General features: G+C 72.6%; 190 protein-coding genes, 2 tRNA genes, 2 pseudogenes and 2 riboswitches (1 of these 196 cut by a window edge). Of the genes and pseudogenes, 91 read left to right on the forward strand and 103 right to left on the reverse strand.

The genetic code is table 11. The annotated features are described in order from the left end of the window. Positions 1 to 168 precede the first annotated feature (168 nt). Genes OG403_RS28760 through OG403_RS28780 form a run of 5 tightly spaced genes read left to right on the forward strand, consistent with a single transcriptional unit; the run spans position 169 to position 7456 of the window. Complete coding sequence (locus tag OG403_RS28760; protein ID WP_329569476.1) at positions 169 to 681, forward strand: hypothetical protein; 513 nt, start codon at positions 169 to 171, stop codon at positions 679 to 681. Next, on the forward strand, positions 681 to 2060 hold the full coding sequence (locus tag OG403_RS28765) for a hypothetical protein (RefSeq protein WP_329569478.1): 1380 nt from the start codon (positions 681 to 683) through the stop codon (positions 2058 to 2060). Before OG403_RS28760 ends, OG403_RS28765 begins: the two co-directional genes overlap by 1 nt. Then, entirely contained in the window at positions 2057 to 3391 is a 1335-nt protein-coding gene (locus OG403_RS28770; RefSeq protein WP_329569480.1) for a VWA domain-containing protein, read from the forward strand. Before OG403_RS28765 ends, OG403_RS28770 begins: the two co-directional genes overlap by 4 nt. 31 nt (positions 3392 to 3422) lie before the next feature. After that, positions 3423 to 4541 (forward strand): ATP-binding protein, encoded by a 1119-nt coding sequence (locus tag OG403_RS28775; protein WP_329569482.1) that lies wholly within the window; start codon positions 3423 to 3425, stop codon positions 4539 to 4541. Continuing rightward, positions 4538 to 7456 carry a DUF5682 family protein gene (locus tag OG403_RS28780; RefSeq protein ID WP_442911005.1) on the forward strand — a complete coding sequence of 973 codons (2919 nt, stop codon included), beginning with the start codon at positions 4538 to 4540 and terminating at the stop codon, positions 7454 to 7456. Before OG403_RS28775 ends, OG403_RS28780 begins: the two co-directional genes overlap by 4 nt. Positions 7457 to 7461: 5 nt before the next feature. Here OG403_RS28780 and OG403_RS28785 read toward each other — a convergent pair whose 3' ends face one another. Beyond that, on the reverse strand, positions 7462 to 9126 hold the full coding sequence (locus OG403_RS28785) for an FAD-binding oxidoreductase (RefSeq protein WP_329569483.1): 1665 nt from the start codon (positions 9124 to 9126) through the stop codon (positions 7462 to 7464). A gap of 135 nt (positions 9127 to 9261) precedes the next feature. Continuing rightward, positions 9262 to 9335 (reverse strand) — tRNA-Met (locus tag OG403_RS28790). Positions 9336 to 9593: 258 nt separating this feature from the next. Here OG403_RS28790 and OG403_RS28795 point away from each other — a divergent pair. Next, positions 9594 to 10322: a DJ-1/PfpI family protein gene (locus OG403_RS28795; protein ID WP_329569485.1), complete on the forward strand. Its 729-nt coding sequence runs from the start codon at positions 9594 to 9596 to the stop codon at positions 10320 to 10322. Positions 10323 to 10329: 7 nt separating this feature from the next. Here OG403_RS28795 and OG403_RS28800 read toward each other — a convergent pair whose 3' ends face one another. The 5 genes from OG403_RS28800 to OG403_RS28820 all read right to left on the reverse strand — a co-directional run bounded on the left by OG403_RS28800 (position 10330) and on the right by OG403_RS28820 (position 14465). Beyond that, positions 10330 to 11031, reverse strand: a complete 702-nt coding sequence (locus tag OG403_RS28800; protein ID WP_329569487.1) for a class I SAM-dependent methyltransferase — start codon at positions 11029 to 11031, stop codon at positions 10330 to 10332. 150 nt (positions 11032 to 11181) lie between these two features. Continuing rightward, positions 11182 to 12093, reverse strand: a complete 912-nt coding sequence (locus OG403_RS28805) for a DUF4097 family beta strand repeat-containing protein (RefSeq protein WP_329569489.1) — start codon at positions 12091 to 12093, stop codon at positions 11182 to 11184. Continuing rightward, positions 12090 to 12737 (reverse strand): response regulator transcription factor, encoded by a 648-nt coding sequence (locus OG403_RS28810; protein WP_329569490.1) that lies wholly within the window; start codon positions 12735 to 12737, stop codon positions 12090 to 12092. The genes OG403_RS28805 and OG403_RS28810 overlap by 4 nt, the downstream gene beginning before the upstream one ends. Continuing rightward, a complete protein-coding gene (locus tag OG403_RS28815) occupies positions 12725 to 14017 on the reverse strand; it encodes a sensor histidine kinase (protein ID WP_329569492.1) in 1293 nt (430 codons plus the stop codon). Before OG403_RS28815 ends, OG403_RS28810 begins: the two co-directional genes overlap by 13 nt. 109 nt (positions 14018 to 14126) lie before the next feature. Then, positions 14127 to 14465 (reverse strand): hypothetical protein, encoded by a 339-nt coding sequence (locus OG403_RS28820; RefSeq protein WP_329569494.1) that lies wholly within the window; start codon positions 14463 to 14465, stop codon positions 14127 to 14129. 226 nt (positions 14466 to 14691) lie between these two features. On the opposite strand from OG403_RS28820, the gene OG403_RS28825 reads away from it, so the two are divergent. Then, the gene (locus OG403_RS28825) at positions 14692 to 15162 is read left to right on the forward strand and encodes a hypothetical protein (protein WP_329569496.1); all 471 of its coding nucleotides are present in this window, start codon (positions 14692 to 14694) and stop codon (positions 15160 to 15162) included. Positions 15163 to 15245: 83 nt separating this feature from the next. Next, the gene (locus tag OG403_RS28830; protein ID WP_329572739.1) at positions 15246 to 15494 is read left to right on the forward strand and encodes a hypothetical protein; all 249 of its coding nucleotides are present in this window, start codon (positions 15246 to 15248) and stop codon (positions 15492 to 15494) included. Between the two features lie 41 nt (positions 15495 to 15535). On the opposite strand, the gene OG403_RS28835 is transcribed toward OG403_RS28830, so the two are convergent. The 9 genes from OG403_RS28835 to OG403_RS28875 all read right to left on the reverse strand — a co-directional run bounded on the left by OG403_RS28835 (position 15536) and on the right by OG403_RS28875 (position 28291). Further along, positions 15536 to 15778, reverse strand: a complete 243-nt coding sequence (locus OG403_RS28835) for a hypothetical protein (RefSeq protein WP_329572740.1) — start codon at positions 15776 to 15778, stop codon at positions 15536 to 15538. A gap of 350 nt (positions 15779 to 16128) precedes the next feature. Beyond that, positions 16129 to 18912: an FtsX-like permease family protein gene (locus OG403_RS28840; RefSeq protein ID WP_329569498.1), complete on the reverse strand. Its 2784-nt coding sequence runs from the start codon at positions 18910 to 18912 to the stop codon at positions 16129 to 16131. After that, positions 18909 to 19676: an ABC transporter ATP-binding protein gene (locus OG403_RS28845; protein WP_329572630.1), complete on the reverse strand. Its 768-nt coding sequence runs from the start codon at positions 19674 to 19676 to the stop codon at positions 18909 to 18911. The genes OG403_RS28840 and OG403_RS28845 overlap by 4 nt, the downstream gene beginning before the upstream one ends. Before the next feature lie 163 nt (positions 19677 to 19839). Next, complete coding sequence (locus tag OG403_RS28850) at positions 19840 to 20775, reverse strand: ROK family protein (protein ID WP_329569500.1); 936 nt, start codon at positions 20773 to 20775, stop codon at positions 19840 to 19842. Between the two features lie 3 nt (positions 20776 to 20778). Further along, a complete protein-coding gene (locus OG403_RS28855; RefSeq protein ID WP_329569501.1) occupies positions 20779 to 23811 on the reverse strand; it encodes an alpha-mannosidase in 3033 nt (1010 codons plus the stop codon). Between the two features lie 33 nt (positions 23812 to 23844). After that, complete coding sequence (locus OG403_RS28860; protein WP_329569502.1) at positions 23845 to 25125, reverse strand: glycoside hydrolase 5 family protein; 1281 nt, start codon at positions 25123 to 25125, stop codon at positions 23845 to 23847. Positions 25126 to 25159: 34 nt separating this feature from the next. After that, the gene (locus tag OG403_RS28865; RefSeq protein WP_329569504.1) at positions 25160 to 26080 is read right to left on the reverse strand and encodes a carbohydrate ABC transporter permease; all 921 of its coding nucleotides are present in this window, start codon (positions 26078 to 26080) and stop codon (positions 25160 to 25162) included. Next, positions 26080 to 26952 carry a carbohydrate ABC transporter permease gene (locus OG403_RS28870; protein WP_329569506.1) on the reverse strand — a complete coding sequence of 291 codons (873 nt, stop codon included), beginning with the start codon at positions 26950 to 26952 and terminating at the stop codon, positions 26080 to 26082. The genes OG403_RS28865 and OG403_RS28870 overlap by 1 nt, the downstream gene beginning before the upstream one ends. Before the next feature lie 28 nt (positions 26953 to 26980). Then, entirely contained in the window at positions 26981 to 28291 is a 1311-nt protein-coding gene (locus OG403_RS28875) for an ABC transporter substrate-binding protein (protein WP_329569508.1), read from the reverse strand. A 176-nt stretch (positions 28292 to 28467) separates the two neighbouring features. Between OG403_RS28875 and OG403_RS28880 the strand changes: the two genes are divergently transcribed. The 7 genes from OG403_RS28880 (at position 28468) to OG403_RS28910 (ending at position 38749) form a co-directional block, all read left to right on the forward strand. Then, positions 28468 to 29487, forward strand: a complete 1020-nt coding sequence (locus tag OG403_RS28880) for a LacI family DNA-binding transcriptional regulator (RefSeq protein WP_329569510.1) — start codon at positions 28468 to 28470, stop codon at positions 29485 to 29487. Positions 29488 to 29688: 201 nt separating this feature from the next. Then, positions 29689 to 30600: a glycosyl hydrolase family 18 protein gene (locus tag OG403_RS28885; protein WP_329569512.1), complete on the forward strand. Its 912-nt coding sequence runs from the start codon at positions 29689 to 29691 to the stop codon at positions 30598 to 30600. 92 nt (positions 30601 to 30692) lie between these two features. Next, positions 30693 to 34931 (forward strand): NEW3 domain-containing protein, encoded by a 4239-nt coding sequence (locus OG403_RS28890; RefSeq protein WP_329569513.1) that lies wholly within the window; start codon positions 30693 to 30695, stop codon positions 34929 to 34931. Next, positions 34928 to 35638 carry a DUF7158 domain-containing protein gene (locus tag OG403_RS28895; protein ID WP_329569515.1) on the forward strand — a complete coding sequence of 237 codons (711 nt, stop codon included), beginning with the start codon at positions 34928 to 34930 and terminating at the stop codon, positions 35636 to 35638. Before OG403_RS28890 ends, OG403_RS28895 begins: the two co-directional genes overlap by 4 nt. Positions 35639 to 35793: 155 nt before the next feature. Further along, complete coding sequence (locus OG403_RS28900) at positions 35794 to 36438, forward strand: hypothetical protein (protein WP_329569517.1); 645 nt, start codon at positions 35794 to 35796, stop codon at positions 36436 to 36438. 101 nt (positions 36439 to 36539) lie between these two features. Beyond that, complete coding sequence (locus OG403_RS28905; RefSeq protein ID WP_329569518.1) at positions 36540 to 37199, forward strand: lysophospholipid acyltransferase family protein; 660 nt, start codon at positions 36540 to 36542, stop codon at positions 37197 to 37199. Positions 37200 to 37414: 215 nt separating this feature from the next. Further along, positions 37415 to 38749 carry a hypothetical protein gene (locus OG403_RS28910; RefSeq protein WP_329569520.1) on the forward strand — a complete coding sequence of 445 codons (1335 nt, stop codon included), beginning with the start codon at positions 37415 to 37417 and terminating at the stop codon, positions 38747 to 38749. A gap of 6 nt (positions 38750 to 38755) precedes the next feature. Here the strand turns inward: OG403_RS28910 and OG403_RS28915 are convergent, their stop codons facing one another. Then, positions 38756 to 40309 (reverse strand): FAD-dependent monooxygenase, encoded by a 1554-nt coding sequence (locus OG403_RS28915; RefSeq protein WP_329569521.1) that lies wholly within the window; start codon positions 40307 to 40309, stop codon positions 38756 to 38758. Between the two features lie 124 nt (positions 40310 to 40433). Between OG403_RS28915 and OG403_RS28920 the strand changes: the two genes are divergently transcribed. The 4 genes from OG403_RS28920 to OG403_RS28935 all read left to right on the forward strand — a co-directional run bounded on the left by OG403_RS28920 (position 40434) and on the right by OG403_RS28935 (position 44165). Next, the gene (locus OG403_RS28920) at positions 40434 to 41012 is read left to right on the forward strand and encodes a CGNR zinc finger domain-containing protein (protein ID WP_329569523.1); all 579 of its coding nucleotides are present in this window, start codon (positions 40434 to 40436) and stop codon (positions 41010 to 41012) included. A 395-nt stretch (positions 41013 to 41407) separates the two neighbouring features. Further along, positions 41408 to 42187 carry a hypothetical protein gene (locus OG403_RS28925; RefSeq protein ID WP_329569525.1) on the forward strand — a complete coding sequence of 260 codons (780 nt, stop codon included), beginning with the start codon at positions 41408 to 41410 and terminating at the stop codon, positions 42185 to 42187. After that, on the forward strand, positions 42184 to 42921 hold the full coding sequence (cseB, locus tag OG403_RS28930; RefSeq protein ID WP_329569527.1) for a two-component system response regulator CseB: 738 nt from the start codon (positions 42184 to 42186) through the stop codon (positions 42919 to 42921). Before OG403_RS28925 ends, cseB begins: the two co-directional genes overlap by 4 nt. After that, positions 42918 to 44165 (forward strand): HAMP domain-containing sensor histidine kinase, encoded by a 1248-nt coding sequence (locus OG403_RS28935; protein WP_329569529.1) that lies wholly within the window; start codon positions 42918 to 42920, stop codon positions 44163 to 44165. Before cseB ends, OG403_RS28935 begins: the two co-directional genes overlap by 4 nt. 28 nt (positions 44166 to 44193) lie before the next feature. Here the strand turns inward: OG403_RS28935 and OG403_RS28940 are convergent, their stop codons facing one another. After that, positions 44194 to 45210, reverse strand: a complete 1017-nt coding sequence (locus OG403_RS28940; RefSeq protein WP_329569531.1) for a L,D-transpeptidase — start codon at positions 45208 to 45210, stop codon at positions 44194 to 44196. 335 nt (positions 45211 to 45545) lie between these two features. Between OG403_RS28940 and OG403_RS28945 the strand changes: the two genes are divergently transcribed. From OG403_RS28945 to OG403_RS28965, 5 genes are all read left to right on the forward strand, one after another. After that, complete coding sequence (locus tag OG403_RS28945; RefSeq protein WP_329569533.1) at positions 45546 to 46667, forward strand: lipid II:glycine glycyltransferase FemX; 1122 nt, start codon at positions 45546 to 45548, stop codon at positions 46665 to 46667. Between the two features lie 47 nt (positions 46668 to 46714). Then, a complete protein-coding gene (locus OG403_RS28950) occupies positions 46715 to 47749 on the forward strand; it encodes an alanine racemase (protein WP_329569535.1) in 1035 nt (344 codons plus the stop codon). A 367-nt stretch (positions 47750 to 48116) separates the two neighbouring features. Then, complete coding sequence (locus tag OG403_RS28955) at positions 48117 to 49352, forward strand: arylsulfotransferase family protein (protein WP_329569537.1); 1236 nt, start codon at positions 48117 to 48119, stop codon at positions 49350 to 49352. A gap of 61 nt (positions 49353 to 49413) precedes the next feature. Then, entirely contained in the window at positions 49414 to 50601 is a 1188-nt protein-coding gene (locus OG403_RS28960; RefSeq protein ID WP_329569538.1) for a CaiB/BaiF CoA transferase family protein, read from the forward strand. A 227-nt stretch (positions 50602 to 50828) separates the two neighbouring features. Beyond that, positions 50829 to 51782 (forward strand): serine protein kinase RIO, encoded by a 954-nt coding sequence (locus tag OG403_RS28965; protein WP_329569540.1) that lies wholly within the window; start codon positions 50829 to 50831, stop codon positions 51780 to 51782. A gap of 89 nt (positions 51783 to 51871) precedes the next feature. Here OG403_RS28965 and OG403_RS28970 read toward each other — a convergent pair whose 3' ends face one another. The 5 genes from OG403_RS28970 to OG403_RS28990 all read right to left on the reverse strand — a co-directional run bounded on the left by OG403_RS28970 (position 51872) and on the right by OG403_RS28990 (position 60171). After that, complete coding sequence (locus tag OG403_RS28970; protein WP_329569542.1) at positions 51872 to 53959, reverse strand: alpha-galactosidase; 2088 nt, start codon at positions 53957 to 53959, stop codon at positions 51872 to 51874. 253 nt (positions 53960 to 54212) lie between these two features. Continuing rightward, complete coding sequence (locus tag OG403_RS28975) at positions 54213 to 56438, reverse strand: MGH1-like glycoside hydrolase domain-containing protein (RefSeq protein WP_329569544.1); 2226 nt, start codon at positions 56436 to 56438, stop codon at positions 54213 to 54215. A gap of 11 nt (positions 56439 to 56449) precedes the next feature. Next, positions 56450 to 58498, reverse strand: a complete 2049-nt coding sequence (locus OG403_RS28980; RefSeq protein ID WP_329569546.1) for a beta-galactosidase — start codon at positions 58496 to 58498, stop codon at positions 56450 to 56452. A 219-nt stretch (positions 58499 to 58717) separates the two neighbouring features. Continuing rightward, the gene (locus OG403_RS28985) at positions 58718 to 59494 is read right to left on the reverse strand and encodes a VC0807 family protein (RefSeq protein ID WP_329569549.1); all 777 of its coding nucleotides are present in this window, start codon (positions 59492 to 59494) and stop codon (positions 58718 to 58720) included. A 77-nt stretch (positions 59495 to 59571) separates the two neighbouring features. Further along, positions 59572 to 60171 (reverse strand): TetR/AcrR family transcriptional regulator, encoded by a 600-nt coding sequence (locus tag OG403_RS28990; protein ID WP_329569551.1) that lies wholly within the window; start codon positions 60169 to 60171, stop codon positions 59572 to 59574. A gap of 604 nt (positions 60172 to 60775) precedes the next feature. Between OG403_RS28990 and OG403_RS28995 the strand changes: the two genes are divergently transcribed. Then, complete coding sequence (locus OG403_RS28995; RefSeq protein WP_329569552.1) at positions 60776 to 61996, forward strand: serine hydrolase domain-containing protein; 1221 nt, start codon at positions 60776 to 60778, stop codon at positions 61994 to 61996. Between the two features lie 18 nt (positions 61997 to 62014). On the opposite strand, the gene OG403_RS29000 is transcribed toward OG403_RS28995, so the two are convergent. After that, complete coding sequence (locus OG403_RS29000; protein ID WP_329569554.1) at positions 62015 to 62713, reverse strand: hypothetical protein; 699 nt, start codon at positions 62711 to 62713, stop codon at positions 62015 to 62017. Positions 62714 to 62876: 163 nt separating this feature from the next. Further along, the gene (locus tag OG403_RS29005) at positions 62877 to 64139 is read right to left on the reverse strand and encodes an amidohydrolase (protein ID WP_329569556.1); all 1263 of its coding nucleotides are present in this window, start codon (positions 64137 to 64139) and stop codon (positions 62877 to 62879) included. A 144-nt stretch (positions 64140 to 64283) separates the two neighbouring features. Between OG403_RS29005 and OG403_RS29010 the strand changes: the two genes are divergently transcribed. Continuing rightward, entirely contained in the window at positions 64284 to 64457 is a 174-nt protein-coding gene (locus OG403_RS29010) for a thiazolylpeptide-type bacteriocin (protein WP_266292034.1), read from the forward strand. Positions 64458 to 64527: 70 nt separating this feature from the next. Here OG403_RS29010 and OG403_RS29015 read toward each other — a convergent pair whose 3' ends face one another. From OG403_RS29015 to OG403_RS36790, 10 genes are read right to left on the reverse strand one after another with little or no spacing between them, the layout of a single operon-like run. Further along, positions 64528 to 66444, reverse strand: a complete 1917-nt coding sequence (locus tag OG403_RS29015; protein WP_329569560.1) for a TOMM precursor leader peptide-binding protein — start codon at positions 66442 to 66444, stop codon at positions 64528 to 64530. Then, entirely contained in the window at positions 66441 to 67190 is a 750-nt protein-coding gene (locus tag OG403_RS29020) for an ABC transporter permease (RefSeq protein ID WP_329569562.1), read from the reverse strand. Before OG403_RS29020 ends, OG403_RS29015 begins: the two co-directional genes overlap by 4 nt. Beyond that, on the reverse strand, positions 67187 to 68110 hold the full coding sequence (locus tag OG403_RS29025; RefSeq protein WP_329569564.1) for an ABC transporter ATP-binding protein: 924 nt from the start codon (positions 68108 to 68110) through the stop codon (positions 67187 to 67189). Before OG403_RS29025 ends, OG403_RS29020 begins: the two co-directional genes overlap by 4 nt. Before the next feature lie 26 nt (positions 68111 to 68136). Continuing rightward, positions 68137 to 69357: a M50 family metallopeptidase gene (locus OG403_RS29030; protein WP_329569566.1), complete on the reverse strand. Its 1221-nt coding sequence runs from the start codon at positions 69355 to 69357 to the stop codon at positions 68137 to 68139. Beyond that, positions 69354 to 70421, reverse strand: a complete 1068-nt coding sequence (locus tag OG403_RS29035) for a lantibiotic dehydratase C-terminal domain-containing protein (protein ID WP_329569567.1) — start codon at positions 70419 to 70421, stop codon at positions 69354 to 69356. Before OG403_RS29035 ends, OG403_RS29030 begins: the two co-directional genes overlap by 4 nt. Then, complete coding sequence (locus OG403_RS29040; RefSeq protein ID WP_442911006.1) at positions 70414 to 73221, reverse strand: lantibiotic dehydratase; 2808 nt, start codon at positions 73219 to 73221, stop codon at positions 70414 to 70416. The genes OG403_RS29035 and OG403_RS29040 overlap by 8 nt, the downstream gene beginning before the upstream one ends. A gap of 1 nt (position 73222) precedes the next feature. Continuing rightward, on the reverse strand, positions 73223 to 74839 hold the full coding sequence (locus OG403_RS29045; protein ID WP_329569571.1) for a nitroreductase family protein: 1617 nt from the start codon (positions 74837 to 74839) through the stop codon (positions 73223 to 73225). Between the two features lie 30 nt (positions 74840 to 74869). Beyond that, the gene (locus tag OG403_RS29050; RefSeq protein ID WP_442911007.1) at positions 74870 to 76798 is read right to left on the reverse strand and encodes a TOMM precursor leader peptide-binding protein; all 1929 of its coding nucleotides are present in this window, start codon (positions 76796 to 76798) and stop codon (positions 74870 to 74872) included. Continuing rightward, positions 76788 to 78968 (reverse strand): TOMM precursor leader peptide-binding protein, encoded by a 2181-nt coding sequence (locus OG403_RS29055; RefSeq protein ID WP_329569573.1) that lies wholly within the window; start codon positions 78966 to 78968, stop codon positions 76788 to 76790. The genes OG403_RS29050 and OG403_RS29055 overlap by 11 nt, the downstream gene beginning before the upstream one ends. A gap of 5 nt (positions 78969 to 78973) precedes the next feature. Continuing rightward, positions 78974 to 80269: an AfsR/SARP family transcriptional regulator gene (locus OG403_RS36790; protein WP_442911008.1), complete on the reverse strand. Its 1296-nt coding sequence runs from the start codon at positions 80267 to 80269 to the stop codon at positions 78974 to 78976. A 353-nt stretch (positions 80270 to 80622) separates the two neighbouring features. Between OG403_RS36790 and OG403_RS29065 the strand changes: the two genes are divergently transcribed. From OG403_RS29065 to efeB, 3 genes are all read left to right on the forward strand, one after another. After that, positions 80623 to 81498 (forward strand): alkaline phosphatase family protein, encoded by an 876-nt coding sequence (locus OG403_RS29065; protein WP_329569574.1) that lies wholly within the window; start codon positions 80623 to 80625, stop codon positions 81496 to 81498. A gap of 123 nt (positions 81499 to 81621) precedes the next feature. Further along, positions 81622 to 82845, forward strand: coding sequence for an EfeM/EfeO family lipoprotein (locus tag OG403_RS29070; protein ID WP_329569576.1), 1224 nt, complete (start codon positions 81622 to 81624; stop codon positions 82843 to 82845). After that, a complete protein-coding gene (efeB, locus tag OG403_RS29075; protein WP_329569577.1) occupies positions 82842 to 84134 on the forward strand; it encodes an iron uptake transporter deferrochelatase/peroxidase subunit in 1293 nt (430 codons plus the stop codon). The genes OG403_RS29070 and efeB overlap by 4 nt, the downstream gene beginning before the upstream one ends. A gap of 68 nt (positions 84135 to 84202) precedes the next feature. On the opposite strand, the gene OG403_RS29080 is transcribed toward efeB, so the two are convergent. The 5 genes from OG403_RS29080 to OG403_RS29100 form a co-directional block, all read right to left on the reverse strand. Further along, positions 84203 to 84970, reverse strand: a complete 768-nt coding sequence (locus OG403_RS29080; RefSeq protein ID WP_329569579.1) for a class II glutamine amidotransferase — start codon at positions 84968 to 84970, stop codon at positions 84203 to 84205. 61 nt (positions 84971 to 85031) lie between these two features. Then, positions 85032 to 85994 carry an amino acid ABC transporter permease gene (locus tag OG403_RS29085; protein ID WP_329569581.1) on the reverse strand — a complete coding sequence of 321 codons (963 nt, stop codon included), beginning with the start codon at positions 85992 to 85994 and terminating at the stop codon, positions 85032 to 85034. After that, positions 85991 to 86638 carry an amino acid ABC transporter permease gene (locus tag OG403_RS29090; protein WP_329569583.1) on the reverse strand — a complete coding sequence of 216 codons (648 nt, stop codon included), beginning with the start codon at positions 86636 to 86638 and terminating at the stop codon, positions 85991 to 85993. Before OG403_RS29090 ends, OG403_RS29085 begins: the two co-directional genes overlap by 4 nt. Positions 86639 to 86643: 5 nt before the next feature. Then, positions 86644 to 87588 (reverse strand): glutamate ABC transporter substrate-binding protein, encoded by a 945-nt coding sequence (locus OG403_RS29095; protein WP_329569585.1) that lies wholly within the window; start codon positions 87586 to 87588, stop codon positions 86644 to 86646. A 129-nt stretch (positions 87589 to 87717) separates the two neighbouring features. Further along, entirely contained in the window at positions 87718 to 88470 is a 753-nt protein-coding gene (locus tag OG403_RS29100; protein WP_329569587.1) for an amino acid ABC transporter ATP-binding protein, read from the reverse strand. A gap of 116 nt (positions 88471 to 88586) precedes the next feature. Between OG403_RS29100 and OG403_RS29105 the strand changes: the two genes are divergently transcribed. The 3 genes from OG403_RS29105 (at position 88587) to OG403_RS29115 (ending at position 91675) form a co-directional block, all read left to right on the forward strand. After that, entirely contained in the window at positions 88587 to 89528 is a 942-nt protein-coding gene (locus OG403_RS29105; protein WP_329569589.1) for a LysR family transcriptional regulator, read from the forward strand. 115 nt (positions 89529 to 89643) lie between these two features. Beyond that, positions 89644 to 90996: a DUF2254 domain-containing protein gene (locus OG403_RS29110; protein ID WP_329569591.1), complete on the forward strand. Its 1353-nt coding sequence runs from the start codon at positions 89644 to 89646 to the stop codon at positions 90994 to 90996. A 124-nt stretch (positions 90997 to 91120) separates the two neighbouring features. Continuing rightward, positions 91121 to 91675, forward strand: a complete 555-nt coding sequence (locus tag OG403_RS29115; protein ID WP_329569593.1) for a GNAT family N-acetyltransferase — start codon at positions 91121 to 91123, stop codon at positions 91673 to 91675. Between the two features lie 78 nt (positions 91676 to 91753). On the opposite strand, the gene OG403_RS29120 is transcribed toward OG403_RS29115, so the two are convergent. Together OG403_RS29120 and OG403_RS29125 are read right to left on the reverse strand one after the other, a co-directional pair. Beyond that, positions 91754 to 92752 (reverse strand): phosphotriesterase family protein, encoded by a 999-nt coding sequence (locus OG403_RS29120; protein WP_329569595.1) that lies wholly within the window; start codon positions 92750 to 92752, stop codon positions 91754 to 91756. Positions 92753 to 92762: 10 nt separating this feature from the next. After that, entirely contained in the window at positions 92763 to 93002 is a 240-nt protein-coding gene (locus tag OG403_RS29125; RefSeq protein ID WP_329569597.1) for a MerR family DNA-binding transcriptional regulator, read from the reverse strand. 156 nt (positions 93003 to 93158) lie between these two features. Here OG403_RS29125 and OG403_RS29130 point away from each other — a divergent pair, with 156 nt between their 5' ends. Then, positions 93159 to 95435: an FUSC family protein gene (locus OG403_RS29130; RefSeq protein WP_329569599.1), complete on the forward strand. Its 2277-nt coding sequence runs from the start codon at positions 93159 to 93161 to the stop codon at positions 95433 to 95435. Positions 95436 to 95525: 90 nt separating this feature from the next. Here OG403_RS29130 and OG403_RS29135 read toward each other — a convergent pair whose 3' ends face one another. From OG403_RS29135 to OG403_RS29155, 5 genes are all read right to left on the reverse strand, one after another. After that, positions 95526 to 96728 (reverse strand): transglycosylase family protein, encoded by a 1203-nt coding sequence (locus OG403_RS29135; protein WP_329569601.1) that lies wholly within the window; start codon positions 96726 to 96728, stop codon positions 95526 to 95528. A 91-nt stretch (positions 96729 to 96819) separates the two neighbouring features. After that, the gene (locus tag OG403_RS29140) at positions 96820 to 98169 is read right to left on the reverse strand and encodes an FG-GAP repeat domain-containing protein (RefSeq protein WP_329569603.1); all 1350 of its coding nucleotides are present in this window, start codon (positions 98167 to 98169) and stop codon (positions 96820 to 96822) included. A gap of 64 nt (positions 98170 to 98233) precedes the next feature. Then, positions 98234 to 99160 (reverse strand): hypothetical protein, encoded by a 927-nt coding sequence (locus OG403_RS29145; protein ID WP_329569605.1) that lies wholly within the window; start codon positions 99158 to 99160, stop codon positions 98234 to 98236. A gap of 182 nt (positions 99161 to 99342) precedes the next feature. Further along, positions 99343 to 99555: a hypothetical protein gene (locus OG403_RS29150; protein WP_329569606.1), complete on the reverse strand. Its 213-nt coding sequence runs from the start codon at positions 99553 to 99555 to the stop codon at positions 99343 to 99345. A gap of 148 nt (positions 99556 to 99703) precedes the next feature. Then, positions 99704 to 100060 carry a hypothetical protein gene (locus OG403_RS29155; RefSeq protein WP_329569607.1) on the reverse strand — a complete coding sequence of 119 codons (357 nt, stop codon included), beginning with the start codon at positions 100058 to 100060 and terminating at the stop codon, positions 99704 to 99706. A 168-nt stretch (positions 100061 to 100228) separates the two neighbouring features. Between OG403_RS29155 and OG403_RS29160 the strand changes: the two genes are divergently transcribed. Both OG403_RS29160 and lysA read left to right on the forward strand, forming a co-directional pair. Next, on the forward strand, positions 100229 to 101227 hold the full coding sequence (locus tag OG403_RS29160) for a helix-turn-helix domain-containing protein (protein WP_329569609.1): 999 nt from the start codon (positions 100229 to 100231) through the stop codon (positions 101225 to 101227). Positions 101228 to 101419: 192 nt separating this feature from the next. Beyond that, positions 101420 to 102796, forward strand: a complete 1377-nt coding sequence (gene lysA / locus OG403_RS29165; RefSeq protein ID WP_329569611.1) for a diaminopimelate decarboxylase — start codon at positions 101420 to 101422, stop codon at positions 102794 to 102796. A gap of 112 nt (positions 102797 to 102908) precedes the next feature. Here the strand turns inward: lysA and OG403_RS29170 are convergent, their stop codons facing one another. Further along, complete coding sequence (locus OG403_RS29170; protein ID WP_329569613.1) at positions 102909 to 105152, reverse strand: MMPL family transporter; 2244 nt, start codon at positions 105150 to 105152, stop codon at positions 102909 to 102911. 168 nt (positions 105153 to 105320) lie between these two features. On the opposite strand from OG403_RS29170, the gene OG403_RS29175 reads away from it, so the two are divergent. Beyond that, complete coding sequence (locus OG403_RS29175; RefSeq protein WP_329569615.1) at positions 105321 to 105941, forward strand: TetR/AcrR family transcriptional regulator; 621 nt, start codon at positions 105321 to 105323, stop codon at positions 105939 to 105941. 44 nt (positions 105942 to 105985) lie between these two features. On the opposite strand, the gene OG403_RS29180 is transcribed toward OG403_RS29175, so the two are convergent. After that, positions 105986 to 106597, reverse strand: a complete 612-nt coding sequence (locus tag OG403_RS29180; protein ID WP_329569617.1) for a TetR/AcrR family transcriptional regulator — start codon at positions 106595 to 106597, stop codon at positions 105986 to 105988. Positions 106598 to 106749: 152 nt separating this feature from the next. Between OG403_RS29180 and OG403_RS29185 the strand changes: the two genes are divergently transcribed. Both OG403_RS29185 and OG403_RS29190 read left to right on the forward strand, forming a co-directional pair. After that, entirely contained in the window at positions 106750 to 107622 is an 873-nt protein-coding gene (locus OG403_RS29185; protein WP_329569619.1) for a class II aldolase/adducin family protein, read from the forward strand. 10 nt (positions 107623 to 107632) lie between these two features. Next, positions 107633 to 108730 (forward strand): 2-dehydropantoate 2-reductase, encoded by a 1098-nt coding sequence (locus OG403_RS29190; protein WP_329569621.1) that lies wholly within the window; start codon positions 107633 to 107635, stop codon positions 108728 to 108730. 127 nt (positions 108731 to 108857) lie between these two features. Here OG403_RS29190 and OG403_RS29195 read toward each other — a convergent pair whose 3' ends face one another. Continuing rightward, complete coding sequence (locus OG403_RS29195) at positions 108858 to 110246, reverse strand: S53 family peptidase (RefSeq protein WP_329569623.1); 1389 nt, start codon at positions 110244 to 110246, stop codon at positions 108858 to 108860. Between the two features lie 537 nt (positions 110247 to 110783). On the opposite strand from OG403_RS29195, the gene OG403_RS29200 reads away from it, so the two are divergent. From OG403_RS29200 to OG403_RS29215, 4 genes are read left to right on the forward strand one after another with little or no spacing between them, the layout of a single operon-like run. Further along, positions 110784 to 111737, forward strand: a complete 954-nt coding sequence (locus tag OG403_RS29200) for a metal ABC transporter solute-binding protein, Zn/Mn family (RefSeq protein ID WP_329569624.1) — start codon at positions 110784 to 110786, stop codon at positions 111735 to 111737. Next, the gene (locus OG403_RS29205; RefSeq protein ID WP_329569626.1) at positions 111734 to 112792 is read left to right on the forward strand and encodes a metal ABC transporter ATP-binding protein; all 1059 of its coding nucleotides are present in this window, start codon (positions 111734 to 111736) and stop codon (positions 112790 to 112792) included. The genes OG403_RS29200 and OG403_RS29205 overlap by 4 nt, the downstream gene beginning before the upstream one ends. After that, complete coding sequence (locus tag OG403_RS29210; RefSeq protein ID WP_329569628.1) at positions 112776 to 113774, forward strand: metal ABC transporter permease; 999 nt, start codon at positions 112776 to 112778, stop codon at positions 113772 to 113774. The genes OG403_RS29205 and OG403_RS29210 overlap by 17 nt, the downstream gene beginning before the upstream one ends. Then, the gene (locus tag OG403_RS29215) at positions 113771 to 114628 is read left to right on the forward strand and encodes a metal ABC transporter permease (RefSeq protein WP_329569630.1); all 858 of its coding nucleotides are present in this window, start codon (positions 113771 to 113773) and stop codon (positions 114626 to 114628) included. The genes OG403_RS29210 and OG403_RS29215 overlap by 4 nt, the downstream gene beginning before the upstream one ends. Before the next feature lie 96 nt (positions 114629 to 114724). Here OG403_RS29215 and OG403_RS29220 read toward each other — a convergent pair whose 3' ends face one another. Then, positions 114725 to 115456, reverse strand: coding sequence for a hypothetical protein (locus tag OG403_RS29220; RefSeq protein WP_329569632.1), 732 nt, complete (start codon positions 115454 to 115456; stop codon positions 114725 to 114727). Between the two features lie 292 nt (positions 115457 to 115748). Here OG403_RS29220 and OG403_RS29225 point away from each other — a divergent pair, with 292 nt between their 5' ends. Next, complete coding sequence (locus OG403_RS29225; RefSeq protein ID WP_329569634.1) at positions 115749 to 116036, forward strand: hypothetical protein; 288 nt, start codon at positions 115749 to 115751, stop codon at positions 116034 to 116036. A 71-nt stretch (positions 116037 to 116107) separates the two neighbouring features. Next, positions 116108 to 116545 carry an SAV_915 family protein gene (locus tag OG403_RS29230; RefSeq protein WP_329569636.1) on the forward strand — a complete coding sequence of 146 codons (438 nt, stop codon included), beginning with the start codon at positions 116108 to 116110 and terminating at the stop codon, positions 116543 to 116545. Between the two features lie 7 nt (positions 116546 to 116552). Here OG403_RS29230 and OG403_RS29235 read toward each other — a convergent pair whose 3' ends face one another. After that, positions 116553 to 117401: a TIGR02452 family protein gene (locus OG403_RS29235; RefSeq protein ID WP_329569638.1), complete on the reverse strand. Its 849-nt coding sequence runs from the start codon at positions 117399 to 117401 to the stop codon at positions 116553 to 116555. Between the two features lie 120 nt (positions 117402 to 117521). On the opposite strand from OG403_RS29235, the gene OG403_RS29240 reads away from it, so the two are divergent. The 5 genes from OG403_RS29240 (at position 117522) to OG403_RS29260 (ending at position 122737) form a co-directional block, all read left to right on the forward strand. Next, on the forward strand, positions 117522 to 118127 hold the full coding sequence (locus OG403_RS29240) for a helix-turn-helix domain-containing protein (RefSeq protein WP_329569639.1): 606 nt from the start codon (positions 117522 to 117524) through the stop codon (positions 118125 to 118127). Beyond that, positions 118127 to 119494, forward strand: a complete 1368-nt coding sequence (locus OG403_RS29245) for an MFS transporter (RefSeq protein ID WP_329569641.1) — start codon at positions 118127 to 118129, stop codon at positions 119492 to 119494. Before OG403_RS29240 ends, OG403_RS29245 begins: the two co-directional genes overlap by 1 nt. 96 nt (positions 119495 to 119590) lie before the next feature. Continuing rightward, positions 119591 to 120187, forward strand: coding sequence for a helix-turn-helix domain-containing protein (locus tag OG403_RS29250; RefSeq protein WP_329569642.1), 597 nt, complete (start codon positions 119591 to 119593; stop codon positions 120185 to 120187). Next, complete coding sequence (locus tag OG403_RS29255; protein WP_329569644.1) at positions 120171 to 121145, forward strand: MBL fold metallo-hydrolase; 975 nt, start codon at positions 120171 to 120173, stop codon at positions 121143 to 121145. Before OG403_RS29250 ends, OG403_RS29255 begins: the two co-directional genes overlap by 17 nt. 187 nt (positions 121146 to 121332) lie before the next feature. Beyond that, a riboswitch (cobalamin riboswitch) is annotated at positions 121333 to 121551 on the forward strand. A gap of 34 nt (positions 121552 to 121585) precedes the next feature. Continuing rightward, complete coding sequence (locus OG403_RS29260; protein WP_442911009.1) at positions 121586 to 122737, forward strand: HoxN/HupN/NixA family nickel/cobalt transporter; 1152 nt, start codon at positions 121586 to 121588, stop codon at positions 122735 to 122737. 20 nt (positions 122738 to 122757) lie between these two features. Here the strand turns inward: OG403_RS29260 and OG403_RS29265 are convergent, their stop codons facing one another. Next, positions 122758 to 124572, reverse strand: coding sequence for an APC family permease (locus tag OG403_RS29265; RefSeq protein ID WP_329569645.1), 1815 nt, complete (start codon positions 124570 to 124572; stop codon positions 122758 to 122760). A gap of 164 nt (positions 124573 to 124736) precedes the next feature. Here OG403_RS29265 and OG403_RS29270 point away from each other — a divergent pair, with 164 nt between their 5' ends. From OG403_RS29270 to OG403_RS29295, 6 genes are all read left to right on the forward strand, one after another. Next, on the forward strand, positions 124737 to 125273 hold the full coding sequence (locus tag OG403_RS29270; protein WP_329569647.1) for a hypothetical protein: 537 nt from the start codon (positions 124737 to 124739) through the stop codon (positions 125271 to 125273). 57 nt (positions 125274 to 125330) lie between these two features. Continuing rightward, on the forward strand, positions 125331 to 125720 hold the full coding sequence (locus OG403_RS29275; RefSeq protein WP_329569649.1) for a RidA family protein: 390 nt from the start codon (positions 125331 to 125333) through the stop codon (positions 125718 to 125720). Between the two features lie 434 nt (positions 125721 to 126154). Beyond that, positions 126155 to 129775, forward strand: a complete 3621-nt coding sequence (locus OG403_RS29280) for a putative Ig domain-containing protein (protein ID WP_329569651.1) — start codon at positions 126155 to 126157, stop codon at positions 129773 to 129775. A gap of 223 nt (positions 129776 to 129998) precedes the next feature. Continuing rightward, the gene (locus OG403_RS29285) at positions 129999 to 132218 is read left to right on the forward strand and encodes an NADP-dependent isocitrate dehydrogenase (protein WP_329569653.1); all 2220 of its coding nucleotides are present in this window, start codon (positions 129999 to 130001) and stop codon (positions 132216 to 132218) included. Between the two features lie 710 nt (positions 132219 to 132928). Further along, complete coding sequence (locus tag OG403_RS29290; protein ID WP_329569655.1) at positions 132929 to 133348, forward strand: TOBE domain-containing protein; 420 nt, start codon at positions 132929 to 132931, stop codon at positions 133346 to 133348. Between the two features lie 270 nt (positions 133349 to 133618). Continuing rightward, entirely contained in the window at positions 133619 to 134326 is a 708-nt protein-coding gene (locus OG403_RS29295; protein ID WP_329569657.1) for an RraA family protein, read from the forward strand. A gap of 88 nt (positions 134327 to 134414) precedes the next feature. Here OG403_RS29295 and OG403_RS29300 read toward each other — a convergent pair whose 3' ends face one another. Continuing rightward, the gene (locus OG403_RS29300; RefSeq protein WP_329569659.1) at positions 134415 to 135296 is read right to left on the reverse strand and encodes a diacylglycerol/lipid kinase family protein; all 882 of its coding nucleotides are present in this window, start codon (positions 135294 to 135296) and stop codon (positions 134415 to 134417) included. A 1-nt stretch (position 135297) separates the two neighbouring features. Beyond that, on the reverse strand, positions 135298 to 136986 hold the full coding sequence (locus OG403_RS29305) for an FAD-binding oxidoreductase (protein WP_329569661.1): 1689 nt from the start codon (positions 136984 to 136986) through the stop codon (positions 135298 to 135300). 45 nt (positions 136987 to 137031) lie between these two features. Between OG403_RS29305 and OG403_RS29310 the strand changes: the two genes are divergently transcribed. The 4 genes and pseudogenes from OG403_RS29310 (at position 137032) to OG403_RS29325 (ending at position 140351) form a co-directional block, all read left to right on the forward strand. After that, entirely contained in the window at positions 137032 to 137757 is a 726-nt protein-coding gene (locus tag OG403_RS29310) for a TetR/AcrR family transcriptional regulator (protein ID WP_329569663.1), read from the forward strand. Continuing rightward, entirely contained in the window at positions 137754 to 139313 is a 1560-nt protein-coding gene (locus OG403_RS29315) for a glycerol-3-phosphate dehydrogenase/oxidase (RefSeq protein ID WP_329569665.1), read from the forward strand. Before OG403_RS29310 ends, OG403_RS29315 begins: the two co-directional genes overlap by 4 nt. Before the next feature lie 8 nt (positions 139314 to 139321). Then, a complete protein-coding gene (locus OG403_RS29320; protein WP_329569667.1) occupies positions 139322 to 139543 on the forward strand; it encodes a hypothetical protein in 222 nt (73 codons plus the stop codon). Positions 139544 to 139608: 65 nt separating this feature from the next. Further along, positions 139609 to 140351 (forward strand): annotated as a pseudogene (locus tag OG403_RS29325) (SDR family oxidoreductase). A gap of 60 nt (positions 140352 to 140411) precedes the next feature. On the opposite strand, the gene OG403_RS29330 reads toward OG403_RS29325, so the two are convergent. Continuing rightward, positions 140412 to 140795: an RNA-binding S4 domain-containing protein gene (locus OG403_RS29330; protein ID WP_329569669.1), complete on the reverse strand. Its 384-nt coding sequence runs from the start codon at positions 140793 to 140795 to the stop codon at positions 140412 to 140414. Between the two features lie 97 nt (positions 140796 to 140892). Beyond that, the gene (locus OG403_RS29335; RefSeq protein WP_329569671.1) at positions 140893 to 142272 is read right to left on the reverse strand and encodes a helix-turn-helix domain-containing protein; all 1380 of its coding nucleotides are present in this window, start codon (positions 142270 to 142272) and stop codon (positions 140893 to 140895) included. Between the two features lie 395 nt (positions 142273 to 142667). Here OG403_RS29335 and OG403_RS29340 point away from each other — a divergent pair, with 395 nt between their 5' ends. After that, a complete protein-coding gene (locus tag OG403_RS29340) occupies positions 142668 to 143924 on the forward strand; it encodes a S53 family peptidase (RefSeq protein WP_329572636.1) in 1257 nt (418 codons plus the stop codon). A 136-nt stretch (positions 143925 to 144060) separates the two neighbouring features. Continuing rightward, positions 144061 to 144999 (forward strand): ADP-ribosylglycohydrolase family protein, encoded by a 939-nt coding sequence (locus tag OG403_RS29345; protein WP_329569673.1) that lies wholly within the window; start codon positions 144061 to 144063, stop codon positions 144997 to 144999. An 80-nt stretch (positions 145000 to 145079) separates the two neighbouring features. On the opposite strand, the gene OG403_RS29350 is transcribed toward OG403_RS29345, so the two are convergent. The 3 genes from OG403_RS29350 to OG403_RS29360 all read right to left on the reverse strand — a co-directional run bounded on the left by OG403_RS29350 (position 145080) and on the right by OG403_RS29360 (position 147503). Then, positions 145080 to 146276: a cytochrome P450 gene (locus OG403_RS29350; RefSeq protein WP_329569674.1), complete on the reverse strand. Its 1197-nt coding sequence runs from the start codon at positions 146274 to 146276 to the stop codon at positions 145080 to 145082. A 201-nt stretch (positions 146277 to 146477) separates the two neighbouring features. Then, on the reverse strand, positions 146478 to 146816 hold the full coding sequence (locus OG403_RS29355; protein ID WP_329569675.1) for a hypothetical protein: 339 nt from the start codon (positions 146814 to 146816) through the stop codon (positions 146478 to 146480). A 294-nt stretch (positions 146817 to 147110) separates the two neighbouring features. Continuing rightward, a complete protein-coding gene (locus OG403_RS29360) occupies positions 147111 to 147503 on the reverse strand; it encodes a MerR family transcriptional regulator (RefSeq protein ID WP_329569677.1) in 393 nt (130 codons plus the stop codon). A gap of 105 nt (positions 147504 to 147608) precedes the next feature. On the opposite strand from OG403_RS29360, the gene OG403_RS29365 reads away from it, so the two are divergent. Beyond that, positions 147609 to 148397, forward strand: coding sequence for an amidohydrolase family protein (locus OG403_RS29365; protein WP_329569679.1), 789 nt, complete (start codon positions 147609 to 147611; stop codon positions 148395 to 148397). 150 nt (positions 148398 to 148547) lie between these two features. On the opposite strand, the gene OG403_RS29370 is transcribed toward OG403_RS29365, so the two are convergent. The 5 genes from OG403_RS29370 to OG403_RS29390 form a co-directional block, all read right to left on the reverse strand. Then, complete coding sequence (locus tag OG403_RS29370) at positions 148548 to 148907, reverse strand: DUF805 domain-containing protein (protein ID WP_329569681.1); 360 nt, start codon at positions 148905 to 148907, stop codon at positions 148548 to 148550. A gap of 243 nt (positions 148908 to 149150) precedes the next feature. Further along, complete coding sequence (locus tag OG403_RS29375; protein ID WP_329569683.1) at positions 149151 to 149753, reverse strand: acetate uptake transporter; 603 nt, start codon at positions 149751 to 149753, stop codon at positions 149151 to 149153. A gap of 386 nt (positions 149754 to 150139) precedes the next feature. Continuing rightward, positions 150140 to 151399, reverse strand: coding sequence for an erythromycin esterase family protein (locus tag OG403_RS29380; RefSeq protein WP_329569685.1), 1260 nt, complete (start codon positions 151397 to 151399; stop codon positions 150140 to 150142). Continuing rightward, positions 151359 to 151898 carry a GNAT family N-acetyltransferase gene (locus tag OG403_RS29385; protein WP_329569687.1) on the reverse strand — a complete coding sequence of 180 codons (540 nt, stop codon included), beginning with the start codon at positions 151896 to 151898 and terminating at the stop codon, positions 151359 to 151361. The genes OG403_RS29380 and OG403_RS29385 overlap by 41 nt, the downstream gene beginning before the upstream one ends. A 62-nt stretch (positions 151899 to 151960) precedes the next feature. After that, positions 151961 to 152905, reverse strand: coding sequence for a serine/threonine dehydratase (locus tag OG403_RS29390; protein WP_329569688.1), 945 nt, complete (start codon positions 152903 to 152905; stop codon positions 151961 to 151963). Between the two features lie 246 nt (positions 152906 to 153151). On the opposite strand from OG403_RS29390, the gene OG403_RS29395 reads away from it, so the two are divergent. Together OG403_RS29395 and OG403_RS29400 are read left to right on the forward strand one after the other, a co-directional pair. Further along, positions 153152 to 153814 carry a hypothetical protein gene (locus OG403_RS29395; protein WP_329569690.1) on the forward strand — a complete coding sequence of 221 codons (663 nt, stop codon included), beginning with the start codon at positions 153152 to 153154 and terminating at the stop codon, positions 153812 to 153814. Positions 153815 to 153941: 127 nt separating this feature from the next. Beyond that, complete coding sequence (locus OG403_RS29400) at positions 153942 to 154541, forward strand: cysteine hydrolase family protein (RefSeq protein WP_329569693.1); 600 nt, start codon at positions 153942 to 153944, stop codon at positions 154539 to 154541. A 10-nt stretch (positions 154542 to 154551) separates the two neighbouring features. Here the strand turns inward: OG403_RS29400 and OG403_RS29405 are convergent, their stop codons facing one another. The 3 genes and pseudogenes from OG403_RS29405 to OG403_RS29415 form a co-directional block, all read right to left on the reverse strand. After that, positions 154552 to 155091, reverse strand: coding sequence for a DUF6817 domain-containing protein (locus OG403_RS29405; RefSeq protein WP_329569694.1), 540 nt, complete (start codon positions 155089 to 155091; stop codon positions 154552 to 154554). A gap of 234 nt (positions 155092 to 155325) precedes the next feature. After that, positions 155326 to 157659, reverse strand: a complete 2334-nt coding sequence (locus tag OG403_RS29410) for a HelD family protein (protein WP_329569696.1) — start codon at positions 157657 to 157659, stop codon at positions 155326 to 155328. Positions 157660 to 157848: 189 nt separating this feature from the next. After that, a pseudogene (locus OG403_RS29415) lies at positions 157849 to 158026 on the reverse strand (glycosyltransferase); the annotation flags it as partial. A gap of 276 nt (positions 158027 to 158302) precedes the next feature. Between OG403_RS29415 and OG403_RS29420 the strand changes: the two are divergent. Next, complete coding sequence (locus OG403_RS29420) at positions 158303 to 159181, forward strand: LysR family transcriptional regulator (protein WP_329569697.1); 879 nt, start codon at positions 158303 to 158305, stop codon at positions 159179 to 159181. A 149-nt stretch (positions 159182 to 159330) separates the two neighbouring features. After that, positions 159331 to 159401: transfer RNA gene (locus OG403_RS29425), tRNA-Cys, on the forward strand. Between the two features lie 37 nt (positions 159402 to 159438). Here OG403_RS29425 and OG403_RS29430 read toward each other — a convergent pair. The 3 genes from OG403_RS29430 to OG403_RS29440 form a co-directional block, all read right to left on the reverse strand. Beyond that, positions 159439 to 160671, reverse strand: coding sequence for a winged helix DNA-binding domain-containing protein (locus OG403_RS29430; RefSeq protein ID WP_329569698.1), 1233 nt, complete (start codon positions 160669 to 160671; stop codon positions 159439 to 159441). A 25-nt stretch (positions 160672 to 160696) separates the two neighbouring features. Beyond that, on the reverse strand, positions 160697 to 161899 hold the full coding sequence (locus OG403_RS29435; RefSeq protein ID WP_329569699.1) for a permease: 1203 nt from the start codon (positions 161897 to 161899) through the stop codon (positions 160697 to 160699). A 239-nt stretch (positions 161900 to 162138) separates the two neighbouring features. Beyond that, positions 162139 to 163476, reverse strand: a complete 1338-nt coding sequence (locus tag OG403_RS29440) for a hypothetical protein (RefSeq protein WP_329569701.1) — start codon at positions 163474 to 163476, stop codon at positions 162139 to 162141. 152 nt (positions 163477 to 163628) lie between these two features. Here OG403_RS29440 and OG403_RS29445 point away from each other — a divergent pair, with 152 nt between their 5' ends. Further along, a complete protein-coding gene (locus OG403_RS29445) occupies positions 163629 to 164084 on the forward strand; it encodes an ATP-binding protein (protein ID WP_329569703.1) in 456 nt (151 codons plus the stop codon). Between the two features lie 18 nt (positions 164085 to 164102). On the opposite strand, the gene OG403_RS29450 is transcribed toward OG403_RS29445, so the two are convergent. Further along, complete coding sequence (locus OG403_RS29450) at positions 164103 to 164639, reverse strand: winged helix-turn-helix transcriptional regulator (RefSeq protein ID WP_329569704.1); 537 nt, start codon at positions 164637 to 164639, stop codon at positions 164103 to 164105. Between the two features lie 172 nt (positions 164640 to 164811). Here OG403_RS29450 and OG403_RS29455 point away from each other — a divergent pair, with 172 nt between their 5' ends. Continuing rightward, positions 164812 to 166305, forward strand: a complete 1494-nt coding sequence (locus OG403_RS29455) for an MFS transporter (protein ID WP_329569705.1) — start codon at positions 164812 to 164814, stop codon at positions 166303 to 166305. A 52-nt stretch (positions 166306 to 166357) separates the two neighbouring features. On the opposite strand, the gene OG403_RS29460 is transcribed toward OG403_RS29455, so the two are convergent. Next, positions 166358 to 166924, reverse strand: coding sequence for a DNA-binding protein (locus OG403_RS29460; protein WP_442911010.1), 567 nt, complete (start codon positions 166922 to 166924; stop codon positions 166358 to 166360). Positions 166925 to 167056: 132 nt separating this feature from the next. After that, positions 167057 to 167234, forward strand: a riboswitch (M-box (ykoK) riboswitch). A 268-nt stretch (positions 167235 to 167502) separates the two neighbouring features. Here OG403_RS29460 and OG403_RS29465 point away from each other — a divergent pair. Beyond that, positions 167503 to 169152, forward strand: a complete 1650-nt coding sequence (locus OG403_RS29465) for an NRAMP family divalent metal transporter (RefSeq protein ID WP_329569706.1) — start codon at positions 167503 to 167505, stop codon at positions 169150 to 169152. A gap of 109 nt (positions 169153 to 169261) precedes the next feature. Here OG403_RS29465 and OG403_RS29470 read toward each other — a convergent pair whose 3' ends face one another. After that, on the reverse strand, positions 169262 to 169675 hold the full coding sequence (locus OG403_RS29470; RefSeq protein WP_329569708.1) for an organic hydroperoxide resistance protein: 414 nt from the start codon (positions 169673 to 169675) through the stop codon (positions 169262 to 169264). Positions 169676 to 169832: 157 nt separating this feature from the next. On the opposite strand from OG403_RS29470, the gene OG403_RS29475 reads away from it, so the two are divergent. After that, positions 169833 to 170348 (forward strand): MarR family winged helix-turn-helix transcriptional regulator, encoded by a 516-nt coding sequence (locus OG403_RS29475; RefSeq protein ID WP_329569710.1) that lies wholly within the window; start codon positions 169833 to 169835, stop codon positions 170346 to 170348. A gap of 25 nt (positions 170349 to 170373) precedes the next feature. On the opposite strand, the gene OG403_RS29480 is transcribed toward OG403_RS29475, so the two are convergent. Continuing rightward, entirely contained in the window at positions 170374 to 171117 is a 744-nt protein-coding gene (locus OG403_RS29480; RefSeq protein WP_329569712.1) for an N-acetyltransferase, read from the reverse strand. Between the two features lie 27 nt (positions 171118 to 171144). On the opposite strand from OG403_RS29480, the gene OG403_RS29485 reads away from it, so the two are divergent. Continuing rightward, positions 171145 to 171567 (forward strand): hypothetical protein, encoded by a 423-nt coding sequence (locus OG403_RS29485; RefSeq protein WP_329569714.1) that lies wholly within the window; start codon positions 171145 to 171147, stop codon positions 171565 to 171567. Between the two features lie 21 nt (positions 171568 to 171588). Continuing rightward, positions 171589 to 173598 (forward strand): FUSC family protein, encoded by a 2010-nt coding sequence (locus OG403_RS29490; RefSeq protein WP_329569716.1) that lies wholly within the window; start codon positions 171589 to 171591, stop codon positions 173596 to 173598. A gap of 12 nt (positions 173599 to 173610) precedes the next feature. Here the strand turns inward: OG403_RS29490 and OG403_RS29495 are convergent, their stop codons facing one another. After that, positions 173611 to 175155 (reverse strand): carboxyl transferase domain-containing protein, encoded by a 1545-nt coding sequence (locus tag OG403_RS29495; RefSeq protein ID WP_329569718.1) that lies wholly within the window; start codon positions 175153 to 175155, stop codon positions 173611 to 173613. A gap of 23 nt (positions 175156 to 175178) precedes the next feature. Continuing rightward, positions 175179 to 176708, reverse strand: coding sequence for a methionine--tRNA ligase (locus OG403_RS29500; protein WP_329569720.1), 1530 nt, complete (start codon positions 176706 to 176708; stop codon positions 175179 to 175181). 304 nt (positions 176709 to 177012) lie between these two features. On the opposite strand from OG403_RS29500, the gene OG403_RS29505 reads away from it, so the two are divergent. Next, a complete protein-coding gene (locus OG403_RS29505; RefSeq protein WP_329569722.1) occupies positions 177013 to 178650 on the forward strand; it encodes a chitinase in 1638 nt (545 codons plus the stop codon). Positions 178651 to 178716: 66 nt separating this feature from the next. Here OG403_RS29505 and OG403_RS29510 read toward each other — a convergent pair whose 3' ends face one another. The 9 genes from OG403_RS29510 to OG403_RS29550 form a co-directional block, all read right to left on the reverse strand. Then, positions 178717 to 179130: a cupin domain-containing protein gene (locus tag OG403_RS29510; protein ID WP_329569724.1), complete on the reverse strand. Its 414-nt coding sequence runs from the start codon at positions 179128 to 179130 to the stop codon at positions 178717 to 178719. Beyond that, positions 179127 to 180326 (reverse strand): M48 family metalloprotease, encoded by a 1200-nt coding sequence (locus tag OG403_RS29515; RefSeq protein ID WP_329569726.1) that lies wholly within the window; start codon positions 180324 to 180326, stop codon positions 179127 to 179129. The genes OG403_RS29510 and OG403_RS29515 overlap by 4 nt, the downstream gene beginning before the upstream one ends. A gap of 102 nt (positions 180327 to 180428) precedes the next feature. Then, positions 180429 to 181163, reverse strand: coding sequence for a prephenate dehydratase domain-containing protein (locus OG403_RS29520; protein WP_329569728.1), 735 nt, complete (start codon positions 181161 to 181163; stop codon positions 180429 to 180431). Positions 181164 to 181167: 4 nt separating this feature from the next. After that, positions 181168 to 182127, reverse strand: a complete 960-nt coding sequence (locus OG403_RS29525; RefSeq protein WP_329569730.1) for a branched-chain amino acid transaminase — start codon at positions 182125 to 182127, stop codon at positions 181168 to 181170. Further along, positions 182124 to 183554: a phenylacetate--CoA ligase family protein gene (locus OG403_RS29530; RefSeq protein ID WP_329569732.1), complete on the reverse strand. Its 1431-nt coding sequence runs from the start codon at positions 183552 to 183554 to the stop codon at positions 182124 to 182126. The genes OG403_RS29525 and OG403_RS29530 overlap by 4 nt, the downstream gene beginning before the upstream one ends. Positions 183555 to 183588: 34 nt before the next feature. Beyond that, on the reverse strand, positions 183589 to 183900 hold the full coding sequence (locus OG403_RS29535) for a Dabb family protein (protein WP_329569733.1): 312 nt from the start codon (positions 183898 to 183900) through the stop codon (positions 183589 to 183591). Further along, positions 183897 to 186977 carry a non-ribosomal peptide synthetase gene (locus OG403_RS29540; protein ID WP_329569736.1) on the reverse strand — a complete coding sequence of 1027 codons (3081 nt, stop codon included), beginning with the start codon at positions 186975 to 186977 and terminating at the stop codon, positions 183897 to 183899. Before OG403_RS29540 ends, OG403_RS29535 begins: the two co-directional genes overlap by 4 nt. A 56-nt stretch (positions 186978 to 187033) precedes the next feature. Then, positions 187034 to 187882, reverse strand: a complete 849-nt coding sequence (locus OG403_RS29545) for an SAM-dependent methyltransferase (RefSeq protein ID WP_329569738.1) — start codon at positions 187880 to 187882, stop codon at positions 187034 to 187036. Positions 187883 to 188067: 185 nt separating this feature from the next. Continuing rightward, complete coding sequence (locus OG403_RS29550; RefSeq protein ID WP_329569740.1) at positions 188068 to 188664, reverse strand: hypothetical protein; 597 nt, start codon at positions 188662 to 188664, stop codon at positions 188068 to 188070. Positions 188665 to 189046: 382 nt separating this feature from the next. Between OG403_RS29550 and OG403_RS29555 the strand changes: the two genes are divergently transcribed. Further along, positions 189047 to 190033: an ornithine cyclodeaminase family protein gene (locus tag OG403_RS29555; protein WP_329569742.1), complete on the forward strand. Its 987-nt coding sequence runs from the start codon at positions 189047 to 189049 to the stop codon at positions 190031 to 190033. On the opposite strand, the gene OG403_RS29560 is transcribed toward OG403_RS29555, so the two are convergent. Further along, complete coding sequence (locus OG403_RS29560) at positions 190000 to 191262, reverse strand: PP2C family protein-serine/threonine phosphatase (RefSeq protein ID WP_329569744.1); 1263 nt, start codon at positions 191260 to 191262, stop codon at positions 190000 to 190002. The two genes, OG403_RS29555 and OG403_RS29560, sit on opposite strands and share 34 nt — an antisense overlap. A gap of 205 nt (positions 191263 to 191467) precedes the next feature. On the opposite strand from OG403_RS29560, the gene OG403_RS29565 reads away from it, so the two are divergent. Next, complete coding sequence (locus tag OG403_RS29565) at positions 191468 to 192838, forward strand: outer membrane protein assembly factor BamB family protein (protein ID WP_329569746.1); 1371 nt, start codon at positions 191468 to 191470, stop codon at positions 192836 to 192838. On the opposite strand, the gene OG403_RS29570 is transcribed toward OG403_RS29565, so the two are convergent. Then, complete coding sequence (locus OG403_RS29570; protein WP_329569748.1) at positions 192829 to 193899, reverse strand: inositol-3-phosphate synthase; 1071 nt, start codon at positions 193897 to 193899, stop codon at positions 192829 to 192831. The two genes, OG403_RS29565 and OG403_RS29570, sit on opposite strands and share 10 nt — an antisense overlap. A 58-nt stretch (positions 193900 to 193957) precedes the next feature. Further along, positions 193958 to 194383 carry a gamma-glutamylcyclotransferase family protein gene (locus tag OG403_RS29575; protein WP_329569750.1) on the reverse strand — a complete coding sequence of 142 codons (426 nt, stop codon included), beginning with the start codon at positions 194381 to 194383 and terminating at the stop codon, positions 193958 to 193960. A 182-nt stretch (positions 194384 to 194565) separates the two neighbouring features. Here OG403_RS29575 and OG403_RS29580 point away from each other — a divergent pair, with 182 nt between their 5' ends. From OG403_RS29580 to OG403_RS29640, 13 genes are all read left to right on the forward strand, one after another. Then, positions 194566 to 194817 (forward strand): hypothetical protein, encoded by a 252-nt coding sequence (locus OG403_RS29580; RefSeq protein WP_329569752.1) that lies wholly within the window; start codon positions 194566 to 194568, stop codon positions 194815 to 194817. Between the two features lie 186 nt (positions 194818 to 195003). Next, a complete protein-coding gene (locus tag OG403_RS29585; RefSeq protein ID WP_329569754.1) occupies positions 195004 to 196809 on the forward strand; it encodes a peptide-N4-asparagine amidase in 1806 nt (601 codons plus the stop codon). Between the two features lie 717 nt (positions 196810 to 197526). Further along, a complete protein-coding gene (locus OG403_RS29590) occupies positions 197527 to 199542 on the forward strand; it encodes a sensor histidine kinase (RefSeq protein ID WP_329569756.1) in 2016 nt (671 codons plus the stop codon). Next, positions 199539 to 200027 carry a roadblock/LC7 domain-containing protein gene (locus OG403_RS29595; RefSeq protein ID WP_329569758.1) on the forward strand — a complete coding sequence of 163 codons (489 nt, stop codon included), beginning with the start codon at positions 199539 to 199541 and terminating at the stop codon, positions 200025 to 200027. Before OG403_RS29590 ends, OG403_RS29595 begins: the two co-directional genes overlap by 4 nt. Before the next feature lie 32 nt (positions 200028 to 200059). Beyond that, entirely contained in the window at positions 200060 to 200518 is a 459-nt protein-coding gene (locus OG403_RS29600; protein WP_442911011.1) for a DUF742 domain-containing protein, read from the forward strand. After that, positions 200499 to 201140 (forward strand): GTP-binding protein, encoded by a 642-nt coding sequence (locus OG403_RS29605; RefSeq protein WP_442911012.1) that lies wholly within the window; start codon positions 200499 to 200501, stop codon positions 201138 to 201140. The genes OG403_RS29600 and OG403_RS29605 overlap by 20 nt, the downstream gene beginning before the upstream one ends. A 94-nt stretch (positions 201141 to 201234) precedes the next feature. Further along, positions 201235 to 202473 carry a styrene monooxygenase/indole monooxygenase family protein gene (locus OG403_RS29610; RefSeq protein ID WP_329569762.1) on the forward strand — a complete coding sequence of 413 codons (1239 nt, stop codon included), beginning with the start codon at positions 201235 to 201237 and terminating at the stop codon, positions 202471 to 202473. Between the two features lie 184 nt (positions 202474 to 202657). Continuing rightward, entirely contained in the window at positions 202658 to 203908 is a 1251-nt protein-coding gene (locus OG403_RS29615; RefSeq protein WP_329569764.1) for a DUF4190 domain-containing protein, read from the forward strand. A 98-nt stretch (positions 203909 to 204006) separates the two neighbouring features. Continuing rightward, a complete protein-coding gene (locus OG403_RS29620) occupies positions 204007 to 204534 on the forward strand; it encodes a GNAT family N-acetyltransferase (RefSeq protein ID WP_329569765.1) in 528 nt (175 codons plus the stop codon). A 72-nt stretch (positions 204535 to 204606) separates the two neighbouring features. Beyond that, positions 204607 to 205266 carry a hypothetical protein gene (locus OG403_RS29625; protein WP_329569767.1) on the forward strand — a complete coding sequence of 220 codons (660 nt, stop codon included), beginning with the start codon at positions 204607 to 204609 and terminating at the stop codon, positions 205264 to 205266. 77 nt (positions 205267 to 205343) lie between these two features. Next, on the forward strand, positions 205344 to 205919 hold the full coding sequence (locus tag OG403_RS29630) for a MarR family winged helix-turn-helix transcriptional regulator (protein ID WP_329569768.1): 576 nt from the start codon (positions 205344 to 205346) through the stop codon (positions 205917 to 205919). Then, positions 205906 to 206814 carry an ABC transporter ATP-binding protein gene (locus OG403_RS29635; protein WP_329569770.1) on the forward strand — a complete coding sequence of 303 codons (909 nt, stop codon included), beginning with the start codon at positions 205906 to 205908 and terminating at the stop codon, positions 206812 to 206814. Before OG403_RS29630 ends, OG403_RS29635 begins: the two co-directional genes overlap by 14 nt. Next, entirely contained in the window at positions 206774 to 207652 is an 879-nt protein-coding gene (locus tag OG403_RS29640; RefSeq protein ID WP_329569772.1) for an ABC transporter permease, read from the forward strand. Before OG403_RS29635 ends, OG403_RS29640 begins: the two co-directional genes overlap by 41 nt. Positions 207653 to 207764: 112 nt before the next feature. Here OG403_RS29640 and OG403_RS29645 read toward each other — a convergent pair whose 3' ends face one another. The 12 genes from OG403_RS29645 to OG403_RS29700 form a co-directional block, all read right to left on the reverse strand. Next, positions 207765 to 208355: a hypothetical protein gene (locus OG403_RS29645; protein ID WP_329569773.1), complete on the reverse strand. Its 591-nt coding sequence runs from the start codon at positions 208353 to 208355 to the stop codon at positions 207765 to 207767. After that, positions 208352 to 209686, reverse strand: coding sequence for a DUF58 domain-containing protein (locus tag OG403_RS29650; protein ID WP_329569774.1), 1335 nt, complete (start codon positions 209684 to 209686; stop codon positions 208352 to 208354). Before OG403_RS29650 ends, OG403_RS29645 begins: the two co-directional genes overlap by 4 nt. Next, entirely contained in the window at positions 209683 to 210696 is a 1014-nt protein-coding gene (locus OG403_RS29655; RefSeq protein ID WP_329569776.1) for an AAA family ATPase, read from the reverse strand. Before OG403_RS29655 ends, OG403_RS29650 begins: the two co-directional genes overlap by 4 nt. A 90-nt stretch (positions 210697 to 210786) precedes the next feature. Beyond that, positions 210787 to 211308, reverse strand: a complete 522-nt coding sequence (locus tag OG403_RS29660; protein WP_329569777.1) for a hypothetical protein — start codon at positions 211306 to 211308, stop codon at positions 210787 to 210789. Further along, on the reverse strand, positions 211308 to 212306 hold the full coding sequence (locus tag OG403_RS29665; RefSeq protein ID WP_329569779.1) for a DUF4129 domain-containing protein: 999 nt from the start codon (positions 212304 to 212306) through the stop codon (positions 211308 to 211310). Before OG403_RS29665 ends, OG403_RS29660 begins: the two co-directional genes overlap by 1 nt. 73 nt (positions 212307 to 212379) lie before the next feature. After that, positions 212380 to 213369 (reverse strand): DUF4129 domain-containing protein, encoded by a 990-nt coding sequence (locus OG403_RS29670; RefSeq protein ID WP_329569781.1) that lies wholly within the window; start codon positions 213367 to 213369, stop codon positions 212380 to 212382. Between the two features lie 154 nt (positions 213370 to 213523). Beyond that, on the reverse strand, positions 213524 to 216076 hold the full coding sequence (locus OG403_RS29675) for an ABC transporter permease (protein WP_329569783.1): 2553 nt from the start codon (positions 216074 to 216076) through the stop codon (positions 213524 to 213526). Positions 216077 to 216194: 118 nt separating this feature from the next. Further along, complete coding sequence (locus OG403_RS29680; RefSeq protein WP_329569784.1) at positions 216195 to 216956, reverse strand: ABC transporter ATP-binding protein; 762 nt, start codon at positions 216954 to 216956, stop codon at positions 216195 to 216197. Positions 216957 to 217177: 221 nt separating this feature from the next. Next, positions 217178 to 219289 (reverse strand): restriction endonuclease, encoded by a 2112-nt coding sequence (locus tag OG403_RS29685; protein ID WP_329569786.1) that lies wholly within the window; start codon positions 219287 to 219289, stop codon positions 217178 to 217180. 110 nt (positions 219290 to 219399) lie between these two features. Next, positions 219400 to 220134 (reverse strand): succinate dehydrogenase/fumarate reductase iron-sulfur subunit, encoded by a 735-nt coding sequence (locus tag OG403_RS29690; protein WP_329569788.1) that lies wholly within the window; start codon positions 220132 to 220134, stop codon positions 219400 to 219402. Then, positions 220131 to 222077, reverse strand: a complete 1947-nt coding sequence (locus OG403_RS29695) for a fumarate reductase/succinate dehydrogenase flavoprotein subunit (RefSeq protein WP_329569790.1) — start codon at positions 222075 to 222077, stop codon at positions 220131 to 220133. Before OG403_RS29695 ends, OG403_RS29690 begins: the two co-directional genes overlap by 4 nt. After that, entirely contained in the window at positions 222074 to 222796 is a 723-nt protein-coding gene (locus tag OG403_RS29700) for a succinate dehydrogenase cytochrome b subunit (RefSeq protein ID WP_329569791.1), read from the reverse strand. Before OG403_RS29700 ends, OG403_RS29695 begins: the two co-directional genes overlap by 4 nt. A gap of 84 nt (positions 222797 to 222880) precedes the next feature. On the opposite strand from OG403_RS29700, the gene OG403_RS29705 reads away from it, so the two are divergent. Both OG403_RS29705 and OG403_RS29710 read left to right on the forward strand, forming a co-directional pair. Further along, positions 222881 to 223843, forward strand: a complete 963-nt coding sequence (locus OG403_RS29705; protein WP_329569793.1) for a LysR family transcriptional regulator — start codon at positions 222881 to 222883, stop codon at positions 223841 to 223843. Between the two features lie 218 nt (positions 223844 to 224061). Continuing rightward, positions 224062 to 225954: a hypothetical protein gene (locus OG403_RS29710; RefSeq protein ID WP_329569795.1), complete on the forward strand. Its 1893-nt coding sequence runs from the start codon at positions 224062 to 224064 to the stop codon at positions 225952 to 225954. 111 nt (positions 225955 to 226065) lie between these two features. On the opposite strand, the gene OG403_RS29715 is transcribed toward OG403_RS29710, so the two are convergent. Together OG403_RS29715 and OG403_RS29720 are read right to left on the reverse strand one after the other, a co-directional pair. Further along, a complete protein-coding gene (locus OG403_RS29715) occupies positions 226066 to 226458 on the reverse strand; it encodes an SCO5389 family protein (protein ID WP_329569797.1) in 393 nt (130 codons plus the stop codon). Positions 226459 to 226680: 222 nt separating this feature from the next. Further along, complete coding sequence (locus OG403_RS29720; RefSeq protein WP_329569799.1) at positions 226681 to 228726, reverse strand: transglycosylase domain-containing protein; 2046 nt, start codon at positions 228724 to 228726, stop codon at positions 226681 to 226683. A gap of 129 nt (positions 228727 to 228855) precedes the next feature. Here OG403_RS29720 and OG403_RS29725 point away from each other — a divergent pair, with 129 nt between their 5' ends. Then, positions 228856 to 229418 carry the 5' portion of a DedA family protein gene (locus OG403_RS29725; RefSeq protein WP_329569801.1) on the forward strand. Its footprint extends 88 nt past the window's final position, so the window shows 563 of its 651 coding nt (coding positions 1–563); the start codon lies at positions 228856 to 228858; its stop codon lies off the right edge, out of view.

The raw sequence follows: 229418 nt of genomic DNA on the forward strand, positions 1-229418 counted from the left end.
TCCAGTACCAGGACAGGGCTCATGTGTGTCGGTGATCGGATGCCCGCTCCGCGCTCCCGTCCCGCTGTCGGTGCCCCGTGTCACGATCCTTGCATCGGTCGAGGTGGAACCCGTGTTCGGGTGCGTTCGCCCGCCGGTTCCGGCGTGGACACAGGAGGTACGAAGGCTGTGAGTGCGGATGATCCCGCCTGGGAGCAGGCGTCGTTGGCGCGGGTGCTGCCGGTCGTCAGGCCCCGCAAACTGGCGAAGGTGCCCTTCGTCGAGCTGGCCGACGGACGGCTGCAAGGGGTGGTGTCGAGTGGGTCGGACATCGAGCGGGTGTATGTCTCCTCCGTCACCGCCGGTGCGCACGGCCTGAGTTGCAGCACCAACAACAATCGGCCGTGCGGCGGGCTGCGGGGCGGTCGGCCGTGCAAGCACCTGGCGGCGCTGCTGGACGAGGCGGTGCTGCAGTACGGGCGCGAGCGGGTGGCGCGGTATCTGCGGGTGGAGGTCGAGGAGGGGCAGGAGTTGGCGGCGGGGCTGCGGGGGGCGCATGAACCCGCCCCGGCGGCCGTGGTGTTCAGCCGGTTCCTGCGGCATCTGTCCTACCTGGAGCTGCCGGACAGCACGCTGCCGATCCCGGAGTTGCACTGGTTCCCGGCGGCGGCCACGACGGCGGCGGCGGGGGCGGTGCGCTGATGCTGGGTGTGCAGTTGGGTGAGCTGCTCGACGGGCCGCCGCCGGGGGTGGCCGAGGCGCTCGGGCTGGTGGCGGAGCTGGACGAGGTGCTGGTGCACGGGTTCGCCCGGCTCGGCGCGGAGGACGGTCAGGCGCTGGCGGCGCTGGCGGGGGCGTTGGGTGCCTCGCCGCTCGGCGGGCCGGTGGCCGAGGCGGTGGCCAAGGTGGGGGCCGGGTCGATCGGTGAGGAGCAGTTGTCCGTGCTGGCCGGCGGTCGGGCGGCGCTGCTCGGTGCGGTGCACGACGCGCTGGTGGCCCGCTTCGACGCGGCCCTCGGCCGCACCCGGGCGCCCTGGGACCAGCCGCCGGTGGCGGCCGCGGCCAACTACCCGGCGCTCGCGGCGGCTCGGGGCTGGCTGCAGGAGGTGGCCATCGTCGGGTGGCGGGGGGTCGGCCACGACCTCGTGTCCAGTGCGGACCGGGTGCTCGAAGCGCTCTGGGCCGAACCCGCGTTGCGGCGCTCGGCGGTGCTGCTGGACGGTCTGGTGGCGGAGTTGCGGGCCACGTGCCCGGTGGGCGCCGCGGACCGGCTGCCGGTGCGCCGGTGGGCCGACCTGTGGACGCGGGCCGTGCTGCTGAGTCACGGAGTCGACGCGGGCTCGGCCGAGCCGGTCTCAGGACGCCTGCTGATCCTGGGCGTTGACGTACTGGAGCACAGCACCGCCGTCCAGGCGCAGGTGCACGGCGTGCTGGAGCCCGACGGCGGGGCGCCGCGCCTGGTCCGCACGGCCGTCACCGCGGCGAAGACGGACACCATCACCGGTCCGGCCGTCTGGCGGCTGCTGGCCGGTCACCCCGTGCTGCTGACCGCGCTGGCCGAACACCGCAGCCTGCGGATCCAGGACCTGCCGCTGACCGCCGCCGGCGACCTGCTCTGGCAGGACGAGCGTGCCGTCGCGGACGAGCGCGCCGACCCGTTCGCCACCGCCCGGATCCTGCTGCCCGGCGCGCAGGCGCCGCTCGTCCCGCCGCTGGACCGGCATCCGGTGCGGCTGGCCGAGCCCGTGCTGATCGAGGGGTACAAGGTCACCGGCGAGCAGCTGGAGCTGGACGGGCACGCGCTCGCCGTCGAGCTGGACCACCTGCCGTCCTGCGGGCCGCTGACCCCCGCGCTGCTGCGCGCATCGAGCGCGTGCGTCGGCCTGGTCCGCTGGGACGCGGGGCGGTGGACGCTGCGCCCGCTGGCCGTCTCCGCGAAGGTGAAGGGCAAGGTCGTGCTGGAGCACAGCGGCGCCTGGGCGTTGGGGCCCACCGATCCCAAGGTCGTCCGGGCCGAGGCGAAGAACGGTGACGGGGTCGCCGTGCTGCGCGAGCGAGCGGGAAGGCTGCTGCGGCGATGAGTACACCTGACAGTTCCGGCAGCTCCGGCAGTTCCGGTAGTTCCGATGAGCACCGCCGTCAGGTCCTCTACTGGCGGCTGTTGAGCCGGCTCTTCGGCAGCGAGGAGCAGCCGTCGCTGGAGACGGCGAGCGTGGCCGTGGTCGAGGACCTCGGGCTGCCGGCCCAACTGCTCGACCCCGGAGTCTCGGTGGACAACCTGGTGCAGCGCTTCCCGGCACTGGAGGCCGAGTTCGCGGGCCTGATGGCGCAAGAGCGGCAGCCGGTGGGCGAGGACGAGGACGAGGACGAGGCCGAACGGGTGCGCCGCGCCGCCCTGGTGTCCAAGCTCCTGCTGAACGTCTTCGCGACCGGCTCCGGCACCGTCAGCGCCTCCCAACTGGCCTGCTGGCAGCGGGACTCCGGCTGGCTCAAGCAGGCGCTCGGCGCCGACGGATCCGCCGGCATCAGCCCGGTGCTCGGCCAGTTGGAGGGCGACCTGGTCAGCCGGATGCGGCTGCGCGAGGTGCTGGCCGATCCGGTGCTCTCCCGCCAGCTCACCCCGAGCATGTCGCTGATCGAGCAGTTGCTGCGCGACAAGTCGAACCTCTCGGGCGTCGCGCTGGCCAACGCGAAGGCGCTGATCCGCCGGTACGTCGACCAGGTCGGCGAGGTGCTGCGCACCCAGGTCCAGCAGACCAGCGCCGGGACGCTGGACCGGTCGGTGCCGCCGAAGCGCGTCTTCCGCAACCTCGACCTGAACCGCACCATCTGGAAGAACCTCACCAACTGGAGCCCACAGGACGAACGGCTCTACGTGGACCGGCTGTTCTACCGGCACACCGCCAAGCGCACCATGCCGGCCCGGCTGATCGTGGTGGTCGACCAGTCCGGCTCGATGGTCGACTCGATGGTGAACTGCACCATCCTGGCGTCGATCTTCGCCGGGCTGCCCAAGGTCGAGGTGCACCTGATCGCCTACGACACCCGGGCGATCGACCTCACCCCCTGGGTGCACGACCCCTTCGAGGTGCTGCTGCGCACCAATCTGGGCGGCGGCAACGACGGGCCGGTGGCGATGGCCATGGCGCAGCCGAAGATCAGCGACCCGCGCAACACGGTCCTGGTCTGGATCTCGGACTTCTACGAGTTCGACCGCTCCCAGCCGCTGTTCGAGGCGATGGAGGCGGTGCACCGCTCGGGCGTGAAGCTCATCCCGGTCGGCTCGGTCAACAGCTCCGGCCAGCAGAGCGTGAACCCCTGGTTCCGCGAACGGTTCAAGAACCTCGGCACGCCGGTGATCTCGGGCCGGATCCAGAAACTCGTCCTGGAACTCAAGACCTTCCTCGCCTGACCTCGTTCAACTCGCCTAGGAGGCACCCATCATGACCGACGACCTGCTGCGCGCCCCGGCCGAGGTCAAGTACGCCGAGGAGCTGGACTGGCTGGAGTCCGTCGACGACGGACCCAAGCCGTTCTCCTGGCGGCTCAGCCCCAGGATGGTGGCGACGTTCATCCTCGGCTCCGAGCGGGCCGACGGCCTGGCGCGCGAGATCGCCCCGAAGTGGTTCGGCGACCGCAGCTTCGTGGAGCGGAGCATCGTCACCCTCGCCTCGGACCGGGGCCTGCTGCTGATCGGCGACCCGGGCACCGGGAAGAGCTGGCTCGCCGAGCTGCTCTCCGCCGCGATCAGCCGCAACTCGACCTTGGTGGTGCAGGGCACCGCCGGCACCACCGAGGACCAGATCAAGTACTCGTGGAACGTCTCCATGGTGATCGCCAAGGGGCAGTCCCGGGAGTCGATGATCCCCTCGCCGATCATGACCGCGATGGAGCGCGGCGTGATCGGACGGTTCGAGGAACTCACCCGCTCCACCAGCGATGTGCAGGACGCGCTGATCTCCATCCTCTCCGAGAAGTACGTCTCGATCCCCGAACTGAACGACGACAACATCGTCTTCGCCAAGCCCGGGTTCTCCATCATCGCCACCGCCAACAGCCGTGACCGCGGCGTCAACGACCTCTCCTCCGCGCTCAAGCGGCGGTTCAACTTCGTGCGGATCCCGGTGGTGACGAACAAGCGCAGCGAGGAGGAGATCGTCCGCTTCCGGACGGCGGAGCTGCTGCGGCGCCACCAGATCGAGTTGGAGGTGCCGCCGTCCCTGCTGGACATCCTGCTGCAGAGCTTCGCCGACCTGCGCGCGGCCTCGGCGGCGGCCGGCTCCGATGACGAGAGGCTGGAGTCGGCGCTGTCGACCGCCGAGCAGATCGGCGTGCTGGAGGACGCGATCCTGCACAGCCAGTTCTTCGGGGACCGCACGCTGCGGGCCCAGACGCTGGCCGGCTCCATGGTCGGCTCGCTGGCCCGCCGCAGCCCCGAGGACCTCACCATCCTGAACAAGTTCTGGCACGGCGTCATCGAGCCGCGCAGCAAGCAGGACGAGAGCGGGCAGTGGCAGGGCTTCCTCGAGGGTGGCCGCCAGGCGATCGCGACCCTCTCGTGAGTGCGCCGCAGGTGGTGGCGGCGGCGACGCCGTTCGGTGCGTTGCGTGAGCAACTGATCGACGCTGCCGGTGAGTTCGCCAGCGGAGCGGACGCGGTGGCCGAGATCCTGGCCGGCATGGTCGATGACGTCGACCGGGCGCTGGGCGAGGAGTTGGAGATCTTCCCGGTCTGCCACCACTCGCCGGCCTCCGGGCTGGCGATGGTGCGCCGACTGCGCGAGAAGCAGCCCTCGGTGATCTACCTGGAGTTGTGCGAGGACCTGAGGCCGCTGCTGGACGAGCTGCGCAACTGCCGACTGCCGGTCGCGCTGCAGGCGTTCGCGAGCGAGGCCGACGGCTTCCCGGCCGCCTGGGCGCCGCTGAGCGTGGTGGCGCCGATCACCGAGGCGTCGGCCGAGTACCAGGCGATCGCCTACGCGCTCGACACCCCGGGCGTCGAACTGGTGCTGGTCGACCGCTCCACCGACCACGTCTTCCAGTGGACCCCGACCGAACCGCACGAGCCGGCGCAGCGGGAGGCCCAGCAGCCCGCCGAGCCTGCCAAGCCCGCCGAGCCCGCCGAGCCCGCCGAGGAAGCCGCCCTGCACGGCGAGGCGGTGGGCATCGGCATGGGCGACCTGCGCCCGCGATTCGCCGAGTTGGAGCGGCACCTGCTGCACCACGGCAAGGTCCGGCACTGGTCGGAGTGGTGGGACCAGTACGTCGAGCAGCCGCTGACCGGCGCCGACCATGACACCTACCGGCAGGTCATGGTGATGATCGGCAGCCTGTTCCGCCGGCTGCGCCGCGACGATGGGCAGGACCGCGACGAGGACCGCGAGCGCTACATGTGGACCAGGATGCGCGAGCACCTCGCCGCCACCGGCACCGACCCGGAGCGCTGCCTGTATGTCTGCGGCGCCTTTCACGCCGCCAGCCGGGTCGAGCAGTTCGGGCTGGCGGCGGACGCGGCGCCCTACGAGATCAGCCAACGGACGCAGACCCGCTGGCAGTACGGGCTGATCCCGTCCAGCCACTCCGCCATCGAGGCCCAGTTCGGCCTTGCCGCGGGCTCGGTCTCGATCGCCGCCGCGACCTGGAGCAAGGCGGTCAAGCACGGTGGCGCCAAGCCCTACGCGCTGCGCGGGGCAGCGGCCCGGCGCAGCACCGGCAAGCGCACCGCGAAGGCACTCGCGACCCGGCCCGCGGCCACTGGCCCGACTGGCACCGACCCGAGTGCCACCGGCCCGACTGGCACCGAGCCGCCGGTGCCCGACCGGCTGTCCGGCTACCTGGCCGGCCCGCCGCGGCCCGATGCCCTGGACGAGGCCGAACTGCTCGGCTGGTCGGTCGACATCGTCCGGCTGGCCCGCCGCAACGGCTACCTGGCCAGCACGGCGGACGCCATCGCGGTGTTCGAGACCGCCATCCTGCTCGCCGGGATGCGGGGCCGCAACCGCCCCACCCCGTACGACTTCCAGGACGCGGCGGTCACCTGCATCGAGAAGGACACCGTGCCCGGCCGGCGCGACGTCCGGCGGCTCTGCGAGATCCTGCTGGGCGGGGACCGGATCGGGCAGGTCGGCTACGAGTCGCTGCCGCCACTGGCCCGCGACGTCCTCGACCGGCTTCGCCCACTGGGTCTGGACCTGGAGCGGCGCACCGTCCAGCGGGCGCTGCTCGACCTCGGCGCACAGCCCGAACTGAAGCCCTGTTCCGACCTGTTGTGGATCCTGCGGCACCTGCTGCCGGCGGACGCGGTGCGGCCGATCATGGGGTCCCGGGAGCTGGGCAGCCGGGCCGTCCAGGAGAGCTGGGACCTGGCGATCGGCCGCAGCCAGCGCGCCCTGGTCGAACTGGGCTACGAGGGCGTCACCGTCGAACAGGTGCTGGAGCAGCGGCTGCGCCGGGCCGTCCGGGCCCCCGACGCCACCGCGGCCACCGCGCTGCGCGCCGTCGAGGACGCCCTGCGCTACCTGGGAGGCCGCCGGGTGGCCGATGAACTCGGCGCCAGAGCGGTGGAGTTGCTGGCCACCGAGCGCACCGCGGACGACGCGCCCGAGGTGCTCGGGCGGGTCCGCCGGCTGCTCACCCACTTCCGCGCCACCGAACCCGAACTGCCGCGCTGGTGCCAGGACTTCGCCACCCGCGGCTACGCCCACTACTGCACCCTGCTGCCCGCCGCGTTCGCCGACGAGGAGACCGGCGCGCGCCAGGTCGCCGCGATGCTCGGCTTCCTGTTCAGCATGGAGGGCCTGGCACTGTCGCTGGGCTGCGACCACGCGCAACTGGAGATCGCGGTCCGCCAGTCCCACCCCGCCACACCCGCCAAGACGGCGCTGCTCTGGGCCGCCCGGTTCCAACTGGGCGAACTGACGCTCAGTCAACTGCGCTCGCTCGGTGCCGGGCTGCTGGACAACCCGCTGGTCGTGCCGACCGTCCCGCAGTACCTGAGCGGATTCGTGCAGGCGCTGGAGCCGGTCCCGACGCTGGCCCCGTTCGTGGTGGAGGTGATGTCCCGGGCGTTCGGCCAGCTGCCCGACACCGTGCTGCTGCCCTGGCTGCCGAAGCTGATCACGGCGCTGCGCGACCACGCGGGCGAACTCGCCCCGCTGCTCGTCCGCGAGGCGGGCCGCACCTTCCCGGGCACCCTGGCGGCCCTGGACGGCTGGGTGCCGCCGTGGCAGACCGCAGCCGCCGCGCCGCCACTGCTGGCCGCGCACCCGGCGGCCGGCGGCCCGGCGGCGGAGCTGCTGGCCGCGCACCCGGCGGCCTGCGACGCGGTGGCGGCGCTGCTCGGCCACGACACCGGTTGGCGGCAGCCGGACGGCGCCGGGCCGGCGGGCGACCGGGAGGTGACCGAGCTGCTCGCCCGCCACCCGCAGTCGGCCGAGGCCATCGCCGCCCTGCTGGGCGTGGTGGGCGTGGTGGCCTGACCGGCTCACCTCGCGGCGGCCTCGATCGCCAGCGCGTGGTGGAACACGTTGCGCGGATCCCAGCGGGCCTTCACCCGTTGCAGGCGCGGGTAGTTGTCCTTGTAGTAGAGGGTGGACCACGGCACCCCGGAGGTGTTCCAGGCCGGGTCGGCCAGGTCGACGTCGGGGTAGTTGATGTACGAGCCGTCGCTGACCTCGCCGGGCACCGGGACGCCGCCGGTGTCGCCGTACACGTCGCGGTAGAAGGCGCGGATCCAGGCGAGGTTGGCCTCGTCCTCGGACTCGTCGGTCCAGAAGGTGTGGTAGACCGCCTTCATCACCGAGTCGCGCTGGGCGACCGCGGTGGCGTCCGGGGCCACCGTGTCGACCTGGCCGCCGTAGCCGACGAGCAGCATGCCGCCGGTCGGATTGCCGGTGGAGTTGGTCAGGTGGCGGTAGATGGTGGCGAGTTGGCCGTCGGTGAACGAGCGGCGCAGGTAGCCGGCCTTCTCCTTGTACCGGCGGGTGACCACGTCGCCGGGCTCGCCGGTGCCCGGCCAGGTGGTCAGGTGCAGCCAGGGGAAGGTCCGCCGGGCATCGAGGCTCGGCGTCAGGCCGGTCCCGTCGGTCACCGCCGCGACGAAGTCGGTTACCATCCGGTCCGCGCCCGGCAGGTCCGCGTCGATCTGCACGGTCAGCTGGAAGCCGCCGGCGCTGCAGTGCGCCGGGATCAGGATCGCGTACAGGTTGGCGTACGGCGAGTCGGGCGCGCTGTGGCGCTCGTGCCAGCGGCCGAAGTTGCGCAGCAGGGTGGTGAACGCCTGCTCGGTCATCCGCTCGTTCCAGTCCCAGCTGACCAGGCACTTCAGCAACTCCCGTGGCGCGGCGGGCAGCAGCTGGGACGGATCGTCGCCGGTGGCGCCGGGCGAGCGCAGCCAGTAGCGGGTGACCACCCCGAAGTTCCCGCCGCCACCGCCCGTGTGCGCCCACCAGAGGTCGCGGTGCGGGTCGTCCGGCTCGCGGGTGGCCGTCACGGCGCGGGCGGTGCCGTCCTGGTCGACCACCACCACCTCCACGCCGTACAGGTGGTCCACCAGCGAGCCGTACCGCCGCGACAGCGGCCCGTACCCGCCGCCGGCGAAGTGCCCGCCCGCGCCCACCTCCGGGCAGCCGCCCGCCGGGACGGTCACGCCCCACCCCTTGAACAGCGTCCGGTACACCTGCCCGAGGGTGGCCCCCGGCTGCACCGCGAACGCGCCGCGCTCGGGGTCGTGGCCGACGGCGTCCATCGGCGACAGGTCCAGCAGCAGCCGGACCGCCGGGTCGGCGGTGAAGTTCTCGAAGCAGTGCCCGCCACTGCGCGCCGCGACCCGCCGTCCCGAGCGCACCGCGTCCGCGACCGCCCGCACCACCTGCCCGGTCGACCCGACCATCCGGATCTCCTCCGGCCGGCCGACGAAGCGGAAGTTGTTGCCGCGCAGCAGGTTCTCGTACCGGCGGTCGCCCGGCCGGACCGTCACCGGTCCGAAGGCCGTGGGCTCGATCGCTGCGGTCGCGGCTGCGGCTTCGGCCGCAGCAGAGCTGGAGGCGAACAGGCCGGTCAGCGCGGCGGTCGCACCGCCGGTGGCCACGGCGCCGGTGGCGGTGAGCAGTCTGCGCCGGTTCAGGGAGCCGGGGGAGTCGGTCGTCATGGCAGCAGCATGCTGGCCGGCGCGGTTGACGGTCCGTCGGACAGGCCGTACCCGCAGCAGATTCCCCGGGAGGGAGGATGCGGCGAGGGCCGGGTCCCGCGCACACTGTGCGCCGGACCCGGCCCTCGTCTCTCGTAGCGGGGACAGGATTTGAACCTGCGACCTCTGGGTTATGAGCCCAGCGAGCTACCGAGCTGCTCCACCCCGCGTCGGTAAACACGACTGTACGGCATCGGGAGCGGATCACCGAATCGATAGTCCAGGCCAGCGCGCCGGACGGTCGCGCGGGCCGGTCCGGCAGACAGGGATCGCAGGATTCCGGACATCACGGCCGGTTCGCGCGGCACCCGGGCGAGAACCGGGCCACGGTGGTCCAGGGCGAGCCGCCAGGCCGCCGGACCCACCGCCTGCACCGGACAACCGCCTTCACCGGACAACCGCCGCCTTCACCAGACAGGAGCACAGCCATGTCCGAGACACCCGCCACGGCAGCCGAAGAGCCGACCAGGACCATCGCCTTCGTCGCCTATCCCGGGATCACCGTGCTGGACCTGGTCGGTCCGCTGCAGGTCTGCTCGGCGCTCAGCTACCTGGCGCCCGGCTTCCGCACGGTGGTGGTCGGCGAGCGGATCGAGCCGATGGCCACCGACACCCCGCTCTCCGTGGTGCCCAGCCACACCTTCGAGGAGGTGCCCGACCCGTACGCGGTGCTGGTGCCCGGCGGCCTGGTGCCGACGCTCGCCGCGCTGGCCGACCAGCGCCTGCTGGGCCGCCTGCGCCAGTTGGCCGAGGGGGCCGAGCTGGTGGGTTCCGTCTGCACCGGCTCGCTGCTGCTGGCCGCCGCCGGCCTGCTGGAGGGTCGGCGGGCCACCACCCACTGGTGGTACCGGGATCTGCTCACCCGCTTCGGCGCGACGCCGGTGGCCGAGCGCTGGGTGGCGGACGGGCGGTTCATCACCGCCGCCGGGGTCTCGGCCGGCATCGACATGGCGCTCCAACTGGTCGCGCAGGTGGCCGGGGAGCCGCTGGCCCGCGAGGTCCAGCTGATCATCGAGTACGACCCGCAGCCGCCGTTCGGCGCCATCGACTGGGCCGGCACGGACATCGCGAGCTACGCGCCGATCGCCCAGGGCGCGCTGCGCCAGGCACTGGTCGACCACCCGGAGCTGTACGCCCGCCTCACTGACGAAAAGTGACGGATCGTCAGACCGTGTTGAGGGAGGCGGGGAGGTGCGTCGGCACGGCGCAGTCGACCGGCTCCGCGCACGGGTGGAGGCGGGCGTAGTAGGCGAACGGCGGCCCGATCAACTTGCCCACCCGCAGCCCGGAGTCGCTCGCGTGTCCGATCAGCCGGGCCGGGCGGATCTGGTGGCGGTCGAAGAACTCGCCGACCACCAGCCGCCCGCCCGGCTTCAGCACCCGGCGCAGCTCGCGCAGCGTGGCGGTCGGATCGGGGATCTCGCCGAGCGCGGTGACCAGGTAGGCGGCGTCGAAGCAGGCGTCCTCGAAGGGCAGTTGGTGGGCATCGGCCAGGGTGGGCCGGATGCCGGCGATGCCCTGCCGCTCGGCCCGGCGCATCACGTGGTCGAGCATCGGCTGCTGGATGTCGACGATGTCCAGCCGGCCGCTCGCCCCCAACTGCGGGGCGACGTGCAGGGACTGCAGCCCGGTGCCGGGACCGATCTCCAGGATCCGCTCACCGGGGCGGGGTTCCAGCAGGCCGTCCAGCCGGCGCAGCGAGAGGAACGGCAGCGGCAGGTCCAGCAGCCAGTGCTGGGCGTACGGGTAGGGCGCGGTGTCGAAGGCCCACCAGGCGGTGACGGCCGCCGCGGCCGCGGTGCCGGCCGCGACCCGGCGCAGGGTCTTGCGGTTGCGGGGGGAGGCGGCGAGCGAGCGTGCGGACATGGTGTCAGTCCTCCGATGATGCGGACGAGGGGACCGGCGGGGCCGGTGGATCAACTGGTGTGTCACCAACGATCCCGGTTCGGCCGCGCGGAGTCCTCAACGCCAGTGCCCGTCCTGATGGTGGTGCTGGCGTTACCTTCGCGGGTGTGGTCAGTACCCGAGTGCCGCGTACCCGTGGTCCACGCGCACGCTGATCAGGCCTGCCGCGTCCGGGTCGGCCAGGCCCGGCGCGACCCGCAGGGCGTCGCCGGGCGCGCCACCGCCGTCCAGCCGGTAGCGGCTGCCCGGCGGCAGGCTGGCGTCCAGGCGGCCCGCGCCGACCGAGGCGGTGAACCGGCTCGGGGGCGTGCTGAAGTTCACGCTGGCCGGGCCCGACCGGGTCTGCAGGGCCACCGTGGGGGAGCTGAGGCCGGTCGCCCGGACGCGGCCGGAGTCGTCGGTCACCCGGAGCGGGCCACTGCTGTCCGACACCGTGATCGGGCCCGAGCCGGTGCGCAGTCGAAGATCGCCGGCCAGCCCGGACAGGCTGATCGAGCCCGACCGCGAGGCGGCGTCCACCGAGGCCCGCGCGGGCAGCTCGATCTCCAGCGACACCTGCGAGCCGAAGGCGTCCAGGTCCGGCCCTGGCTGGTCGACCAGGACGGTGAGCGTGTCGCCGGCCCAACCGGTCCGCACGGCGGGTGCGCGCACCGACCAGTCCATCGTGTAGCGCAGGTGGACCTGGTCGTCGGGGCCGGGGCGCAGCACCACCGAAGCACGGGGGGCGTCCAGTCGCAGCGCGCCGACCGGGTGATGCAGCACGAGGTCCGCGTCGCGGCTGTCCCGGGCCAGCCAGGCCCAGGCATACCCGCCGGCCGGCAGCACCAGCAGCGCGCCGGTCAGCGCCGCGACCGCCCGCCAGGCCCGGCGCTGCCAGCGGCCGCCGTCGCTCTGCGAATCCCCGACGTCGTGCTGTGAGGTCCCGCGCCGCGCGATCCCACGTTCCGCGATCCCGCGCTGCGAACTCCCGCGCAGCGAGTCCCCGGCCGCGCGCCACGTCGTCCGGTCGCGCGTGTCCGTCACGCCGGGACGCCCAGGAAGCGCAGCACCGCGAGCACCCGCCGGTGGTCGCCGTCGGCGGCGGAGAGGTCCAGCTTGCTGAAGATGTTGTTGATGTGCTTCGCGACCGCGCTCTCGCCCACCACCATGGCCTCGGCGATGCCGGCGTTGGAGCGCCCCTCGGCCATCAGCGACAGCACCTCGCGCTCGCGCGGGGTCAGCTGGTCGAGCGGGTCGCTCTGCCGGCGCACCAGCAGCTGCGCGACCACCTCCGGGTCCAGCGCGGTGCCGCCGCCGGCCACCCGGTGCAGCGCCTCGACGAACTCGGCGACGTCGGCGACCCGGTCCTTCAGCAGGTACCCCACCCCGCGGGTGCGGCCGGTCAGCAACTTGGCGGCGTGCCGCTCCTCGACGTACTGCGAGAGCAGCAGCACCGCGGTCTGCGGCTGGTTCTGACGGATCGTCAGTGCGGCGCGCATGCCCTCGTCGGTGTGCGAGGGCGGCATCCGCACGTCGGTGACCACCAGGTCCGGCCGGACCTCGGCGGTCAGCGCCAGCAACTGCTCGGCGTCACCGACGTCACCGACCACCTCGAAGCCTGCGGCGCCCAGCAGTTGGACCAGTCCGGCCCGCAGCAGGACGGAGTCCTCGGCGATCACAGCTCGCACGGCAGCTCCACGGTGATTTCGGTCGGGCCCCCGACGGGGCTGCTGATCATGAGGGTGCCGTCCACCGAGGAGACCCGCTGGGTGAGCCCGGTCAGGCCGGTGCCCCGGCCGGGGTCGGCGCCGCCGATCCCGTCGTCGACCACGGTCACCCGCAGGACGTCGGCGTGCCGCTCCAGGTGGACATCGGCCCGCGCGGCCTGGGCGTGCTTGGCGATGTTGGCCAGCGCCTCGGAGACCACGAAGTACGCGACGGCCTCGATCGCCGGTGCCGCCCGCCCCTCGGCCGAGACGTGCAGCCGCACCGGGAACGGGGCCCGCGCCGCGATGCCGGAGAGCGCCGCGTCCAGCCCCTGCTCGTCCAGCACCGCCGGATGCAGCCCGCGCACCAGGTCGCGCAGCTCGGTCAGCGCCTCCTTGGCCTCCGCGTGCACCTCGCCGAGCAGATCCTTCAGCTCCGGGGTCAGCCCCGGGTGGGTGGCCCGGGCGATGCCGAGTTTCATCGCGAGGGCGACCAGGCGCTGCTGGACGCCGTCGTGCAGGTCCCGCTCGATCCGGCGGCGCTCGGTGTCGGCCGCCGCCAGCAGCGCGGCCCGGCTGACCGCCAGGTGGTCCACCCGCAGCTGCAGCTCGTGCGCCCGGCCCGGGCCGAGCAGCGCGCGGGCGGCCGCGGCGTCCAGCCGGGCCACGGCGCTCGCCAGCGGCGGGGCCACGAAGAGCAGCAGCCCGCCCAGCAGCCACCCGGCGGTGACCGTCACCGGATGCGCGCCCAGGTTCAGCGGGCTGGTGGCCGGCAGCGCCCAGGCGGCGCACGGCAGCACCAGCAGCCCCGCGCCGCAGGCCCAGGCACCGAGCGTGAGCAGGCCGCCGAGGGCGATGCCCGGCCCGACCGCCACGTGGTAGGCCGCCTGCCGCCAGAGCACGTCGGAGCGCAGTGACTGTGCCAGCCCGCGCCGCACGGCCGGGCCGGGCAGCCGGATGTCCAGCAGGGCGGCCAGTCGGCTGGTCTGAACGCGGGTCAGGAGTACGAACCCGTGGGTCAGCAGGAGGGCGTAGCTGACGCCGAAGACCAGGGTGAGCAGCAGCATCACGGTCAGGTTCACGGCCAGTGGGACCAGTACGAGCCCCAGGGCCAGCGGCGCCACCGGCGCCAGCAGGCCGGCCGCGTGCACCGGCAGGCCCGCGACCACGAAGGCGGTGTGTCGGCGGGCAGCGGCCGACCAGGGCGGATCGCCGAGCACCCGGCGGCGCACGCGAGGCGATGCGGGCAGGGTCGCGGACATGATGATCAGTTTAGAGGGGCCGCTATGCGTGCCGCCGACGGGCTCCGGATGCCCGGCCGACCGCCGGACCGGGGGCGCGGACGAGGAGGGCGCGGGACCGAGGGTCAGGTCAGTCGCTCACCAGGACGCGGTCACCGAGGTGGTCGCTCTGGTGGCCGGCGGCCGCCAGGGTGGCCGCGAGGTGCAGGGCGGACTGGAAGTTCCGGGACCGGACCGCCGAGCTGCCGCTCATCCGGTGGCCGGCACCGTCACGCCGGCCGTGCTTGTGCAGCGGGAGCGGTCGGCCGCTCGGGCCACTCCGGCCGCTCTGCCAGGAGACCGTCACGCCGTGGCACTCGGCGCGCACCACTGCCCCTTCGCATCCGTCGCCGTCCAGGGCGAGGGGCAGGTCCGCGGCCGTGAGTGTTGCGATGACAGAATCGAACAGGTCCTGGCGTTTGGAAGGCATCATCGCATCGTACAGGTGAACGGCAGCTGAACGCCAGTTGGCCGCCGGACGGGCCCGATCGGCCCCTGCCCTGGGGCGAGGTGACGGGCCGTCGGGTGTCCGCCGTCGCGATGGTGTACCTGGTACCACCATCAACCGGGATGGCGGCGCTACTGCCCCGGGCCCGCCGCCGCGCCAGGCTGGTAACCGCACCCGAGGGCCGGGCGCGGGGAGGAGGCGGCAGCCAATGGGACACATCACGCTGATCGAGCGTCAGGTCACGCCGCCGGAGCCGGCCGCCCCGGTCCCCGCCGGCCTGCCGCGCCCCGTCCGCCTACCGCGCCGGGCGGCCACCGTCCTCACCGTGCTGGGGCTGGCGATGGTGCCCTGGCTCTTCTTCCTGCACACCGGCCTGCCCGGCACCGCGCAGGCCGCCCACTGGGCCTGGGCCTGGACCGGTCTGGACTCGCTGGAGGCCCTCGGCCTGCTCTCGACCGGCCTGCTGCTGCGCCGCGGCGACCAGCGCGCCTGCCTGGCGGCGGCCGCCACCGCGACCCTGCTGCTGGTCGACGCCTGGTTCGACACCATGACCGCCGCCCCCGGCAGCGACCTGATCGCCTCGGCGCTGATGGCGGTGGGCGCCGAGCTGCCGCTGGCGGTGCTCTGCGGGGTGCTGGCGGTGCGGAGCCTGCCGCGGCAGGTTCAGAGCTTGCCTTGAGCATCCGTACCCGAACGGCGTGACACCATCCGGGCAGCAAGCGCGGCGCGCGGAAAGCAGCGCCGCCCCGGGAAGGGGGCCCCATGGACGGCCATATCGTGCACACCGGCCACGTAGACACCGGCCAGTCCGACTCCGGTCACCATCACCAGCACCACCATCACCACGCCGGGACGGACCAGGCGGCGCTGCCCTACTCCCTCGACACCGACGACGGGCACCGGCCGAGCCTCGGCGGTGCGTACTGGCGGCCGTCGACGCCGCCGTGGGCCTGGCTCACGCTCGCGGCACTGGCGATCGGCCTGCCGGTGGTGGCGATGCTGCTGCGCTGACGCCGCGAACGGCATCGAAGTGGCCGGGCGAAGACAGGCCCCTAGGTCGGGCGGTCGAGCACCATGGCGTACACACCTTCGCCGACGGGCCTGAACCCCTGCCGCTCCCATGCCTTCCGCAGAGCGGCCACGGCATCCTCGTCCGGCCGCCGCACCTCGGGGTCGTCGGATTCGTAGCTGCACACCTCGTCCGGCCCGTGCTTCGGGTGGATCGGGGCTGGGTAGCACACGGCCACGGTGCCGGGGACGGCCATCCGCCGCATCGCATGGATCGCCAGCGTCATCCCCACGCCTTTGCCGCGCCACTTGTTTGTAGGACTGAATCACCAGGTCACCCGTGACGTCGTCCTGCCAGATGGTCGGCGAACCGTCATCCGGGTGTTGGGGTGGATCCCGAGGAACTTCAGAGCCATTGCCGCCTCCCAAGCCGAACGAATTCCATGCGGTCCAGGACCTTCGCGCAGGTGATGACCCAGCGTCAAGAGCCCGTTACATAACGAGAGGAGTGCTCCGACTCCCGTTTGCCGATTCGGTAGCTCCCGGCATGCGGACATTGGCGCAGCATTCCCGGTGTCCTGACACGTCCGTGCCCCGGGCCGCGATTGCGGTCCGGGGCACGATGGGTGACGGATCGTCAGCTCGCTCGCCGGGCGAGCGGGAGGCGGGACCGGGTGGTGGCCGAGGCCACCAGGGCGGCCAGCAGGGGGAGGACCAGCAGGATGAGCAGCAGCTGGGACCACGGGGTGATGATCGGCTGGTGCGGGATGTGCAGGGCCATCTCGTGCGCCTTGCGCAGGGCGACGGCGGGGACGTAGCCGCACAGTGTGCCCAGGGCGGCGCCGAGTAGGGCGATGGTGCCGCACTGCAGGCCGCTGAGCACCCGGCGGATGCGGGGCGGGGCGCCGACGGCGGCCAGGGTGACCTGGTCGGGGCGGGAGTCGGCGGCGGCCAGGCCGGTGGCGATGCCGGCCGCGCCGAGCACCACCAGGGCGGCGAAGCCGCTCAGGGCCAGGGTGGTCAGGTCGCTCGTGGACTGGTAGCCGCGCTCGATGTCGAGCTCCGCGAAGGAGTCGAGCCGGTTGACGGCGGCGGCGGCCCGCTGCTGGAGCTTGGCCGAGGGCGGGGCGGCGGGCAGCCAGACCGAGGAGCCGAGCTGGGTGCCCAGGCCCAGGTGCTGGGCCGTGGCGGGGCTGACCAGGCCGATGCCGTACCGGGCGGCGACCGGATTGCTGATCAGCAGGGCCGGCACGCTGACGTCCTTGTCACCGGCCTCGGCCTCCTGACCCGGCTGTGCGGGGGCGCCGCCGCCACCACCGGCGCCCTGGGCGTGGAAGGTGGCCTTGCCGTCCTTGACGTAGTCGGGGTCGAAGACCACGGCCTGGCCGGCCGCCAACGCCGCCTCGGCGGCCGGGTCGTGCAGGCCGAACAGGTTGTGCAGCACGGTCGGATCGCCCGCGAGCACCGGAGCGGACCTCCCGTAGCCGTACGTCTGAACGAAGTTGACGGTGCTGCTGCAGTCGGCGCAGAAGTGGTACTCGAGTTGGTAGACGTCGGCCCGCGCGCCCAGCCCGGGCAGCTCCTGGGTGATCGCGTCCTGCAACTGCGGCAGCGGACTGGTCGGGATGACGGTCAGGGTGACCGCGCCGGTCGGCGCGGCGGCGCGGTACTCGCTCCTCGCCTCGGCGTCGCTGCTGGCGGTGTAGACGGTGATCGCGACGGCGCCGGCCACGGCCGCCATCACGGCGGCGATCGCGGGGGCGGTGCGGCTGCGCTGGCGGGCCGCGTCACGCAGGGTGAGCCGGGGGGCCAGCGGCAGCAGGCGGGCGAGCCGGCCGAGCAGGCCGACCAGCAGGGGGGTGCAGGCCAGCACGCCCAGTTCGGCGGCGACCGAGCCGCCGAGGATCGCCAGGGTCTGCGCGTCGTAGCCGCCGGCCACCGGCATCCCCGGCTGGCCGCCGCTACCACTCGCGCCGAGCAGCGCCACCGCGGTGCCGGCGGCCACCAGCACCACGCCGAACGCGGCGAGCCGCTTGCTCGGCGCCTTCGCCGTGACCCGGCCGCCGAGTGCGGCGACCACGTCCTGGCGGGCCGCCTGGACGGCGGGCAGCACGGCGGCGAGCAGCGCGGTGACCACACCGACCGCGGCCACCGCGAGCAGGTCGAGGGGGTGCACGCTGAAGTGTCCGAACCGGCTGCCGGCCGTGGACTCGAGCCACGGGCGGAGCACCGCGACCAGGCCGGTGCCGAGCAGCACGCCGCCCAGCGCACCGGCCAGGCCGAGCACCACGCCGCCGCTCAGCACCACCGCGCGCACCTGGGCCCGGTCACCGCCGCCGGCGGCCAGCAGCGCGAGCTGACGGCGCGAGCGGCGGGCGCCGACCGCGAAGGCGGGGCCCGCGAGCAGCACGACCTCCAGCAGTGCCAGGCCGGCGACGGTGCCCGCGATCATCTCGCTGGTGCGGTGGGTGTTGAGGTCCAGCACGATCTTCTGGGTGCGGTAGTAGGGGACGGCCGAGCGGGCCGGCGGGTCGAGGGCGACGGAGCGCGCGGTGAGGGTGTAGCCGTAGCGGTTGAACTCCTGGACCTTGGCCCAGTCCAGCTGCGCCCCGGCGGGCAGCCGCACCAGCCAGCTCGGCGGGCTGACGGCGGCAGCGTCGGCACCGGTGCCGGCACCGGCACCCGCACCGGCGGCTCCAGAGGCCGGCTGCGGCTTGGCGTCCTGCACGGCGGTCAGCGGTGCGATCAGTTCACCGGGTCGGCCGATCAGCGCCACCGTCGACAGGTCGCCCGGGTACTCGGCGACCGCGGTCAGCTTGTACGGGTGGCTCTCCAGACCCTTGACCGTGGTGCTGTCCCCGAGGGACAGGCCGGACTGGTCCAGGAACGCCTGGGTCACGGCCGCCTCGTACGAGGCCTGCGGGGCACGGCCCTTGACCACGTTGAGCTTTCCCCGCCAGAGCGGGTCGCCCAGGTCGGCCTCGGCGGTCGAGGTGAGCAGCAGGCCGGCCTTGGAACTCGTGCTCGCCGTCGGGCCCGGGCGGGCGGAGGCCAGCGTGCTGCCCGCCGGCAGCAGGCTGCTGACCAGCGTGCTCGGGTCGGTGCCGGCGCCCTTGAGCTGCTCGGTGGTGGGCTGCTGCCCCGGCTTGCCGGGCAGCACGGTGCTGCCGTCGTCGGCGTTCGGCGCCTGCGCCACCGCGCTCCCCGGCGACAGGGCGCTGACCAGGGCGTCCGCGCTGCCCAGCGAGCGTTCGATCCGCTCCTGGGGGGTGAGCTGGGCGCTGCGGTAGGCCACGTCCGCGCCGGCCACGCCGAGCACGGGCAGCGCGATCATGCCGATGATCAGGGCGCTGCGGCCCTTGGCCCGCAGGGCGTCGCGGCGGGCGATGCGCAGGGCCACCCGCCAGGAGGTGAGCTTCACTGTTCCGCTCCCATCCGGTCGGCGACGTCGGCCGCGATGGCCGCCAGCGCTTCGGCGCTCTGCTGTCCGGTCTCGTCGACCAGTCGGCCGTCGCGCAGGAAGACCACGCGGTCGGCCCAGGCGGCGTGGCGGGCCTCGTGGGTGACCATCATGACGGCCGCGCCCGCCTCGCAGCGGGTGCGCAGCACGGCCAGCACGGCCTCGCCGGTGGTGGAGTCGAGGGCGCCGGTGGGTTCGTCGGCCAGCACCAGGCGGCGCTCGCCGATCAGCGCCCTGGCGATCGCCACCCGCTGCTGCTGGCCGCCGGACATGTCGTCGGGGAAGCGGTCGGCCAGCTCGCTGATGCCCACCTCGTCCAGGGCGGCCAGCGCCTCGCGGCGGGCCTCCCGGGTCGGGATCCCGTCCAGCTCCCGTGGCAGCATGATGTTCTCGGCCGCGGTCAGGGCCGGGATCAGGTTGTAGTCCTGGAACACGTAGCCGATCGAGCGTCGGCGCACCGCGGCCAGCCGCTTGCGGGACAGCTCGCCCAGCGAGCGCCCTTCCACCAGCACTCGCCCGCCGCTGGGGTTGTCCAGCCCGCCGGCCAGCGTCAGCAGCGTGGACTTGCCGGATCCCGACGGGCCCATCACCGCCACGAACTCCCCGGGGAGGACCCGCAGATCCACCTCGGACAGCGCGTGCACCTCGGCGGCGCCCTGCCCGTGCACCCGGCTGGTCCGGTCGAGTTGCAGCACGGCCTCGGCCGGGGTACCGGCCGGGTCCATCAATGTCAAGGTCGGTGACACCAGTTCCCCCTCGATGCGGGTGCGACGCCGCTTCAGGCGTCTGCATACCTGGTATGTATACCCGGTATGCAGGCCTGGCTACAAGCGGGCCCCGCGTCGACGGTGGCTGGAGTTGTCCGGTTCGAGGCGGCGAAGGTGCAGGTCAGCGGCTCGCCATGGTCAGGGCCGCGGCGCCGATCAGCCCGGCGTCGGAGCCCAGCGCGGTGCGGCGGACGTCGATCGGGCGGGCGAAGGGCAGTGCGGCATAGGTCTCCAGATGGTGGCGCAGGGGAGTGAGGAGCAGGTCGCCGGCCTGGGCCACGCCGCCGCCGATCACCGCCAGCCGCAGATCGAGCAGGGTGGCGGTGGCGGCGATGCCGGCGGCCAGGGCCTGGGCCGCACGGTCGAAGGCGGCCAGCGCGAGCGGATCACCCCGGCGGGCGTCGGCGGCCACCGCCGCGGCGCCGGCCTCGGTGCCCGCCGCCCGCTGGGCGGGGCGCCAGCCCGAGCGCAGCGCGTGGCGGGCGATCGCCGTGCCGCTGGCCAGGGTCTCCAGGCAGCCGCGCGAGCCGCACGGGCAGGGCTCGCCGTCCAAGTCGACGCTGAGGTGGCCCAGATGACCCGCGTTTCCGCTGGGGCCGGGCCGGACGGTGCCGTTCAGCACCAGCCCGGCCCCGACCCCGGTGGAGACCACCAGGCAGAGCGCGTCCGCGGCGCCCCGGGCGGCCCCGCACCAGTGCTCGCCCGCCGCCATCGCGACGCCGTCACCGGCCAGCACCACCGGTCGGTCCTCGACCAGCGCGCGCACCCGGTCGAGCAGCGGGAAGTCGCGCCAGCCCGGGATGTTGACCGGACTGACGCTGCCGCGCGCCAGGTCCACCGGTCCCGCGCAGCCGATCCCCACCGCCCGCACCCGCTTCCAGAGCGGGTCGGCGGCCAGCGCCGCGATCACCTGACTGATCGTCAGCAGCACCCACTCACCGGACTCCCGGGCGGGGGTGAGGCGCTGCACCCGGTGCAGCAGGGTGCCGCCGGGGCCGACCAGGGCGCCGGCGATCTTCGTGCCGCCGATGTCGAGGGCGGCGAGCAACTCGGTCATGGCTCAGCCACGGGCCAGTCGAAGGGTGACCAGCTGGAATGGGCGAAGCCGCAACTCCACCGCCCCATCGAGCAGTTCGTACGCCTGCTCGGCCAGTGGGCGCTCCAGCAGGTCGCAGTCGAGCACCCCGGCGCAGCGGAAGGAGGTGCGCAGGGTGGCCGTGGCCCGGCCGCCGTGCGCCTCGTAGAGCCGCACCACCACGTCGCCGCTCTCGTCGTCGGCCAGCTTCACGGCGCTGACCACCACCGCGTCGCTGTCCACGCCGACCAGCGGGGCGACCTCGGCGTCGCCCGGCACCCGCCGCTCGGGCAGGTTGATGCGGTAGCCCTCCCGCACCGCGTCGCCCACCGTCGCGCCCGGCACCAGCGCGTGCCGGAACCGGTGCACGCCCTGGTCGGTGTGCGGGTCGGGGAAGCGCGGAGCGCGCAGCAGCGAGACCCGCACCGTGGTGGTGGTGCCGTGGTCGGCCGCGCGCACGGTGCGGGTGACGTCGTGGCCGTAGGTGGAGGCGGTGACCAGGGCCACGCCCCAGTCGGGCTCGGCGAAGTGCGTGAAGCGGTGGTTGCAGGCCTCGAACTTGGCCGCCTCCCAACTGGTGTTGGTGTGGGTGGCCCGGTACTGGTGGCCGAACTGGGTCTCGGCGGCGTACCGCTCGGTGTGCAGGTCGAGCGGGAAGGCGGCCTTGAGGAACTTCTCGGTCTCGTGCCAGTCCACCTCGGTGTCCAGGTCGAGCCGCTTGGCGCCTGCCGCCAGGGTCAGTGTCTGGGTCACCCGCGAGCTGCCGAACGAGCGGGTCACCCGCACCGCCACCGCCTGCGGCTTGTCGGCGGCGATCGCCAGCTCGTCCAGGTCGGTGAGGTCGGTGACGGTGTTGCGGTAGAACTGGTCGACGTCCCAGGCGTCCCACATGTTCGGGAAGTCCGGGTGCAGTTGCAGCAGGTTGGCGGCGGCGCCGGGGGCGACGGTCTCGCGTCGCGCGGCCAGGTCGTAGGCCGAGACGACCAGCCCGCGCCCGTCCACCTCGATCCGCAGCAGGCCGTTCGCCAGCACGAAGCCGCCGCCGGGCCGCGCGTGCAGCGAGCAGTCGCCCGCCGGCTCGGCGGCCATCCGGGCGCCGCCGGCCGCGATGCCCGAGCGCTCGTGCGGCGTGGCGTTGAAGACCACCTCGCGGCCCGACGATCCGTCACCGGCCAGCGCCCGCTGGGCTGTTCCGATGATGCCGGTCAGCTCCTCGGTCACCGCGGCGTAGGTCTGCTCGGCCTCCCGGTGCACCCAGGCGATCGAGGAGCCGGGCAGGATGTCATGGAACTGGTGCAGCAGCACGGTCTTCCAGATCCGGTCCAACTCCTGGTAGGGGTAGGCGGTTCCGCACTGCACGGCAGCGGTGGCGGCCCACAGTTCGGCCTCCCGCAGCAGGTTCTCGCTGGCCCGGTTGCCCTGCTTGGTCTTCGCCTGGCTGGTCAGCGTGGCGCGGTGCAGCTCCAGGTAGAGCTCGCCGACCCAGACCGGCGGATCCGGGTACTCGGCCTGCGCCTTGGCGAAGAACTCGGCCGGCTTCTCCCACTGGACGGTGGCCGAGCCCTCCAGGTTGCGCAGCCGGGCCGCCTTGGCGATCATCTCCCGGGTGGTGCCGCCCCCGCCGTCACCCCAGCCGGTCGGCGCCAGCGAGTGGGTGGCCCGGCCCTTGTCCTTGAAGTTCCGCGCCGCGTGGGCGATCTCGCTGCCCTTCATCGAGCAGTTGTAGGTGTCGATCGGCGGGAAGTGGGTGTAGATCCGGGTCCCGTCGATGCCCTCCCACCAGAAGGTGTGGTGCGGGAAGGAGTTGACCTGGCTCCAGGAGATCTTCTGGGTCAGCAGCCACTTGGACCCGGCCGCCTTGATGATCTGCGGCAGCCCGCCGGTGAAGCCGAAGGTGTCGGGGAGCCAGGCCTCCTGGTTCTCGAGGCCGAACTCCTGGAGGAAGAACCGCTTGCCGTGCACGAACTGCCGGGCCATCGCCTCCGAGCCCGGCATGTTGGTGTCCGACTCCACCCACATCCCGCCGGCCGGCACGAACCGCCCCTCGGCCACCGCCTGCTTGACCTTCGCGTACACCTCCGGCCGGTGCTCCTTGATCCAGGCGTACTGCTGGGCCTGCGACATGGTGTAGACGAAGTCCGGCTCGTCCGCCAGCAGCGCGGTCATGTTGGCGGTGGTCCGCGCCACCTTGCGGACCGTCTCGCGCAGCGGCCAGAGCCAGGCCGAGTCGATGTGCGCGTGGCCGACCGCGCTGATCCGGTGCGCGGAGGGCGCGGCGGGGGTGGCCAGCACCGCCGCCAGCTCGGCCCGCGCGGCGGTGGCGGTGCCGTTCACGTCCTGCAGGTCGAGCGCGTCCAGCGCGCGTTCGACGGCCCGCAGCAGCTCCCAGCGCCGGGCGCCGTCCACCGGCAGCTCGGCCATCAGCTCGCCCAGCACCTCCAGATCGAGCACCAACTGCCAGACGGTCTCGTCGAGGACCGCCAGGTCCAGCCGGGCCAGCCGGTACTGCGGCTCGCTGCCCGCCGTCGCCTTCTCGCCCAACCCGGTGGGCAGGAAGGGATGGTAGTCCAGGATCACCGGGTTGGCCGCCGCCTCGACGTGCAGCAGCACCTGCTCGCCGCCGGCCGCGGGGGAGGCGATCCGCACCCACTGGTTGTTCGGGTTGATCCCCTTCACCGGTGTGCCGTCCGGCCGGTAGACCAGGCCCTCGCACTGGAAGCCGGGCATGTTCTTGTCGAAGCCCAGGTCGATGATCGCCTCCACGGTGCGCCCGGCCCAGGCCTCGGGCACCGTGCCCTCGACGGTCAGCCAACTGGTGCTCCAGGGCGCTCCCCAGGGCGAGCCGGCCGCGATCGGGGTGCGCGGCGCGGCCAGACCCTCGGCGACCGGGACCGGCTCGTCGGGGGCGGTCCAGATGCCGGCGGTGAGCGGGACCGACTCCGGATAGACCGCCGGGCGGATGCGCTCGTCGAGCACGCGCTTGAGACGGGACTCGACCAGGCTGCGGTCGTCGTGCATGAAGGCTCCCAGGAAGGATGGGCTGACGGTGACTCAGGAAAGGTCGAGATCCTCGACCGTGACGACTTCGGTGATACCCCGGGCGGCCAGGTGCGAGTGGTCCGCCACGCGCTCGGCCAGCAGCGCGGTGGGCCGGGCGCCGTCGGCGGTCAGCCGCATGAAGGCCTCGAAGAACGCGCCACCGGGGGCGCAGGTGGAGCGTTTGGGTGCCTCGTCCGGCAGGTCCAGGACCAGCGCGGTGTTCCGCACGCCCGGCGGGCGCCAGCCGGACCGGGCCTCGGCGACCGCCGCGGCCAGCGCCAGCCCGGCCGGCTTCACCTGCTGATTGTTCGTCAGCAGACCTAGTGAGTACTCGAGTTCGGGGAAGTCGGCGAGCGAGCGGTCCACGTCGTGCGAGCACCACCAGGTGACGCCCCACAGGTCCGGGCAGTCCAGCGCGGCCGCGACGGTGGCGCCGGTGAAGGCGCCCGCCCGTTCGGCGGCGATGTGCGGGGCCGGGGCGCCGACCTCCTGCAGCCAGACCGGGCGGTGCGGATCGTCGGCCCAGGCCTTGGAGAGCTCGACCAGGTAGGCCGCGTGCTGCCCGGTCGCGGTCGAGTCGGCGCCGTAGCGCTGGGCGGTGCCGTTGAACACCCAGGAGTGCACGGCGGTGGCGCCCCCGATCCGGGCCGCCTGGGCCGGGGTGAACGGGTGGTCGTCCTGGTACCAGGCGGCGTCGTACTCGGCGTGCAGATGCAGCCGTCCCGGCGCGCCCTGCTCGCAGGCGGCCAGCAGCCGGCGCAGCCAGTCGGCGGCCTGGGCGGGGGTGATCCGGTCCGGGTCGGGGTGCGGCTCGCCGGAGAACTGGTTGATCTCGTTGCCGATGGTCAGGCCGATGAAGTTGCGCCGCTCGGCCAGCGCGGAGCCCAGCGTGCGCAGGTAGGCCGCCTGGCCCTCGACCACCTCGGGGTCGGTGAAGAGGTTGCGCCGGTGCCAGGTGGCCGTCCATGAGGGCAGGAAGTCGAAGCTGGACAGGTGCCCCTGCAGGCCGTCCACCGCGACGTCCAGACCGCGCTCACCGGCCGCGTCCACCAGGGCGACCAACTGCTCGACGGCGCGCGGGCGGATCAGCGTGCGGTTGGGCTGGAAGAGCGGCCAGAGCGGGAAGACCCGCAGGTGGTCCAGGCCGAGCGCGGCGATCGCGTCCAGGTCGGCGCGCACCGCGTCCAGGTCGAAGTCCAGCCAGTGGTGGAACCACCCTTTGGAAGGGGTGTAGTTGACGCCGAACCGTGGCGCGCTCCGGTCATGCGTGTGATGCGTGGGTGCGTCGGTCATCAGGTCACGGTCTCCGGTCATCGTCGGTCGCACGTCAGCCCTTCACCGCGCCCTCGCCGACGCCGCGGAAGAAGAACCGCTGCAGCGCGACGAAGAGCACCAGGACGGGCAGCAGGGCGATCATGGCGCCGGCCGCGATCGCGCGCGGGTCGGCCACCAGGGCGCCCTGCAGATAGGAGAGTCCGACGGTGAGGGTCAGCTTGTCGGGGCTCTGCAGCACCAGCAGCGGCCACAGGAAGTCGTCCCAGGCGCCGATGAAGGTGAGGATCACGATCACGCTCAGGGTGCCCTTGACACCGGGCAGCGCGATGTAGCGCAGCCGCTGCCAGACGGTGGCGCCGTCGATGACCGCCGCCTCGTCCAACTCGGCCGGGATGGAGAGGAAGGCGTTGCGCATCAGCAGCACGTTCAGCGCGCCGATCATCGACGGCAGCGCCACGCCGAGCAGCGAGTTGCCGAAGCCGAGCCGGGTCACCGTCTGGTACTGCGAGATGATCGTCACCTCGCCGGGCAGCACCAGGGTGGAGAGGAACAGGCCCAGCAGCAGGCGCCGGCCGCGGAAGGGCAGCCGGGCCAGCGCGTACCCGGCGGCGGTGGCGCCCAGCACGTTGCCGGCCACGTCCAGCGCCGCGACGATCACCGAGTTCAGTGCGAAGTGGCCCACCGGGATCAGCCGGGCCACGTGCCCGTAGTTGCCCAGCGTCGGGTGCTGCGGCAGCAGCCGGGGGGTGGCGGTGTAGACGTCCTCGAAGGCGCTCTTCAGCGAGGTGGAGAGCTCCCAGAGCATCGGTCCCACGGTGATCACCAGGATCACCAGCAGGGTCAGGTAGCGCAGCGTCAGCCCCAGCGGGGTCACCGCGTCGAAGACCGGTGAGCGGTGCCGGCTGCGGCTGGACCGCCGCCGCGGCGCGGGAGTCGGCCCGGCCTCGACGCGGTCCTCGGAGACGGTGGTCATCAGTCGGTCCTCCGGTTCCAGCGGGCGAGCAGCAGCAGCGGGCCGACGGTCAGCGCGAAGAGCAGCACGCTGAGCGCCGAGGCGTAGCCGATCCGGCCGTCGCTGCCCGAGGCGGCCTGCTGGATCAGCATCACCAACGACACGTCCTGGCCGCCGACACCGCCGGTGCGCCCGCCCAGCACGTACAACTCGGTGAAGACGCGCATCGCGTTGACCGCGATCAGCACCGAGACCAGCGCCATGGTGCCGCGCACGCCCGGCACGGTCACCGACCAGAACCGGCGCACGGTGCCCGCGCCGTCGACCGCGGCGGCCTCGTGCAGCTCGCGCCGGACGTTCCCGAGCGCCGACAGGTAGAGCACCATGTAGTAGCCCAGGCCCTTCCAGACGGTCAGCGCGATGGCGCTGAAGAGCAGCAGCCAGCGGTCGGTGAGGAAGGGCAGCGTGCGGTGGATCAGACCCATCTGCCTGCCCAGCCCGTTCACCAGGCCGCGGTCGTCCAGCAGCCACTGCCAGATCAGCGCCACCACCACGGCCGAGGCGATCACCGGGAAGTAGAAGACGGTCCGGAAGAAGCCCATGAACGGCAGGGTGCGCTGGACCAGCAGGGCCAGCAGCAGCGGCAGGAAGGTCAGCAGCGGCACGCAGACCACCATGAAGACCACGGTGTTCAGGATCGCGTCCCGCAGCTGCGGGTCCTGCCACATCAGTTCGTAGTTGCGCACCCCGATGAACCGGCCGCCGCTGAGCGCGTGCACGTTGGTGAAGGAGAGCACCGCGGTGTTGAGCGCCGGCCAGAGGCTGAAGACGGCCAGCCAGATCAGCGCGGGAGCGGTCAGCAGCCAAGGGGTGTACCAGCGGTGGGCCTTCATCGGATCCTCCCTTCGATTCCCGCGCGGGTCACTGCCCGAGCAGCTGGTTGACCCGGTTCACGGCGTTGTCCAGGGCCTGCGTCGCGGACTCCCTGCCGGTCATCGCCAGTGCGATCTGCTGGTTGAGCACGGTGTTCATGGCGTCGGTCCAGACCGGCGGGGTGAAGTTCACCGCCTTCTGCATGTCCTGGTAGGCGAAGACCGAGGCGTCGCCCTGCGGGGTGCCGTCGCTCTTGCTGTAGGCCGGGTTGTTCGCCGAGGCGGTGGTGCCGGGCAGGTAGCCGGGGGCCAGCTTGACGAAGTTCACCTGGTTGGCGTCATCGGTGACGAACTTGGCGAAGGCCAGCGCGAGCGGCAGGTTCTTGCTCTTGGCGGCGACCGAGATGCCCTGCACGTAGAGCGGGGCGGTGTCCAGCGCGGGGGAGGGGACGATCAGCGGGGTGAGGCTCGGGTTGGTCTGCTCGGTGGCCTCGATGTAGTTGCCGCCGCCGGTGGTCCAGGCCACCTCCTGCTTGTTGAAGAGCGCCGAGTTGCCCTCGTAGGTGCTGGTCAGCACGTCGGAGGGCAGGTAGCCGGCCGCGTAGGCGGCGGTGTACTTGTCCAGCATGGCGGCGGCGCCCGGGGTGTTGAAGGCGAACTTCTTGCCGTCCGGAGTCATCAGCGGGGTACCGGAGTTGACGATGTCGGAGAGTCCGGGCGGGCGGCTCATCAGGTAGTCCTTGCCGCCCGAGCGGTCGTGCATGGTCTTGGCCTGGGCGAGCAGGTCGTCGAAGGTCTTCGGCAGGTGGTTCGGGTCGAGGCCGTCGCGCTGGAGCATCGCCTTGTTCCAGAGGCTGATGTCGGTCCCGAGGTACCAGGGGAAGCCGTAGCTGTCGGCGCCGAGGTCGGGGTAGGTGTAGGCGGCCAGGCCGCTGTGCACGTAGTCCTGGCCCAGCGTCGGCACGTTGGTGGTCAGGTCGAGCAGTCCGCCGACCTTGGCCACCGAGTGGGCGATGTCCGGCGGCAGGTTGACCACGTCGGGCAGGCTGCCGCTGGTGACCTGGCTGGTCACCTTGTCGGTGTAGCCGTCGCCGGGCTGGTCGATCCAGTTGACCGTGGTGCCCGGGTGCTGGTTCTCGAAGTCCTTGACCAGGCCGGTGAAGTAGGGCGTGAACTTGTCGTTCTTCAGCGACCAGGTCTGGAAGGTGATCGTGCCCTTCAGCGGGGCGTCGACGGCCACCGTCTGCTTGGCCGCGTCGTTGCTGGTGCTGCCGACGCCGCAGCCGCTGAGCGCCACCGTGGTGAGCGCCGCGACCACGGTGACCGCCGCCGAGGTGAAGCCTGCCCGGACTCTTGGCATGAGGGTTCTCCTGGTACGGCCGGCCGGTGGGGGAGCCGGCCGGTGCGGGAGGGGATGAGGGGCGCGAACCGCGCGGTGCTGGAGGTGGTTGCTGAAGCGGTTTACTAAACCGGTCCAGTAGCTTGGGTGGACTATGCTCCGGCGCAGCAAGGCTGTCAAGAGAGGAAACACGACACGTGGGCAGACCGACCATCGCCGACATCGCCCGAGCGGCGGGGGTGTCCAAGGGTGCGGTGTCCTTCGCGCTCAACGGGCGCCCCGGGGTCAGCGAAGAGACCCGGAGCCGGATCCTGCGGGTCGCGGAGGAGATGAACTGGCGTCCGCACAGCGCGGCCCGGGCGCTGGGCGGGGCCCGGGTCGGCGCGGTCGGTCTGGTGCTGGCCCGCCCGGCCCGCACGGTGGGGGTGGAGCCGTTCTTCGCGCAGCTGCTCTCCGGGCTGCAGGCCGAGTTCTCGGCGCGTTCCACCGCGCTGCAGCTGCTGGTGGTGGAGGACACCGCCGCCGAGATCGAGGTCTACCGGCGCTGGGTCTCCGAGCACCGGGTGGACGGCTTCGTGCTGGTCGACCTCCAGGTGCGCGACCCGCGGATCCAGGTGCTCGAGGAGCTCGGCACGCCGACCGTGGTGCTGGGCGGCCCCGGGCGGCACGGCGGTCTGCCCAGCGTCTGGGCGGACGACCGGGAGGCGATGCTGTCGATCGTCGAGTACCTGGCGGCGCTCGGCCACCGGCGGATCGCGCACCTGGCCGGGCTGCCGGCCTTCCAGCACACCCAGCGCCGGATCCGCGCGCTGCGGGACGCGGCCAAGCGGCTCGGCCTGGGCGAGACGCTCTCGCTGCCCACCGACTTCAGTGACGCGCAGGGGGCCGCCGCCACCCGGACGCTGCTGGCCCGGCGGGAGCGGCCGACCGCGATCATCTACGACAGCGACGTGATGGCGGTGGCCGGCCTCGGGGTGGCCGCCGAGATGGGTGTCGCGGTGCCCGGCGAGCTGTCCATCGTCTCGTTCGACGACTCGGTGCTGGCCCGGATCGTCCACCCGCCGCTCACCGCGCTCTCCCGGGACACCTTCGCGCTCGGCGAGCAGGTGGCCCGCACGCTGCTCGCGGTGCTGGACGACCCCGCCGCGGCGGTGGACCTCAAGATGCCGACCCCGCGCCTGACGGTCCGGGAGAGCACGGCGGTGCCGCGCGGCTGAGCACGGTGGTGCCGCTCGGGTGGGCGTGGCGGTGCCGCGCGGCTGAGCGGGGACGGGTGGCGCCGAGCCCCGGCCGGAAGGTTGCTGACTGATCATCAGATGATGGGGGCATTGACGCCGGAGCTAAATCGCTTTAGCGTCCGGGGCGAAGCGGCCGCTTTCCGTGTCCACCCGCACATCCACCCCCATCGGGAGGTATTCATGACGGGTCGCCTCGCCCGTGCCTGCACGGCGCTGCTGGCCACCGGCGCTCTCGCGCTGTCGGCCGGCACCGCCAGTGCGCACGCGCACTCCGCCCCCGCGCACCATGTCGTCGCCTACTACCAGACCCAGTACAGCAACGGCAGTTACGTCTCGCCGCTGCCACTGAAGGGCACGGCCACCGACATCGAGCTGGCCGCCTTCCACCTCAACGCCGGCAGCGGCATCACCCTGAACGACGACCCGCCGTCCGCCGCCACGTACACCCAGATGTGGCGCGACCTGGCCGCGCTCCAGAAGTCCGGCAGCAAGGTCGAGGCGATGCTCGGCGGCGCCGCCCAGGGCAGCTACGCCGACCTGCACAACGACTTCAACACCTACTACCCGCAGCTGCGCGACACGCTGCGCACCTACCACCTGAACGGCGTCGACCTCGACATCGAGGAGACCTTCTCGCTCGCCGACACCGAGCACCTGATCAAGCAGCTGCGCACCGACTTCGGCAGCGACTTCGTGATCACCCTGGCCCCGGTCGCCAGCGACCTGTCGGGTGGCTCCAGCTTCTCCGGCGGCTTCGACTACAGCCAGTTGGAGCACGCCATGGGGAGCAGGATCTCCTGGTACAACGCGCAGTTCTACTGCGGCTGGGGCGACCTGAGCGACACCTCCGCCTACGACGCCGTGGTGCAGAACGGCTTCTCCCCGTCCCGGGTGGTGGCCGGCACCGTGACCAACGCCGCCAACTGCGACGGCTACGTCGACCCCGGCACGCTGAGCAGCACGCTCGGCTCGCTGGTCGGCGAGTACCCGGGTTTCGCCGGAGTGGCGGGTTGGGAGTACTTCAACGCCGTGCCCGTGAACGGCACCGGCCCGGCGTCCTGGTACGCAGCCGCCAAGCAGGACATGGGCTGACCAGGGCTGACCAGGGTTGACCTGGGCTGACCTGGGCTGACCTGGGCCTGCGCGCTCACCCGTTCGACTGATCGTCAGAAAGGACCCGACCCGTGCCGGTCACCATCACCGCCGTCGAATGCACCGACCTGTTCGTCGGCACCGTCGAGGCACCCCGCCAGATCCTGCGGGTGACCATCGACGGACCGCCCGCCCCGATCACCGTCCAGGGAGCGGGCGTGCGCGGCGAGGCGACCGGCACGGGGCTGGTCGAGGTCCCGCTGGAGCTGGCGCCGGACGCCGCCCCGGGCACCGAACTGCCGGTCACCGTCACGGCGGGTGGGCCCGGCGCGGAGGTCAGCGCCGAGGCGGTGGTCACCGTCGCCGAGCCCGGCTGGACCATGTTCCTGGTCTCGCACTTCCACTACGACCCGGTCTGGTGGAACACCCAGGCCGCCTACACCTCCCCCTGGGAGCTGCTCTCCGGCGACGCGACCACCCGGCCGCTCTGGGAGCGCAACGGCTTCGCCCTGGTCGAGGCGCACCTCGAACTCGCCCTGCGGGACCCGGTGTACAAGTTCGTGCTGGCCGAAGTCGACTACCTCAAACCGTACTTCGACCAGCACCCGGAGCGCCGCGCGGACCTGCGCCGGCTGCTGGAGCGCGGCCAGGTCGAACTGGTCGGCGGCACCTACAACGAGCCGAACACCAACCTGACCGGTGCCGAGACCACCATCCGCAACCTGGTGCTCGGCATCGGCTACCAGCGCGACATCCTGGGCGGCGACCCGCAGACCGCCTGGCAGTTGGACGTCTTCGGGCACGACCCGCAGTTCCCCGGCTACCTGGCCGACGCGGGGCTGACCGGCAGCGCCTGGGCCCGGGGACCGTTCCACCAGTGGGGCCCGATCCAGAAGAACTTCAAGGCGGCCAAGGACGACGCCACCGTCATGCAGTTCCCCAGCGAGTTCGAGTGGATCGCGCCGTCCGGGCACGGCGTGCTCACCCACTACATGCCGCACCACTACTCGGCCGGCTGGTGGATGGACTCCGCCGCCGACCTGGCCGCCGCCGAGGCCGCCGTCTACGAGCTGTACCGCAAGCTGAAGCCGGTCGGCGCGACCCGCAACCTGCTGCTGCCGGTCGGCACCGACTACACCCCGCCGAACAAGTGGGTCACCGAGATCCACCGCTCCTGGGCCGCCAAGTACCTCTGGCCGCGTTTCGTCTGCGCGATCCCGCGCGACTTCCTGACCGCCGTGCGGGCCGAACTCGCCGCCACCGGGCGCCGGCCGAGCCCGCAGACCCGCGACATGAACCCGGTCTACACCGGCAAGGACGTCTCCTACATCGACACCAAGCAGGCCCAACGCGCCTGCGAGGTGGCGGCGTTGGACGCCGAGAAGCTCGCCACCCTGGCCGCGCTGCAGGGGCTCGGCGGCTACCCGCAGGCCGCCCTCGACAAGGTCTGGCGCCACCTGGCCTTCGGCGCCCACCATGACGCGATCACCGGCTCGGAGTCCGATCAGGTCTACCTCGACCTGCTCGGCGGCTGGCGCGAGGCGCACGACCTGGCCACCGGGGTGCGGGACACCGCGCTGGACGCCCTGGTGGGGCGGATCGACACCAGTGGCGAGGGCCAGGCCGTGGTGGTCGCCAACACGCTCTCCTTCGACCGCTCGGGCACCGTCTCGGTGCGGCTGCCGCAGGGGCGCACCGATGCCCGGGTGGTGGACGACGCCGGGGCGCCGGTCGCCTGCGCCGTCGACCGGGGCACACTGCACTTCCACGCCGCACAGGTCCCCGCGCTGGGCTGGCGCACCTGGCGGCTGCTTGACGGAGAGTCAGATGCGTTGTGGCAGGCGGCGCCGGGCCTGGCGGTGCAGAACGGGCGCTACCGGGTCACCGCCGACCCCGAGCGCGGCGGCGCGCTGAGCAGCGTCCACGACAAGGTGCACGGACGGGAGTTGATCCAGCCGGGCCAGGTCGGCAACGAGCTGCGGATGTACGAGGAGTATCCGCAGCACCCCGACTTCGGCGAGGGGCCGTGGCACCTGCTGCCCAAGGGGCCGGTGACCGGCTCCCGGGAGAGCGCCGGGCAGGTGCGGCGCGAGGTCGGGCCGCTGGGCGAGCGGCTGGTGGTCACCGGCACGGTCGACGGGCTGCGCTACGAGCAGAGCGTCACGCTCTGGCACGGCGTCGACCGGGTCGACTGCCGGACCCGGGTGCTGGACCACTCCGGCGCGGACCGGCTGCTGCGGCTGCGCTTCCCGCTCGACCTGCCCGGCACGCTGCCGGTCAGCGAGGTCGCCGAGGCCGTGGTCGGGCGCGGCTTCGCGCTGCCCGAGGTGGACGTGGCCGAGGCGCCGTGGACCCTGGACAACCCCGCCAACACCTGGTTCGGCCTCAGCGCCACCGCCCGGGTCACCCTCACCGACCCGGCCGGCAACCCGCTCGGCGAGCGCGCCCTGGGCGTCGCCGAGGTGGTGGTCCCCGAGCCGGCCGCCGCGGCCGAGGCCCGCGAGCTGGTGGTGGCGCTGGCCCGGGCCGGGGTCACCGCGACCACCGCGAGCGCCGACTGGTCCCGGTACGGCTGGCTCGACGTGGACTCCAACCTGCCGGACTTCCGGATCGTGCTGGGCGGACCGGAGCGCAACGCGGTGGCCCGGGAGCTGCTGGAGCGGGCCGGCGCGCAGTACGCGGCCGTGCTGGCGGCGCACGGGCGGGTCTGGGTGCCGGCCGAGAAGCCGCTGCACGAGGTCTGGCAGCCCAACGCCGATCTGCGCGACCTGCGCGCGCTGCCGGCCCTGGTGGTCACCGACCAGGCCGCGCTGGCCGAGGACCTCGGCGACGCCTGGATCGGCGCCGTCTGCCCCGGCGAACTCCCGGTCGCCGAGCGGCTGACCGACCACACCGCCGCGCTGATCGGCTACGGCCTGCCCGGCTTCGCCGTCGACCCGACCGGCGCCCTGTACCTCTCGCTGCTGCGCTCCTGCACCGGCTGGCCCTCCGGCGTCTGGATCGACCCGCCACGGCGCACGGCGGTGGACGGCACCTCCTTCCAACTCCAGCACTGGACACACGACTTCCACTACGCCCTGGTCTCCGGGGAAGGCGACTGGCGGGCCCTGGCGCTGCCCGCCGCCGGCCAGGAGTTCAACCACCCGTTGCTGACCCGCCTGGCGCCCGCGCACGACGGACCGCTGCCGGCCACCCACTGCTGGTTGCGCGTCGAGCCGGCCCGCGAGGTGCGGTTGAGCACGCTCAAGCCGACCGGCAACCCGATCGCCGCCGGTTCGGCGGCCGAGCCGGACCCGGCCGCCGGGGTCACCCTGCGGCTGGTCGAGTCCACCGGCCTGGGCCGCACGGCGCGCCTCGGCGGCGCGCTGGCGCTGGCGGACCCGCACCGGGCCGACCTGCTGGAGCGGGCGCAGGAGCCGCTGGAGGGACTGGAGCTGACGGGGGCCCAGGTGCTCACGTTGACGGCGCGGCCGGTGGGGGCCGCCCCCGGCGGCGGTGCGCCGCTGGGGCCGGTCGCCGAACTCGCCCAACCCGTGCACGCCCGCTACTGGTTGCACAACCGGGGGCCGGCGCCGATCGGCTACCTGCCGGTCTCGGTGGGTGTCAGCCCGGGGCTGCTGACGGTGCCGGAAGGCGGCGCGCGTGAGGGCGGTGCGAGTGAGGGCGGCGCGCTCGAACTCTCGGTCGTCCTCGCCTCGCAGCTGCGGGACGCGGCGGTCGAGGGAACGGTCGAGTTGATCGCGCCGGACGGCTGGCAGCTGAGCCTGCGCCGCCGCCCCTACCGGCTCGAGCCGGCCGGGCAGCTGCGCTTTTCGGCCACCGTCACGCCGCCTGCTGACGCATTGTCAGGACTGTACTTCGTCGCCGTCCGCACCGAGTACGGCGGCCAGGTGATCGAGGACGTGGCCACCGTCGCGGTCGGTGAGCTGCCCGAACTGCTGCCGGCCCCGGGCGACCTGCCCGACGACTGGGGGCAGGCCCAGGGCACCAGGGCAGCGGCCGGGCGGGACACCGGCCTGTCGGTCGAGGTCGGCGCGCAGTCGGTCCGGGTGGCGCCCGGGGGTCGCGGGCTGCTGCAGGTGGTGCTCACCAACCGCACCCGGGGCGAGCTCCGCGGCGAGCTGCAGGTCGTCTCGCCCTGGGGTAGCTGGACCGCCCTCGACGCCCCGGTGCGCGGCTTCACCCTGGCGCCCGGGGAGCGGCGGACGGTCGGCTTCGAGATCGCGCCGCCGCCGGACACCGACCCGGGCGCCTACTGGGCGGTCGCCAAGGTGATGTGGTTCGGTCGCTGCCAGTACGCGCCCACCGTCGAGCTGGTGGTGGCCCCGTGACGGCCACGGCCGAGCTGCTCGGCTACTTGGACGGACGTCCGCTGCCGCGCACCGAACTCGACCGCAGGCTGGCCGCGCTGCGCGATGGCCCGCGCGCCTCGGCGCTGCCCGCCCCCGGCAGCGGCGAGGACCGGCAGCTGACCCGCTGGGTCGCCCAGGTGCTGCTGACCGAGGAGTTGTGCCGGGCGGAGGCGGCGGCGCGCGAGCTGGACTGCGCGGCCGCTCCGCCGGTCCGCCTCGACCAGCGCGCGGCGGTCGAGTTGGGTTCGATCGCGGCCGCCGCGTTCGAGGGCAGCGCGGCCGTGCGCGCGGTCTTCGCCGAGGTCACCGCCGAGGTCGAGCCCAGCGCGGCCGAACTGGCCGCCTATCGGGCCGCCGCCGCGCCGGTGGCCGCCTTGACCTGGCAACTCACCGGCCCGGACGGCGACTTCGAGGCCGACCCGGCGACCCTGCCGACCGCCCTGGCCGCCGCCCTGCGTGCCGCGCCGCGCGGTGAGCCGGTGACCGTCGGCGGCTGGACGGCGGCGCTGACCGGCGAGCGAGCGCCGGTCGGATCGGCCGACCCCGCCGACCGGTTGCGTGCCTGCGCCCGGCGGATCGCCTTCGTCCGCTGGCTCGACCGGGCCCGGGCCGAGCGCCTCACCCTGGTGCCGGGCCTGGAGCACCCGGGTGATCCGGCGCAGCCGGACAACCACCACCGCCACTGAGTGGTCCCCAGCGCCGCGAGATTGGCCGGAAACCGCCCCAACCGTCCCGGGCCTCAACCTTGTTGGGGTCCGGGAAGGCGCCCATCCTGAAGTCGCTTGGCAGGGTCAGAGCAATCCCCGCCGCAGTCCCGTCAACGCGTCAGGAGTCCCCCCACATGAGAACCGCATCCGTGCTCTCGCGCGCCTCGATCGCGCTCGCCGGCGGCCTGGTCGCCGTCGGCCTGTTCGCCCCGCTCGCCGCCGCCGCCGCCGACAACCCGGTCACCTTCGCCTGTCAGGCGACGCCGCCGATCGGCGGTGCGCAGACCTTCAACCTGGGCGCCGGGGTCAACGCCACGGCACCCGCCAGCGTGGCGGCCGGCAGCCAGTTCACCGTCACCCTGGCGCCGGACGCGCTCACCGTGCCCACCACGGTGAGCGGTTACGGCATCCAGTCGATCAGCGACATCCAACTGACCGTCCCGGTGCCGACGAACTCCACCCTGGTCGGCGAGTCGCTCTCCGGCGGCTCCGGGATCGACCCGAGCACTGCGAGCGTCGCCGTCAACGGCAACGACCTGGTGGTGACCGTCACCGACTCGGTGGCCGGCGGCAGAACCTTCACGCTGCCCGCGCTCACCCTGACCCTGACGGCGGGCGCCTCCGGCAGCACCATCCAGACCTCGGTGGCCGGCACCGGGTACGGCGACCCCGGCCTGACCTTCAACGCCACCGTCCCGGTCGCGTTCTTCACCGTCAACGTGCCCACCAGCTGCTACCCGGCCACGGCGCAGGCACTCAGCAGCACAACGGTGGACTGACCAGCGGCGGTTGAGTACGGCTACTCAGGCCCCTGGCCGCGCGGTCCGGCAGGATGGTGCACGCCAACCGCCGCTCCCACCAGGCCAGAAGGATCCGTGCCATGCTCAGCCGCCTCGCCACCACCCTGGTCCCGCTCTTCGGCGAGCTGACCATCAGCTCGGACAGCGACGCCGAACCCGCTCCCGGCAGCATCATCGCCGCCAACCACACCTCGCTCGCCGACCCGGCGATCGTGCTGGCCGCGCTGCACCGCCTCGGCGCCCGCCCGGTGGTGCTGGCCACCGCCGGCCTCTGGCGAGTACCCGGCCTCGGCCGCGCCCTCACCCGCGAGGGGCACATCCCCGTCCACCGCGGCACCGAGCGCGCGGCCCAGTCGCTGGAAGGCGCCGCCGCCGCACTGGCCGACGGCCGCTGCGTGCTGATCTACGGCGAGGGCGGCCTGCCCCGCCGCCGCGACCCCGGGGAGCAGGCCCCCGGCACCTTCCGCAGCGGCCTGGCCCGGCTCGCCCTGGCCACCGGCGCCCCCGTGGTCCCGCTCGGGCAGGCGGGCGCCCGCCGGCTCAGCTCCGGCAGCGCCGCCAAGCAGCTCGCCGGCGTGCTCACCGCCCCGCTGCGCCGCCCCGGCTACCACGTCCACCTGGGCGCACCCGTGCCGGTCGCGGGCGGCGTCGCCGAGAGCGGGGAGGCGCTGCGCGAGGCGGTGACGCGGGCCTGGCGGGAGGCGGCGGAGCGGGTGGTGGTCGGGGCGCGACGCGGTTAAGACCGACCGGCAAATGGTGGGCGGCGTCTCGACGACCGGACTCTCTCCCCGTGGGGGTACCGCCCGGCCGAAGGCTGGGGGACTTCGGCCGGGAGGTACCCCCATCGTCGGCACCGCCCAGACTCGGCCCGGACGCCGCTCCTTCCTCCACCCACCATTTGCCGGTCGGTCTAATTGGGTGGTGGGCGATGGGCGCGTGCCGCATGATCGGGCGCATGTTTGAAAAGGCCCAGGAATTGCTCGAGTCCGGAGACGTCCCCGCCGCGGTGCGTGAACTCAGGTCCGTCGCGGGCGAGGTGACATCGGTGCAGGCGGCCCCGGTGGTCGAGCGGCTGTCCCGCGCGGTCGGCTTCGAGGACCTGGCCGAGGCGGCCCGGGTGCTGGCCGGGCTCCCGCAGCGGGCCTCGGCACCCGAGCGCGCACAGGCGCACTACGACTTCGGCTACGCCTGCGTCGAGCGCGGTCTCTCCTTCCTCGCCGTGCCCGCCCTCAGCGAGGCCCTGCCGCTGGCGACCGCCGAGCCGAAGCGCGGCCTGTTCGGCCGGTCCCGTGTCGAGGGGCCGGAAGCCCGCGTCGTGCTGGCCGAGTTGGCGGTCGCGTTGGAGAGCGAGGAGCGGCACGGCGAGGCGGTCGAACTGCTGGAGCGGCACGACGCGTTCCTGGCGGACTGGTCGGTGCGCTACCTGCTGGTCCGCAACGCCCTGACCGCCGGGGACGTGGACCGCGCCGCCCGCCAGTTCGCCCTGCTGCCCGCACCGGACGAGGAGCAGTGGCAGTCGGCCGCGGACCAGCTCCGCCGCGCGCTCGGCCGGGCCGAGGCCGCCCGGGAAGTCGGCCCGCTCGACTTCCAGAACCTGCGGGCCTGGCATTTCGTGCTGACCGGCGGCCTGCTCGGCACGCTCTCGCCGCACGGCTTCGCGGCCGGGATGACGGGGCGCTACGCGTACCTGGTCGACGGCTACGAGCAGTGCCGGGCCGGACTCGAGCGGCTGTCGCTGATCCTGGGGGCGACCGGTCGCGAGCCCCGGGCGGTCTCGCTGCTGCCGGACCGCTCCAGCCGGATCCTGGGCCTCGCCGCCGCGCGACTGCTCGGCCTGCCCGCTCAGCCGTACCGGCCCGGCACCCCGGACACGGTCGTCGTGGCGTACGACCTGACCGAGGTGGACGAGCAACTTCTCGCGCAGCTCCACCAGCGGGCACCCGGCGAAGTGCTGTACGAGCACGCGACGTGCTGGACGGCGCCCGCGCCGGTCTCGGCGGACGTCAGCACGCTGCTGGCGCAGCTGGTGGTCAAGCCCTGGGATGAGCGGCCCCGCTTCACCAAGGACGGCGCGGCCGACCCGCTGCCGGCCGACGAGCGGGCCGCCGAGGAGCTCGCGGCGCTGATCTGCGCCGCCGAACCGTTCGCGGACGAGGGCGACGGCGAGACCCCGGCGGACCCGAACGAGGTCCTGGCGGCCTTCGCCGCAGCGGTGCGGGACCGCTGGTTGGACGGGCCGCGGGACCCCTCCCGGTTCCCCGGGCCGGTCCGCAGCTCCCGGTTCCGCTGACACCGCTCAGCGTCCGCGCAACCCCAGGGCGGTGAGCAACTCCGTGGCGTCGACCGGCGGGTGGTCCGCGCGCCAGGCGATGTGCCCGTCCGGGCGGACCAGGACCGCGCCGTCGGCCGGCAGGCCGAACAGCTCGGTCCAGTCGCCGTCGTCCGCCGCGTGGCGGGTGTCGGTGTTGAGCGGGCGCAGCGCCACCGGGATGCCCGCCGCCGCGGCGGCGTCCACCTGGCGCTGCCAGGCGGGGGCCGCCGTCGGCGTGAGCAGGGTGAACTCGGGGCCGACCAGGTCCAGCGTGGAGGAGGTCCCGGGCGGGCCGATCAGCCGCAGGTGCGGGGCGCGGGTGCCGGGGGCGCTGCCCGGCCGGTAGCCCGAGGGGTCCAGCGGCGGGCCAGCGGGGGAGCGGTAGGTCGCGGTGAGGAGCAGTTCGTCGTCGATCCGGTAGCCGGAACGGGCGGCGCGGGCCCGGGCGTTGTCGACCGAGAGGTCGATGACCTGGCGCGCGACCGGGCGGCGCTCGGCCTGGTAGCTGTCGAGCAGGGCGTCGGTGGCCCGTCCGCCGATCACGGCGGCGAGCTTCCAGGCGAGGTTGTCCGCATCGCCGATCCCGGTGTTCATCCCGTGCCCGCCGGTCGGCGGGATCACATGGGCCGCGTCGCCCGCCAGCAGCACGCGGGATTCCCGGTAGGAGTCCGCGAGTTGGGCATCCATCCGCCAGGTCATGGTGTCCCGGACGGTCACCTCCAGGTCCGGCAGGCCGGCGGCCTCCCGAACCAGGGCGGCCAGCTGCTGATGGTCAGTCAACTCGCTTGCCTCATCGTCCTGATCGGGATCGAACGGGTGCTGGTAGATCCAGTGCCGGTCGTTGTCCACGGCCAGGAAGCCGCCGCGCCCCGGCTCGGTGAGGAAGTACGAGGCGCTGGCCCGGTCGGCCACCACCTCGCCCAGCGGTGCCTCGAAGCGGATGCTGAGGAAGTGCTGCAGGCCCCTCGGGCCCTGCAGCGCGATGCCCGCACCGGCGCGGACCGTGCTCGCGGCCCCGTCGCAGCCGACCAGCCAGTGCGCCCGCACCGTCTGCCGGTCACCGGTGGCCCGGTCCTCCAGCACCGCGTCCACACCGTCGCCGTCCTGGCTGAAGGAGAGCAGTCGGGTGCCGAACCTGATGGCGTCGGGGGCCAGTTCGCGGGCCCGGCCGAGCAGCACGGCCTCCAGGGCGTCCTGCGAGCAGATCAGCCCCGGCGACGGCGTGTGCTCCTCGCCGTCCGGCGCCCGGTGGGCGACGCCGGTACGCACGAAGTCCGGGTCGACCAGGTTGCGGCCGCGGTAGAAGAAGACCTGGGAGGCCGGCAACCCGGCTGCCCGGATGGCCTCTTCGAGCCCGCAGCGGCGGAAGATCTCCATCGAGCGGGCCGAGACGCCGCGGGCCTTCGGGTGGTGGGAGGTGCCCGGGTGCGCCTCGACGAGCAGGTGCGCCACCCCGTGGCGCGACAGCAGCAGCGACAGGGTCAGCCCGACCGGGCCGCCGCCGACGATCAGCACGGGCGTTGGTGCCGGGTGGCGCATGGCTCTCCAGGGGGTCGGCGGGAGTGGCGTGAGCGAGCGTCGTAACGTCTAAGACTCGAATTAGACGTTACCATGGGGGTCGGCCCGGACCGGGGTCGTTTTCCGAGCAGAGGGGCCCGCAGTCATGGCCGAGGACTTCGGCGGGGGCAACCCGCGTGGCCTCCACTTCATCGCCGAACTCGCGAACACCGTCCAGGACGACCCCGAGGCGAGCGCCGCCGACCTGCGGGCCGTCCTGGAGCACCACGGCGGCCCGCCGTTCGAGCTGACCGAGGCCGACGCCCGGGAGCTGCGCGAGGCGACCGCCCCGCTGATCCGGATCCTGAGCACGACCGAGGAGGACCGGGCCGCCGAAGCGATCAACAGCCTGCTCGACCGCTACCCCCCGCGGCCCCGCCTGGTCCAACTGCCCGGCCGCCCCTGGTCCCTGCACACCCGGGCGCCGCGAGACGCCGGCCTCACCCACTGGCTGCTCTCCACCGCCGCCCTCGCCCTCGCCCTGTGGCTCAGCGAACGCGAGTCCTGCGCCTGGGGCCGGTGCGCGGCGCCCGGCTGCCGCCGCTTCTTCATCGACGCCGGCCGCCGCACGCCGCAGCGCTACTGCGGCCCCCGCTGCGCGACCCGGGTGCGGGTGGCGCAGCACCGGGCGCAGCGGGCCGGTGCACCGTCAGGCAGTGCGGACGAGCAGGCTCCGCAGGTGTGACCTTGGCCTCGTCGCACGGGACGGGCCCGGTGCGCCCGCTCAGCCCGAAACGGTCGGCCAGGCTGCGCCTGTTACACAGCCGCGCGCCGGCCGTTACCTGCCCGACGGCGGAGCGTGCGGCGGGACTCCTAGCCTTGGCTCCGGCAACTCGCGGCCGTGCGGGCCGAAGTGGCGAGCCCGGAAGGACTCCCCAGGTCAGCTCGGGCGCCGACGGTCACGGCGGCGGCGGCATCGTCGCCCGCGCGGACCCGGGCGCCGCGCGGCCCGCCGGGGCCGAGCGGTCCGGTGGGTACCGCCCCCGGCCCGTCTCGACGAGGTCGGCCGGTGTTGCAGACTGGCCTCTCCCCGTTCGGCGCGCCGCGCCCAGCACCACGTCAGAAAGGCACCCTCCCACCGTGAGGATCCGGTTCATCCGCACCGCCCGGGGGCGGAGCGCGCTCCTGGCGGCCCTGGTGGGGCTGGCGGTCACCGGCTGCGCCGACGCGGGAGGGCTGCACGACGCCGGGCAGTCCCAGGCCGTCGCCGCGCACCCGAGCCCGCAGCCGCTCTGGCCGGGCACCGTGGGAACCCCGGCCGCCGCCTCGCAGGCGCCCAACTCGATGAGCCCGCCGGTCGCGGTGCCGGGGCTGAGCGTGCCGGGCGACGACCTGCGGACCGTCGACGCCCGGACCGTCCTGGAGCGCGACCCTTCGCTGCCCGTGATCGAGCGGACCGCGCTGACCGGCTGCCCAGGCTGCCTGGTCGAGCCCGCCCAGTACCGCGACCTGACCGGCGACGGCCGGGTCGAGCTGATCACGGCACTGGTCAGCCCGCTGCACTTCGCCTACCTGAACGTCTACGCCGACCAGGGCGGCCGCGTGCTGCCGATCCTGGACGTCCCGGTGGTGATCGGCTTCTCCGCCGAGACCATCGGCACCGAGCTCGTCGTGCACGAGCCGTACGGCACGCTGGGCGAGAGCAGCAGCACCTACCGCTGGTCCGCGCCGCGGCTGGTCCTGGTCGACCGGGTGATCACGCCGACCGTGGCCGGAGCCGACCCCTGCCTGCCGGGGCCCGGCCCCATCCACTGCCTGCCGGTGCCCGGCTCGGTGCCCGCGGCCGGATCGAGTGCCGGCCCGCCGCTTCCCGACGGTGGCCGGTCCACCGCGTCCCCCACTGCTGCGAGGCCGTCATGAGTACCCCCCGAGCCGCCGTTCCCCGGATCCTGCTGGTCGAGGACGACGAGGTGATCCGCGAGGCGACCCGGATGGCGCTGGAGCGCTACGGCTTCCCCGTCGACACGGCCGCCGACGGCCTGGAGGGCCTGGAGCGCTTCCGGGCCCAGCGGCCGGACCTGCTGCTGCTCGACGTGATGCTGCCGCTGCTGGACGGGGTCGGACTCTGCCGCCGGATCCGCGAGGAGAGCCAGCTGCCGATCCTGATGATGTCGGCCCGCACCGAGCCGATCGACGTCGTCTCGGGCCTGGAGGCGGGGGCCGACGACTACATCGTCAAGCCCTTCGAGATCGCCGTCCTGGTGGCCCGGATCCGCACCGTGCTGCGCCGCACCGGCCTGGGCACGGCCCAGGATCGGCCGCAGGAGGCGGCGCCCGAGGCCGCCGGGCCGACGCCGAGCGCCGCGGTCCGGGTGATCGACGATCTCCAGGTGGACACCGAGGCGATGGAGGTGCGGATCGGCGGGCAGCAGGTGCCGCTCACCCCGACCGAGCTGCGGCTGCTGCTGGAGTTCACCGCGGCCCCCGGTGTGGTGCTGGAGCGGCAGACCCTGCTCGAACGCGTCTGGGACTACTCCTGGGGCGCCGACACCCGGGTGGTGGACGTCCATGTGCAGCGCCTGCGGGCCAAGATCGGCGCGGGGCGGATCGAGACCATCCGCGGGTTCGGCTACAAGCTGAAGCGGGACAAGTGAACCTGCGCCGCCAGATCGCCGCCACCGTCGCGCTGGTCTCCTTCCTGGTCGCCCTCACCGTCGGGCTGCTGGTCCACCAGGCGACGGTGCGCCAGCACGTCCAGCAGGCCAGGAAGTCCGCCGAGGCCGCCCTGAGCCTGGTGCTCAGCACCTACAGCAGCACCGGCGAGCTGGCGGGCTGGGACGCCAGCTCGGACGACCCCCGGCTGCCGGCGGACCTGCGCCGGCTCGCCGAACGGGGCCACCAGGGCTCGATGCTGGGCCCCGGCCCGCAGGGCACCGCCATGTGGGCCGCCGCCGGCACCGGCGGCCAGGTGATCTCGGTCCGGCTGGACTACACCGACGACCAGCGCGCCATCGCCGACCTGGACCGGACGATCCAGATCTCCGCCGCGCTGTCGGTACTCGTCACGGTGCTCGCCGGAGTCTTCGCCGCCGACCGGATCAGCAGCCGGCTGCGCACCGCGGCCCGCACCGCCCGCACCATCGCCCAGGGCGACCTGGAGGCCCGGATCGGTCCGCTGGGCCGCGCCAAGGACGAGGTCGCCGAGCTGGCCGCCGCGGTCGACTCGATGTCGGCGGTGCTGCGCAGCAAGCTCGCCGGCGAGCAGCGCTTCACCGCCGACGTGGCCCATGAGCTGCGCACCCCGCTGACCGGGCTGCTGACGGCGGCCGAACTGCTGCCGCCGGGCCGGCCGACCGAACTGGTGAAGAACCGGGTCCGCTTCCTGTGCGACCTCACCGAGGACCTGCTGGAGGTCTCCCGGCTCGACGCCCGTGCGGAGACCTGCGAGCTGTCCGCCGTCCCGCTCGGACCGGTGGTGACCCGGATCGTGCAGGGCCTCGGCACCCCGGTCCAGCTGCGGATCGAGGCGGACGCCGTGGTCACCACCGACCCGCGCCGGCTGGACCGGATCGTGGCCAACCTGGTCGTCAACGCGCACCGGCACGGCGTGCCGCCGGTCCAGGTCACGGTGGCCGGGCAGTGCGTGACGATCCGCGACCACGGTCCCGGCTACCCCGAGGACATCCTTCGCGACGGCCCGCAGCGCTTCCGCACCGGCGCCCGCGAGCGGGGGCACGGCCACGGCCTGGGGCTCACCATCGCCCAGGGGCACGCGCAGGCCACCGGCATCTCGCTGCTGCTGCGCAACGACCCGGCCGGCGGGGCGGTGGCCGAACTGAGGCTGCCCGCCGGGGAGTCGCAGACCGTTGCCGGCGACTCGGGCCCGACGGGCGGCTGACCGGGCGGCCGGGCGCCTGGTGGCGGGCTCAGTGCGGCAGCGCGCTGCCCGCCAGCCACTGCGCCCAGGTCAGGGTGAAGGCGGCGTAGCCGTTGTCGCCGTCGGCGTTGCCGCGCGGGGAACCGCTGATGGTCACCGGGTCGCCCTGCTCGACGTAGTCGTAGAACCACTGCGCGTCCGCCATCGACAGGTGCACGCAGCCGTGGCTGCCCTCGCCGTGCCCCGGGGTCGGGTCGCCGGTGGAGTAGTGCACGTAGGTGCCCGAGTAGGTCAGGTGGACGTCCCAAGGCAGCGTCAGGTCATAGAAGTTGGGGTTGTTCTTGTCGCAGGTGATGTTGACGCTGCAGGAGGTCATCCGCAGCTCCTTCTGCTTGTCGATCACCGCCATCGTGCCGTCCCAGGACGGGAAGGTCGAACTGCCGGCGTCGATCGGCAGGGTGCGCACCAGCGAACCGTCGCGGAAGACCTGCATCTGGTGGTCGGGCACCGAGACCTTGGTCTCCACGTCGGCGCCGATGGTGAAGGTGTGCGTGTAGTCCTGGGTCCCGACCCGGCCGTTGCCGTCGGCCACGTCGGTCAGGGCGGCGACCACGCTCACCTTGGTGCCGGGCGCCCAGAAGTTCTGCGGACGCCAGTCCACGCGCTGGCTGCTGAACCAGTGCCAGGCGCCGGTGACCGCCGGCGTGGTGGTCACCTTCAGGTGCTGCTCCACCGCCGCGCGGGCGGACGCGGCCACGGGGTGGGAGAAGACGATCGATATGGGCATCGCCACGCCCACGGTGCTGCCGTCGGCGGGCGTGATCGAGTCGAGTTGCAGCGGCGAGCCGGAGGGGTGGGACGGCGAGGGCGACGGGTCGGCGCTCGGGGCGGAGCCCGGCCCGGCGCCCGTGCTCGCCGCGGCGCTCGCGCCGCTGCTCACGCTCGACCGCGGAGTCGACGCGGAAGCGCCTGTCCTGGCCGACACGTTTCCGCCGCAGCCACTGGCCCCGGCCAGCACCGTGCCCGCCAGCAGCGCTATCGCGACGCTCTTCTTGTTCCGTCCCACGCCTGTACTCCGTCCACACTGTTTCTCGGTTGTTCGTTCGGTGGAAATCCCGGCCGCATCCGTGCTGACTCGGCGCCGTAGTTGGTCCACGAAGGGGAAGTCGGTCGGTCCGGCCGGATTTTCCGAGCCTGGTCCGCGTCGGCGAGTTGCCGCAGGCTCCCGCCGTGATCAGCCTCCACCGCAGCATTTCACCGACAATCCCGGCCAGGCCGCGATGTGACGCACCCGCCTGGTTTCCGTTACACGATCGCCGGGTTGCCGCGACAAGGGTTTCCTACCTTTTGACTGCCGCTGCGGATGATCCGTCCGGGCCGGCCCATGAGCGGAGGTTCCTGATGTCAGATCTGCGGCTGCGGACGATCACCCGCGAGGAGCACCTCGCCTTCATCCGGACCCTGCCGTCGGCGAGCCACCTGCAGCTGCCGTCCTGGGGCGAGGTGAAGTCGCAGTGGCGCAGCGAGTCGATCGGGTGGTTCGACGCCTCGGACGCGATCGTGGGCGTGGGGCTGGTGCTCTACCGGCAACTGCCCAAGCTGAAGCGGTATCTCGCCTATCTGCCCGAGGGCCCGGTGATCGACTGGTTCGAGCCCGACCTGGACCGCTGGCTGAGTCCGATGCTGGCGCACCTGAAGGCGCAGGGCGCGTTCTCGGTGAAGATGGGCCCGCCGGTGGTGATCCGGCGCTGGGAGGCCGACACGGTCAAGGCGGCGATCGCCGGCGGGGTGGCCAAGCGGCTGCGCGACGTGCGGTCCGACTGGTGCGAGCCGCGCGGCTTCGAGGTGGCGGAGCGGCTGCGCCGGGCCGGCTGGCTGCAGGGTGAGGACGACGGGGCGGGCTTCGGCGATGTGCAGCCGCGCTACGTCTTCCAGGTCCCGCTGGCCGGACGTTCGTTGGACGACCTCCAGCGCGACATGAACCAGCAGTGGCGGCGCAACATCAAGAAGGCCGAGAAGAGCGGCGTCGAGGTGGTCCAGGGCGGTTACGCGGACCTGCCGGCTTTCCACCGGCTGTATCTGACCACCGCTGCCCGAGACCGCTTCACCCCGCGCCCGCTGGCCTACTTCGAGCGGATGTGGCGGGCGCTGGCCGCCGAGGACCCCGACCGGATGCGGCTCTACCTCGCCTGCCACGACGGCGAGCCGCTGGCCGCCACCACGATGCTGACCGTGGGCGAGCACGTCTGGTACTCCTACGGCGCCTCCGCCGACCACAAGCGCGAGGTCAGGCCGTCCAACGCGATCCAGTGGCGGATGATGCGCGACGCCTACGCGCTGGGCGCGAGCACATACGACCTGCGCGGGATCAGCGACACCCTGGACGAGGGCGACCACCTGTTCGGGCTGATCCGGTTCAAGGTCGGCACCGGCGGCCAGGCCGCCGAATACCTGGGGGAGTGGGACTTCCCGCTCAACAAGCTGCTGCACAAGGCGCTCGACCTCTACATGTCGCGCCGCTGACGCCAACCGCCCCACCCCGCACGTCAGATCGTCCCCGGAGAGACCTCATGACCCTGTCGCTGTATCTGGACACCGAGCGCTGGCGCGCTCATCAGCGGTCGGTCCTGGCCGAGTTCGGCAACCTGGTGCCGGTGGCCAAGGGCAACGGCTACGGCCTGGGCAACCGACGGCTGGCCGTGGAGGCCGCCCGGCTCGGCACCCGGGTGCTGGCCGTCGGCACCCCGCAGGAGGCCGCCGAGGCCGCCTGCTGGTACGGCGGCGAGCTGCTGGTGCTCGCCCCGTACCGGGTCGGCGAGCACGCCCCGCCGCTGCCTCGCCAGGTGATCCGCACGGTCGCGAGCCTGGCGGCGCTGCGGGCCGTGCCGGCGGGGACCAGCGTGGTGATCGAGTGCGCCGGGAGCATGCGGCGACACGGCCTCGCGCTCGATGAACTGCCAGAGCTGGCAGGACTGTTGAGCGAGGTTCGGCTGCGCGGCTTCGCGCTGCACCTGCCGCTGGACCGGCCCGACAGCTCCGACCCGGTGGCTGAGGTGGCGCACGCCGTGGCCGCGATCGCCGCCGCCGGACTGCCGGTCGACACGGTGTTCCTGAGCCACCTGGGCCCGGCCGACCTCGCCCGGCTCGGGCAGCGCCACCCGGACACCGTCTTCCACTCCCGGATCGGCACCCGGCTCTGGCTCGGCGACACCGCCGCGCTGGGCGCCCGGGCCACCGTGCTCGACGTGACACCCGTCGCCAAGGGGGACCGGTACGGCTACCGGCAGCACAAGGCCCCGTCTCGCGGCCACCTGCTGGTGCTCTCCGGCGGCACCGCGCACGGCATCGGCCTGACGGCGCCCAGCTACGCGCACGGCCTGGTGGCGCGGGTCAAGGGCATCGCCAAGGCCGGACTCGCCACGGTCAACCGCTCGCTGTCGCCCTACCAGTGGGACGGGCGCCAACTCTGGTTCGCCGAGCCGCCGCACATGCAGGTGAGCATCCTGTTCCTGCCCGGCGACCGCAAGCCGCCGGCCGTCGGCGACGAACTGCCCCTCAACGTCCGGCACACCACGACCCACTTCGACCAGGTGGTGGACAGCTGACCGGGCCGCGGCCGGTCGCGGCGCGGGTCGCGCGGGTCGCGCGGGTCACTGCGGGGATCACCAGGCGGAACGACGGTTGACGGTCGGCGGGTGTTCCGGATAGCTTCCCCGGCATGCGGCAGCACTCCCTTGCTCTGACGACCCGCGGTCACATCGACCTGCTGCGGGTCTGTTCTGCTGCCTGTCGCTCTTGCTGAGAGCCGTCACCTCGCGAGAGCCCCGCCGCGCCTGAATCCGATCGGCGCGAGCGGCCTGCCTCGCGCCCGTGTCGCCATGCTTCCCATCGGCACAACTCGCCTGTTTCAGAGCTGAGTCGTGCCTTCTCCCAGGCCGCCATGCCCAGTAGTGGCATGTCAGAAGGATCATCATGCGAACGAATGCCCTGGTCACCCGCGCCCTTGCGATAGCCACCGCCGCAGCAGCGGTCGGCGCGCTCTCCGTGACCGCCGCCTCCGCCGCTTCCGCCGGGTCGGCGCCGGCGGGCAGCAGCCTGCCTCTCCCGCCGCTGAAGGTGCTGACCGACAAGGCGGCGCACCCCGGCGGGGACCTCTTCCTCGCGCCCACCTCGCAGACCAGCAACTACGCCAGTGGCGTGGAGATCCTGAGCCCGGACGGCAAGAAGGTGGTCTGGTCGCACGCCGTGCCGGCCGGCCAGTCGGCCGCCGACTTCCGCAAGCAGACGTACCACGGCCAGCCGGTGCTGACCTGGTGGCAGGGCAGCGGGCTCGGCGGGCTGTCGAACGGCGTCGACGTCATCTACAACGACCACTACCAGAAGATCGGCGAGGTCAAGGCCGGGAACGGATACGCCGCCGACGGCCACGAGTTCCTGATCACCCCGCAGAACACCGCGCTGGTCATCTCCTACGCCCAGGCCACCGCCGACCTCACCGCCATCGGCGGCCCCGCCGACCAGCAGGTGATCGACGGGATCGTGCAGGAGATCGACATCCGCACCGGCAAGGTGCTCTTCCAGTGGAACAGCGCCGACCACGTGCCGTACGGGCAGAGCGAGCAGCCACTGCCGGCCTCGGCGAGCACCCCGTGGGACTGGTTCCACCTCAACGCCGTCAAGCTGGACAGTGACGGGAGCCTGCTGCTGGACGCGCGCAACACCTGGACCACGTACCAGGTCTCCCGGCACACCGGAAAGATCAACTGGCAACTCGGCGGCAAGGACAGCTCGTTCAAGGTCGCGGCGGCACCCGGCCAGCAACTGAACAGCGCGGGCCAGCTGTTCTCCTGGCAGCACGACCCGCAGCCGCTCGGCAACGGGCTCTACACGTTCTTCGACAACGAGTCCGCGGGCGTCGCCAACACCGGGGTCGGCGCGGTCTCCGAGCTGCCGTACAGCCGCGTGGTCACCGTGCGCCTCAACTCCCGGACACACCAGGCGACTCTGGTGCGCTCCGTCGATCAGCCGGCCGGCCTCATCGCCTCCTCGCAGGGCAACGCGCAGACGCTGCGCGACGGCGGCCTGGTGGTCGGCTGGGGATCGCTGCCCTACGTATCGGAGTTCAACCGGTCCGGTGCGTTGGCCTTCAACGCCGAGTTCCCGGCGGGGGTGAACACCTACCGGGCGTACCGGTTCGGCTGGAAGTAGTGGACCAGCGGATCCCTCCCCGGCGCTAGGCTGCGGGCAGTCAAGCGCTGGGGAGGTCCGGGTGTCGTCGTTGCCGCTGACCGGCGTCACGGTGGTCGCGCTGGAGCAGGCGGTGGCCGCGCCGCTGGCGACCAGGCATCTGGCCGATCTGGGGGCCAGGGTGGTGAAGGTCGAGCGGCCCGACGGCGGGGACTTCGCCCGCGGCTACGACCGCAGCGTGAACGGGATGGCCAGCCACTTCGTCTGGCTGAACCGGGGCAAGGAGTCGATCACCCTCGACCTCAAGACGGTTGACGGCCGCGCCGTGCTCGCCGACCTGGTGGCCGGCGCGGACGTCTTCGTGCAGAACCTGGCGCCCGGCGCCGCCGCCCGGCTCGGCTTCGGTGCGGCGGCGTTGCGTGAGCGGCAGCCGCGGCTGGTCACGGTCGACCTATCCGGCTACGGCGCGGGCGGGCCCTACCAGGACAAGCGGGCCTACGACATGCTCATCCAGTGCGAGAGCGGGCTCGCCTCGCTGACCGGGCCGCCCGAGCGGGCGGCCAAGACCGGCGTGCCGAGCTCGGACATCGCGGCCGGGATGTACGCGCTGACGGCGACCCTGGCGGCGCTGGTCCGCCGCGCCGCCGGCGGGCAGGGCAGCGCGGTGGAGATCTCGATGTTCGAGGCGACGGCCGAGTGGCTGGGGCACCAGCTGCACCACACCCAGGGCACCGGCCACTCGCCCGGCCGGGCCGGACTCTCGCACCCGGGGATCGCGCCCTACGACGCGTACCCGACCGCTGACGGGCGGGAGGTGCTGATCGGCGTCCAGAACGACCGCGAGTGGTCCCGGTTCGCCGACGGCTTCCTGGCCCGCCCCGAGCTGGCGGACGACCCGGAGTGGGCCACCAACGTGGCCCGGGTGCGCCGGCGGCGGCTGGTGGACGCGTTGGTGGCGGGGCGGACCGCCACGATGACGGTGGACGAGGTGATCAAGTGCCTGGACGCGCTGGGCATCGCCTCGGCCCGGTTGAACGAGGTCACCGACCTGCTGGAGCACCCGCAGCTGGCCGCCCGGGACCGCTGGCGGCCGGTGGCGACCCCGGCAGGTGAGGTGCGCGGGCTGCTGCCGCCGTTCACCTTCGCCGGGACCGAGCTGCCGATGGGGCCGGTGCCCGCGCCCGGGGAGCACACCGAGCCCGTGCTACGCGCGCTCGGTTACCCGCCGGAGCGGATCGCCGAGCTGCGGGCGGCCGGCGCGCTCGGGTAGGTCGCCGGGCTCGGGCGGCCGCGATAAATCGGTTGCGTCCCGGGTGGCGGCCGGTAGCATTCCGGTGTTCCTGCAAGAGGTGAGAGGGAGGTGCCTTTCGATGACTGCCGCCACGACGCGGCGCGGCTTCGCCTGCGCGCCCTACGCCCCCTCTCATGATCTGCCTACCGGCTGACGACGTGCGCTGACGCACCCTCCGGTGGGCCTACCCGCAGGAGACCACCGCAGTGCGTAACCGCATCGCTGACGACCAGTCCTTCGCCCGCATCCGCTCCAAGGCGGCCAAGGGCACCGGCCGACGCAGTCTGGACGACGAGACCTACTACGAGCCGTACTTCGAGGCTGACGAGGACGCTCAGCAAAACCATTCCACTCCCGCGCGGGCCGTCGACGGCCCGCCGGAGGGCGACCGCTGGTCCACCTGGGACCAGTCCACCCCGACCGAGAAGGGGCCCGAGCCGCGCCCCGACTGGGTGGTGACCGAACTGGCCGCCGTCGACACCGAGTTCGGCATCCTGAAGACCGGCAAGGAGGCCGACGTCTTCCTGCTGGAGCGCGCCGTGCCGGGCACCGGACGTCGCACCCTGATGGCGGCCAAGCGCTACCGCGACGGCCAGCACCGGATGTTCCACCGCGACTCCGGCTACCTGGAGGGCCGCGCCCACAAGGAGTCCCGGGTCAGCCGCGCGATGGCCAAGCGCACCGACTTCGGCAAGCAGGCGATCGCCGGCCAGTGGGCCGCCGCCGAGTTCACCGCGCTCTCCCGGCTCTGGTCGGCGGGCGTGGCCGTGCCCTACCCCGTGCAGATCCTCGGCACCGAGATCCTGATGGAGTTCATCGGCGACCCGAGCGGCACCGCCGCCCCGCGCCTGGCCCAACTGCGCGCCGAGGAGAGCGATCTGGAGGACCTCTGGGCGCAACTCGGGGCGAGCCTGGCGGTGCTCGCCCGGGGCGGCTACGCGCACGGCGACCTGTCCGCCTACAACATCCTGGTCCACCAGGGCCGCCTGGTGATCATCGACGTCCCGCAGATCGTCGACGTCATCGCCAACCCGCGCGGCCGCTCCTTCCTGGAGCGCGATGTCCGCAACGTGGGCGCCTGGTTCGTCTCGCGCGGGCTCGCGGAGCGGCGGGTCGAGGAGCTGGCACGGGAGTTGGCGTTCGAGGCGCGGCTGGACTGACGGTCAGTCAGCTTGTACCGTCCGCGCCGAGCTGCGGAGATGGCGCCCGGCCGACCAGGCCGGGCGCCGAGGGGGATGCGGTCAACCGCTCAGGAGAGCAGGCTCCAGGACTGCCCCGGGGCGCTGCCGCTGGGTGAGTTGGTCACCACGGTGGACCCGGCGGTGGTGCCGGCGGTGTCCAGGGTCATGCCGTTGCCGACGTTGCTGATGACCAGTGCGCCGGTGCTGGTGTTCTGCAGCACCCGCCACTCCTGCCAGGGGTTGCCGGGCGAGTAGTTGAGCAGATAGGCGCTGTTGCCCGCGGCGGCGCCGGCGGCCAGCACGGTGTGGACCTGGGTGCCGGTGTCGCAGTTGTCGCTGATCTGGACGGTGCCGTCGGGGTTGCTGGTGAAGGTCCACTGCTCGGAGGTGTGGGTGTTCCACCAGGTGTTGATGTCCGCGTTGGCGCCCACCGCGGCGCTGCAGGTGCCGGCCACCTCCAGGGCCTGGCCGCCGGTGCCGCCGGCGCTGATCGCGTGGTACTTGCCGTCGCCGACGATGGTGGCGGGGACGGTGGTCGGCAGCGGGGTCAGGCGGTAGAGGGCGGCGGCGTGCGGGGCGAGCGTGGCGCTGATCGGGCCGGTGAAGTCGCCGGTGGCGCCGGACCACACCTCCTGGTAGGAGTAGCCGGTGCCGCCCAGGCCGAGCGCGCTGAGGCTGGTGGAGACGGTCTGGCTGTTGTTCGGGTCCTGGTTGACCAGCAGGACGGCGGTGTCGCCGTTGGCCAGCGGGCGCTGCAGCACGACCGGGGCGGTCGGCGAGTTGGGCGGGTTGCCGACCAGGGTGGCCGGCTTGGCGAGGGTGTCCTGGTCGATGGCGATCATGCCGGGGTTCTTCAGGATCGCCAGCGAGTCGGCGTTGATGCCGGTGGACCAGGTGTTGCCGTACTGGTCGGTGTGCTGGGACTGCGCGGCGGTGCGCATATCGGCGCCGGAGATCAGCGGGGCCGCCATCATCGACAGGATCGAGGTCTCGGTGCGCGACTCGTCATCGGTGAACGGCTTGTGGCAGGTGCAGGTGTCGTCCACGCCGTAGTCGCCGTCGACGTCGTTCCAGCCGGTGAACATCATGTCCATGTCGTTCCAGCTGCCGGGCCGGACATTGGCCGAGTACTGCAGCGCGGTCTGCAACTGGCCGTCGTAGAGCACGCCGTTCAGCTCGCTGTCGCGGTCGCCGCCGATCCGGCAGAGGTTGGCCACCTGGCCGCACCAGACGCCGGTCGGCGAGTAGCCGGGGGCGTCGTACTGCGGGGTGCCGGCGGCCACGATGACCGGGTCGGTGCGGGCCGGGTCGTTGGCGTTCAGCAGGTACGGGACGCCGGTGTGCACGGGCTGCGCGGAGACGCTCAGGGTGACCTTCGGGCGGCCCTGGGCGGCGGAGGCCGCGTCGAGCGCCTTCTGGAAGGTCTGCACCCGGGCGTACATCGACTCGGTGAGTTCCTTGCCCTCGCCCTGGGTGTAGTAGTTGTGGCCGTCCGGGCCGATGATCTGCGGGCCGTAGGGGCAGTCGTCGTACTTGACGTAGTCGACGCCCCAGGAGACGAAGTCGTTGGCGTCGGTGGTCTCGTGGCCCAGGCTGCCGGGGTGGCCCTGGCAGGTGGTGTAGGTGTCGGTGGCGTACAGGCCGAACTTCATGCCCTTGCTGTGCGCGTACCAGGCCAGGTACTGGATGCCGTTCATGGTCTGCCCGTTGACCACCTGCGACGGGAAGTTGTTCGGGTCCGGGGTCAGGTCGCCCGAGGTCGGGTCGTTGCCGGTGCCGTCGGTGCCGGAGACCGGGTTGCCGTTGGCGTCGTAGAGCTGCATCGAGCCGTACGAGGTCTTGACGAAGGGGGCGCTCTGGCCGCTGCGGTACGGGAGCGACCAGCCGTCGTCGATGGTGACGGTGTTGTAGCCCGCCGCCACCAGGCCGTTGGACGACATGAAGTCGATGGTGTCGACCATCTGCTGCTCGTTGACGCCGGTGCCCAGGCTGTTCCAGGAGTTCCAGCCCATCGGCGGGGTGAGGGCGTTGCCGTTGGCGAGTGCGGCGGCCGGGGGCGCGGTGGTGAGGGCGAGGGCGCCGAGTCCGGGGGTGGCGAGGGCCAGCGTCAGCAGCAGGCTGGGCAGGCGGGTGAGGCGTCGGGGTCTTACGCGCATGGGTGCGGCTCCAGGAGGGCGCGTGGAGGTGGGGGAGGTGGGGGTCGCACAGAAATACACAAGCGCCTCGGCGGATGCCGAGGCGCGGCCCACCGCTGCGGCAGCGGTACGAGCTGGGGGATCGCTGCTGCCGCCTGTGGGAGTGTAATTGCACATGCGATATGTCAACAGTCCCTATGCGGAACTTTGTTGACTCGTGATTGATTGTGTGCGGCGGGTGGGACCTGGGCGCGCCGAACCTGGGCGTGCCGGGTCAGGGCGCGCCCGGAGTGTCGGGCCCGCCGGTGTGGTCGAGCAGCGGCAGCAGGAGTGCCGCCGACCAGCTGAAGTTGCTGGAGTTGAGGCCCGCGCCGGTGAGCGGGTCGTAGTTCTCCCGGATCGGCTGGTCGCCCGTCAGCCCCTGAGCGGTGGCCAGCAGGCGGTCCAGCAGGGTGCGCGCGTCGGTGGCGTAGCCGTAGCGCTGGAGGCCGGTCAGCGCGAAGTAGGCCTGGTCCAGCCAGACCGCGCCACGCCAGTAGCCGGTGGCGTCGAAGCTCGGCGAGCTCTTCGCCACGCTCGGGAACGGCATCGCGGTGCCGAACTGCGCCGGATCGGTGAGCGCCGTCCGGATCGCCGCCGCCTGCGCGGGGGAGGCGACGCCGGTCCACAGCGGGGTGATCCCCTCCGCGCCCCGGCCCCGGCTGACCAGGCGGGCCCCGGTGTCGAGCGCGGTGTCGTAGAACCAGCCGGTCGCCGGGTCGTACATCCGCTCGCGCACCTGCGCGGCCAGCGCGTCCGAGGTGGCCTGCCAGTGGGCCGCCTCCCCGCCCCGGCCCAGTTGGGCGGCGATCAGCGCCAGGTAGTGGCGGTCGGCGGCCAGGTAGGAGTTGAGATCGACCGACTCCTGGTTGAGCGAGTAGCCGACCAGCGCGCCGGAGGCGTCGCGGTTCTCCAGGGGCGCTGTGCCGGAGGCGGCGTCGAAGCGCGGTGCGTCGTCCATGCCGCTCTCCCAGGCTGCCGCCTGCCGGATGTCCTCCGCCGTGGCGTTGCCCGGATCGACGGTGGCGCCGTACTCGGCCAGGCCGTCACCGGTGTGCTCGCGATCGCGCGTCCACCAGTCCTGATAGGCCGCCAACTTGGGGTAGAGCTCGGCCAGGAACGCGGTGTCGTGGGTGGTCTGGAAGACCTGCCAGACGGACCAGGCGGCCAGCGGCGGCTTCGAGTTGCGCTGGTTCCAGTTGCCGCCGCCGTGCGCCGGGTCGGTGTAGAAGATGCAGTCCGGGATCATCCCCGCGTCGTGCGGGTAGTTCGGATCGCCGGGCTGCACCTGGTAGTCGAACATCGCGCGGATCTGCGACTCGGCCAACCCCGGGTCGAAGACGGCGGTGCCGACCGCCTGCTTCCAGGTGTCCCAGGCCCAGCTGCCGCCGGTGAACCACTTGTAGGAGATCGACGGGGTCACCGTGTCGTGCCGCAGCGCCCCGGCGGGGCTGCGCCAGTTGGTGGTCAGCGTCTCCACCGCCTTGACCGCGAGCCGGCGCCGGTCGGCGGGCACGCTCGCGGTGGCCGCCGCCAGATAGCCGCGCCAGCGCCGGTCGACGGCGTCGGCGGCCCGCGCCACCGCCCCCGGCCGGCCCAGCAGTTCGCGGGTCGCCGCCTGTTCGCGGGCCCGCTCGGCGAGGGTGAAGGTGTAGGACTCGGTCCAGTCGACGTTCTGCCGTGCCCCGGGCGCCAGTTGGACGGGCGCGGCGGCCTCGGTGCGGTAGGAGTCGCCGCTGACCGTGGTGTTGACCGGGCGGTCGTGGGTGACCTCGAACCGCTCGGTACCGTCGCTCAGGAAGTCGTAGGTCTGCTGGACCCGGGCGAAGTCCACCGCCACCCCGCTGCCGGTGGCCAGCAGGCTGGGTGCGCTGCGCATCGGCTCGTCGGCGGGGCGCAGCAGATCGCCGCTCCAGCCGACGTCCAGGGTACGGGAGTTGGTGCCCTGGTTCGCCAGCGAGGCCTGGACCAGGGCGGTCCGGTCGCTGGTGAAGCGCAACTCCAGGGTCAGGCGCAGGCCCTGGCCGAGGTCGTAGTGCTCCTCCAGCCGGCCCGGCAGCGAGTCGAAGACCGGGGTGCCGCCCTGGGCGAGGTTCAACGGCTGGCCGTGCTCGCTGAGTTGGATCCGGGTGAAGGACTTGCTCAGCCACCACGGGTACTCGTGGGCGATGTAGAGCGGGCCGGTGAAGCCGCCGTACATCGCGCTGTCGCCGGGCGCCGGCAGGGCGTAGGCGTGCCAGGCACCCTGGTCGGCGAAGACGGTGATCGGGTTGCTGTCGGTGCCGTCGCCGGGCAGCGCGGTGTCGGGGGTGCCGTGCAGGTCCAGCACGTTGGCGTAGGCGGCGGGATCGGCGGCCGCGGCGGAGCCGGTGGTGGTGGCGCCGGCCGGGGCGGCGCAGACGGCGGCGGCCAGCAGGAGGGTGGCGGCCGTGGCCGCGGTGGTGCGGAGTAATCGTTTCATCGGAGCCTTCCTCAGGTGGCGGTCCTCGGGTGGAGCAGCACCGCGGCGTCGAGCGGGCCCAGGGTCAGCCGGTCGGCCTGGGCCGTCCCGGTGAGCAGGTCCCGGGCGCCGCGCCAGTGGTCCGGCAGCGCGACCTGCGCCGCGCGGTGGCCGTGATTGAGCAGGAAGAGATGGTCGCGGCCGTCAGGTGCCGTGCGCACGGTGGCCTCCACCTCCTCGGGGACGGTCAGCACCGGGGCGACGCCGGCGGCGGCGAGCAGCAGGTCGAGCACCGCGCCGGTGTCCGCGCCGAGGTGGCAGCCCAGGTACCAGGCGTTGGCGTGCCGGGTGACGGCGGGCCGCCCGGCCAGGGGGCCCTCGGCGTAGCGGGCGACGGGGACGGCGGCCTCGCACTCCAGCCACTCGCTCCAGAGGGTGGCGGCGAGCGTGCCGTCGCCGTCCCGCAGCTCCACCGGCACGGTGGCCCCGTCCGCCAGCGGCCAGCACTCGTCCACCACTACCCCGAGCAGCTCGCGCAGCGGGCCCGGCGCGCCGCCCGGGTGGACCTGGTCGTGCCCGTCCACCACGCCGCTGAACGGTCCGCACATCAACTGGCCGCCCTGTGCGGTGAATTCGGACAGCCACTGGGCGGTCTCCGGGCGCAGCAGGTAGAGATTGGGTGCCAGCACCGCGCGGTAGCCGCCCAGTTCGGTGCCGGGGCGGACGAAGTCCACCGCCACCGCGCGCCGGTGCAGCGCCGTGTACCAGGGCAGCAGCAGGGTCGACCAGCGCATCCGGGCCGACGGGTGCTCGTCCAGCTCCAGTGCCCACCAGGACTCCCAGTCCAGCACGATCGCCGTCTCGGCCCGCGAGCGCCCGCCCGCCACCGAGCCCAGCCGGGCCAGTTCGGCGCCGAACCGCACGGTCTCCCGCCAGCCGCGGGAGTCGGTGCCCCGGTGCGGCAGCATCGCGCTGTGGAACTTCTCGGTCCCGGCCCGCGAGGCCCGCCACTGGAACGAGAGCACCCCGTCCGAACCGCGAGCCACCGCCTGCAGTGCCCAGAGCCGGCGCTGCGCCGGCGTCTTGGGCAGGTTGACGGCCCGCCAGCTGACCGCTGACGGCGCCTGCTCCAGCAGCAGCCAGGGCGCGCCGCCCTTGAGCGAGCGCATCAGGTCGTAGTTCAGCGCCGCCCGCACCTGGGTCTGCGGATCGGCCGGGTCCGGGTAGGCGTCGTCCGAGACCAGGTCCTCCTCCTCGGCCCAGCGCCAGTAGTCCAGCGGTTTGGACATCGACATGAAGTTGGTGGTGACCGGTACCCCGGGGGAGAGTTCGGTCAGCACCGCCCGCTCCGCGCGATGGCAGGCCAGCAGCGCGTCCGAGCAGAACCGGCGCCAGTCCAGCTGCTGGGTCGGGTTGACCGGTCCGGGCGCCCGGCGCGGCGGCTCGACCTCGGCCAGCTCGCCGTACTGCTGGGACCAGGCAGCCGTTCCCCAGGCCTGGTTGAGCCGCTCGACCGAGCCGTAGCGGCGGGCCAGCCAGCGCCGGAAGTCGGCTGCCGACTCGGCGCAGAAGCACTCGGTGACGTGGTCGCCGTACTCGTTGTGCACGTGCCAGAGCGCCAACGCCGGGTGGCCGGCGTACCGCTGGGCCAGCGCCCGGGCCAGTCGCACGGCCGCCGCGCGGTAGACCGGCGAGGAGGGGCAGTAGTGCTGACGGGAGCCGAACTCCAGCCGCACCCCGTCGGCGGTGACCGGCAGCACCTCCGGGTGGGCGCGGACCAGCCAGGCGGGCGGCGAGGCGGTCGCGGTGGCCAGGTCGACGGCCACGCCGTGCCCGTGCAGCAGCTCCAGCAGCCGGTCCAGCCAGTCGAACTCCCAGCGCTCCGGCCCGGGTTGGATCCTGCCCCAGGCGAACACCCCGACCGTGACCAGGTTGACCCCGGCCTGCCGCATCAGTACCACGTCCTCGGCCCAGACCTCCTCGGGCCACTGCTCGGGGTTGTAGTCCCCGCCGTACAGCAGACCCGGCACCCGGGTCAGGTGGTGCGCGGCGGGGACACCGGACGTGGCGGGAGCGGCCACAGCTGCCTCCTGGGGCTGAGAGCGGGACGGCGGTGACCGATTTCCGTACAGCGGCACACAGAATCAAACGGAATCGGACCCGTACTCGTCAAGAGCGCGGTGCTGGGCGGCCGTTCGGAGCCGGCCCGCCCGGACGGCCCGGACAGCCCGCCCGGACAGCAGCGAACCCCGTCGAGACCGGGTCTCGACGGGGTTCGGAGTTGGTGTCCTGACGTCTGTTCAAACCTTCAGACCGTTACGGGTGATGTACCAGAAGTGGAAGCCGAACAGGCCGCCCAGTACGACCAGCCACTGCAGCGAGTTGACCAGCGGGACCGCCCCGATCGGCAGGGTGCAGGCGAAGACCACCCGGATCGCGGCGTCCAGCAGGAAGCCGCCGCCCCAGACCGCCGTCAGCAGCCGGATCTGGTGCCGGAAGACCGGCTCGGTGTGCCAGCGGTCCAGCCACACCTGGGCGCCCGCCTCGCCGATCTTCGCGGCGACGATGGAACGCGCGGCGGTGAGCATGAACGGCCGCTGGGTAGCCAGGGTGCCCAGCACCCAGAGGCCGACCACCCCGAAGAGCCAGCTGTCCCGGATCAGCAGGACCCGCGCGCTCCCGGTGACCAGCGACATCAGCGTGCCGGCCGCCAGCAGCACCAGGGTGAAGACCGGCATCACCTCGACCCGGCCGCGCTTGACCATCCCGTACACCATCCACGGCACCACCAGCACGCCGCTGATCACCAGGGCCGCCCACTGGCTCATGCCCAGGCCGGTCAGCAGGTAGTAGCCGCCCAGCGGCAGCCCCAGCTCGAAGACCAGCCCCTGGATCAGCTTCCGGCGCCCGGCTGCCGCCCTGGCCTTCGCCGCCGCGGCGTCCGGTGCTGCGGCGTCTGGTGCTGCGGCGTCCGGTGTCGCCGTGGCCTCGGGCGTCGGCTCGGCCGTCGCTGCGGTGGTCGGCTCGGCCGTCGGCGCGGTCGCGGTCCCGGCCCGGTGCTCCACGAGGTTCCCCATGACTGTCCTACCCCCAACTGAGTGATCTGTGTGACCTGCGAGAACTTCTGCCGTAGCTGTCGGGTCGCCGGCGCCCATCACGGCTCCCGGATGGTGGCGCGATCGAAGAGATCCGCCAACTCGCGCGCCAGCGGCGCCACGTCGAGATGCGGTTCGGCGTGCCAGCGCATCACCACCGCGTCGATGGCGCCGCGGATCGCGGTGACCATCACCCAGGCGTCGAACTCGCGGAACTCGCCGAGCTTCTGCGCCTCTTCCATCCGCTGCTGCTGGATGTCCATCACCGTGTGCAGCGAGTCGTGGTAGCCGTCCCAGGACGGGTCGTCGCCCCGGGTGTTGGGCAGCACCTCCAGCAGGGCCGCCAGGTGCTTGGGATAGACCGCGAGCAGTTCGATGTTGGCCTCGATGTAGGCCCGCAGCCGGCCGCGATTGCCCTCGGCCTGCTCGATCCGGGGCAGCATGTAGGCCTGCGACACCCGCATCACCTCGGCGGCGACCTCGCGCATCAGGTCGTCCTTGCCCGCGAAGTGGTACGAGATCATCCCGGTGCTGCTCAGCCCCGCCTGCTTCGCGATCTTGGCGAACGAGGTCTTCGCGTATCCGACCTCCGCGAGCACCTCGATCGCGCCCTGCACGATCTGGGTCCGCCGCGCGGACTCGGTGAAGGTTCGGCCCATCTGCCCGCTCCTTGCTTTCCCAAGCTGGTTCTTGCTTGCTCGCGCTGTTTCTTGCTTGCCTGAGCAAAACTGTAGGCCTGTTTGCTCAGGCAAGCAAGTCATGGCGGCCGATCGGATGAAGGTGCCGGATTCACGCCCGTTGAGCCCGTTGAGCCCGTTGAGCCTGCTAAGCCTGCTAAGCCTGCTAAGCCTGTTAAGCCTGTTAAGCCATGGAGAAAACGATTCGGCCGGGATCGAGATGATCCCGGCCGAATCGTCCGTGTCGCCAGGTGCCATCAAGACTGCCGCATGGCCGGGCGAACGTTCACCCCTGCTGTGGGGCGCCGCCCCCCTACCCGCCGCTGCGACCCGTGGTCGCCCTGACGCGGGACCGCCGGTTACGCCCCGGCCGCCGGCTGGTCAGGCCGGCCGCTGTGGCGCGGGGTTGCCGGCCGCTGTGGCTCGGGGGCGCGGCTCGGGGTTGCGGCCGGGAGTGGGCCAGGGTTGCCTCAGGGCCGGGTCAGGGCCTGCTCGGGGCGGATCCCGGATGGCCGGGGCGGGCGTGGCGCAGCAGACTTCTCGCTGTCACCGACCGGACCGCGAAGCACCGCCGAGGAGTACCGAGATGAGCATCACCACCGTGAACCGGCGAGCCAGGCAGCGTGGTTGGGTCGGTGCCGGTGCGGTCGGCGCGCTGGTGCTCGCCCTCACCACCGGGGTCGCGACCCAGGCCCAGGCCGCCGGCACGCTACCGCCCCCGAACGCCCAGGCTCTGGGCGCCTCGATCGCCGGCCTGCCGAACGCCCAACTGACCAGCGCGGTGGTGCTGGTGGACGGTGACAACGGCCGCTGGTCGGGCACCTCCGGCAGCGGCGACCTGGCCACCGGCCGTCCGGTGGCGGCCGACGGGCGGTTCCGGATCGGCAGCATCTCCAAGGTCTTCACCGCCACCGTGGTCCTGCAACTGGCCGCCGAGCACCGGGTGGACCTGGACGGCACCATCCAGCAGTACCTGCCCGGCGCCCTGCCCGCCTCCTACCCGCCGATCACCGTACGCCAGTTGCTCAACCACACCAGCGGCCTGCCCACCGGCGGCGACCTCGGCGGGGACGACGGCAGCGCGCAGTGGTTCGTCGAGCACAAGGACGAGAGCTGGACGCCCCAGCAGGTGGTGGCCGAGGCCGGCACCCACCCGATGCAGTTCCAGCCCGGCACCGCCCAGCAGTACAACGGCCTCAACTACTACCTGGCCGGCCTGCTGATCGAGCGGGTCACCGGCCACTCCTACGCGCAGGAGGTGACCGCGCGGATCCTGCGTCCGCTCGGGCTCCACCACACCTCGGTCCCCGCCGCCGACGACACCCGGCTGCCGCACCCGACCGCGCACGCCTACCTGACCGTCACCCGGCCGGACGGCTCCACCGAGCACGCCGACGTCACCGACCAGAGCCCCTGGCCGTGGGCGGAGGGCGGCATGATCTCCAGCGCGCCCGACCTCGACCACTTCCTGACCGCGCTGCTGCACGGCCGGCTGCTGCCGCCCACGCAGCAGGCCGAACTCTTCTCGGTGCCCGACGTGCCGAACTTCCAGAACCCGAACTGCGACATCGGCCTGACCGCCGGGCGCGCCTGCTTCAGCACCGGGCTGATGCGGTTCAGCCCCACCGCCGGTGTGGTGCTCTGGGGCAAGACCGGCAGCCGCCCCGGCTACAGCAGCGGCATCTTCGCCACCCAGGACGCGGACCGCGACCTGGTCTACTCGCTCACCCCGACCAGCCGCGACGGTGCCTCGTTCGCCGCCCAGTACAAGATCGCCAGTGCCGCTTTCGACCTGGGCGGGCACTGAGCTTCCCCGAGCGCCTGGTCAGGGGTGGTAGAGCTCGCTGATGCTGGTGATCCGGCCGGACCCGTCGACGGTGATGTCGTAGTTGTTGCCGTAGCAGGGGGAGGGGTTCCCGGTGGGGTTGTTGGTGGTGCAGTGGACGATGTGCGTCAGCAGGGTGTCGATCGAGACGTTCATGCCGCCCTCCGACGCGTACTGCCCCACCAGGTGGGCCGTGGCGCCCGGGGCGAAGGTGTACGAGCTGTTCTGGTTGACGGGCTGGTAGTAGCCGTCGTTCGGGACGTCCGGGCCGCAGACGAACTTCGTGGCGTTCGCGCCGATCCGGTCCGGATCGGCCCAGCCCACGGTGGCGTTGATCACCGTGTGGCCCGGGTGGTTGGCGTTGGCCGTGCAGTCGGCGGTCGGGGTGGTCGGGGTGGTCGGGGCGGCGGTCGGCTTGGCGGCGGGCTTGGAGGCCGTCGGCTTGGCGGACGGCCTGGTGGTCGGCAGCGCGACGGGGGTCGGCGCGTTCGCCACCGGTGCGGCGGAGGGCGCGGCGGCGCTCGGGGCACTCGGGGAACTCGGGCTCGTGCCCGGGTCGGTGTTCGTGCTCGGGCTCGCAGCCGTGCGCGCGCTGCTCGCACCCGCGCTGGGCGTGCTGTCGGGGCCGCAGGCGGTGAGCGACAGGCCCAGCGCGGCGGTCAGCAGAGCGGTGGTGGCGAGAAGTCGGTTGTTCCGCATGGTGCGTGTCCCCCTGAGGTCGAAGGGGCGGCACCTGCGGCCACCCACACCCGGGAGTACGGAGCCGCCCACTGCCCTGGTTGGGCCTGTTTCACGCCTGTGACGATCGTGGATGACCTGTGACCAAGGCCCCGAACAGGCTCGTTCCCGATCCGACCGGCCGCTACCCCAGCGCTGCCCGGGCCGCCTGTGCCATGGCCGTGATGCCGGTGCGCAGCGTCAGTCCCACGTACGGGCGGAACTCGGGGGAGTGGTTGGGGGGTAGTGCGGCGAGTTTTTCGGCGGGGGTGGTGCCGGGGGCGGCGGACCACTGCTGGGGGCCGATCATGCCGAGCATCCAGTAGGCGGTGCGGATGTCGGGGATGCCGTGCAGGTGCTGGCCCGCCGGGCCGAAGAGGGGGAAGTCCTCGGTGGCCGGTGAGGGGGGCCAGTCGGTGACCCGGGGCGGGCCGAAGGCGGTTTGGTGGGCGGTGCGGATGGTGGAAGTCAGGTCGGCGTCAGGGAGGTTGACGCCGGAGCTGGAGAGTGCTTCCACTTCCGGCTCGCGCGGGCAGCCGGAGGCCAGTGCCTCGCCCTGGGCGACGCGTTGGACGGTGGCGGTGATCCGGTCCAGGGTGTGTTCGGAGAAGGCGCGCGCGGTGACCGTGAGGGTGGCGAGGTCGGGGATCACGTTGCCCGAGCTGCCGGCTTGGAGTGAGCTGACGGTGACCACGGCCTGTTCGGCGGCGCCGACTTCCTGGTTGACCACGCCGGGCAGCCGCAGCACGATGGCGGCCGCGACCGGGACCGGGTCGATCGCCAGGTGCGGGGTGGCCGCGTGGCCGCCGCGTCCGTGGATCACCACGCGCAGGGTGCGGCTGCCCGCCGTCATCGGGCCGCCGTGGCCGTGGGCGACCAGGCCGGCCGGCAGGGGGGCGGTGTGCTGGGCGAGGACCACCGAGGGCGGTTCGAAGCGCTGGTAGAGGCCGTCGGCCAGCATCGCCCGGGCGCCCTGGAGGGTCTCCTCGGCGGGCTGGCCGACCACCAGCAGGGTGCCGCGCCACCGCTCGAGGTCGGTGGCCAGCTCGGCCGCAGCCCCGGCGGCGCAGGCCAGGTGCATGTCGTGGCCGCAGGCGTGCATCACCGGGACGGTGCGCCCGTCGGCGGCGGTGGCGGTGACCGTGCTGGCGTAGGGCAGGCCGGTCTGCTCGCGCACCGGCAGCGCGTCCAGTTCGGCGCGCAGCATGACCACCGGGCCCGGCCCGTTGCGCAGTACGCCGGCCACGCCGTGGCCGCCGATGCCGGTGGTGACTTGGTAGCCGGCCTCGGTGAGCCGGTCGGCGAAGGCGGCGGCGGTGCGCTGTTCGGCGCCGGAGAGCTCGGGGTGGCGGTGCAGGTCGAGGTAGAACTCGGCGGCCCGGGTGAGCGGGTCACTGGCGGTGGTCATCCGGGGCGCTCCGGGGCAGGTCAGTAGGGGTGGTCAGTGGGGTGCCAGTGGACCGCCCCCTGGGGTGCCAGCGGCATTTCGTAGAACTGGTGGTGCGGTGAGCGCCGGCCGCAGTTCGCTTCCCTGCACTCTGAAGGAGTTCCCATGGCTGACAACTCTCTTGCCTCCCTTGCCGAGGAGATCCTGAACCTCGAGTCGGAGACCTTCGAGATCAGCGACTACTCGGACACCAGCGAGGTCATGCTCGGCTCCTCGACCAGCTGCTCGAGCACCAGCACCTGCTCCAGCACCACCAGCACCACCAGCTGCACCGCCTGATCAAGCTTTCTGATCAAGCTTTCTGATCGAGCGGCCTGCATCACGGCTGGTTCCGCCCCGCTCCCGTGGACTACGGGAACGGGTGCGGGACCAGCCGTAGTTCGTTGTCGGTCAAGTCGGTGTCGCGCAGCCCGGCGCGGTGTTGCGCGGTGCGCAGTCGGGGCATGGTCAGGGCGCGTTGGCGGGGCCAGCCGAAGTCGATCGGGAGCAGGCCGGGGACGAGAGTGCAGACGGTGCGCAGGCCGAGTCGGGCCTGTTCGGGGGTGGTCTGGTCGACGGCGATCACGTCGTAGCCGGCCCGGGCGAGTTCGTCGCGGCAGAACAGCAGGTCGTCCAGCAGGTCGCCGGTGTCGGGCCGTTGCTTGCGCCAGTCCTGGTAGGTCTGGTCTGTGTCGCGTCGCTGGGTGGGTTCCAGGTAGCTGCGGGCGTGTTCGGCCATCTGCGGCAGGCCGAACAGCGCGGCGTGGTCGGGCAGTCGGCGCACCAGGTCGAAGTCCTCGGCCATCGCCGCCAGTTCGGCGGGACGGGCGCTGACCTGGCCGGGCAGGTGGGGGATGTAGGTGAGGATCTCGGAGACGGCCGATTCCACGGTGGCTTCCGGGTCGAAGCCGGCGGAGGCGGCGAAGGCGAGGGTGCCGGGGCCGCCGTCCTCGCGTACGGCGAGTGCGGTGACGACGGGGACGGCGAGGTCGATGCGGTTGTCGTAGGCGTGCACCCGGTAGCCCTGGAGTGCGGCCCGGTCGACCATGGCGCGCAGCGCCGGGCCGGTGTGCGCGTCGAGGTCGAGTTCGGGTAGCGGGGCGTTGCCGTACCAGGCGAGGAGGAAGGCGTCGCGTTCGATCAGTTCGAGCAGGCCGAAGAGGATCGCTTCTTCGAGGCAGCTGCCGATGGCGCAGCCGTTGGAGCATTCGAAGACGAAGTTGTCGGCGGCCATTCCGGCGCTGTAGTAGCAGAGTCGGGCCGGGACGAGGATCGGGCGCTGGTCGCGCAGTGACCAGCCGGGCACCCAGGGGATCGGGCGGTCGGGGTCGAACGGGCTGATCATCGGGTCGAGTTGGTAGGTCCGCTCGGAGTAGAGGCCGCAGTCGCGGGGGTCGAGCGCGCCGCCGGCCAGGTTGCGGTAGGAGTCGGTGAGCAGGGGCGCGGTGCGGCGGCGGTGGGTGCCGGCGTAGCGCTCCAGGCCTTCGAGGAAGGCCAGGTCGCGGCTGGTGGCGAAGGTGTTGGCCTGGCCGCTCCAGGTGACGTCGGTCAGTCCGGCGTAGCCGCGCATGAAGACGCTGCCCGCCACCGGCGCGGTGGTGGGCGAGGTGACGTCGGACCAGGTGCCCGCGCCCAGGACGCCGCAGACCGGGTTGGCCAGCGCGTCGGCGGGCAGGGCGTAGGAACTCGCGGGGCGCAGCCGGTAGTCGTCCGGGCCGGGTTTGGGTCGGGAGACCAGCGGCAGCACCGGACCCTCGCCCACCGAGGGGGTGCCGGTGGACGTGCAGGACGGGCAGAGCGGTTCGGCGAGCAGCGGCACGCTCTGCACCCGCAGGGTCTCCAGGTCGAGCCGGGAGACCTGGGCGAGCGGGCCGCCGGTACGGGCGCTGACGGCCCGCAGCAGCGCCCAGACGGCGTCCACGGCGTGCTCGGTGAGTACCGGCCAGTCCGCGTCCACGGCGGTCAGTGACGAACCCGCTTCCAGGGCTTCGCGCTCGGTGCGGCTGCGCAGCCGCTGCCAGCGCATCGCCAGGCAACTCCCGCACGCGGCAGGCGCGTCGGGCGTGCCGGGCGGGCCGCCCCAGGGGCCGATCAGGACGGCCTGCGAGCCGAGGTGGACGGTGGCTCCGGCCCGCTGCCGGGCGGCTTCGGCGGGTTCGGGGCGCAGCAGGTCGGTGCCACCGAGCACGGTCACCTCGGGCGCCGGCTGCCCGTGCGCGGCAGCCCAGGCGGCCAACTGCTCCGCCAGTCGGTCCCGGGCGGCGACCAGAATCTGACGATCAGTCATTTCGTGTTGCTCCAGCGGAAGAAGCGGGAGGCGACCAGCGCGAAGAGCAGCGCGAAGCCGACCAGTGCCACGCAGTCCAGGGCGGGGGTGCCGAATCCGCCGCGTCCGCCCATGGCGTCGGTGACGCCCTCGTCGAAGTAGCGCAGCGGCAGGACCCGGGAGAGTGAGCGCAGCCAGCCGGGCATCAGGTCGATCGGGTAGAAGGCGCCGGAGAGGAAGGCCATCGGCACCATGACGCAGTTGGCGACGGCGGCCACCGCTTCGGGGGTGTTGGCGAGGGTGCCGACCACCAGGCCGAGTGCGGCGAAGGCGGTGATGCCCAGCACCAGCACCGGCAGGGCGAGTGGCCAGCGGTCGTCGAGTCGCAGGCCGAAGGCGGTCAGTGCGACGAGGGTGAAGAGCACGGCCTGGATCAGGCCGGTGCCCAGGGCCACCAGGTAGCGGGCGCCGAGGACGGTGCGCAGTGGGGTGGGGGTGCGCCAGATCAGGCGCAGCAGGTCGTCGCGGCGCCAGTGCATCAGGGTGAACGCGACCCCGAACAGGGCGGCGTTGCCGATGCCCCAGGAGAGCACCCCGGGGGCGATGTAGTTGATGTAGGACAGGCCGCCGTTGACGGACTGGCCGTGGAAGATCAGGCCGAAGACGACGAGGAAGACCAGCGGGAAGGCGAAGGTGAAGATCACCGAGGTGCGGTCGCGGACGTAGGCCAGGTAGCTGGCCCGGGTGACGGCGGCGTAGGCGTTCACGCGTGGCGCTCCGATCCGGTGAGTTCCAGGTAGGCGTCCTCCAGGGTCGCGGTGCGGGTCTGCACCTCGGTGAGGTCGACCAGTTCGCCGAGCGCGATCAGCACCCGGTTGGCGGCCCTGGTCCAGAGCACCAGTTCGCCGCCCTCGACGGTGACCCGCTCCACCTGCGGCAGTTCCTGGGCCTGACTGACCGTCAGTAGATTTATCGGGAGGGTGAGTCGGGTGGGTGAGGCCAGGGACCTGATCAGGTTGCCGGGGCTGTCCACGGCCAGGATCTTGCCGCGCGCGATGATCGCCACTCGGTCGCAGAGCGTCTGCGCCTCCTCCAGGTGGTGGGTGGTGTAGACGACGGTGCGCCCCGCTGTGCGCAGCGTGCCGAGCACCTCCCACAGGGAGCGGCGGGCGGCGGGATCCAGGGCGGCGGTCGGCTCGTCCAGGAAGATCAGTTCCGGGTCGTGCACCAGCGCGGTGGCCAGGGCCAGGCGCTGGCGCTGGCCACCGGACAGGTCACTGACCCGGCTGTCGGCCTTCTCGCCCAACTCCACCAGGTCCAGGGCGCGTCGGGCCGCGCCGGAGTCCAGGCGGTAGAGCGCCGCGACGGTCTCCAGGTGCTCCAGTGCGCTCAGCCGGGTGAAGAAGGCGGAGGCCTGGGTCTGGATGCCCAGGCGGCGCAGCAGGGCGGTGTTGCGTGGCCAGGGCTGCTCGCCGAGCACGGCCACGCTGCCCGCGTCCGGTTTGCGCAGGCCCTCGATGATCTCCACCAGGGTGGTCTTCCCGGCACCGTTGGGGCCCAGGATGCCGAAGAACTCGCCCTGTTCGACGGTGAGGGAGACGCCGTCGAGGGCCTGCGTCTGCCCGTACCGCTTGGTTACGCCGTCCAGGGCCACGGCGGGACCGGGTCGGCTCTGCGCTGTGCTCATCTGCCGCTTGCTTTCTGTTGCTGCCATCAGGTGGTCTGCCGTTTCCGGTAGTTGCGCAGGAGCAGGCCCGCTGCCCACAGGGCCGCGGCTGCGGTGGCGGCCAGCAGCGGGGCCCAGCCCGCCACGGGTGCCCAGTCGGCCGGGAGCAGCCGGCGGGCCAGTGGTGCCAGGGCCGCGAGGGCGGCGGCTGCCAGGGCCGCGCAGAGCAGCGCGTAGCCGCCGTACGCCAGCCGCAGTCGGGTGGGGTAGCCGCTCAGGCCCGGTCCGCGCCGCACCGCCGCGCGGGCTGCCAGGCCTGCGAAGCGGCGGCTCTCGGTGGCCAGTTGCAGGCAGTCGAGGGCGTAGCCGAGGGCCTGGTAGCCGTCCAGTGGCGGTAGCGGCAGCAGGTTGGCGAAGGCCAGCACGGTGCCGAGCAGTAGCAGGCCGCCGAGGAAGGGGCGGGCCTGGGCGTGTGGTGGCAGCAGGCTCCAGGCGGGGTAGAACGGCAGCAGGAAGACCAGGTTGGCCAGCGCTCCGGCGCCGGCGGTGGCGAGTTGTTCGCGGCGCCGGGTGAAGAACTGGACGTCCGCGACCTCGCAGTACAGGTAGGTCATCGGCAGCCGCCAGCGCAGCCCGATCTCGGTGATCCGCCCGCCGTACGCCCGCCCGACCAGGCCGTGCGCCAGCTCGTGCAGCGCGAGGCCCAGCCAGAGCAGGCAGCCGACCGCCAGCAGCGCGACCGGCTGGTGGAACAACTGATCGGTGTTGCGCCATAGTTCGCCCAGGTGCGCGGCGACTGAGCTGAGCAGCGCCGCCACCAGGGCCAGCAGCGGGACGAGGAACCAGCGGGTGCGGGCGAAGCCGGTGGCCGCATGCAGCCGATCCAGCAGCGCGGGGGCGTCCGCGACCAGCTTCGCCCGGCCGTTGAGCACGGTCGAACGCACCGGCGGGGCCGGCGGCTCCGCGGCGGGGGCAGGGGCGTCGGCGAGCAGGCCGCGGCCGTAGAGCAGGCCGAGCAGTTGCTGCCACTGCGCCTCGCCGAGTCGGGCCCGGAACTGCTGGGCGTAGCTCTCGCCGAGTTCGGCCAGTGACCGGGTGCCGTCGAGGCGGGTGATCAGGAAGTGCTCCTTGGCGCCGATCTCCAGCCGTTTGCCGCTGACCGGGTCGCGCAGCAGGTGGACCACGGCCGTACCGCGCCGCAGCGGGCGGCTGATCCGCAGCTCCGGGCGGATCCGCGGCCGCAGCTCCAAGAGCTGACGTGTCGTCATGCATCCACCGCCCGGGATGGTTCGCGCAGTGCGCGGGCCAGGACGTAGGAGAGGTAGGCCTCGTCGCGGACGGTGACCGAGAGGCGGTTGTTGGTCATGTGCGCGTACGGGGAGAGGAGCATCGGCAGGGCCTGGGCCGGGTCGGTGACGGGCAGGTCGCGTTCGCCGTCCCAGGAGCGGAAGACCAGCTCGCCGCGCTCGGCCAGCTCCACGGCCCGGGTGCGCAGTTGGAGGCAGTGCTCGGCCCAGCCGCGCAGCAGGTTGGGCAGTTGTTCCAGGGCCCGGTCGTCGACTGCCGCGCGGATGGCGGTGAACCGTCCGGCCAAGGCCTCGCCGGTGCTGCCGTAGGCCCGGTCGTAGCCTTGCTGGGTGGTGAAGTTGGTGCCCGCGAACGCGCCGTTCCAGAAGGCGTGGTAGCGGTCCAGGAAGGTGAGCAGCTGGTCCTGGTCGGGCAGGAAGCAGGCCGACATGGTCATCATCAGCTGCGCGGCCAGGCCCAGCACCACGGTGCGCAGGTGCAGGTTCATGGTGCGGGTGGCCTCGATGACCAGGTCGCTGGAGTGCTGGAAGTGCCACTCGGCGAGCTCGATCCCGGCCGGGCCGCCGTACTTGCCGTACTCGGGCTCGTACGGTTCGGTGCTGAAGGTGTTGTTGGGGCGCAGCCGCATCTTGCCGTCCGGTCCCAGCAGCCGGGCCCGGTCCTCCTCGCGGTACTCCAGCTCGAAGAGCGTGTTGTAGAGGTCGGCGAAGAAGCTGTCCTTCACCTCGTAGAGCGCGGGTCGCCGGCGCAGGAAGGCCTCGATCGCGGCCTGGGCGCGGGCGCGGACCGGCTCGGCGGCGGCGGGGGAGACCGGGCGCAGGCGCAGCCGCAGGTGCGGGCCCTCCAGCCAGTAGTTGATGAAGAAGTACCCGGCGAGCAGGCCTTCTTCGGTCAGCTCGGTGACCAGCGGCCGTACGCACTGCAGCAGCAGCGGGCGCGGGCTGGCGGCGTAGAAGACGTGGTGGGCCTGCCAGTCGCCCAGGGCGGCAGGTGGGGTGGCGGGCGGGGTGCTGGGGTCAGTCAAGGCTCGGCGCTCCTCGGGGGGCGGTCTGCTCGGGGGCCGCGCTCTGCGGCGCCGGGATGATCTCCAGGGCGACCTCGGCGACGTGCCGGCCCTCGGTGGAACGCACGTGCAGCTCGTCGTCGCCGGGCAGCATCTCCTCCAGCACCAGCCGCCACGGGCCGCCGCTGAGCAGGCCGTCCAGGGCGAGCAGCGAGAGCGGGCTGGCGAAGTCCACGTACTGCGGCTTCACCGCGCCCAGCCTGCCGCCGCCCTCGCCCTCGCCTGCGGGGTGTGCGCGGGCGAAGACCTGGACCGGCAGCCGGTGGTGGCGGCGCCAGCGCTGCCACTGCAGGAAGCGCTGCGCCTGGCTCTGGCCCGGCTCGGGGTGCGGTAGCGCGTCGGGGGCGGCGGTCCAGCTGCGCCGGTGCAGCACGAGGTGGTCGTAGCGGACCCGGGGGCGGCGGGTCACCCCGTCGCGGGCGGGCCCGGTCGGGACTCCGCGCCACAGTTCCGGGGTGACCCGGGAGGTCGGGGAGAAGAGCAGCAGGCTGCGCGGCGTCTCGGGGAGCACCATCGGGACCAGGTAGCCCAGGTAGACCGGGATGACCTCGCGGTCCAGGCGCCGTGAGCGCAGCAGCAGGCGGTCGGTGGCCTCGTCGTGTTCCACCAGGAGGTCGTCCAGGTGGAGTTGGGCCGCAGTGGGGGCGGTGCTGGTCTCGCCGGGGCAGACGAGTTCGTAGTCGGTCAGCCGGGCGTGCAGGTTGAGGTTGGTGGTGGCCGCGCCGGCGGTGACCTCGGCGAAGACCGCGCCCGGCGGCTGGGCGGCGCGCAGCGTCTCACGCAGGTCGGCGGGTAGGTCGGCGGGCTGGTCGGTGCTGGTTGGTTGCTCGAAGCAGTGGGTGAAGCGGGTGAAGGGGAAGGCCAGGCCGCCGTAGGAGTGGTTGAGGACCACCAGGGGCTCGTCCTGGCGGCGGGCCAGCTGGACGAAGTGGCTGTGCGGGGCGAAACCCCGCCCGATCGGCGCGAGTTCGCCGGCGACGGCGGCCAGGTCGGCCCCGGTCAGCAGCAGCTCCTCGCAGTCGTCGCCGCCCTGCTCCCACAACGCCCGCATCCGGCGGCTCAGTTCAGCGCGGGCGCGGTCCAGTGCGGTGAGTTCGGGCAGGTTCAGCCAGTTCTCCTCGGGGAGGTAGGCGCCGTCCTCGCCCTGGGCCGCCTTGAGCGAGGTGAACTGCAGGTACTGGTTGAAGATGTCCTCGTGGAAGTCGTGCACCAGCTGGAGCAGGTCGGCGCATTGGCCGCCTGGTCCGTAGCGGGCCAGGAAGAAGCCCTTCAGGGTCAGGCGCTGGGCCAGGCCGAGGTCGAAGACGGGCAGGATCGCGGCGAGTTCGCCCAGCGGGCGGGCGGCGAGCTGGGCCCACTCCAGCGCATCGGCCCCGACCTCGCCCGCCGCCACGTCCTCGTAGAGCAGGGTCTGCGGCACGGCGCCGGCCTCGGGTGCCAGCCACTGCTGAAGCTGCGTCAACTCCGTCCGCAGCTCCGCGAGCAGGGCACGGCGCATCGCCGCGTCGCCGGCCGGGTAGCGGTCGATCGCGGCGGCCGGCGCGTCCAGCCGCTCGGCGACTGCCGAGGCCCACGGGCGCTCCAGGGCCCGCAGCGCGTCCTGGAAGGCGCGCACCGGGTCGCCGGCGTGCACATCGGTGGCCAGCGCCGGCTGCTGCAGCATGCCGACCTCCAGCAGCGCCCGCAGGTAGTGCTCGGCGTCCTCGGTGCTGCCGCCCGCCTGGGCGTGCAGCAGGTCGGCCAGTTCGCCGTAGCGGATCAGCGCCCGCTCGCGGAAGCAGCCGATCAGCTGCTCCAGGACCCCGCTCAGCCGCAGGAAGAACAACCGGTCCCGCGCCGCGTCGAAACTCACCGGCGTGGCACCGTCGGCGGCCGTGACCGAACGCTGCACGTAGCGCACCCGGTCCTCGGTCAGCTCCCAGCCGGAGGCCAGTGCCAGCGGCAGATCGCGCCGGCGCACCGGATCGGCGGCGATCAGCTCGGCCAACCGGGCCAGCGCCACCACGTTGAGTCGCGGGTGGCTGCCGCGCCCCGTGCCGACCACCAACTCCGGCTGCGGGAGCGGTGCGTCGATACTGCCCGACGCGTCGCAGGGGTCTGGTGCGTCGAACGTACCTACCGCGACCGGGGTGAAGGTGCTGAACGGGCTGGTCTTGCAGGCCGTGCGGTAGAGGTAGGAGAGCAGTGAGCGCTCCATCTTGCGGGCACGCTTGTCCAAGGCCGCACCCGGCTCGCCCAGTTGGGCCGGTAGCCGCTCCGCCAGCGAGGGCGAGGCGAGCAGCAGGCCCAGGCGCAGCTCGTCGCGCTCGGCGAGCTTGCGCAACACGCCTCGGGTGTCCGCGAGTTCGGCGGCCAGCGTGGGCTCGCCGAGGTCCGCGAGAGCGGCCAGCCGCTGCCGGGCGCACAGCCACTCGGCCAGCCGCACGCCGGTGGGCGCCGCCAGCCGCTCGGCGAGCGCGAGCGCCGCATCCAACTCGGCGGGCAGCCGGTTGTTGAACACCTGCCTGCGCAGGGCCAGCAGTTGACGCCGGAACCCGGCATCCTCACTGGCCGCCACCAGCGCGCCGAGCGGCTCGTTGAGCCCGTCGGCGAGCTCGGCCAGCCGCTCCTCCTCGGCCAGCAGCCGCTCGGCCCAGCCGACCGACTCCGGCGCCCGCAGGCCGTGCACGGCCTCCACGGGCAACCCGCCGAAACGCAGCATGAACTGCCGGCCGAGGCCGTACCGGTGGGACGTTCCCGCGCTCAAGTCTTCCCCCCGCATGTCAGGCGATCCGGTGGTCGAAGTCAGCCTCGGCGCGCTGCTCCTGGCCGACCATCATGATCAGCATCGGGATCTCGCCGGTGTCGGTCAGGTCGAGGTGCTCGGCATAGGAGACGCAGTCGAAGCCCAGCGCCACCCCGCAGGCCAGCCCGGCCGCGGCGGTGGCGGTGTAGAGGGCCTGCGAGGTGGCGCCGACGGTCGCGTTGACCAGCCGCAGGCCCCGGTCGCCGACGGTGTCGAGCACGGCCGCGGTCGGCGCCGCCACCATGATCACCGCACCGGCCTGCTCCAGGTTGTAGTTCGCCAGGAAGTAGTTGGCCTGCAGGAACGCGCCCGGTGCCCCGTCCCGCAGCGGCTCCAGCCGGTGCGGCGAACCCTCGGCCCCGCCCGGGTGGTAACGGTAGACGCCCGGCGCCACGCCCGTGACGTGGTTGGCGAAGACGTACAACCGGGTCAGCGCCGGGCCCTCGCCCGGCTGCGCGTCGCTGTCCAGCCGCCCGGCCGCCGCGCTGGCCGCCAGCGCCGTGGCCAACTGCTCGGCGCTCATCGCCGGAGCGGCGGTGAACCGGCCGAAGCTGCTGCGCCGGGCCCGCAGCGCGGTGCGCACGTCGGCGGTGAGCGCCTGCGGCTGCGGCAGCGCCTGCCACCCGGCCTCGGCTCCGGCCTGGGCCGGGGCGGGTGCGGCCAGCGCCGCGTCGAGCGCCCCCGGGTCCGGCCGCTCGGCGGCGCCAGCCAGGGTGGCGGCGTGCACCCGCCGCACGGTCTCGAAGCCGAACACCCGGCGCGAGCGCTCCTGGTCCGCCAGCCGCACCCGCACCCCCTCCGGCTCCAGGACGGGCTGGTCTGCGGGGAGTTCACGGCTGCCCTCCCAGCGCAGCGGTACCACCGCGAAGACGCCCTCCTCCTCGGGCGCCATGCCCAGCAGCCCGGTCAGCCGCGGCTCGTCGAACCAGAGCGCGGCACCGATCCGCAGACCGTGCGCGCCGGCCCAGATCCGCCAGGTCTGCAGCAGCGCGCCGATGTCCATCGCGACCACGTGGTAGGAGAAGCTGTTGTACTTGAAAGCGTTCTGCCAGAACTTCACGCCCAGCACCAGGAACTGGTCACCCGGCGGACCGAACTCGCCCACCGCCGCCCGGACCTGTCCCGACACGTCACCGGTCAGCAGCCGCTCCATCGCGTGCTGCCCCGTCGCGTAGTGGTAGACGCCCGGAGTGAACGGGCCGCTCGGGCCGCAGACCCAGTGCACGCCGATGGGATAGAGGCCACCGCCCGACGCGGTGCCCCGGGAGAAGTTGGCGTGCGTCCACAGCGGCAGCGAACCCAGATCGGAGTTGGCCTGCACGGCCAGCCGCCGCCCGGTCAGACCGTAGGAGTCGCGCAGCATCCCGCCCAGCAGCTCCAGCGTGAAACCGCCGTCCCCCACCGGGCCGAACAGCCCGCGCCGCACGCTCGCCGCCGCGTCCACCGCGCCGTCCGGCAGCGGGAACCGCTGCGCCTCGGGGAAGTACTTGCCCTTGCGGGGCCGGTCGGCCCAGTCGGGCACGAAGTCGGCCGGCTCCATCGGGACGCGACCGCGCCGCATCACCGCGGTCGCGTACTCGTGGGCGTAGCCCATGGTGGCTCCTCTTCCAGGTAGGGCGGTGGCTCAGGGGAACGGGTGCGGGGCCGGGTTGAGGTCCTCGGGGCGCAGGTCGCGTTCGCGCAGGCCGGCTTCGCGTGGTGCGGTGCGCAGTCGGGGCATGGTCAGGGCGCGTTGGCGGTGGTGGCCGAAGTCGATCGGCAGGAGGCCGGGGACCAGCACGCTGGCGGTGTGCAGTCCCAGCGCGCGTTGTTCGGGCATGGTCTGGTCGATGGCGATCACGTCGAAGCCGCTCGCGGTGACGGCCGTGACGCAGGTGCGCAGGTCCTCGCGCAGGTCGGTGCCGGGGTGGATCGCCCGCGCGCCGGTGGCCATCGAGGCGGGTGCGGTCCTGGTCCCGCGCTCGCGCAGCAGGAAGTCGGCGTACCCGGCCATCTGGGGCAGTCCGTAGAGCAGCGGGTGGTCGTGCAGCACCCGGACCTGGTCGAAGTCGGCCGCCATCGCGCGCAGCCGTGCTTCCTGGCGGGCGGTGCGGCGGCGCAGGTTGACGGCGTCGGTGGCGATCTCGCAGAGCCCGGCGGCCAGCGCCGCCTCCGGGTCCAGGCTGGCGCCGGCGCCGAAGCAGAGCCGTCCCAGGCCCCCGTCGATCCGCTCGGCGACCGCCGTCACCACCGGGATCGGGAAGCTGATCCGGGTGTCGAAGAACCGGGCCCGGTAGCCGTACATCTCCAACCGGTCGACCATCGCCCGGGTTTCGGGGCGCCGGCTGGCCTGTGGATCCAGTTCGGGCAGCGCGAGTTGCCCGTACCAGGCGAGCAGGAAGGCGTCGCGCTCGATGACCTCCATCAGCCCGAAGTAGACCGCCTCCTCCAGGCAGCCGCCGGAGGCGCAGCCGTTGGAGCTCTCCTGGACGAAGCGGTTCGTCAGCCCGCCGGGCGCGTGGTAGTAGGTGAGGATCTCGGGGACCAGCAGCGGCTGTTCGTCGCGCAGCGACCAGCCCCACACCCAGGGGATCGCCCGCTCGGGCGTGAACGGCCGTATCTGGGGCTGGAGTCGGTGGAACTCGTCCGAGTACAGGCCCACCGCGCGCGGGTCGAGCAGCCGCTCGCCCCGCTCCCGCAGCTCGTCCAGGGACGCGAACACGGTGGTCCGGCGCCCGCGCGGGCGCATCCCGGCGAACCTCTCCAGGCCTTCCAGCAGGCCCACTTCGGTGCTGGTGCGGTAGCCGGCGGTGTGCCCGCCCCAGAACGCCTCGCGCAGGTAGCTGCCCGAACGCAGCGTGAAGCAGCCGATGGCGGAGGAGGTGGTGGTGGAGACCAGGTCGGGCACCACGCTGGGTCCCAGCATCCCGGCCACCGGGTTGACGAAGGCCGGCAGCGACAGCTCGTACTCCTCGATCCGGCGCTGCCGGAAGTCGTCCCGGGCATGCTTGGGACGGCTCGTCAGGGTGAGGCGGGCAGCCTCGGCGCTGTCGTCGATCCGCGGGTCGCAGTGCGGACACTGGGCATCGGGCAGCAGCGGGAAGCCGCTCACCCGCAGGGTCTCCAGATCCAGCAACTGCACCAGGTCTGTCCCGCCGCGCTCCTGACGGATGGTCAGCAGCGCGTTGAGCGCGTCGGCGAGGAACGGCATCGCCCACGGCGGCTCGCCCACCGCCCTGGTCTCACCACCGAGTTCGAGCGCCTCCCGCAGCGGCCCCGACCGCACCGCCTGCCAACGCCGCGCCAGACAGCGCGAACACGGAGCACCCGAGCGGGTGGTTCCACCACTCTCGGTGGGCCCGAGGATCGCGTGATGGCCGTAGAGGTGCACCGGGGCAGTGGCAGCGGTGGCTTCGGTCACCGCCAACTCGTCGCGCACACCCAGCAGGACGGGCTCGGGCAACCCCGCCGCCGCCAGCCCCGCACGGGTACCGGCCCACGGCCCGACCGCAACCGCGGCAGCAGCAGCACCGACCGGCTGCGCGCCGGTGCGGTCGATGACCTCAGTGCTCACCCGAAGCCCCGTCCACCACAAGAGCCTTGACCACCTCGATCTGACCGGCCCGCAGGTCGGCGGCGCCCGCCCGGGCGAGCAGCAGATCCCGACCGGCGGCCCGCACCAGCTCCAGCACCTCGGCCCACTCGCGCCGCCCGCCCAGCTCGCTCACCAGCGCACCGCCCGCCACCAGCGTCGCCGGATCCAGCGCACGCAGCGGCGCCTCGCCCGGATCGACGCGCTCGCCCTCACCCAGGTCACGGCCCAGCTGCACGATCCCGAGCAGGTCCCGCACCGCCTCCAGCACCGCCCCCCGCAGGTCGGCACCGCTGCCCAGGGACCACTGGGTGCCACCGCCGGCCCGGGCCAGTACCACCGGCAGCGGCTCGTCCGCACCACCCAGGCGCAGCAACTCGAGCTCCACGTCGAGGTTCTTGGCGGAGCGGGTCAGGAAGGTGAGTTCGACATCCGCCAGCAGCAGGTCCAGCGGTATCGTCGCGAGCTCGGCCGCACCGCGCAGCGCCCGGCGCAGCGCGTCATAGCCCAGTGCCGAGCGCAGCGCGCGCACGCTCGCCTCGGCGAGGGTGCCGCCGGCGCCGCAACCCGCCGCCGTGGCCTCGTAGGCGCGGCGCTGGTTGTGCGGGCCGAACGGGCGCAGCGCGGCGGCCGGCACCAGCCAGGACGCGCCGGTGAGCAGCGAGCGGGCCGGGCCCCAGGCCCGCACCTCGCCCACCGGGCTGCCGCTGGCAGTGCTCAGCGAGGCCGGGTCCACCGCGGGCAGGCCGGCCGCCTCGTGGCGCAGCCCGGCGGGCGGGATCACGTGTTCCGTGTAGACCTCGGTCGCCCGGTAGAGCGCGCGCAGCCGGGCGCCGGCGACATGGTGGACGTCGAAGGCGGTGATCCGCCGGCGCGTGCCCGGAGCCAGGTTCAGCGTCACCGTGCCGGCCTTCAGCGGCGTCTGGTGCCAGCGGTCGTCCGCGAACTCGGTGAACACACCGGCTTGCGCACGCACCAGCACGGCGCGGGCGTCGAGTTCGGCCAGCGCCGCCTGGGCCGCCGCCTCCTCGCCCGCGCCATCGGCCGGCTGCGGGCGGGGCGCGTCGGCCGCCGTGAGTTCGGCGACGGTGGGCGCCGGCAGCCCGGCGGCCTCGGCGGCGTCGGCGGCCTCGGTGAGCGCGGCGCAGCGGGGGCAGCGCGGGTGCGCCAGCAGCGGCTCGCAGGCAACGTCCATCGAGTCCAGGTCCTGCACGATCAGCTTGCCGTCCGTCTCGGCGGCCAGCGCCCCGGTGGCGAGCCGGAACACCTCGTAGCCCAGCAGGTTGCCCAGCATCGCCGCCAGCGGCCCGCCCGGCTCCCGGCCGCCCGACTCCAGCGGGGGCAGCGGCGCGAGGCGACTCCACAACTCGGCCGCCTGACCCGCATCGCCGTTGGCGCCCAGCCGCAGCGCGGCACACGTCCAACAGCCGGCCACGCCCTCGGTCATCAGCGGGCCCAGCACCGCCCGCTCCCCGATCGTCCACGCCGGCAGCAGCCGCACGCCGCCCGGCAGACCGGCCGCCGCCAGCCGCAGCAGCTCCCGCGGCCCACTGGTGACCACCACCAGGTCCACGTCCTCCAACCCAGAGGTGAACTGACGAATCGTCACCTCACATCCAGTGGCCGCGAGTTCCTCAGCCTCGGCGGCGACCTCCGGGAACTCCCCCCGCACCACCACCTCCGCACAGCCGTTGCGCACCAGACTCAGCGCGCACCAGCGCGCCACCTCGTCCTCACCCAGCACCGCGACCCGGGTCGCGCGGAAACGGCCGAACCGCTCCGCCGCCGCGTCCACGTAATGATCGATGTACTCGACCTGCGCACCGAACCGCGCGGCGACCTCAGCCGGCAGCACGGACGGCCCCTGCGGCGCCGGACCCGCATCGCGGGCGAAACCCCGCCCGTACAGGGCGCCGACCAACTGGGTCACCATCGCGCGCTGGCTCTCACCCAGCCCGGCACAGATGTCCGACAGCTGGTGCGACCCGTCCAGATGCGGAACGATCAACGACGCGAAGCGGTAGGCGTTCTTGGTGGTGAGGCTGAAGCCGCCGTGCGCGTTGTGGAAGAGCACCCCGGTGGGCGTCTGGGTGTAGAGCACGTCTCTGCGGATCCGCGGACGTGTCTGGGCGATCTCCTCGTACAGGGCCATGTCCCTCACACCTCTTGGCTGGGCAGCGGGGCGGCCGACGGCCGCGTAGATCTGGAATGGTCAGCGTCGATACAGGTGCCGGTGCCGGTGCCGGTGCCGTCCGGAACGGCCGGCCCGATCGGTTCGGGAGGCTCGGAGCTTCCGGTCAGCTCGGTCAGTTCGGCAAGTTCGGCCGGCTTGGTCAGCCTGGCCGACCGGCAGGCGGCGGCGACCGGGGTGTCGGCCCAACTGCCGGCAGCGGCAAGGGTGAAGGAGCGCAGCAGCTCATGCATCCGGTACTGCCCGCGCGGCCCTTCGCGCAGCAGGCCGGCCTGGACCAGAGCGGTCAGCACCAGGTCACCGGTGGCGCCATCCACCGGATCAGCCGGATCGGCCAACGCGGCCAGCTCGGGCGACAGTTCGGTCCGCGGCACGCCGCGCGGTCCACCCCGCGCGCCGGGTGCGGTGACCTGCGCGACCTGCTCGGCCCGGTCCTCCTGATCCACCAGGACCGCCCGATCGCGCCCGTCGTCGGGCTGGTCGGTTACCGACTCGCCGCGCAGGATCGCGAGTTCGAGACGCCGCAGCGGCGGTCCCGGATCGACGCCGAGTTCGTCCGACAGGTGGTCGCGGACCCGGCGGTACTCCGCGAGTGCGTCCGCGCGGCGGCCGGTGCGGTACAGCGCCTCGATCAGCTGCTCCCAGAACCGCTCGTGCACCGGATGCGAGCGGGCGGCCGACCAGAGTTCCGCGAGTACTTCGCGACATCGGCCCAGGGCCAGTTCGATGTCGTAGACCCGTTCGGCGGTGCGCAGCCACTCCTCGGTGAGCCGGGGCACCTCTTCGCGATGCAGCGCGTCCGAGGGGACGTTGCCGAGCACCGGCAGCTGCCACAGGGCCAGTGCCCCGCGAAGTAAGGTGAGTTCCGCACTCCGGTCGGCGGCCTGCTCGGCCCGCACCAGTAACTCGCGGAACTCCAGCAGGTCCAGGCTCCGCGCGTCGGCCACCATCCGGTAGCCGCCGGGCAGCGCCTCGATGGTGCGACCCGCGATGCCGTACCGGGCGAACAACCGGCGCAGCCGCAGCACGCAGGAGTGCAGCGCGGCCTTCGCCGTGGTCGGGATCTCCTCGCCCCAGATCGCCCACTGCAGCCACTCCACCGAGACCACTGTGTTCGGGCGCACCAGCAGCGCGGCCAGCAGCGTGGCCGGCTTCGAGGGCTGCAGCACCGCGGTCTCGCGCTCATCGGCGATGGCGAGCAGCCCGAGGACGGTGAAACGGGCAGTGCCGGTGTCCGGTCCGACCACCTCGATCCCGCCCATGGCCCACTCCTTGCTGGGGTTGCGGCGGTCGACCGGACAGCGTCCAGCCGTTGACTGAACAACATCCAGTTCCGCCAGAACGCGAAGCTACTTGCTGCAAATTGAGCAAGTCAACGGCTTGGACGTCTCACTGAGTGATCATCAAGTGATCATCACCAGCAGTTCAGCTCCGACTGATCAGGATTGACGGGCGGTGTCAGGAACATTGCCAGTCCATGTCGCGGAGTTCATCATTCTGACAGGCCATGGACAACCCCTACTCCTCCACGGCCCCTACGCTCGTACCCCGCACCTGCTCCGTGAGCCGGCCAACCGGGCCTGGCTCCTGCTGTCCCGGAACTCCTGGAGTCTTCATGCGTTCGAGGTCGCGTCTCGCCGGGCTGTGTGCCGTCGCTCTGACGGCTGCCGCTTCGCTCTCCGCCGCCCTCTCCACCGGCAGCTCCGCCGTGGCCGCCCCCGCCACGGCCGGCGTGATCCCCACCCCCGCGCACGTGGTCGTGGTGATGGAGGAGAACCACTCCTTCGACGACATCATCGGTGACACCGACGACGCCCCCTACATCAACTCGCTGGCCGACCAGGGGGCCCTGATGACCTCCTCGTTCGGCGTCACGCACCCGAGCGAGCCGAACTACATGGCGCTCTTCGGCGGCGACACCTTCGGCCTGACCGGGGACTCCTGCCCGGTCAACGAGGGCAACACGCCGAACCTCGGCTCCGAACTGCTGGCCGCCGGCAAGACCTTCACCGGTTACGCGGAGGGCCTGCCCTCGGTCGGCTCCACCAAGTGCACCTCGGGCGAGTACGCCCGCAAGCACGCGCCGTGGGCGAACTTCAGCAACATCCCCACCGCCGACCAGCAGCCCTTCTCGGCCTTCCCGAGCAACTACAGCAAGTTGCCCACCCTGTCGTTCGTGATCCCGAACCTGGACGACGACATGCACGACGGCACCATCGCGCAGGGCGACAGCTGGCTGCAGAACAACCTGTCGAACTACGCGACCTGGGCGCAGCAGAACAACAGCCTGCTGATCGTCACCTGGGACGAGGACGACTACACCGAGAGCAACCAGATCCCCACCATCGTCGTGGGTGCGGGCGTCGCGCCGGGCCAGTACAGCGAGACGATCAACCACTACAACCTGCTCGCCACCCTGGAGCAGATGTACGGGCTGAACGCGGTCGGCAACAGCGCCTCCGCCGCGCCGATCTCCGACATCTGGAGCTGACGCCGGTTCAGCTCGGCTGAGGCCAGGTCCACTTGGCCGCACCCGAAGCGGTTCCCGCCCCCGGCCGCGAGCAACCGCGCGCGGCCGGGGGCAGTCGGTCCGATCAGAAGGAGCATCCCCGCCATGCCGCAGTCCGCCGACCCGCCGGGGCCCAGAGGGCGCCTGGACGTCATCCGCCGCCGACCGCTGCGCACCGCGCTGGCCGCCCTGGTGGTGCTCGCCGCCGCCGGCCTGATCGGCTCGGCGCCGTCCGCCGGGGGCGCTGCGGCGCTGCCCGGTGGCGCGCTGCGGATCGACACCACCGGCTGCGGCACCGCGCCGGCCCAACTGCACGCCGGGCGTGTCTCGTTCGGCGTCACCAACGCCTCCAAGGTGTACGCGACGGTCTACCTCGTCTCGGGTGACGCGAGCCTCGCCTACGCCGAGATCCCCTGGCTCGGTCCGGGCAAGACGCTGCCGCTGGCCACCACGCTGACCGGCGGCCAGTACGAGATCCGCTGCGTCTTCTCCAGCGGCCCGGTGCTCAGCACCGGCCAGATCCAGGTCAAGGGCACGGCGAGCGGCGCGGTGGCCGGCTATCTGCCGATGGGCGACAAGGAGTTGACGAAGCCGGTCAACGACTACCGCTCCTACGTCGAGGCGGCGCTGCCCAAACTGCTGGCCGCCGCCCAGACCCTGGACGGCGACCTGGCCCGCGGCGACCTGACGGCGGCCCGTACCGACTGGCTGGCCGCGCACCTGGACTACGAGCGGCTGGGCGCCGCCTACAACTCCTTCGGCGACTACGACGACTCGCTCAACGGCATGGCCAACGGCCTGCCGCAGGGCGTCGGCACGGCGAGCTGGACCGGCTTCTTCGCCCTGGAGCACGGCCTGTGGCACGGCCGCACCGCCGATCAACTGCGACCGCTCAGCCAGCAGTTGGTGAGTGACGCGAGCGGCCTGATCGACGACTTCCCCAGCGAGGACACCGATCCGGGCGACCTGCCGCTGCGCGCCCACGAGATCCTGGAGAACGCGCTGCAGTTCCAGCTGACCGGCATCGCCGACTACGGCAGCGGTACCACGCTGGCCACCCTGGACGCCAACATCCAGGGCACCGAGGAGGTGCTCTCGGTGCTCGTCCCGGTGATCCAGCCGCGCGACCCCGGTCTGCTGGACCAGCTGAACAAGGAACTCCCGGCGCTGGACGCCGAGGTGACGGCCACCAGGGCCGCCGACGGCTCCTGGACGCCGCCCGCCGCGCTCGACACCGCCCGGCGCCAGCGCCTGGACGGCGACCTCGGTGCGCTGCTCGAACAACTCGCCGTCCTGCCCAACCTGCTGACCCCGAGGAACCACGCGTGAGCACGCCGGAACCGACCGCCCCCGTCCCCGCCCAGTGCCCCGTGGCGGCTGCCCCCGCACTGCGCCGCCGCGCCTTCCTGCGCGGCGCCACCGTCGGTGCCGCGCTCGGCGCCGGCGCGCTGGCCGGCGCGTACGCGGCCAGCGCCGACGACTCGACCGGCCAAGCGGTCGGCCCGTCCGGCCGGAGCATCGCGTTCCACGGTCCGCACCAGGCGGGCATCACCACTCCGCCGCAGGCCGCCGCCGGCTTCGTGTCGTTCAACGTGATCGCGCCGGACCGGGCCGGACTCCAGCAGCTGCTGGGTATCCTGACCGACCGGATCCGCACGCTGACCGCAGGTGGCCCGGTGCCCGCCACCGATCTGGCCTCACCGCCCACCGACAGCGCCACTCTGGGCCCGGTGCTGCCCCGCGACGGCCTGACCGTCACGGTGGGCGTCGGCGCCTCGCTCTTCGACTCCCGCTACGGGCTGGCCGACCGCAAGCCCGCCAAGCTGGTGCAGATGCCCGCCTTCCCCGATGACAACCTGGTCGGCTCCAAGGAGCTGCACGGCGACCTGTCGCTGCAGATCTGCGCCGACTCCCGGGACACCGTGATGCACGCGCTGCGCGACATCACCCGGCACACCCGCGGTCTGATGCAGCCGAGTTGGAAGGTCGACGGGTTCCACGCGGCCCCGCGCCCGAGCGGCACCCCGCGCAACCAGCTGGGCTTCAAGGACGGCATCGCCAACCCCGACACCACCGACCCGAAGCAGACCGACGCCGTGCTGTGGACGCACGGTGGCGCGAACGGCGAACCGGCCTGGACGGAGGGCGGCTCCTACCAGGTGATCCGGATCATCCGGATGCTGGTGGAGTTCTGGGACCGGGTCTCGCTGCACGAGCAGGAGACGATGATCGGCCGCCGCCGCGACTCCGGCGCCCCGCTGGACGGCACGGCCGAGACCGACCTGCCCAACTACCAGGCCGATCCGCAGGGTCTGATCATCCCGATGAACGCGCACATCCGGCTGGCCAACCCGCGCACCGCCGCCACCGCCGACCAGCTGATCCTGCGCCGCGGCTACAACTACGAGCGGGGCCTGGACCTGGACGGCAACCTGGACGTGGGACTGGTCTTCTGCTGCTACCAGCAGGACGTGTCCCGGCAGTTCCAGGTCGTGCAGCAGCGGCTGGCGGGCGAGCCGCTGGTCGACTACATCTCGCCGACCGGCGGTGGCTACTTCTTCGCGCTGCCGGGGGTCAAGGGCCCGAACGACCAGTTCGGCGCGGGCCTGTTCGCCTGACGCCGGTACCCTGAGTGGCCCGTCCCGCAGCGCCGTCGCGGGACGGGCCGTTGCCGTTCCCGCACGAGTCAGACCAGTTGAGGCTGCACCAGGTGGGTCGAGATCCGCAGGTCGCTGCGGCGCACCTCCAGCACCTGGCGGTAGGGGAGCACCGACCAGCCGTCCTGCGCCGACTGCGGACCGATCCCGCTGGAGGCGACCGCGACCCGGTCGGCCCGCGCCTGGTAGTGCAACTGGAAGAAGTCGGGGCCGCGCCGGCGACTCACCTCCGACTCCGGGTCCTCGTCGGTGTACGCGTACAGTGCCCGCTCGGTGAGCAGCAGGCAGTTGAGACTGGCGAACCGGGCGCGCTCGCGGATGTCGGCGGCGGCCCCGGCCAGCGCGTCGACCGGGTCCTCGGTGCGCAGCCGGGCGAGCACCCGCAGGAAGTAGCGCTCCGAGTCGGTGTCGCCGTGCGCGGTGGCGAGCAGTTCGGGGCCGATCAGCTCGTCGAGGGCGTCGACCGGCGTGAAGTAGCCGTTGTGCGCGAAGGCGATGGTGCCGGCGCTGAACGGATGGGTGTTGCGGGTCTCGGTGGGCAGGCCGGGGCTGGCCAGCCGGATGTGCAGCAGCGCGGCGTCGGTGACCGACTCGGCCAGTGCCTTGGGGAAGGCCTCGCTGAGGTGCGCGGGCACCACCTCCTTGGCCACCGCCAGTTCACCGTCGGCCTGCCAGGCCGCCAGGCCCCAGCCGTCGCGGTGTTCGCGGGACAGCCCGGCGAACGGTTCGGTCAGATCGGTCAGCGAGTCGGCCAACCGCATCGGGGCACGGGTGATCACGCCGAGCAGGCGGCACATGCCGGATCCTTTCAGCTGCCTTGCGGAATGAGGGAGTTGACGCGAGGTGGAGAGAGCGGCTTCAGCTCGGCCGGCGGCGGTCCAGCGCCGTGGCCAGCCGGGAGAGGCCGACGTTGATCAGCAGATAGCAGGCGGCGCCGACCAGGTAGCTGGAGAGCACGGTGTGGTAGTACTCGCCGAGCACCTGGGTCTGGTGCAGCAACTCCACATAGCTGACCACGTAGCCCAGCGAGGAGTCCTTGAGCAGCCGCACCAACTGGCTGACCAGCGCGGGCAGGAGCTTGCGCACCGCCTGCGGCACCACCACCAGGCGCATCGCCTGCCAGTACGTCATGCCCAGGCTGTACGCGGCCTCGGCCTGCCCGCGCGGCTGGGCCAGCACCCCGGCCCGGAAGATCTCCGAGACCACCGGGATGTTGCTCAGCACGATCGGCAGCACCAGCTGCCAGAAGACCGGGAAGGTCACCCCGGCCCGGGGCAGCGCGAACAGGAAGACGTAGAGCAGCAGGAGCAGCGGCACGGCGCGGAACAGCTCCACGTACCCGCGGGCCAGCGCGCGCGGCACCCGGGCCCGGCTCAGCCGCACCAGCGCCACCGGCGCGGCCAGTGGGAAGGCGATCGCCGCCGCGACGACGGTCACCAGCAGCGTCTTGCCGATCCCGTCCAGCAGGAACCGGATGATCGGCCACTGCCCGTACATCGACCACTGATCGGCCGACAGCTGCCCGTGGACGGCGAACTGACGGATCGTCAGGCCGAGCAGAGCGGCGATCACGACCAGCGAGAGGCCGGTCGCGATCCTGATCCGGCGCCGGGCCCGGGGGCCCGGCTCGTCGAAGAGCAGGCGGTGCTCGGCGCCCGCCGTCGCGGCCCGCCGCACCGCGGCCGCCCGCTTCGATGCTGCGCCCCGCCGCACCGTCGCGCCCTGCCGCACCGCCGGCTCCTCGCTCACCGCCGGCTCCCCGCTCGTCGGCGGCACGTCGCTCGTCGGCGGCACGTCGCTCATCGGTGGCACCTCGCTCATCGGTGGATCGCCACCTTCTTCTCGATCCGCCCGGCGACCAGCCCGGAGGTCAGCGTGATCAGTACGTACACCACCGTCGTCGCGGCGAAACTGGTCAGCGGCTGGTCGTACTTGAGCGTGGTGAACTGGGCCTGCCCGGTCATCTCGGCCACCCCGACCGCGGCGGCCAGCGAGGTGCTCAGCGCGAGCCCGATGAAGACGCCCGCCAGCGGCTGCACCATCGAGCGCAGCGCCTGCGGCAGGATGACGTACCGGATGCTCTGGCCCGCCGTCAGACCGAGCGCGCGAGCCGCCTCGGCCTGGCCGAACGGCACCGTCCGGATGCCCGCGCGCAGCACCTCGCAGACGAAGGCCGCCCAGTACAGCGCCATGGTCAGGGTGACGGTGGCGAAGAGCGAGAAGAGCAGGCCGACGTCCGGCAGGCCGAAGACGAAGAGCACCAGCAGCACCAGCAGCGGGATGTTGCGGAACACCGTGACGTACCCGGCGCCCAGCACCCGCAGCGGCGGCACCGGGCTGATCCGGCAGACGGCCAGCAGCACGCCCAGCACCAGCGCGCCCGCGAAGGCCAGCCCGGTCATGGCCAGCGTCAGCAGCAGGCCATGGCCGAGCGGGCCGAGGACTTCCCGTATACCGTCCGGCATGGCCCTCAGCTGCCCTGGACCGAGCCGATCGCCGGCGGGGTCGGCGCGTCACCACTGAGCACGCTGCCGATCGTCGCCTTCCACAGCTTGGCCCACTCGCCGTCGGCCTGGATCTCCTTCAGCCAGTCGTTGACGAAGGTCTTCATCTCGGGCGAGGAGAGCGGCAGACCGATCCCGTAGGGCTCGCTGGTGAACGGCTGGCCGACCACCTTGACCTTCGGGTCCCGGTACTGGTCGCCGAGCAGCAGCGCCTGGTCCAGCACGTAGGCGTCGGCCCGGCCCTGCTCGACCGCCTGCTGGCACTCGGCGTTGGTCTGGAAGAGGATCACGTGGGCCGTCGGCGCGTACTGCTTCAGGTCGTTGGCGGCCGTCGAGCTGGACTCGGTGCAGACCGTCTTGCCGTTGAGGTCGCCCACCTTGGTGATGCCGGTGTTGTCCTTGGCGACCAGGATCGCGTCACCGGAGGAGTAGTAGGGGCCGGCGAAGGCCACCTTCTGCGCGCGCGCCGGGGTGATCGTGTAGGTCGCGAAGACGGAGTCGACGGTGCCGTTCTGCAGCAGCGTCTCGCGGGTGTCCGCGGTGACCAGCACCAGGTTCTCGTTGGGCTTGCCGGTGATGTACTTGGCGAGCATCTGGGCCAGCCCGGCGTCGAAGCCGGTGAGCTTGCCGGTGACCGGGTCCTTGAGCGAGAAGAGCGCCGAGGTGTCGGTGCCACCGACGTTCAGCGTGCCGCGGGCCTTGATCTTCGCCATCAGGCTGTCGGCCGGGATCGCCGAGGCGGCGGCCACCGGGGCGCTGTCGATCACCTGCTGGAAGGTCGGCGCGGCCGCCCCGCCGGAGCTCTTCGGCGCGGGCAGCGAGCTGCCCGAACTGCCGCAGGCCGCGAGGGACAAGGCCAGCGCCGCGGTGAGTGCGGCGGCGACCAGGGGAGTGCGTGACCTGGCGTGCACGGACGGGGTCCCTTCGTTAGTGCTTCAGTGCTTGGTTTCGTCGGTGCCGCGTGAACGGCTGGGCCACCGACCGCAGCGGTGTCAGTGAAAGGCGCTGTCAGTGGAGAGCGGTTTTATTGGAAAGCGGTGTCAGTGGCTGAGGATCTTGGAGAGGAAGTCGCGGGCCCGCTCGGTGCGCGGCGCCTCGAAGAACTCCTGCGGGGTGCCGGTCTCCAGGATTCGGCCCTGGTCCAGGAAGACGATCCGGTCGGCGGCCCGGCGGGCGAAGCCCATCTCATGGGTGACCACGAGCATGGTCATCCCCTCGGCGGCCAGCTCGACCATGACGTCGAGCACCTCTTTGATCATCTCCGGGTCGAGCGCCGAGGTCGGCTCGTCGAAGAGCAGCAGCCGCGGGCCCATGGCCAGCGCCCGGGCGATCGCCACCCGCTGCTGCTGGCCGCCGGAGAGCTGGGCCGGGTAGGCGTCGGCCTTGTCCGCCAGCCCGACCCGGGCGAGCAGCTCGCGGGCGCGCTCGGCGGCCTGCCCGCGCGGCACCCCGGCCACCCGGACCGGCGCGAGGGTGAGGTTGTCCAGCACGTTCAGGTGGCCGAACAGGTTGAAGGACTGGAAGACCATGCCCACCTGGGCGCGCAGCCTGGCCAGTTCTCGCCCCTCGGCGGGCAGCGGGACGCCGTCGATGGTGATCGAGCCGGAATCGATCGTCTCCAGCCGGTTCACACAGCGGCAGAGCGTGGACTTCCCGGAGCCGGAGGCGCCGAGCAGCACCACGACCTCGCCGCTGTGCACCTCGAGGTCGATGTCGTGCAGCACCTGCTGGTCCCCGAAGGACTTGTTGACCTTGTCCAGGCGAACCAGCGCCGACCTGCTGGATTGGCTCATCGCGGACCGTCACCTCCCTGCCGCTCACTGTGGTTCGGACAGCATGGCGGCGGTGAAACTCATATGTCCAGTAGGGGTTTTAAGGAAGAGCAATAAACATCCTTTATCCTTGATCAATGTTCGATTTGCGCCAACTCCAGGTGCTCGCCGAAGTCGCCCGCACCGGGACCTACACGGCAGCCGCTGACGCCCTCGGCTACAGCCAGCCCGCGGTCAGCTACCAGATGCGGATGCTGGAGCGCACCGTCGGCGCGGCCCTGGTGACCAAGAGCGGGCGCGGCATCCGGCTCACCCAGGTCGGGCAGACCCTGGCCCGGCACGCCGAGACGGTGCTCGCCGCGCTGCGCACCGCGCAGGACGAGGTCGCCACCCTCACCTCCAGCGGCGGCGGCCAGGTCCGGCTGGCCGCGATGCAGAGCGGCTGTGTCGCGCTGGTCCCGGCGGCGCTGGGCGCGCTGCGGCGCAGCCACCCCGAGCTGGAGGTGGTCGTGACGCAGACCGAGTGCCCCGTCTCGCACCGCCTGGTGGCGGCCGGCGAGGTGGAACTGGCGATGATGTGCGACCTGGAACTCGACCAGACGGACGGCCAGAGCGTGCTGCCCGACCCGCGGCTGCTGCGCCTGCCGCTGCTCTCCGACCGCCGCTGCGTGCTGCTGCCCGCCGATCATCCCCTGGCCGCCGCACCGACCGTGGCGCTGGGCGAACTCGCGGGGGAGCGCTGGGTGCTGGAGAGCGGCCGGGAGCGCTTCCTGGCCGCCTGCCAGGCGGCCGGCTTCACCCCGAAGGTCGCCGCCACCTCCGACGACCAGTTGACCATCCACTGCCTGGTGGCCAACCGGATCGGCGTGGCGATCATGAACGAGCTCGGCGTCGGCGCGCACAACGACCCGCGCGTGGTGGCCCGTCCGCTGCGCGACTGGCCGGCCCGCCGGATCTTCGCGCTGCTCTGGCCGGACATGGTCCGGGTCGCCCCGGTGGCGGCGCTGCTCGACTCACTGCGCGCCACGGCCGAGACGTACCAGCGGCGGACGTCGGCCGGGCCGCGGGTCGGGGCCTGAGGCCGCGACCCGCGGCCCGGGGGTGCGTTCGTCATGGCCCGGCGCCTGAGAGCGCGGGACCAGGCAGCCCTGTCTAGGGTGGAGGTATCCGACCTGGCCTGGTAAGGGACTGGTGGTGGGCAAGGTGATCGGCAATGTCCACCTGGAGTCGCAGTGGCGCAAGGAGGCGCTGCGCACCAACCTGTGGCTGGTCCCGACGCTGGAGGTGCTGCTCGCCGTCGGCCTCTTCTTCGCCACCTGGTCGCTCGACCGCGCCGCCTACCGCGGCGCGATCACTCTGCCGTCCTGGGTGATCAGCGGTACCGCCGACGCCGCCCGGCAGATCCTGGCCGCCATCGCGGCGGCGCTGATCACGGTCGTCGGTGTGGTCTTCTCGATCATGATCGTGACCCTGACGCTGGCCTCCACCCAGTTCGGGCCACGGATGCTGCGCACCTTCATCCGCGACCTCACCACCCAGCTGACCCTGGGCACCTTCGTCGCCACCTTCGTCTTCGCGATGCTCGCGCTGATCTCCATCGGCCCCGCCTCGCACGGCGACTTCGTGCCGCACCTGACCATCACCGTCTGCATGGTGCTGGTCCTGCTGGATCTGGCGGTCCTGATCCACTTCATCCACCACATCGCGACCTCGATCCAACTGCCGCACGTGATCGCCTCGATCGCCGCCGAGCTCTCCGCGGCCATCGAGGCCGGCGCCGGGGAGCCGGAGTGGGAGGGCGGGGTCAAGCACGGCCCCCCGGTCGACCAGCTGAACTCCCGCCTGGACGCCGAAGGGGCCACCGTCCCGGCCCCGGCCAGCGGTTACCTGCAGTTCGTCCGGCATCGCACGCTGGTGCGGATCGCCAGCGAACTCGACGCGGTGATCAGGCTGGACCACCGTCCGGGCCACTTCCTGGTGCAGGGGCACCAGCTGGCCACCGTCTGGCCGCCCGAGGCGGCCCCCGAGGTGGCCCGCAGCTTCGCCCGAGCGCACATCACGGGCCCCTCCCGCACCCTGGCGCAGGACATCGCCTTCGCCGTCGACCAGCTGGTGGAGATCGCGATCCGCGCCCTGTCCACCGCCGTCAACGACACGTTCACGGCGCTGACCTGCATCGACTGGCTCGGCGAGAGCCTGTGCCGGGTCGCCGCCGGCTGGGACCCCAATCCGGTGCACCGCGACGCCGAGGGCCGGATCCGGGTGCTGGCGGCCCCGGTGAGCTACGAGCGGCTGGTGCAGCGGGCCTTCGAGAAGATCCGCCAGGCGGCGCACGGCATGCCCGCCGTGCTGATCCGCCAGCTCGACGCGCTCACCGAGATCATGGTGGAAGCCGTCAGCGAGGAGCAGTGCAAGGTGCTGCTCGACCAGGCCGAGATGATCGACCGGCTCGGTGCCGAGACGGTGCCCGAGCCGGCCGACCGCGAGGACGTGCACCGCCGCTACCTGGCCGTGCTAGCCGCGCACGCGAGCCGGGGAACGCCCTAACGGGTGGCTTTGGCGGGCGGCTTTGGCGGGTGGCTTCGGAAGTCCCTCGGGGGTTGACGCAGCAGGCCGGTGACCGGGGGAATCCAGTTGCGACCGGTACCAGGGCCGATGGGAAGATCGGCAGATGAAGCAGACCACCATCAGGTCCGTACGGCAGGAAGACTGGATCAAGATCAAGGCGCTGCGGCTGGACGCGCTGCGGGATCCGATCGCGCATCTCGCCTTCCTCGACACCTACGAGCAGGCTGTCGCCCGGCCCGACGACTTCTGGCAGGGCCGTGCCGCCGGAGCCGCCGAGGGGAAGACCAGTCGGCAGTTCGTCGCGGAGGCCGCGGACGGACACTGGCTCGGCATGGCCACCGTGCTCGTCGAACGGCCCGGCGTCGAGACCTTCTTCGGCGACGTCCCCGAGGTGCCGCAGACGCACATCGTGGGCGTCTTCGTCCGACCTGAGGCGCGAGGCACCGGGCTCGCGGAGGAACTCTTCCAAGCCGCCCTGGGGTGGTCCTGGTCACTGACCGAGCCGCCGGTCGAACGCGTCCGGCTCTTCGTCCACCAGGACAACGCCCGAGCAGAAGCGATGTACGGCAAGGTCGGGTTCAAGCGCACCGGCCTCTCGGTCCCCATCGCCGGACAGCCCACGTGCAGGGACAACGAGCTCGCCCTCCTCCGCAGCTGACGGTGCTGGGGGGACGCCCGCCGGCAGGAGGCGCTGCGGTGCCCGAAGGACGTCCGAAGCCGACCAGTTGGCGCACGCTCAGCCGTCGACGGTCAGCAGCCGCACCGGATTGGTCCGCAGCATGGCCGTCAACTGCGCTTCGCCGACGCCTCGTTCGGTGAGCATGCCGGTGAACACGGCGGGCAGGTAGCGGTATCCCCACTGCCCGTGGGTCGTGGGGTTCAGGTAGGACTGACTACCAGTCAGATCCTGTGAGAGCAGGATCTGTTCGGCGTATCCCTCGTCGACCAGCCGGGCCAGCCGGTCCGCGCGCGTCAGGTCCGCCTGGTGCAGCGCGCGCTTGCGGTACTCCCCGTCGGGTGGCGTCCGGGCCGGTGGTGGGGTGCGCAGGTCCCAGCACTGCTTGCCGACCGAGTCGAAGGCGATGTTCACCCCGGTGTCCAGCACCCGCCGGACGTAGTCGAGTTCGGGATGGTTGTCGAGGTGCCCGAGGACCACCCGGTCGCGCGGCACCCCCTCCTGGTCGAGGATCGCGAGCTGCTCCAGCGCCATGGTGCCGTGCGTGGTGTGGGTGTTGATGGCCAGCCCGGTTTGGTGGTGCGCCCGCGCGGCGGCCCGCAGCCCGGTCTCCTCGTGCGCGGTCACCTCGTCGAGCCCGGTCGGCTGCTCGCCGAGGATCCCGGCCCGCACGCCGGTGCCGCCGATCCCCCGCGTCGCGTCCGCCACGAATCTCCGGGTGAGTTCGGCGACCCCGGCCGCCCGCACCCACGCCGGGCTGAACTCGGCCCGATAGGTCGCCGTCCCCGCGATGATGTGCAGCCCGCTGCGCCGCGCGACCTCCCGCAGCAGTTCCACGTTCGCCCCGTCCGCGTCCCGCCCGGCATCCCCGTACGGACTCAGGTCGACCACCGTGTCCACCCCGTACGCCGCCAGCCCGCGCAGCGCCGCCACCGCCAGGTCCACGGGATCCTGGCCGAGCCCGGGGCCGGGTGCCAGGCAGAGCAGATGCTCATGGGAGAGCACCCGGCCGAGCCGGGCGGGCTCGACCGGGCCGAGGACGGTCTGGACGTGGGGCACGGGGGACTCCTCAGCGGTGGGACGGCGGGACGGCGCTGGGGACGATCCTGGTGCCCGGACATTTCGGCGCGGACCGAACGGTGGCCCACCGGCTGCCCGGACCGCGCCTCACCAGAAGCGGGGCTGCCCCGGGATCGACCACGGCGGGCGCCAGCAGCCCCACCCGGTCGTAGTGCCGCAACGCCTTCGCGGTCAGCCCGACGCGACGCGCCAGTTGACCGACCGTGATCAGCTCAGGTCCGTCCGCCATGAGGAGAACCTGGAACCTTGCCGCGCGGGAACCTCAAACGCGGCCTCGGATGTCCTGTCCCCGCAGGCCCTGCCCGCAGGCCCTGCCCGGCCCGCCACCGCGCCCGCCACTGCACCGACCATTGCGGAGGGCGATCGTCCGCATAAACTGGTCGCCATGCCCTGGATCGACGCCCTGCGCGACACCGCGCGTACCGGGCTGCACCTGGACCGGACCCTGACCAACCCCAAGCGGGCCGCGCGCGGCGCGCTCGCGGTGGCGCTGGTGCTCTTCCCGACCCTCGCGCTCGGCGGCCCACGGCTGGCCACCTCGGCGGCGATGGGCGCCTTCATCGCCGGGACCGCCACCTTCCAACGCAGCTTCCGGCCCCGGCCCTCGCTCGCCGTGGCGGCCGGGATCGGACTGGGCGTCAGCACCTTCACCGGCTACCTGTCCGTCTCGGTGCCGGGCCTCTTCCCGGTGGTGCTGGCCGCCTGGGCACTGCTCGCGGGCCTCGCCTGGTCGGTGGGACCCACCGGCGGCGTGGTCGCGGCCACCACGGTCTCGGTGATGCTGGTGGTGGTCCAACTGCCGGTCAGCGTGGCGACCGCGGCCGAGCACGCGCTGGTCTGCGCGCTCGGCGGCGCGGTGCAGGCGCTGGTCATCACGCTCTGGCCGATCGACAGTTGGCGGGCCCAGCGCGACGCGCTCGCCGACGCGTACGGCTCACTGGCCGACTACGCCCGCCAGTTGCGCGAGGACCCGACCACCCCTGTCGACCCGGCGGCGCTGATGACCGCCCGGCACGCCTCCGAGCTGACCCCCTGGCAGGACCGCCACCGCCCGCCCGAGCTGCGCGGCCTGCGCGGCCTGGCCGAGTCGATGCGTCCGGCGCTCACCGCGCTCGCCGACCCCCGGGGCGGCGCGCCGGAGAGCGGCGCCGAACACGACCGGGTCTGCGAACTGCTGGCCGCCGCCGCCCAGACGCTGGACGCGCTCGCCCTGGCGATCCGCACCGGCGAACCGCTCCACCTGCCGCGCGCGGCCACCGCGCTGGTCTCGCCCCCAGGCGAGCAGCCCGCGCCGCAGCCGGCCCCGCAGCCCGCGCTTCCGTCGCCGGCCCGCCCCCAGGCCCCGCCGCTGCCGGGCCCCGCGCGGGCCGCCGCCCGGCAGCTGACCACGCTGCTCGGCCGGGCCGTCGACACCCTCGACCACGGCGCCCACGACGGCCACGACACCGTGGCCGCCCCGACCCACGGCAGCGGCGGCGCGCTGCTGCGCCCCTCGCTCTTCGGCATGGTGCCGCTGGTGCTGCGCGCCGTGCGCCGTCAGCTCAACCCCGGCTCGCCGGTGCTGCGCCACGCGGTGCGGCTGGCGACGGTGGTCACGGTGGCCCACCTGGTCGCCGACCTGGCCGGCCTGCCCCGCCCCTACTGGGCGCCGCTGACCGCCGCGATGGTGATCCGGCCCGACTTCGGCCAGACCTTCAGTCGCGGCGTCGCCCGGCTGGCCGGCACCGCCGTCGGCGTCGCGGTCAGCACGGCCGTCGTCGAACTGCTGCACCCGGGCCCCTGGTGGTCGGCCGCCCTCGCGGTGCTCTGCATCGGCGGCGCCTACCTGACCAGCCGGACCGGCTACGCGCTGATGACCGCCTGCGTCTCCGCCTACGTGGTGCTGCTGCTCGGCCTGCAAGGCGGCCGCCCGCTCACCATCGCCGCCGACCGGATCGGCCTGACCCTGCTCGGCGGCGCGGTCGCCCTGGTCATCTTCGCGCTCTTCCCCAGCTGGGCCTCGGCCCGCCTCGCCGACCGGCTGGCCGGCTGGATCGACACCAACGGGCGCTACTGCGCCACGGTGCTGACCGTCTTCGGCGACCCGGCCGCGCACCCGCGCCAGGAGGTCCGCACCGCCCTGCTGGACGCCCGCGCCGCGCGCGCCGAACTCATCCAGGCGATCGAGCACGCCGCGGCCGAACCGGTCCGGGACGTGCTCTGCCACGCGCTGCCCGCCAAGCAACTCGACAAGGCTCGGGCGGCGGTCGGCCTGCTCGCCCGCACCGGCCTGCTGCTGGAGGCCCACCTCCCGCCGACCGACGCCCGGCCGGTGCCCGGCGCCGACCGGTTCGCCGCCGCCCTGGTGGACGCCACGGCGGTGGCCGCCACCGCCGTCCGCGCCGGCCACCCCGTCGACTTCACCCGCCTGCGCGCCGCCCAGCACGCCTGGGAACAGGAACTGCGCGAGGCGGCCACGGCGGACGCGTCCCCCGACCAGCTGGACCGCCTCGACCTGCTGAGCGCCGCCTCCCGCCTGCTCGCCCAGGCAGTCGGCGACCTGGAACGCGCCCTGCACCGCGGCAAGACCATCCCCAGACCGGCCGGCCCCGCCTCGCCCGCCGTCGAGGCGGTGAACGTCGAGGCGGTGAACGTCGAGGCGGTGAACGTTGAGGCGCGGTGAGCGCGCGGGCTGATTCGACCGCCCGTGGCGTTCCGGCAACCGCCGAGGCCCCCGCATCCCTGAACTGGATGCGGGGGCCTGGGTGTTGGGTTAGAAGTTGACCCAGAGGCCGTTGCCGGGGAGCATCTGGGTGCCTGCGCTGAGGTGGCCGTTGCCGTCGCCGGGGTAGAACTTGAGGTTGTTGTTGGCGTCGATGCCGGCGATGCCGAGTTTGCCGGTGCCGGTGAAGTCGCCGGCCATGATGGCGTGGAAGCCTGACCAGAGGCCGGTGGTGCCGAGCATGGGGCTGCCGCTGCTGAGGTGGCCGGTGCCGTCGCCGGGGTAGAACTGCATGTTGTTGTTGGCGTCGATGCCGGCGATGCCGAGGTGTCCGGTGCCGGTGAAGTCGCCTGCGGTGATGGCCTTGAAGTTGACCCAGGCGCCGTTGGTGCCGAGCATGGGGATGCCTGTGCCGAGGTGGCCGTTGCCGTCGCCGGGGTAGAACATGAGGTTGTTGTTGGCGTCGATGCCGGCGATGCCGATGTGTCCGGTGCCGGTGAAGTCGCCTGCGGTGATGGCCTTGAAGTTGACCCAGGCGCCGTTGGTGCCGGGCATCATGTTGGTGCCGCCGGTGAGGTGGCCGTTGCCGTCGCCGGTGTAGAGCATCATGTTGTTGTTGGCGTCGATGCCGGCGATGTCGGTCTTGCCGTCGCTGTTGAAGTCGCCGGAGGCGATGGCTTTGAAGTTGGCCCACAGGCCGGTGGTGCCGAGCATGGGGGTGCCGGGGCCGCTGACGTCGCCGGCGCCGTCGCCGGGGTAGAACTGCATGTTGCTGTTGGCGTCGATGCCGACCACGTCGAGCTTGCCGTCGCCGTTGAAGTCACCGGCCGCCACCCGCGCCGGACGCGTCGGCGCCGGCGGGGTCGATGGCGGGCTCGACGGGTACGGGTTGGCGGTGTCGGCCGCGAGGTTGGCCGCGGGGCCACAGGTCGGCCAGGCGTTCTGACCCTGGGACGCCAGGATCTTCTCGGCCACCAGGATCTGCTGCTCCTCGGTTGCCTGGTTCGCCTCGGAGGCGTAGGCGGTGCCGCCGTACGCGGCCCAGGTGGAGCTGGATATCTGCAGGCCACCGTAGTAGCCGTTGCCGGTGTCGATGCTCCAGTTGCCGCTGCTCTCGCACTGGGCGACCTTCTCCCAGGTGGCGACCGAGGCGGCGTGCGCCGAGGGAGCGATGGTGCAGAGCAGCGCTCCGGAGAGCAGCACGGCGAAGGCCGCGGTCTTGTGAACGGGCTTGAGAGTGGCGGGCCGAGGCACGGCGATCCTCCGAAGTTCGGTGCTGGGGCTAGGGGTTGGGCAGCGCGGGTGGACGCCAGGGCCAACCGGGACCCTGGCGTCCGGTGGTGGGTTAGAAGTTGACCCAGAGGCCGTTGCCGGGGAGCATCTGGGTGCCTGCGCTGAGGTGGCCGTTGCCGTCGCCGGGGTAGAACTTGAGGTTGTTGTTGGCGTCGATGCCGGCGATGCCGAGTTTGCCGGTGCCGGTGAAGTCGCCGGCCATGATGGCGTGGAAGCCTGACCAGAGGCCGGTGGTGCCGAGCATGGGGCTGCCGCTGCTGAGGTGGCCGGTGCCGTCGCCGGGGTAGAACTGCATGTTGTTGTTGGCGTCGATGCCGGCGATGCCGAGGTGTCCGGTGCCGGTGAAGTCGCCTGCGGTGATGGCCTTGAAGTTGACCCAGGCGCCGTTGGTGCCGAGCATGGGGATGCCTGTGCCGAGGTGGCCGTTGCCGTCGCCGGGGTAGAACATGAGGTTGTTGTTGGCGTCGATGCCGGCGATGCCGATGTGTCCGGTGCCGGTGAAGTCGCCTGCGGTGATGGCCTTGAAGTTGACCCAGGCGCCGTTGGTGCCGGGCATCATGTTGGTGCCGCCGGTGAGGTGGCCGTTGCCGTCGCCGGTGTAGAGCATCATGTTGTTGTTGGCGTCGATGCCGGCGATGTCGGTCTTGCCGTCGCTGTTGAAGTCGCCGGAGGCGATGGCTTTGAAGTTGGCCCACAGGCCGGTGGTGCCGAGCATGGGGGTACCGGGGCCGCTGACGTCGCCGGCGCCGTCGCCGGGGTAGAACTGCATGTTGCTGTTGGCGTCGATGCCGACCACGTCGAGCTTGCCGTCACCGTTGAAGTCACCCGCCGCCACCCGCGCCGGACGCGCCGGGGTCGCCGGGTCGTCGACGATGTTGTTGTAGCGGTAGGCGCCGTAGTAGCTGGTCGGCCAACCCTCCAGGCTGGAGCTGTTGATGTTGGCCGCGGTCGGGCCGTGCGTCGGGTCGTTGGGGTTGCTCTCGGCGTAGTAGGTGAAGTCACCGTTGGCCTGGTTGGTCCAGTTGGCGAACAGGAAGGTGTGCTCGGCGGTGTAGTCGAGGATGTCGCCGGAGTTGAGGCTGGAGAAGCTCTCCTGGGTGGAGACGCTCGGCAGGGTCGAGGTGACCAGGCTGGAGCTCAGGTGCCAGGCCATCGACACGTAACCGGAGCAGTCCTCGCGGTAGTTGGTGCCCTCGGGGTCCGGGGCGTAGCCGCCCTGGTTGTACGGGACGCCGTTGTTGACCCAGGACTGGGCGCGGGCCAGCACCTCGCTGCGGGTGATCTGACCGCCGATGCTGGAGGTGGCGTGCGCCTGCGGAGCCGCGGTGAACAGGGAGGCGGCGGCACCGGCGGCGACGACGGTGGCGAAGGTGCGCAGCGAGCGGCGGGAGAAGCTGGTCATGGGAGGGGCTTCCTTGGGTGTGAGTTGGTGGACTGTTCGCACGAGGGTGTGCGGTGACCGCTGGTCAGTTGCTCGAAGCGGTCGTCAACTGTGCATCGATAACGGCGAGTTGCTTCTGGTCGTCATCGGGCGTCTGGGGGGTGGCGCCGGTCGTGGTGACCGGCACCGCGTACTGGAGGACGGTCAGCACGTCGCCGCGCTGGACCAGGTAGATGTGGTCGGTCTGGCGGCCGGGGGCGGAGATCGGAACCACTCCGGTCCACTGGCGGGTGTAGGCGGTGCCGTCCGCGGTGGTCGCGGTCCGGGTCACCTGCGCATCCGGGGTGATCTTCGAAGCGGTCTGCAGGGCATCGGACTTGGCCTGGCAGCCGTCCATCCCGGCGAGCACCGAGCGGTAGGAGTCCTGGGCGGCGGTGGCGTCGGTGAAGGTGAAGGTGTCCTGGATGGCAGGGGTGTTGAAGGAGCTGACGTAGCCCTGCTGCTGCCAGGTCGCGGCGCCGTTCACGTCGGCGCACTCGTTGAGCTGGATCTGGTGCTGGACGGGCTGCGTGTGCGGTGGGGCGATCGGCTTCCACTGGGCCACCGCGCTGTCCGGCAGTTGGGCGGCGGGCAGCGGGGCCGGCGGCGCGGCCACGGTGTTCGACGCGGCACCGGAGCCCGCCGGAGCGCCGCCGGGGGCGGGCGCCGCGGGCTTGGCCGACGCCGAGGTCCTCGGTGAACCGGCGGTGGCCGGCGAGGCGGCAGCGGGATCCGGACTGCCGGGCGGGGGAGCCGAGGCGCTGGGCGAACCGCCGGTGGTCGGCGAGGCGGTGGCGGCGGGCGAACCGGCGGCCGGAGCGCCGACCGAAGCCGGCGGGCTGACCCGGGCGCCGACCAGGTCGAGGGGGGCGGAGTGCGCGCCGGTGGTGAGGACCACCGTCGCCAGTGCACCGGCGGAGAGGGCGGACAGGGTGGCGGCGGTCCGAAGAACTGTCGACTTCTTGAGCTTCACGGTGAACTTCCCCTTGTTCCGGGCATGGTGGACCCGTCGGCCTGGCGATCGATGAGAGAGCGCGGGCCTCCAGCGGCTGGAGGCGCTCGGGGCTGACCACGCGGCCGGGATGGACGGCTGCCCTGCAGGAGCAGCGGTCGGGCGTACGGCCGCAGGTGGGAGCGGAGGTGTCCGCCTCGGGGTCAGCCGCCCCAGATCATGTCGTTCGGGGTCACGGAGCTGCCCCAGATCATGTCGTTCGGGGCGACGGTGGTGCCGGCGTCGGCGGCGACGGTGCTCTGCGGGGCGGTGGCCGCGGCGATCTGCGCGGTGGACGCGTCGGCAGCCGCGGGGAGCAGCAGGGCGGCGGTGAGGGCGAGGGCGGCGACCGCGGTGGCCTTGGCAATCCGGAACATGGTGAGAACCCCGTTCTGAGCGGTGAAAGATGACGGTCCATCCGGCTTCGCGTCCCGCGGTGACGCTTCGTCCGGTCCTGCCTGCCGGGCGGTGTTCCCTGCTGGCGAGTACCAGCTTCGTCGCGATCCAGGGCCGGCGGAAGGCGGATCAGCTGGACCGAAACGGCCCTGGCCCGTTCAGTCCACCGGGGCCGGAAGCGGACAGCAGTCGCTCGTAGAAGGGGGCGACAAACGGAGCCTCGGCGCTGACCCGCTGCCAGTGGGCCAGCGCCGGCAGCTCGGCCACCCAGCGACGGGCGAGCAGTCTCGCGCGCTCCTCGGCCGTGAGGAGGCAGTCGGCCGTCAGATAGAGGCCGAGCGTCGGATAGGGATGGGCCTGGGCATGCACGGAGATGTGCTCGATGCCGTCAGCGGGCAGCGCGTTGGCCCGCAGCAGGGTGCCGATGCCGTCGGGGAGCCGGCCGCCGGAAGCCGGCGGCCGCAGCTGGACGTGGATGAGATACATGCATCCGACCGTCTCAAATCCAGGCATCCACGCCATAGATGGTCAAGCTGGCCCGTTCCGGCCCGGGCCCAAAGAGGCCAAGAACCGCCCCTGGTATGCGAACAGACGCCTATGGCAGGATCACGCACGATCAGTGTGGTCTGACTGACGCTTAACGGGGGTACGGGGATGTTGTCGATGCTGGGGCTGGATACCGAGTCGGAAGCGGTGTATCGCGCGATGTTGGCCCATCCACAGGATGGGATCGCGGTGCTGACACAGCGACTGGGTCTCAGTGACGAATCGGTCCGGCAGGCGCTGGACAGCCTCAGCGAGCTGGCGCTGCTTCGACCGGCGCACGGGCGGCAGGGCGAGCTGCGTGCCGTCTCGCCGGACGTCGGCATGGAGCTCCTGATAGCCCGTCAGCAGACCGAACTTGCCGCCCAGCAGCTGCGGATCGAGGCCTCCCGCACCGTCGCCGCCCAACTCATCGCCGAGTACGCCGAGTTGCAGCCGGCCGGCAATGTCGAGGCCGGCGTGGAGCGGCTGCTCGGCATGGACCGGATCCGTGACCGGCTGGCCGCGCTGACCCGGCAGGTGCGGCACGAGGTGATGACCTTCGCCCCGGGCGGCGCGCACACTCCCGACGACATCGCGGCGGCCAAACCACTCAACCTCGAACTCCGCGAGCGCGGCGTCCAGCTGCGAACGATCTATCTGGACAGCATCCGGAACTCGCCCGCCACCGTGGAGTACCTCGACTGGCTCACCCGGCAGGGGGGTCAGGTCCGTACCGCGGTGACGCTGCCCACTCGGATGATCATCGTCGACCGGACCAGCGCCGTGATCCCGGTGCGGACCGACGACTCCTCCGTCGGCGCCGTGGTGCTCACCGGCGACGGCACCCTGACCGCCCTGTGCGCCCTCTTCGAGAGCGTCTGGAGCCACGCCAGCCCGCTGGGCGAGGAGGCCCCGAAGAGCGCCGGCGGCCTCAGTGCCCAGGAGGCGACGGCCATCCGGCTGCTCGCGGACGGGCTGACGGACGAGGCGGTGGCCAAGCGCCTCGGGGTCTCGCACCGCACCGCACGGCGGCTGGCCACGGAGCTGATGGAACGCCTCGGCGCCCGCAGCCGCTTCGAGGCGGGCGTGCGCGCCGTCCAGCAGGGGTGGCTGCCGCACCGCGCGTGACGGTGCCGCCCCGCTTACCCGCCGCCTCCGCTCACCCGTACGGCCGTACCGCCGTCAAGGTGTCGTGAAGGAAGGCCGGTTGCGCGTAGCCCAAGCGTCAAGAGGGTGTGCGCGTACCACCGGCGCGGGCTCCACTGGAGGCGGGCCGGGATCCGCGCCGGCCCGTGCCGCGAGTGGAAGGAAGCGTCCGCCATGCTCGAAACCCAGGTCGCCACCAGCTGGTCCGCCACCGCCGTCCGCCCCTCGGCCACCCGCACCGCGCAGCCGGAGCCGCTCGGCAGTCCCTGGCCGGCGTCGGCCCGTCCTGGTCGCGGTGGTGAGGTGCTGGTCGGCGGGGTCGGGCTGGACGAGGCCGCCGACCGTTTCGGGACGCCGCTCTACGTCCTGGACGAGGGCGAGGTGCGGGCCCGCGCCCGAGCCTATCGGGCGGCCCTGCCGCAGGCCGAAGTGCTTTACGCGGCAAAGGCGTTCCTGTGCAGTGCGATGGCCGACTGGGTGGCCGAGGAGGGGCTGGGCCTGGACGTCTGCTCGGCGGGCGAGCTGCGGCTGGCCACCGCCGCCGGGTTCCCGCCGCAGCGGATCCTGTTGCACGGCAACGCCAAGACGCCCGAGGAGCTGCGGCTGGCCCGGCGGTTGCGGGTGGGGCGGATCGTCATCGACGGGCTGGCCGAGATTCCCCGGCTGGCGGCGTTGGCGATCGCCGACATCCCGCAGCAGGTGCTGATCCGGGTGGTGCCGGGGATCGCCGCCGGCCACCACAGCGCGGTGCGGACCGGGGTGGACGGGCAGAAGTTCGGCTTCCGGATCGCCGGGGGCGACGCGGCCGAGGCGGTCAGTCGCACGCTGGCCCAGGGCAGCCTCCACCTGGTCGGACTCCACTGCCACCTGGGATCCCAGATCACCGAGGTCGAGCCCTACCTGGTGGCGCTGGACCGGCTGGTGGAGCTGCTGGCCGAGGTCCGCGACCGGCACGGCGTCGAACTGCCCGAACTGGACCTCGGCGGTGGTCACGGCGTCCGCTACCTGCCGCAGGACCGCGAGCTGGACCCGGCCGAGTTCGCCACCGCGGTGAGCGAGCGCCTGGCGACCCGGTGCGTCGAGCACGGCCTGGCCGTGCCGCGCCTGATCATCGAGCCGGGCCGGGCGATCGCCGCCCCGGCGGCCGTCGCGCTCTACCGGGTGCTGTCGCTGAAGCACACCGCCGACGGCCGCACCTTCGCCGCCGTCGACGGGGGCATGAGCGACAACCCGCGCCCGGCGCTGTACGGGTCGGCGTACGACGTCCGGCTGGTCGGCCGGATCTCGGACGCGCCGACGGCGGTGGTCGACGTGGTCGGCCGCCACTGCGAGGCCGGCGACGTCCTGGTCCACGACGCCCGACTGCCCGCCGACCTGCGCCCCGGCGACCTGCTGGCGGTGCCCGCCGCCGGTGCCTACCAGCTCTCGATGGCCTCGGGCTACAACCTGGTCGGCCGCCCCGCCGTCGTCGCCGTCCGCGACGGGCGCGCCCGCCTGCTGATCCGGCGGGAGACGGTGGAGGACTTCCGCGCCCGCGAGGTCGGCCGCTGACGGCGACGGTGACAGTGACGGCCGCACGTCACCGCCCGCACGTCACCGCCCGACCGTCACCGCCCGCACGTCACCGCCTGACCGTCACCGTTTGACCGTCACCGCCCGACCGTCACCGCGCGGGCGCCTCCTCCTCCACCACCAGCCGCAGCGGCGCCGCCTCCTGGTGCTGGTGCTGGTGCTGGAGCCGTTCGCCCTCGATGTCGAGGTCGGGCAGCAGCCGGGCGAGGCGGCGCGGCAGCCACCAGGCCGCGTGGCCGGTGAGGGCGAGGACGGCGGGCACGAAGGTCATCCGGATCACGAAGGCGTCCAGCAGCACGCCCACCGCCAGGGCGAAGGCGATCTGCTTGAGCATCTGGCTGTCGCTGCCGAGGAAGGCGGCGAACACCGCGATCATGATCAGCGCCGCCGCGGTGACCACCCGGGCGCTGTGCCGGCCACCGCTGTGCACGGCGTCCAGCGGTCGGCGGGTGCGCACGTAGGCCTCGCGCTTGCGGGAGACCAGGAAGACCTCATAGTCCATGGCCAGGCCGAACAGCACGGCCAGCAGGATGATCGGCAGGAAGCTGCTCACCGGGCCGGCCCGGTCGACGCCGATCAGGTGGGCCAGGTGGCCGTTCTGGAAGACGCTCACCACGGTGCCCAGGGTCGCGGCGACCGAGAGCAGGAAGCCCACGGCGGCCTTGAGCGGGACGACCAGCGAGCGGAAGACCAGCAGCAGCAACAGCAGGGACAGGCCCACCACCACCGCGGCGAACGGGATCATCGCGGCGTCGAGCTTCGCCGAGACGTCGATCCCCACCGCCGTGCTGCCGGTGACGCCGATGGTCGCCCCGGTCTGCTGGTGCAGCGTGCCGGCGTCGGCGCGGATCGCGGTCACCAGGGTCTTGGTGGCCTGGTCGCTGGGGGCGCTGGCCGGGATCACCTGGATCAGCGCGGTGTGGGTCGCGGGGTTGGCGACCGGGCGGGCGACGGCGGTGACGTCGGGCAGCGCCCGGATCGTGGTCGCGATGTGCTCGGCCGCCGCGGTCGGGTCGGCGCTCTGCGAGGTGTCGGCCAGCACCAGCAGCGGGCCGTTGAACCCGGGCCCGAACTCCTTGCTGACCTGGTCGTAGGCCAGCCGCTGGGAGGAGCCAGCCGGAGAGGTGCCGTTGTCCGGCAGGGCCAGCCGCATGCTGTGCGCGGGCCAGGCCAGGGCGCCGACGGCGGCCAGCACGAGGACCAGGGTGATCAGCGGGCGGCGGGTGACCAGCCGGAACCAGCGCTCACCGGCGTTCGCGGCACCCGTGCGGCCCCGGTCGGCTGCCGCCTGCTCGCGCCGCATCGCCCGCGACCCGGGCATGGGGGCCAGCCGTCCCCCGGCGAAGCCGAGCAGCGCCGGGAGCAGGGTGAGCGCGACCAGCACCGCGATGAGCACGGCGGCGGCGGCGCTCAGGCCCATCACCGTCAGGTACGGGATGCCGACCACGCAGAGTCCGGCCATGGCGATCACCACGGTCAGCCCGGCGAAGGCGACGGCGCTGCCCGCCGTGCCGACGGCGAGCCCGGCCGCCTCCTCGGGCGCGGTGCCGCGGGCCAGCTCGGACCGGTGCCGGCTGACGATGAAGAGCGCGTAGTCGATGCCGACCGCCAGGCCGATCATCAGCGCGAGGCTCTGCGCGGTCGAGGAGATGGCGGTCACGCCGGTCAGCGAGAGCACCCCGGCGATCGCGGTGACCACCCCGGCGATCGCGCTGATCAGCGGCAGCCCGGCGGTCAGCAGCGAGCCGAAGGTCAGCGCGAGGATGACGACCGCGATCCCGACGCCGATCAGGTCACTGCCACCGGACTTCGACGGGCCGGAGCCGAACGCGGCGCCGCCGACCTGCACGTCCAGCCCCGGCTGGTGCTGCCCGGCGCTGTCGACCGCGGTCTTCAGCGCGTCGAGCGAGCCGGACTTCAGCGCGCTCTGCACCACCTCGTACTGCACCTGTGCGATCGCGGTGCTGCCGTCCGCCGAGACACTCTGCGCGGCCACCGGGTCGATCACCTTGGCCACCTGCGGCGCGGACTTCGCGGCGTCCAGCGCGGACCTGATCGCGGCCAGGTCGGCCGGGTCGGTCACCTTCTGGCCGGCGGGGGCGGTGAAGACGACCTGGGCGCTGGTGCCCGAGGAGGTCGGGAAGTCGGTCTTCATCCGGTCCAGCGCGACCTGCGACTCGGAGCCCGGTATCGAGAAGGTGTCGTCCAGCTTGCCGGGGCCGCCGAAGGCGGCCATGCAGCAGACGACGGCGGCGATCACCGCGAGCCAGAGCGCCAGCACCCGCCGTCGGTGGCGGAAGGCGGTGCGCCCTAGGCGGTAGAGCAGGGTGGGCATGACGGGCTCCGAACGAGAGGTCCTACGTCACCGGAGGCGGGCGGCGGTCCTGATGATCCGCGGCGCTCCAGAAACTGGCAGTCCTGCCACGTTAGCAAACATGGCAGGACTGCCAATTTCTCGGGGGTGTGGCACCGGTCACCCCCGCGGAGCTGAGATGATCCAGGGGTGAACGAAGCAGGACCGGGACGCCGGGAAGAGAACAAGCGGCGCACTCACCACGCGCTGGTGCGGGAGGCGACCCGGCTGTTCCAGGAGCAGGGCTACGAGGCGACCACGGTGCGGGACATCGCCCGGGCGGCGGGGGTGGGGGAGCGCACCTTCTTCCGCTACTTCCCGTCGAAGGAGAGCCTGATCCTGCAGCAGGTCCGGGACCTCATCCCGAAGCTGGCGGCGGAGATCCGGATCCGCCCGGCGGCCGAGTCGCCGCTGGTGGCACTGCGCGAGTCGATCCTGGTACTCACCCGGCGCTACGACGCGCTCCCCGCGATCCTGCTGGTCGGGCCCTACCCGCTGACCATCGACCCGACCAGCCGCGGCGACAGGTTCCTGCTCTTCGACCTGGAAGAGGGGATCTCCGCCGCCTTCCTGGACCGGCTGGCCCCGGCGGCGGCCGAGCCGGATGCCGGGGTGGTGCTGCGCGCCGCCGTGCTGGCCCGCGCGGGGGTGGGCGCGATGCGAGTGGTGCGGCTCACCTACCTGGGGCTGCCCGACGCGCAGCGCGAGAACGCCGACCTCGCCGACCTGCTCCACCGGGCCTTCGCCGCGCTGGCGCCGGACGTGCGGTAGGGCTGGCAGGGCCGGCGGGCCGGCGGGCCGGCAGGGCTTGGGACTCAGGGCCGCCGCACCGTGAGCGCGGTCAGCAGCGGGGCCAGGAAGCTGCGCTCCAACTGTCCCGGCGGCAGCTGGTCGGGTTCGACGTAGCTCTGCGCCAGGCCGCCCTCGCGGATCGCGATCAGCAGGCGGGCGAGTTCGTCGGCGTCCACGGTGAGGGCGCGGCCGGCCCGGGTGAGGTGGTCGGTCAGGCAGCGGGTGAGTTCGGCGCGCAGCCGGGCGTCGTGCTGGGCGAGGACCCAGGCGGCCTGGCGGTCGCGGATGGCGTGCAGGGTGAACTCGGTGGTGACCAGGTACCAGTCGCGTTCGGCGGGCTCGATGTCGGAGAGCAGTTCCACCAGCCCCTGCAGCGTGAGCTGTGCCGCGCCGGCCGAGTCCATCAGGGTGCCGATCCGGGCGATCACCCGCTCGCTGTGCGCGTCGAAGAGCGCGAGGAAGAGCTCCTCCTTGCTGCTGAAGTTCGAGTAGAAGGCGCCCCGGGTGTAGCCGGCGCGCTCGCAGATCTGCTCGATCGAGGTCGCGTGGAACCCGTTCTCCGCGAAGGCGGCCAGTGCCGACTCCAGCAGCGCCGCGCGGGTGCGGGGGCGGCGCTTGGTCACACCCTTGGGCATCGGGGCACTCTCCAGATCGGTTGGGCGGCCGGGGCCGGTTCGCGGGTCTGCATCGGATGCAATCTTCGAATGCAATCGGATGCATTGGCGTATCGGATGCACGAGTGTATCTTCTGGCTGTCCGCACTGTCGCCGACGTCCTGGAGCCCGCGATGAGCAACTCCGTGAGTACCGCTGCCGATCCCGCCGTCGATCCCGCCGCCGATCCGGCTCCCGCCCCCGCCCCGGTGCCCGCCGCACTGGCCGCCGTGGTCGGTCCGGTGCCGGCCGGCTTCAACCTGCCGATGCCGCCCAGCTTCGACTCGGTAGAGGCCGAGCGCCAGTACCGCAAGGAGCAACTGGCGGCCGGCTTCCGGCTCTTCGGGCGCTTCGGCTTCTCCGAAGGGGTGGCCGGACACATCACCGTGCGCGATCCGGAGCGCCCCGACTGCTTCTGGGTCAACCCGTTCGGCATGAGCTTCAACATGATCAAGGCCTCCGATCTGATCCTGGTCGACCATGAGGGCACGCTGCTGCACGGCGACCGACCGGTGAACCGGGCGGCCTTCGTGATCCACTCCCAGGTGCACGCCGCCCGCCCGGACGCGGTCGCCGCCGCGCACTCGCACTCGCTGCACGGCAAGGCGTTCGCCAGCCTCGGCATCCCGCTGGACCCGATCACCCAGGACGCCTGCGCCTTCTTCGAGGACCACGGGCTCTACAGCGACTATCGCGGTGTGGTCAACGAGGTCGAGGAGGGCCGCCGGGTCGCGGCGGCGCTCGGCGGGTTCAAGGCGGTGATCCTGCAGAACCACGGCCTGCTGACGGTCGGGCACTCGGTGGCCGAGGCGGTCTGGTGGTTCATCACGATGGAACGCTCGTGCCAGGCCCAGCTGTTGGCGATGGCCGCCGGCACCCCCAAGCTGATCGACCGGGAGACCGCGCTGGTCGCCCGAGGACAGCTGGGTTCGCACCTGGCCGGGTGGTTCCAGGCGCGCCCGCTCTGGGACCAGATCACGGCCTCCGACCCCGACCTGTTCGACTGAGGAGCCCCCTGTGACCACCGACCCGATCGAGCCCGGCGCCCCTGCTGCTGACACCGGCACCGTCGGCACGGACACCGGCACCGCCGCCCGGCCGCTGCGGATCGCGGTGCTCGGCGCCGGCAGCATCGGCTGCCACCTGGGCGGCCGGCTCGCCGCGGTGGTCGGCGGCGCGGAGGTCACCCTGATCGGCCGCCCGGCGGCGATGGCAGCCGTCGAGCGCGACGGGCTGACGCTGACCGGCCCGGGACCGGACGCGGCCTGGCGGGCGATCCGCACCCTGCGACTGGCCACCGACCCGAGCGCGGCGGCCGGGGCCGACTACGTCCTGGTGACCGTCAAGTCGGCGGACACCACGGCCGCCGCCCGCCAACTCGCCGATCACCTCGGCCCGCAGGCGGTGCTGGTCAGCTTCCAGAACGGTCTGCACAACCCGGAACTGCTGCGCGCCGAACTCCCCGATCACCAGGTGCTGGCCGGCATGGTCCCGTACAACGTGGTGCGCACCGGCGGCGCGGCCTTCCACCAGGGCACCGCCGGACAGCTGATGCTGGCGGACACCCCGCGGAGCGCCGCCTTCGCCGCCGCGGCGAAGGCGGCGGGGCTGCCGCTGGTGCTGCGCCGGGACATGGCCGCCGTGCAGGCGGCGAAGCTGCTGCTGAACCTGAACAACGCCGTGAACGCGCTCTCCGGCCGGCCGCTGCGCGAGCAGTTGGGCGAGCGCGCCTACCGGGTCTGCCTGGCACGCTGCCAGGCCGAGGCGCTCGCCGTCTTCGCCGCCGAGGGCATCACGCCCGCGCAACTCGGGCCGGTCCCCGCGACCTGGACGCCTCGGGTGCTCCGGCTGCCCGACGCCCTCTTCCGGCGGGTGGCTGGAGCCAGCCTGCGGATCGACGCGCAGGCGCGTTCCTCGATGTGGGAGGACCTGCAGCGCGGCCGTCCCACCGAGATCGACAGCCTGCAAGGCGAGATCACCGCGCTCGCGGCCCGGCACGGCCTGCCCGCCGCCGCCAACGCCCGGCTGATCGCCCTGGTCCGCGACGCGGAGGCGGCCGGCCCAGGCGCGGCCCGCCGCTGGACGGGGGCCGAGCTGCTCGCCCAACTGGGCTGAACCAGCGCCCGGACAACTGCCGACCGCCGCCGGCTGAGCCCACCGAGCCGAAACGCCTGCTCGCCCGGCCGGGTCGAACTCGGCCGGGCGAGCAAGTGCGCTTTCACCTAAGTGTTCTGATGAACCATCAGCCCAGGGCGGCGATCGCCGGCACGAACTGCGTCGCGTTCACCGTGCCCCAGCCGCTGGCCAGGTCGTAGCCCGCGGTGGCCGGCCAACCGGTCACTCCGTTGTAGGTGTTGGAGCCGCCCACCACGTCGTTGATGCCGGTCCACTTGGCACCGGCCTGCTGCATCGCGCCCAGCGCGTACAGGCCGTAGTTCAGGTTGCCGAGCCGGTGGCCGGCGACCTGGTCGGCCAGTGCCACCACGCCGGAGAAGACCGGGCAGGCCACGCTGGTGCCGCCCCACAGCTCCCAGCCGTTGTCCTGCGGCCCGAAGCTGTTGTAGGTCCAGACACCGGTGTTCGGGTCGCCGATCATGCTGATGTCCGGCACGCCACGGGAGTTGCCCACCACGTTCGCCACGCCGGACTGGAACAGCGGTCGGCTGAAGACCTTGGACTTGCCGCCGCCCGAGGCCCCGCCGCCGGTCGCCGGGTCGTCCCACACGGTGTCCGGGCTCAGCCGGTTGCCGTTGGCGTCCAGCTGGACCGTGGTGCCGCCGACCGCGGTGACCAGCGGGTCGGAGGGCGGCCAGGAGGTCACCGGGTACGGGTAGAGCGTCGACCCGTCCGACTCGTCGTCGGTGACGCCGTTGTCGCCGGAGGAGGCCAGCACCGTGACGCCGTGCGCCTGCGCGTCCTTGTACGCGAAGCGCAGGTTGAGCAGGCTGGAGTAGTCGCCCTGGTCGAAGCCGGGGAAGGTGTTCTCGGTGGCGCCCCAGCTCTGCGAGATGACGTCGCCCACACCCTGCTTGATCAGCGAGTCCTCGGCGGCCATCAGCTCCGGCATGCCGCTGGTGCCCTCGTTCTCCGAGACGCCGGTCTCGGCCAGCACGATCTTCGCGCCGGGGGCCATGGCGTGCGCCATGTCGACGTCGATCGTGGTCTCCTCGGCCCAACCGGTCATGTCCGTGTTGGTGGGGTCGAACGGCGGCACGGTTCCCCACTTCTGCACCTGGACGGTGGTGCTGGGGATGCCGTACTGGGCGCTGTAGACGTCCAGGTCGTGCTGGATGGTCGGCGACCCGTACGCGTCGACGATCACGATGGTGCGGCCGGCCCCGTTGATGCCCTTGTCGAACAACGGGTGCTCGTTGTAGCCCTGCTCGAGCTGGGTGGCGCCGTAGCAGGAGGCCTGCAGCTGGGCCTGGCACTGGCTCAGGGTGAGGGGAGCGGGGAACTGTCCTGAGGCCAGTCGATGTCCGATCGAGGCGGGTATCGCCTTGACCGGTCCGGCAGCGGCTGCGGTGAACGCGGCACTGGCCGGCGCGGCGCCGGTGAGGGCGGTCGCGGTGAACAGCGCGATGGTGCCGAAAGCCGCTGCGGTGACGCGGCTACGGGTGGTACGTCGCATGGGTGTCCCTGAGGGGTGGGTGGTAGTTCCCGTCGACGACGGCTGGGCGATATCGCACTCCTGTCCGGGCGGATCTGTCTGCGGCTTGTGTGATCCATGGGGAAACCTTTGACATGTCTGTACCGACGTCAGCTCCGGTGGTCACCGGGGGAGTTCGGTCGGCTGCGGAGCGGAGCAGGACGGCGGCGCGCTCGCCCCGCCTGTGACGCCGATCACCGACCCCCTGCTGCGGCCCGGCCGGCCCCCTGCCCCGATCCGGCTCGCGCCCGTTCGACTGGCACCCGTTCGACCGTGGATGCGCCGCGCTGCCACTCCGCGCCCCGATGTCGACGGAACGTGCTCGCCCGATGGCGCTCGGCTCCCGATAGCTGATCCATTTGGCCTGCGGGAGGCTCGGCGGTCAAGAATTGGTAATGATTATCAGCTCATCGGCATCTGGCCTGGATGTGAAAACCATTTCTAACTAGGCTCTGCCATGTCCGGGAGAACGGCAGCCCGCCGCTCGGGACCCGCAAGAGCCCCAGGAGAGTCCGCCCCATGCACAACGCCAGGACCGGCGTCGGTCGCCGTCGCATCACCGCCACGGCCTTCGGCGTCCTCGCCATCGCCGTGCTTGCCGGCACCAGCGCGTGTTCGACGGCTCCCAGGGCCTCCTCGGCGGCCGGCGGCTCGAAGACGATCCAGGTGGTGGCCGCGGAGAACTTCTGGGGCAGCATCGCCGCCCAGCTCGGCGGCAGCCACGTCCGGGTGCAGAGCGTGATCACCAACCCGAACACCGACCCGCACTCCTACGAGCCCACCACGGCCGACGGCCGCGCGGTGGCCTCGGCCGACTACGTGATCAACAACGGCATCGGCTACGACGCCTGGTCGGACAAGCTGCTCGCCGCCAACCCGGCGCCGCAGCGCACCGTGCTGACCGTCGGCACCCTGCTGGGCAAGAAGGACGGGGACAACCCGCACCAGTGGTACTCGGCGGACAGCCTCCACCAGGTGATCGACCGGATCACCGCCGACTACCAGAAGATCGACCCGGCCGACGCCGCCTACTTCGACGCCCAGAAGCAGACCTTCGTGTCCCAGACGCTCGGCCAGTACAACCAGCTGGAGAGCGACATCAAGGCGAAGTACGCGGGCACCCCGATCGGCGCCTCGGAGTCCATCGTGACGCCGCTGGCCGAGTCGCTCGGCCTGAAGATGCTCACCCCCGAGAGCTTCCTGGACGCGATGAGCGAGGGCAACGACCCGACCGCCGCCGACAAGGCGACCATCGACCGGCAGATCTCCGGCAAGCAGATCAAGATCTACGTCTTCAACACCCAGAACTCCGACCCGGACGTGATGGCCCAGGTGAACGCGGCCAAGGCGCAGGGCATCCCGGTCGCCCAGGTCACCGAGACCCTGGCGCCGGCCGGAGCCAGTTTCCAGGACTGGCAGGTACAGCAACTGCAGGGCATCGAGAACGCGTTGAAGCAGGCGGTCGGCAAATGAGCATCCAGCAAAGTGAGATAGGCAGCGCCGAGCAGACAGGTGGCGCCGAGGAGACAGACGGCGCCGAGACGGACACCGCTGCGGCCGGCGGCAGGATTCCGGCCCAGCAGCAGCGCCCGGCGTCCGGCGCTGACCCGGTGCTCTCGCTGCGCGGCGCGGCCGTGCGGGTGGGCGGGCGGACCCTCTGGTCGGGGGTCGATCTGACCGTCGGGGCAGGGGAGTTCACCGCCGTCCTGGGACCCAACGGGGTCGGCAAGTCCACCCTGGTGAAGGTGCTGCTCGGGGTGCTGCCGCCCGCCGCCGGCGAGGTGACGGTGCTCGGCGGCGCGCCCGGTGCGCGCAGCTCGGGCGTCGGCTACCTGCCGCAGCGCCGCAACTTCGACGCCAGCGTGCGGATCCGCGGCCTCGACGTGGTGCGGCTGGGCCTGGACGGGGACAAGTGGGGGATCCCGATCCCGGGCCTGGCCCGCTTCAAGCGCCGCCGCGCGGCGCGCCTGGGGGTGGCCCCGGCCGAAGGCTGGGAGAGGGTCGCCGAGGTGGTCGAGCTGGTGGGCGCCTCCGGGTACGCGCACCGGCCGATCGGCCAGTGCTCCGGCGGTGAGCAGCAGCGGCTGCTGATCGCCCAGGCGCTGGTCCGCCGCCCGTCCGTGCTGCTGCTGGACGAGCCGCTGGACAGCCTGGACCTGCCCAACCAGAGCGCGATCGCGGCCCTGCTCGGCCGGATCTGCCACCAGGAGGGGGTCTCGGTGGTGATGGTCGCGCACGACGTGAACCCGATCCTGCACCACCTCGACCGGGTGGTCTACCTCGCCGAGGGTGGCGCGATGGCCGGCACGCCGACCGAGGTGATCACCTCCGAGACGCTGACCCGCCTCTACCGCACGCCCGTTGAGGTGCTGCGCACCAGCGACGGCCGCCTGGTGGTGGTCGGCCAGCCCGAGGCCCCGGCCCGGCACGCCGACCGGCACGCCGACCAGCACGCCGACCGGCACCCGGTCGCCGCTGCGGCCGCGCTCTCCGGGAGCGGGGGTGGCGATCATGCCGCTGGCAGCTGACGTGACGTCACCGGTCTTCTCCTGGAACCTCGTTGCCGACTTCCAGGACATGTGGTCCTACGCCTTCATGGTCAACGCCTTCCGGGCCGGCCTGGTCGTCTCGGTGGTCTGCGCGGTGGTGGGCTGGTTCATGGTGCTGCGCCGCCAGACCTTTGCCGGGCACACCCTGTCGGTGGCCGCCTTCCCGGGGGCCTCGCTGGCCGTGCTGGCGGGCTTCAGCACCTCGCTCGGCTACTTCGGCTTCTGCGTCGCGGCCGCGCTGGTGATCGCCGCGCTGGGCCGCAAGGGCCAGGAGGGCGGCGCGGAGGAGTCCGCCGTCACCGGCACCGTCCAGGCCTTCGCGCTGGCCTGCGGGTTCCTCTTCATCAGCCTCTACAAGGGCCTGCTGGAAGGGCCGACCGCGCTGCTGTTCGGTAGCTTCCTGGGCATCACCACCAACCAGGTGACGGTGCTGGCGGTGGTCGGCGCGGTGGTGCTGGCGGTGCTCGCCGTGATCGGCCGGCCGCTGCTCTTCGCCTCCGTCGACCCGCAGGTGGCGGCCGGGCGCGGCGTGCCGGTACGGCTGCTCGGCACCCTCTTCCTGGTGCTGCTGGGCGCGGCGACCGCCGAGGCCAGCCAGATCACCGGCACCCTGCTGGTCTTCGCGCTGATGGTGATCCCGGCGGCCACCGCCGGCCAGCTGACCGCCCGCCCCGGTCGCAGCCTGCTGCTCTCGGTGCTGCTCGGCCTCGGCGTCTGCTGGGCGGGCCTGATCGCCGCGTACTACCAGCCCTACCCGCTGGGCTTCTTCGTGACCACCTTCGCCTTCGGCGGATATCTGCTGGCCTACCTGCTGCGGCTGGTGCGCGAGGCGCTGGGCCGCTCGCGCGAGCGCGGGCAGGGGCAGGGGCAGGGCCCGGGGCCGGGACAGCACGGGCAGGGCCAGGGCCAGGGGCAGCACGGGCACGGCGCGGCCGCGTTCACGCTGGGAGGTGCGGCATGACCTCGGTGCTCTCCCAGGCGTTCTTCCAGCACGCCCTGCTGGCCGGCTCGCTGATCGCGCTGGCCTGCGGCCTGGTCGGCTACTTCCTGGTGCTGCGGGCCCAGCTGTTCACCGGTGACGCGCTCAGCCACGTCGCCTTCACCGGCGCCATGGCGGCCCTGGCCGGCGGCTACGACCTGCGCCTGGGCCTGTTCGCCGCGACCATCGGCGTCGGCCTGCTGCTCGGCGGCCTCGGGCGGCGCGGGCGACCCGACGACGTGGTGATCGGCAGCGTCTTCGCCTGGATCCTCGGGCTCGGCGCGTTCTTCCTGACCGTCTACACCACCTCGCGCAGCGGTTCGGGCAACGGAGGTGCGGGCACCAGCGTGCTCTTCGGCTCGATCTTCGGGCTGAGCAGCTCGCAGACCACGCTGGCGGTCGTCATCGCGGGCGCGATCTGTCTGCTGACCCTGCTGGTCGCCCGCCCGCTGCTCTTCGCCACCGTGGACGAGGCGGTCGCGGCGGCGCGCGGGGTGCCGGTGCGGCTGCTCGGCTTCGGCTTCCTGGTGCTGGTCGGCGCCTGCGCGGCGGAGGCGACCCAGGCGGTCGGCTCGCTGCTGCTGCTCGGCCTGCTGGCGGCCCCCGCCGGCGCGGCGATCCGCCTGACGGACCGTCCGTTCCACGCGCTGGCGCTCTCCGCCGGCTTCGCGGTCGCCGAGATGTGGGGCGGTCTGCTGCTCAGCGCCGAGTTCTCGACGCTGCCGCCGAGCTTCACCATCATGGCCACGGCGAGCGCGGTGTACGCGGCGACCTTCCTGGTCAAGCCGGGGCGCGGACGGCGTGCGGCCGGGCAGCCGGTGGGCGCGCGGGTGTAGGGCCGGTCCGGTGCGCGTTCATCGCGCGAAGACGGGCGAAGACGGGCGAACGGAGGGCGGCGAGCTGGTGGCCGCCCTCCGTCGTCGTGCGGTCGATCAGCTACCCGTGCCCGCAGCCGAGCTGCCGCCGCCGCTCGTCACCCGGGGGACTGCGGGTGCCGCCTGGCCCTGCGTCGCGACCCGAGGGCCGGCGTCCCGGGTTTGCGCGGGCGCCGAGGCCGACTCGGTGACCGGGCGCCGAACGTCGCTCTGCTGCCGCTCGGTCGCGGGGGTCGACTCGGTGACCGAGCGCCGGACGGTGCTCTGCTGCCGCTCGGGCGCGGAGGCTGACTCGGTGACCGAGCGGCGGACGGTGCTCTGCTGCCGCTCGGGCGCGGAAGCCGACTCGGTGACCGAGCGCCGAGCGGCGCTCTGCTGCCGCACGGGCGTGGAGAGCGCCTCGGTGGCGGACTTCCGGGCGCCGGCCACGATCTCCGGAGCCGGACCGCCCGAGCCGATCCGGTCGATCCGGATCACCAGGTTGCGCTCGCTGGTGTCGCCCGGCCAGTCGTGGTCCTTGCTGCGGATCAGCTGGCTGCGCCCGTGCTCCGAGTCGGCCCACTTGCCCTGGATCGCCCGGATGTTCGGCCGCCAGGTGCCCTCGTACTGGTGCTCGACAGACAGGTCCCAGCCGTGGCTCGCCGCACCGGCGTCGATGACCTGGCTGGTCCCGACGACTCCCGGGATCTCGATCGTGGCACCGCGGCGGATGCTCACCACCACGCGCTGCGGCCAGGACGCCGCGACCCCGACGATCGTGATCCGGCAGGACCCCTCGTACCAGGGCATGGAAGGTACCTCCGCAGTCGCATCGTGACGCGAGTCCCAGCCGGGCCCGCCACCCGGTACCACGGTCGGTGCGACCCGATCGGTTCGGTGCGCGCGGCGAGGCGGCGGTCCGCCGGTACGCGTCCGATCGGGGGACGGGATATCAAGGTGACGTCAAAGACGGGCCCATGCGCGTAGTCCACGCGTCAAGGCCGGGTGCTAATGGGCGGTGACGGCGCTCCACTGGAGCTGCGTCCGGGATCACCCAGGATCCCGGGGCCAGCAGCACGGTCCCTGGAAGGAATCAATCCCCATGACTGTCACGCAGACCACCAGCCCCGTTCCTCATACGATCGAGCCCGCCGACCTCCCGCTGCCCCGCTCGATGGCGGACGCCGTCCTGCGCGGGCTGCTGTCGGGGACGATCTTCGCGTTGGACGGGGCGCCGGTGGCGGGCGCGGCGGCTCAGGCGGGGGAGTCCGCTGGGGTGGACGAACCGGCCGAGGACGAGCCGGCCGAGGACGAGCCGGCGGTCCGCGTGGCGGACCGGGAGCGGATGGCTCCGGCCCACTGCCGCTTCGGGATGCAGTACCTCGACTGAGCGGAACCTCGACCGAGCCGACTCGACCGACCTGACCGAGCCGAGCAGTGGACCACCTCCGGAGGAATGCCGTGACCACCACCGCACACCGTCCGCCTGCGTTGCCCGTGCCGCCCGTGCCGCCCGTGCCGCCCGTGCCGTCCGTGCCGTCCGTGCCGCCCGTGCCGTCCGTGCCGTCCGTACGGCCCGACCCGGTCACCGCCCCCGACGACCTCGCCGTCCGGTACGTCCCGGTCCGGCTGGTGGGCGGCACCCAGCTGCTGCGGTTCTTCCGGCAGCGGGACGGCGGCCGGTGCGCCGTCGCCTTCAGCTCGCTGGACGCCCTGCACGCCCTGCTGGGCCCCGAGCAGGCAGCGGCCGAGCTGACCGAGCCGGCGTTGCGCGAGCTGACCGAGCCGCTGGGCGTGGACGAGCTGGTGCTGGACCCCAAGCTGGTCGCCCCGCCCGCGCCGCCGCTGCCCCTCAGCGCCGCCGCCCTGCCGCGGGCCGACGGCCACCGCGTGGCGTGAGGCCGGCTCAGTCCCCGGCCGCGGCGAAGCGGGCCCGGAAGGCCGCCCGGTTCAGCGACTCCGGTGAGCGGTCCCAGACCGCGAACACCACCGTCCCGAAGGCCGCGCCGTGGACGGCCAGCGCCCGCTCGAAGGCCTCGGCCACCACCTCCGGGTCGTTGCGGAACACCCCGCAGCCCCAGGCCCCGAGCACCAACTCCCGCACGCCGTGCCGCGCGGCGAGGGCCAGCACCCGCTCGGCCCGCACCGTGAGCAGCTCCCTGGTGTCGGCCGGCCACCGGCCCGAAAGCATCGCCAGCTCACCGGCGTTGGGTGCGGCGGAGGTCAGGAAGGAGACCGGGTACGGCCGCGCCAGCAGCCGCCGCCCGGAATCGCGGATCACCGGCACGTGCGGTGACCAGATCACCCGGTGGCTGTAGGCCGGATCGCCGGATTCCCGGTGCGCCGCGTAGTAGTCGGGCGCGTCGTTCAGGCAGGCGTACAGCAGCGCGGTGCGGCACAGCTCCTCCTCCTGGGTCGGCTCGCCCCGCAGGTACCCGCCGCCCGGATTGCGCCCGGAGGCGAAGTTGAGCACCGCGACGTGCCCGCCGCCGGCCTCGGTCAGCCGCCGGGCCGCCGTCATGCTGTCCTCGGCGGTGACCGCCACCCGCCCCAGGAACGGCCCCTCGGCCGCCCCGCCTGCCGCCCCCTCGGCCTGCCCGTCCACGGCCGCGTCGGGGCCGTACGAGACCGTGCCCGCCCGAGCCGCCGCCAGGGACTCCCCGATCGCCACCGCCGCGCCGTCACTGGCGACGTAACTGCCGGAAGCAGCGATGGCCTCGTTCTCGCAAGCCACAGCTTGCAGTTGACTCTTCATGAGCTGACCCTAGCGCGGTTATCGTCACTATGACGAATATTGACGAAAGGGAAGGCGAAAGGGAACAGGGGGAGATCTGAGAGTTGACTCTCAGATATTCTGAGAGGAAGCTCTCAGATCATGGACTCCAGTAATCCCTTCGGCGATCTCGAGATCACCGATCCGCAGACCATGCGGGCGCTGGCGCACCCCGTCCGGATCGCGATCCTGGAACGCCTGCAGCGCCACGGCCCCGCGACCGCGACCCAGCTCTCCTCCGAGGTCGGCGCGACCCCGTCGGTGACCAGCTGGCACCTGCGCCATCTGGCCGGCTTCGGCCTGGTGCGCGACGCCGAGCCCGATCCGGATCGCAGGCAGCGCCGCTGGCAGGCGGTGGCCCGCGGCTTCCGTTACGGGCCGCTGGCCGGCGACGAGGACGGGACGGAGGCCGCGCGCATGCTGGCCCGGCAGCTGTTCCTGCGCCATGCCGACGTGCCGCAGCGCTGGATCGCCGAGGTCGAGCCCGAGTTGACGCCCGAGTGGCGTGAGGCCAGTGGGCTGGCCAACACCTGGGTGGTGCTCTCCGTCGAGGAGCTCACCGAACTCGAGGAGGCGATCGAGCGGTTGCTGGCGCCCTATGTGACCCGGGACCCGGCCGAGCGGCCGGCGAACGGGCGCGGCGTGCGGTTGATGCGGTACACCCTGCCGGACGGCGCCGATGACGAGCAGGGCGGGAGTGCCGCCTGATGGCCGACGCCGACACCCTCTCCCCGGCTCCCGCCCCGGCTCCCGCCCCGGCTTCCGGCTCGGCTCCCGCCGACGAAGCCGTACCCGCCGCCTCGCTCCGGCGCGATCGGCGCTTCTTACGCTTCTGGACCGGCCAGTCGATATCCCAGTTCGGCGACCGGATCTCGGAGTTGGCGCTACCGCTGATCGCCGTCGGTGCGCTGCGGGTCTCCGCCGCCCAGGTGTCGCTGCTGACCGCGCTGATCTGGGCGCCGAATCTGCTGGCGATCTTCTTCGGTGCCTGGGTCGACCACCAGCGGCGCAAGCGCCGACTGATGGTCATCGCCGACCTGGTCAGAGCCGCCACCCTCAGCACGCTCCCGATCGCCTGCTGGGCAGGGAAAGTGACGCTCAGTCAGCTCTATCTGGTGGCCGTGGTCACCGGCGCGGCGGCGGTGCTGTTCAACAGCGCGTACTCGCCGTTCTTCGCCCACCTGGTACCGCGCTCCGCCTATCTGGAGGCGAACAGCAAGCTCAGCACCAGCCGGTCCGCCTCCTACATCGCGGGCCCGGCGATCGGCGGCGCTCTGGTGCAGGCGCTGACCGCACCGGTCGCCGTGCTGGTGGACGCGTTCTCCTTCCTGGGCTCGGCGTTGCTGGTCGGCCGCATCCCGCTCGACGAACCCCGGCTCCCGGTGGCGCAGCAGGCCGAGCTGTCGATGCTCACCCGCGCCCGGCAGGGGCTGGCCTTCGTGGTGCGGCACCCGGTGCTGCGCGCCAGCCTGGGCTGCTGCAGCACCGTCAACTTCTTCACCTTCATGGCCAACGCGCTGATCGTGCTGTTCGCCAGCCGCGGCCTGGGCCTGTCCGCCGGCAGCATCGGCCTGGCCTTCGGGGTCGGCGCGATCGGCGGTCTGCTCGGCGCGATGCTCGCCCCGCGGCTCGGCCGCCGGCTGGGCATCGGGCGCACCGTCGCGCTGGGCGCGGTGCTCTTCCCCGCGCCGCTGGCCATCATGGCGATGGCGGGCGGTCCGCTCTGGAGCCGGGCCGGCGCGCTCGCCGTGACCGAGTTCCTCAGCAGCCTCGGCGTGATGCTCTTCGACGTGAACCTCAACTCGCTGCAGGCCGCCGTCATCCCGGACGGCATGCGCAGCCGGGTCTCGGGTGCCTTCAGCACCGTCAACTACGGCATCCGCCCGGTCGGCGCCCTGGTCGGCGGCCTGCTCGGCACCGTGCTCGGCCTGCGCGAGACCCTGCTGCTGGCAGCCCTGGGGGGCTCGCTGTCGCTGCTCTGGCTGCTGGCCTCACCGATTCCGCGGATCCGGTCACTGGAGTCGATCGCCGCGACGGGCGCCGCCGCCGGCCCGATTCCGCAGCAGGCGCCTTAAGCAGCAGGCGCCTTAAGCGGACGCCCAGGGCGGCAGGCCCACCGAGAAGCCAAAGAAACCCTTGACATCCGCATATCCCAAAGTACTCTTTGGGATATGCGGATCAGCGACCCCCAGGCGATCCGGGCCCTGGCCCACCCGCTTCGCCTCGACCTGATGGAACTCCTGGCCACCACCGGGCCGGCGACGGCCGCGCAGTGCGGGCGCGTCCTCGGCGTGCCGCAGGCGAACTGCTCCTTCCATCTGCGCCAACTCGCCAAGTACGGCTATGTGGAGGAGGCCGGGCCGGGGCGCGACCGTCGCGAGCGGCAGTGGCGGGTGGCCGAGGCGCAGCCGACCGTGCGGATCGCCGAGGACGGTGACGCGGTGGTCAAGCAGCAGCTCGAACGACTGGTGGTGGAACGGGAGATGCAGGCGATCCTCGATCACCGGGCGCGCGGTGAGCAGGCGGCGCGGGACGAGGAGCGCGGCGTCCCGAAGGCCGCCGTCACCGCCGCGATCGCCGTGCTCTCCGCTGACGAGGCAGCTGAACTCGAGGCGCAGTGGCTGGCCCTGCTCCAGCCCTACCTCGCCCGGGGCACGGCGGACAGCAGCCGGCTCCGGCCCGGACGCCACCGCGTCCGGTACTTCATGGCGGCGACTCCGCTGCCGGACTTCGAAACGGGGGAGAACGAGAATGACGCGGACGACTGACGGTGGCCCGATCGACTTCGTGAGCGCGGCGCCCATCACCGGTTCCCTGGCGGTCAGTTGGATCCACGGCGCGCCCGGCAGGCGCCCGGCCGACGACCCCGCGATCCAGATCCACCACTACGACGAGCACACCGTCATCCTGCGCCAGAGCAAGTCGGTCAACTACGAGGCGCCGTTCATCTTCCTGCTGTTCGGCAACGACCGGGCCCTGCTGCTGGACACCGGCGCTACGGCCGACCCCGACCTCTTCCCGCTGCGCGCCACCGTCGACCGGCTGATCGCCGAGTGGCTCGACCGGAACCCGGCCGAGCACGACGAGGGCCGCGCGCCCTACGAGCTGGTGATCGCGCACACCCACGGGCACGGCGACCACGTGGCGGCGGACGCCCAGTTCGCCGACCGTCCCGCGACCACCGTGGTTCCCCGGGAGGTCGAGGCCGTCCGGTCCTTCTTCGGCCTCGGCGACAACTGGCCCCTGGCGAAGGCCACTTTCGACCTGGGCGGCCGAGTGCTGGAGATCCTCGCCTCACCGGGGCACCACCAGGCGGCGATCACCAGCTACGACCCGTGGACCGGGCTCCTGTTCACCGGCGACACCGTGCTGCCGGGCCGGCTCTACGTGGCCGACTCCGCCGCGTTCCTCGCCTCGATGGAGCGGCTGGTCGCGTTCGCCGGCACCCGGCCGGTCACCCACGTCCTCGGCTGCCACGTCGAGATGAACCGCCGCCCCGGCGGGGAGTACCCGATCGGCGCCGGCTACCAACCCGACGAGCGGGCCCTGGAGATGACGGTGGATCAGCTGACGGCGATCCGCGACGCGGCGGCGGCCCTGGCCGGCCGGCGCGGTGTGCACCGCTTCGACGACTTCATCCTCTACAACGAGCCGCGCAAGGCCGACATGCTCAAGCTGATGGCCCGCGGCCTGGTCCACCAACTGCTGGACAAGTTCAGGAAGTAGCGGCCGGGCCGGCCGGCTCGCGAATCGCCTCGCCGAACCGCCTCGACTCCCGCGCCCGGTTCGAGGGCGCCGCCGCGTTCGTGGACCACCGCTGTGTGCCCTTGGCTGCAAGAGCAGCGGGCCGAGCACGCCCGCCCAGCACATACCTGCACACCTGCGCAGGCTTGTGGATATTGCCGCCAGGGCCATACGGTGGTCCCGCCGTGGTGTTCGGGAAGACCGGTGCACTGTGCTTGCCACAGGAGTCCGGAGCGGCCCTCGCCACTGTGATCAGGAAGTCCGCGCACACCAGACCCACCGTCACGCGGTGGGCGGTCACTGGACGCTTCACGCGTCCGGGAAGGCCGGGAACGGCGCGGGCGCTTCACCTGTCAGCCAGGAGACCGGCCACGGCACCGCACGACGAACTGTCCACGAGGTGCTGGAGAGGCTGCCCTGAGATGACCCTGCCCAAAACCGCTTCCGCCGCCATACCCGCTTCCGCCGCCATGCCCGAAGCCGCCGCGGCGGCCGGGCCCGCCCGAGCCGCGACCGCCGCCCTGACCTGGGAGCGGCGGGACTGGATCCGTACCGGCGGCCTGCTGGCGGTGATCCTGGGCATGCACGTGGTCGCCTTCTTCGTCCTGGTCACGATGGTCGCCCCGCACCACTACACCGTCGGCAACCAGGTCTTCGGCCTCGGACTCGGCGTCACCGCGTACACCCTGGGCATGCGGCACGCCTTCGACGCCGACCACATCGCGGCGATCGACAACACCACGCGCAAGCTGATGGCGGACGGCAAGCGCCCGGTCTCGGTGGGCTTCTGGTTCGCGCTCGGCCACTCCACCATCGTGGTGGTGCTGGCGGGGTTGGTCGCGGCCGGGGCCAAGGTGGTCGGCACTCTGACCGACGACAACTCGGGTGCCCACAAGCTGCTCGGCCTGGTCTCCACCAGCGTCTCCGGCGGGTTCCTCTACCTGATCGCGGCGCTCAACCTGGTCTCGCTGGCCGGGATCCACCGGGTGTTCAAGGCGATGCGGGCGGGCCAGTTCGACGAGCACGAGCTGGAGAAGCACCTGGACAACCGCGGCTTCATGAACCGCGTGCTGGGCCGGCTGACCAGGTCGATCACCCGCCCCGGCCAGATGTACCCGATCGGGCTGCTGTTCGGCATCGGCTTCGACACCGCGACCGAGGTCACGCTGATGGTGATGGCCGGCTCGGGTGCCGCCGCCGGCCTGCCCTGGTACGCGATCCTCTGCCTGCCGCTGCTCTTCGCCTCCGGCATGAGCCTGTTCGACACCCTCGACGGCACGTTCATGAACTTCGCCTACCACTGGGCGTTCTCGAACCCGACCCGCAAGGTGTACTACAACCTCACCATCACCGGCCTGTCGATCGCCGTCGCCTTCCTGATCGGCACCATCGAGCTGGTCGGCGTGCTGCACGACCAGCTCGACCTGACCGACCCGGTGACCGGCTGGATCTCCGGTGTCGACCTGAACAACGTCGGATTCGTGATCGTCGGCCTCTTCGTGGTGGTCTGGGCCGGTGCGCTGGCGTACTGGCGGCTGGCGAAGGTGGAGCAGCGCTGGCCGTCCGGTCGATGACCGCTCGATAACCGGTCGGCTCAGCGCATTCCGGTCGGTGCGGGGTGCCGCGGCGGGATGTCGAGCCGGAACCGCAGGCGGCAGATCACCGCGTTGGTGTGCCGGCGGATCGCCCGGTCCAACAGCACACCGCGCTGGTTCTGCAGCAGCCGCTGCCAGGGGTGCGGCAGTTGCGTCTCGGGGATCAGCACCACCAACCGGTCGTGCTGCTCGGTCGCCGCCAGCTCGCGCAGGTAGTCCACGATCGGCCGGGTCAACGAGCGCGAGGCGCTGGTCAGCACGGTCAGCGGGACCTGCGGGTGCCACTGGATCCAGGCCTGCTGGATCTGCTCCGCGCTCGGCCCGTCCGTGTCCTCGGTGTGCGCCACGGAGACCGCGCGCACCTCGTCGCCCAGCGACAGCGCGGTGCCGAGCGCCTCCTGGGTCAGCCGGTTGACCGAGCCGACCGGCACGACCACCAGCGAGTGCAGCTGCTGCGGCGGCCCGGGCACCTCGCCGACGTGCAGGGCCAGTCCGATCCGCGCGTAGCTGCGGTGGATCGACTCGAAGAGCGTCACCAGCAGCGCCACCGCCAGGAAGACCAGCCAGCCGCCCTCGCGGAACTTGGCGATCAGCTCGATCGCGGTGGCCGCCGCCGTCAGCAGCGCGCCGACCCCGTTCAGCACGGCCCGGCCGTGCCAGCCCGGTCCGCGCTCCAGGCGCCAGTGCCGCACCATGCCGATCTGGGAGATGGTGAAGCCGATGAAGACGCCGATCGCGAAGACCGGTACCAGCGCCTGGGTGTTGCCCTGCGCGCCGATCAGCAGCACCAGCGCCGCGCCCGCCAGCACCAGCACCCCGTGCCGGTAGACCTGCCGGTCGGCGCGCAGCGCGAAGACGTGCGGCACGTGGTGGTCGCGGGCCAGCAGCGAGGTGAGCACCGGCATCCCGCCGAACGAGGTGTTCGCCGCCAGTGCCAGCAGCGCCATGGTGGTGAACTGGACGATGTAGAAGCCCGCGTTGTGGCCGAGCGCGGCCTCGGTGAGCTGGGCCAGCACGGTCTTGGTGGGGTTCGGCGCGACATGGAAGTGCCCGATCAGCAGCGACAGGCCGATCAGCATGCTGCCGAGCAGCGCGCCGAGCGCGATCTCGGTGCGCTGCGCGCGCTTCTCCCGTGGGGTGCGGAAGGTCGGCACGGCGTTGGCGATCGCCTCCACCCCGGTCAGCGCCGCGCAGCCGGAGGCGAAGGCCTTGAGCAGCAGCAGGACACCGACGGTCTCGGTGGCCGCACCCGGGTGGGTGGGTTGGACGACCGGCTCGCTGCGCAGCAGTCCGGCCAGGATCACGGTGAAGATGGCCACCACGAAGACCACCGTCGGCAGGATCAGGATCTTGGCCGACTCGGCGACGCCGTACAGGTTGACCCCGGTGATCAGGGCCAGGACCACGACGCAGATCACCACCCGGTCGGCGTACAGGGACGGGAACGCCGAGGTCAGCGCCGCCACCCCGGCCGAGACCGAGACCGCGACGTTCAGGACGTAGTCGATGATCAGCGAGGCGGCGGCCACCAGGCTGACCCGTCGGCCCAGGTGGGCCTTGGCCACCGCGTAGGCGCCGCCGCCGTTCGGGAAGGCGGCGATCACCTGCCGGTAGGAGAAGGTCAGCGCGGCCAGCAGGAGGACGATCGCCAGCGTCACCGGCAGGGTGTAGTCCAGCCCGGTGGTGCCGGCCGCGGCCAGCACCAGCACGATCGCCTCGGGCCCGTACGCGACCGAGGCCAGCGCGTCGAGGGAGAGCGCGGCCAGGCCCTGCGGGACCGTCAGCCGGTCGCGCTCGGTGCTCGCTTCGGGCATCGCCACCACCTCATGTCGTCACAGCGTCCAGGGCGACGCTAGTGGCGGGCGCGGTGTCACGGCCGATCTGACGCGCGGTCAGTGGGCTGGTCGAGGGCAGCGCGGGCGCGGACCGGGCGCGGACCGGCTGGCTCCGGAGCCGGCCGGCGTCCGATGATGGGGGGATGACCACTCATCAGCTCTCCTCCTCGGCCTCGACCCTGCCCCCGGCGGTGGACGCGCGGGCGCTGCTCGCCCTCGCCGACGGCCACCATGCCCGCACCGTCCGGCCGTTCGCCACCCGGGAGGTCGCCGGCCGGCTGCTCAAGGTGTACGCGATCGAGGCGCCGGGGCGCACCGTGACCGAATCCGAGCTGGCACCGTTGGTGGACCTCGCCGGCGCGCACCTGGCGGCCGGCGCGGCCCGGGGCTCCCTGGGACTTGCGGTGCTGATCGCGCACGCGGGCGGGGACGGTGACTACGTCCTGGTGCAGAGCTGGATCGAGGGGTACATGGCCGACCTGGCGATCTTCACCGGACCGGCCGGGAAGCCCGAGCAACTCCGGCCCGGGCGTGCCGGGTTGGCGCCGTGCGTGTGGGAGGCGGCGGTGCTGGCACACGAACGGGAGGCGTTCGTGCGCCAGGTGCTGGACGGCACCGGGACACTGGCGCAGCGGCTGGCGGCCTGGGGCGCGGACCGGCTGGCGGGGGAGCTGCGCTGAAGTCCGGGTCGCGGCGCGGGTGGACGGCTGTCGGGGCGGTCGCCTAGCGTTTCGATCATGACAGAGCGACGCGCGATCCTCAGCGGTTCCACCTTCGAGGAGCAGATAGGTTACGCCCGAGCCGTGGTCGACGGTGACTGGGTGCACGTGTCGGGGACCACCGGGTTCGACTACACGACGATGACCATCTCGGACGACGTGGTGGAACAGGCCGAGCAGTGCCTGCGCAACATCGAGGCCGCACTGGCCGAGGCGGGGTGCGGCTTCGCCGATGTGGTGCGGGTGCGCTACCTGCTGCCCGAGCGGGCCGACTTCGAGCCGTGCTGGCCGGTGCTGCGGCGCTGCTTCGGCGAGGTGCGGCCGGCCGCGACGATGCTGGTGTGCGGGCTCGCGGACGTCCGGATGAAGATCGAGATCGAGGTCTACGCCCGCCGGGCGACCGCGTAGCGCGCGGCGAGCGACCGGCCGCGCGACGCCGTCGCCCCATCGGCACCACTGCGCCGCCGGACGGTCACCCGATCGCCATCACCGGAGCGATCGACTCCGAATCACCGGTCGCGAGCAACGGCTTCGCCCCGACCGGATCGGTAGGGCCGGTCGGCCCGACCGGCGATGGCCGCCCGCCTGTACGGCGACTGGGCGACGCGAGCCGCGCGAACCGGACCCGCGCCGACCTGGACCTCACCGGCCGCACCGGCAGCCCGAGTTGGCGGATCAAGCTACCGGGCGAACCTCAAGGTTCGCTGAACCCTACTGACCCGTAGATGAATATCTGCCCCTGAATTCGCCATATCCCACCCTGGCTGAGGCCCGCTCGCACCATGCTGTGCTGGCTGACCGTCAGGTCGGCGTAAACCGTACTGACATGGGGTGGGACGACCGTGTTCAAACGAGGGGCTAAGTGGTTCGCCGCGGGGGTGGCGGCGATGACGCTGCTGGCGACCGCACAGGCGGGGGTGTCGGCCGCAGCGGCGACACCCCCGCAGCTTGATCTGAAGGTTCTGCTGATCGGTGGTGGGGCCAGTGACCCCACCACCACCGCCTGGCAGAACGCGTTGGACACCGAGGGGGTTCCGTACACGCTGGTGAACTCCAGCGGGTCGATCGGCAGTGAGACCGTGACGCTGCCCGCGCTGTCCAGCGGGTCGCACGCCTACTACAACGGCGTGGTGGTGGCGGACTCGCCCACCTTCTTCGCCGCCGGTCAACTCAGCGGCCTGGACAGCTTCGAGTCGAGCTTCGGCGTGCGCCAGCTCGACGGCTACATGTACCCGTCCGCCTCGCTGGGCCTGACCGCCGCGAGTTCGGGACCGGTCACCGGCACCGCGCAGCTGACCACCGCCGCGCTGGCCCAACTGCCCGAGCTGAAGGGCCCGGTGCCGTTCGAGGCCGGCTCCTACGGCTACCCGGCCACGCCCGTCGCCGGTGCCCCGGTCACGCCGTGGCTGCAGAACTCGGCGGGCCAGACGCTGGCCGCCGTCTACCAGCACCCGAGCACCGACCCGCAGGCCGGCGTCTCCGAGCTGTCGCTGACCTTCAACTACAGCTCGACCATGCTGCCCTGGCTGCTGCTGTCGCCCGGCCTGATCAACTGGGTCACCCAGAACACCCACCTCGGCCTGTACCGGAACTACTTCGGCCAGGACGTCGACGACGTGTTCATCTCGGACAACGAGTGGAGCCGGCAGTACCAGTGCACGCCGGGCGCCACCGACCCGAACGACGTGCTCTGTCCGGCCGGTGTCGGCGGCAACGCCGCTGATGGCCCGCCGGACGTGCAGATGACCGCGGCCGACGTGGACTACGTGGCCAACTGGGAGAAGCAGACCGGCATCAAGCTGGAGCTGGCGTTCAACGCGATCGGCGCCTGCACCGCGCCCACCACCGCCCAGGAGTCCGGCGCCAACTGCACCGGCAGCACCACGGTCAACGGCAACTCGTTCACCGACCCGGGCCAGGCGGTGGACAGCGGCTACCCGGACGACTCCGCCTTCGTGAACGAACTCCTCAAGCAGCAGAGCTCGTTCAACTGGATCACGCACACCTGGTCGCACATGTACCTGGGCTGCCAGGTCGGCGGACCGCAGCCGGCGAACGCGCCGACCGCGGGCACCGGCGGCTCGCTGGCCGCCGGCGGCTACAGCTACGAGGTCACCGCGGCCACCGCCTACGGCGAGTCGGAGCCCTCCACCCCGCAGCAGGTCACCGTGGGCGCGAACGGCTCGGTCTCGCTGAGCTGGCCGGACGCCCCCAACGGTGACGGCCCCACGCTCGCCAAGCTGGAGTCCGAGTACTTCGGCGGTACCGGCTTCTGGGGCTACGACATCTACCGCGCGCCCGCCGGCTCCACCAGCTTCGGCCTGGTCGGCCAGGTCAAGGAGGACCCGACCGGCGCCACCACCAGCTACTCCTTCACCGACACCGGCGCCACCACCCCCGGCGGCGGCCCCGGCAGCACCAGCGACTTCCCGACCGCCACCGACCCCGGCATCGGCTGCTCCTCGCGCGCCGCCTGGCTGCCGGCCACCAGCACCCAGCCCGACTCCAGCATCGAGCAGGAGATCGGCCTGGACGACGCCTTCGCCGTCAACAACGGTCTGACCAACTACAGCACCAGCGGCCTGGTCACCGGTGAGCACTCCGGCCTGGAGAGCCCCAACATGCCGCAGGCCATGGCGGACATGGGGATCAGCGTCTTCGGCAGCGACGCCTCGCGCCAGCCGCAGAGCTACACCATCCCGGGCACCTCGGCCACCGGCGCGAGCAACACCGCCGTCTCCGCGCCGCGCTACCCGAGCAACATCTACTACAACGCGTCCAACTGGCCCGACGAGCTGAGCGAGTACAACACCGCCTACGTGGCGCAGGGCTCCTCGATGAACGATGCGCTCTACCCGAACGAGCAGGGCAAGTGCGCCGGCAGCCCGTCGACCACCTGCACCACCACCCCGGCCGACGAGGCCACCGTGCTCGCCAGCGAGTCCCGGATCATGCTCGGCCACGTGCTGGCCGACGACCCGCGGATGAACTACGCGCACCAGACCAACCTGATCGGCCCGGCCACCCAGACCGTCAACGGGGTGACCTCCGACTACGGCTACACCCTGCTCACCCTGCTGAACAACATGCAGGCGCAGTACAGCAGCTGGTACACCACGCCGCTGGTCCAGATGACCGACGCGACCACCGCGCAGACCCTCGGCCAGTCGGCCGCCTGGGCCTCGGCCGAGCAGGCTGGCTCGGTCACCGCCTCGGTGCAGAACGGCGCCGTGGTGATCGCCAACTCCGGCGGCGGCTCGGTCAACGTGCCGGTCACCGTCCCGGCCGGCACCACGGTCAACGGCGCGGCCTTCGGCCAGTCCTACGGCGGCACGCTCTCCGCCTGGACCCCGGTCGGCGCCGGTGCCTCCAGCACGCTGACCATCAACGTGGCCCCGCTGATCACCAGCTCGGCCACCGCCGCGGCCACCGTCGGCACCGCCTTCTCCGCCACGGTGACCAGCATCGGCTCCCCGCTGCCCGCGCTCAAGGAGAGCGGCAACCTGCCCGGCGGCGTGACCTTCACCGACAACGGTGACGGCACCGCCACCCTGGCCGGCACCCCGGCGGCCGGCAGCGGCGGCAGCTACCCGCTCACCATCACCGCCACCAACGCCACCGGCTCGGTCACCCAGAACCTGACCGTGACCGTCGCCCAGGCGCCCGCCGTGACCAGCGCCACCACGGCGGCCTTCACCACCGGCACCGCGGGCACCTTCGCGGTGACCACCAGCGGCTACCCGGCCCCCGCGCTCACCGAGAGCGGGACCCTGCCGAGCGGCGTGGCCTTCAAGGACAACGGCAACGGCACCGGCACCCTGTCCGGTACCGCCGCCTCGGGCACCGGCGGCAGCTACCCGGTGACCATCACGGCCACCAGCGCGGCCGGTAGCTCCAGCACCCAGGTCACCGTCACGGTCACCCAGGCCACCGGCCCGTCGGTGACCAGCGCGAGCTCGGCCACGCTGACCGCGGGCACCGCGGCCAGCATCGCGGTGACCGCCACCGGCGTCCCGACCCCGACGCTGACCGCGGCCGGCACGCTGCCCTCGGGCGTGGCCTTCAAGGACAACGGCAACGGCTCGGCCACGCTGGCGGGCACCCCGGCGGCCGGCAGCGGCGGCGTCTACCCGCTGACGGTCACGGCCGCCAACACCGCGGGCACGGCCACCCAGGCGCTCGCCGTCACGGTGGACCAGGCGCCGGCGATCACCAGCCGGCCCTCGGCGACCGCCTTCCTGCTGATCCCGTTCAACTACACGATCACCACCACCGGCTTCCCGGCCGCGGTGTTGAGCGAGAGCGGCAACCTGCCGAGCGGGATCACCTTCAAGGCGGGCAGCAACGGCACCGCCACCCTGTCCGGCACCGAGCTGGCGCTGGGCAGCTTCCACTGCACCATCACGGCCAAGAGCGCTGCGGGCACGGTGAGCCAGCCGTTCACGCTCAACGCCACCCTCTGATCGGCCCTGATCCGCTGATCCGCTGAGCCGCTGAGTCGCTACGACCGCCCCGGGCCCACGTGCCCGGGGCGGTCGTGGTGTGTCCGCCTTAAGAGCGGACAGGCCCAAGCCCCAGAGTGTCGTTCGATTCTCGTCCGGCGGTTCGTTCCGAGGGTGGTATCAGCTAGGGTCGATCACGGGATATCTTGATATCAAGACGTTGTAGCCGTGAAGCGGAGCACCGATGACTGACTCGACCATCATCTATACGCACACTGACGAGGCCCCGGCCCTGGCAACGTATTCGTTCCTGCCGGTGGTCCAGGCGTACGCCTCGACGGCGGGCGTCAAGGTGGAGACCCGCGACATCTCTCTGGCCGGGCGCATCATCGCCAGCTTCCCGGAGCGTCTCGAGGAGGGTCAGCGGATCCACGACGCCCTCCACGAGCTCGGTGAGCTGGCCAAGACGCCCGAGGCCAACATCATCAAGCTGCCGAACATCTCGGCCTCGATCCCGCAGCTCAAGGCCGCGATCGCCGAGCTGCAGGCCCAGGGCTACGCGCTGCCGGACTACCCGGACGACCCGAAGACGGACGAGGACCGCGAGGTCCGCGCCCGCTACGACAAGGTCAAGGGCAGCGCCGTCAACCCGGTCCTGCGCGAGGGCAACTCCGACCGCCGGGCGCCCGCCTCGGTCAAGAACTACGCCAAGAAGCACCCGCACCGGATGGGCGCCTGGAGCTCGGACTCCAAGACCAACGTCGCCACCATGGGCGTCAACGACTTCCGCCACACCGAGAAGTCCGCGGTCATCACCGAGGCCGGCTCGCTGCGCATCGAGCTGCTGGCCGCCGACGGCAGCACCACTGTGCTGCGCGAGTCGGTGCCGGTGCTCGCGGGCGAGGTCGTCGACGCCTCGGTGATGCACGTCGCCAAGCTGCGCGAGTTCCTCACCGCCCAGATCGCCCGGGCCAAGGCCGAGGACGTGCTCTTCTCGGTGCACCTGAAGGCCACCATGATGAAGGTCTCCGACCCGATCATCTTCGGCCACGTGGTGCGCGCCTTCTTCCCGAAGACCTTCGAGCGCTTCGGCGCCGACTTCGCCGCCGCCGGCCTGACCCCGAACGACGGCCTGGGCGCCATCCTGGGCGGCCTGCAGTCGCTGCCGAACGGCGAGGAGATCAAGGCCTCCTTCGAGGCCGAGCTGGCCGAGGGCCCGGCGCTGGCCATGGTCGACTCCGACCGCGGCATCACCAACCTGCACGTGCCCAGCGACGTCATCGTCGACGCCTCGATGCCGGCCATGATCCGCACCTCCGGCCACATGTGGGGCCCGGACGGCAAGGAGGCCGACACCCTGGCCGTGCTGCCGGACAGCAGCTACGCGGGCGTCTACCAGGTCGTCCTCGACAACTGCCGCGAGCACGGCGCCTTCGACCCGGCCACCATGGGCTCGGTGCCGAACGTCGGCCTGATGGCGCAGGCGGCCGAGGAGTACGGCAGCCACGACAAGACCTTCGAGATCCCGGCCGACGGCACCGTCCGCCTGGTCGACGCGGCCGGCAACGTCGTCATCGAGCAGCCGGTCAGCGCCGGCGACGTGTTCCGCGCCTGCCAGACCAAGGACGTGCCGATCCGCGACTGGGTGAAGCTGGCCGTCAACCGCGCCCGCGCCACCGGCGACCCGGCCGTCTTCTGGCTGGACGAGGGCCGTGCGCACGACGCGAACCTGATCGCCAAGGTCAAGGAGTACCTGCCCGAGCACGACACCGAGGGCCTGCAGATCGAGATCATGTCGCCGGAGCAGGCGACCGCCTTCTCGCTGGAGCGCATCCGCCGCGGCGAGAACACCATCTCGGTCACCGGCAACGTGCTGCGCGACTACCTGACCGACCTGTTCCCGATCCTGGAGCTGGGCACCAGCGCCAAGATGCTCTCGGTCGTCCCGCTGATCAACGGCGGTGGCCTCTTCGAGACGGGCGCCGGCGGTTCGGCCCCCAAGCACGTCCAGCAGCTGGTCAAGGAGAACTACCTGCGCTGGGACAGCCTGGGTGAGTTCTTCGCGCTGGCGGCCAGCTTCGAGCACCTGGCGCAGACCACCGGCAACGCCCGCGCCCAGGTGCTGGCCGACACCCTGGACCGCGCCACCGGCACCTTCCTCGAGGAGGACAAGTCGCCGAGCCGCCGCCTGGGCGGTATCGACAACCGCGGCAGCCACTTCTACCTGGCCATGTACTGGGCCCAGGAGCTGGCCAAGCAGACCCAGGACGCCGAGCTGGCCGAGGCCTTCGCGGGCCTGGCCAAGACGCTGACCGAGCAGGAGCAGGCGATCGTCGCCGAGCTGATCGCGGTCCAGGGCCAGCCGGTCGACATCGCCGGCTACTACCAGCCGGACGCGGCCAAGGCCTCGGCCGTGATGCGTCCGTCGGCGATCCTCAACGAGGCGCTCGCCACGCTGGGCTGACCCGGCCTCAGCTGTGAGAAGGTCCCCCGGGGCGCCGCATGGGCGCGCCGGGGGACCTTTGCGTTGGCGTCGACGAGTCAACGGGTGTGGCGGTGTCAATAGTTGTTCTGACGTCAATGGTCGTACTGACATCAACGGTTTGGTCAGTGCCAATAGTTGAACCGGTGTCAGTGGTTGAACTGATGTCAACGGGTGCATCAGTATCAATGACTTGACCAAGCCGGGTGCTCCCAGGTGCTCCAGGTGCTCCAGGCGTTCCAGGCGTTCTGGGTGTTCCGGGTGACGGCGGTCCGCCGACCGGACCCGGAGGTCCGCTCTAGTGAAATGCAAGGATGCTCTGGCAGGCTCGATCTCGAGCTCACAGGGGTACCCCCGTCCCGCAGTGAGCTGCCTCGCGTCGGTCCCGGAAGGCCGGCGCGAGGCCGGAGAGCCGCAGGCCTTCCGGCTTCCGGCCGGCGGCTCTCCGGCCTCGGGGGGCGTGGCTTGGGCCGTGACTTCGGGTCGCGGCCTCGCGCGTGTCGGTCCGCGACGAGGGCCGCTGGTCCCACCGGGTGAGACCCGTCGCCGACCGGGCGGAATCTGCGAGGCCCGGCCCGCCGTGCTCCTGGCGGATGCGAGCGGCGCGTAACGGGCCGGTGGCGGGCGTGACAGGGTGGGCGGCACTGGCAGTCCGATCTGCCCGGATTGCGCCTTCGATCGAGGAGCCCGTCATGACGCTGAGCATCCGCAACCAGATCCCCGGCACTGTCACCGCGATCACCTTCGGCGCGGTGATGGCGACGGTCCGCGCCCGCCTGACCGGCGGTCAGGAGATCACCGCCGCCATCACCGCCGAGGCGGTCAAGGAACTCGGGCTCGCCGAGGGCTCCGCCGTCCACGCGCTCGCCAAGTCCACCGAGATCGCGCTCGCCACCGCCCCGGTGTCCGGTCTGAGCATCCGCAACCAGCTCCCGGGCACCGTCGTGGAGGTGGCCACCGGCGGTGCGATGGCCACCGTCAAGGTCGCCATCACGGGCGGCGAGCTGACCGCCGCGATCACCAGGGACGCCGTCGAGGACCTCGGGCTGGCTGCCGGATCCAGCGTGGTCGCGCTGATCAAGTCCACCGAGGTCTCGCTGTCCGCCGGCTGAGCCGGCCGAGTGGCGCGGGCCCACTGGGGTCTGTCTGACAATTCGCGTCGGATCAGCGCGCGGCTCCCCCAGCCTGACGGCCGAAGGCTGGGGGAGGATGCCCGGCGTCGCGCGCCCGGCGGGAATTGTCAGACAGACCCCAAGGCCGACCGGCGGTTTCGGTCCAACCCTGTGGCCGGTCGCGATCATTGCGCGCGGCACGGCCGCCCCCTGATGATGGGGTCAGTGGGAAACCCCTACCCGACAGCGCAGCGTGAGAGGGCAGACCGGATGGACCATCACGAGCTTCAGAAGCGGTTCGAGACGCTGACCACCGCCCATCTGGCCGACGCCTGCATCCGCACACAGGTGCCGGTGCGCTGTGCGCCCACCGGGTTGCGGGCTGTGCTGCCCGGTGTCCGGGTGTCCGGGCGGGTGCGCCCGGCCCGGCACGTCGGCAGCGTCGACATCTTCCTGGAGGCCTTCGAGGCCGCCGAGCCCGGTGACGTGCTGGTGGTGGACAACGGCGGCCGAACGCAGGAGGCCTGCATCGGCGACCTGGTGGTGCTGGAGGCGCGCACCGCCGGGATCGCGGGCGTGGTGATCTGGGGGCTGCACCGCGACACCGTCGACGTCCGCGCCATCGGGCTGCCGGTCTTCAGTCTGGGCTCGCTCCCCACCGGCCCGCAGCGGCTGGACGCCCGCCCCGCCGACGTGTTGACCGCCGCCACCGTGGGGGAGTGGACGGTGACCCGCGATGACCTGGTGCTCGGCGACGAGGACGGTGTGCTCTTCCTGCCCGCCGACCGCGCCGAGGAACTCCTCACGCTCGCCGAGCAGATCCGCGACACCGAGCGGCGCCAGGCCGAGCGGATCCGCTCGGGCGACACGCTGCGCGCCCAGGTCCGCTTCGACGCCTACCTCGCCGCGCGCCGGAGCGACCCGGAGCTGACCTTCCGCGAGCACCTGCGCGCCGTCCGGGGCGCGATCGAGGAGTGACGGCCGGTCAGCCGAGTTGACGTCAGCCGACCTCACCCGCGAGCCGCACCAGCGCCTCCCGGGTGAGGTCGACCCCCGCCGCCCCGCCCTACGGCACCAGCAGGGTCAGCGCCCCTGGCAGGATCCGGATCCGGGCCGGGAGCACGGCGATCTCGTCGCCGTCCGCGCAGACCGGGATCGGCCGGTCGGCGTCCACCGTGACCTCCCGCGCCGTTCGCACGTCGACCTCGGGCCGCCGCAGGTGGGTGCCGCGCTTGGCCTCGCGCATGAAGGCGACCACCTTGGCGCGCGGCCCGTCGCCGACCACCATCACGTCGAGCAGCCCGTCGTCCAGCACGGCCGTCGGCACGATCCGCAGACCGTGCCCGTACGCACCGGAGTTGGCCACCACCACGGTGTGCCCGCGCACCTCGCGCCGCTCGCCGTCGACGCTCAGCGTGTAGCCGGCCGCGCGCCAGCCGAGGATCGCCCGCAGCGGTGCCAGCCGGTAGAGCAGCAGGGCGGGCAGGCCGCGGCCGGCGTTGATGATCCGGGTGGCCAGCGCGTCGATCCCGATGTACACGTTGCCCGGCGCGATCACCCCGTTGACCTCCAGCACGTCGATCGCGCGGCGCCGGCCGGCCAGCAACAGCCGGGCCGCCGCCTCTGGTTCCTCGACGCCGGGCAGCCGCAGGGTGCGGGCCAGGTCGTTGCCCCGCCCGGCCGGCACGATGGCCATCGTGCCGCCGCCGCGCACGGTGCCGTCGGCCACGTCGCGCACCATGCCGTCACCGCCGACCGCGACCACCACCTCACCGTTCTCGGCGGCCGACCGCGCGGCGGCGATGGCGTGTTCGCGGTCCCGGGTCGGCACCGTGCGCACGGTGGCGCCGGCCGTGCGCAGTCGCGCGGCGATCGGCTCCCAGCGGGCGACGGTGTGGCCGCCGCCCGAGATCGGGTTGACGATCGCGGTGAACGCGCCGGCGGTCATCTCAGTGCTCGCTCTCGGCAGCCCCGGCAGCCCCGGCAGCCCCAGCGGCCCCGGCCGTGTCGGCGGCCGACCGGTCGCCCGGCGAAGTCGGGATCAGCACACCGGGGTTGAGGATCCCGGCCGGGTCCAGCACCCGCTTGACCGCCTGCAGCGAGGCCACCGCCAGCGGGCCCACCTCGCGGGCGTAGACCTCCCGGTGGTCGGTGCCCACGCCGTGGTGGTGGGTGATCGCCGCACCGGCCGCCCGGATCGCCTCGTTGGCGGCCGACTTGGCCAGCTGCCACTGGGCGAGCGGGTCATCGGTCTGGGCGCAGGCGACGGTGAAGTAGAGCGAGGCGCCGGTCTCGTAGACGTGCGAGATGTGGCAGAGCACCAGCGGCACGGTGCCCTGCGCGGTCAGCGCGTTGGTCAGCGCCTCGGTGACGGCCGCCCGCAGCAGGTGCAGGTTGGACCAGAAGGTCACCGTCTCCAGGGTCTCGATCAGCACCCCGGCGTCCAGCAGCGGATCACGCAAGTACGGTGCGCGGTAACGTCCGTGGCGCCACGACTCGCCGGGCTCGGTGCCCAGCGGCTGACCACCGGCCGCGCTCAGCAGCTCGCTCGCGCCGGCCCGGCGGGCGGCCACCTCGGCCGCGCTGCCCTCGTAGCCGGTGATGGCCAGGCAGCCGCCCGGTCCGCCGCCGAACATCGCGGCCGGGTCGGCCAGGTTGATCGAGGTCTCCATCTCGTCGGAGAGCCGCAGCACGGTCGGCAGCGGACCGTCCTGGACCAGCCGCCGCAGCGCGTCCGCACCCGCTTCGAAGGAGTCGAACTTCCAGCCCTCGTAGACCCGTTCGGCCGGCAGCGGGCGCACCCGGACGGTCACCGAGGTGATCACGCCCAGGGAGCCCTCCGAGCCGAGCACCAGCTGGCGCAGGTCGGGACCGGCTGCCGACTTCGGCGCGCTGCCCAGCTCCATCGTGCCGCGCGGGGTGGCCAGCACCAGGCCGACCACCATCTCGTCGAACCGCCCGTAGCCGGCCGAGGACTGGCCGGCCGAACGCGCCGCCGCGTAACCGCCGATGCTCGCTCCTTCGTAGGACTGCGGGAAGTGACCCAGCGTCAGACCGCGCTCGCGCAGCCGCCGTTCGGCCTCCGGTCCGCGCAGTCCGGCCTGCAGGGTGGCGGTTCGGGAGACCTCGTCGATCGCCAGTACGGCGTCGAGCCGCTTGAGGTCGAGCGCCACCACGCCCGCGAACCCGGCCCGCTGCGGCGCGAGTCCGCCGACCACCGAGGTGCCGCCGGAGTACGGGACGACGGCCAGGCGCAGCCGCTCGCACAGCTCCAGCAGCGCCACGACCTCCTGGTGCGTGCCGGGGAAGACCACGGCGTCCGGCGCGTCCGTGACGTCGCCCGCGCGCAGGCGCAGCAGGTCGGGGGTGGACCAGCCGCGGGTGTGGCCCAGGCGGGCGGCGGCGGTGGTGTCGACCCGGTCCGCGCCCACCACGGCGGCCAGCTCGGCGAGCGCCTTGTCGTCCAGCGCCGTCGCGGGCAGCGCGAGCGTGTCGAGGTCGACCGGCGGCTGCTCGGGCGTGCGCACCCCGAAGGCGGCCAGTGTCTCCTGCGCGGCGGCCGGGAGCTCGGTGCGGCGGGCCGGGTCGCCCCAGCGGTAGGGGTGGAAGTCCGCGACGGGCAGGTCTGACTCGGTCATCGAGGTCCTCAGGGCTGGAGAGTACGTGCTGATACACTTGTACATGTGGTGTCGCAGCGAATCAACACGCCGGATGAAGAGAAGTCGGTAGCCGCCGAGCCCGAGCGCGCGACCGGGCCCACGCCCGAGCCCGCGTCCGAGCCCAGGGCCAGGGCCGCCAACGCCATTCCCGAGCAGCGGATCCTCGACGCCGCGTACCAGCTGCTGCTCACCATCGGCATGCAGCGGATCACCATGGCCGACATCGCGCGCCAGGCCGGCGTCTCCCGTGCCACCCTCTACCGCCGCTGGGGCGGCGTGCGCGAGGTGCTCGGCGCGCTGACCACCCGGGCCTGGATGGAACTGGTGGAAGGCGCCTTCCCGTTCGGCGGGGCGGCCCACGGCCGGGCCCACGCGGTCGACGGAGTGGTGCGCATGGTCGGCGCCCTGCGGGTCCATCCGCTGCTGCGCAAGATCATCGAGCTCGACCCGGACTTCCTCACCCCCTACCTGCTCAAGCGGCGCGGCACCAACACCAACCACCAGCTCGCGCTGCTCGAAGCCGCCCTGCGCACCGGCATCGACGACGGTTCGGTCCGGGCCGGCGACCCCGCGCTGCTGGCCCGCGCGGTCCTGCTCACCGCCTGGTCCTTCACGCTGACCGGGCCGGTCGTGATGGACGCGCCCGAGGGGACGGGAGCCGGGCTCGACAGGCTCGACGCAGAGCTGCGGCTGCTGCTCGACCGATATCTCTCGCCAACTCCCCTGACCGAAAGCGGATCTGACGTATGAACAGGGAAACTGCCGGCTCGCTGAACGCCGCCCGCCGCGCCCGCGAGCTCGCGGAGCTGGCCGGGTCGGCCGCCGGCGCCGGGCCCGCCGTCGACGTCCTGGTGATCGGCGGCGGCGTCACCGGTGCCGGCATCGCGCTGGACGCGGCCGCCCGCGGGCTGTCCGTCGTGCTCGCCGAGAAGCACGACCTCGGCTTCGGCACCAGCCGCTGGAGCTCCAAGCTGGTCCACGGCGGTCTGCGCTACCTCGCCTCGGGCAGCGTCGGCATCGCCCGGGAGAGCGCGGTGGAGCGCGGCATCCTGCTCGAGCGCACCGCCCCCCACCTGGTGCACGCGCTGCCGCAGATCGTCCCGCTGCTGCCGGGCACCCGCCTGGCGGACGCCGCGCTGGTCCGGGCCGGCTTCCTGGCCGGGGACCTGCTGCGGCTGACCGCCGGCACCTCCTCGGCCACCCTGCCCCGCTCCCGCCGCCTCACCCGCGCCGAGGTGCTGCGCTACGCCCCCACCGTCCGGTCCGCCGGGCTGCGCGGTGGCCTGGTCTTCTGGGACGGCCAACTGGTCGATGACGCCCGCCTGGTGGTCGCCCTGGCCCGCACCGCGGCGGCGCACGGCGCGCGGGTCCTGACCCGCTGCGCGGTCAGCGCGGCGCACGGCACCGGGGCCCGGCTGACCGACGAACTGACCGGCGAATCCTTCGAGTTGACCGCCCGCACGGTGATCAACGCGGCCGGTGTCTGGGCCGGCGAGCTGGCCCCCGGGATCACCCTGCGACCCAGCCGCGGCACCCACCTGGTCTTCCCGCAGTCCGCGTTCACCGGCCCGACCGGCGCCCTGAACGCCGGACTCACCGTGCCGGTGCCGGGCGAGACCAACCGCTTCGTCTTCGCGCTGCCCGCCCCCGACGGCCGGGTCTACGTGGGCCTGACCGACGAGGACGCGCCCGGCCCGATCCCCGACGTCCCGCAGCCCGCCGAGTCCGAGATCGACTTCCTGCTGCAGACCATCAGTTCCGCTCTGCGCACCCCGCTCACCCGCGCCGACCTGCTCGGCACCTTCGCCGGCCTGCGCCCGCTGCTGGACGACGGCACCGGCCGGACCGCCGACGTCTCCCGCAAGCACGCCGTACTGACCGGCCCCGACGGCCTGGTGACCGTGGTCGGCGGCAAACTCACCACCTACCGGCAGATGGCCGAGGACGCCTTGGACGCCGCCCTCGCCCACGCCCGCCTGACCGCCCGCCCCTGCCGCACCCGCACCCTCCCGCTGCTCGGCGCCGCTCCCCGCCCCCAACTCGACCGCATCGCAGCCCCGTTGCGCCTGGTCCGCCGCTACGGCACCGAAGCCCCCGCCGTCCTCGCCGCCGCCGACGGCGACCCGGCCCTGCTCACCCCGATCGCCCCCGGCACCGACACCACGGCAGCCGAACTCCTCTTCGCCGTCCGCCACGAGGGCGCCCTGGACACCGCCGACCTGCTGGACCGCCGCACCCGGATCGGCCTGGCCCCGGCCCACCGCGCCGCCGCCCTCCCGGCCGCGGAACGGGCCCTGGAAGGCTGAACCCGTCCATGGGGGGGAGACGACATGTACGTACGGTTCCAGGCGCGCAGGCCTGGTTCAAGGCCGCCGCCCGGCCGCACATCGAGCAGGCGCGGGGGCTGCTGGCGATGCTCGCGGCGCACGGGGTCGGTTGCGCGGAGATCCGCTCGGCCGACCCCGGGGTGATCGTCTATCAGGACGAGCACCAGGTGGTGGTCATCCCGTCCGCCGGGCCGGCAGGTACGGGCTGAACCGCTCGGCCACCTCGGCCGCGACGGCATGGACGTCCCGCGTTCCGTCGACCTCGATCACCTGGATGCCGAGCCGCCGCGCACCGCGCACCGCGCACCGCGTCGTCATCACCGCCGCCGGCCGCGACTTCGGCGGACCTTGGCCATCCAACTCGCAGACCGCGGCGCCGAGGTCTTCCTCTCCGCCCGCAGCCTCGCTGCCGCCGAGTCCGTGCGTGAGGAGATTCGCGGCCGGGGGCACCACCAAGTCCACGCCTTCGCCTGCGACCTGACGGACCCCGCCTCGATCCGCGACTTCGCCGCCGACGTCGCCCGGCACACCGACCGGGTCGACATACTGGTCAACAACGGCTCGCGCTACCTCGGAGGGCCGGACATCCTGTCGGCCTCCGACGCCGATGTCGTCGACACCATCGCCTCCGGTGCCACCGGCACCGTGCTGGCCGTGAAGAACTTCCTCCCGCTGCTCCTCAACTCGGACAAGCCGGATGTCGTGACGATGGTCTCCGCCTGCGGGGCGGCCGGTCATCAGCGCTCGGACGCTCACGACGCCTTCTACGCGGCCAAGAGCGCCCAGGCGGGGTTCGCCGAGATCCTCTCCAAGCGCCTGCGGCCCCAAGGCGTCCGGGTGATCTCGCTCTACCCGCCCGACTTCGACAATCCCGACCCGCTCGCCGAGGAGTGGCAGACCACACCGCGGGGGGCCAAGGACGCCCTCACGGCCCAGTCGCTAGTGGACTGCATCCTCTTCGCCGTCGGTCAGCCCCGCGACTGTTTCATCAAGGCCTTCCACTTCGAACAGGTCTGACCGATTCGTCGCCGGTCAGCTGTCCTGACCGGCGACCACCGCGGAGCAGCGCCGGACCAGTCAGCCGCCCGGGGGACCGAAGAGCTGCTCCAGGGCGCGGCGGTCGCGCTTGGTCGGGCGGCCGGTGCCGCGCTCGCGCAGGGCGACGGGGGCGGGGCCCAGTGAGGCGGGGCGGGGTGGGCTGTTGTCGACGAAGCAGTCGACGGCGACGGAGGCGCCGACGCGCTTGCTGATCACGCGGGAGACGACGACCACCCGGGTCCAGTCGTCCTGGCGCACCCGGACCTCGTCGCCGACCTTGACCGGGTGGGCGGGCTTGACCCGTTCGCCGTTGATCCGGACGTGTCCGGCGCGGCAAGCGGTGGCGGCGAGGGCGCGGGTCTTGGTCAGGCGTACCGACCAGATCCAGCTGTCCACCCGTGCGGTGGCTTCGTCTACGGCCATACCCCGACTCTAACCCGCCTCGCGCGCCGCACCGGTGCTCAATTTCCGCTCGTGCCGCAGCGGGCTGCCGGGTAGTCCTGCCGGTCGGTCCTGCCGGTCAGCCGGCGGCGGGGCTCGGGTAGCGGCAGGCGGCCTGCTCGGCGGTGGCCAGGTCGGCCGGGCTGAGCCGGGCGGGCGCGGCCGCGGTGCCGTCGAGGGAGAGCAACTGGGCGTCGGCAACGGTGGTCGCGCGGTCTCCGCCCAGGCAGGCGACGGCCACCACGGGGATCGCGGTGGTCGCGTTCTGCAGCGGGCCGAGGCGCCAGACGTAGTCGAAGTCCTGCTGCTGCTGGGCGGTCAGCTGGATCTGGTGCCAGGCGGCGGGGGCGGCTACGGCGGCGCTGGGTGCACCGGGGCCGGCAGCACCGCTCGGTGCATCGCCGTAGTAGGCGGCGTAGCCGACGATGGCCAACTGGGTGCCGCTCGCCTTCAGTTCCACCGAGCCGTCGGCTGCCGGCCGCGCCACCGTCAGGGAGACCGAGGTCGGCATCGGGGCGTCGTCCGGACAGGGGCTGGGTTGCATCGCGCCCGGCGGGTTTCCGTGGACGACCGCCGAGGCCACCAGCCCGCCGCCGGCCAGTTCGAACCAGCGTATGTCCGGCTCGCCGCCGCGGAGGTCGTAGACCACGTCGCCGAGGCAGAAGCCGGTCAGATCCAGGACGCAGTTGGCCGGGGCGGTCCAGAGGGTGGTGGCGTTGAAGCTGGCTCCGGACCGGACGTGGGCGCCGGCGCCGTACGTCCTTGCGGTGAACTGCACCGGCGCCGGGGTGGCCGGCGAGGGTGCGGTGGACGCGTCGGCAGGGGGTACGCAGTCCGATTCGGCGACCACCGGCGCGCTGTGCGGGTGGGGTCGACCGGGCAGCAGGAAGGCGAACAGCGTGCAGGCGGTGGCCACGGCGGCTGCGGCGAGCAGGAGCCGGCGTCCCGGACGGTTGCGGTACGACTGGTACCAGAGCCGGGGGAGCGCGGCGGGTGCGCCGGGCGGGGCGGGTGAGGGTTCCTCGGGCGCGCTCGCCGCCTGCTCCGACGTTGCCGACGTTGCCGCCGACTCGGCCGCAGGCTCCGCCTCAGCCGCAGGCTCCGCCCCGGACTCCGACTCGAGCTCAGGTTCTGCCTCAGCCGCAGGCTCCGTCCCGGGCTCCGACTCCGTCCCAGCCTCCGAAGCCTGCTCCGCCAACTCGCGGCTCAGCTCCTCCCAACGCCGCTCCCACACCTCGACGTCGCCACCGCACGCCCCCACATAAGCGAGCGTCACCTCAAGGCTCGGCTGCCGCACCCCGCCCGCCGCGTCGCTCAGCGTGCTGGCGCTGAACCCGGCCAGCGTGGCCAGGGCCCGGTAGGTGGGGTTGCCGGCCTGCTCACGCACCGCCCGCAGGTCATGGGCGAACGCTTGCAGCGGCCCCTCGGTCGGGTCGATGGGACGGGGCTTGCGGGCCAAACGAGTCTCCGGTGGTGGCTGATGGACGATCACGAGTGGCCACGGACGGCCGTAAACAGCCAGCTGTGGAAGGCCCGTGAGCGATCGGGATTGCTGTGCGCGGCGATCGTACTCGGTCACATGTGCCGCTCACCTGCGCCTTGGTACGAACTCTTCGGGCCACCTGTCAGGTGACGTCCAGTCACCTCCTGTTGCTCCCAGGTAACACGAAGATTGAATCTTGGCTCAACTCTTGTTGACCAGATCATGACCGGTTAGCGTCGTGCCACTCGTTCAACCGAACGAGCGATCGGGCGGCTCCAGTTCCCACCCGGACGCCCGCACGGGCACCCCCACGTGTCCCGCATGCCCCCGGTACATCCGCCACAGGAGGCAGTTCCTTGCTCAACTTCACCATGGCCCCCGGCGCCACCCCCACCGCCCGGGCCCGCCGGATCGCTCTCGCACTCACCGGCACCGCCGCACTTGCCCTCTCCGCGCTCGCCACCGCTGCCCCGGCCGGCGCCAGCACCACGGCGGCCACCGTGCACAGCAAGGGCGGGACGTCCTGGATACGCTCCTGCGCGACCCTCGCCAAGGGCGACACCATGGCCTGCAACGCGCTCAAGGTCACCAGCGTTGCCCAGCACATCAGCCCGCTCGGCGTGACGCCCAACGCGACGCCCTCCGGCTACGGCCCGAGCGACCTGCGGAGTGCCTACAACCTCCCCGCGAACGGCGGCGCCGGCCAGACCGTGGCGATCGTGGACGCCTACAACGACCCCAACGCCGCGTCGGACCTGGCCGTCTACCGCGCGCAGTACGGCCTGCCGGCCTGCACCGTCGCCAGCGGCTGCTTCAAGCAGGTCGGCCAGACCGGCACCACCAGCCTGCCGGCCAACAACGCCGACTGGTCGGGCGAGATCTCGCTGGACCTCGACATGGTCTCGGCGATCGCCCCGAACGCGCACATCATCCTGGTCGAGGCGAAGACGGCGAGCACCGCCAACCTCGGCACCTCGGTCAACGAAGCGGTCAAGCTGGGCGCCAAGTTCGTCTCCAACAGCTACGGCGGCAGCGAGTCCTCGTCCGACCCGACCTACGACACCAAGTACTACGACCACCCGGGTGTGGCGATCACCGCCTCCTCCGGTGACGGCGGCTACGGCGTCGAGTACCCGGCGGCGTCCCGGTACGTCACGGCGGTCGGCGGCACCTCGCTGAGCAAGGCCTCCAACGCGCGCGGCTGGACCGAGTCGGTCTGGTCCACCTCCAGCACCGAGGGCGCCGGCTCCGGCTGCTCGGTCTACGACGCCAAGCCCACCTGGCAGAAGGACACCGGCTGCGGCAACCGCACCGTCGCCGACGTCTCCGCGGTCGCCGACCCGGCCACCGGTGTCGCGGTCTACCAGACCTACGGCGCCTCCGGCTGGTCGGTCTACGGTGGCACCAGCGTCGCCTCCCCGCTGATCGCCGGGGTCTATGCCGACGCCGGCGCCCCGAGCGCGGCCATCCCGGCGGCCGACGCCTACGCCCACCCCTCCGCGCTGAACGACGTGACCAGCGGCTCCACCGCCAGCTGCACCCCGTCCTACCTCTGCACGGCGGGCCCGGGCTACGACGGCCCGACCGGCCTCGGCACGCCGAACGGCCTGGCTGCCTTCACCGGCTGACGCAGCGTCAAACCGAGATCACCGGCCGGCGCCGGTCCCCCGACCCGGGGGCCTGCGCCGGCCGGTGGCTGTTCCAGCGGCACTCCGCTGTTAATCCCTGGAGTCCCGCCCGCCGTGGCTGGCAGGATGGGCCGCAATGACCCCGTCCACTCCTTCACCCGTCAACCACCGCACCGCCGCCCGCGATTCGCTGCGCGGCCTGACCACCGGCGACGCATTCGGCGCCCAGTTCTTCCTCCCGGCCAACCTCCCGGCCCTGCGCGCCCGGCAACTGCCGCCGGCGCCCTGGCCCTGGACCGATGACACCGAGATGGCCTGCTCCGTCTTCGCCGCCCTGCGTGACCGCGGCACCATCGACTCCGCCGAACTGGCCCAAGCCTTCGCCCACCACCACGACTTCGACCGTGGCTACGGCGCCTCGACCAACCGCCTGCTGCGCCTGATCCGCGAGGGCGGCAGCCACCGCGAGTTGGCGGCCGGCGTCTTCGGCGGCCAGGGCTCCTGGGGCAACGGCGCCGCGATGCGGGTGGCTCCGCTCGGCGCCTGGTTCGCCGCCGACCCGGCCGAAGCCGCTCGGCAGGCGGCCCGCTCCGCCGAGGTGACACACACCCACCCGGAGGGCGTCGCCGGTGCCGTCGCGGTCGCGGTGGCCGCCGCCTGGGCGGTGCGGGCCCGCACCGAGTGGCTCACCGACGCCGATCTGCTCGCCGCGGTTCTGGAGTCGACCCCGACCGGCAAGGTGCGCGAGGGCATCGCCGAGGCCCGCCAACTGCTCGGCCAGCAGGCCGACCACGTCGCCCAGGTGCTCGGCAACGGCCGCTACGTCAGTGCCTTCGACACCGTCCCGTTCGCCCTGTGGTGCGCGGCGAAGCACTTGAACGACTATCAGTGGGCGCTCTGGACGACGGCGGGCCAGGGCGGCGACATCGACACCACCTGCGCGATCGTCGGCGGCATCGTGGCGGCGAACGTCGGCACCGAGGGCATCCCGGCGCGCTGGCGGGCGGTCACCGAGGCGCTGCCGCAGTGGGTCGCACAGCAGCGGCTCGGCCCGGACGTCGGTCCCGCCGACTGACCGTGTCCACCGACTGACCGGGCCGGTCGACTGACCGTGTCCGCCGACCGGCCGTCATCTGGTGACCGGCATTCTGCCCGTCACCAGATGATCGGCAGCCTGACCATCGCGCGGACCGCCACGCCCTGCTTCCACTCCAACTCCGTGTCCGGCACCGCGATGCGCAGCCCGGGAAGTCGGCGGAGCAGGGTGGCCAGGCCGATCTCCAGTTCCAGCAGGGCCAGCGGGGAGCCGACGCAGCGGTGCGGGCCGAAGCCGAAGCCGAGGTGCGGGGTGTGGGCGCGGGTGACGTCGAAGCGGGTCGGGTCCTGGCAGACGACGGAGTCGAAGTTGATCGAGCCGAGGACCGGTAGCACCACGGAGCCGGCCGGTACCGGGACGCCGCTCAGCTCGGTGTCGGCGGTGGCCATCCGCTCGAAGCCGGCGTGGGCGATCGGCACGTAGCGCAGGATCTCGTCGATCGCGCCGGGGATCAGATCGGGGCGCTCCAGCAGCAGCTGCCACTGGTCGGGGAAGTGGCCGAAGGTGACCAGGCAGTTGGCGATCATGTTGGCGGTCGTCTCGAAGCCGGCGCCGAGCAGCAGCCAGACCAGCCGCAGCAGTTCGTCCTCGGAGAGCCGGTCCTGGTCGTCCCGGGCGTGGATCAGCCGGGTGATCAGGTCGTCCTCGGGCTGTCGGCGCCGCTCGGTGATCAGGCCCGCGCAGTAGGCGGCCAGGTCCTCGAAGGCCTTGGCGGTGACCGCCTCGTTGGTCTCGTCGAGCGACAGGATGTGGAACATCCACTCGACCACCTGATCGACCGCCTCGCGCGGAACGCCGAGCAGCATGCAGATCACCCGGGCGGGGTAAGGGGTGCCGAACCGGGAGATGAAGTCCGCCGGTGCGCCCTCGGCGAGCATCTCGTCGATCAGCTCGTCGGCGATCGCCTGGATCCGCGGCCGCAGCCGGGAGACCGCGCCGGTGGTGAACGCGGCCACCACCAGCTTGCGCAGCCGCGTGTGCACCGGCGGGTCCACGTTCTGCAGCAGGTCGGGGATCTTCGACCCGGCGAGCAGGGACGGCACGTCGGGGTCGAGGATCGCCTGGCGGCTGAAGACCGGGTCACTGAAGATCCGGCGGGCGTCGTGGTGCCGGGTGACCAGGAGGGCCTCGCCACCGCCTCGGGCCAGCCGCACCTTCGGTACCGGGCAGTGGCTGCGCAGGTCTTCGTACTTCTGGTGATGCTCCAGTTCGTTCGGCAGGCCGAACGGGAAGACCGGGAGCTCCTCGGCTGTCATGTGCGCACTCCTGCTTTCCCCGTAGCTGATGGACCGTCAGTCCGATCGGTTCACCGAGCTTGCGGGCACATGCTCGACAGTCGAATGAGCATCGGTCGAACAGGTGCTCAGGGGGCAGGTTGGCAGGTTGGCAGGTTGGCGGGGAGGTCAGGGGATCAGGGGGGATCAGGGGGCGAGAGGTCGGGGGCCAGGAGGTCGGGCTCAGGTGCTCAGGGGCGCTCCGCAGCCGTTCGGGTCGCCGCCGCCCGGCTGCCCCGCCGCCTGTCGCGCCGGCGGCGGCTTCTCCAGCCACTCCGGATCGGCCTCCCACTCGGGTCCGCCGCGCTCGGGTCGCAGGTAGACGATGCGGCCCACCTGGTCCATGAACACCCCCAGCCGCTGGTTGAGCGCGTCATAGACCAACTCGCCCCGGCGGCGCGGTTCGTACCTCAGCTCGGGCGGATGCGTGCCGACCGGCCGCACGGCGGGATACGCCAGGGTGAGGCGCTGTGCGGCTTCGGGGCGGCCGCCGCAGTCGGCGGGGCAGCGACACTCGGGCATCCCTCGATCGAAGAGGGAGTGGCCGCCCTTGAGGGGGCTCTCCACATTCGTCTGATTATCCGTCATATCAGCTGCTCCCATGCTCGATCGGGTGCGGGAGTCGCTCAAGGCGCTGAGTCGGACTCCCTGCGTTGCCGTCCTATCAACAAGCATCGGCACGTCACCCTGCCTTCGGTAGCGAATCCACTGGACAACCTTCGGAGTTGTTCCGGCGGAACTACCGTGGGCAAGAACGATCCTGACTCTCGGCGTCGCCCCGCCCCTGCACCGCCATCGGCCGCACCCGAAGGCCGGTCAGCCGCGCTGCTCGGCCTGCCCGGTGCTGGTGGCCTGGGTGCGGTCGATGGTCTGCCGCAGGACGTCGCGGGCGGTGGCGAGCTCGGCCGCGCGCTGGTCGAGGGCGTGCAGCTGGGCGCGCAGCGCGTCCAGTACGCCGGGGCACGGCAGCACGGTGGCCTGCGTGGTTGTGCCGGGTGCGGCCGTGCAGGGGAGTACCTGGCCGATGACCCGGGTCGGCAGGCCCGCCGCGAGCAGGGCGCGGATCCGCAGGACCGTCGCGGGCGCGGCCTCGTCGTACGTGCGGTACCCGTTGGGGCGGCGTCCGGGCTGCAGCAGGCCCGCCCGCTCGTAGTAGCGCAGCAGGCGTTCGCTGGTCCCGGTTCGCTCGGCCAGTTCTCCGATGAGCACCGCCCGGCTCCTTCCTTGTCACTTGACCTTCCAATGGTGTCAAGGAGCAACAGTGGGTCCCGCCCGCCGCATTCCGGCGACCCGCTTCGCTCCCGGAGGAACCCTGTGATCATCGACGCCCACAGCCATGTCCACGACCCGGTGGGCCGCCATCTCGCCGACCTGGACGCTGCGGGGGTGGACCGCGCGGTGCTCTTCGCCACCCGTCCGCACCCGGAACGGGCGGTCGATCTCGCCTCGCTGCGCCGCGAGATGAGTGCCCTCGACACCGCGCTGGCCGGCCGCGCCGCAAGTGTGGACGGCTACCGCGCCGCCTGGCAGGAGTTGCACGAGGCGCTGGCCGCGCACCCGGACCGGTTCATCGGCTTCGGCAGCGTGCCGCTCGATCTGCCCGCGGCGGACACGGCCGCGCTGATCGACCGTGAGGTGGTCGGGCGCGGGCTGCGCGGCATCGGGGAGCTCACGCCGCCCCCGGGGCAGGCCGCCCGGCTCGAGCCCGTGCTCCGGGCGGCCCAGGACCACGGCGGGCTGCCGGTGGTGGTGCACGGCTTCGCCCCCACCACCGCCGCCGACCTGCGCACCCTGTCCCAGCTCGCGGCGCGCTACCCGGCGGTTCCGCTGGTGGTCAGCCAACTGGGCGGGCTGAACTGGATGGACGCCATCGAGCTGGTGCGGGATACGCCGAGCATGTACCTGGAGCTGTCCACCGCCAACATCATCTTTGCCGTCCGGATGGCGATCCAGGAGATCCCCGAGCGCACCCTGTTCGGCTCGGACGCGCCCTACGGCGACCCGGTGCTCGCCCGCGCCGCCGTCGAACGGGTGACCCGGCCGGGTGAGGTGCGCGATCGGGTGCTCGGCGGGACGCTGGGGCGGCTGCTGGGAATTCTCTGACCAAGCCCTACTGCTGCCACGAGCGGGTGGAATGAGGGGAATTCCGTTGCGGTCGGCGAGCGCGAAAAGGGCCGGGCACACCGCTCGGCGGTGTGCCCGGCCCTTTTCCGTTCTTCGCTTTCCGATAATCCTGTGACCGGGTCGGCCGGGTCAGACCATGGCGGGGGCGAGCTTCGGATTCGGCCCGTACTTGTTCGTGCCCGGCTGGCTGTCGGTGGCCGTGAAGACGATCAGGACGATCCAACCGACGATCGGTATCAGGAAGAAGAGCGCCCACCAGCCGGAACGGCCGGTGTCGTGCAGTCGCCGGAACAGCACCGCGAGGCTCGGGAGCAGTACCGCGAGCGTGTAGATCGCGCCGAGGACATCGTTGGTGCCGGCCGCGCTGTCGACGATCTGCAGAACGAACGAGATGATGACGCCGACGAGCGTGAACATCCAGTATTCCCGGCGGCGGGCCCGGCCGCTGAAGCCGACGTAGTTCTTGAGTACTGCCAGGTACCAGTTCACCGCTCTTGCTCCCGAACCTCAGTGCTATTGCTCGGGGGAGAACGTATAGCCTTGGTCAACTGATGGTCAAGAAATAATCGTCCGCCCGATGTGCGACCGTGATGTTCCTTGGTCGGGTTCCGTGAACTCGTGGGTGGGAAGCCGGACTTGTGAGGGCCGAGGTCCACTTGGCGGGCGCGGACGCGCGTGGGCCTGTCGGATCGGCTGATCCGACAGGCCCACGCGGTGCCGGGGCGGGAGTGGTCAGTGGGCCGGCCAGGTGGGCAGGATCTGCCGCTTGAAGGTGTAGGCGGTGACGCCGGCGAACGAGGCGTACCAGGCCACCGCCGCGGTGATCAGGCCCAGCCAGCCGCCGACCTTGGTCGCGGTGTCGCTCGGGCCGAAGGCGCCCGCCGAGAGGACCGCGAAGGTGATGGTCAGCATGACGAAGACGGCGAGCACCGCCCCGCTCACCCGGACTGCCGCCACCGTCATGTAGGCGGTGAAGATGGCCCAGGCGAGCAGGAAGAGGCCCAGCGCCTTGTGCAGGTCCGGGTCGGTGGCCAGGGCCGGCACGGCGTCCTTGACCAGGAAGTAGTAGGCGAGCCAGAAGGCGCCGAAGGAACTGAACGCGGTGGCACCGAAGGTGTTGCCCTTGCGGAACTCCCACATCCCGGCCAACAGCTGCGCCAGGCCGCCGTAGGCGAGGGCGAGCGGAAGCACCACCGCGCTGAGCTTCGCGTCCAGCAGGTTGGCGTTGAAGCAGCTGAGCACGAAGGTGGTCATGGCGAAGCCGGCCAGGCCGAGCGGCGCCGGGTCGGCGATCTCGGCGGCGGTGGTTGGCGGGGCGGACTGCTGTGTTGCCACGGGTGTCGTCCTTTCAGGGGTGTGGGATGACGACGCGACAGAACACATATGTTGACGTGAATAGCTGTTTTGAAACACCCATCGCGCGGGGTTTTTGTGACGCCTGGTGAACTGGGGCCCGCCTGTTGGGGCGGCTGGGGCCACCGTTGCTCCTGTGACTGCTGGTTAAGTAATGAGATTCCCTTTCAGTGGTGTCGCGCACATGCATTCGAATGAAATGCGCACCGTGCGAACGCGTGCGCTAACGTTGAAATTTCATAACGATCCACCGGTTTCGGTGGCGGACCGTTTCGGTGCTCGGGTCGCTTTTACCGGCGGCTGTGCTGTGCTGTGCTGTGCTGTGCTGTGCCGTGCCGTCCCGGTTGCGCCCGGTCGGCAACTGCGGGTCAGCCGCGCGTCGCTGGTGCCGGGGGCGCGGGCAGCACGGAGGAGCTGGGGCTCATGGTCGGCAGGCAGGCCAGCAGGTCGAAGGCGGCCGGCACCTCCACCGGGACATGCGTGTACGCGTGCCGGACGGCCGACGGGCCGGCGGTGCCCCGCGCGGGCCGCAGGTCCAGCAGCACGGGCCCGCCGCCCGGCACGCTCTCCTCGACGGCCGCTTCCACGCTGTTCGGGACGGGCGGCGGGAGCGGCCGGGACACCACCTCGAAGCCCTGCGGCGCCGCTTCGTCCATCCGCACATCGGTGGTGCGGCCGGCGAGCGCGGTGATGCCGACGGCGAGGTAGCCGGTACCGAGGGCGGCGGCGAGATAGCTGCCCGCGGAAGGGATCAGCACCCCGGGGATCAGCTGCATCGGCACCCGCTGGGCGTGCGCGTTGTGCAGTAGCAGGACGATCCGCTGGTCCGTTCCGTGGAGTTCGCGCAGCAGGTGCACGGTCTCCGCCTGGTACACGTCCCGGGAGGACGGCAGCAGCTCGGGCCGTTCCGGTGCGCGGAGTTCGAGCAGCTCGCGCAGCTGCTCGTCCAGCCGCAGCGCACCCAACGCGTGGTGCCTGGCGACCAGGTGGTCGGAGTGGGAGTCGGAGTGCGGGCCCGGCCGCAGGGCGTCCAGGCGCAGCAGCAGTCTGGTCAGCGCGGTGCTGGCGGCGTCTCGGGTCTCGGTGCTCAGCGCGGCATAACGGGTCGGGGCCACACCGTTGTTCGCGGATCGATAGGGCGCGGTCGCCTCGATCGCCGTGTCCACGAAGGGCAGTTGGTTCGGGTGGTACGTCCTGAGGTACTCGCGTACCCGGCGCAACGCGGGGAGTCCCGAACCGCCCGAGCCCGGGATGTCCAGACCGGCGAACCGCACCCGGCCACCGGCCGCGTTATGGGCGCGCAGCCAGCGGAGCAGCTCGTGCATCTCCTCGGATTCGCCGAAGCGGAAGGTGAATCCGTCCCGTCCCACCGCCTGGACGTCGCCGGGACCGCCGTGAATCCAGTCGTCGACGAGGTGCCCCTCGGCGAATCCCGATTCGACGGCGATGATGCCGAAGTCCATTTCGGTGACCAGCAGTCGCAGCATCCGGTCGCGCAGGGCGGTGAACTCGGCGATGTGGTGGTTGTTCTCCCCGATGGCCACCACCCGTGCGTCGCCGATCAGTTCGGTGAAGCCGCCGAGGGGGTCAGTCAGCGGCAGCAGGCGGACGGTTTCCGGTAATGGCATGGTGACTCCGGTCGACTGGGGATGCGTGGCCGGTACGAGGCCGGCGCAGCTCCTTGCGCAGGAAGATCCGGCTCGTCCCGGGCGGGTCGCAGGGTATCTCGCCGAACACCTCCCAGCCGTGCCGCTGGTAGAACTCCGGCGCCTGGAAGCTGATGGTGTAGAGCACCGCGCTGCGGCACCCGCGCCGCCGGCCCTCCTCCTCCGCCAGCCGCAGCACCTCGCTCCCGAGGCCCTGTCCGCGCAGCTCGGTCGGCAGGTGGAACAGGTCGACGAAGAGCAGGCCCAGTGAGGTCCGCCCGGTCAGTCCGCCGAGCACCGCCCCGGTCTGCGGGTCCTTGACCAGGACGGCCAGCGGATGGCGGTCGGCAACGCCGCTCGCCTCGATGTTGAACGTGTCCAGCGCGTCGGAGATCAGCGCCAGGTCGTCCGCCGGCAGAGCTTCGGTGACGACGATGGTCGGTGCGGGGGAGGCGGGCGGGGCCACCGGATGATCGTTCATCCTCCGACCCTAGAGGGCGGCTCGGACAGTGGGCCGGGACACCGGACCGCTCCAGGGCAGGCTCACCCCAGGGTGGCCGGGTCGGTGTTCGCCCCGCAGAGCACCACCGCGATCCGCTCCCCGGGGGTCGGGCGGTAGGCGCCGCTGGTCAGTGCCGCCAGGGCGGTGGCGGCGGCGTGCTCGACGACCAGGCGGCGCTGGTCCCAGAGCTGCCGGCGGGCCAGCAGGATCTGCTCCTCGCTGACCAGCACGGAGACGGTGTCCGCCCTCCGGGCCCAGTACAGCGCGGTGGGTGAGGCGCGCCGGGCGCCCAGGGAGTCGGCGGCGACCGAGTCCACCTCGACGTCGACCACCTCGCCCGCCTCGATCGCGGCGTTCAGGGCGCGGCAGCGCTCCGGCTCGACGGCGACCACCCGCAGGCCGTGCGACTCGGCCGCGATGGCGGTGCCCGCGAAGAGCCCGCCGCCGCCGACCGCGAGGATCACGGTGTCCAGGCCCGGCACGGCGGCGCGGATCTCCGGCAGCAGGGTGCCGGCTCCGGCCACCACGTACGGGTCGTCGTAGGCGTGCGAGGCCAGCGCGCCGGTCTCCGCGCTGAACAGCCGGGCGGCCTCCTGGGCCTGGGCGTACTCGGTGCCGACCTGCCGCACCTCGGCGCCCCACTGGCGCAGCCGGGCCACCTTCACAGCGGGCGCGGTGCGCGGCACGAAGACGGTGGCCGGCACCCCGTGCCGGGCGGCCGCCCAGGCGCAGGCCAGCCCGGCGTTGCCGCCGGAGGCGATCACCACGCCCGCCGCCGGCATGGCCCCGTCGGCCAGGTGCCCGGCGGCGAAGTTGGCGGCGCCGCGGTCCTTGAAGGAGCCGCTGTGCTGCATGAAGTCCAGTGCGAGGTAGACCTCGGCGGAGGCGACCGAGCCCGGTTCCACCGCGATGACCGGCACCGGCCGGGTCACGCCGTCGATCCGCTCGGCGGCGGCCTTCACATCGTCATAACTCAGTCGTAACACAGTCGTTGAGTGTGGCGGACGGCGCGTACACGGTGCAACTGTCCGGCGCGGGTGGAATCGCGGGGTGCGGGTGGTGTGCGGGGTCCCGGTCTGCGGACCGCCGACCGCGGTGAAGGCGCGGTGCCCTAGGCTGCCCGTCATGTTTTCGGTGCTAGCGGTCAGATCATCAGACCTTGGGCCCTCGGCTGTCGGGTCATCAGCTGTCGGGCCATCAGGCCTCGGTGCGGCACGCCGGAGGCGGACGCGGTGGACGACGGGCGGCGCCCGGTGACCGACTGGGAGACCGTCTCCGCGCTGGCCACCGCCGGGGGCACCCTGGTGCTGGCCGCTGCCTCCTTCGCCTCGATCCGCTCGGCGGACCGGGCCGCGCGGTCGGCCGAGCGCGCCGTGCTGGCCTCGTTGCGACCGCTGCTGATCGGCTCCCGCCTGGAGGCGCCGAAGCAGAAGCTGATCTGGCAGGACGGGCACTGGGCGCACCTGCCCGGCAGCGCCGGCTACCTGCGGCTCGAGGACGGCAACCTCTACCTGGCCGCCTCGATCCGCAACGTCGGCCCGGGGCTCGGCGTGATCCACGGCTGGCGGTTCGCCCCGCCGGACGCCTACCTGAAGGCCGAGCACCCGGACCCGGCCGACTTCCGCCGCCAGTCCCGCGACCTCTACATCGCGCCCGGCGACACCAGCTTCTGGCACGCCGCGATCCGCGACCCGCTGGACCCGGAGTACCAGGCGCTGGCCGGCCCGACCAAGAGCCGGGAGCGGGTCAACATCGACCTGCTCTACGGGGATTCGGAAGGCGGCCAGCGCACCATCAGCCGGTTCTCGCTGATCGCGGCCGTCGCGGCGGACGAGGACCGCTGGATATGTCAGGTGGTCCGGCACTGGAACGTGGACCGGCCCGACCCGCGCTGAGCGAGCGCCGTGGCCGTACCTGCTCCCAAGTACCTGCTCCCACACCCGTGCTCGCTGACCGGATCGTTCCGCTTCCGGGCCTGATCAGGCCTTCGTCCGGCCTCGTGGAACCGCAACGATGGTGCCCATGAACACCGCAACCTCACGCACCGCACTGATCGTCATCGACGCCCAGGAGTCCTTCCGCCGCCGTGCCGACTGGCCCGCCGTCTCGAACCCCGCGATCGTCGAGCAGGTGAACCGCCTGGTCGACGTCGCCCGGGCCAAGGGCGACCTGGTGGTCTGGGTGCTGCACAGCGAGCCGGGCAGCGGCACCGTCTTCGACCCGGCCCTCGGGCACGTGCAGCTGATCGAGGGCCTGGAACCGCGCGCCGGCGAGCCCATTGTGACCAAGACCTCGCACAACGCGTTCACCACCACCAACCTGCAGCAACTGCTCACCGGGCACGGGGTGGCGGAGCTTGTGGTCTGCGGTATCCGCACCGAGCAGTGCTGCGAGACCACCACCCGGATCGGCTCCGACCTCGGCTACCGGATGGTCTTCGTCACCGACGCCACCGCCACCCACCCGATCGAGCACCGCGACGCCCCCGCCGGGCGCAGCCTGGCCGAGATCCTCGCCGACCCGGCCACCCTGGGCACCGACGAGATCATCGCCCGCACCGAGTACGCGCTGGCCGGCCGGTTCGCCCGGATCGCGACCGTCGTGGAGCTCGAGAAGGCCTGACCGGATCGTGTCAGGGGCCGCCCAGTGTCTGGCGGACCGCCGCCCGGGCCGGCTCGCTCAACAGCGGCCCGAAGCCGGTGAAGAGCCGGCCCAGCGACGCTCCCCAGCGTTCGCGCAGTTCGTCGCTGTGCCGCAGCACGTCCAGCTCGTTGGCGACGGTCAGCTCGGCGAAGTCCTGGCGCTGCCGCCGGTCCGGGAGGAGGTCGGTGCCGGTGAAGCGGTCCCGGAAGGTGCCGTCGGCAAGCGTGAGTTGACGATACGTCAGAGATCGCTCGCAGCTGGCGTACTCGTACACGAGCTGCTCGGCCGCCGTGCCGACGACCTGTGCCAGCCGGGGCCGCGCGCTCAGCGGGAGCAGGGCGGTGGCGAAGCCGTCCGTCCCGTAGCAGGCGTGGCACAGGCCGGCCAGTTGCAGGTCGGGGCGGGCGCCCCAGGAGGCCAGCAGCAGGCGCACCCGCTCCAGGTGGGCGAGCAGCGTGCCGCCCGGGTGGTCGAGTTCCGCCGCGCCCAGTGAGCGCAGCAGCGCCACCGCGTCCTCGGCCTGTCCCATCGTGGCTCCTCCTCACGCCGGTTACCGGGTCGGCGCCTGTCCGCCGTGGTCGTCGTCCGGACTCCGGATCGCCGCCACGTGCCCCCCAGCTCCGGCGGACAGGTCGCCGCCCCGGTCGCTGACGATCGTTCTCCACCGCGATACCCAAGTCAATCCTCGGGTTTTCTTCCATTGATCCCGGAGAACCCTTGGATGGAATGCCGGTTGCGGGGGAGAGGCGAGCGCCCGCCGGAGTCAGCGGGGGTCCAGGCCCTCCAGCATGTCCGGCAACTCCCCGCTGTGGATGACCCCGAGGCTCTTCGTCGCGCGCGTGAGGGCGACATAGAGGTCGTTCACGCCGTGGCTGTGCGCCGCGAGGATCTCCGCGGGCTCCAGCACCAGGACCGCGTCGAACTCAAGTCCCTTGGCCTGGGCGGTCGTCATCAGGACGACGGGCGAATCCAGCGCCGACGGGCCGTCGCTGACCCGGACGCCGTCCAACTCGGCGAGCCTTTCGACCAGTTCGGCCGGGAACGCCGGAGCGTGGATGATCGCCAGCCGGCCGCCGTCCAGCGCCGCGATCTGCTGCTCGACGGCGCTGCGCAGCGCCGGCCCTCGCCCGTCCCCGGCTTCGGGGATCCGCAGGCTCCAGGGCCGGATCCCGCCGGTGCGCACCGCGCGGGGGGCGGCGAGCGCCGGGTCGACCGCCCGCAGCACGCCCTCGGTGACCCGCATGATCTCGGCCGGGGTCCGGTAGTTGATGGAGAGTTCCACCGTGCGCCAGCGTCCCGCCGTGTACTCGTCGAGCGCCTCGCCCCAGGAGCTCAGCCCGGCCGGTGCTCCGGTCTGCGCCAGGTCGCCGACGATCGTCATGGAACGGCCGGGGCAGCGGCGGGTCAGCAGTCGCCAGGCCATGGGGGAGAGTTCCTGCGCCTCGTCCACGATCACGTGCCCGAAGGCCCAGGTCCGGTCCTCGGCCGCGCGCTCGGCCAGGGATCGGAACGCCTTCTCGCCCCGGTACTGGCGGGTCAGCATCTGCGCGTCGATCTCGTACAGCCCCTCGCCGAAGTCCTCGAGGACGAGCTTCGCGTACTCCAACTCCTCGGCCTCGGCCGCGACATCGACCCGATGGGAGGTGCTGCCGCCGGGCAGCGGGCCGAGCAGTTCGGCGGCTTCGTCGAGCAGCGGGACGTCGTCGGTGGTCCAGGCGGCGGCCTCCTGGTCCAGGTCCGGGTGTTCGCGCAGCAGTGCGGCGCGTTCGGCCTCGGAGAAGTCGGGCATGGCCGTCGCCAGCAGCTCCGGGGAGCCGTACAGGGCGGTGAGCAGCTGCTCCGGGCTCAGCAGCGGCCACAGCTTGTCGACCAGGGTCCGGAACTCGGGCTCGTCGACCAGGGCGTCGGCGAGGTTCGCCACGTCGTCCAGGTCCATGCTCGCTTCCTGGTTCCTGGCGCCCCGGTCCCTGGCGATCCGCAGGGCCAGCTCCGCCGAGAGCCGCTCGACCAGGTCGGGTCGGGCCGCGTTGTGCGGTTCGCCGCTCCGGTGCGCGGCGGCCTGGGCCCGCTCGCAGAGGGCCCGGCTGATCTGGAGCTCCTCCTGGTGGGCCGACCTGCTGCCCACGGTGATGGTCCATGACTCCTGCGGCAGCTGCCGCAGGCCGTCCAGCGCGGTGGCCAGCACCCGCACCATCCGGGCGTCGCCCTTGACGGCGGCCGCCGCGGGCGACTCCGTGCCGGTCGGCGTCACGCCCGGGTAGAGCGCGCCGATGCTGCTCAGCACGACGTCGCTCTCGCCGAGCGCGGGCAGCACCTGGTCGACGTAGCGCAGGAACGTCGTGTTCGGCCCGATGACCAGCACACCGCGCTTGGCCAGCCGGTCGCGGTGGGTGTAGAGCAGGTACGCGGCGCGGTGCAGGGCGACCACGGTCTTTCCGGTCCCCGGACCGCCCTGGACGACCAGCACGCCGCCGAGTTCGGAGCGGATGACCCGGTCCTGCTCGGCCTGGATGGTGGAGACGATGTCGCCCATCCGCCCGGTCCGGGCCGCCGTCAGCGAGGCGAGCAGGGCACTCTCCCCGCTGAGCTCGGAGCTGTCCCGGCCCTCCAGGGCACTGAGGCCGAAGGCGTCGTCGTCGAAGTCGACGATGCTCCGGCCCTTGCTCCGCAGGTGCCGTCGCCCCGCCAGGCCGCCGGGCGCGGCGGGCGTCGCCCGGTAGAACGGCTCGGCGGCCGGCGCCCGCCAGTCGGTGAGGAGCGGCTCGTGGTCGTCGTCCGCCAGGGCGAGCCGGCCGATGTACTGCCGTTCGCCGTCGGCGCTTTCGATCCGGCCGAAGCAGAGGCCGTACTCGGCGGCGTGCAGCTCCGCCAGCCGGCGGGTGTGGTTGCTCTCCATCGTGTCGCGCTCCATGCGGGACTGGAGCGTTCCGCCCTTGTCCTGGAGGTGGACCTCGCGCAGCCGAGTCGTCGCGAGTTCGCGCTGGGCGTCGAGGCGGGCGTACAGCCGGCCGACGTACGCGTTCTCCGCGCGCAGCTCTCCGGTCCGCCAGGTGTCGGCTGAATTGAGTTCGGCTGAGGACGATGACGTGGGGATCAAGGCTGGCTCCATTGACTCAGGGCGCTCAATTGAGCGGGCAATTGAGAGTGGTGGCGAAATGGCCGCGGTGCGCGGCGGAAAAGATTCGGTACGACGTCGCTCTGCCGCCGCAGAACGCCGCCGGATGTTCTGCCGGGCCGGGCTCTTGGCTCGCGCGCGGTTCAGGCGGCTGCCGGCGGCCTCGGTCGGCCTCCGTCGGCCGACCGCGTCGAGCCAGCAGGCGCGCGGCCACCGTCGCCCCGTCGGTGCGGATGGTGGTGGCCACCGCCTTTGCCCGGGCGCGGGTCTCGGGGGTCAGGGCGGCCACCCGGTCGGCCCAGTATGTCTGGTCCACCGCCTGCCGAGGTACCACCACCTGAGGCGCGCCGAGTTCCCGCAACCGCACCGCGAGCATTTCGTCCTCCCAGGTCCGCAGGTTTCGGCTTCGGCCAGAGATTCTGCGGCACAACCGGGGCCTTGCCGCAAGCCCCCCGGTAGGCTATATATTAATAGTGGCAAGGAGAGGGTTTTCTCCTTGCCCTTTCTGTTCTCGGTGCGCCCTGTTCTCGGTGGGCGCTGTTCCCTGTCTGCGGCGCAGGCGGCGAAATCCAGCAGCACGGCCGCGCTCCCGTTGCGGCGGCACCGCTTGCTAGCGTGCTGCCCCATGACCCTCGACGACCTCCGCGTCTTCGTCGCCGCCTGCGAGAGCGGCAACCTCAGCGCCGTCGCCCGTGAACTCTCCCGCACCCAGTCGGCGATCAGCCAGCACGTGCGGCGGCTGGAGACCGAGCTCGGGCTGGCCCTGCTGGAGCGTCGCCCGCGCGGGGTGGCGCCGACCCAGGCCGGGCAGATCCTGCACCGCGCGGCCGCCCAGGGGTTGGGCCAGCTCGATCTGGCGCTGCGCCAGCTGCACGACCTGCGCAACGGTGACCGGGGCACGGTGCGGATCACCACCGGGGCCACCACGATGCGCCACTTCATGACCGCCGCCGTCGCCCACTTCCGGCGTGAACACCCGGACGTGAACCTGGAGTTCCGCACCGAGACGTCCAGTCGCAGCTGCTTCGACGCGCTCGCGGCCGGTGAGGCCGACCTGGCCTGGGTCACCATCGGCGCGCCCGCGCGCGGGATCGAGCAGCGGCCGGTGATCGAGCTGCCCTGGGTGCTGGCGGTGCACGCCGACGATCCGTTGGCGGGGCGGACGCTGATCGAGCCGGCCGACCTGACCACGATCCGCCCGATCCGGCTGCCGGAGAACTCTATCGCCCGGGCCCGGTTGGACGGCCAACTCGGTTATCCCCAGGGCGCCACCACCAGCGTCGCCGACTGGGACACGGCGGTGCTGCTCGCCGAACTCGGGCTCGGTCACGCGGTTGTTCCCGCACTGCCCGGTTGGCGGGCGCCGGGCCATCCGGCGCTGCGGCTGATCCCGATACCCGCGCTGCCGCCCCTGCCGGTCGGCTGGGCGGTCCGCCAGTGGGAGGCCCTGCCGCTGCCGGCCCGGGAGTTCGCCGATGCTGTCGCCGCCCACGCGGCCGGGTGACGGCTCGGTGCTGCCCGGGCCTGGCGGGCCGAGGGCCGTCCGGGCGAACGGGGTGGACGAGGTACCGCCGAGCGGGTGAGGCGGCGCGGAGCCGATTTGGCGCGCGGCGCGGGTGGCGGCAACCATCGTTGCCGAGCAGCAAGTCGCCTGGTGGAGTGGCCGAGTGGCGAGGCAGCGGCCCGCAATGCCGCGTACATAGGTTCGAGTCCTATCTCCACCTCCCACCTTCCCTTCACTGAGCGGCTCGTGATGACGACTCAGCTCCGCGCACCGCCAGGACCGGTCAACTCCCCTTCCAGCGGCGTGCGGAAGCGCGGGGTGACGCGGACCTCGCCGAGCCAGTCGGCCAGCCGTTCGGCCTCGGTAGTGATCGCCTGCTCGGCCTCCTTCGCTTCGGCCCGGCCGAGTGGGGCGAGCAGCCGCCAGACCAGCTCGCCGTCCGCGCGCTGGGCCCAGCCGCCCACCACCCGGCCGTTCCACCACACGGTCGGACCCGCGTTGCCGGACCGGTCGAAGAGCGCGGGCACCAACTCCGGCTCCAGGTACCAGTCACGGCCGCGCCACCCCATCACCGTCGGGTCCAGCGCCGGCAGCAGCGCGGCCCACGGCCCGGCGTCCGGCCCGGCGTCCGGCCCGGTGGCCGCCGCGGCGTCCGGTTCCTCGTCGCCGGGCAGCACCAGCCCCAGGCCGCCGGCCAGTTGGACCTGAACCGCGCCGACATCGGCCAGCGCCGTACGGGTGTCGCCCAGGGTCCAGCCCGTCCACCACTTGACGTCCTCCACGGTGGCCGGACCGAAGCGGGCCAGCCAGCGGCGCACCACCTCGGCCTTGGCCTCCCGGACCGGCACGTCGGGCCACTGCGGGACCAGCGCCCACGGGTAGCTGCTGCTCACCCAGGAGCCGCGCGGCCGGCAGCGCCGGACGTGCCCGTCCGAGGCCAGCACCCGCAGCAGCCGGCTGCCCACGCTCTGCCGCGCCTCGTACGGTTTGCCCGGCGCCATCAGGATCGTCTCGCGCAACGCCGGGACGTCGGCGGCCACTTCGGCCGTGGTGGCCTCGCCGCGGGCGGCCAGCGCGGCGAGCACGGCCTGCTCGGTCTCGGCCAGCCGCGCCTCGTCCCACCCCTGCGCGCCCTCGCGCAGGCGCTTCACCAGGGTGGCCCGCTCCTTGGCCGCGATGGCCCGCGCGGTCGAGGAGCTGACGTAGCGGGCGAACTCCTCGGTGACGGCGAAGATGGTGCGCCGCATGGAGAGCAGTTTCACCAGCGTCACCTCCTCGTACAGCGCCCGGTCGACCGCGGCGGCGGACGGCTCGGCGAGGCGGGCGCAGGCCGAGAGGTAGACGGTGGCGGCGTCAGTGGCATGCAGGCCCACCACGGCATCGGTCACCTGCTCGACGGTGGCGGCCCGCCGGGTGGGGGCCAGCAGCTGTCGTCGGGCCAGGCGGGCGCGGCGCTCTTCGTCGCTGAGCGGCGGGAGTTGGCGGGTCATGGCGCGAGAGTAGACCAGGACGGTGTCAGGCGCCGGGGTCGCGGGGGTGTCGGCCTTCGTGGCGGGCGGTGTGGTCGTGCTGCTCGTCGTGCCCGGCCTGCGGCGCCGCGCTCATCATCCGCAGCATCGCGGGTCCACCGGTGCGCAGGAACCGCACCAGCAGTGCGGCGGCCAGCAGCAGGAAGACCAGGTTCAGCCAACTGGTGTAGTCCCAACTGATGCCGGCCATCGGGATCCTGGCGTCCCGCTGGTCCGGGATCAGCCCCAGCCCGCCGAACAGCAGCTCCACCAGGTAGCCCGCCACCACCATCGCCAGGTAGCTGCTCACCAGCAGGAAGACGGCCATCCGGGTGCCGTAGTACTTCCGGTAGATGTTCAGGATCGGCAGGATCAGCAGGTCCGCGAAGATGAACGCGATCACGCCGCCGAAGCTGATCCCGCCCTGCCACAGCACCACGGCCAGCGGCACGTTGCCGATCGAGCAGACGAAGGAGACCATCGCCACCAGCGGCCCGATCAGCGGCCCCCAGATCTTGCTCGCCAGCGGGTGCCCGGCGAAGAAGAAGCCGTGCCAGAAGCTGTCCGGCACCCAGGCGGCGATGGCGCCCGCGATGAGCAGCCCGACCACCAGGTCCCGGATGATGGCGGCCCACTCCATCACGAAGACGTGCGCGGTGGCGGTGTAGCCGGTGGGGGAGAACAGGCGCCGGGCGAAGGAGCCCTGGCCCGGCGCCGACATGTCCATCGCGGCGTGCCCCTCCATCGACCCGGTCAGCCCGCGGTCCGCCTGCTCGCGGGCCGCCCGCACCAGCCGGTCGCGCAGGAAGAACCGGAAGAGCAGGGCGAGTGCCGCGATCATGATCGGACCGCCGACGAACTCCGCCGCGGTGAACTGCCAGCCCAGCAGCAGCGCCAGGATCACCCCGAGTTCGATCACCAGATTGGTGGACGCGATCTCGAAGGCCATCGCGGCGGTGAAGTCGGCACCCCTGCGGAACAGCGACCGGGCCAGCGCCACCGCCGCATAGGAGCAGGACGAGGAGGCGGCACCCAGCGCCGAGGCGACGACCAGGGTGCGTGGCCGGTGGTCGCCGAGCAGCCGAACGACGGTGGACCTGCGCACCACCGCCTGGACCACCGCGGAGAGTGCGAAACCCAGGATCAGGGCCCAGGTGATCTGCCAGGTCATCGCGCCGGTGATGGACAGGGCGTGCCGGATCGCGTCCATGGCAGCTGGTCCGCCTTCCTCCGGGAGAGGTCCGCACGGGTGGGTCGGCTACGGCGCTCAGGATATACCCCCAGAGGGTATTTGCTCGGACCGTCCCGGTACGACGGCGTGTCGGTAGGTCGGCAGGTCGGCAGGTCGGCAGGTCGGTATGTCGACGCGCCGTTCCGGTGCGACCGACCGCCTTCGGGGAACCCGCCTCCGCTCGCGTCCCCCTCGGGCGGCCGCCGCCGCTCACCCCGTCACACCGCGGCCTTCTGCGCCGCCACCACCCGCACCCGCTCCCCGAGCCGCCGCACCGCGCGGCTGCCCGGGTGGGCGGCGACGCTGCGCCGCAGCACGTCGAAGTGCTCGTCACCGCGCGCGGTGGCCAGCGTGGTGTAGTCGTCCAGGAACTCGTCCCAGGTCACGCACCCTGCTTCGACATGGCCCAACTCCCACTGACGCGCCGCCAGTACCCCGTTCGCGTGCAGCCGGCCCTGGCGCTCGCTCGCCGGGCGTACCCGGTTGGACTGCCGCATCGCCTGGATCGAGCCCGGCAGGTCGCCCAGCGCGTAGAGCACGCTGCTGACGTGGAAGTGGTACGCCGACCAGTCGTAGCCGCCGACCGCGTCGTTGCGCCCGTCGGCCTTGGACAGCGCCTCCTCGGTCTGGCCCAGCCGGGCGAAGGCCAGGCGCTGGTCGCGCACCATGGCGGCGCCGTGCGCCTGCTGGCCGCGCAGGAACGCGGTCAGCCGGGGGCCGGCGGCCGGTGCGCACTCGGCGGCGGCATCCGCGTACTGCAGCGCGCGCGCTCCGTAGCCCAGGTTGGCCGCCTGTAACGCCATGCCGCGCAGGGTGCGGCAGTAGGTGACGTGGTCCTGGCCGTCCTGCGCCAGGGTCAGCGCCTCGGTGAAGTACTGCTGGCCCAGACCGTGCGCACGTTCGTACATCGCCATCCAGCCGGTCAGGTAGACCAGGTCGGAGGCGGCGGCGAGCATCGACTTCTTCACCTTCGGCGTGCCGTCCGCCTGCAGCCAGGGCATCACCGTGTTGGCCAGGAACGCGGCGCTCATCGGTCGGGCGTGACCGCCGCCCAACTCGTCGAGGATCGCCGCGATCCGCTCCGTCATCGCCCGGACCGTCTCCACCTCGCTCTCGCCGATCCGCACGGTGCGCCCCGCCCGCACCTCCTGGTTGGCGTTGTCCAGCCGCTGGGCCAGTTCGGTGTAGCCGGGGACCAGCATCGCGGCCGAGTAGAGCCCGGCGGTCAGCATGCTCCGGCGCGACGGGTCCATGTCACTGCGCACCAGGTCGGCCAGATCGCCCCCCGGCGTGCTGCCGGCCGGTGCCGGGCCGAAGCCCGCTTCCTGCGAGGTGACCGGGCGGCCGAGCCGCCGGGCGAAGGCCTCCGCCACCACCGGCCGGACGGCCGGCTTGGGACGGACGCCTTTCAGCCAGTGCGAGACCGCAGAGTGATCGTATGTCAGCTCCAGACCGGCGCTGCGGCCGATCCGGTTCACCGCGCGGGCCAGCTGGTCATTGCCCCAGCGGGCCTCGGCCAGCAGGGCGGCCAGCTGTCTGTTCGGCGTGCGTGTCATAGCTCCCCCTTGCTTGATTCACGTCGTTCACGGCTGAGCCCAGCATGAACCGTTCTCTTCTCGGGCGTAAGTCGGTTGACTGTGCATCAGCCGCTCGGGGACGGCGGAACCATGGTTCGGCCGCTCCCTGGATCGACGAGGAGATGCCCTACATGGAGCGCGAGTACCGTCCCCTGTCGGATGAATTCCAGGTCACCGCTGATGCCAGTGCCGTTCGGCGAGCTCGTGACCGGATCGTTGCCGTGGCCGCGGGTTGGGGGGTGCCGCTCGCCCTGGAGGCACAGGGGGACCTGCGGCTGTGCGCCAGTGAGGTGGTGACGAACGCGCTGGAGCACGGCGGCGGGGAGTGCCGGGTCACGGTGCGCTGGACCGGTCGGCAGCTCATGGTGGAAGTTGCCGACCGGTCCCGGCGTGCGCCGATGGTGCTCTGCCCGGCGGACGACCTGACCTCCGGACGCGGTCTGGCGCTGGTCCAGGCGCTGGCGGACAGCTGGGGCTGGGAGCCGAGCGAGTGGGGCAAGGTGGTCCGCTTCGCCTTCGCCGCCGCGCCGGTGCCGGCGGCGCCGGTCGGCCCTCGCTGCCCGTCGCTGGTGGTGCGCTCGGTGTGACCTACCCGGTGCCCGGCGTCAGTGCGGCCCCTCGGTCAGCACGGGGGTGAGCAGGGGCCGGGGCCGCGTCAGCGCCAGCGAGACCGGGTCGGTGCGCTGGCTGCGCCGGCCGTCGGGGGCCGGCCGCATGACGACATGGGCCGGGGTGACCGCGACCCCGCACGGGACGCAGATGCCGACCGGACTGATCCGGTTGCCGCACACGTCGTGGGTGAAGACGGTGATCGACGGGTGCTCGGCGGCGTGCCGCTCGCCCCAGCGGGCCAGCGCGTGCACCGGCTGCCAGAGTTCGAGGCCGGCCTCGGTCAGCAGGTACTCGTACCGCACCGGGGCGTCCTGGTAGGGCTCCTTGCGCAGCACGTCGGCCTCGACCAGGCTCCGCAGCCGCGCGGTGAGCACCGCCCGCGGGATGTCCAGATGGGCCAGGAAGTCGTTGAACCGGCGAACCCCGTAGAAGGCGTCGCGCACGATGAGCAGGCTCCACCGCTCGCCGACCACCTCCAGGGCGCGGGCGAGCGAGCAGTCCTGCTGGGCGTAGTCCGTTCCGAGCGCCATGGGAGCGAGTGTACTCGGTCGGTTCAATGAACAGACCGATGGTGTAGCTTGGGGGACGGGTCGGTTCATTCACCAGACCTACTGTGCCCGAGTGAGTTCATTCACCAGACCTAGGTGGTCGCAGATGTCTCCGGAGAGTCCCCGTCCGCACGTCCTGACGGACGGTCAGCCCGTGCGGGACCAGCCTGTGCGGGACCAGCCCGTGCAGGACCGGTCGGCGCAGGCCGGCCCAGGCCCGTCGGCCGCCTCGCGCGGCGCGCTTGACCCGAGTGGCCAGCGAGGCCCGCGCCCGACCCTGCTCACCGCTTGCTACGGCACCTTCCTGGTGCTGATCGCCTACACCCTGCCGACCACCACGCTGGCGCCCACCGCCGCCGCCCTGCACGCGGGTCCCGCCGCGCAGACCTGGATCCTCACCGGCGCGCTGCTCGGACTCACCGCGCTGCTGCTGATCATGGGCGGGGTCGCCGACGACCACGGCCGCAAGCGGGTGTTCGTGGCAGGCGCGCTGCTCCTCGCGGCGTCCGCCGCGCTGGCCGCGCTCGCCCCCGACACCGCCGTCTTCGTGACCGCCCGGGTGCTCCAGGGCGGCGCCTCGGCCGCGCTGCTCGCACCCAGTCTCGGCCTGCTCAGCCAGGCCTACCCGGTCGGCCCCGCCCGGGTCCGGGCGCTCGGCGGCTGGGGCGCGGCGGTCGGGCTCGGCATCGCGGTGGGCCCCGTCTACGCCGCGCTGCTGGCCGAACTCGCGGGCTGGCGTGCGGTCTACGCGCTGCTGGCGCTCCTGGCGCTGCTGCTCGCCGGGCTCGCCGTGCGCTGCCTCACCGAGTCCCGCAGCGACCGGCCGCGCCGCCTCGACCCACTGGGCGCCCTCACCCTGGCGGCCGGCACCGCCGCGCTGGTCGCCGGTCTGGCCGAGGGGCGCACCGGCTGGCTGCGCACCGTCCCGGTGGTGCTGCTCGTCCTCGGGGTGGCCGGACTGGCCGCGTTCGCGCTGGTGGAGTCCCGGGTGGCCGAGCCGATGCTGGACCTCGGGCTCTTCCGCGACCCCGGCTTCATCGCCGCCGGGGCGGGCGCGCTCTTCACCGGTCTGTCCATCGTCGGCCTGATGAGCTGCCTGCCCACCGTGCTGGAACGCGCGCTCGGCGAGACGCCGTTGGTGGCCGGGCTGGTGCTGGCGATCTGGTCCGGCCTGTCGGTGGTCGCCGCCCTGCAGTCCCGTCGGCTGGCCGACCGGTTCACCCCGATCACCCAGCTGGCCGCCGCCCTGCTGGCCTGCGCGCTCGGTGAGGCCGCCCTCTACGGGCTGACGCCCGACGCCGGTTGGCCCCGGCTGGTCCCCGGCCTGGCGCTGGCCGGTCTGGGCAGCGGCGTGCTCAACGCGGCCCTGGCCCGACTCGCCGTCAGCAGCGTGCCGGCCCATCGCGCGGCCATGGGCTCCGGCGCCAACAACACCGCCCGCTACCTGGGTTCGGCCCTCGGCGTCGCCCTGGCCCTGGCCCTGATCGGCTCCGCCCACTCAGCCGCCGGGCCGGCCGCCGCGACGGCCGCGGGCGCCGACCGCGCGATCGTGGTGGCGGTGGCCCTCTGCCTGCTCGGCGCGGTGATCGCCCTCTGGGTCCGCGCGGCGGCCCGGCCCGGAGGCCGGACGGCGGGCCACCGCCGGTAGCGGCGGCCGCTGTCTCTCCCGGCCCGCCGGGCGGACAGCTCCCCGGTCGCGGTCAGTCGGTCGCGGCCGCCCCCGCCCCCGCTCCCGCCCCCGCCCCCGCCCCCGCCCCCGCCCCCGCTCCCGCCCCCGGTGCCGCCCCCGCTCCCGCCCCCGGTGCCGGTGACGAAGCCGCTGCCGCGACTGCCGAGCGCCCGGCCAGCCGCTCGTACCGCTGGCGGGCCGCCTGCGGGGTGCCCAGGCCCAGACCGAACGCCACCTCCTGCCAGGTGAGTCCGCGCCCGCGTGCCATCCCGAGCAGTCCGGCCTCCAGGTCGTCCATCTCGGCCCGGGCCAGCGGGACCAGGCTGAGCGCGGCCAGGATGTCGCTGCGGTCCACCTCCGGCTCGCCCGCCTCGGCCGTCGCGGTGCCGCTGAGCAGCAGGCTGACCAGACGGATCGCCTCGTGCGGGGCGAGGACCGCGGGGTGCACCTGGCGTCGGCGCTGCTCGTCGGTGGCGGCGTGCCGCTCGGCTATCCGGAAGAGCGAGGTGTACTCGCGCTGGGCCCGCGCCTGGTCGGGATCCGGCACCGCGAACGGATCGACGGGTCCGACCGGATCGGCAGAGTGAGTTGATGCCATGTCAGCACTCTGGTCGAGGCTTCAATCAGTTGTCAATGTTCACTTGTGAACAACCTGTTCATCAGTCAAAGTTTGGTAATCGCGGGCGCTTCGATGTGGGCGCGGGTCTATGCTGATTAGCGTTCAATGAAGAAGGCACCTCGTTCGGTGAGGCGTCTTCACGGACACAGGCCACTGATCCCAACCGTCGAGAGACGCTCCGGATCAGGACAGATCTTCCCGACCTAAGGGTTGATCCCAAGTGGCTTCCGGCTCAACCGAGTCGGATCACGCCGTGAAGTGCCAAAGCTCTGACGAGTTGGGGTGAGCTGGTCCTCGGGGCCGGCGAGCTCCTTGCCGTGTCGTCATGCGCAGCGGTCCGTCGCGCGCACCGGCCGGGAGGAGGCGAGAGACAGACTCATGGATTGCAGTAGTCCGGGCCACAGTTGCCCCTACCCCCGCTTGTCCTCGTACTTCTTCGGCTCGCGGTAACCACCTCGGCAAGCTTCACCCGTACAGGTGCGGGCACCTGTTCCGAGGTCTGCTGCCGCGTGCCCCCGAACTCCCCCTGAATCGTTGGGGGCTGAGGGAGGTTCACCATGACCACCAACGTGACACTCGACTCGAAGGTTCCGGCGGCGCGCAGCGCGGTGCTGGATGATGCGCACCTGGGCGATATCAAGGGTGCGCTGGGCACGATCAGGCTGGATGACACGGCTGACCGCAAGGGTCTGTCGGCGAAGCTGAAGACGCTGCTGGCGATTGTCGGTCCGGGTCTGATCGTGATGGTCGGCGACAACGACGCCGGGGCGTTCTCGACGTACGGCCAGGCGGGGCAGAACTACGGTACGCATCTGCTGTGGACGCTGCTGCTGCTGGTTCCGGTGCTGTACGTGAACCAGGAGATGGTGCTGCGGCTGGGTGCGGTGACCGGTGTGGGGCACGCGCGGCTGATCCTGGAGCGGTTCGGGAAGTTCTGGGGCGCGTTCAGCGTGATCGACCTGTTCCTGCTGAACGGGTTGACGCTGGTGACGGAGTTCATCGGGGTGACGCTGGCGGCGGGGTATCTGGGGCTGCCGAAGGTGGCGTCGGTGGTGCTGGCGGCGGCGGTGATCATCGCTTCGGCGTTCACGGGGTCGTTCCAGCGTTTCGAGCGGATCGCGGTGGCGCTGTGCGCGGGGTCGCTGCTGCTGGTGCCGATCTACTTCATGGTCCACCCGAGGACCTCGCAGCTGGCGCATGACTTCGTGGTGCCGGACATGCCGGGTGGTACGGGGCAGTTGGCGACGGTGATGCTGCTGATCATCTCGATCGTGGGGACGACGGTGGCGCCGTGGCAGTTGTTCTTCCAGCAGTCGTATGTGATCGACAAGCGGATCACGCCGCGGTTCATGAAGTACGAGAAGGCCGATCTGTGGATCGGGATCGTGATCGTGGTCGTGGGTGCGGCGGCGATGATGGGTTTCACGGCGGCGGCGTTCGCGGGTACGGACGGGTTCGGGAACTTCACGGACGCGGGTGCGGTGGCGAAGGGGCTGGCGGACCATGGTGGCAAGGTGGTCGGGGTGCTGTTCGCGATCGCGTTGCTGGACGCGTCGATCATCGGTGCGTTCGCGGTGTCGCTGTCGACGGCGTATGCGATCGGTGATGTGTTCGGGATGAAGCACTCGCTGCACCGCGGGGTCGGTGGGGCGAAGGGGTTCTACGCGGTGTATGCGGGTCTGGTGTGTGCGGCGGCGGCGATCGTGCTGGCGTCCAGTGACCACACGCTGGGTCTGCTGACGCAGGGTGTGCAGGTGCTGGCGGGTGTGCTGCTGCCGTCGGCGTCGGTGTTCCTGCTGCTGCTGTGCAATGACAAGCAGGTGCTGGGGCCGTGGTCGAACGGGCCCAAGGTGAACGCGTTCACCTCGGCGGTGGTGGGGGTGCTGGTGACGCTGTCGGTGATCCTGACCGCTTCGGTGCTCTTCCCGGACATCACCTCGCGGCAGATCCTGGACATCATGGCCGGCTGCGGTGTGGTGGGTGTCCTGGTCGCCGGCTTCGCCTTCACCCGCAGGTTCGGAACCAGCACTGCCGCGAGCTCTCCGTCGGAGGCTGCGGGAGACTGGCGGATGCCGCCGCTGGAGACCCTGACCCGCCCGGTGATGTCCACCGGCCGCAAGGTCGGCATGGGCGCACTGCGCGGCTACCTGTTCATCGCGCTGATCCTGGTGGTCGTCAAGCTGGTCGGGACCGCGCTCGGCCACTGAAGAACGGACCGCGCGGTCGGCTCGGAAACGGGCGAGGCGCCCCCGGGACGGCGAACCGTCAGGTTCGGCCCGGTGGGCGCCTCGACAGACCCGAGCGAGCTGCGCGTGCCTACTCGACGACCACGGTGACCGGGATGTTGCCGCGGGTCGCCTTGGAGTACGGGCAGTACGCGTGCGCCTGCTCGACCAGTGCCTGGCCCTGCTCGCCCTGCAGGCTGTCCGGGAGCTCGACCCGCAGCGTGACGGCGAGGCCGAAGCCGCCGTCGGTGTCCTTGCCGATGCTGACCTCGGCGGTGACCGAGGCGTCCTTGGTGTCGATCTTCGCGGCCCGGCCGACCGCGCCCAGGGCGCTGGCGAAGCAGGCCGCGTAGCCGGCGGCGAAGAGCTGCTCGGGGTTGGTGCCCTCGCCGTTGCCGCCCAGGGCCGCCGGGAACGCGAGCTGGAGGTCGAGTCGGCCGTCGGAGCTCACCGTGCGGCCCTCTCGGCCGTTGGCGGTGGCGGCAGCGGTGTACAGCGCATCCATCGGAATCGTCCTTCGTCCGTCGTCGATCACCCGGCGGGGTGCCCGGGTGGGCCGGCCGAGTGGTGTTCGGCCGAGTGGTTCGGCCGCTCCACCAGCATGGCACGCGATTCAGTTGTGCGCAACCAAGTGATGCGCGATCGAGTTGTATCCTTGAGGCATGGCCACCGTGAACCCGAGCAGCCCGCCGTCCCCGACCGGCGACGGCCTGCCCGCCGACCTCGACCTGCTCCAGCTCGACCTCCAGGTCTGCTTCGCCGTGCACGCCGCTGCCCGCTCCTTCGACCGGGTCTACCGCCGGCTGCTCCAGGACCTCGGTCTGACCTACCCGCAGTACCTGGTGATGCTGACGCTCTGGGAGCACGGTGATCTGCCGGTCAAGCGGCTCGGCGAACTGCTGCGGCTCGACTCCGGCACGCTCTCGCCGCTGCTGAAGCGGCTGGACGCGGCCGGCCTGGTGCTGCGTGAGCGCAGCCCCCAGGACGAGCGCTCGGTGATCGTCCGCCTCACCGCCGAGGGCACCGCGCTGCGCGGCGCCGCCCAGCGGGTGCCCCGGCAGATCGCGGTCGCGAGCGGGCTGACGGCCGCGCAGGGCGTCGAGCTGCGCACCCGGCTCGAGCAACTGACCGCCACCCTGGACATGTTCGGCACCGAGCCGGCGGCCGGCGAGGCCTGAGCGGGCCGCCGCCTCGGCGTCGCGGTCAGCGCAGGGCGTGCCGGACCCAGACGTTCGGTTCGACGTAGCTGACCACGTCCCGCTCCGGCGAGCAGTGCGCGGGTACCAGGCCGTCCGGCACCAGGACCGGGCCCGGTGCGTCGAACGGCAGGCCGGTCCAGGCACGCCACTGCGCGGTGGAGCCGGTGACCGTCATCGAGCAGGGCGCGACCGAGTCGATCACGCCGCCGGCCCGTACGTGGGTGCGCAGCCAGGCGTCGACCGGCAGGCCGTCCGCCCGGGTGCGCAGCGCGTACTCGCCCATCGGGCTGTCGGGTTCGAGGTGCTTGCCGGTCGGTCGCACCGGGGCGACCAGCTCGGCGAAGCCGCGCGAGCGGGCATTCTCGCGCAGCGCGGCCAGCAGCACGGCCGACAGGCCCTGGCCGAGCCGGTCCGCCCGCACGGTGACGTCGATCGCGCTCACCGTGTCTGCCGGAGTGCCGCGCCGCAGGTCCTGGAACGCCCAGACCAGCACCTTGTCCCAGCCGCCGGCCGGCAACTCGCCGCGCCCCGGCCCGTGCAGCGCGAACGGCACGCTGTGGCCGCGGGCCACCACGACGCCGTCCGGGTCGGTCGCCACCATGGTGAACTCGGGAAAAACCTGGTCGAGTTCTCCGAAGTGGGCGAGCCCGACCAGGTCGTTCAGAATGAACTCCGGCCAGGTGTCGGGGAACCAGAGCGACTCGGCGAGGTGCGGCCGTTCGGCCAGCGTGGTGATCATGAATTCCATACGGCGCAGGGTAGCTAGGATGACCGGGTGTTCGATCGGTTGGGGATCCAGGTGCTGGCGCCGGGGCCTCGGTTCGCGGCCCAGACGCGGTTCTGGGTGAACGGCGAGGACCTGGTGGAACAGGCGGTCGGCCCCGGGGGCTACGGGCCGAGCGCGGTCAGCGTGTTCCCCGTCGGCCGCCCCGGTCTGCTGCGGGCGACCGGCGAGCCGCGGCGCGTGGAGCTGGGAGAGCCGGAGTGCACCGGTGGCTGCTGCGGCTTCCTCTCCGCCGTCGTGCAGCGGTTCGGGAACGTCGTCCGCTGGTCGGACTGGGAGGTTCCCGCCGACGGAACCCGGCCGCTGGAGTTCGACTTCGAGGCGGACCGGTACGAGGCCGAGCTGGCCCGCGTCGAGGCGCCTGGCTGGCGGCGGCGCGGGCGGGCGCGCTCGCGCCTTCCGGGACGGGAATGAACGACGCGCGAGGATCATCCGATGAGCAGCGCTGAGACCGATTCCGCCGGCCGACTGACCCCGCCTCCCTGGCTGGTCCGCACGCTGCGTCCGCAGCCCACCCCCGTGCCCAGGGCAGCCGCGGTGCGCGCGGCCGTCGGGATGGCGCTGCCGGTGGCTGTCGGCTTCGCCACCGGGCAGAGCGCCGACGGAGCGCTGGTCGCGATGGGGGCACTCGGCGCCGTGCTCGGGGACACCGCCGACGCCTACCGGCTGCGGGTGTTCAACATCGCCGTGCCGCAGCTCTTCGCCGCCGCCGGACTGGCGCTCGGCGAGCAGGTGTACGGGCACGGCTGGGTGGCGGTCGCCGCCCTCACCGGGCTCGCGCTGGTGGCCGGGATGATCAGCACGATCGGCGCGGTCTCCTCCGCCATCGGGCTCAACGTGCTGCTGATGGCGGTGATCGGCGCCGGCCTGCCGTTCCCGCCGCCCTGGTGGCACGGTCCCCTGCTGATCCTGCTCGGCGCCGCGCTGATCCTGGCGATGGCGCTGCTCGCCTGGCCGGTCCGGTCCCGGGTCCCCGAACGGGACGCGGTCGCCGACGCCTACCGGCAGACCGCCGACCTGCTCGACGCCGCCGGCGGCGAGCACTGGAGCGAGGTGCGCGCCCGGCTGACCGGGGCCCTCGACCACGCCTACGACCTGCTGCTCAGCCGCCGCGCGCTGGCCCCGGGGCGCAGCCAGGGGATGTCCCGCCTGATGGCACTGCTGGGCGCGCTGACACCGCTGATCGAGGCCGCCCCCGCCGTGCACGCGGCGGGCGGCGCGCTGGGCGGCCAACTGGCGGGCGAGGTGCGGCGGATCGCGCGGGCGGTGGGGGCCGGGCAGCCGCTCGCGGTGGACGCCGTGTCGGAGCGCGAACCGACCACCCCCGTGGAACGGGCCGCGGCTGCCGCCGTCCTGCACGCGCGGGAGGTGCTGGCGGGCAAGCACCAGTCGCTCGCGGCCTCCGCCGCGCTGCGCCCGACCCCGCTGCGGGTCCGGGCCCGGTCCAGGGCCCGTGAGGTACTGCTGTCGGCCGCCTCCTGGCACTACGGCCTGCGGCTGGCGCTCTGCCTGGGGTTGGCCCAGGCGCTGGTCTCCACCATCGCCGTGCCGCGCTCCTACTGGGTGCCGCTGACCGTGACCTTCGTCCTGAAGCCGGACTTCGGCTCGGTCTTCTCCCGCGCGGTGCTGCGTGCGCTGGGGACCGCCGTCGGCCTGGTGCTGGCCACCGCCGTGCTGGCGGTGGTGCCGCGCGGGGGCTGGGAGGTGCCGGTGGTGGCCGTGCTGGCGGCGGCGCTGCCGGTGGTCTCGCGGCGCAGCTACGGGCTGCAGACGATGGTGATCACACCGCTGATCCTGATCTTCTCCGACCTGCTGAACCATCAGGGTGTGCACCTGCTGGTGCCCCGGCTGGTGGACAGCCTGCTCGGCTGCGCGATCGTGCTGGTCGCGGGGTACGCGCTGTGGCCGGAGAGCTGGCACTCGCGGGTCGGCGCCCGGCTCGCGGACGCGGTGGAGGACGTGGCCCGGTACCTGGAGTGCGCGTTCGCGGGGGAGTGGGACGGGGACGGGGACGGCGGTGCCGCTGCGCCCGCGGCGGCACCGCAGGCTGGTGGCCGGGCGCGGCTGCGGCGCCGGCTCTACCGCGATCTGGCCGGTCTGCGCACCGAGTTCCAGCGCGCCCTGGGCGAACCGCCGCCGGTGGGTGCGCGGGCCGCCGCCTGGTGGCCGCTGCTGGTGGCGGTGGAACGGGTGATCGATGCCGGCACCGCGGCTGCCGTGCAGACCGCCCAGGGCGCCAGGCCGCCGGAACCCGCCGAGGTGACGGCCGCGACCGCCGACCTGCGCGCCCTCGCCGCGGCGATCCGCGCCGACGGCACCGAACTCGCGCCGCCCCGCGACGACCTCGCCGCCGACACCCCGCTGGCCGGTGTCCGCCGTGAGGTGGCCGCCGCGCGCTCGGCCCTGGCGGGCCCGGCCGGGGTGGCGCCGCGGGCAGGCGGCTGAGCTGCCCTGCCGTCAGCGGGCCAGGCCCCGGAAGCGGGCCAGCCGGGGGCCAGGTGGGGTGAGCCGGGTCGCGTGGGCGAGCTCCTCGCGCAGGGCGCTGACGGTGCGTCGGATGAACGCGCCCGGCTCCTCGGCCGCCGGTACCGGTTCCGGCAGGATGCGGTCGATCACGCCTTCCGCCGCCAGTTCCACCGCCCCGATCCGCTGCTGTTCGGCGAGTTGCGGGGCGTGCTCGGGGGTGCGGTGCAGGATCACCGAGGCGCCCTCCGGGGGGAGGGGGGAGAGCCAGGCGTGTTCGGCGGCCAGCGTGCGGTCGGCGGGCAGCAGGGCGAGCGCCGCGCCGCCCGCGCCCTCGCCGAGCAGCAGGCTGACCACCGGGACCGGCAGCGTGCTCAACTCGGCCACGCAGCGGGCGATCTCCCCGGCCAGCGCGCCCTCTTCGGCGGACCGGCTGAGCAGCGCGCCGTGGGTGTCGATGACGGTGAGCAGCGGCAGGCGCAGTTCGGCGGCGAGCCGCATGCCGCGCCGGGCCGTGCGCAGGGCGCCGGGGCCGACCGGACCGTGCACGGCCGCCGCCGCCCGGTCGTGGCCGACCACCACGCAGCGCTGGTCGCCGAACCGGGCCAGCGCCAGGCGCAGCGCGTCGTCCCGCTCACCGGCTCCGGTGCCCGACAGCGGGACCAGGGTGTCGGCCTCGCCCAGGAGTTCGACCAGCCCAGGGCGGCCCGGCTCCCGGGTCCGACCGACGGACTCCCAGACCGGGACGGTGCGCGAAACCGTGGGTTCGTCCACCGAACCCATCGGTTCATTCACCGAACTGATCAGTTCGTTCACCGAACTCATCAGTTCACCCACCGAACCCCCGGGTTCGGCCAGCAGATCCAGGGCCGCCGTCAGCCAGCCCCGCAGCTGATCCGCAGTCAGTACCGCGTCCACGGTGCCGAACCGCTCCAGATGCTCGGCCCGCTGCACCCCCTCGGGGAACGGCTCCCCGTACAGCGCCTGGTACACCCGTGGGCCCAGGAAGCCCACCAGGGCACCGGGCTCGGCGGTGGTCAACTGGCCGAGTGAGCCCCAGGAGGCGAGCACCCCGCCGGTGGTGGGGTGCCGCAGGTGGACCAGGTAGGGCAGCCCGGCGGCCTTGTGCGCGGTGACGGCGTTGGCGATGGCGATCATCCGGACGAACGCGGGCGTCCCCTCCTGCATCCGGGTGCCGCCGGAGGCCGGGAAGCCGATCAGCGGCAGCCGCTCCGCCGTCGCCCGCTCCACCGCACGCAGCAGCCGGGCGGCGGTCGCGGTGCCGATCGAGCCGGCCAGGAAGGTGAACTCGCTGAGCAGCACGGCCACCCGGTGCCCGCCGATCCGGCCCTCCCCGGTGATCGCCGCCTCGTCCGCCCCGCTGCGGGCCCGCGCCCGGGCCAGGTCGTCGGCGTACGACGCGCCGTCGTCGCGGTACTGCGGCGGCTCGTCCCAACTGCGGAACGAGCCGCCGTCGAGCACCTGGTCGGCGAAGACCAGGGCGGCGGGCACTACGGGCGTCGAGGTCGGTTCGTCCACACGACCAAGTCTCCAGATCCCCCCTACCCCTGGACAACCCCCGACTTGATCACAGCCAGTCGGGCGAACAGGGGTTTCGGATCCGGCAACCGTCCGTCCTCCCCGGCGGTGCACTGCGCGGCCACCGCCCGCGCCGCCTGCGGGACGAACGGCGTGAGCAGCGCGGCGAGGGTCCGGCAGGCGTGCAGCAGCGTGGCGAGCGTGGCGTCCAGCAGGTCGGCGCTCTCCGGTGAGCGCGCCAACTCCCAGGGGCGGCGCTGGTCGATCGTGCGGTTGGCGGCCTCCAGCACCCGCCAGGCCGCGGCGGTCGCGCGCCGGAAGTCGTAGGCGTCCAGCGCCGCGGTCACCTCACCGGGCGCGGCCCGGCAGACCTCCAGCAAGGCGTCGCCGACCGGCTCGGGCGCGGGCTCGAGCTCGGGACCGCGCCCGTCCCGGTAGCGGTGGACCATGGTGACCACCCGGTTGACCAGGTTGCCCAGGCCCCCGGCCAGGTCCGCGTCCGCCCGGGCCACCAGCCGCTCGACCGTGAAGTCGGTATCCCCGACTTTCGCCACCTCGCGCAGCAGCCACCAGCGCACCGCGTCCGTCCCGTACCGGTCGACCAGCTCGGTCGGGTCCACCACGTTGCCGGCGGACTTGCTGATCTTCCGACCGTCCACCGTCAGGTAGTCGTGCACCAGCACGTCGGTGGGCAGCGGCAGGCCGGCCGACAGCAGCATGGCCGGCCAGTACACGGCGTGGAACCTCAGCACCCCTTTTCCGACCAGGTGGACCCGGCGCTCGCTGCCCAGCCACCAGTCCTGGAAGGCGCGGTCCTCGGAGCCGTACCCCAGGCCGGTGAGGTAGTTGCCGAGCGCGTCCCACCACACGTACACCACCTGCTCCGGGTCGCCCGGGACCGGGATGCCCCAGCCCCTGGCCCGGGTGTGCGAGCGCGAGATCGAGAAGTCGTGCAGACCGCCGTCCAGCAGGGCGAGCACCTCGTTGCGGCGGGCGGCCGGCTCGATCCGCAGCCGGCCCTCGGCGATCGCCGCGCGCAGCGGCTCGGTGTAGCGGGAGAGGCGGAAGAACCAGTTCTCCTCGGCGACCGTCTGGGGCTCGGTGCCGTGTTCCGCGCACCGCCCGTCGACCAGTTCGCCGGGGGTGTAGAACTGCTCGCACCCGACGCAGTACAGGCCTTCGTAGTGCTTGCGGTACAGGTCGCCGGCGGCGGCGCAGCGGCGCCAGAGCGCGGCCACCCCGGCGGCGTGGCGCGGGTCGCGGCTGGTCCGGATGAAGTCGTCGAGGCTGATCGCCAGCGGTTCGTGCAACGCCTCGAAGGCGGCGGCGTTGCGGTCGACGAACTCGGCGACCTCGAGCCCGGCGGCCTCGGCGGCGAGCACGTTCTTCAGCGAGTTGTCGTCCGTCCCGCCCAGCAGGCGGACCTGCTCGCCGCGCAGCCGCCGGTGCCGGGCCAGCACGTCGGCCTGCACCAGCTCCAGCGCGAAGCCGAGGTGGGGACGGGCGTTGACGTAGGGGATGGTGGTGGTCAGGTAGGTGCGCGGTGCGTTCATCGAACCCTCCGGATGAGTGGCGGAAAGGGGGTTCGGGGCCGCGGTGCTGAGCTGGGAAAAGCAACGAGGCCCCGACCTGGTGGCGGGGCCTCGGATACCTGAACGTCCGTCAGCGACAGCCCCGCCTGCGGGGCATCATCTGGTCAACGTTCACGGTGAAGGTCATGGCCGGGATCGTAGCAGACCATTGACACGGACACCCCGGGCCGCTGCACTGGTCTGGACCACAGGGGCATACTCGCGGGGTCGCTCCCCGTATTGCCCCGAACCGTCCGGCAGTTGAGACAGCAGGAGCATCCCCCACATGCGCAGTCTCGTCAGACCCCGCAGCCTGGCCGCGATGGCCACCGCCTGGGCACTCGCGGTGGCCGGCGCGGCCGGCCTCACCCTCGGCCTGGCCCCCACCGCCTCGGCCGGTGAGTTCCTGGTCAACGGCGGCTTCGAGAGCGGCACCCTGGCTCCCTGGAGCTGCGACGGCAGTACCGGAAGCGTCGTCACCGGCCATCCGCACAGCGGAACTTACGCACTCGCCGGGGCGGCCACCGCCGCCGACGACGCGCAGTGCACGCAGACCGTCGCCGTCGCGCCGAACACCAGCTACACGCTCAGCGCCTACGTCAACGGCGCCTACGTCTACCTGGGCGTGGACGGTGGCGCCGACACCTGGACGCCGAGCACCGGCGGGGCGTACCAGCAGCTCTCGGTCGGCTTCACCACGGGAGCGAGCCAGACCAGCGCCACGGTCTACCTGCACGGGTGGTACGGGCAGGGGACGTACTACGCGGACGACGTGTCCCTCACCGGCCCGGGCGGCCCGAGCCCGACACCCACACCCACACCCACTCCGACGCCGACCCCAACCCCGACCCCAACCACCACCCCCACCCCGCCGGGCGGCGGCGGCCTCCCCACCCACGCCCTGGTCGGCTACCTGCACGAGAGCTTCGCCAACGGCGCCGGCTACCTGAAGATGTCCGATGTCCCCGACTCCTGGAACATCATCGACCTCGCCTTCGCCGAGCCCACCTCGGTGACCTCCGGCGACATCCAGTTCACCCGCTGCCCCCTCAGCGACTGCCCGACCGAGGAGTCGGACGCCGACTTCAAGGCCGCCATCGCCGCCAAGCAGGCCGAGGGCAAGAAGGTGCTGCTCTCCATCGGCGGTGCCAACGGTGAGGTCCAACTCACCACCACCGCGGCCCGGGACGAGTTCGTCAGCTCGGTCTCCGCGATCATCGACCAGTGGGGCCTGGACGGCCTGGACGTCGACTTCGAGAACCAGTCGCTCGCCCTCAACCCCGGCGACACCGACTTCAAGAACCCGACCACCCCGGTCATCGTCAACACCATCTCGGCCCTGCAGACGCTCAAGGCCAAGTACGGCCCGAACTTCGTGCTGACCATGGCGCCCGAGACCTTCTTCGTCCAACTCGGCTACCAGTTCTACGGTCCCGGCCCCAACAACGCCCAGGACCCGCGGGCCGGCGCCTTCCTGCCGGTGATCTACGCACTGCGCGACGACCTGACCCTGCTGACCGTCCAGGACTACAACTCCGGCCCCATCATGGGCCTGGACAACCAGTACCACACGATGGGCGGCGCCGACTTCCCCATCGCGATGGCCGACATGCTGCTCGCCGGCTTCCCGGTGGCGGGCGACACCAGCGACATGTTCCCGCCCCTCGCCCCCTCCCAGGTGGCGATCGGCCTGCCGGCCGACAGCTACGCGGGCAACGGGTACCTGGCCCCGAGTGTGGTGGACCAGGCGCTGGACTGCCTGACCAAGGGCGCCAACTGCGGTGGCTACCTGCCGCGCAGCAGCCCGCAGCCCGAGCTGCGCGGCCTGATGGCCTGGTCGATCAACTGGGACCAGTACAGCGGCAACGAGTTCTCCGGCAACTTCCAGAGCTACTTCGGCAGCACACCCGCGGCCAAGCCCTGAAGTCCCTTGCGGCCGTTGCTCCTTCGGCCCGTGGTCGGCCGGCTGTCCGGCTGTCCGGCTATCCGGTTATTCGGTGGCCGGCCACGGGCCCGGCTCGACGCGCGCCTCGTCCTCCGTCCCCGGCCACGCCGGGACGGTGGCGGCGAGGATGCGCAGCGCCGCGTCGTCGTCGGCGCGGAACTGGAAGGCCGTGCCGAGCGGGATGCTCACGGTGGTGCCCACCCGCAGCGGTGTGACCTCCTGGCGCCCGTGCTGCCGGCGCCACAGCTGCCCGGAGCCGGCGACCACGTGCCAGAGCTCCTGCACGGTGGCGTGCGAGACCGCCCGCGACACCGCCCCGGCCGCCAGCTCGAAGTGCGCCATGCTCGCCGCTCCGGACAGCTCGCCCAGCGGCAGAACTGATGATCCGTCAGTGGCCGTCACCTCGACGGCGTCGGCGAACTGCCAGGTCCGGTAGGGCTGGTGGGGCTGGTGGGTCATCGGCTCGACTCCGGTGCGGTGGTGGCACTCGCCCAGCGCCGGGCCGCCGCGATCCGGCGGGCGGTGCTGGGGTGGGTGGCGAAGAGCAGTTCCAGCGCCCTGGGCGGGTCCACGTCCGCGACGTTGGTCAGCGCGAGGCGCCGCTGCATGGCGATGAACTGCTGTGGATCGCCGGTGAGTTCGAGTGCGTGCCGGTCGGCGGCGGCCTCGATCCGACGGCTCACCGCCGCCTGCGCGGGTCCGCCCAGCGTCCCCAGCACAGCAGCGAGCGCGGCCAGCAGCGGCAGCGAGCGCGGGTCGGCCAGGTCCGGGACGCCGGCCGCCGCCTGCAGCGGGTGCAGCGCGGCCAGCAGGCCGAGCACCACCACGGCCGCCGCCGCCCCGAGGGCGCCGAGCGCCGTGCCGCGCGGTACGTCGCGGTGCACCACGTGCCCCAGCTCGTGCGCCACCACCAGCTCCACCTCGCGCTGCTCGGCGGTGCTGAGCAGGGTGTCGTACGCGACGATCCGCCGGGTCGCGCCGAAGCCCGAGACATACGCGTTGAGCGCGGTGGTGCGGCGCGAGGCGTCGGCCACCAGGACGTCCCGCACCCGCACCCCGTCGCGCTCGGCGAGGGCGAGCAGGGCCGAGCGCAGCTCACCGTCCGGCAGGGCGGTGAAGCGGTTGAAGAGCGGCTCGACCAGCAGTGGGAAGAGGAACGAGAAGACGACGGTGAGCAGCGCCGCCGCCCCCGCCGCCGGGGCCCACCACCAGCGGGTCGACCAGGCGGTGAGCGCGTAGACGCCGAGCGCCACGGGCAGCGCGAGCACCAGGGTCAGCAGCAGGCCGCGCAGCAGGTCCACCGCCCAGCCGGCCCAGCCCTGGGTGACCAGGCCGTAGTCCGCGCGGATCACCCGCACCCGGGCGGCGACTGGCAGCCCGACCAGCTGCCCGATCAGCACCAGCGCGAGCGCCCCGCCGAGCACCTGCGCCGTGCGCGAGCCGCCCAGCAGACCGCCGGCCCAGTGCACCAGGTGCGCGCCGGCGGGGGTGAAGCCGAGCAGCAGGGTCACGGCCAGCCCCACCAGCCGCCCGCCCAGTACCCAGGGCACCTGCCGCCGCCGCAACGCCCGTCCCCGGGCCAGCTGCTCGGGCGTGAAGTCCGTACTTCCCACGCCGCCGTCCCCGTCCCCGCCCTCGACCGCCACCCCGCTCACCGCCACCCGCCTTCCGCGCACCCGGAACCGATCCGCACCGCCACCCTAGACGAGTAGGTCCGAGGCGGGCCGCTCATGCGTGAGCCGGGGGTTCGGCCTCGATCAGCGTGGGCCTGGAGGGTCGCGTCGTGTCCGGTGTGCCCGGTGCTGCTGGGCGTCATCGGTGACGAACACCGACCAGACCATCTGGATGGTCCTGGTGCGGGAGATGAACCGCAGTCCGTACCGGTCGGCGGCGGGTTCGGTGGTCAGGGCCAGGTCGGCCGTCCGCTCGCGGACCGCTCGGGCGGCCGCGCTGGTCGAGGGCGTCAGGGTGATCGTCCGAGCCGGGTACAGGGCGGGGAGGAGCTGGTCGACGAGTGGCACCGGAGCGGGGTGGGTGGCCACCACGGGGACGGCGGGGACCTGGTGGTCGAGGTCTCGGGCGATGCCGTACGGGGGAGTCTCCAGGACGAATGCGGCGGCCAGCGCGATCCGGGTGTCCATGTAGAACTCGTTGATCCTCGCGTAGGCGTTGGCGATCACCACGTGGCTGATCTCGCCGGACCGCAGGGCGTTGCCGGCCTGCTCGTACGTGTCGTACAGCCGCACCTGCGGTTCGCGCTCGGGCGCGCCGCCGTGGAGTCGGTCCCAGAGGAAGCCGGCGGCTTCCTCGCTGCTGGTGCCCTGGGGGCCGAGGGTGCCGATCAGTCGGGCCGGGCGGTGCCGGATGATCTCCCGGGTGAGCAGGTCTCCTGTTCCGCCGGGAAGGTCGGCCCCGCCCGCCGGCCGTGCTCCAGGGCCGGCGGGCACCCGGGGTTCTGCGGCGAGGTGGTCGGAAGCTGCGGTGGTCAGCATGGGTTCAGCCTCGGCCGATTCGGACGGGGGTGAGCCAGTGCTGGTGTTGCGGGTCTCCGCCGCCGCGGATGGTCCGGGCGTAGTGGCGGGCGATGCTCCGGGTGATCGGGCCGGGTTCGCCGGCTCCGATCGGGTGCCCGGAAACCTCGTTGACCGGGGTGATTCCGATGCCGGTCCCGGTGAGGAAGACCTCGTCGGCACCGTGCAGATCGGACACGTCCAACTCGTCTTCGTCGGCCTCGATGCCGTGATCGGCGGCGAGGGTCAGCACGGTGTCCCGAGTGATGCCGGGCAGCAGGTCCGCGGTGGCGGGTGGGGTGAGCAGCCGGCCGGCACGAACCGCGAAGACGTTCGCGGTGCTGGCCTCGCAGACCCGGCCACGGCCGTCGAGCAGGATCGCGTCGTCGTATCCGGCCGCCCTGGCCTCGTCGGCGGCGAGCGCGTTGTTGACGTACCCGCCGGTGACCTTGGCGTGGATCGGGATCGCGGCACTGCGCGGCCGTACCCAGGAGCTGACCGTGCAGCGGATGCCGCCGGGCGGGGTGTAGGCGCCCATCGGGAAGCCGGTGATCGACAGGGCGTCGGAGATGCCGCTCAGACCGACGCCGGGCCGGGTGCCGGGTAGCAGAGCGAGCTTGTAGCCAAGTGGCCGCAGGTAGGTGTCGGTGGTGGTGCCGTTGCGCTGGAGCAGCTCGCAGGTGATCTCGACCAGTTCGTCGACGGTGTGCGGGGTCTCGATGCGCAGCAGGCGGCAGGAGCGCAGGAAGCGCTCGTAGTGGTCGTGCGCTCGGAAGAGCAGCAGTCTCCCGCCGTCGGCGGAGGCGTGCGCACGGATGCCCTCGAAGACCCCGGTGCCGTACTGCAGGGCCTGGGTGGTGAGCGGCAGAGCGGCCTCGGTGAACGGGACGAACGCACCCTGGTGGTAGGCCGTGGCGGCGACGGCGGGCTCGGCCTGGGTGGTCATCGGGTCCTCCCGGCCGCGATCCTGGCGGCGGCCGACGCCTCGGCGTCCTGGCCGCCCGCTCGCAGGTCGATGACCCGGGCGGCCTTCCAACTGACCATCGCGCCGGTGGTGGTGATGCTGCCGAGGGTGCCGGTGCCGACCTCCAGCTCGGTGCCGAGTTCGTCGCGGCACTGCTCCACCGCGCGGGCGGCGCCCTGGGCGACGGCGGCCGCGCCCGCACGGCCTGGCAGTTGGAGGGTCAGGGAGAGCCGGTCGGCACCGTCCACGCGGTCGATGGCCACCTGGTAGTCCAGGTAGCCGCGCAGGTGACGCAGCAGCAGGTGCTCCAGGTCGTAGCCGGTGATCAGGTGCTCGTTGAGGACGAGTCGGTCACGGACCCGGCCGAGGGCGGCGATCGACGGAGCCGGAACGCTCTGCCCCGGACGCGGATCGGTGATCCTGACCAGGTCGCCGGTACGGTACCGGACCAGCGGCTTGGCGCCCTGGTACAGGTGGGTGACGACCAGTTCTCCCGCACGGGTGCCGTCCGCGTCGGGCTGCACCCAGCGACCGGTCCGCGGGTCGACGACCTCGTTGTACGCGATGAGCGGAGCGGTGTACAGCAGCCCGTCGGCGGCGGCGGCGCCCATCACCGAGGCCTCCTGCGAGGCGTACAGGGCGTTGTAGGCGTGAGCACCCCAGAGCTCGCCGAGGTTGGCGAGCAGGCTGGGCGAGGCGAGTTCGCCGGTGGTCATCAAGACGTCGAGGCGGAAGTCCCGGTGTGGGTCGAGCCCGGCGGCGACGGCCCGTTTGGCGAGGGTCAGTGCCATGCCGGGGGTGCAGAACAGGCCGGTGACCGGGAAGGAGCGCATCACCTCCAGCGCTCGGTCGAAGCCGACCATCGGGGAGTGCGGCCACATCTTCGCCACGGCCAGGCCGAGGTTGCGGCAGACGTCGCCGAAGGTGTCCGAGAAGGCGTGCAGCTCGGTCGGCCCGGCCACCCCGATCACCTGGCCGTTGCCGTACTGGCGGAAGACGGTTTCGTAGTACTGCGTGAGGACGGTGTTGTTGGCGAGCGAGTCGATGTCGTCGCGCGGGCAGGGCGTTGAGCAGCCGGTGGTGCCCGTGGTCTCGTAGAAGATCCAGGCGTCGGCGAGCGGCCGGGAGAGCAGGCCGTGCTGGGCGGCGCGCAGGTCGTCCTTGGTGGTGAACGGGATTCCGGCGAGGGCGCGCTCGTCCAGGGCGGTGATGGTGGACGGGTCGACCGCGGCGAGGTGGGCACGGTAGAAGGAGGAGTTCGCCTTGACGTAGTCGAGTGTCCGGCGCAGCAACGTGAGCTGGTGCGCTGCCAGACGGGTCCGGTCCCACTGGCCGGCGAGGAACGAGCGGTGCTGGTCGCGGAGTTCGACGGCCGGGCCGACCAGCTCGGGACGGTAGATCGTGAACATGGGCGTCCTGTGCGATAGGTGAAGCGGGGCGGGCTCAGACGAGGGCGGGTTCCGGCTCGACGAGGTCGGCCACCACCCAGTCGCTGATCGCCCGCCACTTCTCGATGGCCTGTCGGTGGAACGGGTGGACCAGGTAGCGCTCCAGCGCGTCCTGGTCCGCGAGCAGGCCGATCACCGCGAAGTCGTAGGCGATCGGCCGGGCCGAGGTGTTCCGGCCGGTCTGCCAGTGCAGCAGTTCGGGGACTTCGGCGCCGATCCGGGCGGCGATCCGCTCGGCCTCGGCCACGGCCGGGTCACCCCAGTCGCAGTCCGGTTTGAGCTTGAACAGGGCGATGTGACGGATCATCGGTTCCTCCGGGAGGCGAGCAGCCCGCCGGCGTGCAGGTGGTGTACGTAGTGGTCGAGCAGCGCGGTGTCGACGGCCGGGCAGGACCGCTTCCAGTTCGGCCAGATCTGCTGGATGCGGGTCTGGTCCATGCGGGGGAAGACGGATTCCAGGAACAGCTCCTTGACGCTGATGTCCGCGTGGTTGGCGCGGGTGGCGAACAGCGGCGCGAACGGGGCGACCAACGTGTCAGGGTGTTCACGGACGTGCTCCAGCACCAGCTGCACCCAGTCGCGGTAAGGCAGTTCCCGGATGGTGTGCCCGGCGGCGCGCAGCCGGTCGACCGTGTCGGTGAGCATCGCGGGGCGCGGATTGGTCAGTTGGAACACCCCTCCGACGTGCGGGTAGCTGGTCGCCACGCCGACGATCGCCTCAGCGACGCAGTCCACCGGAACCAGGTCGAACGGCAGCCGGATGTCCGGGGCGGCCTCGAGCCGGGTGATCGCGTCCAGCAGCGCGCACAGGGCGGTGTCGGTGTTCCACGCGCCGGTGCGGCTGTGCCCGGTGATCTCGTACGGCCGGTAGACGGTGACCGGCAGCCCGGCCTGGGCGGCGTGTTGCAGCAGGCGCTCGGCGACCCACTTCGATTCGCCGTACCCCAGGCTGATCAGTTCGGGATGGCTCAGCGGGCTGGTCTCGGTGAACTGCCGCACGCCCGCGGCACCGCTGCCCGCCAGCACGGCGACGCTGGAGACGTGGTGCAGCGGGATGCGCCGGGCCGCGGCCAGCCCGATCAGCTCGCGGACCGCGGTCACGTTGGGGCCGCGCAGCGCGCTGTACGGGTAGATGAAGTTGACGTGGGCGGCGTTGTGCAGGATGAGGTCGACCGAGTCCGCGAGCCGTCGCCGGTCTTCGGTCGACAGGCCCAGCCCGGCGCGGGACAGGTCGGCCGGATGGACCTCGATCCGCTGCGGATCGGGCTGCTCGATCCCGTACCGCAGCAGGTTGGCGCGGACGCGGTCGCGAGCGTGGGCCGGGTCAGCGGCCCGTACCAGGCAGTGGACGAGGATGTCGGGTTGCCGCATCAGGCGCTCCAGCAGGAAGGCGCCCAGGAAGCCGGTGGCTCCGGTGAGGAGCACGTGACGCAGTGGGCCGCGACCGGCCGCCGGCCGGTCGAGCGGAGGCAGCGTCAGATCGAGCGAGGCCTCGGCCTCGAAATAGCCGTGCTCGGCCGGCTCGGGCGCCAGCGCGGAACCGGACTCGCGGAACCCGGCCAGTGCTGCACGGTGGGCCGAGAAGGTGGGCTGGGCCAGCAGGCTGCGCAGCAGCGGTCGGAACCGGTCCGGCGGCAGACTCAACGCGGTGAGCGTGCGGTTCACGAGGTGCGCCGCGAGCAGGGAGTTCCCGCCGGCTTCGAAGAAGTGGGTGTCCGGGTGGACCGGCACCCCCAGGCTGTCGGCCCAGATCCGGCGCAGGGGGTCGTCGTCCGCCGGTGCGCCGTGCTGCCCCGGCCTGTCGTCCGCGGGTGCCTGGAGGCCGGCCCGCAGGGCGGCGTAATCGATCTTTCCGTTGTCGGTGAGCGGGAACCGGTCCACGGGTCTGATCGGCGTGGGGATGCTGTGCGCGGGCAGCCGCTCGGCCAGGAACATGCGCACCTGGTCCGGGTGAACGGGACGGTCGGGTCGGGCGGAGGTGACGAAGGCGCTCAGCGTCCTGCTCATGTCGTCCTCCCCCCGGACCAGGACGGCTGCCTCGGCGACGTCCGGGTGCGCTCGCAACTGCGCCTCCAGCGCGTCCAGTTCGATCCGGCAGCCGCGGATCTTCACCTGGCGGTCGGACCGTCCGAGGAACTCCAGAGTTCCGTCGGGGTTCCACCGGGCCCGGTCGCCGCTGTGGTAGAGCCGGACGCCGGACCGGCCGCCGACGGCCATGGTGACGAACGCCTTCCTGGTCTCCTCCGCGCGCCCCAGGTAGCCCAGTGCCAGCCCGTCGCCGCCGATGTACAGCTCGCCTTCTTGCCCGGGGAGTGCGGGGCTGCCGTCCTCCAGCAGGACGTGGCACTCGCTGCCCGCCACCGGCTGCCCGATGGGAACGGAGGCCGCGTCCTGCGCGATGCTGCGCAGGTCATGCGTGGTGACCAGGATGCCCGCTTCGGTCACGCCGTAGCCGTGGATGAGGCGGCGCGGCGCACCGCTGTCCAGGACCGCACGGGCGAGCCCGGCGGCCATGGCCTCACCGCCCGTCAGCACCATCTCCAACCCCGCGAAGACGCCCGGTCGGAAGCGGACCGCGTGGTGGAACAGACTCATGGTCAGGAAGGCGTGGCTGACCTGCTCGCGGTCCATCAGGGCCTGCAGCGCGCTGGGCTCGAGCAGCTCGTTGGGCCCCGCCACCACCAGGCAGCCGCCGTTGAGCAGGGTCGACCACACCTCCATCAGCGACCCGTCGAACGACAGGCCGAAGGTCTGCAGGACCCGCTTTCCCGACCCCGCGCACCACGGAAGGCCGTCGAGACCGAGCCGCGCCACCGCCTTGTGGGGCACCACCACCGCCTTCGGCCGCCCCGTGGTACCCGAGGTGAACAGGATGTACGCGGCATCCTCCGCCCGGCACGTCCGGTCGTCCGGCGCGGACCGCGAAGGCTCGGTCGGCCGGTGCTCGACCGCCTCGGCGAAGGGCAGCCACCGCACCGGCAGCGACTCGCGGACGGATCGGTGACCGGGCAGCAGCACCACCACCTCCGCCCCGGAGTCGACCACCATGTCGCTCATCCGCGCGGCCGGGTGATGGGCATCCAGCGGGACGGCGACGGAACCCGCCTTCAGGACGCCGCACAGCGCGACCGTGGACTCCCAGGACCGGGTACCGAGCACCCCGACCGTCATCCCAGGGCGCACACCGCGCTCCGTCAGCGCCCCGGCGACCGCGGCAGCCATGTCGTCGAGTTCCCGGTAGGACAGCTCCCGCCCCCCGTCCCGTACCGCCGGCGCCCCAGGGGTACGGGCGACCTGCCGGGCGAGCAGCTCGGGGAGCGAGAGGTCCCCCGGACCCGGTGCGGCCGACCGGAGAGGGGCGGCGGCTTCCACGACATTTCCCATGATGATCACCTCGGTTGACCCTGTGAGAGATTCCGCGCCCTTCGATGCCGGGACCGTCAGTCGATCCGCTGCCACGAGATCCAGGCGATTCGCATGATCCCGCCGCGCACCGCCGCGATCGTTCCGCGCACCGTCTCGCAGGTGGCCTGGTAGAGGCGGTCGCCGCCGATGGCCCGAGCCTCCTGCTCGCGCTCCGAGAGCAAGGAGCCGGCCGCCTCCAGGGTGCGCAGCATGTCCTCGTGCTGGGTCACGATGCTGACCGGCTCCCACAGACCGGCGCCGGCGTTGAGGAGGTCGCCCAGGCGCGGCATGATGGCCTGCCGGGAGTTCCTGAGCACCTCCGCGTCGAGCTGCTCGTGCAGGTCGTCCCGAGCCTCGGCCGGTCCGGCGACGCAGACCTCGGCGGCGAACCGGCCGCCCGGCACCGTCCAGGTGTGAATGCGCCGGAGCATCTCCCGCATGGCCTGCGGATCGCTCCCGCAGTCGGCCGGCGCGCCTGCCAGCACGTGCTCCAACGACTGCACCGCCACGACGGAGTCGAAGCCGGCCGTCTCGAGGGGAAGGTCCCAGAAGTCGCAGTCGTTGACCTCGACGACGGGATTGCCCAACGATTTGACATGCCCTGCTTGGGACGCTGACGTGGTGATCCCCAGAGCGTGGCCGACCTTGCGCTCGTCGGCGGCGAAGGTCAGCAGACCGCCGTATCCGCAACCGATATCGAGGACCCGCGCACCGGGCTTGAAATCCGCGAGATCGGCCATCAGGTTGAGTTTCTGCTCCTGGGCCCGGTCCAGGTCCGGACAGCCCTGCCACAGCGCGCTGCTGATGGTCAGTCTCGAATCCGCCCAGACGCGGACGAATTCCGGACTGCTCTCGTAGAAGTCGACGTTCGTGTCGCCGGACATGGCGAACCATCCTCACTCTCGGGATGCCGGCCACGGAAAAGCAGCCGATCAGGACGGAAGTCGGAAGAACCGCGGACTGTGCCCGGCGGCGGAAGGAATTGGTCGAGGCAGATCCGCGGTGTGCCCGCGGCCTGGCCGCGAGCACACCTTCCGCAAAGGCTCGGATGACGGGGAGCGGCCCGGGTTCAGTGCCAGAACTCGAAGGTTCCCACGACGTCCTTGGACGTCAGGCCCACCTCCTCGCAGGGCTCGGGGTGGGTGGTCATGATGATGCTGGTCTCCTGGACGTTGTCACCCTGGTACGGGCCGGACACCACCTTGCCGACGGCCCTGGTCAGGACCTCGTCACCGTCGTGGTTGTCGAAGGCGAAGGCACCCTCGACGTGGCTCGTCTCCCCGGTGGACCAGATGATGTCCTGCGCCCACTTCGCGCTGCGGAAGTCCGCGGAGCTGCAACTGGCCGTCTCCTGACCGACCTCGTGCACGGCACCGTCACCCGTCGGGGCCTCGCGGTCGTCCCCGGTGTTGCAGTTGGTCAGTACGCCGTCCACGGTCCAGTGGATCACCCGCGCGTCGTCGGTCACCTTGTCGCGGACCTTGGCCTTGGCGTCCCCCCGGCATGCGAGGTCGACGGTGCGGGCGTCGGCCTTGTCGGGCGCCGCCGCCGCCAGGGCCGGGCCGGCGGTCAGCAGCAGCGCGATGCCGGCGGCAGCCGCGACCGTACGGCCACGCAGCGCCGAACGACGCGAGCCGGCCTTGTGAATTCTCGATGAGGTCTGCACCCTCTGGGTTCCTTTCAGTTGTCAGCCAATTGGAAAACAGGCCGCACGCGGAACGCATCGGCGATGATGCGCCACTGGCCGGACATCTGTTCAGGTGCAAGTAGATCCGAGTGGATGGAAAAAAGTCACGCACCGGAGATCGTGTTCACTCGGATGCGGGTGCCAACAAGGGAAATTCGGCACGGCGACCACGGTATCTGTACCTATATGACGATATGACTCGCCATAGGCGATGGAAGGGAATTGACCATGGCAGTTCGCGGCCAATCCAGTCTTTTCTCGATCTATTGGGTTGGCTGCATACTGTCGATATCCATCGCGCTGACCGACCGGCCGCAGCTGACCCGGGTGGTCGCGTGGTCCTCAACGAGAAGGGCTCCCGATGCTCCTGATCGACCGTGCCACCGTGCGCAAGGTCTACCCGATGCGGCAAGCCACGCAGGTCATGGCGGAGGCCATGCGCCGGTACAGCGGAAAGCTGGTGGACCTGCCCCTGCGCACCATCCTTCGCCCGGAGAAGGACACCGGCCTGCTCGGCACCATGCCGGGCTTCGTCTCGGGAGAGGGGCTGGCGGGGTACGGGGTGAAGGCCATGGTGCTCAAGCCCGAGAATCCGGCCCGCGGCCTGGACCTGCACATCGGTGTCGTCCTCGTCTTCCATCCCGACACCGGCGCTCCGCTCGCGCTGATGGATGCCGGAGCAGTCACCGCCATCCGCACCGCCGCGGTTTCCGCCGCCGCCACCGACGCCCTGGCACGGCGGGACGCCGGGGATCTCGCGGTGCTCGGCTCGGGTGTCCAGGCCCGCAGCCATCTGGAGGCCATGCAGGTGGTCAGGCCACTTCGGAGAGTTCGGGTCTGGAGCCGTACCCGTGCCAACGCCGACGCGTACCGCGGCTGGGCGGCCACCGAACTCGGCATCGAGGTGGAGGTCGCGGAGAGCCCCGGGAAGGCCCTGGCCGGTGCGGATCTGGTGTGCACGGCGACGGCGGCCAAGGAACCCCTCGTCCAGGCCGCGGACCTTGCCCCCGGAGCGCATGTCAATGCCGTCGGTGCTTCCTTCCTGGACCACCGCGAGCTCTCCTCCGCGGCAGTGGCAGAGGCGTCCTTCTTCGTGGACAGCCGGGAATCCGCCGCAGCGGAGTCCGGTGACCTGCGAGCGCCGATCGCGGAGGGGCTGATCGGACTTGACCACATCCAGGCGGAACTGGGCGAGGTGCTGCTGGGAGTCCATCCGGGACGGCGCGAGGAACGGGAGGTCACCGTCTTCAAGTCGCTCGGGCTCGGCGTGCAGGACATCATGTCCGGCTTCGCCATCGCCGAGGCCGCGGCAGCTCAGGGACTGGGCCGGACCGTCGAGCTCGACTGACTCGACGTACCGGACTCCCCGCCCCCGGACCGGGTCGGCTGCTCCCGGCCCAGCCGTTCCACCGCCACGATGGCCGCGTCGTCGCCCAGCCGTCCGCCGGCGTAGGCCAGCAGGTCGCGCTGCAGATGGTGGAGCAGCGGCCCGGGGTGCTCGGTGGCCCAGGCGCGCAGCCGCTCGGCCAGCGGGTAGAAGGTGCGGGTGGCGTCCCGGGCCTCGATCACACCGTCCGTGTAGATCAGCAGCCGGTCGTGGGGAGCGAAGGGGAACTCGTCCGCGTGGTAGCCGTTCTGCGCCAGGCTGCCCAGTCCCAGCGGCGGCGCGGGCCGGTCCGCGTCCAGGGCCAGCACCTCGCCCTGGTGCATCAGCAGCGGTGGGGGATGACCGCAGTTGATGACCTTGATCCAGTTGCCGTGGTCCGGGATCTCCAGGATGACGGCGGTGATGAACGACTCCGTCGACTCGATCTCGGGGCTCTCCAGGTGCTCGGCGGCGGGCCCGTCGCCCGCGTCGCCAGCGCCTTCGCCGGGGCCGTCCGCCGGGTCCCCCTGCTCCGCCGCGCCTCCCGCGTCCTGGCCGACCGCCGCCGCCAGGTCCCAGCTCACGCTGCCGTCCAGGTAGGCGGCGAGGTCCGGCAGCGAGGCCTGCAGGTGCGCGGCGGCCCGGAACGCGCCCAGCAGCAGCGAGGCCTCGCCGAGTGAGGTCAGGCCCTTGCCGCGCACGTCACCGACGATCAGCCGGGTGCCGTCGGTGGTCCGGGCCGCCGCGTAGAGGTCGCCGCCGACCTGCGCCTCCGCCTCGGCGGCCAGGTAGACCGAGGCGATCCGCAGCGGGCCGACCCGGGTGGGCAGCGGACGCAGCAGGACCCGCTGCGCGGCCTCGGCCACCGAGCGGACCTGGGTCAGCTCGCGCGCATGCCGGTCGCGCAGCGCGGTGAAGCTGACCACGATGCCCGAGACGGCGATCAGGCCCGCGATCTGGACCTCGTGGTTGGAGGTGGTCAGCCCGTCGCGCATGATGCCGATCACCGTCAGCGCGGCCACCGCCAGCAGGCTCACCAGTGCGGTCAACCGGGTGCCGGCGAAGGAGGCGGTGATCGCGGGGGCCACCACGAGGAGCGGGCCGAGGTGGATCTGCGGTGGGCTCAGCACATCGACGATGGTGATCACCACGATCAGTGCGAGCGGCAGCAGCACCAGGGCGCGACTGGATCGCCGGGGCCCTGCGGACACGTCGGAAAGCCACCGGGGAAGCACCTTTCCTCTCTACACCCGGCCTGCTCGCCGCGCACCGCGAGGTAGAGTCGCGTCCGGGTGATCTTGCGCCGGCGAGCGGTATCGAGCGGTATCGAGTGATGGCGAGCGGCCACGCGGCGGTGTTCTGCGCTGTTCTGTGGGGTTCAGCGATGTGCGGCGGTCTTCGGGGGCGGGGAACGGTATGACGACCAGCGGGTCCTGGCGGTTCGACGATGAGGACGAGGGCGGCGCGGGCGCTGCGGATGGCGCGGACGGCTCGGGCGCTGCGGGCCGGGGTTCGGTGGGCTCGCCCGAGGTGCTGGCCGACCCGGCCTCCCAGGCGGATCTTGACGGCGGGCCCGCGCTCCGGACCCGCCGCACCCGCCGGCAACTGCTCCTCGGCGGTGCCGCCGTCCTGGCGGGCGGCGCCGCCTGGGCGCTGCACCGCTCGCCCGCCCCGGACCGGCGCCGCCTCGCCGACCCGCAGCCGTCCACCGCCCGGCCGGCCCCCAGCGGCCCGAAGCCGCGCTGGACCTACCACGGCGACGGCCCGCTCGCGCTCGACCGGTTGGACCCGACCCCGCACCCGCCGCTCTACCTCAGCGGTACCGACCTGATCCAACTCGACCCGGGCACCGGCGCCGAGCGCCGCCGCTTCACGCTGCCGGCCGGCGGCTCGCTGCGGTCCTGCGGCAGCCTGCTGCTGGTCGGCGACGACCCCGGCAAGGAGAAGGTGCGCGGCGCGATCACGGCCTACGACCTGGACAGCGGCAGCACCGACCGGCAGTACGCGACCCCGACGGGCGCCGCGTCGTCGCGGGGCGGCTCGGTGACGGTGCTCTGCTGCGACAGCGGCACGATCTACTGCCTGGCGGACAGCGTCGTGCTGAGCGGCTCGGGCGGCGCACCGGCCGAGCAGGACACCCTGCTCGCCATCGCGGCCGACACCCGTCAGGTCCGCTGGCGGGTCCCGCTCGCCGCCGACGTGTTCCTCGGCCAGGCCAGCGCGGTCCCGGGCGGACGGCTGCTGATCGGCCGGAATCCCGGCGGGATGGCGATGCTGGACACCGCCGACGGCCATCAGCTGTGGAGCGTGGCCGGCCCGAACGGCTGGTGGAGTGTCGACGATCAGTCGATCTACCTGGCGGGCGGCGGCTCCGGACTGAGCGCCCTGAGCGTGGCGGACGGCACCGCCCAGTGGAGTGCGGGCCCGGGTGCGGGTGAGAGCTGGCGCTACCTGGCCCCGCTCTCCGCGAACGGCCGGCTCTACACCTTCGCGGACAACGGCGTCGTCACCGCGAAGTCGGCCGGTGCGGCGCTCTGGACCTACCGGCTGCCGTTCCTGCTGGACGCCCGCAGTCGCCCGCTGGTGGCGGGCGGGCTCCTGCTGGTCCCCGGACCGCTGGACGGTGGCGTGGTCGCCCTCGACGCCGCCACCGGCGCCCTGCGCTGGATCTTCCAGGACGGCGAGCCGGGCGTGGACGTCTGGTCGGCGACCACCGACGGCAACCGCCTCTACCTCGGCCACGACCGGGTGCTGCACGCCATCGACCCGGCCGGCGCTCAGACCTGACGTATCGTCAGGAACTCGCGCAGTCCGGCCGTCGCCGCCGCCTCGCTCATCGGGTTCGGCACGGCCTTCATCAGGCGGGCCGCCACCGGGTCGAGCAGCCCGGAAATCCCGTGGTCCAGGGCGAACTTGAGGTACCGGACGGCGTCCAGCGCGTTGCCCGCGCCGCTCGGTGAGTCGTCCACACTCAGCCGCAGGTCCACCTCGACCGGGGTGCCGCCGAAGCCCTCGCCCTCGACCCGGATCATCGCGAGCTTGCGGTCGGCCAGGAACGGGATGTAGTCGGCGCCCACGTGCACGCTCTCGGCCGGCAGCAGGGTGCTGCCGTCGGCGCCGCGCAGGCCGCTGGCCTTGGAGTCCTTCTTGGTCCGCATCCGCTCGGCGTCCTGAAGGTTGACGAAGTCCATGTTGCCGCCGGCCAGCAGCTGGTAGGTGTTCCGCAGCCGGACGCCGTTGGCCGCCAGCAGCTCCACCAGGGCGCGGTGCACCAGGGTGGCGCCGAACTGGCTCTTCAGGTCGTCCCCGAGCAGCGGCAGCCCCGCCGCCGTGAACCGCTCGACCCAGTCCGGCGAGCGCGCGATCACCGACGGGAGGCAGTTGACGAACGCGCAGCCCGCCAGCAGCGCTGCCTCGGCGTAGCGTTCGGAGGCCTGCTGGCTGCCGGCCGGGACGAAGTTCACCAGCACCTGGGTGTCCGTCAGCCTCAGGTGCTCGGCGATGGATTCGACATCGGCCGTACCGCGCGCGGTGATCCGCTGCCCGGTGCCCCGGCCGACGCCGTCGCTCAGGATGCCTTCGACCACCGGCACGTCCAGCGTGGGGACTTCGGCGAACCGGGTCGAGTTGTTGGGCTCGACCCAGATCGCCTGCGCCAGATCCAGGCCGATCTTCGCGGCGTCCACGTCGAAGGCGGCGGTGAACCGGAGGTCGGCGATGGCGTATCCGGCGCAGACCGGGTTGGTCAGGCCGGGCGCGTCGGGGGTGGCGGTGTAGTGGGCGACGCCCTGGACCATGGAGGAGACGCAGTTGCCGACACCGACCACGCCTACGTTGACTGTTGACACCGAGGGTCGCTCCTTAGCGGGTGAAGAGGGAATCGGGCAGCCGGCCGGACCGCGCCGGTCAGGCCGGGTCCACCCAGTCACCGGAGGGGATCGGCGCGGGCCGTGCGCGCAGCCGGGCGGAGAGCTCCGGGCCCGCCAGGTACACCCAGGCCGCTACCCGCTCCCCATGGGCGGTGACGATGACCGGCCGCCGCAGCCGCACGTAGTACCCCGTGCCGTCCGGGCGGCAGCCCTCCAGCTCGTCCAGCGCGGTCAGCACCCGGGCGAAGTCGGCCGGTCGTACGGTGATCAGCTCACCGCGCACCCGCCGCCCGGGATCGGGGTCGGCCACCGCGTACGGGTATCCGGGCCCTTGGTGCAGCACGGCGCCGGCCAGCACGGCGGGCTCGATCCGCGTGCAGTGGCCACCGAGGTAGTGGGTGTGGTTGCGCTGCCCGGAGCGCAGCGTGCCGTAGACGAACAGCGGCAGTACGGGGTCGGCCACGGCCCTCCTCGTTCTCCTCGGCGGGTGCGCGCGGCCCGGGTGGGGCGCGCACCCCGATTCTTGCCGGTGCCCGCCCGGCCGGGACAGCCCGCCCCCGGCCGGGCGGGCACCGGGGAGGGTGGGCGGCCCGGGGTGGCCCGCCGTACCGTGGGGGAGGGGGCCGCTAGCGAATGGAGTCCGTGATGCCTGGATCCGTCACGATCGGCCATATCGAGGCCGCCGCCATCGTTGATCACACCGATGCCCAGCGGCTCTCCGTGCTGCTGGACGAGCTGGGGCACCTGCTGGCCGTGGCGGGTCCCAACCGGTTGACCGACGAGCAGGTCAGCGCGCTCTGCGAGGAGCCGGGCGCCGACCGCGACGAACTCGCCCGCTGGTGCCGGGGCCTGGCCGCCCAACTGCACCATCAGCACGATCCGCACTCGCACCACTAGCGCCGGTCCCAGCACCGGTCCCTGCGGCACCGCCCCGGCCGCCCGGTAGCGGTGCCGGCCGCCGGCGGCCCGTGCTCCCGCTTCCTCGCGGCCGGGGGTACCGGGTCGCCGGCCCCCAACCTCCTTGGCAGCCAAGGCGGTCGGCACCCTTGACAGTGATCGTCGGCCCGTGAGTACATGCCAACCGTGCCGATACCCTCAGCCGCTTCCGCCTCCCGACGGCGCCCGTTCGCCCGTGCCGTCCCCGCCCTGGTCCTCGCGGTGGCCGCCGCGCTCTGCCTCCCGACCGCCGCCACCGCTGCCACCGCGACCGCCACGACGGCTGCCGCCCCGGCGGCCGCGCCCCGGGCTGCCGCTGCCGCCGCCCCGGCCACGTCCGGCGCGTCCGCGCCCACCGGACGGGTCGAGGCGAACTACGGCAACCCCGTCACCGCGCTGCCGCCGATCAGTCGTCCGGACACCGCGCACTGCACGGTCACCGCGATGCAGCACGACTTCGCCAACAGCTACGGCCAGCCCTTCACCGGCACCCTGACGCCGCCGGCCGCCTGCCCGGGGCCGTGGAACAAGGTGGTGCTGGACTGGTCGGGCAGCGTCGCGGGCCGCCAGTACGACCGGCTGGCCGGCGTCTGGATCGGCGGCGCCGAGGTGTTGCGCACCAGCACGCCCGAGCCCGACGCGGCCGGCATCAGCTGGCACGTCGACCAGGACCTGAGCAGCTTCATCCCGCTGCTGCGCACCCCGCAGCCGGTGGTCGTGGACCTGGGCAACCTGGTCAACTCCACCTACACCGGCGTCTACCACATGACGATGACGGTCACCTACTACCAGGCCGACCGGCACAACCCGCCGGCCGCCACCGCGGACCAGGTGCTCCCCGTCTCGCAGTCCAGCACCGCGGCCGGCTGGTGGACCCTGACGAAGGGTCAGACCGCGACCTCGACGCTGAGCTTCCCGCGCAACCTCACCGGCGCCCACCTGCAGCTCTACGCCCGGGGCGGCGGCTGCGAGGAGTTCTGGTACTCCAACGTGCCCGACGACTACGCCGCCGCCCACCCCGACTACGGGCTCTGCGGCGGCGGCACCTACCGCGAGGTGCAGGTGCTGGTCGACGGCCGGCTCGCCGGGGTGGTCCAGCCGTTCCCGGTCATCTACACCGGGGGGATCAGCCCGCTGATGTGGCGGCCGATCCCGAGCATCGACGCGTTCCGCACCCAGCCGTACGACGTCGACCTCACGCCGTTCGCCGGCACCCTGACCGACGGCAAGCCGCACACCGTCACGATCGTGCCGCCGGCCGGGATCAGCGACGGCTGGACGGTGGACGGCAGCCTCTTCCTGACCACCGACCCGCTGCGCGCGCGGACGAGCGGCGCCGTCACCGCCGACACCATCACCGCCGCGCCGCAGGTGGCCACCACCGAGACCGCCCAGGCCGACGGCAGCGAGCTGATCACCGCGAGCACCGGACGGGACTGGACGGTGGCCGGCTACCTGGACACCTCGCGCGGCCGGATCACCACCCGGGTCGATCAGCACGTCGAGTACCGCAACAGCGACACCCTCTCCGACCAGGGCCAGAACCAGGTCACCACGCAGCGCGACAGCGGCTGGACGCTGACCAGCACCGACGGCGGCCACGGCCGGCCCGAGCAGCTGCGCAGCAGCTGGTCGTATCCGATCGACGCGACCAGCACCTACACCCCGGGCGCCGATGCCGACAGCTACCTGGCGAGCGGTCAGGTGACGGTGGCCCGGCAGCTGGTGGACCAGACCCGCCACGGCCAGGGGAGCTGGCACGAGCAGTCGAGCGTCGACGACCGGCTCACCGCCAAGGGCGTGCTGCAGCGGCAGTCCGGCACCATGGTGCAGGCCGACGGCAGCGACGACGAGCACTACGTGGGCCGCACCGCCGACGGCGGCTGCTACGACCACGAGCTGGCGGCCGACCACGGCTACCTCACGCTGGACCGGCTGCGCAGCTGCCACTGAGCGGCTTCTCCCGGCTGATGGCCGACGGGCGGGTGGCCCTGCGCGAGGATTCGTGGCGCGGGGCCACCCGCCCGGCTCGGCGGTTGAATCGATAAATCCATCCGGTGTCGGCGTAGCCGTTCGGAGATATGCCGCCCGGGTCTTCGTCGCGGCATTCCGGTGCCGCGTCCGGTGGATTTTCCCAAGGTCCCGTCGGGTGCCGCCGGGCTGCCCCGAAGTGCGGCGGGCCCGCCGTCCGCCACCTCGGGGCCGCCCGGAGTGTCCCGCGATGTACCGGATTCCGGACTCCGGTGGAGCGGTACCGGGAGAACCTCCACCGACTCGACTGTTCAATCGTGAACGCACCCTCGCGAGCGGTGAGATCTCTGTCACATCAACGCGCGTGGAGTTTTTCGGTCAACTGACGGTGATACATCTGTGACCTGCGGAAACTCGCTCTGGCGGGAGTGCTGCTTGGATGATCCACCAAGTCCATCGAGTGAGTTGATCTTGTTCTCCGATGTGTTCTGCGCTTCACTCATGCGGGTGTCAGCGGCGGAACGGGGTGCGGCCGTCTGTCTGAGAGTGCAACCAGGACCGGTGCGGGCCTTGGGTGCTTGAGGTCTGACGAGATTGTGAGCACCGTTGCGTAAGAGGACCGCGCGTCAGCAACCCGCGCAGCGCCGCCGCTTGGGAGCGGTGGCGGGCCGACGGCTCCCACGCCGCCTTCTCGGGTCGTTGATCGCCCTGCCGGGTCTGACCACGCTCACCGGCTGCGGTGCCGCGCACGGCAGCGGCGGCAGTGAGCTCTGGGTGGCCGGTGGCGCGGCGGCCGTGGTGCTGGTCTCCGGCACCGCCGTGGTGGTCCGGCGGGTCACCGCCGGTCCGTTGGAGAAGGCCCGCGACCTGGCCACCCGCAATCTGGCCGCGCTGCTCGACGAGCGCGGCGGCCTGCTGGAGGAGCGCGCCCGGCTGATCGCCGAACGCGACGCCCAGGGCGGCCAACTGCAGGCCCTGTCCGCCGAGCAGCGGGCCCTGCTCCAGGAGCGCGAGGAACTCCAGCGGCAGCAGCGGGAACTGACCGCCCAGTGGCAGCAGGCGACGACCGCCAACGGTGAGTCGGCCGGGCGGCTGGAAGAGCTGCTGCGCGAGTGCGAGCTGCTGCTGGCCGAGCGGGACAGCCTGACCAAGGAGCGCGACGAGCTGCAGGGCAGCGTGGACGCCACCTTCGTCAACCTCGCGATGCGCACCCTGACCCTGGTGGAGCGTCAGCTGGTGCTGATCGAGGCACTGGAGGGCCGGGAAGCCGACGCGGCCCAGCTGGAGAACCTCTTCCGGCTCGACCACCTGGCCACCCGGATGCGCCGCAACAGCGAGAACATGCTGCTGCTGGCCGGTCTGGAGAACAGCTCGCGCAGCCGCAAGACGGTCGCCCTGCTCGACGTGGTCCGGGCCGCCATCTCCGAGATCGAACGCTACGAGCGGGTCAAGCCCGGCTTCCTGGCGGCGGTCCGGCTCACCGGCGCGGTCGCCGACGACACCAGCCACCTGCTGGCCGAACTCCTGGAGAACGCCACCGCGTTCTCCCCGCCGCAGGAGCAGGTCGAGGTGGGCGGCTGGCTGCTGGACAACGGCGAGCTGATGCTCTCGGTCAGCGACCGGGGGATCGGGCTGCCGGCCGAGCGGCTGCGCGCGCTCAACGAGCAGCTGGCCGAGCCGCTGCCGGCCGGCCGGGCCGAGCGGCGCGACGCGCTGCTCGCGGGAGCGCTGACCGGGCGCAGCATGGGGCTCTTCGTGGTGGCCCGGCTGGCCCGCCGGCACGGCATCCGGGTCCAGCTGCGGGAGAACGGGCAGGGCGGCGGGATCAGCGCGATGGTGGTGCTGCCGCGTGAGGCGCTGCACCAGGACGGCCTGAGCACGGTCGACCTGGACGATCAGCGGCGGGCCGAGCGCAGTGCTGCGGCCGGTGCCGAACAAGCCAGGCTGGCAGCGGAGTTCGCGGCTGCCGAGCGGACCGCGGCGCAGGCCGCGGCGCAGGCGGCGGCTCGGGCCGCCGCCCCGTCGGCGGTGCCGGCCCAGCGCCTGGCGGCCGCCGCCGACGGCGGCTCGCCGGACGCGGGCCTGCCCGCGCTGCCACGCCGCCGACCGGCGCACGCGGCCCCGGGCGGATCGGTCGAGGGCGGCGCCGACACGGCGGCCGCGCCCGCGCTGCCGTCTTCGGCGGTGCCGCCCACCGAGACCGCCACGGACGGCGTTCCCACGGCGCGGGCCGTGCCCGCCGAAGCCGCCCCGGCCGCCGACGCGTCCGACTCATCGCTCGACAGCCCCACCCGGCAGCTGAACATCAGCCAGCTCGGCAAGGGCCGACCGGCGGGCCCCGTCCCGCCGCAGGACGGCGAGACCACCTCGCTCGGTCTCCCGAAGCGGGTGCCCAGGGCCGGCGGTCTGCCGGGCACCGGCGAGCTGCCGACCTCCGGGCTGCGCCGGGTCGCCGCCGAGCCGACGGGCGCCTCGGCGGCCGAGAGCGGCCCGGGCGCTGCGGGTGCGGCGGGTGCGGTGAGCGCCGCGGGTGCTGGTGCTGCTGGTGCCGGCGCTGGTGCGGCGACCACCGAGGCCGCTCCGGGCACCGGCGTGCCGCCCGGCCCGCACCGTTCCCGTACCTCCGCCGAGGAGCTGCGCCGCAGACTCGGTGGCTTCCAGAGCGGGCTGCGCCAAGCGGCTCGCGAGTCCGCCGCCGAGGAACAGGACCGATGAGCGACCACGACCACCGGAACACCCCGGCCACCGCAACCGCCGCGCCCGGCCCGGGTTTCGTGCCCGTTCAGCCGGTCAGTCAGGGCGCGATGAACGTCCGCTGGCTGCTGGGCGACTTCCTCGGCCTGGTCGCCGGGGTCGAGGAGGCCGTCGTGGTCTCCTCCGACGGGCTGCTGCTCGCCGACTCGCAACAGGGCCGGCGATCGGACCAACTCTCGGCCATCGTCTCGGCGTTGACCAGTCTGGCGCAGGGCCTGGCGCGCGCCATCGAGTTCGGCGGGGTCAAGCAGACCATGGTGACCATGGACGAGGGCCACCTGGTGGTGATGGCCATCAGCGACGGGTCCTGCCTCGGCGTCTTCGCCGCGCTCAGCTGTGATCTGGGCGTCCTGGCCTACCAGATGGCGCTGCTCGTCGAGCGCGCCGGACACGCGCTGACGCCGCAGGTGCGCAGCGAACTGCACCGGGCGATGGCCGTCCGATGAGCCCGGAATCGAGCCCGGAGGAGATGAGAAGCATGCCCGGCACCGCCCGAAGCGGTAACGGCACCAGCGGTGGTGGCGTCGGCCTTGGCCGGCGCACCGACACCGTCCGTGCGGGGCAAGGGCGTTCGTCCCGGGTGCGGCCGTACGCGATCACCCGCGGCCGGACCCGGTTCGGACGGGTGCTGCTGGTCGAGACCTTGGTGTCGGCGCTCAACCGCCCGGCCGATCCGGGTGACCGCGCGCTGCCCGAGCTGGCCGCGATCTGTGAGGTGTGCCGGGGGCAGATGCGCTCGATCGCCGAGATCTCGGCGCTGCTGCGGATGCCGCTGGGTGTGGTGAAGGTGCTGGTCAGCGACCTTGCTGACCAGGGGAGGATACGGGTGCACGGCGCGGACGTGGCCGACGGCACCGACTTGGACGGCGCCACCGAGGTCCCGGCGTCCAAGCGGGTTCTGTTGGAGAGGGTGCTGGGTGGACTTCGCAAGCTCTGAGTTCGGCGGCTCCGGTGGTGCCGGGCGGGTGCCTCCCGGTGTCCCGCTGGTGGCCGGCAACGCGACCTCCACCAAGATCGTGGTGGCGGGCGGCTTCGGGGTCGGCAAGACCACCTTCGTCCGCTCGGTCTCCGAGATCCCGCCGCTCACCACCGAGGCGGTGATGACCGAGGCGAGCGTCGGCGTGGACGACATCGCGGCCGTCCCGGCCAAGTCCTCCACCACCGTGGCGATGGACTTCGGCCGGATCAGTCTCGAATCGGACCTGGTGCTCTACCTGTTCGGCACCCCCGGGCAGGGCCGGTTCTGGTTCATGTGGGACGACCTGGTGCGCGGCGCGGTCGGTGCGGTGGTCCTCGCGGACACCCGCCGGCTGGCCGACTCCTTCCCCGCGCTGGACTACTTCGAGGGCAGCGGGCTGCCGTTCGTGGTGGCGGTCAACCAGTTCGACGACGCCCCGGTCTACTCGCCCGAGGCGGTGCGCGACTCGTTGGCGGTGCCGCCTCAGGTGCCGGTGCTGATCTGCGACGCGCGGGAACGGTCCTCCGTGGTCGCGGTGTTGACCGCGCTGGTGCTGCACGCGCTGGCCGCCGAGTCGGTCGGCGCCGGCACCTTCGCCTGACTCACCGTCAGTTCACCCTCCCCAACAGGCCGGTCACCGGGCCGGTCGGCCGACCGGTCGCCGCGCTGGTCACCAAGCAAGAAGGCAGGCAGCGATGCGCAAGATTCTGATCGTCGGGGCCGGGCAGGCGGGGCTCCAGCTCGCGCTGGGTCTCCAGTCCCACGGTTACGACGTGACGGTGATGACCAACCGCACCGCCGACGAGGTGCGCGACGGGCGGGTGCTCTCCACCCAGTGCATGTTCGACACCTCGCTGGGCCACGAGCGCGAGCTGGGCATCAACTTCTGGGAGGCCGAGGCACCCAAGGTCGAGGGGCTCGGCGTCTCGGTGACCGGCCCGGACTCCAGCAGAGTGATCGACTGGGTGGGCCGGCTGGACGGCTACGCCCAGTCGGTCGACCAGCGGCTCAAGATGGCCGGCTGGCTGGAGACCTTCGCCCAGCGCGGCGGCCAGGTGGTCGTGCACGGCGTGGCCGTCTCCGACCTGGACTACTTCGCCCGCACCTACGACCTGGTGCTGGTCGCGGCCGGCAAGGGCGAGCTGGTCTCGATGTTCGGCCGCGACGCGAGCCGGTCGCCGTACGAGACCCCGCAGCGCGCGCTCGCCGTCTCCTACGTGCACGGCCTCGCCCCGCGTCCCGAGCACGACTTCCGGGCCGTGCGGTGCAACCTGGTCCCCGGCGTCGGCGAGCTCTTCGTGATCCCCGCGCTGACCGTCTCGGGTGACTGCGACATCCTCTTCTGGGAGGGGATCCCCGGCGGTCCGCTCGACGTCTTCGGCGGAGTGAAGGAGCCGGCCGAGCACCTGCGGCTCACTCTGGACCTGATGAAGACCTTCACCCCGTGGGAGTACGACCGCACCAGCGGCGGAGTCGAACTCACCGACGCCGGTGCCACGCTGGCCGGCCGGTACGCCCCGGTGGTGCGCCGACCGGTCGGTGAACTGCCGAGCGGTGGGCTGGTGCTGGGCGTCGCGGACGTGGTGGTGGCGAACGACCCGATCACCGGCCAGGGTTCGAACAACGCCGCCAAGTGTGCCGCCGTCTACTTGCAGGCGATCCTGGACCACGGGGAGCAGCCCTTCGACCGCGAGTTCATGGAGTCCGCCTTCGACCGCTACTGGGAGGATGCCCAGCACGTCACCAAGTGGACCAACACCATGCTCGCCCCGCCGCCGGAGCACGTGCTCAACCTGATCGGTGCCGCCGGCCAGCTGCCGCCGGTCGCCCACCGGTTCGCCAACGGCTTCAACAACCCGGCGGACTTCGAGAACTGGTTCTACGACCCGGAGAAGGCGAACGCCTACCTCGCCTCGGTCGCGCCGCAGGGCTGACCCTGGCCCTGTTCCTGGCCCTGTCCCGCGCTCGGCGCCGTCCGTTCGCCCCGTCCCGGCTGGTCCGGTCGACGGGGCGGGGGCGGCGCCGCTGGGTGTCCCCAAGATCCGCTAGAGTCCGGGCACGATCGAACGGCTGCGCGGGCAGCGGCGGCACGGCAGCGGCAGGGGAACGAGCGCGACCATGGTGGACATATCGGGACAGGCTGCGCAGGGGGAGCCGCAGGACGCCGCGCCTGCGGAGACGGTGGAGGACGCTCCCCGGGTCGATCCCTGGGCGCCGCCGGTGGACGGTGCCGCCAAGGCCTCGGTCCCGCCCGCCGGACTCTGGGCGCAGCCCGGAGCCCACCCGTTCCATCCGCAGCGGCCCGGACCGTACGACGCGCCGCCCCGGCTCCCGGGCGTCAACGGCCTCGCCATCACCTCCCTGGTCACCGGTCTGACCTGCTGCCTCTGGCCGGCCGCACTCGGCTTCGGGGTCGCCGCGCTGGTCCAGCTCGGCCGCCGTCGCCAGCGCGGCCGTGGGCTGGCCGTCGCGGGCGTGGTGCTCGGCGTGCTGGGACTGCTGGCGAGCGTGCTCGTGGGGGTGGGCGCGGTCGTCGGCTTCCGGGAGGCGCGGGCGATCTCCGCCACGGTCGGGGCGGCGCCGGGCAGCGGCCCCTTCGGTCTGCGGCCGGGCGACTGCTTCACCGAGCGGACCGTCCCGGGCGGCACCCAGCGGGTGCTGACCAGTTGCGCGGCCCCGCACTACGGCGAGGTGATGTCCACGGTGACGCTCTCCGACGACCACTTCCCGGGGGCACCGGAGGTCTCGAACCAGGCCTCCGCCGTGTGCGGGAGTGCCGAACTCTCCTACATCCTCGACCCGTGGGCGCGATCCGCCACGGTCGGCGTCCAGTACATCTACCCGAACACCCAGGCCCACTGGGACAGCACCGGTCACGCGGTGCTCTGCTTCCTGCACGACAGCACGCCGGGCGGCGGCAGCGGCTCGCTGCGTCGTGACGCGACCAATCTGACGGGCGACCAGCAGGCGTTCCTGCAGGCCGTCACCGAGTTGGACGCCGCGCAGGCGGCGAAGCCCGCCGGTGACCTGGCCGACCACAGCGACAGGGCGCACTGGTGGATCCAGCGGACCGCCGTCGGGATGTCGCAGGCCGAAACCGCGCTCGGTGGGGGCAACTGGCCTGACGACGCCAAGGACCAGGTGGCCATGATGATCACCGAACTCCAGCGGGACCAGCCGGCCTGGCAGGCGGCCGGGCAGGACGGCTCCACCTCGATCGACGACTTGGCTTCTCAACTCGCGGGCCAGGATCCGACGTTGGACGAGAGTGTGGCCCGCAGGGCGCTCTCCCTGGCCGCCCAGCCACCGGCGCCGGTGCCCACCGATCCGCAGCCCGGTACTGCCGACCCCTCACCCGCCGTCGTGTGAGGCGGGCCCGACTGCCCCGGGGTGTCGCGGTGTTACGCTCCCCGGGTTTGCTCGGGCGGCGCTGCGCTCGGGAAAGATACGAGGTCAAGGGGGCTGGAGTGATTGGGAGTTCGGAGCGGTTCGAGATCCGGCGGCGCTGGTCCGGCGACCTGCCCGGCTGCGTGAGCGCGCTCGCCGAGGTGCACCGGGTCGACGGCTATCCGGTGGCCTGGCCCCGCGACCCGGCCCGCTGGCTGGTCGAGTCCGACCAACTGGCCTGCTGGGTGGCGGTTTCCGCCGCTACCGGTGAGGTGGTCGGGCACGCCGGGCTCTGTCGCGGCCCGGGCTCCTCGGCGGCCGGGGTCTGGGCGGCGCGCGGCGAAGGCCGGGTGGCGGACGCGGCCGGTGCGGTGAGCCGGCTGTACGTGGCTCCGCCCGCGCGCGGGCACGGGCTCGGTGCCCGGCTGCTGGACGTGGTGGCGGCGCAGGCGCGGGCCTGGGACCTGCACCCGGTGCTGGACGTGGTGACCGAGAACACGGCGGCCGTCGAGCTCTACCACCGGCGGGGCTGGGAGCTGCTGCTGACGACGGATCAGATCTGGCCCAACGGTATGACGGTGGCCGTGCACTGCTTCGCGGCGGCGTAGAGCGGCAGGCCCCGGTGCGGTGCGGCCGGTAATCGGCTCTCGCGCCCGACCCGGTCCTGCTACCTTCGGGCGATGAACGATGATCTTGGAACTCGCCTGCCCGTGACCGCCGACGACGTCGAGGCGGCCGTCGCCCTCTCGCTGCGGACCCTGGACGGTGCGCTGGGTGCCGACTGGTCCGTGGCGGCGGGGGAGTTGGACTGGGACTGCTGGGAGGCGCTGGAGCACACCGCCGACGGCCTGTGGGCGTACGCGGCCCAAATCGCCTCGCGGCGGACGCCGTTGGACCGCTATGTGGCGCTGCGCTGGCACCGGGAGCGGCCGGGCGGGCCGGCCAACGCGGTGTTCGGGCAGCGCGAGGAGGGGCCCGCCGCGCTGCTGGAACTGCTGGAGGCCGGCGGTGCGCTGCTGGCCGCGATGGTCCGCACGGCCGATCCGCAGGTGCGCGCCTTCCACTCGTACGGGGTGGCCGACCCGGAGGGCTTCGCCGCGATGGGCGTGGTGGAGACCCTGGTGCACACCGAGGACCTGGTGCGCGGCCTCGGCCTGAACTGGGCGCCGCCGGGGGCGCTGTGCGAGCGGGTGCTGGCACGGCTCTTCCCCGAGGTGGCCGGTGCGGCCGTGGCGGCCGGCGACCCGTGGACCACGTTGCTCTGGGCGACCGGCCGTGCTGAGTCGGCCGAGCGGCCGCGTCGTGTCTTCGAGCGGTGGCACAGCGCACCGCTCGCCTGACGGCGGCCGGGTGCGGGTGCGGGCGGCTGAAAGTTGCCTCTGGACAGATAGCTCTTACTAAGAGCTAAAATTATCGTATGCCTGCAACCGACCCGGACTCCGGACCTCCGGACCCTGGACTCACCGACGAGTTCTCCACCGTGCTCGTCGGCATCACCCGACTGGTGCGCCGCCGCCTGCGCCAGGAGCTCACCGTGCCGCGCCTGCGCGGCGCCCAGGTGGAGCTGCTGCGCCTGGTGGCGGCCAACCCCGGGCTCCGGGTGTCGGCCGCCGCCAAGGAGCTGTGCCTGGCGGGCAACTCGGTGTCCACCCTGGTCAACCAACTGGTCGCGGAGGGCCTGCTGCTCCGCGAGGTGGACCCGGCCGACCGCCGCGCCGCACTGCTGCGGGTGACGCCGGCCGCCGCCGAGCGGCTGGACAGCTGGTCGGCCAAGCGCAAGGCGCTGGTCGGTGAGCTGCTCGCCGAACTCCCCGCCGGGGACCGCGAGGCGCTGGCCGCCGCGCTGCCCGCGATGCGCCGGCTGGCCGCCGGGCTGCAGGGCTGGGACGGCCAGGCCGACACTGGGACCGGGGGCGCCGACGAGGGCGCCGGCGGGGACGACGACACGGGCGATGACGAGGATGAGGAGGGGATGACCAATGACGGACCGTGACCTGGACGGTGACCGCAGCCGTGAGGACACAGGCAGTGGCCCGGCGGCGGGCTCGGCCGAGGCAGTGGTCTGCCGGGGCCTGGAGTACTCCTTCGGCAAGCCCCGGGCCGGTGCGGCCCGCACGAAGGCCGTCGACGGTGTGGACCTGGAGGTGCGCACCGGCGAGGTGTTCGGCCTGCTCGGTCCCAACGGCGCCGGCAAGACCACGACGATCCGCGCCATCACCACCCTGCTGCCGGTCCCGGCGGGCATGGTCAAGGTGTTCGGCAACGACACGGCCCGCCGCAAGATGGACGTCCGGCGGCTGCTCGGCTACGTGCCCCAGCAGCTCTCGGCCGACGCGGGGCTGACCGGCCGGGAGAACGTCGCGCTCTTCGCGCGGGTCTTCGACGTGCCGGGCGCCGAGCGGGCCGCCCGGGTCGCCCAGGCGATCGAGGCGGTCGACCTGACCGAGGCCGCCGACCGGCTGGTCGGCACCTACTCGGGCGGCATGGTGCGGCGCCTGGAGCTGGCGCAGGCGCTGGTCAGCGCGCCCCGGCTGCTGGTGCTGGACGAGCCGACCATCGGCCTGGACCCGATCGCCCGGACCAGCGTCTGGGAGTGCATCGACGCGGTCCGCGCGGCCACCGGCATGACGGTGCTGGTCACCACCCACTACATGGACGAGGCCGACCAGTACTGCCACCGGGTGGGCCTGATGGACCGCGGCAAGATCCGCGCCCTGGGCACCCCCGAGGAGCTCAAGAACCAGGTCCGCGAGCAGGACCCGGAGCTGGCACACCCCACTCTGGACGACGTGTTCCGCCACTTCGCGGGGCGCAACCTCGGCCACGGCCAGGAAGGAGACTTCAGCGATGTCCGCCGTACCCGCCGCACCGCTTCCCGCGTCGGCTGAGCAGGCGCCGGCGGCAGGCGGCGTCCGCCGCCCCGACCTCGGTCTGCTGCTGGTCCCGCCGCGAGCCAGGACCGGCTGGCGCCTGGTGCCGGCCCGCGTGCTCGCGATGTGCGCCGTCGAGCTGCAGAAGCTGCGGCACGACCGCACCGAGCTCTACACCCGGGCCGTCCAACCCGCCCTCTGGCTGCTGATCTTCGGTGAGACCTTCACCAAGCTGCACTCCATACCGACCGGCAACATCCCCTACCTCGACTACCTGGCGCCGGGGATCATCGCGCAGTCCGCGATGTTCATCGCGATCTTCTACGGCATCATGATCATCTGGGAGCGCGACTCCGGGGTGCTCACCAAGCTGCTGGTCACCCCGACCCCGCGGGCCGCGCTGGTCACCGGCAAGGCCTTCGCGGCCGGACTGAAGGCGGTGATCCAGGCGGTCGTGGTGATCGTGATCGCCGCGCTGCTGGGCGTCGCGCTGACCTGGAACCCGCTGCGGCTGCTCGGGGTGGCGGTGGTGGTGCTGCTCGGGTCGGCGTTCTTCTCCTGCCTCTCGATGACCATCGCCGGGATCGTGCTCACCCGCGACCGCCTGATGGGCATCGGCCAGGCCATCACCATGCCGCTCTTCTTCGGCTCCAACGCCCTCTACCCGGTGGCCCTGATGCCGGGCTGGCTGCAGGCGATCAGCAAGGCCAACCCGCTGAGCTACCAAGTCGACGCGCTGCGCGGCCTGTTGATCGGCACGCACGCCCATCTGCCGCTCGACTTCGGGGTGCTGGCACTGGCCACGGTGCTGGGCATCACGGCGGCCTCCTCCCTGCTGGGGCGGTTGGCGAAGTAGTCGAGCAACAACTCCCGCCACGGGAGTAACCTGTTGACCCGCTGACCGAGCGTCAGCGACTGATGACGGGGTGGCCGCTGAGCAGCAGTGGCCACCCCGTCACCGTTTCCGTTCAGGCCTCCTCGTCGCCCCGCCGCTCGTACAGCGTCAGCCCCACGGCGGCGGCGCAGGCCGCCACCCCGAGCACCGCCAGCAGCCGCGCCGCCTGCGAGCTCGCGGTCGGTGCCACGGCGGCCAGCAGCACCAGGGCCGCGGCCGCGTAGGCGCCGGCCACCGTGGCCCGGCCCGGCGGCCGGTGGAGCTGGTCGTAGGTGTCCGCGTGCAGCAGGTAGCTCAGCAGCAGCGCGGTGACCGCGACGGCCGCCCAGGGCCGCTGCGGCCCGACGGCGGTGAGCAGGACGGCGACCACGGCCAGCACCGTGTTGCGGTGCCGGGCCAGCTGCTGGTGCAGCCGGCCGCCGGGGTGCTTCGCCCGGTCCACGCTCGGCGCGGCCCACCAGGCGAAACCGGCGGCGACCACCGCGAGCGCCACGTTCGGGCCCACCGAGTGCCGGTTCACCGGGTCGGCCGCCGCGACCGCGAGTGCCACACCCAGGCAGCGGGCGGGCAGCTGCCGTACCGACAGTCGGGCGGCCCGGGTCACCTTCGCCCCGTCCACCTTCGCCCCACCCACCGTTGCCCCGTCCACTGTTGCCTCGCTCACCGTTGCCTCCCCTGGATCCGACCGCGCAGCAGTGGGGCGAGCGCCAGGTCCAGCGCTTCGCCGGCCGTGTGGGCGACCACCGGGATGCCCCGGTTGCGCAGCGCGAAGCGCATCGCGTCCCGGTCGATCCGCCACAGCCGCAGCGCCGACGCGTCCACCTCGTCGCCCGGTTCGACCTGCGGGTCGCCGGTCGGGATCTCCACCACGACCAGCGGATTGCCCCGGTCGGCGAGGTCGCCCAGCACGTCCAGCATCCGCTGGTCGGCCAGCGGCGTGAAGGCGTAGACCAGAGCGCCGGGCGGCAGTGCGGGCGGCGGCAGCCGGTTCAGCTCGGGGGTGCGGTAGCCGAGGTCCTTGCGCACGTCGAGCACGCTCTGCACGATCCGGTAGAAGTGCGGCTCGCCGGTGCCGGCCCGCAGCCAGCGGGTGGTGCCGCCGACCGAGACCAGGCCGATCCGGTCGTGCGTGCGCAGGTAGGCGCGGGTCAGGCCGGCGGCGGCCCGCAGCGACTCGTCCAGCGTGGAGACGCCGGTGGCCGGATCGCGGAAGTCGCCCAGCGCGTCGAGCAGCAGCACCGTGTCGACCGCCCGCTCGGCGCTGAACTGGTTGAGCTGGATGCTGCCGCGCCGGGTGGTGGACGGCCAGTGGATCCGCCGCTGCCGCTCGCCCCAGACGTGCGGGCGCACCCCGTTGACCTCCACGCCCTCGCCGTGCTGCCGGGTGGTGTGCTCGCCCAGCCGTTCCGGCAGCCGGACCGGGATCGGGGTCAGCCGGGCGCCGCCGGGCACCGGGAAGACCTCGATCTCGCCCAGCTCCACCCGCACGGTGCGGCGGGTCAGGTGGCCGGCGTCGTACACGTCCAGGTCGACCTGGCCGATCGTCCAGCGCCCCCACCGGGTCGCGGTCAGCGTCAGCTCCACGGTGTCCAGGCTGATCCGCTCGGCGGTCAGTTCGAGCCCGGGGCCGAGCGCCGGCGCCGGGTCGAGCAGTCCGGCCGCGCCGTCGTGGCGCACCCGGATCCGGGCGGTCAGCTGCTCGCCCTCGAAGCAGCGGCGGGTCGAGAGGTGGGCCTCGGCGTCGATCCGGGTCGGCCGGGTGCGGCCCGGCGCGGCCAGCGTCAGCAGCACGGCCGGGCCGGCCGCCAGCGCGAGCAGCCAGGCGTGTCCGGTGACCAGCGCGGCGACGACGGCCACGGCGGCGACGGTGAGCAGCCGCAGCGTCCGCTCGCTCGCCCGCCAGCCGGGTGGCGGCGGGGGCGGCGCGGTGCTCGGCCGGAACCCGGCCCAGGCCGATTCCTGACTCCGTGTCAGATCGGTTGCCGGGCTGGTCATGAGCGGGCGGCCGTGGCGTCCGCGAGGCTGCCGGCGGCCTTGTCCGGCACCGTCTGCGGGGTCGGCACCTGGGCCACCAGGCCGGCCAGCACGTCGTCCGCCTCCACCTGGCGCACCCACAACTCCGGCTTCAGGGTGACCCGGTGCGCCAGCGCGGGCACCGCCACCGCCTTGACGTCCTCCGGGGTGAGGAAGTCACGGCCAGCCAACGCCGCCTTGGCGCGGGCGAGTTGGACCAGGGCCAGGCCGCCGCGCGGCGAGGCGCCGACCTGGATCTGCGGGTGCGAGCGGGTCGCGGTGATCAGCGCGATGATGTACTCCACCAGGTCGTCGGAGACCTCCACCCGCTCCAGCGCGGCCCGCATCGCGAGCACCCGCGCCGGGTCGCTCAGCGGGCGCAGCACCGCCTCGGGGGCCGCCCGGTCGACCCGGGCCCGCAGCATCCGGGCCTCCAGTGCGGGCTCCAGGTAGCCCATCCGCACCCGCAGCAGGAAGCGGTCCAGCTGCGCCTCGGGCAGCGCGTAGGTGCCCTCGTACTCGATCGGGTTCGCGGTGGCGATCACCACGAAGGGGTCGGGCAGTTTGTGCGTGGTGCCGTCGATCGAGACCTGCGACTCGGCCATCGCCTCCAGCAGCGCCGCCTGGGTCTTGGGCGGGGTGCGGTTGATCTCGTCGGCCAGCAGCAGGTGGGTGAAGAGCGGGCCGGGACGGAACACCATCTCGCCGCCGCGCTGGTCGTAGAAGGGGGCGCCGGAGACGTCGGAGGGCAGCAGGTCGGGGGTGAACTGGATGCGGCGGAAGTCCAGCCCCAGGGTGGTGGCGAAGGAGCGGGCCAGCAGCGTCTTGCCGAGGCCGGGCAGGTCCTCGATCAGGATGTGGCCGCCGGCCAGCACACCGAGCATCACCAGCTCCAGCGCTTCGGGCTTGCCGACCACGGCGCGCTCGATCTCCGCCAGCACCTCATGGGCGAGCTGGCCGGCCTGCTGGGGCGTCAGGGTCTCGGTCGTCACAGGGTCCTCACAGGGAAGGGAAGGGTCACAGGGGTGGGAGTGCCAGGGGCGGTCGGCGCCGGGAGGCGCCGGCCGGTGCCGTCGAGCAGGTCAGAGGGTTTCCAGCCGGTCGATCAACACGTTCAGCTCGGCGGGCGACAGGACGTCCTCGGCCCGGGGATGCCGCGGGTCCAGGAACGCCCAGACCTCGGGCCCGACCAGCGCGGCGGCCCGCTCGGGCTCGGTGGCCAGCGAGACGCTGTGCCGCTCGGCGAGCCTGGCGGCGTAGAGGCGGCGCAGCCGGCCACGGAGCGGGTGCGGGAAGTCCTTCACGTCCAGGCCGTTGCGCACGGTGTAGCGCCAGTCGGCCAGGTTCGGGTCCTGGGTGCCCATCAGGCGCTGCCGACGTCGCCAACCGCTGGTCTCGCTGCCGGCGCCGGCCACGTAGCGGGCGGTCAGCAGGGCGGTGGCGGCGAGCAGCGCGGCGGCGGCGCCCAGCCCGGGTACGCCGCCCACCAGGCCCGCCAGCACCAGCGCGATCGGCACCAGCTGGCAGAGCACGACCAGGGTGTGCCGGGTGGAGCCGAGCTTCGGGCCGGTCGCCTCGGCGCCGGTCGTGCGTTCGTCGGCCATCAGGCGCTCATCTCCCTTGAGGTGTCCTGGGCCTCGGTCCGCGCCGAACGTTCGGCGAGTTGGGTGGCGATGGCGTCCAGTGCGGTGCGGGCCTGGTTCAGGTGGGTCTGGTCCATCGGGTGCCGGGAGAACCGGGCTTCCCGGAAGAGTGCGGTGAGGGTGGTGGCGTCGGTGCCGTGCAGGGTGCCGGCGGTGACGGCGCGGTCCAGCAGGTCGGTGGGGCTGTCGGCGACCAGTCGTTCGATGCCGGAGGCGGCCAGCGACTCCTCCATCGCGAGGTAGCAGGCGATCACGGCGGTGCGCGCGTCCTCGCCGCTGAGCAGCGCCTGGCGGGCCGAGGCGACCGCGTCGGCCAGTTCCCGCTCGTCGGTGCGGGTCCGCACGCTGCGGGTCACGGTCGGCACCGGCACCCGGCGCAGCAGCCGCCAGACCACGATGAGGCCGGCCAGTACGGCGAGCACCGCGAGGATCCGGACGGCCGCGGCCAGGTCGCCCATCAGGCCGGTGCCGGAGGTACCGGTGGGCAGTGGGTGCGGCGGAGTCAGGGGCCGTGGCCGCAGGGTCGGCGGGGCAACCGGATACGGCGCCGGCGCCGGCCGCTGGTTGGTGATCCGGTAGAGCCCCAGCAGCACCGCCGGCAGCCCGACGGCCAGCAGCGGCAGCAGGCGCAGGGCCGCGTCGCGCAGGCGTTCGGCGCGTGGCGGCAGGTCGATCAGGTGGCGGACCTGCCGGCGGTAGTACCGCAGGGTCCGCTCCAGCAGGATCAGCCAGCCGAAGATCAGCAGCAGCACCAGACCGAACTCGTCGCCGAGCGGCGCGCTGCCACCGTGCAGCAGGCTGCCGGCCGGGCGCAGCTCCAGCGCGGCGAAGGCCAGGCCGGCCACCGCGCCGATGGTCAGCGCCCGGCGCAGGTTGGTGGTGCGTGCCGCTTCCCCGCCGCCCGGTCGTGCCGGTTGCCCGGGCGGGTCTGCCGGGTCGGGCTCGCCGGCGGCTGTCATCGCTTCGTCCTCTCTCGGTCGGTCCTGGTGGCCCACGCCCTGTCGGCGTACTCACTCCACGACGGAGGCGCCATCAGCGGTTCACCTCCGCCGCATCGCCCTCGGCCCGTTCGGCCCGTTCGGCCCGTTCGGCTCGTTCGGCTCGTTCGGCGAGTTGGGTGGCGATGGCGTCCAGTGCGGTGCGGGCCTGGTTCAGGTGGGTCTGGTCCATCGGGTGCCGGGAGAACCGGGCTTCCCGGAAGAGTGCGGTGAGGGTGGTGGCGTCGGTGCCGTGCAGGGTGCCGGCGGTGACGGCGCGGTCCAGCAGGTCGGTGGGGCTGTCGGCGACCAGTCGTTCGATGCCGGAGGCGGCCAGCGACTCCTCCATCGCGAGGTAGCAGGCGATCACGGCGGTGCGGGCGTCCTCGCCGCTGAGCAGCGCCTGGCGGGCCGAGGCGACGGCGTCGGCCAGTTCCCGCTCGTCGGTGCGGGTCCGCCGCGCGCCGCGCGGGGCCGGCTTCGGCAGCCGCAGCCGGCGCACCAGGACGACCGCGCGGACCAGCACCAGGAGCAGCAGGACGGCCGCGACGAGCAGTGCCAGGAAGGACCAGTCGCCAGTGCCGCCGCCGTGCCGGGGGAGCGGCACGGGCAGGGCGGCGGGCGGTGGTGTCCGGGTCTCCGGCGGGTGTGCGTGGGGCAGGCTCGCCAGCAGCAGGACCAACGGCAGCACCAGCCCCAGCAGCGGCAGCAGGCGCAGCACCGCCTCGCGCAGGCGTTCCTCGCGTGGCGACAGGTCGACGAGGTCGCGGAGCTTGGCCCGGTAGGACCGCACGGCTCGTTCGAACAGCAGCAGCCAGCCCGCCGCGAGCAGCAGCACGAACCCGAAGGAGTGCCCGAACGGTGCCGGGCCACGGCTGAGCAGGGCGCCGGCCGGGCGCAGCTCCAGCGCGGCGAAGGCGAGTCCGGCCGCCGCCGCGAGGGCCAGTGAGTGGCGCGAACGGGCGGCCCGGGCCGCCTCCCCGGCGCCGGGCGGCTGCGGCCGCCCGACCAGGTCAGCCCGGCCTGAACCGCCCTGTCCGCTCATCGTGTTGCTCCCCCCGTACGGGTCCGTCCGCTGTGCGGTGCGGCCCGATCCTGGTGCAGCTTGGCACAGTGGTCGAACCATTGTCAGCACCGGGTGGGCCGCGGATCTCCCGGGGTGCCGGGCCGCCGTTCGTGAACCCTCCACGCGCGGTCCGTCAGCCGGTCCTGATGTTGTCCAGGATGTCCAGCCGGGCCGCCCGGCGGGCCGGCCAGATGGCCGCGAGCAGGCCGACCAGCGCCGCCGCCGCGACGAAGCCGAGCATCGGCAGCGGCGGCACCACCGTGGTCAGGTTCTTGAAACTGCCCGCGATGGTCCCGTTGCCGGCCCACGCGGTGAGGATGCCGAGCCCCACCCCGAGCAGCCCGCCGAGCAGCGCGATCAGCAGCGACTCCAGCCGCACCATCCGCCGCACCCCGCGCCGGTCCAGGCCGACCGCACGCAGCATGCCGATCTCCCGGCGGCGCTCGAAGACCGACATGGCCATGGTGTTGACCACGCCCAGGACGGCGATCACCACGGACATCCCGAGCAGCCCGTACATGATGTTCAAGGCCGCGCTCAGCATCTGCCGGTTCTCCTTCTTCACGTCGGCCTGGTCCTTGACCGAGATCAGCGGGTTGCCGCCGGTCGCGGCCCGCAGCGCCTGCTTCAGCGCGGGGTCGGCCCCGTGCGCGCCCTTGACCAGAACCTTGTCCGGGCCTTGTCCCGCGCTGTGCGGGGCGAGCAGCGCGTCGGGGGCGAGCAGCCCGTCGACCACGGTGCTGTCGGCCACGATCCCGCCGACGGTCAGCCGCCCGGTGCTCCCGTCCGGGTAGGTCACCGCCAGCACGTCGCCCACCGCCGTGCCGTACTCCTTCGAGTAGCGCTGGTCGGCCAGCAGTTGACCCTGCGTCAGGGCGTCCGCGGAGCCCGCCGTGGCGTGCAGTGCGGTCAACTCGCCGATGCTGTCCGGGTTCACGCCGGTGATCCAGCGGGTGTCCGCGCCGAGTTGGACCGGCACCTGGCGCAGCACGCTGCTCGCGCTCACCCCGGGGGTCGCCGCGATCTGCGGGCCGACCTGGTCCGAGAGCTGCGCGAAGTTCTGCATGGCGACGGTGTAGTCGGCCTTCAGGTCGGTGCCGGCCGCCTGGTCGACGGCCCGGTTGACCGAGGCGCCGACCACCGTCAGCGCCGTGATCAGGGTGACGCCGATGGTCAGCGCGGCGGCGGTGGCGGCGGTGCGGCGCGGGTTGCGCAGCGCGTTCTCCCGGGCCAGCTTGCCGGGGCTGCCGTAGATCCGCTGCAGTGCGGGAGCGAGCAGCGCGATCAGCAGGCGGGAGAGCAGCGGGGTGAGGACGAAGACGCCGATCAGCAGCGCGGCCGCGCCCAGCCCGACGGTGTCGGTGCTCCGGCTGCCCGCGCCCAGCACCAGCAGGCCGGTGCCGGCCGCGCCGATCAGCGCGCCGATGGTGTTGCGGACCAGCAGGCTCTTCTGGCTGGCGGGTTGGTCGCCGCTGCTCATCGCGGCCACCGGAGCGATCCGCCCGGCCCGCCGGGCCGGCAGCCAGGCGGCCAGCACAGTGACCAGCACGCCCACCGCGAGCGCGGTCAGCACGGTGCCCGGGCTGACGATCAGCGGGCCGTCGGGCAGATTGGCCTGCCCTGGGCCGTTCAGTACCCAGCGCAGCCCGGCGGCGATGCCGGTGCCGGCCAGCAGCCCGGCCGCCGAGGCGAGCAGGCCGACCAGCAGCGCCTCGATCAGCACCGAGCGGGTGATCTGCCGGCGGCTGGCGCCGATCGCCCGCAGCAGGGCGAGTTCCCTGGTGCGTTGGGCGACCAGCATGCTGAAGGTGTTGGCGATGATGAAGACGCCGACGAAGAGCGAGATGCCGGCGAAGACCAGCAGCGAGGAACTCAGCCCCTTGGTGGACTCGTTGATCGCCCGGTCCTGCTCGGCGGCCAGCTGCTGACCGGTCTGGGCGGTGAAGTCACCGCCGGACGGCAGCAGTTGGCGCACCTGGGCGAGCAGCGCCTGGTCGTCGGTGCCCGGCTTGGCGCGGACGTCGATCTCGTTGAACTGACTCGGCGTCAGATAGAGCTGCTGCGCGGTCGCGGTGTCGAAGGCGGCCAGCGAGCCGCCGGCCGCCACCCGGGGGTCGTTGACCCGCAGCAGGCCGGTGAGCTTCAGCTGCAGCACCGGGCCGTTGACGGCCACCCGCACGGTGTCGCCGACGTGGTAGCCGCCCTTCTGCGCGGTCCTGGTGTCCAGCGCCAACTCGCCCGCGCCGAGCGGTCCGTGCCCCTCGGTGAGCGGATACCTGGCGTCCTGGCCGTCGGCGCCCGGCACGTAGTTGGTGCCGGTGGTGGAGAAGCCGTCGCCGATCAGCGCGCCCTTGCGGTCGGCGATCCCGGCGAAGCCGCTGACCACGCCGCGGGCCTCGGCGGCGCCGGGCAGCGCCGCGATCGCCTGCCGGGTCTGCTCGGTCAGCCGGCCGGTGTCGCCCTGCCGGGCGCCCCGGCTGTAGCCGTTGCTGACCGCCCCGTCGTCGCTGACCGAGACGGCGATGCCGGTGAAGCTCCTGGCGTTCTGCGACTTGAGGGCGCTGCCGAGGGTGTCGGTGAAGACCAGGGTGCCGGCCACGAAGGCGGTGCCGAGCAGCACGGCGAGGACCGTCATCAGCAGGCGGGCCTTGTGGGCCAGGACGTTGCGCAGGGCGGTGCGGTACATGGGGCTCTCTCGGCGATCTCTGCTTCCGGCGGGACGGGCGGGTCGGGCGGCACGGGCGGGTCGGGCGGCACGGGCGGGCAGGTCGGGCGGCGCGGGCGGGTCGGGCGGGACGGGCAGGTCAGCTGGTGCGGCCGGCGCCCTCGAAGCGGCGCATCCGGTCCAGCACGGTGCCGGGGGTCGGCAGTGACAGCTCGTCCACGATCCGCCCGTCGGCCAGGAAGACCACCCGGTCCGCGTAGCTCGCCGCGACCGGATCGTGGGTCACCATCACCACGGTCTGGCCGAGGTCGCGCACCGAGTTCTGCAGGAAGCCGAGGATCTCGGCGCCCGCCCGGGAGTCGAGGTTGCCGGTCGGCTCGTCGGCGAAGACGATCGCCGGCCGCCCGGCCAGCGCCCGCGCGCAGGCCACCCGCTGCTGCTGGCCGCCGGAGAGCTGGGCCGGGCGGTGCGAGAGCCGGCCCGACAGGCCCACGGTCGCCACCACCCGCTCCAGCCAGGCCTGGTCGATCCGCTGCCCGGCGATGTCCATCGGCAGGGTGATGTTCTCCAGCGCGGTGAGCATCGGCAGCAGGTTGAACGACTGGAAGACGAAGCCGAGTTGGTCACGGCGCAGCTTGGTCAGCTGCCGGTCGGACAGGCCCACCAGCTCGGTGTCGCCGATCCGGGCCGAGCCCGAGCTGGCCTGGTCCAGGCCCGCCATGCAGTGCATCAGGGTCGACTTGCCCGAGCCGGAAGGTCCCATGATCGCCGTGAACTCGCCGGGCCGGAAGGTCATGCTGACCCGGTCCAGCGCCACCACCCGGGTCGCACCGGAACCGTAGACCTTGGTCAGCGCTCTGGCTTCGGCGGCGGCTCTGGCAGGAGCGAGGGTGAGGGTCATGGTGCGGCTCTCCGGGGGGACGGGCGGGGTGGACGGGCTCAGTCGGCTTCCGCTCCAATCCTGGTGGTCGCGGTGCTGCCTTCCGTCGCTCCGTCGAACGGTTGCCCGGTCCCCGGCCGGAGGGGCGGCGGGGAGGGTTCTCCTCCTCAGGTATGACTCGCCCCTAAGATCCCGCCCTGGACGCAACCGTTCAGCCGCGCTACGCCGTCTGGGATACTCGTTCAGCCGATCACCACGCCGCGCCCGGTGGCGAGGGCGGCAAGCCCCCCGGGCACCGGCCGGGCCGCCGCCTCGAACCGCCAGTCGCCGCCGGGCCCGGTGCGGCGGAAGGCGCCCAGCTCCAGCGCGCTGTCCGCGATCCCGCTGGTGCCGTCCGCCCAGCGGTGCAGCTCCAGCTGCGAGTCGCCGTCGGTCACCGTGAGCGCCAGCCCGTGGAGGTAGCCCAACGGCAGCGCCGGGCCCGGGTCCTCCTCGGTGGAGACCGCGATGGCCACCTCCTCCACCCGCGGTCCCAGCCGGTCCAGCGCCACGGTGAGCAGCGTGCTGCGCAGCGGCCCCGGCACGGCGGCGGGAGCCAGGCTCAGCCGGACCGCGTCACCGGGATCGGCGGGGTTGTTGAAGAAGACGAAGTGCTCGTCGCTCAGCACCCGGCCGCCCGCGCACAGGAAGGCGGAGACGTCCAACTCGGCCGGCTGGCCGGCCACCGTCCGCGCCTGCCAGTCGATCCGCAGCCGGACGCTGCCCTGGCCGGCCCCCGGCCGCCCGGCGGGCGCGGGGCCGAGCCGGCCGCGCAGCCCCTGCTCGGCCAGCAGCTCGACCAGCTCCGGCCCGCTCACCAGGGAGAGCGGCTTGTTCTCGATGTAGTCGTAGGAGCCGCGTCCGAAGTGCGCCGTGGTCACCAGGATGCCCTTGATCGCCCCGTGGTGGCGCACGGTGCTGTCCAGGTCCCGCACGGCGGTGGGGGAGACCGTCGAACGGTAGCGCTTGGCCTGGATGACGATCTTGCCGCCGGTCACCGGATCGGGGTCGACGGCCACCACGTCGACACCCTGGTCCCCGCTGCGGGCCGTCGTCTGGACCTGGTAGCCGCGGGCCCGGAACAGCTCCGCGATCAGATCCTCGAAGGCGATCGGGTCCATGGTGTACAGGTCCGGATCGTCCTCGCGCTGCCCCGGCAGCTGGACGCCCACCGCCTCGGGCAGCCGCTCGGCCCGCACCTCCGCCAGCCGCTCGGGCCGGGCCGAGAGCCGCCCGCCCAGGCCCTCCAGGCAGTCCACGGGCGCCACCCGGTCCAGCGCGATCGCCCCGAACGCCGCCCGCGAGGCGGACACCGCCACCAGCACCCGCCCGGCCTCCCGCCCGGTCGCCGGGTCCACGCCCTGCACCACGCCGTTGAACGCCACCGAGTCCAGCAGCCCGTCCGGGTCGGCCCGGAACAGCTCGTCCAGCACCCGCAGTACGCTGCGCGCCAGCACCTCGCGGTAGATCCGCTTGCGCTCGGCCGCCGCCCGCACGACCGGGGCCTGCCGGTCGTCCGCCTTCACGTACCGGACCCGGGCGTGCTCGGGCACCACGTCGAAGTCCGGCAGCTCCCAACTGACCACCAGTTGGCGGATCGTCAGGTCCCAGGCGAGCGTGTGCCGGTGCGGGAAGCCGTCGGGCCACCGGGTGGAGCTGTCCAGCACCGCGCCGAAGTACTCGCGCACCGCCCCGTCCTCGCCGCGCCCCAGCCGCTCGGCCAACTCCCGGGCCCCTGCCAGGCGCTCGGCGTCCTGGCGGTGGTGCTCGGCCACCCACTCCTGGTAGCCGCGCTGGTACTCCGCCAGCTGCTGCTGCCGCTCCCGCTCGGTGGCCTGCGCCTGGCGCCAGTCCCGCTCGAACTGCGCCTGCGCCTGGACCTGCTGCTCCTCGTACGCGCGGCGCTGCAGCAGACCGCTCGGCGGCGGCACCCGGTAGCGGGCCGGGTCCGGCATCGGGATCGGCACGCCGAGCCGCCCCGGGTCGAAGGCGGCCGGCTGCTGAGCGGGCGTCAGCAGCGGGGCCAGACTGAACGCCGGCCGCGCCAGCCCGGCCCGCAGCAGCCCGTCCAGTTCGGCCACCCGCTCGGCCAACTGCTCGCTCAGCTCGGCGGCCTCGGCCTCCCGGCTCTGCTGGTACGCCAGCTGCGCCGCCCGCTCGCCGCGGACGGCCGCCAACTGCGCCGCCCGTTCCGCCTGCGCCGCCTGCCGCTCCGCTGCCAGCTGCGCCCGCCGCTGGGCCTGCTGCCGTTGCTGCTCCTGCCGCTGCATCTCGGCCCAGACCGCCAGCACCCCGCCGCCCGCTCGCCTTGCCACCGTCCACCCCTTCGCCTGCCGCGCCGTTCGCGCAGAGACACCTTAGGGCTTGTCAGGTCGGGTGCGGACGGGGTGGACCGGGCGGCTGCCCGCCCGGTCCACCCTCGTGACTACCGGCCGCCCCGCAGGAACTCCCGGTTCAGGGTGCCGATCGCGTTCAGCCCGATCCCCTTGGGGCACGCGGTGGCGCACTCGCCGGTGTTGGTGCAGCCGCCGAAGCCCTCGGCGTCCATCGCCCCCACCATCGCCCGCACCCGGCTGCGCCGCTCCGGCGCGCCCTGCGGCAGCACGTTCAGGTGCACCACCTTGGCCGAGGTGAAGAGCATCGCCGAGCCGTTCGGGCAGGCCGCCACGCAGGCACCGCAGCCGATGCACTCGGCGTGCTCGAAGGCGAGGTCGGCGGCCTCCTTGGGGACCGCGGTGGCATGCGCCTCGGGGGCGCTGCCGGTGGGCGCGGTGATGTAGCCGCCGGAGCCGATGATCCGGTCGAACGCCGAGCGGTCCACCACCAGGTCCTTGACCACCGGAAAGGCCGCCGACCGCCACGGCTCCACGTCGATCACGTCGCCGTCCGCGAAGTGCCGCATGTGCAGCTGGCAGGTGGTGGTCCGCTCCGGGCCGTGCGCCTGCCCGTTGATCACCATGCCGCAGGCGCCGCAGATGCCCTCCCGGCAGTCGTGGTCGAAGGCCACCGGGGTCTCGCCGCGCAGGATCAGCTCCTCGTTGAGCGTGTCCAGCATCTCCAGGAAGGACATGTCCGGGCTGATCCCGGTCACCTGGTAGGTCGTCAGTTCGCCTGCTGTGTCCGGTCCGGCCTGCCGCCAGATCCGCAGGGTGAGGTTCATGCGTAGCTCCGCTGGGTGGGGTGGACCTCGGTGAAGGTGAGCTGTTCGCGGTGCAGCACGGGGGAGTCGCCGGTGAACTCCCAGGCGGCGACGTAGCCGAACTCGTCGTCCCGGCGGGCCGCTTCGCCGCCGGCGGTCTGGCTCTCGGTGCGGAAGTGGCCGCCGCAGGACTCGGTGCGGTGCAGCGCGTCCAGGCACATCAGCTCGGCCAGTTCGAAGTAGTCGACCAGTCGATTGGCCTTCTCCAGCGTCTGGTTGAGCTCCTCGCCGCTGCCCGGCACGGTCAGCCGCCGCCAGAACTCCTCGCGCAGCTCGGGGATCCGGCGCAGCGCCCGGCGCAGGCCCTCCTCGTCGCGGGCCATCCCGCACTCGTCCCAGAGCAGTTCGCCCAGCTCGCGGTGGAAGGACTCGGGTGTGCGGTCGCCGTCCACGGTCAGCAGCCGGTGCAGCCGGTTGGTCACCTCGGCCACCACGGCGGTGACTTCGGGGTGGTCGGCGGGCACCGGCGCGGTCGGCGCCTGGGCCAGGTAGTCGGCCAGCGTGGCCGGCAGCACGAAGTAGCCGTCCGCCAGGCCCTGCATCAGCGCGCTGGCGCCCAGCCGGTTGGCGCCGTGGTCGGAGAAGTTGGCCTCACCGATCGCGAACAGGCCCGGCACGGTGGTCTGCAGGTCGTAGTCGACCCAGAGTCCACCCATCGTGTAGTGGATCGCGGGGTAGATCCGCATCGGCACCTGGTACGGGTCCTCGGCGGTGATCCGCTGGTACATCTCGAAGAGGTTGCCGTACTTGGCCTCGACGGCCGCCCGCCCCAGCCGGGCGATGGCGTCCGCGAAGTCCAGGTACACCCCCTGCCCGCCGGGGCCCACCCCGCGCCCCTCGTCGCAGACGTTCTTCGCGGCCCGCGAGGCGATGTCGCGCGGCACCAGGTTGCCGAAGGCCGGATAGATCCGCTCCAGGTAGTAGTCCCGCTCGGGTTCGGGGATCAGCTCCGGGGAGCGGTTGTCACCGGCCGTCTTCGGCACCCAGATCCGCCCGTCGTTGCGCAGCGACTCGCTCATCAGGGTGAGCTTGGCCTGGTGCTCGCCGGAGCGCGGGATGCAGGTCGGGTGGATCTGGGTGAAGCACGGGTTGGCGAAGTAGGCGCCGCGCCGGTGCGCGCGCCAGATCGCGGTGGCGTTGGAGTTCTTGGCGTTGGTGGACAGGTGGAACACGTTGCCGTAGCCGCCGGTGGCCAGCACCACCGCGTCGGCCAGGTACGTGCTGACCTCCCCGGTCACCAGGTCGCGGGCCACGATGCCGCGCGCCCGGCCGTCGATCACCAGCAGGTCGAGCATCTCGGTGCGGGCGTGCAGCTCCACGTTGCCGGCCGCGATCTGCCGCGACAGCGCCTGGTAGGCGCCGAGCAGCAGTTGCTGGCCGGTCTGGCCACGGGCGTAGAAGGTGCGGGAGACCTGGACGCCGCCGAACGAGCGGGTGTCCAGCAGCCCGCCGTACTCCCGGGCGAACGGCACGCCCTGGGCCACGCACTGGTCGATGATCTCCACCGAGACCTGCGCCAGCCGGTGCACGTTGGACTCCCGGGCCCGGAAGTCGCCGCCCTTGACGGTGTCGTAGAAGAGCCGGCGCACCGAGTCGCCGTCGTTGCGGTAGTTCTTCGCCGCGTTGATGCCGCCCTGCGCGGCGATCGAGTGAGCGCGCCTGGGGGAGTCCTGGAAGCAGAACTGGACCACCTGGTAGCCCGCTTCGGCCAGCGTGGCACCGGCCGCGCCGCCCGCCAGGCCGGTGCCCACCACGATCACCGTCTTCCCGCGCCGGTTGGCCGGGTTGACCAGCTTCGCCTCGAACCGGCGGCGGTCCCAGCACTCGGCGATCGGTCCGGCGGGCGCCTTGGTGTCGGTGAGCGGTTCGCCCACGGTGTAGGCGGCACTCGGATTCGACGTCATCGCACGACTCCCGTCATCACGGCGATCGGAACGGAGAGGAAGCCGGCCGTCAGCACCAGCGCCAGCAGGTTCGCGGTGAGCTTCAGCGCCCGGTCCCGGCTCGGGCTGTTCGCCCCCAGCGTCTGCGCGGCGCTCCAGAACCCGTGCCGCACGTGCAGCCCGAGCGCGAGCATCGCCACGCAGTAGATCCCGCCGTCGTACCAGGTGTGGAAGGCACCGACGATGTTCTGGTACGGGTGCCCGGGGTCGGCCACCGGGTTCACGGTCAGCGTGGTCAGGTCGAGGATGTGCCAGACGATGAAGAGCGCCAGGATCACCCCGCCCCAGCGCATCGTCCGGGTGGCGTAGCTCTGCCGGGCCCGGGTGCGCCGGTAGCCGGTGGGCCTGGCTGCCAGGTCGCGCCGGCTCAGCTGGTAGGCGGCCACCGCGTGCACCACGACGGCGGCCACCAGGGCGACCCGGGCGATCCAGAGGAACCACGCGTGGCCGAGGAAGGGCTGGCCGATGGTGCGTAGCCAGGCCGCGTAGCCGTTGAGGTCGCCGGCGCCGAAGAAGATCTTCAGATTGCCGATCATATGAAGGACCAGATAGCCCAGCATCATCAAGCCGCTGACGGCCATCGCGGCCTTCTTGCCCACGGTCGAACCCCACAAGATCGCCAGGGTGGACCGGGCCCGCGCTGCGTCACCGCGCGGCCGTGCTCCCGTTGTCACTGCCATGTCCAGAACGGTAGGAAGCCGACCCCCGATCCGTCCAAGACAGGTTCCGGCTCGTCAGCATAGATACCGCCTATGCTGGGAGGTATGCAGCTCCAGCAGCTCCGGTACTTCGTCGCCGTCGCCGAACTGCGGCACTTCACCCGCGCCGCCGAGCAGACGCATGTCGCGCAGCCCTCGCTCTCCCAGCAGATCCGGTCGCTGGAGAGGGAGTTGGGAGCCGAACTGGTCCACCGCGCGCGCGGCCACATCGCCCTCACCGACGCGGGCGAGGCGCTGCTGCCGCTGGCCCGCCGGATCCTGGCGGACGCCGAGAGCGCCCGGCTCGCGGTGCAGGAGACGGTGCAGCTGCGCCGCGGCCGGGTCCGGCTCGGCGCCCCGCCGAGCCTGTGCACCAGCCTGGTCCCGGACGTGCTGCGCGCCTACCGGTCCCGCTATCCGGACGTCGAGCTGCTGGTTCGCGAGGACGGCTCGCGCGACCTGGTCCGCACCCTGGCGGCCGGCGAACTCGACCTCGCGCTGATCATCACATCGCAGGCCGACCCGGCGCCGGGCCTGGCGGTCACCGAACTGCTCTACGAGGACCTGGTGCTGGTCTCGGCCACCGCACCCAAGCGCCGCCGGGCCCGGATCGAGGACCTGCGCGGGCAGCCGCTGGTGATGTTCCGCGAGGGCTACGACCTGCGCGAGGCCACCCTGGCGGCCTGCCGGGCGGCCGGCTTCGAGCCCGAATTCTCGGTGGCGGGCGGCGAGATGGACGCCGTGCTCGGCTTCGTCCGAGCGGGCCTGGGGCCCGCGGTGCTGCCCGGCATGGTGGCCGCCCGCAGCGGACTCGCCGTCACTCCGTTCGCCGCGCCCGGGATCGGCCGGGTGATCGCGCTGGCCCGCGGCGCCGAACTGCCGCCCAGCCGGGCCGCCGCAGCGCTGCACCAGGTGCTGCTCGACCACCTCGTCCAGGCCGGCGCGGCCGGTGCGCTGCCACCGGGCACCCGGTTGCTGACACCCGAACGACCGTCGGCTGACGGTGCGTCAGCTGGGCGTCCCGGGTGACCTGGCGCGGCACGGGCGCGCTCGGGTGGGCCGGGTGCGTGCAAGCCTCGAACGGCCACCCGTATCCTGGCCTACCAGCACGGACGCCGGTTCGCGGGAGCTGTCCCACCCGTTCCGGTCGCCGTCCCCACGCTCCACCCGCCGCAGCTTTCCCCTCAACCTTCCCCGACAGCCTGCCCCGCACTCGAACCGGACGGTTCTCAATGACAGTACTTCCCGTGCAGAACGCCGATGTACCGCCGCAGGACCGCTCGGCCGGTCCTGCCGCCGATCGCACCACGGTCCTCACCGCTGACCTCCGTGAGGCCCTGCTCCGGTACGCGGAGCAGGGCGGTTTCACGCTGGCCGCCGACACCCACGCCTGGTACGCCGCCGCCGACACCGTGACCGGCCCCGAGGAGGCCAGGGCCGCCTCCACCGTCCTGGCCGAGGTGCGCGGCTGCGACCTGAACGTGCTGCGCGAGGCCGCCGCGCTGCTGGCCGGTGAGGCCGCGCTGCGCGAACCGACCACGCTCACCGAGGTGCTGACCCTGCTGGCGCTGCTGCGCCGGGTCCGGGAGACCGCCACGACGCTGCGCACCGGCGCCTACGAGGCGGACCTGGACGCGCTCGCGGCGGCCACCGCCAACGGCAGCTGGCGCAAGGAGCGGGGGCTGCGGATCTCCTGGGGCCGCCGCCGCAAGCTGCGCGCCGAGGCCAAGCGGCTGGCCGTCGCCGACCGCCCGCGCCGCGAGGCGCTGCACGTGGCGCTGATCGCCGCCGCCGCCGAGCGCGCCGAGTGGCAGGCGCTCTCGCCCGCGCCCGGCAGCACCGCCCGCCCGGTCGACGCCGAGCTGCTGGAGAGCACCGGGCTGGCCGCCGACACCCTGGCCGGCGCCCTGCGCGGTCTCGGCCGGCTGCTGGCGGACCGCGAGCTGACCGAGCTTCCGTTCGCCGAGCTGGGCGAACTGATCGACGCCCTGGCCGCCGACGAGGGCACCCTCTACCGCCTCCCGGAGCTGCGCACCCTGCACGCCACCCTGGAGGAGGGCGGCCTGACCGAGCTGCTCACCGAGCTGGCGGCCGCCCGTGCGGACAGTGCGGAGGCCCTGACCGCGTACCTGCGCTTCGAGGGCGGGGACGCCGACGAGGACGAGGACGAGGAGGCGGCGGAGGCCGCGACTGCGGCTGCGGTCGCGGAGGTCGCCGAGGCCGAGGGCGAGGGTGGTGAGGTCGAGGCCGAGGTTGAGATCGAGCTGCCGGCCCAGGCCACGGCGGAGCCGGTGATCACGGTCGAAGCCGAAGCCGAGGCTGAGGTCGAGGCCGTGCTGCCGGCCCAGGCAGTGGCGGAGCCCGAGCTCGAGCCGGCTGCTGAGTCGCAGGTCGAGGCCGAGGTCGAGCCGGTGGCCGAAATCGAGCCGGTGGCCGAGCTGGAGCCGGAGACCGCTCCCGAGCCCGTGGCCGAGGTCGAGCCGCAGGTTGCCGCAGAGCCCGAGGTTGAGCCCGAGGTCGTGGCTGAGCCCGAACTTGAGGTAGAGCCCGAGGCCGAGGCTGAAGCCGAGTCCGAGAGCGAGCCCGAGGCGGTAGCGGAGCCCGAGCTTGAGGTCGAGCCGGCGGCCGACGCTGTCGTCGACCCGGTGGTCGAGCCCGAGCCCGAGCCCGAGGCCGAGCCCGAGGCCGAGCTTGAGGCCGTCGAGGCCGCACCTTCGGCTGAAGCCGCCCCCGAGCCGGCGATTGCCCCCGAGCCCGTCGCGGAGGCAGTCGTCCCGGTTGAGGAGCCCGTCGCCGTCGAGCCCTCCGTCGAGGAGCCCGCCGCCCCGGTTGAGGAGCCCGCCGCCGAGGCTGTCGCCCCCGTCGAGGAGCCCCCCGCCGAGGAGCCCGCTACCGACGAGCCCGCCGCCAAGCGTTCGCGGCGTCCGAAGAAGCCCGAGCTCGCCCCGGGTCGCCCCATCACCGCGTACTCCGCCGACGAGCTCCTCGCCCTGGTCCGCTGGATCGACAGCGACTACGTCGAGCGCACCGACGACGAGCTGCTCCGCGCCGCCATGAAGGAGCTGGGCTTCGCCCGGCTCGGCCCCCGCATCAAGGAGGCCCTGGCCACCGCCGTCACCGCCGCCCGCACCGCCGAGTAAGACGCGAGCGGGATCCGCAGCACACCACAGGGCCCGGCCCGAGCGAGTCACCCTTCGCTCGGGCCGGGCCCGGTTCATGGGGGCGCCGCCCGCCCGTTGCTCAGCAGCGGCTCAGCAACTGCGCAGCTCGGCGGTCTGGTTGAGCAACTGCGCCCGCATCGACACGAACGACCGGTAGGCGGCCCCCTGCTCCGCCCCGACCGGGAACACCGCCACCCGGTGGCAGTTCATGAACGCCAGCCGCACCCCGAAGTGCCGCTCCAGGCTGCCCCGGATCGAGTCGCTCGCCATCGCGCGCAGCAACTGCCCGCGCTCGGCGTCCGACGGCGGCTCCTCGTGGTTGTCCGCGAACGGCGCGCCACCGGCGGCCAGTTCGGCGGTGAGCCGCTCGACCATCCGGTACGCGAAGGGCAGCGAGTCGCGGACCGTGGCCACGAAGTCGGCTTCGGCCACCTCTCCGGCTTCGGCCTGGGCGAGCAGCTCGGGGGAGACGGTGAGGGACATGGGCGGCTCCGATCGCCAGCGATGAGGGAAATGAAATCCATTTCCACTTACGGCCACTGATGGTGGCCCAGACCTGACGCCCTGTCAACCGACACCCCGACGCCCCTGTCCCGGGCCGCCCCGGCACCTCCGCCGCGCCGCACGCAAAGCCGTTGCACGCAAAAGCCCCGGGTGCCGACCTGAGGTCGGTACCCGGGGCGGCCGCGCTGCCCGGGAAGGCGCCTACTGCAGCGGCACCGACGGCAGCGAGCTCGGCGGCGTCCCCTGCAGGGCCCCGGTCATCGAGTCGCGCCAGATCGGGCCGGCCAGCGTGCCACCGAACGCCTGCGCGACGTACTGCCCGCCGATCCGCTGCCCGTTCAGCGAGGTGGTGCCGTTGTCGTCGCTCACCACGGTCGCCCCCGACAGCTCGGGGGTGTAGCCGACGAACCAGACCTGGTTCCCGTCGTTGGTGGTACCGGTCTTGCCCGCGCTGTCCCGGTCGGTCAGGCCCGCCGGTGCGCCGGTGCCGTCCTGCACCACGCCCTTGAGCATGGTGCTCACGGTGTCCGCCGTGTCGGTCGACATCACCTGGCTGCACTGGCTCTGCGGCACGTCCAGCGACTTGCCGTCGGCGTTGGTCACGCTGGTGATCGCGGTCGGCGAGCAGTAGGTGCCGTGCGCGGCGAAGGTGGCGTACACGCTGGCCATCTCCAGCGGGGTCAGGTCGTTGCTGCCCAGCGCCATCGACGGCACGACCTGGAGCTGCTCGCCGCCGGCCTGCTGGGTGATGCCCATCTTGTTGGCCATCTGCGCCACGTTGCACAGCCCGGTGTCCGCCTCCAGCGAGGCGAAGTAGGTGTTCACCGACTCCGCCATGGCCGGGGCCATGGTGAACGGGCCGACCAGCGAGGTGCTGTCGTTGTGCACGGTGCCGGTGTTCTTGAACTTGCCGCCGTTGCAGTCGGTCATGCTCGGCCACGCCATGCTGTACGGCGAGGGGTAGGACTGCGAGGGCGTGATGCCGTTCTCCAGCGCCGCCGCCGCCACGATCGGCTTGAAGGTCGAGCCGGTCGGGAACCCGAGGCCGCCGCCCATCGACTTGCCGACGTTCAGGTTGATCTGGGTCTGGTTGGCGTTGACACCGTACGGGCGGCTCTGGCCCATCGCGATGATCTTCCCGGTGCCGGGCTGCACCTCGGTCATCGCGGTCGCGGCCTTGTCGCTGGCGTACACGTGGCTGGTCACCGAGGCCTGCAGCGCGGCCTGCGCGTTGGGATCGAGGGTGGTGTGGATCTGCAGCCCGCCGCGCTGCCAGAGCGCCTGCCGGGCCTGCGAACTGTCGCCGAACGCCGGGTCGGTGAGGACCTGGTTCTTCACGTAGTCGCAGAAGAAGCCCTCACCCTGCTGGGCCGTGATGCAGCCCTGCAGCGGCTTGCTGACGTTCAGCGTGATCGGCGTGCCGATCGCCTCGTCGGCCTGCGCCTGGGTGATCGTCCCGTACTGCGCCATCTTCTTCAGGACGGTGTCCCGGCGTTCCTTGGCGGTCTTCGGGTTGATGATCGGGTCGTAGCCGGTGGGCGACTGCACCATGCCGGCCAGCAGCGCGGCCTGCGGCAGCGTGAGGTCCTTGGCGTGCACGCTGAAGTACCGCTCCGAGGCCGCCTCGATCCCGTACGCCTGCTCACCGAAGAAGGTGATGTTCAGGTAGTTGGTCAGGATCTGGTCCTTGCTCAAGGTCTGCTCGACCTTGATCGCGTACTTCATCTCCTTGACCTTGCGCCCCACGGTCTGGGCCTGGGCCGCCTGCACGGCCGCCGCGTCGTCCCCGGCCTCCTCGACGAACACGTTCTTCACGTACTGCTGGGTGAGCGTCGAGGCTCCCTGGGTACCCGACCCTGAGGCGTTGTTGTTCAGCGCCCGCAGCACGCCCTTCACGTCGATCGCGCCGTGCTGGTAGAAGCGGTTGTCCTCGATGTCCACCAGCGCCGACTTCATCAGCGGGGATATCTGGTCACTCGGCACCACCGTGCGGTCGCGGTCGTAGACGGTGGCGATCACGCCGCCGTTCGCGTCGTAGATCGTGGAGGCCTGGGAGAGAGGCGGAGCGGTGAAATCGTCGGGCAGGCTGTTGAAGTCGCCTACGGCGCCCTTCGCGCCCAGTCCGATCCCGCCGACCGCGGGCAGCGCCAGCCCCGCGGTGAGTGCGCCGGCCACCACGCTGACGCCCAGGAACGTGGCGGTGAGCTTGGTTTTGTGGACGAACGAGCCCTTGTGCGACGAAGACATGGACGGAAGCCTAAGCAGCAAACATGAGTAAATCGGACCAGTTCGTGCGCGCTTCATGTCACAAGCCTGCGACAATATGTCCCAAATGATCACTCCGGGGTTGGATCATGGGAGCGGAGGTACTGCCTCATGACCGCGACCGTCCCCCCGCACACCCCCGCGCTGCCCGGGCCGCTGGCCGCGCTGGCCCCGTTCCTGACCCACTACGGCTACCTGGCCGTCGGCCTGCTGGTGCTGCTGGACAACGCCGCCATCCCGGTCCCCGGGCAGACCGTGCTGATCCTGGCCGCCGTCTATGCCGGGGCCGGGCAGCTGAACCTGGCGGCGGTGATCGCGGTCGCGGTGGTCGCGGCGGTGCTCGGCGACTGCCTGGGCTACCTGCTGGGCTGCTACGGCGGCCGGGCGCTGGTGCACCGCTACGGGCGCTACGTCGGACTGAGCGGCGCCCGGCTGCAGAAGGCGGAGGACTTCTTCGAGCGCAACGGCGGCAAGGTGATCCTGGTGGCCCGCTTCATCGACGGGCTGCGCCAGACCAACGGCATCATCGCCGGCACCACTGGGATGCCGTTCCGCCGCTTCATGCTCTGGAACACCCTGGGCGCGCTGCTCTGGGTCGGCACCTGGAGCACCGCCGGCTACCTGGCGGGCAGCGACATCGACCAGGTCTACCGGACGGCGCTGCGCTACCAGCT

Source organism: Kitasatospora sp. NBC_01266 (genome assembly GCF_036242395.1).
In the GTDB taxonomy this organism is placed as follows: Bacteria; Actinomycetota; Actinomycetes; order Streptomycetales; family Streptomycetaceae; genus Kitasatospora.

Excerpts from the sequence above, each read along its gene's own strand:
- OG403_RS28905 (WP_329569518.1), top strand. The coding sequence starts at position 36,540 with ATGCTCAGCCGCCTCGCCACCACCCTGGTCCCGCTCTTCGGCGAGCTG.
- OG403_RS29225 (WP_329569634.1), top strand. The coding sequence starts at position 115,749 with ATGACTGTCACGCAGACCACCAGCCCCGTTCCTCATACGATCGAGCCC.
- OG403_RS29125 (WP_329569597.1), bottom strand. The coding sequence starts at position 93,002 with ATGGCGGACGGACCTGAGCTGATCACGGTCGGTCAACTGGCGCGTCGC.
- OG403_RS28900 (WP_329569517.1), top strand. The coding sequence starts at position 35,794 with ATGAGAACCGCATCCGTGCTCTCGCGCGCCTCGATCGCGCTCGCCGGC.
- OG403_RS28975 (WP_329569544.1), bottom strand. The coding sequence starts at position 56,438 with ATGAAACGATTACTCCGCACCACCGCGGCCACGGCCGCCACCCTCCTG.
- OG403_RS29640 (WP_329569772.1), top strand. The coding sequence starts at position 206,774 with ATGTCCGCCGTACCCGCCGCACCGCTTCCCGCGTCGGCTGAGCAGGCG.
- OG403_RS29025 (WP_329569564.1), bottom strand. The coding sequence starts at position 68,110 with ATGAGCACAGCGCAGAGCCGACCCGGTCCCGCCGTGGCCCTGGACGGC.
- OG403_RS29180 (WP_329569617.1), bottom strand. The coding sequence starts at position 106,597 with ATGCCCAAGGGTGTGACCAAGCGCCGCCCCCGCACCCGCGCGGCGCTG.
- OG403_RS29555 (WP_329569742.1), top strand. The coding sequence starts at position 189,047 with ATGCTCCTGATCGACCGTGCCACCGTGCGCAAGGTCTACCCGATGCGG.
- OG403_RS29220 (WP_329569632.1), bottom strand. The coding sequence starts at position 115,456 with ATGCCCTGGTACGAGGGGTCCTGCCGGATCACGATCGTCGGGGTCGCG.
- OG403_RS29615 (WP_329569764.1), top strand. The coding sequence starts at position 202,658 with ATGGTGGACATATCGGGACAGGCTGCGCAGGGGGAGCCGCAGGACGCC.
- OG403_RS29275 (WP_329569649.1), top strand. The coding sequence starts at position 125,331 with ATGACAGAGCGACGCGCGATCCTCAGCGGTTCCACCTTCGAGGAGCAG.
- OG403_RS28995 (WP_329569552.1), top strand. The coding sequence starts at position 60,776 with ATGAGCATCACCACCGTGAACCGGCGAGCCAGGCAGCGTGGTTGGGTC.
- OG403_RS29215 (WP_329569630.1), top strand. The coding sequence starts at position 113,771 with ATGACCTCGGTGCTCTCCCAGGCGTTCTTCCAGCACGCCCTGCTGGCC.
- OG403_RS29695 (WP_329569790.1), bottom strand. The coding sequence starts at position 222,077 with ATGACGTCGAATCCGAGTGCCGCCTACACCGTGGGCGAACCGCTCACC.
- OG403_RS28855 (WP_329569501.1), bottom strand. The coding sequence starts at position 23,811 with ATGCACGACGACCGCAGCCTGGTCGAGTCCCGTCTCAAGCGCGTGCTC.
- OG403_RS28850 (WP_329569500.1), bottom strand. The coding sequence starts at position 20,775 with ATGACCGAGTTGCTCGCCGCCCTCGACATCGGCGGCACGAAGATCGCC.
- OG403_RS29065 (WP_329569574.1), top strand. The coding sequence starts at position 80,623 with ATGCGTTCGAGGTCGCGTCTCGCCGGGCTGTGTGCCGTCGCTCTGACG.
- OG403_RS29350 (WP_329569674.1), bottom strand. The coding sequence starts at position 146,276 with ATGACAGCCGAGGAGCTCCCGGTCTTCCCGTTCGGCCTGCCGAACGAA.
- OG403_RS29540 (WP_329569736.1), bottom strand. The coding sequence starts at position 186,977 with ATGGGAAATGTCGTGGAAGCCGCCGCCCCTCTCCGGTCGGCCGCACCG.
- OG403_RS29600 (WP_442911011.1), top strand. The coding sequence starts at position 200,060 with ATGCCCGGCACCGCCCGAAGCGGTAACGGCACCAGCGGTGGTGGCGTC.
- OG403_RS29610 (WP_329569762.1), top strand. The coding sequence starts at position 201,235 with ATGCGCAAGATTCTGATCGTCGGGGCCGGGCAGGCGGGGCTCCAGCTC.
- OG403_RS29525 (WP_329569730.1), bottom strand. The coding sequence starts at position 182,127 with ATGACCACCCAGGCCGAGCCCGCCGTCGCCGCCACGGCCTACCACCAG.
- OG403_RS28775 (WP_329569482.1), top strand. The coding sequence starts at position 3,423 with ATGACCGACGACCTGCTGCGCGCCCCGGCCGAGGTCAAGTACGCCGAG.
- OG403_RS29460 (WP_442911010.1), bottom strand. The coding sequence starts at position 166,924 with ATGGCATCAACTCACTCTGCCGATCCGGTCGGACCCGTCGATCCGTTC.
- OG403_RS28915 (WP_329569521.1), bottom strand. The coding sequence starts at position 40,309 with ATGCGCCACCCGGCACCAACGCCCGTGCTGATCGTCGGCGGCGGCCCG.
- OG403_RS28985 (WP_329569549.1), bottom strand. The coding sequence starts at position 59,494 with ATGGGGAACCTCGTGGAGCACCGGGCCGGGACCGCGACCGCGCCGACG.
- OG403_RS29320 (WP_329569667.1), top strand. The coding sequence starts at position 139,322 with ATGGGGGGGAGACGACATGTACGTACGGTTCCAGGCGCGCAGGCCTGG.
- OG403_RS29155 (WP_329569607.1), bottom strand. The coding sequence starts at position 100,060 with ATGTATCTCATCCACGTCCAGCTGCGGCCGCCGGCTTCCGGCGGCCGG.
- OG403_RS29490 (WP_329569716.1), top strand. The coding sequence starts at position 171,589 with ATGAGCAGCGCTGAGACCGATTCCGCCGGCCGACTGACCCCGCCTCCC.
- OG403_RS29270 (WP_329569647.1), top strand. The coding sequence starts at position 124,737 with ATGACCACTCATCAGCTCTCCTCCTCGGCCTCGACCCTGCCCCCGGCG.
- OG403_RS29085 (WP_329569581.1), bottom strand. The coding sequence starts at position 85,994 with ATGAGCGAGGTGCCACCGATGAGCGACGTGCCGCCGACGAGCGACGTG.
- OG403_RS29245 (WP_329569641.1), top strand. The coding sequence starts at position 118,127 with ATGGCCGACGCCGACACCCTCTCCCCGGCTCCCGCCCCGGCTCCCGCC.
- OG403_RS28920 (WP_329569523.1), top strand. The coding sequence starts at position 40,434 with ATGGCCGAGGACTTCGGCGGGGGCAACCCGCGTGGCCTCCACTTCATC.
- OG403_RS29290 (WP_329569655.1), top strand. The coding sequence starts at position 132,929 with ATGACGCTGAGCATCCGCAACCAGATCCCCGGCACTGTCACCGCGATC.
- OG403_RS29100 (WP_329569587.1), bottom strand. The coding sequence starts at position 88,470 with ATGAGCCAATCCAGCAGGTCGGCGCTGGTTCGCCTGGACAAGGTCAAC.
- OG403_RS28785 (WP_329569483.1), bottom strand. The coding sequence starts at position 9,126 with ATGACGACCGACTCCCCCGGCTCCCTGAACCGGCGCAGACTGCTCACC.
- OG403_RS29705 (WP_329569793.1), top strand. The coding sequence starts at position 222,881 with ATGCAGCTCCAGCAGCTCCGGTACTTCGTCGCCGTCGCCGAACTGCGG.
- OG403_RS29040 (WP_442911006.1), bottom strand. The coding sequence starts at position 73,221 with ATGCGGGGGGAAGACTTGAGCGCGGGAACGTCCCACCGGTACGGCCTC.
- OG403_RS29300 (WP_329569659.1), bottom strand. The coding sequence starts at position 135,296 with ATGACCGCCGGCGCGTTCACCGCGATCGTCAACCCGATCTCGGGCGGC.
- OG403_RS36790 (WP_442911008.1), bottom strand. The coding sequence starts at position 80,269 with ATGGGCGGGATCGAGGTGGTCGGACCGGACACCGGCACTGCCCGTTTC.
- OG403_RS29500 (WP_329569720.1), bottom strand. The coding sequence starts at position 176,708 with ATGAACGCACCGCGCACCTACCTGACCACCACCATCCCCTACGTCAAC.
- OG403_RS29680 (WP_329569784.1), bottom strand. The coding sequence starts at position 216,956 with ATGACCCTCACCCTCGCTCCTGCCAGAGCCGCCGCCGAAGCCAGAGCG.
- OG403_RS29295 (WP_329569657.1), top strand. The coding sequence starts at position 133,619 with ATGGACCATCACGAGCTTCAGAAGCGGTTCGAGACGCTGACCACCGCC.
- OG403_RS28765 (WP_329569478.1), top strand. The coding sequence starts at position 681 with ATGCTGGGTGTGCAGTTGGGTGAGCTGCTCGACGGGCCGCCGCCGGGG.
- OG403_RS29635 (WP_329569770.1), top strand. The coding sequence starts at position 205,906 with ATGACGGACCGTGACCTGGACGGTGACCGCAGCCGTGAGGACACAGGC.
- OG403_RS29660 (WP_329569777.1), bottom strand. The coding sequence starts at position 211,308 with ATGGCCGACGAACGCACGACCGGCGCCGAGGCGACCGGCCCGAAGCTC.
- OG403_RS29150 (WP_329569606.1), bottom strand. The coding sequence starts at position 99,555 with ATGTTCCGGATTGCCAAGGCCACCGCGGTCGCCGCCCTCGCCCTCACC.
- OG403_RS29625 (WP_329569767.1), top strand. The coding sequence starts at position 204,607 with ATGAACGATGATCTTGGAACTCGCCTGCCCGTGACCGCCGACGACGTC.
- OG403_RS29535 (WP_329569733.1), bottom strand. The coding sequence starts at position 183,900 with ATGATCCGTCACATCGCCCTGTTCAAGCTCAAACCGGACTGCGACTGG.
- OG403_RS29070 (WP_329569576.1), top strand. The coding sequence starts at position 81,622 with ATGCCGCAGTCCGCCGACCCGCCGGGGCCCAGAGGGCGCCTGGACGTC.
- OG403_RS29105 (WP_329569589.1), top strand. The coding sequence starts at position 88,587 with ATGTTCGATTTGCGCCAACTCCAGGTGCTCGCCGAAGTCGCCCGCACC.
- OG403_RS29130 (WP_329569599.1), top strand. The coding sequence starts at position 93,159 with ATGCCCTGGATCGACGCCCTGCGCGACACCGCGCGTACCGGGCTGCAC.
- OG403_RS28815 (WP_329569492.1), bottom strand. The coding sequence starts at position 14,017 with ATGTCCGCGACCCTGCCCGCATCGCCTCGCGTGCGCCGCCGGGTGCTC.
- OG403_RS28875 (WP_329569508.1), bottom strand. The coding sequence starts at position 28,291 with ATGCCAAGAGTCCGGGCAGGCTTCACCTCGGCGGCGGTCACCGTGGTC.
- OG403_RS29385 (WP_329569687.1), bottom strand. The coding sequence starts at position 151,898 with ATGAACGATCATCCGGTGGCCCCGCCCGCCTCCCCCGCACCGACCATC.
- cseB (WP_329569527.1), top strand. The coding sequence starts at position 42,184 with ATGAGTACCCCCCGAGCCGCCGTTCCCCGGATCCTGCTGGTCGAGGAC.
- OG403_RS29520 (WP_329569728.1), bottom strand. The coding sequence starts at position 181,163 with ATGCTGACCACCGCAGCTTCCGACCACCTCGCCGCAGAACCCCGGGTG.
- OG403_RS29400 (WP_329569693.1), top strand. The coding sequence starts at position 153,942 with ATGAACACCGCAACCTCACGCACCGCACTGATCGTCATCGACGCCCAG.
- OG403_RS29530 (WP_329569732.1), bottom strand. The coding sequence starts at position 183,554 with ATGTTCACGATCTACCGTCCCGAGCTGGTCGGCCCGGCCGTCGAACTC.
- OG403_RS29510 (WP_329569724.1), bottom strand. The coding sequence starts at position 179,130 with ATGACCCACCAGCCCCACCAGCCCTACCGGACCTGGCAGTTCGCCGAC.
- OG403_RS29080 (WP_329569579.1), bottom strand. The coding sequence starts at position 84,970 with ATGTGCCGCCTGCTCGGCGTGATCACCCGTGCCCCGATGCGGTTGGCC.
- OG403_RS28910 (WP_329569520.1), top strand. The coding sequence starts at position 37,415 with ATGTTTGAAAAGGCCCAGGAATTGCTCGAGTCCGGAGACGTCCCCGCC.
- OG403_RS29255 (WP_329569644.1), top strand. The coding sequence starts at position 120,171 with ATGACGCGGACGACTGACGGTGGCCCGATCGACTTCGTGAGCGCGGCG.
- OG403_RS29345 (WP_329569673.1), top strand. The coding sequence starts at position 144,061 with ATGACCCCGTCCACTCCTTCACCCGTCAACCACCGCACCGCCGCCCGC.
- OG403_RS28830 (WP_329572739.1), top strand. The coding sequence starts at position 15,246 with ATGGACGGCCATATCGTGCACACCGGCCACGTAGACACCGGCCAGTCC.
- OG403_RS29195 (WP_329569623.1), bottom strand. The coding sequence starts at position 110,246 with ATGCGACGTACCACCCGTAGCCGCGTCACCGCAGCGGCTTTCGGCACC.
- OG403_RS29140 (WP_329569603.1), bottom strand. The coding sequence starts at position 98,169 with ATGACCAGCTTCTCCCGCCGCTCGCTGCGCACCTTCGCCACCGTCGTC.
- OG403_RS29565 (WP_329569746.1), top strand. The coding sequence starts at position 191,468 with ATGACGACCAGCGGGTCCTGGCGGTTCGACGATGAGGACGAGGGCGGC.
- OG403_RS28770 (WP_329569480.1), top strand. The coding sequence starts at position 2,057 with ATGAGTACACCTGACAGTTCCGGCAGCTCCGGCAGTTCCGGTAGTTCC.
- OG403_RS28870 (WP_329569506.1), bottom strand. The coding sequence starts at position 26,952 with ATGAAGGCCCACCGCTGGTACACCCCTTGGCTGCTGACCGCTCCCGCG.
- OG403_RS29480 (WP_329569712.1), bottom strand. The coding sequence starts at position 171,117 with ATGGAATTCATGATCACCACGCTGGCCGAACGGCCGCACCTCGCCGAG.
- OG403_RS29715 (WP_329569797.1), bottom strand. The coding sequence starts at position 226,458 with ATGTCCCTCACCGTCTCCCCCGAGCTGCTCGCCCAGGCCGAAGCCGGA.
- OG403_RS28970 (WP_329569542.1), bottom strand. The coding sequence starts at position 53,959 with ATGCGCGTAAGACCCCGACGCCTCACCCGCCTGCCCAGCCTGCTGCTG.
- OG403_RS29235 (WP_329569638.1), bottom strand. The coding sequence starts at position 117,401 with ATGAAGAGTCAACTGCAAGCTGTGGCTTGCGAGAACGAGGCCATCGCT.
- OG403_RS29340 (WP_329572636.1), top strand. The coding sequence starts at position 142,668 with ATGGCCCCCGGCGCCACCCCCACCGCCCGGGCCCGCCGGATCGCTCTC.
- OG403_RS28955 (WP_329569537.1), top strand. The coding sequence starts at position 48,117 with ATGCGAACGAATGCCCTGGTCACCCGCGCCCTTGCGATAGCCACCGCC.
- OG403_RS29465 (WP_329569706.1), top strand. The coding sequence starts at position 167,503 with ATGACCACCAACGTGACACTCGACTCGAAGGTTCCGGCGGCGCGCAGC.
- OG403_RS29665 (WP_329569779.1), bottom strand. The coding sequence starts at position 212,306 with ATGACAGCCGCCGGCGAGCCCGACCCGGCAGACCCGCCCGGGCAACCG.
- OG403_RS29380 (WP_329569685.1), bottom strand. The coding sequence starts at position 151,399 with ATGCCATTACCGGAAACCGTCCGCCTGCTGCCGCTGACTGACCCCCTC.
- OG403_RS29440 (WP_329569701.1), bottom strand. The coding sequence starts at position 163,476 with ATGACACGCACGCCGAACAGACAGCTGGCCGCCCTGCTGGCCGAGGCC.
- OG403_RS29405 (WP_329569694.1), bottom strand. The coding sequence starts at position 155,091 with ATGGGACAGGCCGAGGACGCGGTGGCGCTGCTGCGCTCACTGGGCGCG.
- OG403_RS28950 (WP_329569535.1), top strand. The coding sequence starts at position 46,715 with ATGACCCTGTCGCTGTATCTGGACACCGAGCGCTGGCGCGCTCATCAG.
- OG403_RS29285 (WP_329569653.1), top strand. The coding sequence starts at position 129,999 with ATGACTGACTCGACCATCATCTATACGCACACTGACGAGGCCCCGGCC.
- OG403_RS29305 (WP_329569661.1), bottom strand. The coding sequence starts at position 136,986 with ATGACCGAGTCAGACCTGCCCGTCGCGGACTTCCACCCCTACCGCTGG.
- OG403_RS29475 (WP_329569710.1), top strand. The coding sequence starts at position 169,833 with ATGGCCACCGTGAACCCGAGCAGCCCGCCGTCCCCGACCGGCGACGGC.
- OG403_RS29545 (WP_329569738.1), bottom strand. The coding sequence starts at position 187,882 with ATGTCCGGCGACACGAACGTCGACTTCTACGAGAGCAGTCCGGAATTC.
- lysA (WP_329569611.1), top strand. The coding sequence starts at position 101,420 with ATGCTCGAAACCCAGGTCGCCACCAGCTGGTCCGCCACCGCCGTCCGC.
- OG403_RS28795 (WP_329569485.1), top strand. The coding sequence starts at position 9,594 with ATGTCCGAGACACCCGCCACGGCAGCCGAAGAGCCGACCAGGACCATC.
- OG403_RS29580 (WP_329569752.1), top strand. The coding sequence starts at position 194,566 with ATGCCTGGATCCGTCACGATCGGCCATATCGAGGCCGCCGCCATCGTT.
- OG403_RS29260 (WP_442911009.1), top strand. The coding sequence starts at position 121,586 with ATGACCCTGCCCAAAACCGCTTCCGCCGCCATACCCGCTTCCGCCGCC.
- OG403_RS29210 (WP_329569628.1), top strand. The coding sequence starts at position 112,776 with ATGCCGCTGGCAGCTGACGTGACGTCACCGGTCTTCTCCTGGAACCTC.
- OG403_RS29030 (WP_329569566.1), bottom strand. The coding sequence starts at position 69,357 with ATGACGACACGTCAGCTCTTGGAGCTGCGGCCGCGGATCCGCCCGGAG.
- OG403_RS29115 (WP_329569593.1), top strand. The coding sequence starts at position 91,121 with ATGAAGCAGACCACCATCAGGTCCGTACGGCAGGAAGACTGGATCAAG.
- OG403_RS29670 (WP_329569781.1), bottom strand. The coding sequence starts at position 213,369 with ATGAGCGGACAGGGCGGTTCAGGCCGGGCTGACCTGGTCGGGCGGCCG.
- OG403_RS28835 (WP_329572740.1), bottom strand. The coding sequence starts at position 15,778 with ATGACGCTGGCGATCCATGCGATGCGGCGGATGGCCGTCCCCGGCACC.
- OG403_RS29445 (WP_329569703.1), top strand. The coding sequence starts at position 163,629 with ATGGAGCGCGAGTACCGTCCCCTGTCGGATGAATTCCAGGTCACCGCT.
- OG403_RS28865 (WP_329569504.1), bottom strand. The coding sequence starts at position 26,080 with ATGACCACCGTCTCCGAGGACCGCGTCGAGGCCGGGCCGACTCCCGCG.
- OG403_RS29720 (WP_329569799.1), bottom strand. The coding sequence starts at position 228,726 with ATGTCTTCGTCGCACAAGGGCTCGTTCGTCCACAAAACCAAGCTCACC.
- OG403_RS29435 (WP_329569699.1), bottom strand. The coding sequence starts at position 161,899 with ATGGACGCGATCCGGCACGCCCTGTCCATCACCGGCGCGATGACCTGG.
- OG403_RS29170 (WP_329569613.1), bottom strand. The coding sequence starts at position 105,152 with ATGCCCACCCTGCTCTACCGCCTAGGGCGCACCGCCTTCCGCCACCGA.
- OG403_RS29250 (WP_329569642.1), top strand. The coding sequence starts at position 119,591 with ATGCGGATCAGCGACCCCCAGGCGATCCGGGCCCTGGCCCACCCGCTT.
- OG403_RS29090 (WP_329569583.1), bottom strand. The coding sequence starts at position 86,638 with ATGCCGGACGGTATACGGGAAGTCCTCGGCCCGCTCGGCCATGGCCTG.
- OG403_RS29315 (WP_329569665.1), top strand. The coding sequence starts at position 137,754 with ATGAACAGGGAAACTGCCGGCTCGCTGAACGCCGCCCGCCGCGCCCGC.
- OG403_RS28845 (WP_329572630.1), bottom strand. The coding sequence starts at position 19,676 with ATGGACCCGGCCGGTACCCCGGCCGAGGCCGTGCTGCAACTCGACCGG.
- OG403_RS29015 (WP_329569560.1), bottom strand. The coding sequence starts at position 66,444 with ATGACTGATCGTCAGATTCTGGTCGCCGCCCGGGACCGACTGGCGGAG.
- OG403_RS29185 (WP_329569619.1), top strand. The coding sequence starts at position 106,750 with ATGAGCAACTCCGTGAGTACCGCTGCCGATCCCGCCGTCGATCCCGCC.
- OG403_RS28860 (WP_329569502.1), bottom strand. The coding sequence starts at position 25,125 with ATGACCGACGCACCCACGCATCACACGCATGACCGGAGCGCGCCACGG.
- OG403_RS28800 (WP_329569487.1), bottom strand. The coding sequence starts at position 11,031 with ATGTCCGCACGCTCGCTCGCCGCCTCCCCCCGCAACCGCAAGACCCTG.
- OG403_RS29200 (WP_329569624.1), top strand. The coding sequence starts at position 110,784 with ATGCACAACGCCAGGACCGGCGTCGGTCGCCGTCGCATCACCGCCACG.
- OG403_RS29330 (WP_329569669.1), bottom strand. The coding sequence starts at position 140,795 with ATGGCCGTAGACGAAGCCACCGCACGGGTGGACAGCTGGATCTGGTCG.
- OG403_RS29240 (WP_329569639.1), top strand. The coding sequence starts at position 117,522 with ATGGACTCCAGTAATCCCTTCGGCGATCTCGAGATCACCGATCCGCAG.
- OG403_RS29595 (WP_329569758.1), top strand. The coding sequence starts at position 199,539 with ATGAGCGACCACGACCACCGGAACACCCCGGCCACCGCAACCGCCGCG.
- OG403_RS28820 (WP_329569494.1), bottom strand. The coding sequence starts at position 14,465 with ATGCCTTCCAAACGCCAGGACCTGTTCGATTCTGTCATCGCAACACTC.
- OG403_RS29265 (WP_329569645.1), bottom strand. The coding sequence starts at position 124,572 with ATGCCCGAAGCGAGCACCGAGCGCGACCGGCTGACGGTCCCGCAGGGC.
- OG403_RS29630 (WP_329569768.1), top strand. The coding sequence starts at position 205,344 with ATGCCTGCAACCGACCCGGACTCCGGACCTCCGGACCCTGGACTCACC.
- OG403_RS29675 (WP_329569783.1), bottom strand. The coding sequence starts at position 216,076 with ATGTACCGCACCGCCCTGCGCAACGTCCTGGCCCACAAGGCCCGCCTG.
- OG403_RS29450 (WP_329569704.1), bottom strand. The coding sequence starts at position 164,639 with ATGGCGCTCGGAACGGACTACGCCCAGCAGGACTGCTCGCTCGCCCGC.
- OG403_RS29005 (WP_329569556.1), bottom strand. The coding sequence starts at position 64,139 with ATGACCACCGCCAGTGACCCGCTCACCCGGGCCGCCGAGTTCTACCTC.
- OG403_RS29690 (WP_329569788.1), bottom strand. The coding sequence starts at position 220,134 with ATGAACCTCACCCTGCGGATCTGGCGGCAGGCCGGACCGGACACAGCA.
- OG403_RS29420 (WP_329569697.1), top strand. The coding sequence starts at position 158,303 with ATGACCCTCGACGACCTCCGCGTCTTCGTCGCCGCCTGCGAGAGCGGC.
- OG403_RS29505 (WP_329569722.1), top strand. The coding sequence starts at position 177,013 with ATGCGCAGTCTCGTCAGACCCCGCAGCCTGGCCGCGATGGCCACCGCC.
- OG403_RS29700 (WP_329569791.1), bottom strand. The coding sequence starts at position 222,796 with ATGGCAGTGACAACGGGAGCACGGCCGCGCGGTGACGCAGCGCGGGCC.
- OG403_RS28990 (WP_329569551.1), bottom strand. The coding sequence starts at position 60,171 with ATGGGCCGAACCTTCACCGAGTCCGCGCGGCGGACCCAGATCGTGCAG.
- OG403_RS29430 (WP_329569698.1), bottom strand. The coding sequence starts at position 160,671 with ATGACCCGCCAACTCCCGCCGCTCAGCGACGAAGAGCGCCGCGCCCGC.
- OG403_RS29160 (WP_329569609.1), top strand. The coding sequence starts at position 100,229 with ATGTTGTCGATGCTGGGGCTGGATACCGAGTCGGAAGCGGTGTATCGC.
- OG403_RS29355 (WP_329569675.1), bottom strand. The coding sequence starts at position 146,816 with ATGCCCGAGTGTCGCTGCCCCGCCGACTGCGGCGGCCGCCCCGAAGCC.
- OG403_RS29470 (WP_329569708.1), bottom strand. The coding sequence starts at position 169,675 with ATGGATGCGCTGTACACCGCTGCCGCCACCGCCAACGGCCGAGAGGGC.
- OG403_RS29000 (WP_329569554.1), bottom strand. The coding sequence starts at position 62,713 with ATGCGGAACAACCGACTTCTCGCCACCACCGCTCTGCTGACCGCCGCG.
- OG403_RS29010 (WP_266292034.1), top strand. The coding sequence starts at position 64,284 with ATGGCTGACAACTCTCTTGCCTCCCTTGCCGAGGAGATCCTGAACCTC.
- OG403_RS29055 (WP_329569573.1), bottom strand. The coding sequence starts at position 78,968 with ATGGCCCTGTACGAGGAGATCGCCCAGACACGTCCGCGGATCCGCAGA.
- OG403_RS29650 (WP_329569774.1), bottom strand. The coding sequence starts at position 209,686 with ATGACCAGCCCGGCAACCGATCTGACACGGAGTCAGGAATCGGCCTGG.
- OG403_RS29205 (WP_329569626.1), top strand. The coding sequence starts at position 111,734 with ATGAGCATCCAGCAAAGTGAGATAGGCAGCGCCGAGCAGACAGGTGGC.
- OG403_RS28825 (WP_329569496.1), top strand. The coding sequence starts at position 14,692 with ATGGGACACATCACGCTGATCGAGCGTCAGGTCACGCCGCCGGAGCCG.
- OG403_RS29045 (WP_329569571.1), bottom strand. The coding sequence starts at position 74,839 with ATGGGCTACGCCCACGAGTACGCGACCGCGGTGATGCGGCGCGGTCGC.
- OG403_RS28945 (WP_329569533.1), top strand. The coding sequence starts at position 45,546 with ATGTCAGATCTGCGGCTGCGGACGATCACCCGCGAGGAGCACCTCGCC.
- OG403_RS28885 (WP_329569512.1), top strand. The coding sequence starts at position 29,689 with ATGACGGGTCGCCTCGCCCGTGCCTGCACGGCGCTGCTGGCCACCGGC.